The following is a 230,686-nucleotide window of genomic DNA, read 5'->3' as shown; positions in this document are numbered from 1 at the left end:
GCGCGCGCTGCTGAAGGATGCGTTCTCGTCCGATACGGAAGCGAGCGAGGAAGAACTCGAGCGCCGGCGTCAGAAACTCAAGACCCTGATCAAGTTCGGCAAGGAACGCGGTTTCCTCACGTATGCGGAAATCAACGATCACTTGCCCGAAAACATCGTCGATCCGGAAGCCATCGAAGGCATCATCGGCACTTTCAATGACATGGGCATCGCCGTCTACGAGCACGCGCCCGATGCGGAAACGTTGTTGCTGTCCGATAACGTTGCCGTCGTCACCAGCGATGACGAGGCGGAAGCGGCGGCCGAGGCCGCCTTGTCGACCGTCGATTCCGATTTCGGCCGCACCACCGACCCCGTGCGCATGTACATGCGCGAAATGGGCTCGGTCGAGCTGCTGACGCGCGAAGGCGAGATCGAGATTGCCAAGCGCATCGAAGATGGCTTGAAAGACATGATCCAGGCCATTTCCGCCTGTCCCGTGACGATCGCCGAAATCATCGCCGCCGCCGACCGCATCGCCAACGAAGAGATCAAGATCGACGAAATCGTCGACGGCCTCGTCGATGAAAACGAGCCGGTCGCCGCCGCTCCTGTCGTGGCCGCTCCCGTCGAAGAAGACGAGGAAGAGGGCGAAGCGGAAGAAGAGGAAGAAGAGGAAGAGGAAGAAGCGAGCGCTTCGGGCGCCGCCGGCTTCTCCGCCGAGCAGCTGGAAACGCTGAAACGCACGGCATTGGAAAAATTTGCCGTCATTTCGCAGCAATTCGACAAGATGCGCCGCGCTTTCGAAAAAGAAGGCTACAACTCGAAGCCGTACGCCAAGGCGCAGGAAGCCATTTCGCAAGAGTTGCTGGGCATCCGCTTCACGGCCAAGGTCGTGGAAAAGCTGTGCGACACCTTGCGCGGCCAGGTCGACGAAGTGCGCCATATCGAGAAGCAGATCCTCGACGTGGCCGTGAACCGCTGCGGCATGCCGCGCGCTCACTTCATCAAGGTCTTCCCGGGCAATGAAACCAACCTGGACTGGGTCGATGGCGAAGTCAACGCAGGACACGCCTACAGCGCCATCCTGGGCCGCAACATTCCGACCGTCAAGGAACTGCAGCAGCGCCTGATCGACCTGCAGGCTAGAGTCGTACTGCCGCTGCCGGACTTGCGTAATATCAACCGTCAGATGGCGGCCGGTGAAATGAAGGCGCGCAAGGCCAAGCGCGAAATGACGGAGGCCAACTTGCGCCTGGTCATTTCGATCGCCAAGAAATACACGAACCGGGGCCTGCAATTCCTCGATTTGATCCAGGAAGGCAATATCGGCCTGATGAAGGCCGTCGACAAGTTCGAGTACCGCCGCGGCTACAAGTTCTCGACGTATGCGACCTGGTGGATTCGCCAGGCCATCACGCGCTCGATCGCCGACCAGGCGCGCACGATCCGCATTCCCGTGCACATGATCGAAACGATCAACAAGATGAACCGTATCTCGCGTCAGATCCTGCAGGAAACGGGCGCGGAACCCGATCCGGCCACCCTGGCGATCAAGATGGAGATGCCCGAGGACAAGATCCGCAAGATCATGAAAATCGCCAAGGAGCCGATTTCGATGGAAACGCCGATCGGCGACGACGACGATTCCCACCTGGGCGACTTCATCGAGGATAACAACACCCTGGCCCCGGCCGACGCAGCGTTGCACGCGTCCATGCGCGGCGTGGTCAAGGACGTGCTCGATTCCCTGACGCCACGCGAAGCAAAAGTGCTGCGCATGCGTTTCGGCATCGAAATGTCCACCGACCACACGCTGGAAGAAGTGGGCAAGCAATTTGACGTGACGCGCGAGCGCATCCGCCAGATCGAAGCCAAGGCGCTGCGCAAGCTGCGCCACCCATCGCGCTCCGACAAGCTGAAAAGCTTCTTGGAAGGCAACTAGAAGCCAATAGGGCTTGACGTACGCCCCTGATACCCCTATCCTCGCGTGTCCGTTTCCAAAACGGCCGCGCGAGGCGGGCATCAACAGCGCCGCCAAGCCGCAGTCCCCGGGCCTCTAGCTCATGCTTGGTTAGAGCAGCGGACTCATAATCCGTTGGTGCCGTGTTCGACTCACGGGAGGCCCACCAATAAAAACAAGGACTTAGGTGAAAATCTAAGTCCTTTTTTCTTGGCTTAATTTTCTATGTAGGCACTGTGTAGGTTTTCCCTATAAGTCTGTGGTTCTTTATGTCCGAGGCTGCCAAAATGTTTCCTATCGTAAGTGTGCCCCCTGATGCGGCGGAGTTATCCGAGCAAATGGGTACAAAATTCAAGTTTTGGTACCTGGACGCCCAGCGGCGACGTACCCTTTTCAAAGAAGGGCGTCCAGGTACCGGCGAAAATTGGGCGGAAAAGATTGCCGCTGAGTTGGCCGAGCTTTTGGGTATTCCGCATGCCCACTATGATCTTGCAGAATGGAATGGACGTAATGGTATTATTTCGCCCTCCCTTGTTAAGAAGGGTGACCGCTTAATTCATGGGAATGAGTTGATCGAAGGTAAGGTAACCGTGGCGCGCGGCGACGAGAATTTACGATACTATGAACAGCGAAGTCACATCGCTAGTCGGGCATTCCAGTTGCTAAAAAAGAATGCTGACATTATTGCACCCCCACAGGGGTATTTGCCTGGAAATGGCGTAGACTCAGCTCTAGGCGTGTTTGTAGGGTACCTACTTTTTGATGCTTGGATCGCAAATCAGGACCGGCATTCCGAAAACTGGGGGGTGGTAAGCAGCGGAGGCCAACTCTTCCTGTCCGCCTCCTATGATCACGGCTCAGGTCTGGCGCGAAACGAAACAGATGAACGGCGCAAGATTATGCTCAGCACTAAGGACAAAGGGGCGTCACTAGAAGCCTACGCGAACAGAGCTCGCTCGGCATTCTACCCGCACGCTGCGGGCGACGCTAAGGTGAAAGCGTATTTCACTCATGTCCTTTTTCAACTTTCACATAAAGAGGATGAGCGGGCAGGTGATATGTGGATAGAGCGTCTGGCAAGCATCGCTGATGCAGATATAGCGGACATAATCAATCAAGTTCCCGGTCAGTTGATGACCGACGTTGCAAGGGAATTTACAGCCAAATTGCTGAGAATAAATATCAATAGGTTAATTGTTAGGTAGAATCATGAGCACTCTTTTTGTCGCGTGGCAGCAACCCGATTCCAGGGAGTGGATTCCGGTCGCTAAGCTAGAGCACAACGGTAGCACGTATGCATTTTCGTACACGCAGGGCATTTTCCGCGCTAAGGACTTCCGCCAGTTTAGCGGCATGCAAAATGTGGAGGCTGTTTATGAGTCACCTCGATTATTCCCATTGTTTGCAAATAGGCTGATTAGTAAGTCTCGGCCAGAGTTCAAGGATTATTTAAGGTGGTTAGGCTTATCCGATATGGATGAGAAGCCTATGGCAATTCTAGCCCTCACTGGAGGCATTAGAGGCACCGATTCCATTGAACTGTTCCAGCCACCTGAAGTATCTGAACAAGGGCAATATCATCTAGAGTTTTTTGCACGGAGCTTGTCCCACTTACCTCAAGCTGCAATAGACCGTATCCGGTTGCTGGAGAAGGGCGAGCGTATTTATCTCATGACTGACCCGCAAAATAACTTTGATGCGCAGGCGGTCGCCATGCGGACCGGTACACCGTCGTGGTTCTTGGGATATTGCCCGAAATATTACGCCCAAGATTTGGGCTCGCTTCTTAGTAATCCAGAATGTGACCTTCAAGTCACTGTGAAGTGTGTGAACTTGGATGCGCCGTCAAATATGCGACTGCTATGTTCTGTTACCGCAAAGGTTCCTTGCGAGTTTTCGCCCCTGAGTAAAGAGCGTGATTTTCTTCCTGTCGATGGAATTCCGCAGGAATGGAAAAGCCTTACAAACACGCTGGACGGGATTCTGCTCGGCTAATTTTCAATCAAGGTTTTACTACGCCCAAAATATTGGCCCGCGATACTCCATACAGCCGAGCCAATGCACTAACGCTTTCGCCGGTAGCGTACTTGCCAATTATGTCTGCGCGCTGCTCAGCTGTGGTCTTAGATGGCCGGCCCAGCGTCTTGCCTTCGCTCTTGGCGCGGGCCAGGCCAGCTTGCGTGCGCTCCACCAGCAAATCGCGCTCCATCTCGGCCACAGCTGCCAACATGGTCATCATCATCTTGCCTGCTGGGGAAGTCAGGTCCAGCTTGCCCAGCTGCAGCACGATGACGGCAATCTTGCGGGCGGCCAGCAGCTTGACGGTGGCGCCGACGTCCTGCGCGTCGCGGCCGAGGCGGTCCAGCTTCGCCACCACCAGAGTTTCGCCATTGCGAATCTGGGCCAGCAGCGCGGCAAACTCCGGGCGCTCGCTGGCGCTGGTCTTGCCACTGATGGTATCCGCATACCAGTAATCGACCTGGTGGCCGGCCGCTTCAATTTCCATCTTCTGGTTGTCTGCGGTTCGCTCTTTGGTGCTGACGCGGCCGTAAGCGAAGGTTGCCATGGTATTTCTCCGGTTAAGACTGTTGGAAAACACTGTTAGAATATATCTACCTGTTAGAAATGGCAGGCCCTATATTTCCAACATTGATTTGTGTTGATATTTGTAGGTGTTAGAAATCGTTCGTTTTCTAACACCCTCTCGCTTAAGCTATACTTGCTTTTTTGAGAACGAAGAGGGTGCTGTGACTTTAGACTTCAACACGCCGTTAGCTGGAGTGACATTGCTTCAAGTAATTACGATTTCGATTGCCACTGTCGGCGCGGTGCTGGGTGTGGTGAACACTTGGGCGAGTGTGGACAAATCAAGAATAAAACTCCGTGTCAGGCCGGCTCACGCAATTCCTTATGGTGGAGCACCCCAACACATCGGCATGAGTATTACAGTAACGAATCTCAGCGCATTCGCTGTCACTATCAACGAGGTCGGCGTGCTCTATCGGAAGGCAGGGAATCGGGGCGCAATTGTCACGCCAATTTTAGGCGACGACGGCAAATGGCCCAGACGACTGGAGCCAAGGTCATCCGTAACGATTTATGCGCAGCGGCCTGAGTCGAATACACGCCGCATTAAATGTGCTTACGCGACAACTGCATGCGGTGTAACGAAAAAGGGAAGTTCCGCAGCCCTTCGTCAAATGGCGCGTGAAGGCTAACATCCGCTGATTTGGGACTATCTTCGGGTGAGGCGCAACCATAGGCCAGTGGCGCGTGAAAGCGATACAGGATTTCCGGTATCAGCCTGGCCGGCAGTTAGCCCTGTGCGCTGGCGCTGTTTGAAACCCGCTCAAAACTGAGCAGGTCGCCGCAGTCACTGCCGACCAGCGCCAGCAACTGGCAATCCACGTAGGCGCTCACTTCCACCGAAGATGCTCACATAGTTTTTTGAGCACCTTCGGAAATTCGCCGCTCACAGCCGCCAGGTCCAGCCCTCTTTCATGCCTCCCTTGATTGCCGCCACGCCAAGGGCCTTTTGTGTCCGCCGCACTGTCGCCCAAGAATAACCGGCACCGTCCGCATCAGCTTTGATTGGGCGCGTTGGTAATTGCCCGTCTGCCAATAAGTCGCGCAGGAACTGCTCTGCGTCCAATCATGTAGTCGCAATTGAGTACGCCGCAGATCATCCTCGTTGTTCAATGTGGCTATGGTTGGGTTTGTGTCTGAATGATGGACCTGACCCTGCCATTGCTGCCATTGTGACCCTGCCATTGGGAGTTGGGATGTTGGCAATCGGCGCAAATGGTTCGACGCTATGCGCATTTCTCAGCTGGACATTTGGCGGCACATGCCGCAAATTTGCCGGTGCTTATCATTGCTACTTGATGTGTCTTATTGGTTGTGGTAATTTGTTTTTAGGTAACATTTTTAATTTTCTGGTTGTGATGATTTGCCTTTAATGCACTTTTGTTTTAAGGAAAAAAATGACTCATAATTTTGAACGTTTGCGAGATCATATCTTACCGCTCTCACACTCCAAGGTATTCGAACAAGCGCGATTGGAGTGGAAGCTCGATTCAGTTGAGGTAAGTGATGAGTTCGATTCATGCCCGTGTGGCAAGGAGATCAAGGAGCATTGCTATATCAGAAATACCGTTACGGGTAATCAGACGTATGTAGGAAACGTGTGCGTCAATCGTTTCATGGAAATAGATACGGGTACGTTATTTTCTGGCCTTAAGAAAATTAAGGCTAACCCTACTGCAAATGCAAATTTATCTGTTATTGAGTATGCGGACAGTAAGGGTTTTCTTTTTGAGAAGGAATTAGCTTTCCTTAAGCAAACTGCTAGGAAGAGAAATTTAAGTGTTGCGCAGAAATCTTGGAAAGAAAAAATTAATAATCGCATCTTGAACGAAACTGTTGTCCAGCGTAGAACGACTAGATAAAAAACTGGAACGAATCCACTGTTCGATAGCTGTTTTTTGCGTATTGGCTAGATAGATCATGTGTCTCATAATCCGTTGGTGCCGTGTTCGACTCACGGAAGCCCCACCAGAATTTGCAGCAATAGAACAAGCCCCGGCGGGTCACTGCCGGGGCTTTTTTCGTGCTGTCGTACAATCGCGGCATTGATATTTCTCAAGGGTGAAACGAGATGACGGCTGAAGTGAAGATTGACGATATCGTGGTGGGTGGCGGCAAGGCGGCAGCACGTGGCGCGCTGGTCACGGCCCATTACCGGGGCTGGCTGGAAGATGGGACGGAGTTTGACTCGTCGCACAAGCGGGGCGAGCCTTTCCGCTGTGTGTTGAGCAATAACAAGGTGATCCAGGGCTGGATTCTGGGATTGCACGGCATGCAGGTCGGCGGCACGCGCAAGCTGTGGGTGCCGGCGGCGCTGGCGTATGGCGAGCGGCAGGTGGGCTTGATACCACCGCATTCCAATTTGATCTTCGAGATTGAGTTGCTGGAAGTGCTGACGCGCGATTGATGTCTGGGTGGTGCCATCAGGCTGGAACGACGTCGCCTCTTTGCAGCAACAGTTGCTCGACATCGGCACGCAGCGCCTGCTGGGTGGGGAAGTTGGCATAGCGCAAGGTCACGTAACCGGCCAGCCTGAGCATGGCGTCGCGCTCCTGGTCCTGGCGTTCGCGCCCGGCGTGACTGCTGTCGTCGAGTTCGATGATGGCGATGACGTTCAGTTGCTGGCTGCACAGGACAAAGTCGGCCACCTTGCGGTCGAAACGGTTTCTGTTTGTCCGCCCCTGTGCCGTCACCAGCGCGGAAAATGCCACTTGCGCCAGCACCGTGCATTCCGGCAAGGCCGTTTGCAGCAGGTGGTACATCTGCTGCTCACGCGCCGTCATGACGGGTTTCCTGTGCAGCCGCAGCGGCGCACGGGACCTGGCCGTCTGGCGCTTGGCCCGCATGACGTAAAGCAGGACGAGCGCCGCGATGATAATCAGGAAAGTGAAATTCGGCATGGACTCGCTTCAAGGTGCGGAGTCCTGATGGTACGCGAGAAGCTGGCCATTTTGGCGTCTTCCCGCGCATTTCACATGGTGCGCTTGTTGCAGATCAAGCCTGTTTCAAGTTGACCTGCATCATGTCCAGCGCCGGCACGATGTCGTGCAGGCTGGCCACTTCACAGGTGGGGATGGCGGCCGAGGTGTTGGCCATGCCGTCCGGGTTGAACCAACAGCTGGCGATGCCGTAGCGGTTGGCGCCCAGGATGTCGGCGTCCAGGCGGTCGCCGATGATGATGGTTGTTTCCTTGCTGAACGCGCGCGCCATGTTGGCCGCGTAGTCGAAGAAGCGCACGTCCGGCTTGGCGTGGCCGCACGCTTCGGAGGTGGCGACGAAGGAAATGTAGTCGCTCAAGCCGGAGGCGGCGATGCGGCGGTTCTGGATGGATTCGACGCCGTTGGTGATGATGCCCACTTCGCCGATGCGCGACAGGGTTTCGCATACTTGTTTTGCGCCATCGATGAGCACGACCGTGTCCGGCAGCGATTCCAGATACAAACGACTGGCCAGTTCCGGATCGATGGCGATGCCGTTCAGCGCAAACGTTTTGCGGAAGCGCTCCACTTTCAGAAAATCCTTGCTCACCTCACCCGTTTCGAAACGTTTCCACAGATCGACGTTGATCGCCTGGTACTGGGAAAACAGCGCGTCGATGCCGTCGCGCAAGCCCAGTTCGTGCATGGTGTGCAGAAACGAGCGTTTTTCGGACGCCCGGAAATCGAGCAAGGTATCGTCGAGGTCAAACAGGAATAATTTGTATTTCATGGCATGTTGTTGAAAACGTGGAACTTGTCTTGCATCGTAGCACGTAGTGCCGAGTTCGGTTGGCCATGCCCTGCGCGGGCGATCCGCTACAATCGCTGCCAGACCCGTCACTTTCACTTCATTCCTTCCATGACCCAGCTCTCCGTCAACGTCAATAAAATCGCCCTGCTGCGCAATTCGCGCGGTCGCAATTTCCCGGATCTGCTCGCGTTTTCCGCGCGCTTCCTCGACCTGGGCGCCGCCGGCATCACCTTGCATCCTCGGCCTGACCAGCGCCATGCGCGCTACGACGATGTTGCCGCTTTGCAGCGCCTGTGTGCGGAGCGGGGGCGCGAGCTGAATGTGGAGGGCTATCCGGCCGCGGATTTTCTGGAGGTGGTGAAAAGCGCGCGCCCGGCGCAATGCACCTTGGTGCCCGACATGCCGGGCCAGCTGACGTCCGATCACGGCTGGGACATCGAACGGCATGCGGCGCTGTTGCGCCCTGTCATTGGGGAATTGAACGACCTGGGTATCCGCGTCAGTCTGTTTGTCGATGCCGACTACCCGGCGCTGGAATGGGCGCGCGAGGTGGGCGCGGCGCGGGTCGAGCTGTACACGGAACGGTTTGCCGATAGTTATGGCGGCGCGCAGGCCGAGGCCGTGTTTGACACGTATCTGCAGGCGGCGCGGCGGGCGCAGGCGCTGGGACTGGGCGTGAATGCGGGGCACGACCTCGATTTGCACAACCTGGCGCGCTTCCTGGACATTCCCGGCATCCTGGAAGTGTCGATCGGCCACGCGCTGGTGGTCGAATGCATCGAGCAGGGCATGGACAAGGTGCTGGGCCGCTACCTTGAGATATGTCAATCGTAGGAGACCTGGGCGGCGACGCTGGCCGGCCGCTGCAGCCTGAGCCGGACTGGCCCTTCTTCGATGCCGATTTTTTCATATCGGCAGGGACGCTGGCGCAGGTGCAGGCGCTGACGCCCGATGCGGCGGCGCAACTATGGATACGCCATGTGTCGGCCCATCCCGATGAAATACACCCAATGCAGTTGCGCGACGGGCACCGCCTGCAGACGACAGTGTCGGGGCCGGACTGGCTGGCCGAGTTCGATGCCGTTTCCAGCGAATACCCGGCGCAGGATGGCCGCGTGGCAAGGTTTCTCTCTTCCCACTTTCCACTTGCCGGCGCGGCGCCCGTCTTTTTCATGGCCAGCCGGACACTTGTCTATGCGCTGACACCGGCCGCGCTTGCCGCATGCTGGCCTTGCTTGCTGGCCATTTCTGACGAAGGACCGCTGCTGTACCAGCCTGCCACGGGAAAGTTTGTTTATTTCTCGCCACAGGGGGCGCTGGCGGGAGGTGAGGACGGACTGCAGTCCGTTTAACGGGATGCGTACATGCGGTGGCGATAGCCGCTCCGTTGCATGCCAGCCGTATTGCCTATTTGCACTGAAACCTGACCATTTTTGTTCGCTGTGCAATGGCTGCGACGCACTGTCTGACGCCTGGCAAAGCCATGCGCAGGTAGCGTTCGGTACCCGCATACAGGCAGTCCACCTGAAACAGATACTCGGGCGCATCAAAATTGATGTCCCAGCGTTGATGCAAGGTGCCGTTGCGTGTCCATTCCTTGTCCGGGGCCAGGATAGGCAACCCTTCGCCAGCTGCTGGCGGCTGATCCGCCGGATAGGACAGCACGCGTACGCCATCGAGTTTGCTGGCCGGCAGGTTCCAGCTTGAGGGAGGCGCTTGCGGGCAAGAAACGGACGCAATGGGGGCCGCGGCAGTTGGCCGTATCGCCGCGGCAGCGATGACCAATGTCGCCAGTGCAAGCGGCTTCATTCCACTACCGAATAGAGTTCGGGACGATTCGATGCCCCCGCCGCCGAACGGCCGAAGTAGATCACGCGGGCGCTGGGCTTGTGGTTACGCCACTGGTCGAAAATTTCTATGCCGCCAGGCACCTGGCGGATGAACAGCGCCGCATGATTGCCCTGCCGCAGATTCTGATAGCGGCCGTTGACGAAGGTGGCAATCACTGTGCCTTTCGCGATACCGCCTTGTTCCAGCAGATCCGGCACCTTGTCTCCTTCGCGCCAAAGCGATGAGGCACGGGCGCCGGTGAGGTGCCTGACCAGGGTAACGCACTCGCCATTTCCCACGAACTCTTTTTGCTTCGCATAATCGGCACGCGCAATGTAGGGCATAGCGTTGCTCTCTGTGGTTGACGATAGAGGAGAGCGTACGCAAGGCGTGGGTCAGCATCTTGATGTGGGCCAGAGCAATACGGAGCATTGACATGTGTCATGGGCCCGCCTGGTGCACGGACAACCTTACATATCCACCCACCAGTTAAGCAAGGTTTCATCATCGTCGTCATCGAGGTTGACGTAGATGTTGGCGAAATACCATTCCACGCCCGTTGCTTCTCGGAAGGCGTCGAAGGGGCCGTTGACGCTGTAGATGCCGTGATGTCCCGGCACGCTGAAGGTGAGGTTGCCCTTGTACTGGCCATCCAGGGTGCCGCCCAGCTGGCTTTGCACGTCGCGCTCGAGCTGGTCCACTGCCTCTTGCGACACGTCGTCGGCATCGTAGATATGGATGCAGAAGTTGCCGCCGCGCTTTAAGACTTCGGCGGGGGCGAGCGGGTTGGCGATGTTGACGATGTCGCCGCGTGCCAGGTTCAGGGTCAGGCCGGGCGAGGCCAGCAGTTCGTAGACGTGCTCGTCGATCTGGCGCGCCGGCAGGGTTTCATACACGGGACCGCTGGTGTTTTCGCCTGCCAGTACGCGGATGTGCGGCAAGCCTTCGCAATTGATGTCTTCCATTTATTCTTTCATAGTGCCGACGCCATGTGCTGCCAGGCGCGCCAGGTAGAGGGTTGTGGCAATATTGTACCGGGTACGTATCTGCTGGCAGAGCACGCAACGGTGCAAACGAGGAGAAACAATGGAGAATGTGGTGCAAACAGGCGGCTGTCTATGTGGCGCGGTGCGCTTTGAAGTAAGCGGCGAGGGTAGCAATGCGCACAGCTGCTCCTGCCGCAATTGCCAGCAGCATACGGGCGCGCCGACGGTGGCGTGGGTGGAGTTTGCGCGCGATCAAGTGCGCTGGACGGGCACGGCCGGCGCTCCGGCCACCTACCGCTCTTCCGATTATTCCAGCCGGGCCTTTTGCGCCGCTTGCGGCAGTTCCATCGGCGCCATCGACGACGCGCCGACGGTGGCCTTGTTGGTGGGCAGTTTTGACGACCCAGCCCAGGCCGCGTTTGCGCCCGAATATCACTCGTTTGACGACGTCAGGCCGGGCTGGTGGCAGGTTGACCTTGCCGCTGCCGCACCCACTTCCGGCGATTAACCGGCGCGTCAGACTGGCGGCGTGGCCAGGAAGGCGGGCAGGGTTTCCGCCGAGCGCGTGTAGGCGTGCACGGCAGGATAGTCGGCCGGCTTGACGATATCGGGCGTTTCCAGCTGGGCGAAGCTCCAGCCCACGGCGATGGTCACGCCCGCCTGGTCGATACTGCCCGTCTCGCCAGGCAGGGGCAGTTGCGCGCATTCCTGCTCCAGCGCATTCCAGGCGGCATGCAGTTGCATGCTGACCCGTTCCAGCCACGGCGCGTGTTGCTTGTCGAGCGGACGCAGCTTGCGTTCATAGACGATCTGCACGACTTTTTCATAGGCCGCCAGCGCCAGGCCCGTCAGGCGCAGCGCGCGCACGCTGTCGGCGAGGGCGGGGACGGCGGTGTCCGGACGCAGCAGCGACAGATATTGCAGGATCAAGGTGGAATCCATCAGCACTTGCCCATCGTCCAGGACCAGGGTCGGCACCTTGATGACGGGGTTGATCTTGCGCACGGCATCCATGTTGCGGAACACGGATAGCGGCAAGTGCTCGTAGGAAATTCCCTGCAGTTGCAAACAGATGGCGACCCTGCGCACATAGGGCGAGTCGAGCATGCCGATCAGTTTCATGGCCAGTCTCCGGAGTAGTCAGGAGTATCTACGATACCCGCTTGCCTGCCCGGTGGCCAGCGTCGTGCTTAATTGTGTGCGCTGATACCGCTGCGGAACTGTTCGAAACCGGCGCGGGCTGCCTTGTAGCAATTGCCGGCGGCCGCTTCCAGGCCTTCGCGGTCGAGCACTTCGACCGTGCCGCGGCGGTACTGGATCAAGCCTTCATCCTGCAGCTTGCGGGCGGTGACGGTGACGCTTTCGCGGCGCACGCCCAGCATGTTGGCCATGGTGTCTTGCGTGACCTTCAGCTCGTTCGACAGCGAGCGGTCGAGGCGGTCGAGCAGCCAGCGGCACAGCTTTTGCTCGATGCTGCAATGACGGCCCCCCACCACGTTCTGTGCCATTTGCGCAAACATGGCGCTGGTATAGCGCATCAACAATTGCGCCAGCGCGCCGCCTTCATTGAACACTTCGCGCAGGAAGGCCGTTTTCAGGCGATAACCATAACCGGCCGTTTGCACGATGGCCGTGCAGGTGGCGCGCTCGGCTTCGTACAGTACCACGCCGGCCACGCCTTCGCGGCCGATGACGGCGATCTCGGTGGTGGCGCCGTCTTCCATCACATACAGCAGGGAAACGATGGCGTTGGTGGGGAAGTATGTGTAGTCAATCTTGCCGCCACAGTCGAACAGATGCTTGCCGGCAGGCAAAGCGACCAGTTCCAGTTGGCAAAACAGGCGCTCCAGATCGGCGCGCGACAAGGCGCGCAGCAATTCGTTCTGTTGCGCGCCCGTGATGCTGATCATGGGCGTGGCGGGAGCGGCTTGCCAGTTGTGCTGGACGGCGGCGTGGGTATTCGTTGCCGGTGTCAGGTTGCTATAAGCTTTGTACATGGTAGGGCCTCGTCTTCTGATTTTGTTGGATGGCGCTGCTTTTCTGGCTTGCTAGCGTTGTGCTGAATCTTGTATCCACTATAGAACCAGGGGGCGCGGACGGGCATCGGATGAGCCGACGCGCTTATGTAGGCTAGGAACATTGCCTCGTGTCATCCGACTCCTACGCCTGTTCCTGCATTTTTCCCTATGGAAACAGCCCCACTTGAGCAAAAACTACGCCACGCTAGCCGCGAACTTTGGCCGCATGCCGCGATCAAACCACTCTGCGTCTAGTGCGACGGTGATAAAATGTTGCACTGCGGAAATTTGGTTTGTGCCGGTATGAGTTGCTGCACTTGCTCTCCTACACTGCTCCCTTTCCCGCAGCCTGCCCTCACTGCGCGCGCCGTGCCTTTGCCAGCGCGCGGCGGGTCTTGTCCCGCGGTCTTGTCCCGTTTACCCGTTTATGAAGGAAAGCAACGCATGAAATGGTTCTTTGATTTGAAAATTGCCACCAAGCTGATCTTGTCGTTTGGCGCCGTGCTGCTGTTGACGGCCGCGCTGGGCGTGTCGGCGATCTTTTCCATGGCGCGCATCAATACCGCGTCGACGGATCTGTCTGATAATTGGATGCCCAGCGTGCTGGCGGCCATGTCCATGCGCAGCGACGTCAGCGATTTTCGCCGCTGGGAACTGGCGCACATGCTGGCCGCACAGGATGCCGACATGGCGCAGAATGAAACGCGCATGACGGAAACCCAGGCCAAACTGAAGGTGGACGGCGACAAGTACCGCAGCCTGATTTCGGAACCGGGCGAGAAGGAAGTGTTCGAGCGCTTCCTGGCGCTCAACGATGAATTCATGCGCCTGCACGCAACCATGCTGAGCCTGTCGCGCGAGATGAAAAAGGAAGAGGCGCGCGCGCTGGCCGTGGGGCCGTCCGCCCAGGTCATGGCGGACATGATGACGGTCCTCGATAAACTGGTGTCGATCAATACGGATGGCGGCGTGCGCTCGAGCGCCAGCGCCGACGCAACCTATGCGGCCTCGCGCGCCAGCCTGATCGGCTTGCTGGTGGGCATCGTCGTCATCGGCATGCTGCTGGCGCTGTGGGTGGCGCGCAGCGTGGCGCGTCCGCTGATCGCGGCCGTCGGCGTGGCGCGCCAGGTGGCGGCCGGCGATTTGACGGCACATATTGTTGTGCAATCGCAAGACGAAACGGGGCAATTGATGCAGGCCCTGAAAGACATGAATGCCAGCCTGCAGACGCTGGTGGGCCAGGTACGCAGCGGCACCGATACCATCGCCACGGCGTCGAGCCAGATTGCCGCCGGCAACCAGGACCTGTCGTCGCGTACGGAAGAGCAGGCCAGTTCGTTGGAAGAAACAGCCTCGTCGATGGAAGAGCTGACCTCGACCGTAAAGCAGAATGCGGACAATGCGCGCCAGGCCAACACCATGGCGCTGACCTCGTCGAGCATCGCCATCGAGGGCGGCAAGGTGGTCGGCGAAGTGGTGGGTACGATGGCGTCGATCAATGCTTCGTCGCGCAAGATCGTCGACATCATCGCCGTCATCGACGGCATTGCCTTCCAGACCAATATCCTGGCCCTGAATGCGGCCGTCGAGGCGGCGCGCGCGGGCGAACAGGGGCGCGGCTTTGCCGTCGTTGCGACGGAAGTGCGCAACCTCGCGCAACGCTCGGCCGCCGCGGCCAAGGATATCAAGGTGCTGATCGGCGATTCGGTCGAGAAGGTCGAGGCGGGATCGAAACTGGTGGACCAGGCGGGCCGCACGATGGATGACATCGTTGCCAGCATCACCCGCGTGACGGACATCATGAGCGAGATCACGGCCGCCAGCAGCGAGCAGAGCGCCGGTATCGAGCAGGTCAACCAGGCCATCGCCCAGATGGACCAGGTGACGCAGCAAAATGCGGCCCTGGTGGAAGAGGCGGCGGCAGCGGCCGAGTCGATGCAGGAGCAGGCCGCCAGCCTGAGCGAAGTGGTCAGCATCTTCAAGCTCGACGCGGCCAGCACCTTTGCAAGCGGGCCGCGCGCGCCCGCCGCCGTCAAGGCGCCGGCAGCCGTGGTGCCGCCAGCGGCGCCGCGTCAACTGGCCAGCACGGCGCGACGTACCGCGCCAGTGGATGAGTGGGAAAGCTTTTAATGAGGTAAGAAATTAAGCGCGCTTGCGCGCTTTCCTGATGCCCTGGGTGGCCGGTGCGGCTGCGGCTTGCTGGCGCTGTTGCCATGCCCTCAGGGCCTCTTCGTAGGCGGCCAGGTCTTCCTGGTACATTTCCAGAATGCAAAAGGTGCAGCCGCTGTGGCAGCACTCGTCATTGCCCGGTTTGCTGGGCGCTTGCGGTGGCGGATCGTGGGGCAGAGGCGGGGTGGGCATGGTGAGGGCAGGGGGCGGCGGAAGAGACATCGGAACTGGCATCGAAGTTGGCATCATACGGCATCCCGGCGGGCCTTTGCTGGAACGCTTTTTGCTCAAAAATCACGGTTTCCGTGTACAGTTGCGGTGAATTAGGGTATCGTTTACAGCACTGATATTGTATCTTCTGCGCGCGATGTTCCGCCGGCGCGATCTCCGCCGCCATCGCAGCACATCTCTTCGACGCTCCCGCATACGCCCTACAGCATGTCCCGGAGCACGGAGGTGCCGCAAGAACAATGATCCATGGCTTGCAAGACGGAGCTGCCTGTGCCCCGAAATGTTGTTTATTGAGAAAGCATGGCTTCCGCAGTGCGGAGGCACACCAGAAAATTTATGTCTGAAACCGAATCGACTCCTACGCCCAGCCCGGCGATTGCCCCTGAAGCGGCGCCCGCCGCCGCTACGCCTGCACCAGCACCTGCCGCATCCGCTGCTCCCAGCCTGACTTTTGCCGACTTTGGCCTCGCGCCTGAAATCCAGCGCGCACTGACCGACCAGGGTTACACCCATCCGACACCGATCCAGGAACAAGCGATCCCCGTGGTGCTGCAAGGCCGCGATGTGATGGGTGCCGCGCAGACGGGCACCGGCAAGACGGCAGGCTTTTCCTTGCCGATCATCCAGTTGCTGATGGCGCATGCCAGCAGCAGCATGTCGCCGGCGCGCCACCCGGTGCGCGCGCTGATCCTGACGCCGACGCGTGAACTGGCGGTGCAGGTGGCCGAAAACGTCAAGGCCTACGCCAAGCATACGCCGCTGCGCTCGACCGTCGTCTTCGGCGGCATGGACATGAAGCCGCAAACCGTCATCCTGCGCGGCGGCGTGGAAATCGTCATCGCCACGCCGGGCCGCTTGCTCGACCATATCGAGCAAAAGAACATCAGCCTGAGCCAGGTGCAGATGCTGGTCATGGATGAAGCCGACCGCATGCTGGACATGGGCTTCTTGCCGGACTTGCAACGCATCATCAACTTGCTGCCGAAGCAGCGCCAGAACCTGATGTTCTCGGCCACGTTCTCGCCAGAAATCAAGAAGCTGGCTGCCACGTTCCTCAACGATCCGCTGACGATCGAAGTGGCGCGCAGCAACCAGACGGCCGACAAGGTCACGCAGGTGGTCTACAAGGTGACGGAAGACCAGAAGCATGCCTTGGTCGCCCATTTGCTGCGCCAGCGCGACCTGAAGCAGGTCATCGTATTCTCGAACACCAAAATCGGCGCCTCGCGCCTGGCCCGCGTGCTGGAACAGGAAGGCATGAGCGCCACGGCGATTCATGGCGACAAGAGCCAGCAGGAACGCATGGCGGCGCTGGAAGCGTTCAAGAAGGGCGAAATCGACGTGCTGGTGGCCACCGACGTGGCGGCGCGCGGCCTGGATATTTCCGACTTGCCTTGCGTCATCAACTTCGACTTGCCGTACAACGCGGAAGATTATGTGCACCGTATCGGCCGCACGGGCCGTGCCGGCGCCTCGGGCGACGCCATTTCGATCTACTCGGATAAGGACGAGCGCTTGCTGGCCGATATCGAGAAACTCATCAAGCAAAGCATCAAGCGCGGTGAATTGACGGGCTTCAATCCGGCTCCTGCCCGCAGCAGCGACAGCGAGCGCCGTCCGCCGCGCCGCAGCGAAGGCAGCGAGGCGCGTCCTGCGCGCGCACCCGAGAGCCGCCATGGCGGCGAGAGTCGCGACAGCCGCTCCGCCGAGCGCGGCGCGCGTCCCGCCTTTGGTCCCGGCGCCCGCCGCGAAAAGGCCGATCCCTGGTTCCTGAAACCGTATGAGCCCGCCAAGGCAGCAGCCCCGGCTGCCGCCAGCATGGCGCCTGCCGCGGCCAAGCCGAAGCAGAAGGTGGCTGCGTTGCTGGGTGGGTTGTTGAAGAACTGACTGTCGCGACTGGCTGCTACCCATGGTCGTTCGGGTAGCAACAGTGCCTGAATTGATGAATGAAACCCAAAAAGTTCAATGCGCACTTTTTGGGTTTTTTTTATGATGAAGAGGCGGAGACGCTACCGCCGGCCTTGAGATGGTCGTGGCCGCCGGATATTGACGGCTGTCGAACCAGTTGGTGGTGCCGGCGTGCGCGTTGTACTATCGCAATCAGCCTTGCAGCTGTTGACGGTTATTCTGCCACCAACGACGCCCCAGCACGAAAAAGATGGAGATGCTCAAGCCTGCCAGCAGGCTGCCTAACAGGGCAACTGAGGTACGGGTTGTCCGATTCTTGGGCAAGCTGGGGCCAGCAATAAACCGTGTTTTTTCCAGATAGAGGCTAATGGCGGAACTATTATCGACACTGATCTTGTTATAGACTTCCTTGATCGTTTCGTCTTCCATATCCTTGCCGCTAAAAACGGTTTTCTTGATTGGTTCCAGTCCTCGCAGAATGGCTTCGCCAGATTTTGTGCTCTCGGCCAATGCTTTCGCGCGATCATAATACTCTGCGAGTATCATATACTGCTTTTGTTCCCGCTTTGCCTTGTAGATGGCTTCATTCGCTTCAGTAATCTCGACTTCGCTAGTCATCAGCTGACTGAGCGGCGACAGGTAGCGCGCCGTATCTTCGGTGATTGATACAAGCTGGCGGGAAGCCTGGCTGGCAGCGTCCGGATAGCGCGTAACGATTTGCTTGAGCCTGACGCCTTTGCGCTGATACGAGTCAATTTTTTCCTTGTTTTCAATGATTTTATTATCCAGCTTGGTAATGGCAGCGGAAATTTCGGAATTTTTAAAGCGCAAAATATCCGTATAAATCATGTAGACAATGGTGTCGACTGTATATCGGCCAAGCAAGCTCACTGCTTGTTGCGCGCTTTCCGGTGTCTTGGCCGCGTAGTTGATGGAAACGGCGATGACATTGTTGTCGGCATCCTTGGTGCTGCTCATCAATTCTTTGGCATCAAGCTTGGTGAACGGAAAGATCGGTTCGATCACCTTGGCAATCCCCCCGCGCGCGGCAAATGTCTGGCTCAACGCGATGACAGTAGGGTCATTCTCTATATTGTTTTGCCGGATAAATTCATTAAAGCGTTCGCTGGTGTTTAATGGCGATGAAAAGCGCTTGTAGTCAGCCAAAGCGATACCGGGGGGCGGTTCTTTGACTTCCTTTCCATCTTTCTCTATTTTTTTCTCGGGAATGGCGCCGCCGAACTGTAAAAAACCTTCACTTTGGTATTTGCCAAGGAATAAGGCGCTGGACGTGCCGAGTATCGCCACCAAAGCGGTTCCCGCCAGAATAACGGCACGCGATTGCCATAAGATAGTGAGGAAATTTGTCAAATTGAAGTCATCATCTTCAACGTAAACTTCCGATTCATTCAATTCGTCATGCTTTTCCATAAGTTCTCTTTTTTAATTTTCCAGCTCACCATTTTCAAGATAAAAATGGCGAGGATATTTCAAAGGGCTAGCCTGCCATGTCGCTCAATCCTGCCGGAGGATGCCGGGCGAATATGATTTCGCGGTATGCATTACCTGAGGAGCGGGAGTTCTCTACGATTATTCTTGAGGAACAATTTGATTGCTATTGAGTGAAAAAAATGTGCCAAGGACAATAATCGATGTTGGTTCTTATATTGCGAGCTTCATTTTTCGGAGAGCAGATTTTTTCACAAAATATTATAGGGAATAATGGGAGGCGTGAAAATAGGCATTTGTTACAATTTGTTAGCTTTCTTGTCTCGTTGCCCATATATTCCCTGCCCCATTGTTATTTGAGGCAGGTTTCAGTCGGTCGCCCGGATCATGTTAAAAAATTACCATCCTTGAGCGGTGGCGACCTATCTTCTGCGGCAGCCTGTCGACGCCGCTGTTCCGTCCAGATCAGGTCTTCGATGCCACATTGCGGTACATATTCGTGAACCGCCCGCAGCAGCAGATTGCGTAGCGCCTCGAAATTGAAGTCATTGCATGCAAGATCCATTTCCTCCAAGATCTTTTTCAAATCTTGCCAAGGCACTTCCGATTCCTCTGCCCGCATGATGAGGGGATGCTCGGTGCCTTCCACATTGCCCCCAATCAATAGCTCTTCATAGAGCTTTTCTCCGGGGCGCAGACCTACATGCTGTATTTCAATACCGTCCGGTGCCGATTTGCTCTTCACTTCCAGGCCACTCAAATGGATCATGCGTTCAGCCAGATCCATGATCTTCACGGGCTCGCCCATGTCAAGAACGAACACATCGCCGCCCGTGCCCATGGCGCCGGCTTGCAGCACAAGTTGGGCGGCCTCAGGAATGGTCATGAAATAACGTGTGATTTCCGGATGGGTCAGGGTGATGGGACCACCGGCCTCGATCTGTCGGCGGAACAGGGGAACGACCGAACCAGACGAGCCCAGAACATTGCCAAAACGAACCATGCAAAAGCGCGTGTGACTCTGTTCGCGTGTAAATGCCTGCAAAATCAGTTCCGCGAGGCGCTTGGTCGTGCCCATCACATTGGTCGGACGTACCGCCTTGTCCGTGGAAATCAGGACAAAATATTTGACATGGGCCGCCATCGCTGCCTTGGCAATGCTGAGCGTGCCGAAGACATTGTTGCGTACCCCTTCAACGGGGTTATGCTCCACCAATGGCACGTGTTTGTAGGCAGCCGCATGATACAGCGTCTCCACCGAGAAGGACTGCAAGATGCGCTGACATTTTTCGGTATCGAGCACGCTGCCGAGGAAGGGCAGGATGTCGACTCCCAGCTCATATCCTTCATTGATGCCTTTTAACTCCTGCTTGATGGAATACAGGGCAAATTCGGACATGTCCAGCAAGACGAGGCGGGCAGGTTTCAATCGGATGATCTGGCGACACAGTTCGGAACCGATCGAGCCGCCAGCGCCCGTGACCATGACGGATTTGCCGATAATGCAACTGGATATCAGCGACAGATCGGGCGATACCTGGTCACGGCCCAGCAAATCTTCAATTTCGATATCGCGGACATCTTGCACGCGTAACTCGCCACTGACCAAGCTTTCCACCGGCGGGGTAACCTTGATCTTGACTTTCAGGTGTTCAAGGCTATTGAGGATTTTTTTCTGTTCGCCTTTGTTCAAGGCAGGCATGGCCAGCAGTATCTCGTTTACCCCATATTTCTCGATCACGTCGGCCAGCGCATTGGACGGATGGACTTTAATGCCAGAAATAGTTGCATCGCGCAATTCTTTCATGTCATCGATGAACGCCACTGGCATGTATTCGCGGCCTGCGCGCAAGGCGCTGGCCAGTTGCACGCCCGCTTTGCCCGCGCCATAGATGGCGACGCGCGTATAGCGACGTCCCATCTGGTGGAGTAGCACACCCCGTGCGAGAAAGCGGCTGGCCACCACGTAGGTCAAGGCACTCACCCAATAAATGCCGAATACGCCGCGCGAGACTCCTGCCATATGCGTCAATAGCCCCGCCAGTGCCAGTAAAACAGCGACCGACAGCGTGACACCGAAGACGACCACATACACGATTTTCTGATCGATGAAGCGGATGACGGCGCGGTACAGGCCAATTTTGATAAAGATGGGGATGGCGACGATGGGGGCCGCAACGATGATCCAAAAATAGCTGAGGAACAAGTTCAGGTTAACGACATCGTAGCGCAAAATAATCGCCAGACAAAAGGTCAATGGCAAGAATATCAAATCAGCAGTAACAGCAATGAGCTGTTTCTTGAACCGTGATAAATCAATAATTAGTTTCATTTTGACGAATAATTACTTTAGAAAGGATAAGGGCAGCGTTGGCTTTGCTGCAAACCGTTGGAATATCGCAAAAACAATACTGTTTCCAATGTAAAACTCATCAATGCGTGACGCCATCGCGGCGTACTACCTTGAGCGCCGTCAGGAGGATAATTTTCAAGTCGAAGAAGAACGATTGCTGCTGCATATAGGCCAGATCGAGTTTGACCTTCTCCGGAATCGGCAATTCATCGCGGCCATTGATCTGCGCCCAGCCGGTCAGGCCTGGCAGTATGCGGTCGACGCCGTATTCTGTCCGTAGCGCGATCAAATCCTGCTGGTTGAACAGGGCGGGACGAGGGCCGACAAAACTCATGTCGCCGCGCAGGATGCTCCACAATTGCGGTAACTCGTCAAGGCTGGACTTGCGCAGGAAGGAGCCTATCGGCGTGAGGAACTGCCCGGGATTCGTGAGCAAGTGCGTTGCCACGGCCGGCGTGTCTATACGCATCGTACGGAACTTTGGCATGCGGAAAATCTTGTTGCGCACCCCGACCCGGTCCGACCAGTAAATGGCAGGCCCTGGAGAGGTGAGCTTGACAAGTATGGCGACGATGAGAATCGGGATGGCAAAGGCCAGCAGCAATACGGAAGAAAGGGCGAAATCAAATAATCTTTTCATTGGAGTATTTTTATTGTTTTGAAGTAAAAGAAGTCACCGTCTTGTTGATGGCGTCCTGCATTGCATGGGGGGGGTGCCAGTTCAGCATGCGTTTGGTCTCGCTAATATCTACTTGCAATGAGTCAAGCAAGCGGCTCGCATCCATCGATTTTCCTGCCAGGCGTGCCAACGCCACAAGCAGGCAGGGAGGAACGGGTATCAGCCAAATATGTTTTTTCATGCCGCTTGCCAACATGCGCAGTAACTGTGCAATGCTGACATCGTGGTCATCTGACACAAGGAATATTTTCCCTGGTGCCTGTGCATGCCATGTACTGAGCGCAATCAAATCAACAAAATTATCCAGTGCAACCATACTGCGGACATTGTGTACGGCGCCGAATGGTAATGGTACACCGCGCTGTACCAAACGCATCAATCGTTCAAAATTTGCGCGTACGCCAGGCCCGTAGATCAGCGGTGGACGCAGTATAACGATTTCCATGCCCGTTTCGCGACCAATGGCCAGCAGGGCCTGTTCGGCTTCGTGTTTGGACGTGCCGTAGGGGTCTTGTGGATTCGCTGCATCACTGGCCTGGAACGGGCGACCAGGAAGCGTTTGCTCGCCATTCACCTTTAACGAACTGATGAAGATGAATCTGCGGACGCCGGCATCCGCTGCCTGGCGGGCCAGATTGATGCTGCCTTGCACGTTGATACGACGAAATTCGTCCGCAGGAGACGCTGCCGTGTCTCGCATGACGTGGACCCTGGCCGCAAGATGAACGACCACCTCCACACCATTGAGCGCCGCGCGCCAATCCTGTGCTTCAAGCGCATCGTCGCACTGGAAGAACGTCATGTTTGGCGCCGCGCATGGGATGTGGCTACGGGCTGCGCACACCACGCGCGTCCCGGCCTGGACGCCAAGATGCTGTGTCAGCGCCCGGCCGACAAAGCCCGAGGCACCCGTCACGAGAAAACTGCGGGGGTTAAAAGATGTCTGCATAGCCGCTCGAAATTCTGTTCCATGTATACAATTGATCCGCCAATTGTTTCATCTGATGTCCCAAGAGCGTCAACTTGGCCTCGGTCAGGCTGTTCAGCAGTGCAGTTAATTCTGCAGACGTATCAAAAAAATAAGCCTGCTGGTTGGTGGTTTCGCGGTTGAAGATGCAGCCATAGGCAAGCACCGGCAAGCCCAGGCTCATCGCTTCGACCAGCGAAGGATTGGTTCCGCCAGCGCTGTGGCCGTGGACATATACTTGGCAGGCAGCGCGTAGCTGATTCAGGATAGTGTGATCGTAGATGGGGTCGAGCAAATGCAAATGGGCAATTCCGGCATATTTTTGCCGTAATTGCTTGCCATATTCGCTATTGTCCCAGTTGCCCACGATAACAAGATCCATCGTGGGTGCGCTGGCGAATGCCTCGATGATCATGTCGATATTGTTTTCAGGCTCGATGCGGCATACTTTAAATGCGTACTTCACGCGATCGAGCTCATATTTTGCCAATATGGCATCATCCCGCTGTGGACGTACAGCATGGTCGCCACCATAGGCGATCAGTGCGCTATCGCGTCCATATTGCGTTTTGACATAGTCCTGGATCGCTTTGTTGTCCGTCACGACCTGGTCGGCATAGCGTACGGCGGCCGATTCCGATAGTTTCAGGAACCATTTGGCAAAGCCGCTCCATTTGGCCCGGCGCCACTCGAGGCCATCAATATTGATGACAAATTTTTTGCGCGATATGAGCTTCAGCACAGGCATGAAGACGCAGCCGGAAACGCCCAAGACCACGATCGTATCGGCATAACGGATGGCTTTCAACATCGACCACAGGTCATAGATGATGCTTTGCATGCCGTTGGCATCGAGGTTGATGTAGACCAGTTTGGCGCCATTATAGGTTGCCAGCTTCTCCGGGTATTTTTCAGCACAGCAATACACGGTGAAATCGAAGGAAGTGGACAAGTGCGCCGTCAGGTGGTCGACAAGTGTTTCCCATCCTCCATATTTGGCTGGTAATCCGACGGAACCTACGATAGCGATTTTTTTCATATTAATGTGAACCTGTTTTTTTTGTTGCAAGAAAACTTGAGAAATAACCTAACACGATGTAACAAAATACGGATTCATTGCTGAAGATGCCGCAGATGACCATGTTGGACAGCAACAGTCCCGCGATGCTGCCGAGTATCATCATCCTGCCATGGGGGGCCGTGCAGTGTTTGGCACGCCTGAACATTTTCAGCAAAAAAATGAAATAACACAGCAGGCCAGCCAGGCCGCTCTTGACGAGAATGTACAGATAGCCATTGTGCATCCATGGAATTTCCGAATATTCGGCACCGCCCAATGGAACTGGAAAATCGAGATGCACTAATGCGCCGAATCCGCCGCCAAAAATCTCGTTAAGGACGGGATAGTTCTTGAATTCGCGAAATGACGCAAAAATTTCGTAGGCGCGATAGCTGGTGCCGATGTCCTCCTGTGTCCATTCTTCATTAAAATGCAGTTCTGAGATTGCCTTGTGCAGTGTTTCACCGATCAAATCATACAAGCCAAAGGCGCCTGCAACGGCTGCGGCAAGAATGAAAAGGGCCAAGGCGCGCCACATTATTTTGGCGTCGATGATTTTTCTGCCGGAGAGAAGAAAAAAAGCCGCCAGGATGAGAACATAGGTGCGCGAAAACTGAGCGAGAAAAACGGCATGTACCGCAATAAACCAGGGGTTGTGCAATACTTGTTTCCAGGACTTTCGTTTTTCATACAGCATGACAATGCAGTAGACCAGCAGGAAGCTGCCGGGGCTGATAAAATCACGTATTTGCAGCACCCCGATAAAACCCATTTCAAACCAGAAGAAACACAGCAGCAGCAAAAATATGACGCAGTATATTTTCGAATAACCAAAAATCAGCTGGCGGATATTTCCACCTTGCTTGAAAAATCTTTTCCCTGCCATGAAATAAATGTACGGAATCAGAAAGAATAGAATATCCCGAACCGTATCAGCCAGCTGGTTTTTCCATGCAAAGAACAGGCCAATGATGCATGGTAGCAACAAGTAGAGTTCCAGCTTCTCACCGCGATAGCGCCATACTTTTTTTACCGGTAGCGCGATATACAGCGCCGTCAAAAACAGGCTGCCCAGTTTGAGATAGTTGGAACTGAAAAAGAGAGCAAGCACAGATAGCAGGAGGCCCCAGAACAGTAATTGCGAGGGTGCACCGATCTGACGTGGCGTGTGGATTATTTTACCGATTAACAAACTATTTCCCGTGATATTGGATGGAGCACGTCTTTACAGTGAAGGCAAGTGTATTGGTCGCATCATCTCAGCATCCCCACGAGCTCCCTGAGCGCCTGGGAAAACTTCTCTTGTGAAAAGTTCTCGGCCCTGGCGCGTGCCGCTTTCGACATGGCATGGCACAGGGCGGTATCGTCTGCAAGGGCCAGCGTTCTTTGTTTTAACAGTGCAAAGTCACGTGAGTCGACCAGAAATCCTTCCTGCATGTCGTTTACCAGCTCTGCCGGCCCGCCCAATGGTGGTACAAGCACGGGTATGCCAAAAGCCATGCCTTCCAGCACCGTGAGTCCGAAGGTTTCAATCCAGCTATCCACGCGCGAGAGGTTGAGCAGCATGCCAGCGCGCTGATAAAACATGGCGGGATTGTCGGTGCGAGGATATACGCGCAGATTGGGCGTTATAGGCATATGGACAAAATATTGCGTGATGGCCGCCTGATCGTCGTTGACCACCAATTCAAATTGCACGTCTTTGCGGTCGGCCAGCGCGGCGGCCAGCGCCACCATTTCCGGCACACCCTTGTAATCGCGCAGCGATGCCAGCATCAGTATCGTAAAGATGCCATCGTGACGCGGTTGATAGCTGGCTTGCGCCGCGACCGCCGTGAAGTCCGCGTCGAGCGTATTGTAGATTTGCACGGCCGGCACGTCGGCGATAGGCAAGGCTTCCGCGTGCGACTTCGACACATAAATATTGTAGGCCGAGCACATGCGCGCGATCGTGCAGAGCAACAGACGCAAGGGCTTGGGTTCTATGGATATTTCATGGACATGATAGATGACCTTGCGCCCGGTGAGCTTGCCATATAGCGCCCCACCGAAAGGCAGCAGGGTATTCACATAAATCACAGCATCCTTGGCGATGTTGCGTTGGCAGAGCAAGGAGAACAGCAGAAATATCTGGCTGAGTAGCAGATTGCAGAGAGTAATGATACGCAACCGCGAACGGTGGTACCAATATCGGCTGAGGGGAATGCCGGACGTTTCCAGGACGCCACGGCCCTGGGAGCCAACAAAGAGCATCGCGCGAGCGGGATCGTCAACCAATGCCCGGATGGTACCTCGCAGTACCCGCGGACTGCCGGATGCGTCATTGAGCAAATGGCAGAACACCAGGTCGATTTTTACGGACTCCGCTGAGGAGACGGGAGGTATGTGCGTCATGCGATAAGTGATTTTAATTTACGTGCCGGAATGCCGCCGTATACGGCGTTGCCTTCATACTTCCCCGCAGTGACGACCGCACCGGCGGCAATCACGGTATTGTCGCCAATCTCGGCACCGTCAAGGATGGTGGCCTTGGCGCCGATCCAGCAGTTGTTCCCTACGCGTATGCCTTGCTGAGTGACGCCTTGCAGACGGATGGGGACGCCGCTGTCCTCAAAATTGTGATTTTCGGAATGCATGCTGACAAAATTGCCCAGTATGGTGTCATCACCGATGCTGATGCCGCCCGCACAGCCCAGGAAGCTGAAGGAACCAATTCCTACATTATTTCCTGCAGAAAACCCCTTGCCCAGGGTTGCCAGCGATCCTGTGCATTCAATGGATGCACCACGTCCCAGGGAAAAATTATTCCCCAGATGAATTCCATCGCGCGACAGGGCATCCACATAGCATTCGGATGCAAATTTGATGAAGCGGCCGGTACGGATTTTCGAGGTACACAAAATCTCTGTCTTCCTGCCGACAAAAATGCGCGCGTTCAGGCGTCGAAACACTAGAATGCCACGCAAGAGGTCAATGACCTTACCAGCGAAAAAACGCAGCAGATAGGCCTTGGGAACGTCCGGATCGATGGCGAATTTCTCTTTTCTTGCGCGTGAGGCCAGCGTTGAAAAAAAATCACTCATGCGTCACCTTTTCATAAATGTCGCGCACCTGACGTATTGTCACATCCCAGTGCAGTTCCGCCTGGCGCTGCAGGACATTGGTTTTCATGTGGTCGAGCGCTGCATGATTGTTCAGACAAAATGCCATGTGGTCCGCCATCTGCTCAATGATGCCCTCTACAGTGTTGAGCGTTACCTTGAAGCCAGTTTCTGCTGTTATCAGGTCACGTGCGCCAAACTGGTCGAGCGCGATACTGGGCAAGCCCATTTCAAACGCTTCCAGCAATACGGTGGGATTGCTGTCCATCATTGACGGCATGACGTGAACATCGGCTTCACGCATGATGTCGAGCACCTGCTCGCGCGGCACCTGTCCATGCCACATGATCCGCCCATCGAGTTTCAGCGCCGTGGATTGGGCCTGCAGCACTGCTTTGCACGGTCCGTCACCGATGACGTGCAAGCGCCAGTCCTGTCGTCCGGACAAGTGCTCGAGGGCGCTCAGCACGAGGTTCAGAGCCTTGAGTTCGTCGATGCGGCCAGCCCAGACAAATTGCACCTCGGCGCCTGTCGGCTTGATCGTCTCCCGTAGATTCAAGAGCGAGTTTTCACGAATGATCTGGCAATCCACATGCAGAAAATGCTGGAGATTATCGCGATCAGCCGAGGTGGCCGAAAAAATTGCCTTTGCTGCCATTGCCGCATTTTTGACGCGTGCCGAGTATTGCAGGAAGTAGCTATTTGTCCAGTTTCTCAACTTGTGCCGAAGAAAATTTCCTTTTCCCAATATAGGGAAAAATATATCGTTCAAGTTCGAACTTCCACCGACCGGCCCCCAGACAAAGGGAAGGTCGAGTTTCCACAAAAAACCCGGATGCCGAAATCCGATCGTGTTCAGTTGGTGCACGAGGCTGTAATTTTCATTTGCCTGCATTTTTCTTGCGGTGGCTAGTACCTGGCGTTGCCACAACATGTAAGAAAATGAAAAGAACAAGGGGGTGATCGAACGGTTCATCCAGTCGAACAAACGCACTAATCGGTTCGGCTCGACATACACATAGTTGACGCCATCGTCTGGATTGCTTTGGCGATATTGAAGCATCGCCTCATGATTCCCCATGCAGACACCGGACGTTCCGTACAGCACGGTAATGTCGTAAAACGCGCTCAGCTTGGAAACGAAATTCCATCCTACGCCAAATTCGGAGCCTGAATACGGTGAGATGGCGTAAGCGGCAATGAGTATCTTCTTCTTCGGTGTATTTATTTTTGTCATAGAAATATTATTGAATTATGTAGTTTAATTCGAATTGAAATTCAATTATTTTTTCCGAGAAAAGAGAAAGCACAGGCGCAATACAAGTCTGCTTAGGTGAAAAAATGGCGTGGCTGGCAGTGTACTCAAGCTATGTTTCCGACGCAGACGGGGGAGATCAAGGTCTATATTCCAGAAGTTTTTATATTGTTTTATCGTGACCAATGCATAGAACTGAGCATACTGACGTAGCAGTGACGGTGGTACATTGACGTGTTTTTCCAGCGCCCTACGCAATTGTATGTTTTTTGCAATAAACCCTTCGCCGGTGGCCGGATTGGCGGTTTCGTTTTCGTGAATGCGATAATACGCCAGGGTCTTGTTCAGTCTGCTTGCACCGAAATTCAGGAAATACATTGTGAAAAATACATAGTCTGAACTGGGAAAGGCAGACGCCTTGTAGCCACCAATTTGCATGGCGTGACTACGTTTGAAAATCAGGCCAAGGGCGCTCGATGGCGCATCCATATAGACGTGGGAAATCGGGATGCGGCTCAAATGCGGCAAAAACCATGTATTCTTGATATTTTTCAGGCCTTGTTTGATTCTGTTTTTGAGCTGCTGGTTAAGACTGCCACGGGCATCCATAAAAATGGAGCGGCAATATAGCAGGCTGATCGAAGGATCTTTTTTCAGCACCGAGAACATTTCAGCGACAAAATCTGGATGCAATAAATCATCATCATTCAAAATGGAAATCCATTCACTGCGCGCCAGTTCAATACAGCGGTTCCAATTGCCGAACATGCCCAGATTTTCGCTGTTGCGGAACAGGCGCAGGCGATCATCTGCAAATTGACGAATCAGTTCGTCAATTTGTGCGCTCATCGAATGGTCGTTATCCACGACGACGATTTCGAAGTCAATATCGCTTGCCTGGGCCAGTACCGAGCGAATCGCCTGCGCCAGCATGTCCGGGCGGCGATAGGTCGGGATCATGATGGACAGTGTCGGCATGAGGCGCATGCCACCATCAATGATGAGTGACGAAGGACGATCTGCACAAATGGCAAACTGGTCTTCAATATCGAGAATGTTCAAACGTTACACTTTCATTTGATGGGGCGAGGAGGCGGCAGGCGACGCTTTATTGCGATACAGTTCGAGCCAGACCATGTATGGCCATTTCCAATTGTTATAGACGAGTTGTACTGTAAATTGACTTGCTATGAGCCACGTCAGGCCCATTTCTCCCAAACGCAGGCCTAGCCATGAGAGCGTGACAATAGCCAGCCCGGAAACGAGCGCTGGTTTGACAAATGGCACACGGTTACCTGTGACAATGACGCTGGCTGCCAGCGAGTGGTTCAGTTCCAGCAGGACCATGATCCCGACCCAAATCAGCAGTGGCAATGCCAGCAGCCCGGTTTGACCGCCGATCCATTTGATCATGGTCGGGCCAAAACACACCAGGATGATCGCGCCACAGAGAAAGATCCCGAGTGCACAACCGATGCCGAGTTGTATGGTGTGACGCAGGCGCTCTGGTTCATTCGCGACACGGTATTGCGCAAGTTTGGGTTGCTGGATATTGAACAGAACCATCGACATGTTTTGTAAGACGGAATAGACCTGCAGCGTCAGTGCATAAGCAGCGGTGGTGGCCAGGCCCAGGTAAGCGGACGACAGCAGCGTATTGGCCCTTAATATCAGGAAGGCGCCGATGACCCCCAGGCCCATGCGCCATGCGTTATGCCAGAGAATACCGAAAATATCCCGCGTGGAGATGCTGGAATGCGGCGCCTGACGCAGGGCTGCCTGGAAAGACTGGTCGTGAAAGTAATACCAGCTGAGCCAGCGTCCAATGAGTGCCGAAGCAAGGTATCCCAGCGCCACTGCCAGTAAGGTCAGTCCGCATTGCAAAAGTATGGCTGTCACAATCACGAAACCGAGATTGGACAGGGCACTCGATTTATAGAAGGCGGCATACAGGCCGCGTCCTTGCAGTAATGGCGTATAGTATTTGTAATACAGATTGATAACCGTAGCGACAACAAACACACCCCAGGCAAGTAATACCTCCTGCGTGGCGATCTGCCCTTGCGATACATGTACGATGTACCAGCTACCCAGGGTGGCCAGCAACAGGAAGGCGCAGCCGGCCAATACCATGAAGATGCGCCGTGCCGCATGAATGATGGCATTGAACAGGCTATAGTCGACTGGGGATGGTGTGCTCAGCACTTCGAAACCATCCTTGAGCAGGCGTTTCGCGCCGCCCAGGACATAGCTGACATTGCGCGCCAGCGTGGGCGTGAATCCGAGGTCGAGCATCGTCACCAGCGCCGATATCGTCATGAAGACGTACCAGATGCCCAGCTCGGCACTGCTCAGTTTTCTCAGCAATAGTGGCAGAACCAGCAAAGCTGCTCCATACTGCAAAAACTGAGACAGATAGCCCCAGAGCATGTCTTTTTTCATTTACCTGGTCCGGCAAGCAAGCCGTCGATGAGCGTGTCGGCTTCCATGTGCGCGATCCCCTGTTGCAACGTAATTTGCGGCTGCCAACCTGGCAGGCGAGGTTGACGCGTACTCGGTTGCATGGTTTCACGTGGACGGTAGGGAAGGCCGCCCCATTCGATCTGCAGGTCTTTGCCTACGACGGCGCCATAGACCCGCACCAGATCTTTCAAGGTCAGACGAGCGGGGTTGCTGACGGCATAGCATTCCGCTGCGCCAATTGAGGGGAGGCGCTGCATGGCCAGGAGGTAGGCATCGAGTACGTCATCGATATACACGAGGTCGAGCAGTTGCTCTCCCGGCGACATGCGCAGGTTGACGCCGCTGCGGGCTGTCTTGCGCAACAAGCTGAACAGTTTTGCACGAGTATCGCCGGGGCCGTAAGTGTCGAACAGCTTCAGTGTGATGGCTTGAAAACCGTGCGCGGATACATAGTAGGCCAGTAAGTCCTCGAATGCTTGCTTGGTGGCCGCATACAGGTTAACGGGATTGTATGCCGCGTCCTCGAAGTGCTGCCAGGACGTGCCGGTATTAATCAGGCGACGCAAGCCCAACTGTTGCATAGCCTCAAGCAACTGTGTCGGCATGCCGAGATTTGACTCGATCAGGCGGTTCACATCTTCCGGCTTGTGCTGTGCCAGGAACAAGGAGGCAACGTGGCACACGACGTCTGGCCGAGTTTGCTCCAATGCCGCATATAAGGTGGGATAGCTGCCATCATGGATATGCACGCTAATCTTTGGCAAGGCATCATGTAATACGCTGAGATCGGAATGCTGGCGTACCAGGATGGCAACCTCGTGATTATCGGCGAGCAGACGTTTGACCAGCTGACTGCCTATAAAACCGGTAGCGCCAGTAAGAAATACTTTCACGGAATATATCCTACTAAAACGGAGAAATGAAATCGGCAAAGGCGCCGTGCTGCTCATCGCGCACCGACATGATCGGTGCTGTTACTTGCCAATCGAACCCGAAGCTGTCCCAGCGTATGCCGCAGTCGGCAGACGGCGTGTGCACCGTGCTGGTCTTGTACAGCATCAACGCTTCCTCTGTCAGCGCAACAAAACCATGAGCTATTCCCTTGGGAATAAAGACCATCAGCCCATTTTCTCCAGACAGGTCGACGGATGCCACTTTGCCGTAGCCGGGTCCTTTTCGCAGGTCTAGCAGTACATCGCGGACAGCGCCGCGGGTACAGTAAACCAGCTTGTCGTGATCGTGCGGCGGCAGCTGAAAGTGCATGCCGCGAATGACGTCCTTGCGTGAAATAGAGTAGAACTCCTCCTGGATATCCAGATTGGCGCCTAAACTTTTGCAGATGCCTTCATGATAGGTTTTAACAAAAGTGCCTCGCGCATCTTCAAAATGGCTAGGCTCAAGCAAAAAACAGGCGGGGAGGAGTTCTTTCAGTAGTTTCATAATATGATTTAGAAGTTCACGCCAAAGAATTCTTCGATCTTGCTGATCGAGAAGTCCATCATTTCACGGGTCAGGCCCGGGAAGACGCCGATCCACAGGGTGTCGTGCATGATGCGGTCGGTATTCGTCAGCTCGCCCGAGACGCGGTAGTTACGCCCGATCATATACGGCTGGCGCGTCAGGTTGCCGGCAAACAGCAGACGCGTACCGATCTTGTGTTGGTCCAGGAAGGTCAGCAGGCTGACACGGTCCACATTCGCTTCCGGACGCAGGGTGATCGGGAAACCGAACCACGACGGATCCGAGTTCGGCGTCGCTTCCGGCAGGATCAGGAACTCCGCACAGCTCTGCAGGCCATTTTTCATGTAGTTGAAATTGTCCTTGCGCGCCTGCACGAAACCGGCCGCGCGGTCCATCTGCGCCAGGCCGCAAGCGGCCTGCATGTCGGTAATCTTCAGGTTGTAGCCCAGGTGGCTGTAGGTGTACTTGTGGTCATAGCCGTCCGGCAGCGTGCCCAGCTTGCAGCAGAAGCGCTGGCCGCAGGTGTTGTCCTTGCCTGGCGCGCAATAGCAGTCGCGGCCCCAGTCGCGGAACGATTCGGCAATCGCTTTCAGTTCCGGATTGTTGGTGAACACCGCGCCGCCTTCGCCCATGGTGATATGGTGCGCGGGGTAAAAACTCATGGTGCCGATATCGCCGAAGGTGCCGCACATCTGGCCGTTATACGTGGCGCCCAGGGCGTCGCAGCAATCTTCCACCAGCCACAGATTGTACTTTTTGCACAGCGCGACGATGACTTCCAGGTTAAACGGATTGCCCAGGGTATGGGCCAGCATGATGGCCTTGGTCTTGTCCGTGATGGCCGCTTCGATTTTGCTGGCGTCAATATTGTAGGTGCCCAGTTCCACGTCGACGAAGACGGGTACCGCACCATATTGCAGAATCGGATTGACGGTGGTCGGGAAACCGGCCGCCACGCCGATGACTTCGTCACCGGGCTGGATGGCGCGCGCGCCGAGTTTCGGCGACGTCAGCGCCGAGAAGGCCACCAGGTTGGCGGACGAGCCGGAGTTCACCGTGATCAGGAATTCGACGCCGATGAACTTGGCCAGGCGCTGTTCGAATTCGTCATTGAAACGCCCCGTGGTCAGCCAGGCGTCCAGCGAGGCTTCGACCATCAGGCCCATCTCGGGGGCGCCGACGACTTTGCCGGCCGGTGGAATCACCGTCACGCCCGGCTCGAAGGGTTTCGGCACGCTGGCCAGTGCGCCGTATTGCGCCACCAGGGCGGCGATCTGCTCGCGGATTTGTTGTTGGGTCAGTTGTTCGCTCATGATACAGCCTTCAATTTATTAGGTAATTAATCAGGTATTTTGATAGGTGGCGATTTGCGCCAGCGTCATTGCCCGCATGTCCGCGCCCTGGTCGCAGGCCTTATGCCATTCGACGATCTTGGCGATGGTCTGGCCGATGTCCCAACGCGGATGCCAGCCCAGCTGGCCGCGTGCCTTGGAACAATCGAGTTTCAGATAGGTTGCCTCATGCGGATGGTCCTGTCCATCGAACGACCAGGAGGCGCCCGCGCCCCATTCTTGCGTCATGCGCTCGATGATCCATTCGACCGGCTTGGCGTCGGTATCGTGCGGGCCGAAGTTCCAGCCTTCGGCATGCACGGGGCCTGCCGTGTACAGGTTTTCCGCCAGGGTCAGATAACCGCTCAATGGCTCGAGCACATGCTGCCACGGGCGGATTGCATGGGGATTGCGGATCATTACCGGCTCGCCGGCGCCAATCGCGCGCAGCATATCCGGGATCAGGCGATCCAGCGCCCAGTCGCCGCCGCCGATGACGTTGCCGGCGCGGCCGCTGCCCAGAGCCACGCCGTGCTCGGCGTATTTGTCCGCATGGAAGAAGGAACTGCGGTAGCCGGCTGTCACCAGTTCGGCACAGCCCTTGCTGTTGCTGTAGGGATCGTAGCCGCCCATGGCCTCGTTTTCGCGGTAGCCCCACGGCCACTCGCGGTTTTCATAGCACTTGTCGCTGGTGACATTCACCACCGCACGCACGCCAGGCGTGGCGCGCACGGCTTCGAGCACATGCACCACGCCCATGACGTTGGTGGAATACGTTTCCACCGGATTGGCGTACGAGTAGCGCACCAGCGGCTGGGCGGCCATGTGAATGACGATGTCCGGGCGCGCGGCGGCCATGGCGCGCTTGACTGCGTCGCCATCGCGCACGTCGCCGATGATCGACTGCATGCCACGCGCCACGTCGGCGACCTCAAACAGGCTGGGGGTGGTGGGCGCCGCCAGCGCATAGCCGGTCACGTCGGCGCCAAGCTGCTGCAGCCACAGGCTCAGCCAGCCACCCTTGAAGCCGGTATGCCCGGTGAGGAAAACACGTTTTCCTTGCCAGAATGCAGGATTCATCAAGCCGCCTTCCAGGGGGCCTTGCCCGATTGCCACAGTTCTTCCAGGTGCACCTTGTCGCGCAGGGTATCCATCGGTTGCCAGAAGCCGTGATGGAAGAAGGCATGCATTTCGCCTTCCCGCGCCAGGCGCTCCATCGGCGCCTTTTCCCACACGGTACTGTCTTCGGCGATATAGTCGATGACTTGCGGCGACAGCACGAAATAGCCGCCGTTGATCCAGGCGCCATCGCCTTGCGGTTTTTCCTGGAAACTGTTGATCTTGTTGCCATCCAGATTCAGCGCGCCAAAGCGGCCGGGCGGCTGCGTCGCGGTCAGGGTGGCGAGCTTACCGTGCGCCTTGTGGAAGGCGATCGATTCAGCAATGTTGACATCGCTCACGCCATCGCCGTAGGTGAAACAGAATGCCTCTTCGCCTTCCAGGTAGGGCTGGACACGCTTCAGACGCCCGCCGGTCATGGTCTCGTCGCCCGTGTCGACCAGCGTCACTTTCCACGGCTCGGCATTGCGCGCATGCACTTCCATCTGATTATTCTGCATATCGAACGTCACGTCCGACGTGTGCAGGAAATAATTCGCGAAATATTCCTTGATGACATAGCCCTTGTAGCCGCAGCAAATCACAAAGTCGTTGATGCCATAGCTTGAATAGCTTTTCATGATATGCCACAAAATTGGCTTGCCGCCAATTTCAATCATGGGCTTGGGTTTGGTGTGGGTCTCTTCGGAGATCCGGGTGCCGAGGCCACCCGCAAGAATGACTGCTTTCATTTTTATTATTCCTATTGAACGAATTAAATTTGCCTGCCTCATCGGCTTGCGGGCTGGCGCCCGTACAACTGATCGGCCAGCGCAGTGCCTGGTGGCAAAGTATAAGTTCGGTGTGCAGGTCAGGCAACACGCCACCATGTCTGCTCTTGTCCCTGCTTTTCCGCATCGCTCAAGTTGATACCTTGATGCTTGCCACTAACTCGCCGGCCCACGGCCTGATCGCGTAGCGTTGTTTTTTGGTATGGTAATTTTAGCAACGCCGGGCGTCATGAATAGAAAACCGGCTGCCCAAATAGCCTGGTTGACTGGATACCTATTGCGCTAATTTTCCGAGCAAGCGTGCTTGTCACATCAGTTGCTGGTTCATCGTTCCGTGCAAGCCGATTCAGCATGAAGTGAAATTATAAAATAATAAACTTCGGCTCTCCGGTTACCAAAATCATCTAAAATTTACCATACGATAAAAAAACAATTAGCTCTTGATTATAATTCAGAACACATGGAATTGCCATGTATGCATCGCTTCAACGGACGTCGTCCGGTTACAGGTGGATCGGAAAGAATGTGAAATAAAGCACGCAATAATGCCTGATATTAAAAATATCCAAACGGCAATTATTATTGTGGAGACGAACAGTGTTTATTAAAGCTCCAGGCAAATCCAATGTTGTTACATTTGCTTGCGTTTGGCGCGAGAGTCAGACGTGTATGTGGTGGAATATGTAATGATGTTGAAAGATTCTCTATCTAAACATTGCATGGCAACCATTTCAGGGTGCTCACTGCAATGTCTTGGAGCGCCAGGTTAAGCGTGCTGCGTCATGTGTGGCCACCAAGCCACACATTTCTTCACCATGAGTTTGGACTGACGTTATTGAGCGATTTTCTTGCCGTAGCAATGCGGGCATGACACTTCATACACATATTCCGGCGCCAGCTGCTGGCGCGGCGTGACGACGGCGCGGCAGACGAAACATTGCACGGTTTCCGTCGGTTCCAGTTTCGGGTTCAGCGCCGTGCGGTAATCGAAGACAAAGCAGTCGCCCGTGTAGTGCTCGCCGCCCACTTCCTCGAAATACTTCAGGATGCCGCCGTCGAGCTGGTACACGCTGTCGTAGCCGATTTCCTTCATGTGGATGGCGGCCTTTTCGCAGCGGATGCCGCCGGTGCAGAAGGTGACGACGGTCTTGCCTTCCAGTTCATCCTTGTGGGCGGCAGCCACGGCCGGGAATTCCGTGAACTTGTCGATGCGGTAATCAAGCGTGTTGTTGAACGTGCCCACGTCCACTTCAAAGGCGTTGCGCGTTTCCATCATGATCACGGGTTTGCCAGCATCGTCGACGCCGGCGTCGAGCCAGCGCTTGAGCGTATGCGCGTCGACGGACGGGGCGCGGCCCAGTTCCGGCTTGATCAGCGGCATGCGCATGGTGATGATTTCTTTTTTCAGCTTGACCAGCATGCGCTTGTGCGATTGTTCGTTCGACAAGCTTTCCTTCCATTCCAGATCGGCCAGGCGCGCGTCGCTGCGGACCCAGGCGAGGAGGATATCGATATGCTCACGCGTACCCGACAGGAACATGTTGATGCCTTCCGGCGTCAGCAGGATCGTTCCCTTCAGTTCCAGCGCCAGGCATTGCTCCTGATACAGGGGACGCATGGCTTCCGTATCGTCGAGCGTAATGAATTTATACGCGGCGATATTGACAAACGTGGTGGCGGACGGGCTGACGGCGGCGGAAACGGCGGGTGTTGCTGGGGTGATGGCTTGCATGATGGCGATCGGGTTAGACTGAACAGCCGATATTATAAGCCCGACAGGCCTGGCGGGATACCCGGCCAGCTACGTTTTGCCGTGACGGCGGGCTGTGCGCGGCAGGAATTTCTTGCCTGCAATAGGGGGGCGCATCGCCGGTCCGGGGCCGCGACGCGGTAGAATAGACCCCATTGAATTTTGCACGAAACGGTACACAGGATGGAAATGGTAATGCAAGAGGCCGGCGCTCCGGCAGGTTCACAGCAAGCGATGCAGCCCGGCCCTGCCTTCGTCCATTTGCGCGTGCACTCGGAGTACTCGATCGTCGATGGCCTGGTGCGCATCGACGACGTGGTCAAGGCGGCGGCGAAGGACAAGCAGGTGGCGCTGGCCGTCACCGACCTGTCGAACCTGTTTGGCATGGTGAAGTTCTACAAGGAAGCGCGCGGCAAGGGCATCAAGCCCATCGTCGGCGTCGACGTGTGGATCACGAATGATGACAACCGCGAAAAGCCGTCGCGGCTGCTGCTGCTGGCGAAGAACCGCATGGGCTATCTGCAACTGTGCGAACTGCTGTCCACGGCCTGGCTGACGAACCAGTACAAGGGCCGCGCCGAGCTGCGCATCGAATGGCTGCAGGCGCTGGCGACGAATACCTATGAGCTGTACCCGGGCGAAAGCGCGGCGAATGGCTTGATCGTCCTGTCCGGCGCGCACTTCGGCGACGTCGGTATTGCCATCGAGAATGGCAACCTGGCCCTGGCCGAGCGCAATGCGCAGCGCTGGGCCGAGATTTTCCCCGGTCATTTCTATATTGAAATCCAGCGCGGCGGCCAGGCCAACCAGGAAGCGCAGGTACGCCATGCGGTGGCGCTGGCCGCCAAGCTGGGTTTGCCCGTGGTGGCCACGCATCCCGTGCAATTTATTTCTCCAGAGGAATTTATTGCCCACGAAGCCCGCACCTGTATCGCCGAAGGCGAAATGCTGGCCAACGCCAAGCGGGTCAAGCGCTTCAATGACAGCCAGCGCTTCCTGTCGCAGGCCGACATGGCGGAGCTGTTCGCCGACTTGCCGGCCGCGCTGGCCAATTCCGTGGAAATCGCCAAGCGCTGCAATTTGACCTTGACCCTGGGCAAGCCTCAATTGCCGAATTTCCCCACGCCCGACGGCATGACGATCGACCAGTTCCTCGTCGCCGAATCGCAGGCGGGCCTGGAAAAACGGCTATTACAGCTGTATCCCGATCCGGAAAAGCGCGAAAAGGAACGTCCGCGCTACGAGTCGCGCCTGAAATTCGAGACCGACACGATCTGCAACATGAAGTTCCCCGGCTACTTCCTGATCGTGGCCGAGTTTATCCAGTGGGCCAAGGAAAACGGCGTGCCCGTCGGCCCGGGCCGCGGTTCGGGCGCCGGTTCGCTGGTGGCGTATTCGCTGCTGATTACCGATCTTGATCCATTGCAATACAACCTGCTGTTCGAGCGCTTCCTGAATCCCGAACGCGTCTCGATGCCCGACTTCGATATTGACTTTTGTCAGGAAGGGCGCGACCGCGTCATCCAGCACGTCAAGGATTTGTATGGCAAGGAAGCTGTCTCGCAGATCGCCACCTTCGGTACCATGGCGGCCAAGGGCGCGATCCGCGACGTGGGCCGCGTGATGGATTTCGGCTATAACTTCTGCGACGGCATCTCGAAGCTGATTCCGTTCAAGCCCGGTAAACCCGTGTCGATCGCCGACGCCATCGAGGAAGAACCGCTGCTCAAGGAGCGCCTGGAAAACGAGGAAGAGGTCAAGCAACTGCTGGACCTGGCGCAGCAAGTCGAAGGCATCACGCGCAATATCGGCATGCACGCGGGGGGCGTCCTGATCGCCCCAGGCAAGCTGACGGATTTCTGCCCGCTGTACACGCAGGGCGGCGACTCGGGCGTCGTGTCGCAGTACGACAAGGACGACGTGGAAGCCGTCGGCCTCGTGAAGTTCGACTTTTTGGGTCTGACGACCCTCACCATCCTCGACCGCGCCGTGCGCTACATCAAGCAGCTTGATCCCGCGCAAGCTAATTTTGATCTGGCAACATTGCCGCTGAACGACAAGCCGTCCTACGACTTGCTGACCAAGGCCAAGACCGTGGCCGTGTTCCAGCTGGAGTCGCGCGGCATGCAGGGCATGCTGAAAGATGCGCGTCCCGACCGTTTCGAAGACATTATCGCGCTGGTGGCGTTGTACCGTCCGGGCCCGATGGACCTGATTCCCGACTTCTGCAAGCGCAAGCACGGCGAACGCTTCGATTATCCCGATCCGCGCACGGAATCGATTCTGTCCGAAACCTACGGCATCATGGTGTATCAGGAGCAGGTGATGCAGATGGCGCAGATCGTCGGCGGCTACTCGCTGGGCGGCGCCGACATGCTGCGCCGCGCCATGGGTAAAAAGAAGGCCGAAGAAATGGCCGAGCACCGCGAGATTTTCCGCGCCGGTGCGGCGAAGGATGGCTTGACGGCGGAAAAGGCCGACGAGATCTTCGATTTGATGGAAAAGTTCGCCGGCTACGGTTTCAACAAATCGCACGCCGCCGCCTACGCCCTGCTGTCGTATCACACGGCTTACCTGAAAGCGCACCACACGGCCGCCTTCATGGCCGCCAACTTGTCGCTGGCCATGGACGACACGGACAAGATCAAGATTCTGGTGGAAGATGCGCTGGAAATCTGCAAGCTGACCTTGTTGCCGCCGGATATCAACGAATCCGATTACCGCTTCATGCCGAGCGGCGCGGCGCCGTCCGTGAGCGGCAAGAAAGTCACGCAGATCCGTTACGGCCTGGGCGCCGTGAAGGGCTCGGGCCAGAATGCCATCGAAGCCATCATCGCCGCGCGCGAGGCCGGTGGACCTTTCACGAGCCTGTTCGATTTCTGCAAACGTGTTGATAAAAAGCAAATCAACCGCCGCACCATCGAGTCCCTGATCCGCAGCGGCGCCTTCGATTGCCTGAAGGTCGACCGTGCCATCCTGCTCGCGTCCGTGGCCTTCGCCATGGAATGCGCCGATCAGGCGGCCAAGGCGGCGAACCAGGTAAGCCTGTTCGGCGGCGACGACAGCGACATGGTGGCGCCACCCGAGTACGTCAAGGTGCCCGTGTGGACGGATAAACAGCGCCTGACGGAAGAAAAGATCGCACTGGGCTTCTACTTGTCCGGCCATCTGTTCGATTCGTATGCACCCGAGGCACGCCGTTTTGCCCGCACGAAACTGTCGGAACTGTCGCCGTCGCGCGAACCGCGCATGATGGCGGGCGTCATCACGGGCTTGCGCACGCAGATGACGCAGCGCGGCAAGATCCTCATCGTCACGCTTGACGACAAGAGCGGCACGGTGGAAGTGACGGTGTACGGCGAATTGTTCGATTCCAACCGGAAAATCTTCAAGGAAGATGAATTCCTCGCCGTCGTGGGCAAGGTGTCGGAAGACCGCTTTTCGGGTGGCTTGCGCATCACGGCCGAGAGCGCCTTCGACATCATCTCTGCACGCGTGCAGTATGGGCGCCAGCTGGGCTTGACTCTGCCCACGACGCTGGACATGAAGCGCATCAGCGACGTGATCATGCCGCACCGGGCTGCGGACGGACTGCCGATCGCCGCCAAGGTCAGCCCGCAAGGCGTCAGTTGCGTGCTGCAGTTCGGGGACGAATGGAAAGTGGCGCCATCGGATGAATTGCAGATGGCGCTGGAGCAAATGCTGGGCGCGCAAGAAGTGGCGGTCGAATACTGACCGGCACCGCCCGGCGCAGGCAACAAAGCCAAACCGCAGACATGCTGGTTTGGCTTTTTTCGTTTACATGTCTTTCAGGCCCGTGATCGCATAGCCCTTGGCGGCGATCTGCTGGTGCGGCTGTTCGATATGGTAGTTGGGCAAGATCTCGGCATCGTCTTCCACTTCGCTGGCGCGTACTTCCAGCTGCCAGTCGGTATTGGTAACTTCTTCCGGAATGAGCTTTCCTTCCGGCACGGCGAGATAGGAAAAAATGCCGTCGTGCTCGGCCCGGCGGTAGATGTCTACGCGCATGACTTGCCTCCTAGTAAGCGTTGGGGGAACCGGCGCACCGCAGTGCATGCCGATAGTGCTAGCGTAACAGGATTGGGCCGCGCATGGGTTGAAGCGTGTGTTGCAGGAGGGGCGGTGCTGCAGCGATGGCAAACAACGATGCGAGGGCGGGGCATCGTGCGGCGGCCGGGGATACTCAGGCGATAACGGAAGCGTAGTCGTCGTCATCCAGATCGACCGCTTGCCGTAGCTCGTTGGCGGCTGCCGCAGCGCCTGCCGTGGCGACCTGCACCGGGCTGCGATGGGTGTCTAGGCCGCTACGCAGGCTGCTGATCATGGCCAGCGTCAGTTCGTGGCGTTTGCGTGCTTCCGAGCGCTTTTTCGAGGGTATGTCTTCCAGGGCAGGCAGGGGCAAGTTTTCGCATGGCAACTCAAAATCGCCGTCCTTGCGTGCCTGGGCGCCGAGTTCTTGCCAAAGGGCATTGTAGTCGGCGAATAAACGCCCCTTTTTGGCGGAATGATGGACGGCGCGGTTGACGTTGCCTACAAGCACCATATTGCGGCAGCCATGTTCATGCCCCAGCTGGCGCACCAATCGCACCATCAGGGCCTTGGGGCGCATGCCATGCAGGTCGCGCGTGGCTTCGCGCACGCGGCGCAAGCCTTCCGCGCCCCGCGGGCCCTGGAGGCAACCGATGCCCACGCTCATGCTGGCGCGCGCGCGCGAACCGAAAAAGGTAAACGCGACCGAGTAGATCACGTCATCGCCGTGCGCCAGTTGCAATACCATCTCGCCTTCGCGGTCCATCGGTTGTAGCGAACACAGCTGCAGGTGGTAGGGCGCGCCCGATTTTCCCGGCACGGTGCCCAGCCGCACCGGCGCGCGCGCCGCCTGCGTCATCAACTTGCCCCAGCCTTGTTGCAGGATGAAATGATAGTGCTCGACCAGCAAGGCGACGCGCTGGCGGCACGACAGGTTCGTGCTCAGGTAAGGGCGGTACACCTTGTGCATCAGGCGCGGATAGGCTTGCAGCAAGTCCTGGAACACGGGGTGGGAATTGAGCAGCTGCAGCCAGATGCGCGTCTGGCGGCGCTGCAGTTGCGCCCGCAATTGCAGCTTGAGCAGCTCGCGCACGCGGGACATGCCTGGCGGCATATTGCTCAGGCCCGCATGCAGGGTAATAGCTTGTGTCATCAAAGAGTTTTCATGTGAATGTGGATGGGCCGGGCGCGGGGCGCTGGCTGCGCTTCAGGCCGGCGGCGGCCCGCTCATGCCGTCGTTGTCGGCCAGCAATACCGTGGCGCTGCGCGTAGCACGCGCCAGCTTGCGCGCGAGCGCACCGGAAAAACGGCGCTGCCAGGGACTATGACGCAGGGCCGGCAGGACGATTTCGTGGCAACCGAGCAGTTCAGCCGTATCGAGGATCGTAAACAGCAGCTCGCCGGCAAAAATATGGGTATTGAAGGCGAGTTGAGAGCGGCTCAGGTACAGTCCCGCCTCGTGCATCATTTGCTGCGTGGCAGGATCCAGCGCATGGCATTCGCCGGCGTTGTGCTGGGGCAAGCCATCTGCCCGGCGCGCTGGCGCCGGTGTCACGTGCAGCAGGCTGACGCTGACCTGGATACCCCATTCCTGCAGGCGCCTGGCGTAGCGCGCACCGTAGATGATGTCGCTGGCGCGCTTGACAGGCAAGAGCAGCAGCAAGGTATCCTGGCCCGGCTTGCCGCCCGTGCCCGCGGCGCTGTCCGGGGCGCGGTGACGTTGCGGGGCAAGGCGCGATGCATGCATGGAAGGGATCGCCATAGTGGGAAAACCATGTCATCTTATCCATGCGATTCCCCCCTGTAAATTGGCGAAACAGCGTACGGGTTTCCCTTATGCCGTGACGGTACTAATAGCGGTAGGTGACGTACACGGCGCCGACCGGGGAGGTCTTGCGCTGCACGATGGGGCTCTTGGCCGCGTCGCCCAGTCGGCTCTCGACGCCGACCAGGGTATTGATGCCCCAGCGCGCGTCGAAGCGGTGCTCCCAGTTGATGGTGGCCTGTGCTTCATAGAAACCGCCCTTGGGCGTGTATTGCTTGAACGAGGTGTTCGCGGCCTGGGTGGCAGTCACGCCATACATGGTCTGCACGTACTTGCGCTCGCCCCAGCCCAGCTGGCCGCCGATGGTCACGCTGTCCTGCTGCGCGCCCTTGGCATCGGTCCGGCCGTAGATCTGGCCCGTTGCGCCGAAATGCACATTCGCGCCATTTTCACGGTTCGACAGGGGAATGTCGCTCGACACGCTCAGCGACAGGCCCGGCAAGGGCGAATAGCCCGCGCTGAGCAGGGCGCTGGCGTTGCCCTTGACTTCGCCCATGCCCTTCAGATAATCGCTGCCGCCCCAGCCGTTGGCGCCATTGCGCTTGTGGTCTTCGCGGTTGCCGCGGTAGCCCAATGCCGCGCTGTAGCTGAAGGGGCCGGCCTGGCCGCCGTAGCCGATGCCGCGCGAAGTGCTGAAGAACAGGCCATTGGCCATGGCGTAATCGAGGATGATCAGGGGCGAGGCTGACAGCTTGTCGGCGCCGGAATAGCTGGACACGGCAGCGACGCCGCCGCCGATGGTGAAGACATTTTGCGCGGCCGGTTCGGCTGCGGCGGCGGCCAGCGGGTTGAGGATCATGCCGCTGGCGATTGCCAGCGCGGTCAGCAGGGTTGTGGGTGCGTGCATGGAATTTTCCGTCAGGTGGAGAACCGAGTCCGGAGTGGCTCGATTGACTGCCGACAGTATCCATCCTTGCCATGAAGGAAAAATGAGCCTTTTATTAAGATTGGATGAAGAACGCTTCTTTACCCATTCTTCAGCTTGCGGTGGTTTAATACTCACCATGAAGATACTGCTGATTGAAGACGATATGGACCTGGGCAATGGCGTGCGGATCGCCCTGCGCGACCAGGGCATGCAAGTGGTCTGGGTGCGCAGCCTGGAGGATGCGGCGCGCAGCATCGAGCACGACAGTTGCGAACTGGTGTTGCTGGACCTGGGTTTGCCCGACGGCGATGGCCTCGATTTGCTGGCCCGGCTGCGCGCGGCGCGCCTGCCGGTGCTGATCCTCAGCGCCCGCGATACGCTGGAGCAGCGCTTGCGGGGCCTGGACGGTGGCGCCGATGATTACCTGGTGAAGCCCTTCGTGCTGGCCGAGCTGCTGTCGCGCGTGCGCGCCCTGGCACGCCGCAGCTATGGTTTCGATGGCGACACTATCGAGTTGCGCGGCCTGCTGTTGCAGGTGCCCACGCGCAGGGTCAGCGTGCATGGGCGGCCTGTGGAACTCACCGCCAGTGAATATGCCCTGCTGAAGACCTTGTTGATGCGCGCCAACCGGGTCATCACGCGCCGCGTGCTGGAAGAGCATATCCTGCCCGGCGGGCTGGCCAATGCCAGCAATACCCTGGATGTGCATATGGGCAACTTGCGCCGCAAGATAGGCGAGGGTTATATCCGTACCGTGCGCGGCGTCGGCTATGTCATCGACCAGCAGGGCGAGACATCCGCCCCGCCGGGTGCCGGCGCATGATGGGGCGTTTCTGGGTCATGCTGCGCCGGCCCACCCTGGTGCGCCGCCTGATGATGGCACAAATGCTGATGCTGACTGTGCTGTGGAGTCTGGCCGTGGCGTACGTGCTGTTCGAAGGCACGAGCGAAGCGAGCAATGTGACCCGCGGGGTCTTGCACGCCATTATCAGCGTGACCGACAACCTGGCTGACCAGCCCGTGCGTCAGGAGCAAAGCTTGCGCGCCATCGACGAAGCCTTGCGCGAAGAGTTTGAAATGGGGAAAGTGCCGGAACTGGCGCCGCGCATCCTGGTCTGGCGCGAGGGCAAGCTGGTCTACAAGTCGCCGAATGCGCCCAGCGGCATCCGCAGCGCCGGCCCGGAACAGATGGAAGTGGTGTACGTCAAGGGCCAGGCCTGGCGCAGCCGCAGCCTGGCCGAAGGGGCCACCCGCGTGACCGTGCTGGAAGTGGGCGGCGCCTGGCAATTTTTCATCACGATCAATTCACGCGGCTACTACCTGCTGCCGTTGCTGATCAGCCTGCCGTTCCTGCTGGTGCCGGCCTGGCTGTCGATCCGCCTTGCCATGCGCCCGTGGCGCAAGGTGGCGCAGGAGGTGGCGGCGCGCGGGCCGCAGGATTTGCGTCCGCTGACGTTCAAGCCGCCGCATGGCGAACTGGCGGCGCTGGTCGACAATATCAATGCCCTGCTGCAGCGCGTCGATGCCAGTGCCGCGCGCGAACGCAGCTTCATCGCCGACGCCACGCATGAGCTGCGCACGCCGCTGGCGGCCATGCGCGTGAATGTCGAGGCCTTGCAGGGGCAGGCGCATGATGCACGCCAGCAAGAGCTGCTGGACGGTATCTTGAACAGCGGCAACCGGGCCGCGCGCCTGGTGGGCCAGTTGCTGCAGCTGACGCGCAGCGAAGTGCAGGCGGGCGGCGGCGAACTGCCGCGGCACCAGGCGCTCGATACCTTGCTGCAAGATCGCCTGGCGGCCTTGTCCGGCCTGGCGCAGGCGGGCGATATCGAGCTCGAATTGCAAGCCAGCGTCTCGCTCAGCGTACCCGGGCAGCGCGAGAGCCTCGTTTCGCTGATCGACAACCTGGTGGAAAACGCCATCAAGTACAGCCCGCGCGGCAGCAGCGTGACGGTGTCGCTGCATGCGGAGCGGGGCCAGGCCGTGTTGCATGTGGCCGACCAGGGACCGGGTATCGCGCCGGCGCTGTATGAACGCGTATTCGACCGCTTTTTCCGTGCGCCGCAGCAGGCGCAGCCGGGCAGCGGCCTGGGCTTGTCCATCGTCGCTTCCGTCGTGCAACAGCATGGCGGCACGATTCAGTTACACAGAGGCAATGGCGGCCTGGGCTTGCTGGTGGAGGTGCGCTTGCCGCTGGCCGAGGCCTGATTCTGTCGGCGCGCCTTGCGATATTGCATGAAAATTATTTTGTGTGCTTATAACGCAAGATGGCATGGCGTGGCGCACGCTTGCGATGCATAATGCGGGACAGTTAAAAAACACCGTTATGCGCCCATTCCTGTCCCGCTACCTGCCGTATCCCGCCTTTGTCGGCCTGTATCTGCTGTTTGACTGGGCCACGTATATCGACCCGATGTACGGGCTGAACATCACCCCCTGGAATCCCGATCCCGCGCTGGGCCTGGTATTTTGGCTGATCCATGGCCGCAAGGCGGCGCTGCCGTGGTTTATCGCCCTGGTGGCTGGCGAGGTGCTGGTGCGCGGCATGCCGGCAGGCCTGCCCCTGACTTTGCTCTGTTCGGCGTGGCTGATGCTCGGCTATGGCGGTATCGGCGCAGTCTTGCGCCGCAGTTTCAGCAGCAGCGACATCTTCGACAACCGGCGCCGCCTGAGCGCCTGGGTTGCCATCGTGCTGCTTGGCACCGTGCTCAATGCGCTCGGCTACATTTCCCTGCTGTCGCTGACGGGACGCATCCCGGCCGGCGAATGGGGGACGGCAGTCTGGCGCTTCGGCATCGGCGACATGGTCGGCATGCTGGTATCGATGCCGCTGATCTGGGTGCTGTTCAGCGAGCGGGGGCGCGAACGCCTGCATGTCGCCGTCTGGCGCTGGGAAACCCTGGCGTATCTGGCCCTCGCCAGCTTCGTGCTGTGGAGCCTCTTCGGTTCCATCGTGCGTTCCGAATACAAGCATTTCTATTTCCTGTTTCTTCCCGTGATCTGGGCCGCTTCGCGCCAGGGCTTGCATGGCGCCGTGCTGGCCGTGTTTGTATTGCAACTGTGCATCATTACCTTGGTGAAATGGACGCATGCGGTCGATATCCAGTTTTATGAATTGCAGCTGCTCGATGCCGTGCTGGCGCTGGTGGGGTTTTTTATCGGCATCGTCGTCGATGAAATGCGCCAGGTGGCCGACGAATTGAAACACACGATGCGCCTGGCAGCCGCCGGTGAGATGGCGGCGGCGCTCGCGCATGAGCTGAACCAGCCGCTGACGGCCTTGTCGACCTATGGCAAGGCGTGCGAATACTTGCTGGAACGGGGCGAGACCGGCGCCTTGCTGCAGGGCGCCGTGGGGCATATGATCGTCGAATCGGGCCGCGCCGCGGACGTGGTGCGCCGCCTGCGCGACTTTTTCCGCACCGGCGCGATGCAGCTCGAAGCGGTGGAGGCGCGCGTCTTGATCGAGGGCATGGCGCGCCAGTTCACGCCGCTGTTTCATGAGCATGGCATCGAACTGGTGCTGGCGCCGCCGTCGCCGCTGGCCGTCAACGCCGACCGGCTGCAAATCGAGCTGGTATTGCGTAATTTATTGGCCAATGCGCAGGATGCGGTGATGGGCCAGCCGCGCGGCCGGCGCCGCATCACAGTCTCTGCCGAGCGGCTCGAAGGCGGACGGCTGCGGCTGTCCGTGGAGGATAGTGGCCCCGGCATTTCCAATAGCCTGGCGGCACGCCTGTTCGAGCCGTTCGTCTCGACCAAGGCCAGCGGCCTGGGTCTGGGGCTGGTGCTCAGCCGCAGCATCGTCGAAGCGCATGGCGGCCAGCTATGGGCCGAAGTGGGCAAGCATGGCATTTTTCGTTTTGTCCTGCCCCTGGCGTGCGCCAGCGCGGCCGCTACAGGAGAGTATGGTGACAAGTAATTTGACGGTGTTTATCGTGGATGACGATCCCGCCGTGCGCGATGCGCTGGGTTTGCTGCTGGGCATACGCGGCTACCGCACGGCCCTGTTTTCCTGCGGCGAGGATTTCCTGCACAGCTGGCGGCCCGAGTGGGCCGGCTGCCTGCTGATCGATATCCGCATGTCCGGCATGGATGGCCTGAGCCTGCAGCGCCGTTTGCTGGAGCTGAAATGCATGCTGCCCATCATCATTATCACGGGACACGGCGACGTCACCCTGGCACGCCAGGCTTTCAAGGCGCAGGCCAGCGATTTCCTGGAAAAACCGTTTGACCACGACAAGCTGCTGGCCGCCATCGATGAAGCGTTTTCGCGCGAGGCGCATGCGCGCGGCCAGTTGCTGCGCCAGGTGGAGGGGCAAGCCTTGCTGCGCGCGCTGACGCCGCGCGAGCGGGAAGTGATGCATCTGGTGGTGACGGGCCAGCACAACCGCGATATCGCCCCGGCACTGGGCATTTCCGTGCGCACGGTGGAAGTGCACAAGGCGCGCCTGATGGACAAGCTGGGTGTTGACAACGTAGCCGACCTGGTGCGCATCAGCATGCTGGGCACCGGCTAGCCGCTGCCGCGTTGTCTAGGCGATGGTCTGCAATACCTGATCGACCGAAATCGCCTTGACCCAGTCGCTGCGCCTGGCCACCGTGATGACGGTGCTGTTGGCGCTGTCGAACGGCGCCCATTCCGGATTCTTCTTGCGCATCAGCGCCACTACGGGCACATGCACGGCGTTCGCCAGATGCATGATCGACGTTTCCACCGAAATAATCAGGTCGCATTGCGCCAGCATGGCCGGCAGCTGGAAAAAGTTGTCGACGGCGCTGAAGGCTTGCGTGCGCGGCAAGTTGTGCGCCTGCACGACGGCATTTACCTTGGCCAGTTCCTGCGGCATGGCATTGATCAGGAAGCAGGCATTTTCCCACTTCGGCATCGCCTGCATGCGCGCGATCAGTTCGGCGATGCGCTCCAGCGGCCAGCCGCGCTTGTGCGACTTGGCAAACGGATTCAATAGCACCAGCGGACCCTGGCGCGGGGCAAAGCCCCAGGCGGCCAGCTGCTGCTGCGCCTGCTGCAGCGCATGTTCGGGAATGTGCACGAAGGGATAGCGTTCGGCCACGGGAATGTCGAGTCCCGTCAATTGACGGAACCAGTCCGCATAGACGCTGCTGATATGGTGCTCGCCCGCATCCTGTCCCGCATACGAGGCCAGCACGGCATCGATCTTGCGGTAGGCCAGGTAATGCCAGGGGCGCAGCGGGCTGAAAGGTTTGCGCGTGCCGATCACCAGCCCGTGCGGGCTGATTGCGCGGGCAAGATCCGCGTATTGCTGTGGCCGTACGTGGGCTAATGACACGACGACAGGATAGCGTTCCGCCTTCGCCTCGCGCAGGGACTCTTCGTACAGCGCCGGGCTGTAGGTCTTGCGGTACACCTTGGCGAACAGGCCTGATTGCTCTACCCAGTCGTACAGCGAATAGGTGCGCAAGCCTTCCCATTGCCTGGAGTCGGACGTGCGACGGACTTCATCGACCCACAGGTGGATCTGGATATGGGGATAGGCCGCGGCAAAGGCGCGGAAACCGTTTTGCAGGTAGGTAAAGTCTCCCAGCGCCAGATGGGCGATGAAAAGAATTTTGTCCGACTTTTGTAACAGTTCGGCGGGAATCAAAGGCGTCATGTATCAGTACGATTTCAGGTATTCGGTCGATGGTGTCAAACCACTTGCTGGGAAAATTGCAGGCGATGCAGATTGGCATACGCGCCGTTGGCATCCAATAATTGCTGGTGACTGCCGGTTTCCATTATTTTCCCATGTGACAATACCACGATACGGTCCGCACGTTCAATTGTTGATAGCCTATGAGCAATAACTAAGGTGGTTTTACCTTGCATCAGGTGCTCCAGTGCCGCTTGCACCGCCCGTTCCGCCTCCGTATCCAGTGCCGAGGTGGCTTCATCGAGGATCAGGATGGGCGCATCCTTGTAGATGGCGCGGGCGATGGCCACGCGCTGGCGCTGGCCGCCGGACAGGCGTGAGCCGTTGTCGCCCAGGCGCGTGTCCAGGCCATCGGGCAAGCCGTCGATGACGTCCGAGAGGAAGGCGGCCGCCGCCGCCGCTTCGATGCGCTGCCGGTCCGGCGCCGCATCGCCATACGCGATATTCGCGGCCAGGGTATCGTCGAACAGCACCACCTGCTGGCTGACCATGGCGATCTGGCTGCGCAGGCTGGTCAGGGCGATGGCATCGATATTCTGCCCATCGAGCAAAATCTCGCCGCTGCTGGCCGAGTAAAAGCCGGGCAGCAGGCTGACCAGGGTCGATTTACCGCCGCCGGACATGCCGACAAAGGCGACCGTTTGTCCTGGCGCAATGCTCAGGTCGATGTGCCGCAGGGCCGGTTCCTGATGTCCGGGGTAGGCAAAGCTCACGTCCCTGAACTCGATGCGGCCTTTGCTGCGGCCAGCGAGCGGCGTGCCGCCCGTGCGCTCCGGCGTCTTGTCGATCAGTAAAAAGACTTCTTCGGCGGCGGCCATGCCGCGCTGCAGGGGGCCGTTGACTTCGGCCAGCTGTTTTAAGGGCGTCAGCAGCATCAGCATGGCCGTGATGAAGGATACGAAGCCGCCGACCGTGATCTGCCCCTGCTCCGACTGGAACAGGGCCATCACGATGACCAGGGCCACGGCGGCGGCCGTGATCACCTGGGTGATGGGCACGGTGGCGGAAAAGGTCGTGGTCATGCGCATGCTGTAGCGGCGCAATTGCTCGGCACGCTCTTCGAAGCGCGATTTTTCGTAGTCCTGGCCACCGAAGATCTTGATCACTTGCTGGGCGCGCGTGGTTTCCTCGATGACCTGGGTCAGCTCGGCATTGACGGCCAGCGAGTCGCGGTTGAGTTTTTTCAGGCGCTTGCCCGTGGTGCGCACGACGATGGTCAGCAGGGGTAGCAGCACCAGGGTCACGAGGGTCAGTACCCAGTTCAGGTACAGCAGCCACGCCAGCAGGCCCAGCACGGTCAGCGAGGAGCGCACGATCGAGGTAAACACCTTGGTCACCATTTCGATGATCTGCTGCACCTCAAACATGATGGAGTTGATGACCTTGCCCACGGTGTGCGTGTTGTAAAAGTCGATGGGCAAGTTGAGCATGCTGGCAAACATCCTGCGGCGCAACTCGTTGAGGATGCGCGTGGAGACATAGCTCATCAGATAGCTGCTGGCAAACGTCGACGCGCCGCGCATGGCAAAGATGCCGATGACGATCAGCGGCACCAGCCAGAAGGAAAAATTCACCTTGCCGCCAAAGCCATTGTCGAGCAGCAGCTTGAGTGCATACGGCAGCAGCGGTTCCGTGGCCGCCGTGACGACCATCGCCAGCAAGGCCAGGGCCAGGTGTTTCTTGTAGGGCGCGTGCAGCGCGGTGAGGCGCTTCAGGTCGGGCGTGAGCATCGGTATGGTTCCTTGCAGGGGACAGCAAAAACGGTCAGGCGAAAAACGAACTCAGGCAATGCGTTCTTGCTGGCGCAGCATGGCCCACAGTATCACCATCGGGAAGACCAGCATGATGATGCCGATATTCAGGGTGAGCGAGCTCGTCGTCAGGCCAAAAATCATGTAGCAGGTGCACAGCATCACGCCGGCCAGCGCAAATGGTTGCGCGCTTGCGGGGCCGTGACGCAGTGCCCTCGTGAACAGAGTCAGCGGTACCAGGAATAGCAGCAGCAGGGCCAGCAGGCCGAAGATGCCACGCTTGACCAGGGAGTCGATGTAATCGTTATGCGCATTGGTGTAATGCAACACAATTTCGCTCATTTTTCCTTCCGCCGACAGTTTTTTCTTTGCCTCCAAGTAGCCGTTGCGTCCCATGCCGAACCAAAGATGGTCATCGGATAAAGTTAATGCTGTACGCCACATTTCCAGCCGTTGGCCGACTGACGTGCTCACGTTGTCGCTGTCCTCAAATTTTTTCAAATCTTCCACGGCATCCGTCGCTCGTTCAAGCACGGGGGAATTGGGCACTATGTAGGATAGTACCGCCACGGCCAGCAGTGCCGCCAGCAGGCCAGTCATATAGTGCTTGCCGCGTGTTCTCGCGTAGTGGACGACAAATATGCATCCGCAGATGGGCAGCGCCAGCCAGCCACCGCGGCTACCGCTGATGATGGAGCCAAAAATTCCGATTAAGCCGCCTGCCAGCAATAGCATGCTCCAGGCGATTCGATGGCGCTGTTTGATGGCCCACTCGATCCCACATAACGTTAACATGCCAAACAGCATGCTGACATTGCCATAGTGAATAGCGTTACTGGTGGCGGCTTGTGGCCGGAATGGGCTGCTAGGAATATATTGCGTAGCCGCCAAGGCTGCCCCCGCGATGGCGCCAATTGCCAGGCCGCTCCACCATGCCGCCGCTCGCGGCGGATAAGCAATCAGCAGCAGCAGCACGGGCAAGGCCAGCAGCACCCGCAAGGGCATGTCGAGTTCTCGCGCCGGATCGCCGTGGTACAGCATATTGGCGGTGAAAATAATGAAGTAGGCCAGCATCACGCCCATCAGCAGATAGTCCCGGCGCTGCAGATGCAGGCGGGGGCGCTTCCATAGCAGCCAGCTGCTGGCCAGCAGCAAGACCAGCGCGCCAAAGGAATATCCGCTGTTGACAGCCAACGCCAATGCCGAAAAGAGAAAAACACAAACAGAGGTCAGGCCGAGCATGAATATCCTTGTTAACGCACATCGTCGCCATTATGGCAACTGTAGCAACATAAAGTAGGCGTCATTGTAATCGAAGGTGGCAGCAAAAACGTCCCTGGGAGATTTACTCTTCGACAACTGTATAGGCGATCTCAAGGGGGAAATGAAAAAAACCATGGTTTTTAGCCATGGTTTTTTTGTAAGCAATGGTAACTTGCTGTTATTTTGCCAAGAACGCAAGGCCGGTCATGCGTATCAGGCAGTGGCTGGCACGCGGGTGGCCACGCCGGTGGCGATGGCCGCTTGCGACACGGCAGGCGCGACCCAGCTGCGCAGGCGCTCATCGAACGGCGATGGTATCAATTGCAGCGGCGTCAGCGCGCTGCTCTCGTGACCTGGCAATGGTTCCTTGGCCAGCGCGGCGATGGCGCGCACGCAGGCCAGCTTCATCTCTTCGTTGATGGTGGTGGCGCCCACGTCGAGCGCGCCGCGGAAGATGTACGGGAAGCACAGTACGTTGTTGATCTGGTTCGGGTAGTCCGAGCGTCCGGTGGCCACGATGGCGTCGTCGCGCACTGCATGCACCTTCTCAGGGGCGATTTCCGGATGCGGATTGGCCAGGGCGAAGATCAGCGGCTTGGCGGCCATCGATTCGACCATCTGCGCGCTCACCACGCCGCCCTTCGAGACGCCGATGAAGATGTCGGCGCCAACCATGGCGTCGGCCAGGTCGCGGTCGCTGGTGTCGTTCGCGTAGCGCGCCTTGTTCTCTTCCATGTTGGCATCACGGCCCGGGTAGATCACGCCCTGGCTGTCGCACACTTTCAGCAGCGATTTATTCAGGCCCAGCGAGACGAGCAGGTCCAGGCAGGCGATCGAGGCCGCGCCGGCGCCCGAGACGGCCACTTTCACGTTGCCGATATCCTTGCCCACCAGTTCCAGGCCGTTCAGGATGCCGGCCGCGACGATGATGGCCGTGCCATGCTGGTCGTCGTGGAAGACGGGAATGTTCATGCGCTTGCGCAATTGCTGTTCGATGTAGAAGCAGTCCGGCGCCTTGATGTCTTCCAGGTTGATGCCGCCGAAGGTCGGCTCCATGCGCACCACGGTGTCGATGAACAGGTCGGGATCGTTCTCGGCCAGTTCGATGTCGAACACGTCGACGTCGGCAAATTGCTTGAACAGGCAAGCCTTGCCTTCCATCACCGGTTTGCTGGCCAGCGGACCGATATCGCCCAGACCCAGCACGGCCGTGCCATTGGTGATCACGGCCACCAGGTTGCTGCGCGAGGTGTAGATGCCGGCCGTGCGCGGATCTTCCACGATCGCTTCGCAGGCGAAGGCCACGCCCGGCGAGTACGCCAGGGTCAGTGCGCGGGCGTCGCCCAGCGGTTTGGTTGGCGTGACGGAAATCTTGCCTGCGCGAGGTTCCGCGTGATAGGCGAGGGCGGCTTCTTTCAGGTTGAAGGTGTCGCCGTTCTGTTCGGCGTGCTTGCTGTGCGAAGTAGACATAGGAATTCTGGGAAGGGCATACAGGGCCCGAGTGGTCAATCCGAGCCATGTTATGCAAGCGTTTGCACGCTGTCAAGGCTGGATTGTACTTAAGAGTGTCAAAACCGCTTTGGGAAACGGCTTTATCTCAATGCAAGCGTTTGCTCGGTTTTTGACGGAGTGGGGAATTTTTACGATAAAATCACGGTATTGCGATCCGGGAAGCCCATGACAAACAAGAACCCCACCTTAAGCGACGTCGCGCGGGCCAGTGGCGTGCACTTTTCCACCGTTTCGCGCGTGATGAACCCGGCAACGCGGCAAATGGTCAGCGTCGAGGTGGCCGCGCGCGTGCTGGCCGAAGCGGGCCGGCTCGGCTACCGGCCGAACCGCGCCGCCTCCACCCTCGTCACGCGCAAGTCGCGCATCATCGGCGTGGTCTTGCCCGACATTACCAACGCGGTTTTTCCGCCTATCCTGCTGGGCATCGAGGAAGGCTTGCGCAAGCATGGCTACCTGGCCATCGTCGCCAATGTGGGCGCCGACGAGGAAGAGCAGCTGTTCGTCATCAACCGCCTGCTGGGGCAGCAGGTCGATGGCCTGATTTTGGCTACCGCGCGGCGCGACGATCCCGTCATCAAGATGTGCATCGACCAGAATGTGCCGGTGGTTACCGTCAACCGCAGCGACGAGACGGGCGTCGCTTCCTGCGTCGTCAGCGACGACGTGGTCGGCATGCGCCTGGCCGTGGAACACTTGCTGGCGCTGGGCCACCGGCATATCGCGCACATTGCCGGCCCGGAAAACCTGTCCACTGGCCACGTGCGCCGCCTCGGTTTCCTGGCCGCCATCCAGGCCAGCGAACTCGATCCCTCGCAAGCCTTCGTGTTTGAAAGCAGCGGCTATTCGCGCGAGTGCGGCAAGGCGGCCCTGCTGGAACTGCTGCGCCAGTCGCCGCGGACGACGGCCGTGGTGACGGGCAGCGACCTGGTGGCCCTCGGCTGCTACGACGCCATCCGCGAACTGGGCTTGAGCTGCCCCGAAGATATTTCCGTGGTGGGGCATAACGACATGCCCTACATGGACATGATCCGTCCGCCCCTGACCACCATCCGCATCCGCCACCACGGCATCGGCACTGAAGCGGCCCGGCTGATCCTGCAAACCATCGATTCGCCCGACTCCGCCGTGCTCGACGTGCGCCTGAAACCCGAGCTGGTGGTGCGTGAATCGACGGCCGCTCCCCGGAGCTGAGGCCGCGCCTGGGGCCGTGCCGCTGCAAGGTGGTACACTGGCGCCCCTCAACGTATTTTGCCCCTCTATCGCCATGACCAAAACCAACACGCCTTCCCCGAAACGCCGCGAAGAGGGCGTCGCCAAGCTGACCGTCAATCCCTTCCTCGATGCCGAGTTTTACGCGCGCATGCGCGACTACACGGAGCGCGATGCGGCCATCATCAAGGAATTGAAGGCGATCGCCGAGATCCGCGCCGGCAACAAACAGCCCGATCCCCGCCTGGCGCCGTCGCTGGAAGCCCTGCGCAGCACCGTCAAGAAAGGCTTGAGCTTTGGCGAAATGCTGGAGCGCATGGCCGCCGGCAAGGAAAAAGGCCTGTGGGAGCCGTGGATGACGACCTTCGGCATTGAAATTCGCGCCGTCAACTACGGCGCCGGCCCGCGCAACGCTTGCCTGGTGCTGGACCTGGCCGCGAATGCCCCCGCGCACGCGATGTTCGCCAAGGCAGGCATCCAGAACTGGCGCAGCCTGGCCGCCGACGACTGCTCCGTCGTGCGCTCGGAAAAGGCGACGGAAACCACGCCCTTGAAAGTGTATGCCGTGTTTTACCTGGATCCGCTGCCAGCCTGATCCGCCAGCAGCACCAGCGCCAGCACGATCAGCACCATGCCCGACAGCCGCTCCAGCGACGGCAGCGCGCGCGCAAAGCGCTGCCGCAGGGCGGCGCTGCCGATGGCCACCGCCACCGCCATATCCCACGCCAGCACGGCAAAGACCATCCACGCGCCATACGCCACCATCGCAACGGGACTCGTCTGCCTGGCGGCCAGCACGGTGGCCAGGCTGACATAGAACAGCGCATTCTTCGGGTTCAGGATGGCGGAGACAAACCCCATCGCGACACCGCCGCGCCAGCGCGCCTTGCCGGTGGCGGGCTTTGCCTCCAGGCTGCTCTTGCCCGCATGGCGCAGGAACAGCCAGCCCAGGTACAGCAGATAGGCGCATCCCGCCAGCCGCACCAGCATGAATGCCGTGCTGCCCGCCCGCAGCACCGATAGTCCCGCAAACGCCGCCACGATAAACACCGCATTGGCCACGGTAATGCCCACGCACGTGCCGGCGGCGCCGCGCCAGCCGTGGGCCAGCGAGGTGCGCGCGATCAGGAAAAAATCAGGACCGGGCGACAGCAGGGAAAGAAAGTGGGCGGCGGCGATGAAGAGAAAATCCTGCATGGAGTTTGGCTCCGGCAATGGCGATGCGCGAGTATGCCGGGGCCGGCGAGCGCCCGTATTGAAGAAAATTGCAGGCGTTCTAGCTGCCCTGGCCGCGATAGCGCCCCGGAGTGATACCCGCATGCGCCTTGAACACGCGCTGCAGGTGGCTTTGGTCGGCAAAACCCAGCTCATGCGCCAGTTGCGCCAACGCCGTCCCGGCCTGCAAGCGGCTGCGCGCGCGGTTGACGTGCATATTTAGCTGGTAGGCATGCGGCGTCAGGCCCGTGGCGGCGCGAAAGGCGCGGATCAATTGATACGGGCTCAGGCCTGCCGCCTCCGCCAGTTGCCGCAGGCTGGCCGAGGGCTGCGCCTGCAGCGTTGCGAGCACGGGCGCCAGTTGCTGCGGCACCGGCTTGCGTTCCGACGGCAGCCGATCCGCACAGGTGCTGGCACAGGCGCCCAGGAACGCCAGCAGCGCCGCATTTTTCTCCGCCGCGCTGGCCGTTGAAAACAGCAACGCATTCAGGACGCAAAACTGCGCGTACAGCAGCGGGCAATGCAATGCCGTCGCCGTGTCGCCATCGAGCGCCGGCGCGTGTGCTTGCAGCCACTGCGCATCGAGATGCAGCATCTGGTAGCTCCACAGGGCCTCAGGCAGGGGATTGCAGGCGTGTACGCAACCGGCCGGCACCAGCACCAGGCTGCCATTGCCGAGTGCGACCTTGCCGTCTTTGCTGCCTGTAAAGATGCTGCCGCCAGAGTCGACGGCGCCGATGGAAAACGTGGGGTGGCTGTGGGGCTTGTAGCAAGCCCGGCTGTGGCAGGCGCGCCGGCTCTCCACGTGAGGGAGAGACGGGTCGCGCCAGAAGGCGGCGGTGCCCGGCATGACTACATCAGAATCACGTCGTACTGCTCCTGGTGGTAAGCATTCTCCACCTGCAGCGAGATTTTTTTGCCGATGAAGTCACCGAGCATGGCCAGGTGCTGCGATTCCTCTTCCAAAAACAGGTCGACCACTTCCTGCGAGGCGAGGATGCGGAATTCGCGCGGGTTGAACTGTTTTGCCTCGCGCAGCAGTTCGCGCAGGATTTCATAGCAGATCGTGCGCGAGGTTTTCACTTGTCCCTTGCCGGCGCAGGCGGGGCACGGTTCGCACAGGATGTGGGCCAGCGATTCGCGCGTGCGCTTGCGCGTCATTTCCACCAGGCCCAGCGGCGAGAAATTGCTCACCGAGACTTTGGTGCGGTCGCGCGACAGCGTGCGTTTCAGTTCGGCCAGCACGGCGTTGCGGTGCTCGGCGTTGTCCATGTCGATGAAGTCGAGGATGATGATGCCGCCCAGGTTGCGCAGGCGCAGCTGGCGCGCGATGGCGTGCGCCGCTTCCAGGTTGGTCTTGAATATGGTGTCGGCAAAATTGCGTCCGCCGACGAAGCCGCCCGTGTTGACGTCGATGGTGGTCATCGCTTCCGTCTGGTCGACGATCAGGTAGCCGCCCGATTTCAGGTCGACGCGGCGGCCCAGCGCGCGCAGGATCTCTTCCTCCACGCCGTACAGGTCGAACAGGGGGCGCTCGCCCGTGTAGTGCTGCAGGCGCGTCAGTTCGCTGGGCGTGTAGATTTCCGCGAATTCGCGCAATTTCACGTAGTTTTCGCGTGAATCGACCTGGATGGTGGCCGTTTCATCGCCGACGAAGTCGCGCAGCACGCGTTGCGCCAGGCTCAAGTCCTGGTGCAGCAGGCTAGTGGCAGGACGCGTGCGCGCGCCGTGCGTGATCGTGCTCCAGGTCTTGCGCAGGTAGTCGACGTCCGCCTTCAGGTCCGCGTCGGACGCGTCTTCGGCCATGGTGCGCACGATGTAGCCACCTTTTTCATCGGCAGGCAGCAGGCTTTGCAGGCGCACGCGCAGTTGCTCGCGCTCCGCTTCCTTTTCGATTTTCTGCGAGATGCCAATGTGCTTGTCCTGCGGCAGGTACACCAGCATGCGCCCGGCGATGGAAATCTGCGTCGACAGGCGCGCGCCCTTGGTGCCGATGGGGTCCTTGATCACCTGTACCGTCAGCACCTGGCCGTCAAACAGGATTTTCTCGATCGGCGCCGGCGTCGCGTTCTGGCCGTCGTGGCCGCGCGCTTCCCAGATGTCGGCCACGTGCAGGAAGGCGGCCCGTTCCAGGCCGATGTCGATGAAGGCCGACTGCATGCCCGGCAATACGCGCACCACTTTGCCGGAATACACATTGCCGGCCAGGCCGCGCGTGAGCGTGCGCTCGATGTGCAATTCCTGCACGGCGCCCTGCAGGATGAGGGCGACGCGCGTTTCTTGCGGCGTGATATTGATCAGGATGTCTTCGTTCATGGAGGCGCGGGAGTGGAGGCAACGAATGACATCATACCCGATCAGGGCAGGGGCAAACCTGCCAGTCGTAGCAACTGTGCAGTTTCGTACAGGGGCAGGCCCATGATGCCGGAATGGCTGCCTTCGATGTGTTCGACAAACAGCGCGGCGCTGCCCTGGATGCCGTAGCCGCCGGCCTTGTCGTACGGTTCTGGTGTGGCGCAGTAGGCGGTGATCGAGGCGGGCGACAGCACGCCGAAGCGCACTTGCGACACCTGGGTGCGCTGTTCCGCGAAATCCTTGTAGTGCACGGCGATCGAGGTGAGCACCTCGTGCGTGCGGCCCGACAGCTGCTGCAGCATGGCCACGGCTTCCGCGCGGTCGGCCGGCTTGCCGAGGATGGTGCCGTCGATGGTGACGGTGGTGTCGGCCGCCAGCACGGGGCGCGGGGTCAGGTGGCGGCGGCGCACCAGGTCCCAGGCGAAGGCGGCTTTTTCATTCGCCACGCGGGCCACATAGTCGAGCGCCGACTCGCCGGGGAGGACTTCCTCGGTGACGTCGGCGCCACGCGGGCCGTCGCTGCGCAGCAGCAGCAATTCGAAATCGACGCCGATCTGGCGCAGCAATTCGCGCCGGCGCGGGCTTTTGGAGGCGAGATAGATCTTGTTATCGGCCGGTTTCATGGGGGAGTTCAGACGCGGTGGTAGGGGTGGTTTTGCGTGATCGACCAGGCACGGTACAGCTGCTCGGCGAGGATCACGCGCACCACGCCGTGCGGCAGGGTCATGCTGGAAATGCGCAGCATGCCTTCGGCACGTGCCTTGAGTTGCGGATCGAGGCCGTCGGCGCCGCCGATCAGGAAGGCCGTGTCGCGGCCATCCTGCTGCCACGCCATCAACTGCTGCGACAGGCCGACGCTGGTCAGGTCCTTGCCGCGCTCGTCGAGGGCGATGATGCGCACGCCCTTGGGCAGGACGGCTTCGATGCGTTCGCGTTCCAGCGCCATCGCCGTGGCGGCGGTCTTGCTGCCGGAACGCTCCACCGGCTTGATTTCTTTCAGCACGATGCGCAATTCCGGCGGCATGCGCTTCGCGTATTCCGCGAAGCCCGTCTCTATCCAGGCCGGCATTTTATGGCCGACCGCAGCGATGATGAGCTGCATCGAGGCTTACGCTTCGACTTTTTTGATACGCTTGATCACGGTTTTTGCCGGTGCAGCATCGGCTGCCGGCTTGGCCGCGCGTGGGGCGCGCACTTTTTTCTCCGGCAGGGCTTTCAGGGCTTTCACTGCGGCCGCTTCGGTCTTGGTTGGCGCGACTTTCACGGTCTTGCCGACGGCTTTGGAAGCGGTGGCTTTTTTCGCCGGGGCTTTCTTGGCGGCGGTGGTGGCTGCCGTGGCTTTCTTGGCCGGTGTCTTTTTCTCGATCACGGGCGTCGCTTCCACATTGGCCTTGCTCGCTGCCAGGTGGCCGCTGACCTTTTTCGGCTCGTCGCCGGCCGCTTTTTTCGGCGCGCGCTTGGCGGCACCCAGCTTGACCGGGGTGTCGCCCCAGATTTCTTCCAGGCGGTAGTAAGCGCGGATAGGCGCCTGCATGATGTGGACGATCATGTCGCCCAGATCGACCAGCACCCATTCACCGGTGTCCTCGCCTTCCATGCCGATGATGTCGCCGCCGGCGTCCTTGACCTTGTTGCGCACCGAGGCGGCCAGCGCCTTGGTTTGACGGTTCGAGGTGCCGGAGACGATCGCGATGCGGTCGAACAGGCTGGTCAGGTGACTCGTTTCGAAGACGGCGATGTCTTGGCCTTTGACGTCTTCAAGGGCGTCAACGACGAGGGTTTGCAGTTTTTTGATGTCCATTTAGCTTTTGTATAAATTATGTTGTTCAATATAGTCTAGCACTAGCGGGGAAACAAGCGGGTTTGCCCGATTCCCCCGTTGTAATGCCGCACGTATTTCGGTGGCGGAGATATCCACCGCGAAGTCCTGTGCCAGATAAGTCAGACCGTGCGGCGTGTTGCGGATGCTTTCCAGTGACCCCAGGCGGCGCGAAAATTCTTCGGCGACCACTTGCGGCACTGCGGTGTCATTCAGCGCGAAGCCGGGGCGGGCCGCGACGCAGATATGCGCGTATTCAAATAATTGCTGCCATTCGCGCCATGTCGCGAGCCGCTGCAGCTGGTCGGCGCCCATCAGGAAAACGATGGAAGCGCGCGGACCCAGCTCGGCGCGTACCTGGCGCAAGGTATCGATGGTGTAGCTGGCCTGGCCATGTTCGCTGCGCGCGATTTCCTGGCGGTCTATCACGACCGGCAGGGGCAGGCCGGCAAACGCCAGGGTGGCCATCTCGGCGCGTTGCTGGCCGGTGGCGCCCAGCTTGCTTTTTTGCCAGGGCGCGCCCGCCGGAATCACGCGCAGTTCATCGGCGTGCAGCAGGCTGGAAAAATGCGTGCCCAGCGCAACATGGCCCATATGCACCGGATCGTAGCTGCCACCGAGCAGCGTCACGCAAGGCGTACCGCTCGCCATACTGCCCGCCGTGCCATTTTCCGTCACGCCTGCAGCCAGTCGCGATGCACGAGGAAGTCAGTATACAACGCCGCTTCGGGACTGCCCGCTTCCGGGTGCCAGTCGTAGCGCCACTTGACCACGGGCGGCATCGACATGAGGATCGCCTCGGTGCGTCCACCCGACTGCAAGCCGAACAGGGTGCCGCGGTCGAACACCAGGTTGAACTCGACATAGCGTCCGCGCCGGTAGCACTGGAAGTCGCGTTCGCGTTCGCCGTAGGGCGTGTCCTTGCGGCGTGCCAGGATCGGCACATAGGCGTCGATGAAGGCGTCGCCGGCGCTGCGCATCATCGCAAAGCTGTCGTCAAAGCCCAGGGCATTGAAATCGTCGAAGAAGATCCCGCCCGCGCCGCGCGCTTCGCGCCGGTGCTTCAGGTAGAAATAATCATCGCACCACTGCTTGAACTTCGGATGCAGTTCCTCGCCAAACGGCGCCAGCGCATCATGGCACACCTGGTGAAAGTGCTTCACGTCGCCTGCGTCGCCATAATACGGCGTCAGGTCCATGCCGCCGCCGAACCACCATACGGGTTCGCCATCGGCATTCACGGTGGTGAAGAAACGCACATTCATGTGCACCGTGGGCGCATACGGATTACGCGGATGCAGCACCAGCGACACGCCCATCGCTTCCCACGCCTTGCCACCGAGTTCAGGGCGCGCGGCTGCTGCCGATGGCGGCAGTGCGGCGCCGGTAACGTGCGAAAAATTCACGCCGCCACGCTCGAACACATTGCCTTCCTCGATCAGCCGCGAAATGCCGCCGCCGCCCTCGGGGCGCTGCCAGGCATCGGTCAGGAAGGGCTTGCCGTCCTGCGTTTCGAGCGCCTGCACGATACGGCTTTGCAAATCGAGCAAATAGGCCTTGACGGCCGAAGGAGAGGGAGTTGACGACATCGCGTGGGCCGACGAGGCCGAAATAAAAAAGTAAGGACGGATTGTACCCTGTTACGCGTTTTTGTGATAGGGCGGCGCTTGCGCAGTGCGTTTGTGTTGTGGATCAGCGTGCCGGTGGCGTGGCATCGTCCTGCACCACCGTGATGGACAGGTCCGCGCCGGCGCCGGGCAGGCGCGCGCTTTCCACGGCGTGCGCGGCGCGCTGCCGCAAGTCGGGCCGCTCGACGCCCTGCCCGGCGACGGGGGCTGCGGCGGGGGAGGGCGCCTGCCTTGCGAGGATGGCGCGGCCGGCAAAGGTCAGTATCAGCACCAGCAGCGCGGCCATCGCCCACGTGCCCGGGCGCGCATAGGCGGGGCGTTCCCGGCGGGCCTGGCGCGCGGCGCCATCGACGATGATGCGGCCCAGCTCCGAGCCGTGCTGGCGCGTGCGCAATAGCTCGAATTGCTGCGCCGTCAAGGCGCCTTGCCGGAGCATCTCGCGCAGCGCGTCAACCGGCGAGGCGAGCAGGCGGTTCTCCGGCAAGCTGGCGTGGGCGGCATCGCGCTGCCACTGGTTGATCAGGTCTTCGTCGTACAGGGTGTCGATGGCCTGGCCGTTGACCAGCTTTAGCGCGTCGGCGGCCAGTTGCTGGCGCTCGAGCAGGGCTTCGCTGCCATGCCGGCGCGGCAGATCCTGTACGCGCCGCAGGAAGTCGTCCTGTGGCAGCAGGTCAGTGCGCAGCAGCCATGCCAGGGCATCGGCGGGACCGGCGCCGGCGGCCAGTCGTGGCATGTCGACGTCGTCTTCCTCGTCCAGGGCGAGGATTTCCAGTTCGGCGACGGCGTCGTCGAGTTCATTGTCCGTGATCAGGCGGAGTTGGCGTACCTGAGCGAGGGCGGGATGGACGTGGCTGGTCATGGATTGCAACTTTGTCTGAAAGGCAAAATCTTAGCGCAAGGTCCGCTTTCCTGGCGCGCCAATCAAAACAGGGCCGGGGCGGATGCATTCCGCGCCGGCCCTGCCGTTTTCTGCAAAGGGGCTTGCTTAGTGCTTCAGGCCGCGCCAGCCGATGTCGCGGCGGTACTGCGCGCCGTCGAAATGGATTTTTTCCACGGTTTCATACGCCTGTTTCTGCGCCATCTTGATGCTGTCGCCCAGGCCCACCACGCACAGCACGCGCCCGCCATTGGTTACCAGGCGTTCGCCCTCGATGCGGGTGCCCGCATGGAAGGTGACGGAGTCCGGCGTTTCGGCCGGGATGTCGCCGATGGACGTGCCCTTGACGGGATCGTCCGGGTAGCCGGCGGCGGCCATGACGACGCCGACAGCCGTGCGGCGGTCCCATTCCAGTTCCACGGCGTCGAGCGTGCCGTTGACGGCGTGCTCCATGACGGTGACCAGGTCGGTCTTCAGGCGCGCCATGATGGGCTGCGTTTCCGGGTCGCCCATGCGGCAGTTGAATTCCAAGGTCTTCGGCGTGCCCTTGTCGTCGATCATCAGGCCCGCATACAGGAAGCCCGTGAACGTAATGCCGTCCTTGGCCATGCCCTGGATGGTCGGATTGATGATTTCGCGCATGACGCGCGCATGCATGGCCGGCGTGACGATGGGCGCGGGCGAATACGCGCCCATGCCGCCCGTGTTCGGACCCTGGTCGTGGTCTTTCAGGCGTTTATGGTCCTGGCTGGTGGCCAGCGGCAGGATGTTCTTGCCGTCGCACATGACGATGAAGCTCGCTTCTTCGCCGGCGAGGAATTCCTCGATGACGATGCGTGCGCCGGCGTCACCGAACTGGTTATCGGACAGCATCATGTCGACCGCCTGGTGCGCTTCTTCCAGGGTCATGGCAACGACAACGCCCTTGCCGGCGGCCAGGCCGTCGGCCTTGATGACGATCGGCGCGCCCATGGCGTCGACATAGGCGTGCGCGGGAGCGACGTCGGAAAACGTCTGGTAAGCGGCCGTCGGGATGCCATGGCGCTGCATGAAGGCCTTGGCGAAGTCTTTCGACGATTCCAGCTGTGCCGCTTCCTTGGTCGGGCCGAAGATTTTCAGGCCGCGCGAACGGAACAGGTTGACGATGCCCGCTGCCAGCGGCACTTCCGGACCGACGACCGTCAGGCCGATGTGTTCCTGTTGAACGAAGTCGGCCAGCAATTGCGGGTCGCTGATGTCGAGATTGACCAGGCGCGCATCGCGCGCGGTGCCGCCGTTGCCCGGCGCGACATACACCATCTGTATGCGTTCGGACTGGGCCAGTTTCCAGGCCAGGGCGTGTTCGCGGCCGCCAGAGCCGACTACCAGAATTTTCATAGGAACCGTTCGTTCAGTGTGGGTTGCAGGGCGGCGGCGCCGCCCTTGAGGTGTATAGCTTATTTTTTGCTTAGTTTTCGATCAGGGCATTCGTAAACACTTCCTGCACGTCGTCCAGCAACTCCAGCGCATCGATCAGCTTTTGCATCTTGATGGCGTCGTCGCCCGTGTAGACGGTTTCCGTCGCCGGTTTCATGATGACTTCGGCCACTTCGGCCTTGAAGCCGGCCGCTTCCAGCGCTTCCTTGACGGCGGCGAAATCGTGCACGGGAGTGACCACTTCGAAGCCGCCCTCTTCATCGGCGATGACGTCGTCGGCGCCCGCTTCCAGGGCCGCTTCCATCAGCTTGTCTTCGTCGGTGCCCGGCGCGAACAGCAACTGGCCGCAGTGCTGGAACATGAAGGCGACCGAGCCTTCGTTGCCCATGTTGCCGCCGTTCTTGTTGAAGGCGTTGCGCACTTCAGCCACCGTGCGCACCTTGTTGTCGGTCATGCATTCGACGATGACGGCTGCGCCGCCCACGCCGTAGCCTTCGTAGCGCACTTCTTCGTAGTTGGCGCCATCGACGCCGCCGCTGCCGCGGTTGATCGCGCGCTGGACGTTGTCTTTTGGCATGTTCGCATCGGCCGCCTTGTCGACTGCCAGGCGCAGGCGCGGATTGGTGATGGCGTCGGCGCCGCCCATGCGGGCCGCGACCGTGATTTCCTTGATCAGGCGCGTCCAGATTTTGCCGCGCTTGGCATCGGTGGCAGCCTTTTTATGCTTGATATTGGCCCATTTGCTATGTCCTGCCATGTCGAATCTTCCTTAGACGGGTGTTCAATTGTGGCCGACATTTTAGCATATCGGCCCCCTGCGAAGCGGCATGGCCCCGTCATCAGGATGACACAATCTGTTGCTAAAGTGACGCGCTTTCACCATATCGAGGGCGCGACATCATGGCAAGTCAAATGGACAGGCGGCAATTTCTGAAATTGGGCGGCTTCATTACCGTCTCCGTGGCCACCGTCGGCCTCGCCGCCTGCGGCAGCACCGATTACAGCGATCCGGGCGTGCCGCTCGCTTCGGGCAGCGACTGGAAATTCCCGCAAAGCGTGGCGTCGGGCGACCCGCGCGCCGACAGCGCCATGCTGTGGACGCGCGTCGTGCCCGCCAGTTTCGACGCCGTCGCGCCCGTCACGGCTGGCAAGGAAGAGGTCGCCGTGCGCCTGATCGTCAGCGCGCTGGATAATACGGCCGCCCTGGGCGGCAACACGGCGCTGGCCGGCACGCCCATCGTCGATGCGAAATTGCCACTGAAAGCCGATTTCGACAACACGCTGCGCCACAAGGTGACGGGCTTGCAGCCGGGCCAGGTGTATTTTTACCAATTCATCGCCGGCGACGTGCGCTCGAACGTGGGCCGTTTCAAGACGGCGCCTGCCGCGACCAGCGACGTTGCACAGCTGCAATTCGCCTACCTGACGTGCCAGGACTGGAGCATCAACCACTGGGGCGCGCTGTCGCACATCGCCGCCAACGAATCGCTCGATTTTATCGTCCACCTGGGCGATTACATCTATGAGACGGTGGGCGAAGCCTTCCAGAGCGGTGCCGTGGAAAGCCGCCACGACCAGCTGAAATTGCCCGACGGCACGTATAAAAGCGGCACGTCCGGCGCCAAATATGCGACCACCGTGGCCGATTACCGCTACCTGTACAAGAAATACCGCACCGATGCGCGCCTGCAAGCCGTGCACGAGCGCTTTGCCTTCATCGCCATCTGGGATGACCATGAATTCACGGACGACGCCTGGCAGGATGCGTCCACCTATGAAGGCATCGTGGCGACGGACGGCAGCGATTTGCACCAGCCGGCCCGCCGCCGCAGCGCCAACCAGGCGTGGTTCGAATACATGCCGGCCGACGTCACGTTCGACGCCGCCGCGACGACGTTCCAGAATATCCAGATTTACCGCGATTTCCAGTTCGGCAAACTGATGCAGCTGGTGATGACGGACGAGCGCCTGTACCGCGCCGACCATGCGATCGCCGAGTCGACCATCAATCCGGCCACGGGCAAGCCGCTGGGCAGCATCGGCAGCCGCTACCTGGTGCCGCAAGCGCTGTTCGACAGCGTGGAAGGGCAGAAAATGGCGGCCGCCACGAAGGCCGGCACCGATCCGCTGGCGGCAGTGGGCATGCTGGGCAGCACGCAGCGCGACTGGTGGAAGGGCAAGATGAAGGCTGCCACGTCGACCTGGAAGCTGTGGGGCAATGAAGTGTCGTTGCTGCGCATGGGCTTGAATGGCACGGATGCGATCGCCACCTTGCTGGCCCTGAGCGCCATGGCCAACGTGGGTAAAGCCATCGCCAGCACCCTGCCATTGGTGGGCGGCAGCGTGCCGCTGGCGTCCGCCATCGTGGCGGCCTCGACGGCGGGCGCGTCATCGACCCTGGCGCAAGCGGCGGCCATGGCGATTGCCGGCGCGGCAGCCAATGCCGGCGCGCAGGGCGCCGCTGCCGTGGGCGCCGGCTTGAGCGCGGCCCAGGCCGGCATCACGGTGGCTGCCTACAACAGCGCTTCGCCGGTGGCGGCCGCGCAAGTGATCGCCTTCGGCTGGATCAAGCCCGACGTGCAAGCCAAGGGCGCCGCATCGAGCTTTGTCGCCGCTTCCGGCCAGCAGGCCGCACTGACGCCATTTTTCACGCGCTTCCTGCTCAATTGCGACCAGTGGGATGGCTACAACAGCGAGCGCAAGAATCTGATGGCGCACCTGAAAAACAATGCCATCGGCAACGTGGTGGCGATCACGGGCGACATCCACTCGTTTTTTGCGGGCACGGTCAGCGATGACTTCGACGCGGCCGGCGGCGGCACGCCCGTGATGGTGGACCTGGTGTCGGCCGGCGTCAGCTCCGACTCCTTCTTCAGCTACCTGAAGTCGGCTGCTGGCAGCATGGGCGATATCGGCACCCTCGTCAGCTATCCGCTGGTCATTCCCGTCACGGGCCTGGGCACGGTCAATCTCGACATCAACCTGCTCGATTACACGATGGGCAAGGCGGCGCCCACCGTCGACAGCCTGCTGGAGCAATTGCGCGTGCAACTGCGCGGCGCCCTGGCCGCCAAGGGCGTACCGGAAGCGCAACTCGATGCGACGGTCGCCGCCGTGCAGGCTGGCTTGAAAGCGAGCACTGACTTCAGCGTGACCCTGCTGGGCCTGGCGCAGCAATTGTCCGGCCTGGGCAACAACCCGTGGATCAAGCATCTGAATACGGATGCGCAGGGCTACACGGTGGTCACCTTGACGCCGGGCAAGTTGGTGGCGCAGTTCAAGCAGGTGAATAAACTGGTCGGCACGGCGGCGCCGTCGAACGTGATTGCGCGCGTGACGACGGCGACGGTGACGGCGGGTGCGGCGGCGGTGGTCATTTCTTAAACTTATTTCTTAAACGTCAACCCCAAAGAAGGCTGGGGTCGGACCCTCAGGGTCCGACCCCGGTATTTGCCGTTGGGGTTATCAGCTTGCTTTCGCTTTTGCCATTACAATCTGGGCATGAGCTCCAGTTCCCCGCAAGCAACCCCTGCATCGATTCCCCGTTCCGTCTACCTCGGTGGCCTGGCCATCGCCGTGGGCGGGGCGGTACTGTTTTCCACCAAGGCCATCGTCGCCAAGCTGCTGTACCGCTACCAGATCGACGCCGTCACCCTGATCGCCTTCAGGATGATTTTTTCGCTGCCCGTGTTCGCCGTCATCGCTTGCTGGCAGATGCGCACGGAGCCGCCGCTGTCCAACAGCGACCGCTGGCGCCTCGTCGGGCTGGGCCTCGTCGGCTATTACCTGTCCAGCTATCTGGATTTCCTGGGCCTGCAATACATTTCCGTGGGGCTGGAGCGCCTGATCCTGTTCCTCACGCCCACCTTCGTACTGCTGATTACCACCGTGTACTTCAAGCAGCGCATCAGCCGCCTTCAATGGCTGGCCCTGTTCACCTCCTACTGCGGCATCGTGCTGGTGTTCGTGCACGACTTGCAGGGCGGCGCCAGCAACGTGGCGCTCGGTTCCACCCTGGTGCTGGGCTCGGCCTGTGCGTATGCCGTGTACCTGCTCGGTTCGGGCGAACTGGTGAAACGCATCGGCTCGATGCGCCTGGTCAGCTATGCCATGTGCGTGGCCAGCTTTGCCTGCATCGCTCAATTTTTCATCCTGCGCCCCGTCGAGCTGCTGATCCAGCCCATGCCCGTGTATGGCTTGTCCTTGCTAAATGGCATCTTTTGCACGGTGATGCCCGTCTTCATGACGATGATCGCCGTCGAGCGCATCGGTGCGCCCGTCGCTTCGCAGGCCGGCATGATCGGCCCCGTGTCGACCCTGTTCCTGGGCGCCATGATCCTCGATGAACCGATCACCAACTGGCAACTGGCTGGCACCAGCCTGGTATTGGCCGGCATTTACTTGCTGTCGAAAAAGAAATAATTCCTTCACCCACTGAAATGGTCCTCACCATGAAAACACGCATCGCCCTGATTGCCCACGACAAGAAAAAAGATGACATGATTACCCTGGCGGGCGAATACCTGGATTTTCTCAAGGGCTGTGAACTGTCGGCCACGGGCACCACGGGCGGCCGCCTGATCAATGAGCTGGGCCTGGCCGTCGAGCGCAAGCATTCCGGCCCGTTCGGCGGCGACTTGCAGATCGGCTCGCTGCTGGTGGAAGGCCTGATCGATTGCGTGATCTTCCTGCGCGACCCGATGACGCCGCAGCCGCACGAGCCGGACATCAACGCCCTGGTGCGCGCCTGCGACGTGCACAACGTGGCGTGCGCAACGAATTTGTCGTCGGCGCACCTGGTGCTGTCGCAACTGCAGGCGCGGGCCAGCGCTGCCGCCTGACGTTTTTCCCGATTCTTCTTCAAGGAGCATATTGTGAGCGCAACGATTACCACCAAAGCCATCCGCGTACAGCGCGTGGGCGGCCCGGACGTGATGGAATACGTGGATGTGGAGCTGCCGCCGCCGGGTCCCGGCGAGGCGCGCGTGAAGCACGAGGCCATCGGCCTCAATTTCATCGACGTGTATTTCCGCACGGGCTTGTATCCGCAGCCTCTGCCCAATGGCCTTGGTGTCGAGGGGGCGGGCATCGTCGAGGTGGTGGGCGAGGGCGTCACCGAAGTGAAGGTGGGCGACCGGGTGGCGTATGCGGCGCGCATCAATGGCGCGTATGCGCAGCAGCGTAACTTGCCGGCGGCCTTGCTGCTGGTATTGCCCGAGCGTATAGGTTTCGATACGGCCGCCGCCATGATGCTGCAAGGCTTGACGGTGCAATACCTGTTCCACCGCACGGTGGCGCTGAAGGCGGGCGATACCGTCCTGTTCCACGCGGCCGCGGGCGGCGTGGGCCTGATCGCCTGCCAGTGGGCGAAAGTGCTGGGCGTGAACCTGATCGGCACGGCCGGTTCCGATGAAAAGGCGGCGCTGGCCAAGGCGCATGGCGCGGCCCATGTCATCAACTACAACACGGAAAACTTCGTCGAGCGCGTGCGCGAGATCACGGGCGGCAAGGGTGTCTCCGTCGTCTACGATTCCATCGGCAAGGACACGTTCACGGGTTCGCTCGACTGCCTGGCGCCGCTGGGCATGATGGTCAGCTTCGGCAATGCTTCCGGCCCCGTGCCGGCCTTCACCCTCAGCGAGCTGGCATCGCGCGGTTCGCTCTTCATCACGCGTCCCGCCTTGTTCAGCTATGCCTCGAACCGTGCGAATCTGGAAGAGATGGCAACCTCGCTGTTCGGCGTCGTCAGCAGCGGCGAAGTGCAGATCGAGATCAACCAGCGCTACGGCCTGGCCCATATCGCCCAGGCGCACACGGACCTGGAAGGGCGCAAGACGACCGGCTCGACCATCATCGTGCCATGAGCGGCGGCAGCGAAAGAGACGGTACGCCGAAGTTCGGCCGCCTGCTGATCGTGCTGTTGTTGGCCGTGGCCCTGATCGGCGCGCTCACCTTTGCCGCCGAGGCGTATTACTCATAGGCATAAAACGCAGACATAAAAAAACCGGCTGGCGCATCGCTGCACCAGCCGGTTTTTTAAAGTACTCCAGACTTCTCGCGCCTGACAAAACCGTAGCGAGCGGCAGTGATTTGTGGCCGAGAAGCGCAACCGTACTTTAGTACGGTGAGCATCGCCGGCCGCAAAGCGCGACGCGCAGCAGGTTTTGGCTGGCGCTCTCAGTCTATCTTGACTTCGACCTTGCGGGGCACGCCGCTCTGGCCGGGGAAGTCGGCAAAGGCGCTGGCGACCATGGCCGGCATTACTTGCGACGTGGCGCGCTTGTTGCTGGTTGATTGCACGGTTACGTCGTACAGTTTCTTGCCGTGGCGGTCATTGATCGTCACGCGCAATTCGCGTTCGTATTTATGGCGCACGCTTTCTTCCACGTCCATCGGGCCATACCAGTAGGGGTTATAGCCAAAGCGGCCATAGCCTGGCCATGCGCCGTAGCGGTAGCCGTAGCGGCCAGGCCAGTAGCCGGGGCCATACCAGAATGGATCGGATGCCTGCAGCACGCGCTCAGGGTAGTCGACGGTGGAAAACTGCATCGCCACGCGCAAATTGGCTGCCGCAGGGCCGGACGCTTCGCCGAAGCCATGTTTGGCCAGTTCCGCGCGCACCAGGTTCTGGTAGCTGCGGTATTCCAGCGTGTCGTTTTCGGCATCTGGCGTTTCAAATGCATATGATTTGTCCTGCAATTGCGCAGGCCACTCATGGAATACGGTCACATCGCTGCGTATGGTGGTGGCGCATCCGGTGAGCAACACGGTCAATGCGGCCATCATGATGGTGAGATATCGTTTCATTGCATGACCTCCTGATTAGTAGACGCAATTCATCGCTTAGTATTATAAGAATAGTTCTATTTGTTTCTATTCATTATTACAGAATGTTACCTGGCATGTCTGCGTGTAAGGGAATCCAACATTCCTGACCTGAATCGCGACTATCGGGGGCTGGTGTTGGTAAAATAGGCTTTTGCCTCCGCTCCCACCCAAATCCCTATGCGCACAGACAGCCCTCAGACGATTTACCGCAAAGATTACACGCCGCCCAGCTTTTTGGTCGACAGCGTCGAACTTGGTTTCGATCTCGATCCCGCCCGCACAGTGGTGGCGAGCCGGATTCAAATGCGCCATAACCCGGCCAGCACCAGCCGCAGCATCGAATTGCACGGCGAACACATCGAACTGGTGCTGGTGCGCCTGAATGGCAAGGTATTGAAGCCGTCGCAGTACAAGCTGACGGCGGGCATGCTGACCATCCCCAAGGCCCCGGACGAGGTGACGCTCGATATCGAAACCGTGCTGGCGCCGCAGGACAATACCTCGCTGTCCGGCCTGTACGTGTCGAACCATAATTTCTTCACGCAGTGCGAAGCGGAAGGCTTCCGCCGCATCACCTTCTTCCCGGACCGCCCGGATGTAATGGCCAAGTACACGGTCATGCTGCGCGCCGACAAGGACAAGTATCCGGTGCTGTTGTCGAATGGCAACTTGATCGAAGAGGGCGACCTCGGCGACGGCCGCCATTACGCCAAGTGGGAAGACCCGTTCAAGAAGCCGTCCTACCTGTTCGCGCTGGTGGCGGCGCGCCTGGTATGCCAGGAGGAACGCTACACGCTGAAGTCGGGCCGCGAAGTGCTGCTGCAGGTGTGGGTGGAAGACGGCAACCTTGATAAAACCGACTACGCCATGCAGTCGCTGAAAAACTCGATCCGCTGGGACGAGGAGCGTTTCGGCCTGGAACTTGACCTGGACCGCTTCATGATCGTCGCCGTGGGCGATTTCAACATGGGCGCCATGGAAAACAAGGGTTTGAACATCTTCAATACCAAGTATGTGCTGGCCAATCCGCGCGTGGCGACGGACGTCGATTACGCGGGCATCGAAGCGGTGGTGGGCCACGAATACTTCCATAACTGGACCGGTAACCGCGTGACGTGTCGCGACTGGTTCCAGCTGTCACTGAAGGAAGGCTTGACGGTCTTCCGCGACCAGGAGTTCTCGGCCGACATGATCGGCACGGACACGGGCCGCGCCGTCACGCGCATCGACCAGGTGCGCACCCTGCGCCAGGCACAATTCCCTGAAGACGCGGGCCCGATGGCCCATCCCGTGCGTCCCGATTCTTTCGTCGAGATCAATAATTTTTATACGGTTACCATCTACGAGAAGGGCGCCGAAGTGGTGCGCATGTACCAGACTCTGGTGGGCCGCGACGGTTTCCGCAAGGGCATGGATCTGTACTTTGAGCGCCACGATGGCCAGGCCGTGCAGTGCGACGACTTCCGCGCCGCCATGGCCGACGCGAATGGCCGCGACTTTACCCAGTTCGAGCGCTGGTACAGCCAGGCGGGTACGCCCGTTGTCACGGCGTCCACGCGCTACGATGCGGCCAGCCAGACGTTCGAGCTGACCCTGGCGCAAAGCTGCCCCGCCACGCCAGGCCAGCCGAAAAAACTGCCTTTCCACATCCCCGTCACCGTCGGCTTGCTGGCCGCCGATGGCCGTGATCTGCCGCTGCACGTCGATGGCGTCGTGTCGAACGGCGTTGCCAGCGTCGTGCTGGAATTGACGCAAGCGTCGCAGACTTTCCGCTTCACGAATGTGACGGAGTTGCCCGTGCCGTCGCTGCTGCGCGACTTTTCCGCGCCCGTGGTGCTGGAATACGATTACACCGACGCGGAACTGCTGCACCTGTTCCGCCATGACAGCGACCCGGTTAACCGCTGGGAAGCTGGACAGCGCCTGGCCATGGAGCGCCTGCTGAAACTGACCGGCGCCGTCGCCGCCGGCGAGACTCTGGCGCTGGATGACACCTTCATCGAAGCGCAACGCGCCTTGCTGGCCGATGAAACGCTCGATCCTGCCTTCCGCGAGCTGGCCCTGATCCTGCCGTCGGAAACCATCATCGCCGAGCGCATGGCGCAAGTCGACCCGCAAGCGATCCACGCGGCGCGCCAGTTCATGCGCCGCATCATCGCGGCGGCCCTGAAACCTGAACTGCTGGCGCAATACCGCGCCAACCAGACGCCGGGCGAATATAGCCCCGATGCCCTGTCGGCCGGCAAGCGCGCGCTGAAAAACCTGGCTCTGTCCTACCTGCTGATCGCGCCGGACGCGCAAGAACTGGCGCTGGCGCAGCAGCAGTTCGACAGCGCCGGCAACATGACGGACCGCGCGGCAGCGCTGGGCGCCCTGATCCATTCGGGTTCGCCATCGCACGCGCAGGCCGCGCTGGCCAGTTTCTATGCCGATTTCGAGAACGAAGCGCTGGTGGTCGACAAGTGGTTCGCCATGCAGGCGGCCGCGCCATCGACCGACGTGCAAGCCGTGCGCCAGCTGATGACGCATCCGGCCTTCACCTTGAAAAATCCGAACCGCGCGCGCAGTCTGATCTTCAATTTCACGAACGGCAATCCGTCGCAATTCCATGCGGCTGACGGCAGCGGCTACGCCTTCTGGGCCGAGCAAGTCATCGCGCTCGACGCCCTGAACCCGCAGGTGGCCGCCCGCCTGGCGCGCTCCATGGACCGCTGGCGCCGTTACGTACCCGCGCTGCAAAGCCATATGCGCGACGCGCTGGAAAAAGTCGCCGGCCAGGCCAGCCTGTCGAATGACGTGATGGAAGTCGTTTCCAAGGCATTGGCCAATTAACACCGCAAAAAATTTATCAAAAAGCTATTAAAACAGAGGGATTTCATGAAACGCATCAGTCTTACGCAATACCTGGTTGAAGAGCAGCGCTCGAACAACAGCATTCCGGCCGAACTGCGCCTGCTGATCGAAGTCGTCGCGCGCGCCTGTAAAACCATCAGCCACGCCGTCAGCAAGGGCGCGCTGGGTGAGGTGCTGGGCACGGCCGACACGGAAAACGTGCAGGGCGAAGTGCAGAAAAAGCTCGACATCATCTCCAACGAGATTTTGCTGGAAGCGAATGAATGGGGCGGCCACCTGGCGGCCATGGCGTCGGAAGAGATGGAATCGATCCACCCGATCCCGAACCGCTATCCGAAGGGCGAATACATGCTGCTGTTCGACCCATTGGATGGTTCGTCGAACATCGACGTCAACGTTTCCATCGGCACCATTTTCTCGGTGCTGAAGGCGCCGGAAGGCATGGGCGAGCCGACGGAGCAGGACTTCATGCAAGCCGGCAGCAAGCAAGTGGCGGCCGGCTACGCCGTGTACGGTCCGCAAACCATGCTGGTGCTGACCTTCGGTAATGGCGTGAACTGCTTCACCCTGGACCGCGAGATGGGTTCGTGGGTTCTCACGCAAAGCAATATGCAGATTCCGCCGACGACCAAGGAATTCGCCATCAACATGTCGAACGCGCGCCACTGGCATCCGCCCGTGAAGCGCTATGTCGACGAACTGCTGGCCGGCGACACGGGCCCGCGCGGCACCAATTTCAACATGCGCTGGATCGCCTCGATGGTGGCCGACGTGCACCGCATCCTGAACCGCGGCGGCATCTTCATGTACCCGGCCGACCTGCGCGACACGTCGATGCCCGGCAAGCTGCGCCTGATGTACGAAGCGAACCCGATGGCCTTCATCGTCGAACAAGCCGGCGGCGCCGCCACCGATGGCCAGCAGCGCATCATGGACATCGCCCCGCACAAGCTGCACCAGCGCGTGCCCGTCTTCCTCGGCTCGAAGGACGAAGTGGCCCGCGTCACCGCCTACCACGCGGAGTAAAAGCCGCACTTTCCTACGATTTTCAGCGGTCTGCAGCCGGGCCGCTAAAAAAATGCAAAAAAGTTCGCGTTGACACTAGCAAATTTTGTGCATTGTTTGTAGAATGTGGGTCTTCGCCGTTGTAGCTCAGTTGGTAGAGCAGCACATTCGTAATGTGAAGGTCGCCAGTTCGATTCCGGCCAACGGCACCAAGTTTCATCAGAAACCCGCTTACCTGAAAAGGTCAGCGGGTTTTTTGTTTGCAGGCAGTGCTTGCTGCGCTATTGGCCTGTGCGCGCCGCCAACGGCGGCGCCGATGCCGTGACGGCCATCGGCACCGCGTTCCGGCAGCCTGTCAGAACTCTTCCCAGTCAGTCTCCGTGGCCTTGCGGCGCGGGGCGGGCCTGCCGGCGCTGATGCGCGTCACCTGCGGCGGCCGCATTGCGGCGGGGCGTGGGGCAAGGATGGTGCTGGCGCGCGGCGCGGCTGCCAACGGCCTGGCGGCGGCGGGCGCCGCCAGGCGGAACACGCTGACGGCCTGCACCAGTTCCCCGGCCTGCTGCTTCAGGCTGATGGCCGCCGCCGCCATCTGTTCCACCAGGGCTGCGTTCTGCTGCGTCACTTCATCCATCTGCGTCACGGCTTCGCCGATCTGCGCGACGCCGGCGCTCTGCTCGACGCTGGCCGAGCTGATTTCGGCCATGATGTCGGTGACGCGGGTGATGCTGTCGACGACCCGCGTCATGGTGCTGCCGGCCTGGTCGACCAGGGTCGTGCCCTGTTCGACGCGGGCCACGCTGTCGTTAATCAGCAACTTGATTTCCTTGGCCGCTTCGGCGCTGCGGCCGGCCAGGCTGCGCACCTCGGTGGCGACGACGGCAAAACCGCGTCCCTGCTCGCCGGCGCGTGCCGCTTCCACTGCAGCATTGAGCGCCAGGATGTTGGTCTGGAAGGCGATGCCGTCGATGACGTTGATGATATCGGCGATGCGCTTGCTGGCGGCATGGATGCCGCGCATGGTGTCGACCACCTGCGCGACCACGGCGCCGCCGGCCAGCGCCACCTGCGATGCCTGTTGCGCCAAGGTGTTGGCCTGGCGCGCGTTGTCGGCATTCTGGTTGACGGTGGAACTGAGTTCTTCCATCGAGGCGGCGGTCTGCTCGAGTGCACTGGCCTGGCTTTCAGTGCGGGCGCTCAGGTCCTGGTTGCCGGCGGCGATTTCGGCACTGCCCAGCGCCACGCTTTCCGAGTTGTGGCGCACCGTCGCGACTACGGCCGTCAGACTGTCGCGCATGCTGGCCAGCGCGCCCAGCAGCCTGGCCACTTCGGCCGGCCCCTGGCGCCGGATGTCGGCCGACAGGTCGCCCGAGGCCATCACGTCGGACAGGCGCACCGCGTTGTCGAGCGAAACGGCGATCTGGCGATACACATACCAGAGGGCCGCCGCCAGCGTGGCGATCAGCAGCACGGCGACGGCGGTCAGTGCGCCGAACCAGAAGTGCTTGGCCTGTTCCGCCTCCTCGATGGCCTGGCCCGTGCGGCGGTCCAGCATGCCGAGAAACTCGTCGACCGGGCGCATGATGCGGGCCTTGGCGGCATGGTAGGCCGCATCGTGCATCATGCTGCGCGCCTTGGCCAGGTCGGGTGCATCCTGGCGCGTGAAGGCGCCGCTCTGGTCCGCGTACAGGCCCTTGACCATGTTCATGGCGACCGTTTCAGTGCGTACCAGCTCGTTGGAATTGACTTCCGCTTCCTTGAGCTTGGCGAATTCGGCCGCGCTGAAGCCAGCCGCCTTCATCAGGCTCGTCAGTGCGATGGCCTTGTCCGAGCCCTTGCCCGGATCGATGTCCGCGGCGCGGAAGTCCCAGTAGATTTTTTCGTATTGCGCGGGGCGCGCTTTCTTGCCGCTGCGGATATCGAGAATTTCCAGGTATTGCTGTTCCCATTTCGGCTCGCCCGATACGACATAGGTACGCGCCAGGCGGGTCAGGTCGTCGGAACTTTGACGCATTTCGTCCGCCAGCAGGTAGGAGGCATAGCGCGAATCGTGGGCGGCGCTGACGGCCGCCGATGCCAGGCTGACGCGGTAGATGCCGAAACCCACCAGGGCAATGACGAGGCCGACGACGGCCAGGGCCGAGGCGAACATGAACTTGATGCTGGACGACTTCATGGTTTTTTTCCTTGTTGTTGTTGTTGTTGTTGTTGTTGTTGTTGTTGTTGTTGTTGTTGTTGAACCGGTGGCACGCTATACATGCGCGACAGTTTGTCCAGCAGCATGCTGGTGTCTTCCAGCGCGGCGCGGCGCGCCGGCGTGTTCTGTTCAAAGTGCATGTCGCGCAGGGTCTGCGCGGTGGTGACCAGCGTGTCGCGCAAGCGCAGCAGATGGCTGATCGTCGACTCGAGGTCGGTGGGCGGGCCTGGCATGGCCTTCTGCGTATGGTCTGTCAATGCATTCTCCTGTGACGATGGCGCGCATGGCGCTCTGGTATGACCCAGTCTAAATAGAAATGGGCTTGCTAAAAATCAACTAGTTGAAGTCGGGAATCAATTGCTGCGCCGGCCACTGGGCGATGGGCATGGGTTTGCCGAACAGATAGCCCTGGAAGGCATGGCAGCCTTTCTCCGCGAGGAAGCGGTACTGCGGTTCGGTCTCGACGCCTTCGGCGATCACGTGCAGGCCGAGCGACTGGCTCATGACGATGATGGCGTGGACAATGGCGGCGTCGCTGGCGTTGGCGGTGACGTCGCGTACGAAGGATTGGTCGATTTTCAACTGGTCCAGAGGCAGGCGGCGCAAGTAGGACAGCGAGGAAAAGCCGGTGCCGAAGTCGTCCATCGACATCTTGACGCCGAGCGCGCGGATGTCGTGCATGCGTTCGATGACGTCGTCGACACTGTCGAGCAGCACGCTCTCGGTCAGTTCCAGCTTCAGCAGCGCCGGCCGCACCTGGTACTGCTGCAGCGCCTCGCGCACCTGCTCGACGAAGTCGCGGCGGCGGAACTGGCGTGCGCTGACGTTGATGGAAAGGGTCAGCAGCGCGCTTTCCGGCGCGCCAGCCCAGGCTTGCAGCTGGGCGCAGGCCGTATGCAGCACCCACAAGCCCAGCGGCACGATCAGGCCGCTTTCCTCGGCCAGCGGAATGAATTGGGCTGGCGACACGGACGGCCGGTCCGGCGGCAGCCAGCGCAGCAGTGCCTCGGCCCCGACCAGGCGGCCGGCCAGGTCTACCTGGGGCTGGTAATACAGCTGGAATTCATCGCGGTGCAGGCCCTTGCCCAGCGCCGCCTCGAGCAGCGCGCGCGATTCGAGCGCCGCCAGCATCGCCGTGTTGAAGAAGCTGATACCGTTGCGTCCTCCTTGCTTGGCGTGCGCCAGCGCCGCTTCGCCCTGGCGCAGGATGTCGTCGATGGACGGGCGCTGGCCGCGGTACAGCGTGATGCCGATGCCGGCCGTGGCGTGGCAGAGCTGGGCATCGGCGCAGAACTGGTAAGGGTGGCACAGTTCGCCGCGAATGCGCTGCGCCACGCTACCGGCCTGTGCGGCAGCGTCCGCTTCGTCGCACGCCAGATTGGCCAGCAGGATGATGAATTCGTCGGCGCCCACGCGCGCCACCGTGTCGACCGGGGTGGCGCAGTCGCGCAGGCGCTGCGCCACCTCGCACAGCAGGCGGTCGCCGGCGGCGCGCCCCTCGATGTCATTGAGGCTCCTGAAACTGTCGAGGTTGATGACGAGCATGGCGCCGTAGGCCTGCTGATTGACGGCCACGGCCTGGCCCAGGCGCTCCATCATCATGCGCCGGTTCGGCAAATCGGTCAGGCCGTCATAGTAAGCCAGGTGGCGGATGCGTTCCTCGGCCTGTTTGCGCTCGCTGATGTCGCGCACGACGGCCTGGACGACAGGCGCGCCGTCCAGTTCTATCGCGCTCAATAGCACTTCGGCGTGGAAGTCGCGGCCCGTGTCGAGGCGGCGGTAAACCCAGTCGTAGCGCACGACACGCTGTGCCAGCGCCGCCGCGATCTGCGATTCGAACAGGGCCACCGAGCCGCCGCCGCATGGCTGCTGCGCGGGCGACAGGTCGCCTGGAGCGTTGGCCAGGAAGGCGGGCTTGCTGTCGCAACCGAAAACGTCCAGGGTGGCGCGGTTGCAGTCGAGCAGGCCTCGCGCGTCGACCAGCCAGACGGCGTCGCTGATCGAGTTGTACAAGGTGCGCAATTTCAGTTCGGAGTGCTGCAGCTCTTCCCGGTTGCCGCGCAGCTCGGCCATCGCCGCCAGTTCGGCCTTGCGCCGGCGGTAAGCCTTGCGTCCCTGGATGATGGTCGAGGCGGTGAAGGCGGCGGCCAGCAGCGAGAGCACAGCCAGCTGCTGCCACCAGGGCTGCAGATAATCCTGCGTGGCCAGGCCAACGAAGATGTAGAAGGGCTGGCGCGGACTCTTGCGGTAAGCCATGCGCCGCGCGATGCCGTCCAGCGCGACCACGGTGCGGTAGCTGCCTGCCGCCGGCGCCGCGGCGATGTGGGCGCGCGTGGCCGCCGAAACCGTGCGGCTGCCGATGACCTGCTGATTCCACACCTGTTCGGGAAAGCGCGCCACCAGCGCCATGTCGGTGCTGCGCAGCGAGATGATGCCGTGGCGGCCGACGTCGAAGGCGGCGATCAGGCGCGCCAGGTAGTCCAGTGGCAGTTCCGCGTAGACGACGCCGGCGAAACTGCCATCGCTGTGACTCAGGCGCCGCGCCATCAGCACCACGCGCTTGCCGCTGGCGGCGCTGATGCCCGGCGCGGCGATGATCAGCTGCGACTGCGGGTCGCGCGCGGCGCGCAAGACATCGTCGCGCAGGTGCAGCGGCGGCTGCCCGGCCGGCGCCTGCGGGCCGTACAGGATGGCGCCGCTGGCGTCGGCCAGGCCGACCGTTTCGACTTCACGGATCTGCGCGCGCTGCTGCAGCATGCTGGCGTGCAGGGTCGCGGCGTCGATGCCGCGCGCGGCGAGCTGCTGTTGCGCCTCGCTCTGGATGCCGAGCAGGACGAGGTCGATCTTGCCGAAGACGTCGGCGACGCTCGTTTCGAGCGCGTAGGCAAGGTTTTGTGTGGCGAGGACGGCCTGTTCTTCGTAGTGCCGTGCACTGTGGAACAGGGTCAGGGCCGCCAGCGCGTAAAACGCGATGTTGCTGAAGGAAACCTTCAGCACCTTGCGCATGTAAGGCGAGCCGGTCCAACTGCGCCGTTTATTTGCGTTCATCTGTGTCGTCTCCGTGGAGCCCGGGCGGCGGCTCAGCGCAGTTGCGCTGACGCGCCGGCGCGCGTCATGCCATCAGCCTGGCCATAGGCCGGACGGCGCTGTCTTGCCTGGGCTCATCCTTGCGCCTGCCCTTGTTCAAGAGCTGGGACAGGTATTGCGGCGTGATCTCCAGATACGAGGACAGCGTCTTTTGCGAGATGCGCCTCTCGAGTCCGGGATAATCGCGCAGGAACGAGGCGAGCCGGTTTTGCGCCGACGCGCCGTACTGGGCATGGCTGCGCCGCGATTGCTGCTTGAGCATGTATTCGATCACTTTGAGGTGATAGGCGTCGAGTACGCTGTGGCTGGCGCGCAGGGTGACGACCTTGTCCCAGTCGAGGCGAAAAGCTTCCACCGCCGTCTCGGCCGTCAGCGAGTGCAGCGCGGGGAGTCCGTTGGCGCCCTGCAGCAGGTCGTGGTAGGGCGTGGCGTTGTGTCCTTCGGTGGCAAAGGCCGCCGTGATGTCGCCGCCGGATGGCGTGTTGACGCCGCAGCAGACGATGCCGGAGGTAATCCAGTACACGTGCCTGGCCGGCGAGCCGGCGCGCTGCAGATAGTCGCCCTTGTCCAGCGAGACGGCAACGGCGAGCGGCGCCAGCAGCATGCTGACGGCCGTGTAGCTGGCCGCGTCGATGTCGTAGCGCGCAACCATGTCCGCCTCGAAGCGCTTGCGCTGCGCCAGGAAGGCTTGCTGAGAGTAAGTCATTGTGTCTCCATGAAAACGGGGAACGGGCTCAAAAGAGCTCGATGGTGCCGGCTTCGATTTCCGTGAGGATGCCGGCGTCGACCAGGCTGCCGTAGTGGAATATCCGGTTGCGCCCGGCGCGCTTGGCTTCGTACAGGGTCTGGTCGGCCCGGCTGACGATCGCGTTGGCCAGGACCGCGGAGCTGGCCAGGCAAAAGCCGCCGCTGATCGTTACCGAACCCACGCGCGGAAAGTTGAATTGCGCAATCGTCAGGCGTGCCCGCTCGAATGCCAGCGTGGCCTGCTCCAGGTCGCTGGCGGCGATGACGGCGATGAATTCTTCGCCGCCGTAGCGGTACAGCAGGTCGCTGCTGCGGAAGGCGCCGTCGAGCAGGCGCGCCACCAGCAGCAGCACTTCGTCGCCGATGATATGGCCGTAGCTGTCATTGATGCGTTTGAAGTGGTCGATGTCAAGCAAGCCCAACCAATAGGTTTCGGGCACCTCGGCGGCATCGCCGGATTGCGCCGCCAACTCATCCCACAGGCGTTCCAGGTTCAGTTCCAGCGAATGGCGGTTGCGCAAGCCGGTCAGGCGGTCGCGCTGGCTGGTGTCGAGCAAGGCGTAATAGTTGGAAAACACTTCCAGCACGCCGTGGATGACGGCGTCCTCGACCGGGGTGACGGCGTGGCTGCGCTCGAAGATCAGGTAGCCGCACAATTCGTTGCCGCCATGCAAGGGGTAGCCGATCATCAGGTGCGCCCCCATCGCCCGGCTGCAGGAACGGCCCAACAGGCGCATGTCGGCCAGCAATTGCGCCACGTGCGGCGGCACATGGGCGCCGCTGCGCATCTCTTCGACCTGCTCGGTGATGCGTTCGGTGCCGTCGACAGTCGGGCCGCTGCTGCGCGAATGGCGCAGCACGCGCACGACGTCGCGGTTTTCGTCGGTGCGGTAGAGCGATGTCTGCAGCACGCCCAGCATCGGCCCGAGCGTGCGCAGCAAGCTCTTCTCGACCAGTTGCATGTCGCGGATGGCTGTCATGGTGCCGAGCTTCTTGAGCAGACCGGGCAGCGGCCGCGCGACGGGGGGATGCTCCATCTTGGCAGCGTCCGGTGGCTGCGGCGCAGCGGCGGCCGGCGGCCGCTGGACGGCACCGGCCGGGCGCGTCTCGATGATTGTCTTTTTCAACATGTTTCTTTCATGAACTAAGTGCGATGCGGTGCGGCTGGCGCTCGCCAGCAAGTGATTGAAATCATATTTGTCAGGTGGTAGGGGGTCACCATACTTAAGTATGGATTTGCGCTATCTGTTGCGCGATCCACAACATCTATTGCATTGGCAACACACCGGCGCGGCGCGCCTTGCAGACGGCCTGGCCGCGGTTGCTGACGCTGAGCTTGCGGAAGATTTGCCCCAGGTGCCATTTCACGGTATTGACAGACAAGTCCAGCTGGTCGGCGATGGCGCCGTTGGTGCGGCCCAGCGCCACCAGGGCCAGCAGGGTGGCTTCGGTGGGCGTGAGCTGCGCCGAAGGCAAGGCGGCGGCGGGGATGTCGGCGCCGCGCAGCAGCACGTCCAGGTGCGTGGCGGCCTGGGTGCTGAGCAGGCGGCGCGCCTTGCCGCGCAGGATGCGCAGCAAGCCGAGCGCATCGCTGCCCTCGTCGAGAAACAGGCGCAGCATGCCCGACGCGGCCGCCTGTTCCAGCGCCAGGGCCATTTCAGCTTCCGCCTCCCTGGCCTTGCCCAGTTGGGCCAGGGCGATGGCCAGCAGCACGCGCAGCTTCGTGGCGCGCCAGCGGCGCCCGGTGGCCAGTGCGTGCGTCAGCAGGCGGCCGATCAAGGCCTCGGCTTCGGGCAAGGGCCCCAGCCGTATCAGCAGGCGCGCCTGGGCGATGCCGGCGCCATCGATTTCCTGGCTGGGCAGGATGCAGCGTTCATCGCCGGCCCAGACGGGCTGCAGCAGGATCGAGGCGTGCCAGGAGACGGCATCGTGGTTGCCGGCAAGTAGCGCCATGCGCGACTGCTCGGCTTCGAGCAGTGCGCGTGCGGGGGCGGGTAGCCGTGCGCGCCCCTGACGGCAGGCGGCTTCCAGCCATTGCCGTGCAGCCGCCTGGCCCTGTTGCAGCGCCAGCATGCGCGCCTGCATCACCAGCATGGCGGCGCGCGCGTCCCAGGGCAGTCCGGCGGCGGGCAGGCTGCGCGCCAGCGCGAGGCGCGCCGTCACCAGGTCGAGGCGGTTGCACTCGTAGGCGATCAGCAGGGCCAGCCCGACGCTGTAGCCATGGAAGAGGAAGGGGGGAATCTGTTCGGCGTGCTGTTGCGCCAATGCATCGGCGGCCGCCAGTTGTTGCAGCGCCGCGTCAAAATTGCCGCCGATGGCATCCAGATATGCTTGCAGGAAGCTGACCAGGGCCATGCCGATGGGCGAGCCGGAAGCGGCGCAATCGCGCCGCGCCGTCACCAGCAGTGCCGCCGCCTCGGCCAGTTCGCCGCGCCACAGGCAGGTATAGGCGGCCAGGTGGCGCGGGTCGGCCGGGGCGGGCGGCACCATCATCGCGTGCGACTTGTGTGCTGCGGCAAGCGCGATGCAGCGGTCGGTATCGCCGGCCAGAAAGGCGAGTAGCGGGGTGATGCCGTCGAGGCTGGCGGCGTAGCGCGGGTCGGCGCCGACGAGGTTGCTGCGGCGGTGGTAGAAATGCAACCAGTTTGCCAGTTCGGTGCCGCGCGCCGCGCACAGCAACCCGACCAGCAAGGCGCCCGACAGCGCCGGGCGCTGCTGCAGCATGACGGTGGGCAACTGTTCGCAGCAGTGCACGATACGCTCGAACTGGCCGCCCGCGGACAGCGCGGCGATGACGCGTTCGAGTGCGTCGGCCGCCTGCGCGTGGGCGCCGGCCATGAGGAAGCAATCGATGGCTTGCTCGACGTGGTCGTGGTGTGCCAGCCAGGTTCCCGCCCTGGCGTACACGGCGCCGGGCGCGGGCTGGCGCAGGGCCAGGTGGCCGGCCAGCAGCGGATGGCAGCGCAGCCAGCCGCCCGGCAGTTGCCGCAGGGGCAGGCCGGCTGCTTGCAGCAATGTCATCTGCTGCTGCCCGCTGTCGCCGCTTCCCAGCGCCGCCTCGAGCAGGCCGGCGCAAAAGGTGGCCAGCGGCGCTGCGGTGGTCAGCAGGCGGCGCATCGGCTCGTCCAGCACGCCCAGCACTTCGCGCTGCAGGTAAGCGTTAAATTCGGGCAAGGCGGAGAGGATGAACTTGTCTGCCTCCTCGTGGCGGCGCAGCTTTTTCCATGCCGGCGCGATCAGTGCAATAGCCGCTGGCCAGCCTTCGCTGACGCGTTGCAAAAGGGCAACATCATCGGGCGGAATATCGATTTTTTGCTGCTGCAGGTAGCTTGCCGTTTCCGCCGGCGAGAATTGCAGGTCGTCCATATCGAGCTCGACCAGCGTCCCTGCCACCTTCAGCGCGGCGATGCCGCCGTGGTGCAGCGCGCGTGCCGCCAGGTAGACGCGCATCGAGGGCGGCAGGACACACGCAATCAGGGCGAACAGGCCGCGGATGGCTGCGCCGTCGAGATGCTCGACGGCGTCAAGGTACAGATGGGTGACGCTTGAACTGGCCAACAGGGCATCGTTGTCGGGCGCGAGCACTGGCGCGACGCGTAGCGCGGCGTGCAGGCTGCGGCGCAGCGTGGCCGGATCGTTGTCGGCGTGGTCCAGGTTCAGCCAGGCGACATGGGCGCCCGCGCGTGCGCGCCGGGCATGGGCGGCGCGCAGCAGCGCCGTCTTGCCGTAGCCGGCGGGCGCGCGCAGCAGCACGAGGCGGAAGGCGCCGTCCGCAGACAGTTCGCGCAACGGTACTTCGCGTTCCATCTGGGGGACGTTGCCGAATGGCGGCGTCAGCTTCAGTAAATTGGGATACGGCAAGGTGTGCGCTCCAGGCAAACAAGGTGGCGGCAGGCAGATGAAAAAGCGACGAATATAGTCAAATGCGGCGTCCCTTGCGCCCTACTAAAGTACGGTTTTTGGCGCGCCTGGCGCCGCGCCCGCCACGCTGCTATGATGGATGCGAGGGCGTGGACAGCGGCGCAAGCCTGTCTGCGCCAGCCTCTGCCGGCGGCAAGCCGGCGGGAAGGAGGACGCGATGTTGCCGACGTGGTTATTGGCTCCCGTGCTGCTGGCGGCGGCGTTGTGCGGCGGGGTGCGGGCGCAGGCGCTGGAGATACTGACGGCCGAGATTGCGCCCCTGGCTTTCAGCAAGGATGGCAAGGTCACCGGCTTTTGCGTCGAGGTGGTGGCGGAAATCCAGCGCCGCCTCGGCGACCGCTCGCCGATGCGCCTGATGCCGTGGGCGCGCGCCTACCTGATGGCGCAGAGCGGCGCCAACGTGGTGCTGGTGTGCCCCAAGCGCACGGCCGAGCGCGAGCGGCAATTCCAATGGGTGGGGCCGCTGCTGGTATCGCAAACGAATTTTTATGCCAGGCGCGGCGCGGGCATCCATCTGGGCAGTGTGAACGAAGCCAAGGCCCTGTCGGGCGTGATGGCGCCGCGCGCCTTTTATTCCTATAGCTACTTGCAGCAGGCCGGCTTTGCCAACCTGGAAGCGGTGAACAACTCGGCCACCATGCTGGCCATGCTGCTGGCCGGCCGGCACCCGCTGATGACGCTGGACCAGGAACAGCTGCCGGCCCTGCTGGAGCAGGCGGGCGTGGCGGCCGATGCCGTTGAACTCGTGTATCCGATCTTTTCGATCGGCAGCTATCTCACTTTCCCCCTGTCGACCGACCCTGCGCTGGTGATGCGCTGGCAGCGCACGCTCGAGCGCATGAAGCGCGACGGCGCCTATGATGCCATCGCGCGGCGCTGGCTCGGCGCTGCGGCGAAGTGAGGCGGACGGCTTCCCGGGGCAAGGGGGCAGGCTATTGCTGGGGCAGCAGCCCCAGCTGGCGGGCGTTGAAGACGGCCTGGCCGCGGTTGCCGGCGTCCAGCTTGCGGAAGATCTGGCCCAGGTGCCACTTTACCGTGCTTACGGAGAGGAACAGGTTGGCGCCGATTTCCTGGTTTGACTTGCCCTGCGCCACCAGCGACAGCAGCGCGTACTCGGTCTGCGTCAGCGTCACCGCCGGCGGCGCGGCGTCGGCGGCCGCGCCGGCCGCCCGCAGCACGGCATCGAGGTGGGTGGCGGCGGCGATGCTGAGCAGATGACGCGACTTGGCCTGCATGTGCGCCAGCAGCGGATGGATGTCGGGGCCTTCGTCGAGGAAGCTGCGCACCATGCCCGAGCGCGCCGCCTGCTCCAGGGCCAGGGCCAGTTCCCGCTGCGCGTCCTTGGGCAAGCCGTTGCGCTGCAGGGCGATCGCCAGCAGCACGCGCAGCTTGGTGGCGCGCCACAGGCGCCCGGCCGCCAGCGCATGCGCCAGCAACTGGCCGATGCGCGCCAGCGCTTCGCCGGGCGCCGCATGGATCATCAGGCGTGCCTGGACGATGCCGGCGCCGTCGATCTCCTGGCAGGAAACGATGCAGCGCTCGTGCCCGGGCCAGCTGGCATCGAGCAGCAGGGCGGCGTAGCCGGCCACCGACTCGGGGCGCGCCGTCTGGATCGCCATGCGCGACAGTTCTCCCTCGAGCGCCGCGCGCGCCGGCGAGGCGGAGCGCGGATGGCCTTGCATGATCTGCCCCTCCAGCCAGCGTGTCGCGGCAGCGGAATTTTCCTTGATGGCCAGCATGCGCGCCTGCACGATGGAGACGGCGCTCAGCGAGTCCCATGGCAAGCCCAGCGGGATCAGGCTGCGGGCGAAGGTCAGGCGCGAGGCCACCAGGTCGAGAGCGTTGCGCTCATAGTCGATCAGCAGGATCAGGCCCGCGCTGAACGGGTACAGCAGGGCCGGCGAGATCTTGTCGCTGTGGCGCTGGGCCAGCGCGTCGATGGCCGCCAGTTGCTGCAGCGCGGCGTCAAAATTGCCCTGGATCGCATCGAGGTAGGCTTGCAGGAAGTAGACGATGGCTAGGCCGGAAATGGTGCCCGATTCGCGGCAGGCGCGGCGCGCCTCGATGAGCAGCGCGGCTGCTTCGTCGAGCATGCCGCGCCACAGGCAGGTGTAGGCCGCCACGTAGGCCAGGGTGGCGCGGTCGTTCGGATTGGCCTGGCGCTGCTGCGGCCAGTCGCGGTCCGCCAGCGCGATGGTGCGCGCGGTGTCGCCGTCGAGGAAAGCCAGCACGGGGTCGAGCGCGCGCAAGCCTTCGCCGTAGAGCGGGTCGGCGTGCGGCTTGCCTGCCTGCTGGCGGAAGTAGTCGAGCCAGCGCGCCAGGTCGTCGCGCCGCGACGAGTACACCATGCCCACCACGAGCGCGCTGGTGAGGGCCGGGCGGCGCTTCAGCAACGCGTCGGGCAACTGGTCGCACCACTGGATAATGCTGGGGAACTGGCCGTGCAGGCGCAGCTGGCCGACGATGCTCTCGAGGGTATCGGCCGCCTGTTCGCATTCGCCGCCCTTGAGGAAATAATCGATCGCTTCGAAGGCGTAGCCGTGGCCCGTCAGCCAGCCTGCCGCCCGCACATAGATGGCCGGCGGCGGCCGGTGGTGCAGCACGATGTGCTCGGCGAACAGCGGGTGGTAGCGGAACCAGTTGTTTTGCAGCGGCTGGATCGGCAGGCCGGCCGCGCGGATGGCGGCGATCAGCCGCGCGCTGTCGCCGCTGGCGCGCACGCAGTCGGCCAGTTCGGCGTGAAAGGAGCTCAGCGCCGCCGTCGCGATGAGAAACTCCTTGATGTCGTCGCTCTGTGCTTCGAACACTTCCTCGGCCAGGTATTCGCCCAGGTCGCGCAGGCCCGGCAATTGCGGCAACGCAACATGGCCGCGGCCTTGCAGCCGCTTCCAGGCCAGGCCGATGAGCTCGACGGCGGCAGGCCAGCCTTCGCTGGTCCGCTGCAGCAGGGCCACGTCGGCCGCGGACAGGTCGAACTGGGCGCGCTGCAGGTAGCTGGCCGTCTCGGCCTGGCTGAACTGCAGGTCTTCCATGTCCAGCTCGAGCAGCGCGCCATTGGCTTTCAGCGCCGCCACGCTGTGGCCGCGCAGCGAGCGGGCGCCGATGAACACGCTCATCGGCGCCGGCAGCACGTCGGCGATCAGTGTGAACACGAGTGCGATATTGCTCGTGTCGAGCAGTTCCACGTCGTCGAGGAAGAGGTGGGTGACGCACGTATCGCCCAGACGCACATAGTTGTCCTGCGGCGGCTCGGGCGTGACGAGCAGGGCGGCGCGCATGCCCAGCAGCAGGCGGGCGGGATCATTGTCGCTGCTGTCGAACGTCAGCCAGGCCACGTTTCCTCCTGCCGCGCTGGCATCGGCGCGGATCATGCGCATCAGCGACGTCTTGCCGTAGCCAGCCGGCGCGCGCAGCAGCACCAGGCGAAACGCACCAAGGGAGGAGAGCTTGCGCAACACCTGTTCCCGCTCCATCAGGGGGCGGGCGGTAGAGGGGGGCGCAAGCTTGAGGGTGTTGAGGTCTAACAATTTATTCATGTCCCCCGATGGCAAGAAAGCGCCTGCAATCGGCCATCCGGGCGGATGGTCAAAGCGGTTTGTATCGTCGCATAGAACTATTCGGACAAGCAATCAAATTGTGGGCAAGGGGGCAGGCACGGGTTTTCCGTGGATGTTTCGCCACAGCGGGGAGCGCAGTGCGGGAGGCAGGAGAGTCACTGCCTTGTTCGCTTAAATCACGAACTCGCGCCGCACGGCCGGCTTGTGCGCCAGCAGCAGCGATAATTTCTTCAATGCGCTGGCCAGGCGCGCGCGGTCGCGGATGCTGCCCAGCGAGATGCGGATGGCGTTCGGCGGGCGGTTGTCGTAGAAGGCGTCGGACGCCGTGACGGCCACGCCCTGGGCGCGGGCGGTGGCGGCCAGTTCGCGCGAGGTCCAGTAGCCGGGCAGCGAAAACCACACGTGGATGCCATCGCTGCGCGGGTGAGTGGCGCCCGTCAGGATGCTGCGGATGACGTCCTGGCGCGCATCGGCTTCGCTGCGTATGCCGGCCAGCAGCGCGTGCGCGGAGCCGTCGTGTATCCATTGTGTCGTCAGCGCCGTCGTCACGGGCGTGGCCATCAGGCTGAAAGAGCGCAGGGCGTCCAGGAAGCGTTCGCGCAGCTGCGTGTCGGCGATCAAGGTATAGGCCATGCGCAGGCCCGGCGCCAGGCATTTCGACAGGGTGGCGATGTAGGATACGTGGGCGGGCGCGTAATGCGCCAGGGGCGGCGGTGCATCGGACGCCAGCAGCCAGTACGGATCGTCCTCGATGATGTGCATGCCGCAGCGCTGGGCCACTTGCGTGATGGCCAGGCGGCGCGCGGCCGGCATGGTGTGCGCCGTGGGGTTTTGCAGGGTGGGATTCAAGTACACGAGGCGCGCGCGGTGCTTGCGGCCGGCTTTTTCCAGCGCTTCGGGCAGCATGCCATCCGCATCCGTTTCCACGACGACGGCCTTGCGGTTCAGCTGTCCCGCCGCCGAGCGCAAGCCCGGATACACGGCCGGCTCCGTCAAGATGGCGTCGCCGGGCCGGCTCAGGGTCAAAATCAGCGCCGCCAGCGCCGCCTGCGCGCCGGGGCAGGCGACGACGTGTTCCCCATCGACGTTGCCGAACATGGGGGCGAGCCAGGCCGCGCCCGCCGCGCGGTCGGCCTGGCTGCCGCCGCCCAGGTGATAACTCATCAACAGATCGCTGTCCGTGCGCATCAGCACCTGCGCCACGCCCTGTTTCAGCAGGTCGTCGAAATCCACGCCCACGGGCGGCGGCGGGATGTTCATGCTCAGGTCCAGCATCTGCGTCAATTCCACTTTCGGCGCCGCCACGTAGGTGCCGCGCGCGCCGTGCCCTTCCAGCAGGTTGCGGCGCTTGGCTTCGTCGTAGGCGCGCGTCACGGTCGTCAGGTCGACCTGGAACAGGGCGGCCAGGCTGCGCTGCGGCGGCAAGCGGTCGCCCGGGCGCAGGCTGCCGCCGGACAGCGCGCGCTCGAGCATGTCGGCGATCTGCAGGTAGCGCGGACCGCCGTGCTGCACGAACGGCGTGACCCACGCACTTGCATGGTCATCTTTTTGTATGGATTTAGACTGAGACATTTTGTCTTGATGTATGTATTTTATTGCTTGCATTATGCGTAAAATCCGCATAAAAATCCATGCATTTATATGGGGCCGGCTTTCTCGTCGGGGCGGAGCATGCCTCACGCAGCATTACTCCCCGCCCGTCGCATCAGGCCGGCGGGGATTGTTATTTCTGGCAGGCATTTAAGTCTGGCCTTCAAGGTGTGGCAGCGCACGGTGGCGCATGGCAGGCGCGGTTAAGGTAGTGCCAACAGCTTGCTGCTGATCCACTGTTTGATATGGCTCAGCCCGGCAGCGTTTAGCCGCTTCTTTTTCCCAGAAGCGAGGAGAATCATGATTCGGTCACGGCATCGAGCATGGTTGAAATTATTCACTGTTAAAGGAAACCATCATGAACGCGATTGAAAAAACCAGCTCCGATATCAACGGCACCGCCCAGGATACCCGCCAGGACTTGCACCGCACGATCGACAAGGTGGCAAGCCAGGCCCAGCCCCTGGCCGACAAGATGGCCACGCGCGCCCACGACGGCGTGGACCAGGTGGGCGACCGCATCGACCAGGTCAGCGACAGCGTCAGCAAGGCTTCCGAACGCCTGATGGCGCGCGGCAAGCAATTGGGCGCCGCCTGCCAGCGCGCCGGCGAGACGGGCCGCGATTACGTGCGCGAACGGCCGGCCGTGTCCCTGCTGATTGCGGCAGCGGCCGGGTATGGCCTGTCGAAATTGCTGGGTTCGCGTAAATAAGTTTTACGCCTTCCTGGTCGGCATTTGTCGTGGGCGCTGTTCCCTTCGCCGTGATGGCGGAGGAAACAGCGCCCACGCGCATAGGGTAGTAGCTAGTAGCAGGTCGTAAAGGAGAGTGAAGATGCGCTCCATTTTGTTGTGGTTGATCGGTGTACCTATTCCCATCATTGTTTTGATTGCCCTGTTCGTGCGCTGAATGAGGGAGTTGTAGCGTTCTCCCGGGGCAGACTACTCACAGGAGATGTAATGGCTACCAACAAGAAAACGCCGTCCACGGACGGTGCTGGTTCCGTATTGAGCAGCATGTCCGGCCCATCCGACAGCAATGCGCCGCACAGCCTGGGTGCGGACAATGACCTGACCCGCGCGCTGCTGCAAAAGACGGCCGCCGGCCAGCAGCTGTCCGCCGCCATGGCCGTCAATCCCAAGGAGGAGGGCCAGTATGGCGAGGCGGCGCGCACGCCGGCCGAAGGCGTGCATGTGGCAACCGGCGAAGCGCTGGCCACGGCCAGCACCACGGGCGAAATGATACCTTCCCCGAAGACGGGCGATGGCCAGCCCGCGCTGGGCGAGAATGCGTTGAATAGTTCGCTGGATCACGCCCGCAGCGACGACAGCGGCTGCGTGCTGACGACCAACCAGGGCGTGCCCGTTGGCGACAACCAGAATTCGCTGAAGGCGGGCTTGCGCGGCCCCACCCTGATGGAAGACTTTATCCTGCGCGAAAAGCTCACGCACTTCGACCATGAGCGCATCCCCGAGCGCGTCGTGCATGCGCGCGGCTCGGCCGCCCACGGCTATTTCGAATGCTACAAGGAGCAAAGCAAGCACACGCGCGCCGCGCCATTCGCCAAGGCGGGCAAGCGCACGCCCGTCTTCGTGCGTTTTTCCACGGTGGCCGGCGAACGCGGTTCCACCGACACGGCGCGCGACGTGCGCGGCTTCGCCGTGAAGTTTTACACGGACGAGGGCAACTGGGACCTGGTCGGCAATAACATCCCCGTCTTCTTCATCCAGGATGCGATGAAGTTCCCCGACCTGATCCACGCCGTCAAGCCCGAGCCGCACAATGGCATGCCGCAGGCGGCCAGCGCGCACGACACCTTCTGGGACTTCGCCTCGCTGTCGCCGGAAATCACGCACATGCTGATGTGGGCCATGTCGGACCGCGCCATCCCGCGCAGTTTCCGCATGATGCAGGGCTTCGGCGTGCATACCTTCCGCCTCGTGAATGCGAAGGGCCAGTCCGTCTTCTGCAAATTCCACTGGTCGCCCATGGCCGGCACGTATTCGCTGGTGTGGGATGAAGCCGTCAAGCTCAGCGGCGCCGATTCCGACTTCCACCGGCGCGACCTGTGGGAAGCCATCGAGTGCGGCGCGTATCCCGAATACGAGCTGTCCTTCCAGCTCTTCACGGAAGCGCAGGCCGAAGCGTTCCCCTTCGACGTGCTCGACCCCACCAAGCTGATTCCCGAAGAACTCGTGCCGCTGGTCCCCGTCGGGAAGATGGTCTTGAACCGCAATCCCGACAATTTTTTTGCGGAGACGGAGCAGGTGGCGTTCTGCACGGCGCACATCGTCCCCGGCATCGATTTTTCCAACGACCCGCTGCTGCAGGGGCGCATCCACTCCTACGTCGACACGCAGATCACGCGCCTGGGCGGCGCCAATTTCCATGAAATTCCCATCAACTCGCCGCTGGCGCCGTTGCACAACAACCAGCGCGACGGCATCCACCGCCAGGCCATCAACCGTGGCCGGGTCGCCTACGAGCCCAATTCGCTGGCGGGCGGCTGTCCGTTCCAGGCGGGCGCGAAGGGGTTCAACAGTTTTCCCGCGCCCGTCGAAGGCGACAAGGTGCGCGGCAAGCCCGAGAAGTTCGCCGAGCACTTCGGCCAGGCGCGCCTGTTCTGGATCAGCCAGACGCCGGTCGAACAGGACCATATCGTGCACGCGTTCCGCTTTGAACTGAGCAAGGTGCAGACGGTGGCCATCCGCAAGCGCATCGTCGCCATGCTGCGCAATGTCGACGAGACCCTGGCGCAGCGCCTGGCCGATGGCCTGGGCCTGGCGCTGCCGCCCGTCATGCCGCGCGCCTCCATGCTGCCGATCCCCACGTATCCGCCGTCGCCGGCCCTGTCGCTCTTTTTCCGTCCCGGCAAGACGGGCATCCATACCCTGCGCGTGGCCATCCTGGTGGGGCCGGGCAGCGATGGCGCGCAGGTGCGCAATATCTATGCCTCGCTGCTGGCCGATGGCGCCGTGCCGCGCCTGGTGGGCAGCCACCTGGGGAAAGTCGACACCAGCGGCGGTGCGCCGCTTGACGTGGAAATCTCGCTCGAGGCGGGACCGTCCGTGCTGTTCGACGCCGTCGTGGTGCCGGACGGCCAGGGCGCCGTGCAGCAGCTGGGCGGCGACGCCAACGCGCTCGACTTCCTGCGCCTGCAATACCGCCACTGCAAGCCCATGCTGGCTGTCGGCGCGGGCAAGGACTTGCTGGACAAGGCGGGCGTGCCGGTGGCATTGCCCGATGGCAAGCCCGATCCCGCCATCATCGTCGCGCCGTCCGGCGACGTGGTGAAAGCCGTGGCGGCCTTCAAGAAGGCGCTGGCCGCGCACCGGGCGTTTGCGCGCGAGACGGATCCGCCGCGGGTGTGAGTGGCGGCACCGGGGCCGGATCCGCCGGCCCCGGTGCCTACTGCGTTGCATGTGCAACGCCATGCAACAATGTAAACAATAAAAACGTCCTGCGGTGATATGCTGCTGACTAGAACTGTTCATTTGCAACTATTTATATAACGGCAGCAAGGAACGGCTTCAGCAAACCGGATCGCGATTACCGCATGGACAAGTACACACCTCGCACCTGGGGGCCGGGCGAACGCCCGACCTTGCCCGGGTCGCCATCGATGCCCGAACATTCGACGCCCAAGCGTGTCGCGTACTTCCTCGTCGGCCTGATCGTCGCGCTGACGGGGGGGCTGGGCAACGGCCTGGTGACGGCCAATCTGCTGAACCTGCAAGGTTCGCTGGCCGCCTATGCCTACCAGATGCAGTGGCTGCCGGCCGCCTACGTGATGACCATCGTGTCCATGAATCTGCTGCTGGTGAAGTTTCGCCAGCAGTTCGGCCTGCGCCTGTTCACGGAAGCGTTCCTGGTGCTGTATGCGCTCGTCACCTTCGCCCACTTGTATGCGAATACCTTGCCGTCGGCCATCGCCGTGCGCGCCGCGCATGGCATGGTGGGCGGCGCGCTGGGGGTGCTGGGGCTGTACTACACCCTGCAGGCGTTTCCCGCGCGGCACCGCCTGAAGGGCGTGGTGCTGGGCCTCGGTTTTGCCCAGCTGGCGCTGCCGCTGGCGCGCATCTTCACCTCCGAACTGCTGCAGATCGGCGAATGGCACGGCCTGTACCTGTTCGAGCTGGGGCTGGCCCTGCTGGCGCTGGGCTGCGTGCTGGCCCTGAAACTGCCGCCCGGCGACAGGGTGCAAACGTTCGAGCCGCTCGATTTCCTCACCTTCGTCCTGTTCGCGCCCGGCGTGGCCCTGCTGTGCGCCGTGCTGGCGCAGGGGCGCACGGCGTGGTGGATGGAATCCGAATGGGTGGGCGTATGTCTGGCGTGCTCCATCGTGCTGATCGCCGCTTCGCTGGCCATCGAGCATAACCGCGCGCGCCCGCTGCTCAATACGCGCTGGCTCACCACGGGCAAGATCGCCAAGCTGTTCTTGTCCGTGCTGCTGTTTCGCATCGTGCTGTCCGAATCGACGGGGGCCGTGGGCTTCCTGCAGGCGCTGGGCTTGAACACGGACCAGATGCAGAACCTGTTCATCGTGGTGCTGCTGGGCAGCGTGGCGGGCCTGGTGGTCAGCGCGCTGACGATCAATCCGGCTACCCTGAACCGCTCGCTGATGTTCGCGCTGCTGCTGATCGCCGCCGGCGCCCTGATCGACGCGCACGCCACCAGCCAGACGCGCCCCGTCAACATGTATGTCAGCCAGTTCCTGCTGGCCTTTGGCGGCACGTATTTCCTCGGCCCCACGATGGTGGCCGGCATGGGTGCCGTGATCGCCGAACCGCGCAACCTGGTGAGTTTTTCCGTGATGTTTACCATGACGCAGAACCTGGGCGGCTTGCTCGGCTCGGCCATCGTCGGCACGATCCAGACGGCGCGCGAAAAATACCATTCCAGCTACCTGGTCGACCATCTCACCCTGCTCGACCCGCAGGTGGCCGCGCGCGTGCAGTCCGGAGCCGCAAGCTATGGCGGCGTGCTGACGGACCCTGCCTTGCGCAGCGCCCAGGGCGTGGCGCGCCTGGGCGGCATCGCCACGCGCGAAGCCAATGTGCTGGCCTATAACGATGTCTTTTTGATGATCGCCGGCGTCGCCATCGCCACCCTGATCTGGATGCTGGTCAGCCAATCCTGGACCCGCATCACCACCGGCGCGCGTCGCCTGGTCGGCCCCGTGCGCGATGCGCAGACGGCCATGGCCATCGTCCCCATTACCAATTCGGAACCGAGCAATGACAGAAAATAACAATCCGCCACCAGCATCGACGGCGCCAGCAGCCGCACCCGCCGCCCCTTCCACGGCGCAGCCGGACCGGCGCCACCAGTGGCTGTCCGCGCTGGCCTTTGCCGCCGTGGCCCTGGTGGGCGTGCTGATCGTGCTGTACGCGTGGCGGCTGCCGCCGTTCACCAGCCCCGTCGTGACGACGGAAAACGCCACCGTGCGGGGCCAGGTGACCATCATCGGCACGCAGCTGTCCGGCTATGTGGTGGAAGTGACGGTGCAGGATTTCATGGACGTCAAGGAAGGCCAGCTGCTGGTGCGCATCGACGACCGCATCTACCAGCAGCACTACGAGCAGGCGCAGGCCCAGCTGGCGGCGCAGCAGGCGGCGCTGTCGAACTGGGCGCAGCAAAAGGCCAGCGCGCAGGCGGGCATTTCCGTCAGCGAGGCGGCGCTGGCCAATGCGGAAGCGCAGGCGCGTAAGGCCAGCGCCGACCTCAATCGCGTGGAACAATTGGTGGCCGACGGTTCCCTGTCGCAGCGCGAACACGACCAGTCGCGCGCCACGCAGGCGCAGATGGCGGCCGCGCTGGCGCAGGCGCGGGCCAATCTCGACATCGCCCAGCAAAGCGTGCATTCCGTGGTGGTCAACAAACAGGCCCTGGAAGCGGCGGTGGCGAACGCGCAGGCGGCCGTCAAGGCGGCGAAGATCGACCTCGATAACACGCGCATCGTGGCCCCTTCCGACGGCCAGCTGGGCCAGGTGACGGTGCGCCAGGGTGCGTACGTGAATTCGGGTGCGCAGCTGATGGCGCTGGTGCCGCGCCAGATGTGGGTCATCGCCAATTTCAAGGAAACGCAGATGAATGGCGTGCAGGAGGGGCAGAGCGCCACCTTCCACGTCGATGCGCTCGACGGCGCCGTGCTGACGGGCCAGGTCGAGCGCATCTCGCCGGCCACCGGTTCCGAGTTTTCCGTGCTGCCGGCCGATAATGCGACGGGCAATTACCTCAAAATCGCCCAGCGCATTCCCGTGCGCATCCGCATCGATGCGGGGCAGGCGAATGCGCGCCGGCTCGTGCCCGGCATGTCGGTGGTGGTCAGCGTCGACACGTCCGCCGTGCTGAACGACTCGGCGGATAATCCGGCGCCGCCGCCACCGCCGAAGAAGGCCAAGCCATGAAGCGCCATGTCCTGCTGATGGCCGGCGCGCTGGCGCTGGCCGGCTGCGCCGCCACCGCGCCGCCGCAGCCAGTATCGGCATTGCAGCTGCCGTCCGGCTGGCGCGCGCAGGCGGCCGGTGCGCCGGCCGCCGATGGCGCGCAGGTGGAGCAGCTGTGGTGGCAGGCGTTTGGCGATCCGGTCTTGAGCGACCTGGTGGGCGAGGCGCTGGCGCGCAATGGCGACTTGCGCGTGGCGCACGCCCGCGTGCAGGAATACCGCGCGCGCCTGGCGCAGGCCGACGCGAACCGCGCGCCCAACCTGGCGTTCGACGGCTCGCCGACGCGCACGCGCACCCTGGCGTCCAGCGGTAAACCGTATGTGACGAATGTCTTCCAGGCCGAACTGCAGGCCAGCTATGAAATCGACGTGTGGGGCCGGCTGGCCAAGCTCAGTGACGCGGCCGGCGAAAGCTACCGCGCGGAGCAGGCCAGCCTCGATGCGGCGGCCCTGTCGATCGCCGCCAGCGTGGCGACGAGTTACCTGAATCTGCGGGGCCTCGACGCGCAGCTGGAGTTGACGCAATCGACGCTGCAGCTGCGCGAACAGTCGCGCGAGCTGGCGCGCAAGCAGTTCGAGGTGGGCTACAGCTCGCGCCTGGAATGGCTGCAGGCGCAATCGGAATACCATGCGGCGGCCGAGCAGGTGCCGCAGCTGCAGCGGCAGATCTTTGAACAGGAAAACGCGCTGGCCGTCCTCGTTGGCGGCAATCCCGGTCCCATCGCGCGCGGCTTGCCGCTGACCGAACTGGCGGCGCCGGGCGTGCCGGCCGGCTTGCCGTCCGAATTGCTGCGCCGGCGGCCCGACATCGCGCGCGCGGAACACAACCTGGCGGCCGCCAACGCCAGCCTGGCCGCCACGCGCGACCAGCTGCTGCCCTCGTTCAAGCTGACGGCCGTCGGCGGCGGGCAAGCCACGACGCTCACCGATTTCCTGCATGCGCCCACGGCCCTGTGGCGGCTGACGGCGCTGGCGGCCGATCCCCTGTTCGATGGCGGCAGGGTGCAGGCGCAGACGGATGCGGCTGGCGCGCAGCGCGACCAGCTGGCGTACACCTATGAAAACGTGGTGCGCAATGCCTTCGCCGAAACGGAGAACAGCCTGGGCGCCATCTATCGCCTCCAGCAGCAGGCCGTGGAAAACGACGCGCGCCGTGCCACGGCGGCGGACACCCTGCGCATCGCGCATAACCGCTACCGCAATGGCTATGCCTCGTACCTGGAAGAGCTGGACGCCCAGCGTACCCTGTACAGCGCCGACGTGGGCTTGCTGCAACTGAAGACGCGCCTCCTCGTCGCCTCGGTCGACCTGTACCGGGCCATGGGCGGCGGCTGGGCGGCAACGGCGCAATAGGGGCGTGTGCACGGCGTGGCCAGTGTAATATTCTCACCAGGAAAAGCGGCGGCATGGTGCCAGCCGCTTCCATCACGAACGAACGAGGTCGCAGCATGACGATTTTTGGCATAGGCATCCACATCCTGATCGCGGTATTCTTTGCGATTCATGTGGTGCGCAACGGGCAGCAGCTGTACTGGCTGCTCATTTTATTCATGTTCCCGCTGCTGGGCAGCGTGGTGTATTTCTTCGCCATCTACCTGCCTAATTCGCGCCTGCCGCAAGGCGCGCGCAAGGTGGCTTCGGTGGCTGTGCAGGTGCTCGATCCGAACCGCGAACTGCGCGAGGCGAAAGCCGCTTTCGAGTACACGCCGACGGCGCAGAACCAGATGCGCCTGGCCAGCGCGCAGCTGGAGGCGGGCGATGCGCAGGAAGCGGCATCGACGTATGAAGCCTGCCTGCGGGGCGCGTTTTCCTCGGACCTGGAAATTCGCCTGGGCGCAGCACGCGCCTACCTGGAATGCGGACGCGGCGCCGAGGCCTTGACGCACCTGGAGTTCATCCGCCGCACGGATATCCATTTCCGTCCCGAGATGGTGTCGCTGCTGACGGCGCGCGCGCTGGCGCAAAGCGGGCGCCAGCCGGAGGCGAAGGCGGAATTCGACGATGCGCTGGCGCGCTACAACAGCTTCGAGTGCCGCGCCGAATGCGCGATCTGGGCGCTGCAGCAGGGCGACAAGGTATTGTCGGAACGCCTGCTGCTTGATATCGACAGCGCCATGGCCCGCTGGAGCAGCCATACGCGTGCCATGTATGCGCCGCTGCTGGTGCGCCTGGAGGCGGCGCGCCGCTGATTTTTTGCCGGTGCCTGGCTCAGACGCCAGGCACCGTGTTCTTGCCCTCGATCAGCTTGTAGCCCTTGCCATCGAAGGCGTAGCGCGCGTGGCCGTTCAATGGCGTGGCGATGCGCGGCGGATCCTGATCCGGCTTGACCGTGACGCCGGGCTTGATCTTTTCGGAGGCGCCCTTGAAATCGATCAGCAAGTCATCGTAGCTGCCGCCATTGCGCGCCGCCGCAAAGCGCCAGGTGCCTGCCACCATCCAGCATTCCTCCATGTCCGGCGTGCAGGCGCCCATATTGTCCGAATACAGGTCGATGCCGCCATCGAGCGCTGTCACCTTGCCGTCGCCGATTTCAAACAGGGCCAGTTGCGTGATGGTGTAGCCCTGGCCCGTATAGCCATGGCGGATCGCCAGTCCCGGCTTGTTCGCGCCCAGCATGACCCAGTGCACTTCGCCGAGCTGACCCGACGAACCCAGGGCGGCGATGTTTTCCAGCCGCGTCACGACTTGCCACTGGCCGTCTTCGGGCTGGCCCTTGGGAGCCAGGAAAAATACATTCAACAGCCCCGACGAAGCGTGCGCCGATTCCGCCGTGCCTTCCGTGTTGGCCGTTTCCGCATTCGCCACCAGGATGGCGCGGCCATCGGGCAGCAGCTTGTGGCTGACGGCACTGACGACGTAACTGAGTTTGTCGACATGGTTGTCCGGATCGGACAGGTCGGCCAGCGCATCGTCGCTGTCGTTGCGGTAGTCCTTGCCGAAGACGGCGCGCATCATGCCCACTTCGCGCTCGCGCGCTTGCGGCGTGTTCATCGCTTCCGTCCTGGGCGCGGTGGCGGCCGGTGGCGGCACGTGTTCAGCCGATGCCGTGTCGGCTGCGTCAGCGGCTGCGGGGACATCGGTTGCCACGTCAGCTGCCACGTCGGCGCTGGCGGGGGCGGTCTTGTCCGAGCAGGCGCCGAGCAGTGCGGATACCAGTAGCAGGACGAGCGGGGTGCGGTAATTCATAGGCAGGGCAGATTGCGTTCATGGAGAATGGGCGCAGTATGCCAGATAGATGGAAGCGAGGGAGCGCGGCCTGGCGGCCGGTCCTTCGCTTCCTTGCCCGCAGGGGGCGTTTTTGCAAACGGTGGCGGCGCTTATTTTTCCAGCGCCACCTTGTCATCGCGCCGCAGCGGCGCCTTCTGGCGGCGCAGTCTGGCCATGCCGCGCTTGAGCAGGTGCTCCAGGTCGTCGATGTAGGTGAACACGGCCGGCACTACCAGCAGGCTCAGTAAAGTCGACGTGATCAGGCCGCCGATAACGGTAATGGCCATCGGCGAACGGAAGCTGGGGTCGGCGCCCCAGCCCAGCGCCAGCGGCATCATGCCGGCGCCCATGGCGATCGTCGTCATCAGGATGGGCCGGCTGCGCTTGTGGCAAGCGTCGACCAGCGCATCGAAGCGGTTCATGCCGGCCTGGCGCGCCAGGATCGCATAGTCGACCAGCAGGATCGAGTTCTTGGTGACGATCCCCATCAGCATGATCAGGCCGATCATCGACGGCATCGACAGGGCGCTGCCCGTGATCAGGAGGGCCACGAAGGCGCCGCCGATGGACAGCGGCAGCGCCGCCAGGATGGTCACCGGCTGCATGAAGTCCTTGAACAGCAGCACCAGCACGCAGTAGATGCACAGCACGCCGATCAGCATGGCCAGGCCGAAGCTGGCGAACAGCGAAGCCATTTCCTGTGCGTCGCCCAGTTCGGCGATCTTCACGGACGGCGGCAGATTCTTCATCGACGGCAGCGCGCGCGCTTCTTCATTCAGTTCGCCCAGGGTGCGCGAACCGAGTTCCACGTCGAGGGTGACGTTGCGGCTGCGGTTCAAACGGTCGATCTGCGCCGGGCCGCTTTCCATCGTCACGGTAGCCACGTTCGCCAGGCGCACGGGACCATTTTTTCCGGGCACCGTCAGGCGCTCGATGGCGGCGAGGTCGGCGCGCACGCTGTTGGGCAGCTTGACGCGGATCGGTACCTGCCGCTCCGGCAGGTTCATTTTCGTCAGGTCCGTGTCGTAGTCGCCGGCCGTGGCCACGCGCACGGTTTCGCCAATGGCTGCCGCCGTCACGCCCAGGTCGGCGGCCTTGGCAAAATCAGGGCGCACGATGATTTCCGGGCGCACCAGCGAGGCGCTGGAATTGACGTTGCCGATGCCTTTCAGGCCGCGCAGCTCGCGCTCGACTTTCTGTGCCGCCGCCATCAGCGCCACCGGGTCTTCCGAGCGCAGCACCAGCTGCATCTTGACGCCCGTGTCGGGCGGCCCCACCGTGAAGCGCGCGCCGGGTATCGTATCGAGCTTGTGGCGCAGCTGCGTTTCCAGGCCTGCCATCGATTCCTTGCGCTCCGTGCGGTGCACGGTGGTCAGGGTCAGCACGGCGCGGCGCGCCTCGGCCGCCGCGCCGGGGGCGAAGGCGTCGCCGCTGGAGCCGCCGCCAATCGAACTGAAGACGCCCTGGATGCCTGGCGTGCGCATGGCCGCATCGCGCGCCAGGGCCGCCACGGCTTGCGTTTCGCCCAAGGTGGAGCCGGGCGGCAGTTCCAGGTTGATCTGCGTCTGCGCGCGGTCGGCGGCCGGCACGAAGCCCGTCGGCAGCAGGGGTACGAGCGCGATGGCGCCGACAAAGAACAGGGCTGCGGCGATGGCCGTGGTGCCGCGGTGGTTCAGGCACCAGCGCATGACCTTCAGGTAGCGCGTCATCAGCCAGCCGTCCTGTTCTTCCTTGTGCGGCAGCGGTTTCAATATGTAGGCGGCCATCATCGGCGTGAGCAGGCGCGCCACCACCAGCGAGGCCAGCACGGCCAGCACGGCCGTCCAGCCGAACTGCTTGAAGAACAGGCCGGGGATGCCGCTCATGAAGGCCGTCGGCAGGAACACGGCCACCAGCGCGAAGGTGGTGGCGATCACCGCCATGCCGATTTCGTCGGCCGCTTCCATGGCCGCTTCCATGGGCGACTTGCCCATGCGCAGATGGCGCTCGATGTTTTCGATTTCCACGATGGCGTCGTCGACCAGCACGCCGACGACCAGCGCCAGCGACAGCAGGGTGACGGTGTTGAGCGTGTAGCCGAACCAGTAGATGCCGAGGAAGGCCGGCATCACGGACAGGGGCAGGGCGGCCGCGGCCACCAGGGTGGCGCGCCAGTCGCGCAGGAACCACCACACCACCAGCACGGCCAGCAGCGCACCTTCGTACAGCAGCTCCATCGAGCCGTCGAAGTTTTCCTCGACGGGGAAGGCATTGTCGATCGACTGCTGCAGCACCACATTCGGGTTTTCCTTCTGCAGGTCGGCGATGGCGTCGCGCGCGCCCTTGGCGACGGCCACTTCGCTGGCGCCCTTGGTGCGGAACACTTCAAAGGCGACGACCGTCTTGCCATCCTGCTCGGCCAGCGCGCGCGGTTCGGCGACCGTGTCGCGCACGGTGGCCACCTGGTCCAGGCGCACGTGACGCCCGTCCGGCAGCGGCACTTCCACGCGCGACAGTTCATCGGCCGTCTTGACGGTGGCGATGGTGCGCACCGACTGCTCGGCGCCGCTGATGTCGCCCCGCCCGCCGGGCGCTTCGCGCTGCACCAGGCGTAGCTGGCGCGAGACGTCGAGGGCCGACACTTTCAAGGCGGCCATGCGCGCTTCGTCGAGTTCCACCTGGATCTCGCGGTAGACGCCGCCTACGCGGGTGACGGCACCCACGCCGGGCACCGTCAAGAGGCGCTTGGCCACCGTATTGTCGACGAACCAGGACAGGTCAGGCGCGTCGAGCGGGTTGTCCACGCCCCCTTTCGCTGTGGCGATAAAGGTCAGCACCACGCGCCCTGCCGTGGACGCCTTGGTGACGGTGGGGTCGCGCAGCTCGGCCGGCATGTCCGCCTTGACGCGCGCGACGGCGTCGCGCACGTCGTTGACGGCTTCGGCGATCTGCTTTTCCAGGATGAATTCGACGGTTACCGTGACGACGCCGTCGAGCACCTTGGTGTAGATGTTTTTCACGCCTTGCAGGGTGGCGACGGAGTCTTCGATCTTGCGCGCCACTTCCGTTTCAAGCTGGGCCGGCGCAGCGCCGGGCAGCACCGCGCTGACGGTGACGATGGGCAGTTCGATGTCGGGGAAATCCTGCACCGGATTGGCCTTGTAGGCCAGCAAGCCGGCCAGGGTCAGCAGCACGAACAGCATGATGGCCGGGATCGGATTCTTGATCGAGAGGGAGGAGAAATTCATGGCTGGCCTTACTTTTTCGCTGCCACGGTGGCCGGCGCGACGGGCTTGGCCGCCGCTGGTGTCGCCACATTGCGCACCAAGTCACCGTCATTGAGGAAGCCGGCGCCGCTGACGACGATGGTGGTGTCGGCTGTGATGCCGCCTAAAATCTCGATACGGTCGCTCAGGCGCCGTCCGGCCTGGACCTTGATCTGGCTGACCCGCTGGTCGGCATTCAGGCGGAAGACATAGCTGAAGCCATCGCGCACGGCAATCGCCTGCTGCGGCACCGTCAGCGCGCCCGAGGTGCCCAGTTCGAATTCGCCGCTGGCGTACATGCCGGCCTTGAACGGCGCATTGTTGCCGGTGCTGGCCGGCAGATCCACGTACACGAGGGCCGAACGCGTCTGCGGGTCGACGGTAGGGGCGATCATGCGCACCTTGCCTGTCAAAACGCTGCCATTGGATGCCTTGACCTGCGCCAGGGTGCCCGGCTTCAGGTTCAGCAGCTCGGTGGCCGTCACTTCGGCGCGCCATTCGAGGCGGCCCTGGCGGATCATGCGGAACAGTTCCGTGCCGGCGCCCACGACGGAGCCGACGGTGGCCGAGCGCACAGAGATGATGCCGCTGTCGGGTGCCACCACCTGCGTGTATTTCAGGCGCAGCTGCTGCGACGCCAGCTGCGCCTTGGCGGACGCGATGCGCGCGTTGGCCGTCTGTTCGGCTGTCAGGTACTGGCTGATCTGCTGCGCGCTGATGGCGCCCGTGCTTTGCAGCGAACGGGCGCGCTGCGCGTTGGCGGCCGCCTCAAGGGCATTCGCTTCCGCTTCCAGCACGGCGGCCTTCGCTTGCGCCACGTCGGCATTGACCGTGTCGTTCGAGAACACGGCCAGCACCTGGCCGGCGCGCACGATGTCGCCGACATTCACGCGCACATCCGTCAGGCGCAAGCCGTTCGATTCGCTGCCGATGACGGCTTCCTGCCAGGCGGCCACGTTGCCGTTGGCGCTCAGCTTGATGGGCAGGCTGGCGGTCTGCGGTTTGGCCGTGGTGACGGTCAGCGCGGGTTTCTGCGCAGCGTTCTTATCCTTCGCCTCGTCGGCCGCCGTGGAGGACGGGGAATACAGGGTAACGCCGGCGCCCAGCACAACACAGAGGGCGGCAAGGGCGAGAGCCATCGGTTTCAAGGTCATTTTTTTCATGTTGTCGTATCCGTCAGGGTGCGTTGTTGGCGATGGCGCTGCTGCTGTTCCAGCCGCCGCCGGCGGCGCGGTACAGCGCTACCCAGGCGGCGCTGCGTTCGCGCTCCAGGTTGACCACCGTGTTTTCGGCGGCCAGGCGCGTGCGGCGCGCGTCTTCCAGTTCGATCAGGCTGGCCAGGCCATTCTTGTAGCGGTCCTCGGTGGCGACAAACGACACGCGGTAGCCTTCCAGCGCCGTTTTCGCGTGGCCGCTGCGCGCGTCCGTGCTGGCCAGGTTGATCAGCGCTTCTTCCACTTCGCGCACGGCCTGGCGTACGCCGGCACGGTACTTCACCACGGCTTCGTCGTAGCGCGCCGTGGCCGCATTGACCTGGGCGCGGCGGGTGCCGCCGTCGAAAATGGGCAGGCTGACGGCCAGCGGGCCGATGCTCCAGGTGCTGGCCGTGATGCTGGTGCCGCCAGCGCGGATATTACCCTTGCCGATGGAGCCGGAAAGGCTCAGGCGCGGGTAGCGCTGCGCCTGCGCGCCGCGCACTTCAAAGCTGGCGGCTGCCACTTCGCGTTCGGCGCTGTAGATGTCGGGACGCTGGCCCAGGGTTTGCGCCGGCAGTTCCGCAATCGCCACGGGCGAGGGCGCAACAAAGGGGCTGGCTCCCAGTTTTTGGCGCAACGATGCTTCCGGCATCGCCGACAGGGCCACCAGCGCCTTGACGTTCACGTCGCAGACGGCGCGCTGTTCGATGGCGCGGCTGGCGCCTTCGGCAGCGCTGGCGCGGGCCAGGGCGGCGTTGGCGGGCGGCTGGAAGCCGGCGCCGGCGCTCAGCTCCGTCAGGCGTGCCGAGTCGCGGCGCGAGACGGCATCCTGTTCGGACACTGCATGCAATTGCTGGCAGGTGCGCAGGGCGTAGTACTGGTTTGCCACTTCGGCGGCCACCGAGACGCGGGCTTCATGCCAGCCGGCGCGGGCGCTGTCGTAGCGCTCCTGCGCCGCGTCACGCGTGGCGCGGTTGGCGCCGAAGACGTCGATTTCCCACGATGCCTGCAACGCGGCCTGCGAGGTGGTGCCGCTGGGCTGGGCCGATTGCTGGCTGGTGCGCACCACGCTGCCTGCCGCATCGAGCTTGGGCGCCAGCGCGGCGCCGCTGGTGATGCTGTCCGCGCGCGCCTGCGCGATGCGCGTGCGGGCGGCGGCGATGGTCGGGCTGACCTGCTGCGCGTCGGTGATCAATTCCACCAGCAGACTGTCGCCCTGGCCCTGCCACCAGCTGGCCAGGTCCGTCAGCTTGCCGTTATGCGGCAGCGGCGCCTGCCACTGCGCGGGCGTGCTGGCGGCCACCGCTGCGGGCGGTCCCTGCAGGGCGCAACCGCCCAGCGCCAGCACGATGCTGGCGGCCAGGACACGTTGAACGGTGCATCGAATAGTCGTCATGCTGGTCTTTCTGCTTGTCGTTGAGCGGTAGGGGTAGAGGGAGGAATGGCCAGGCGCTGGCGCTCCACGTCGGCCATGGCCAGCGCGTAGTCGGTCATGCGCGCCAGCCAGGTGTCGATGGCCTGCGGCGATTCCAGCAATTGCGGGCGCAAGGTTTGCAGCACCTCGGCGCCCACCATGTGCTGCAGGGCCAGCGAAGCGATGGAAAAGGCCAGGCGGTGCATGTCGTCGCTGTCGTCGGGTGCACCCAGGTGGCGCGCCAGCACGCGCGTGAGCGCCTCGTGCTCGGGGCGGATATTCTGGTCGATCTCGCGCGCCCACAGGCCTGTCGGTTCGAGCATTTCACGGCACCACAGGCGCATGCAGTCGCGCGCGATCTCGCCCTGCTGCATGGGGGCGAGCAGTTGCGCATAAAAGCCTTCCAGGCTTTGGCGCAAGGTGAAATGCGGCTGCTCGTACAGGGCGATATTGTCTTGCGGGTTCGGCGACTGCTGGGCGAAGGCGGCGCGGTACAGGCCGGCCTTGTCGCCAAAGTAATAGCTGATGGCCGCGGCGTTGGTGCCGGCCGCCTGCGCCAGTTCGCGCGTGGACGTCTTGGCATAGCCCTGCTCGGCAAACAGGCGAATGGCGCTATGCAGCAGGCGCTCGCGCGACTGTTCGCCGTCGGAACGGGGCTTGCGCCCCTCGTCGGCGTGGGAAGTGGGGATGGCGTTTTTTTCAATCATGCCGGAGATTTAATCACATATCTCAAACGATTGGTATAACTAAATCGTTTGATTTAGTTAAGGAAAGGTGAAGACGAGGGAAAACGCAGGCAAAAAAAAGCCCGCGGTTGTATTCGCGGGCGTAATCCAATGTTCGGAGAACGAATTGGAGGAGACAGTTCTACTATAGCGCTGAAAATGGTGCGGTGCAATACCGTAGAACTACTGTATCGGTCGGTCTTGGATGGCAAGAAATTAAAATTTCATGCTGCGGCGCACAGAAACTCAGGCCTTGCTGCGCAGGGCCAGTGTAAACGTGCTGCCTGAGCCGTAGTCGCTGTTGAAAAACAGAGCGCCGCCGATGGCGTTGGCCAGGTTCTGGCACAGGTACAGGCCCAGTCCCGCGCCTTCCACGTGGCGCGTGGAGGTGGAATCGAGCTGCGAGAAGGCCTGGAACAGCTTGGCCTGGTCTTCTTCCTTGATGCCGGCGCCGCTGTCGGCGATGCTCATTTCCGTCACCAGCACGCCGTCTTCGTCGCGCTGGGCAAGGCTGATGCGTACCGTGCCCTGTTCCGTGAACTTGATGGCGTTGTTGAGCAAGTTGATGAGGATTTGCGTCAGCGCGCGGCGATCCGTGTCGATGATGGCGGGCGGCTGGCCTTCTTCTCCCAGTGCCATTTCCAGCGCCAGGCCCTTTTGCTGGGCCAGGGGGCGCAGGGTGTCGGCCACGTCGGCCATCAGCTCCTGGCAGTGCACGGGTTCGATCGACAGGGTCAGCTTGCCCGCTTCGATCTTGGCGACGTCGAGGATGTCGTTAATCAGCGAGAGCAGATGGCGCGCGCTGGCGCGGATGGTGTTCAGTTGCTTGTCCTGGTCGGACGTCAGGGGGCCTGGGAGTTTCATCAGCAGCGCGCCCGTGAAGCCGATGATGGCGTTCAATGGCGTGCGCAGTTCATGCGACATGTTCGCGATGAAGGCAGATTTCATGCGGCTCGCTTCGGCCAGCTCCAGGTTTTTCAGGGCGATTTCGCGGTTGATGGTCTCCAGTTCGGCCGCATGGTGTGCCAGGCGCATGTTCAGCTCGATCACCTGGCGTTCGCGCGCCTGCAGTTCGCCGTTGACCTGTACCGCCTGCTCATAGGTGGAGATCAGCAGGTCGAGGATTTGCTGGCGCTCCGCATTGATGAAATGCTTCTGGTCGCCCAGGTACAGGGCGATGCCGATTTCCACATTCTGGTTCTTGCGCAGCTTCTGGTTCATCAGCATGTGGCTGATGCGGTTGAGCAGGTAGTCTTCCGCGTAGGGCTTGCGGATGAAATTGTCCGCGCCGCACTCGATGCCGCGGATGATGTCCTTCGGGTCGTTGAGCGAGGTGACGAGGATCACGGGGATGTCGCGCAGGGTCGGATCGGACTTGATGGAGCGGCACAGGTCGTAGCCATTCATTTCAGGCATGACGATGTCGGACAGCACCAGGTGTGGCTTGCGCTCGCGGATGGCGGCAAGGGCCAGCTGGCCATTGGCCGCCACGCGCGCGTTATAGTGCAGGGACTGGATCAGGCGGCGCAAGCGCTCCGCCTGGGTCGGGCTATCCTCGACGATCAGGATCTCGATTTCGTCAGGCTTGATTTGGTTGTTGGAGTCCACAGACCTCTCCTAGAATTTCAGTGTGGTGATGCTGGGCGCGGTGAGCGCGCAATATCGACATCGTATGACTATATCGGATTTAGGTCTGCAAAAGTAACTTCCAAGTAACTATTTTGGCCACAGGGAATGCTGTGGCCGCTTGTTAATTCTCTCCCTGGAACTGGCCTGCGCGATAGGTCAGCACGAGCGTATCGCGGTGGCCATGTTCGCCGATCGGCTGGATCGGTGTCGATTCGTGGATGACAGACGCATCGTCGAGCAGCAGCAGCGACCACGGCTCGGTTAGGGTAAAGCGCTTGCCGTTGGGGCCATCGGCCTCGAAGATGCGCGTCTCGCCGCCCTTGACCTGTTCGCGCCCGATCAGCAACACGGCGACGAAATCGACGCCGTCGCGGTGCGCGCCTTCCGGCGTGGGGCGGCCGATGCCATCGGTCGTATCGATGCGGAACTGGTGCGCCTCGATGAACCACGGCTGGCTGCCCTTGACCTGCGAGCAGGCGTCGCCCAGCGCGCGGATCAGCTGCTGCCAGGCCGCTTGCGCAACGATAGCCGTTTCGACCGGTTCGAACAGGCGGTGCATGCCGCCGTGCAGGGCGTTGTATTCCACCGGTTGCCAGTGCGGACGGTGCGCCGTCTGCGTCAGGCGCTCGCCATCCTGCACGAAGCACGAGTGGCGCCGGCGGCGATAGCGGCCGCCATCCTTCAGGTAATTGTCCAGCGGGAGGGTATTCCAGCTCCCTTCCAGCGCGCGCAGCGCGGCCAGCGGGCAGCCGGCCAGCGCGGCCACGTCCTGCGGGCGCAGGACGGCATAGCCGTCATCGCGCAAGGCTTCCTTGACGTGGGAAGGGTCGGTAAAGATCGGTGCGGAAGTGCTCATGGCGGTGCCGGCCGCAATGCGGCCTGTCTCAGTTTATCCAGCCTGGCATTCTACGACTTCGCGGCGTTTCCTGTGCAGTGAGACAGGAATTATTCTTGTTGAGTTAAAAATTCTTTACCAGGGTCAGGCGCAGCGAACGCGATTCCACGGGATGGAAGTGGATGTCGTCGACGGGCTGCGTTTCGCCTGGCAGGCGCGAGGCATAGTAATAGTCGATGGCCGAGTCGCGCCGGTTGGCCAGGTTGTAGCCTTCGACTTCCACGCGCAAGGTCTTGTCGATCTGGTAGGCGATGCGCCCGTTCAAGCCCACGCTGGCCGCGGAGCGCACGCTGTTGTCTTCAATCAGCGGGCGCGGGCCGAAGTAGCGCAGGCGCAAAGAACCCGACCACGGCCCCGGCGGCGTCACCGTCATGGCCAGCTGGGCCACGCCTTCGATGGCGCCGGGGATGAAGTCGCCCGCCGGGTCGCTGCCGCGCGAGCGCGCCCGCGCATACGCCAGGTCCAGGTCCAGCGACAGCCAGCTGGCCGCCTTGTAGTAGCTGGAAAACTCCACGCCGTAGCGGCGGCTGGGGCGGCCCGCCTCGGTGGCGCCCGCGTCGCCGATGAACAGCAGTTCGGAATCGAAGTCCAGGCGGTACAGTGACAGCGAGGTTTGCAGGCCGGTGATGGCGGCGCTGCGCAAGCCCAGTTCCAGCCCGCGCGAGCGCACCAGGGGCGTGACCTTGTCGGCCACCTCGCCCGTCTTCGGGTCGACGGTGATCGTCGTGCCGCGCGCATCGTTGCTGTGAAAGCCATTGCCGATGTTGAAATACGCTTCCGTATCGCGCCACGGTCCCGCAATCACGCTCAGGCTGGGGCTGAACAAATGGGCGCTGGCCGTGCCCGAATTGGCGGCGCGGTCGCTGCGCACGTCGAAGCGGTAGGCGTCCGCGCGCAGGCCGGCCACGGTGCGCAGCCAGCGCGACCAGCGCGTGCTGTTTTCTCCATACACGCCGATGCTCGATTCGACGATGTGGTCTTGCCGCGTGGTCGACAGGATCTGCCGCTGCCGCGTGTTGTACAAGCCGTTGTGGATATTGTCGTTCTGGAGCTGCAGGCCGATGGTGGTGTCGCTGCTGCCCCTGTCCGTGTGGCGGTGCCAGGTGTGGCTGGCATCCAGGCCGGCCGTCACGCGCCGGTCGGGCTGGGCGAACTGGTCGCCGTTGTCGGGATCGTCCATCGCATACGTAAAATTCGAGAACAGGGCCAGGCGGTTGGCGATCACATACGCGCTGACCCTGGACGACACGTCGTCCGTCGTCTGGCGCCAGGCGCCCGACAGGCTGTAGCGCTGCGCCTTGCCGCCGTCGCTGGCATCGATGGCGTCGAAGCGGCCCAGCGTGCCGTCCTGCACGGCGCGCAGCGGAATCTGGTCGGTGGCGTTCCAGCTGGCGTCGTACGCCATGGCCGTGACGTTGAAGCCGTTGTTGGCATAGCCTTCGCTGTAGCGCAGCACGCCATTGAGCTTGCGGTAGCGGTCCGGCTGCGTGAACGGGCCATCGTTATGCTGCGCTTCGAGCGCGTACAGCAGGCTGCCGTCGCCCGCATCGGGCGAATCGGCCAGCAGGGCGCGGCGAAAGCCGTTTTGCCCGAGTCCCACGCTGGCGATGCCCTGCGTCAGGCGGTTCGCATACACGACGGAAGCCGCCCCTGCCGAGGAAAAGTCGCCTTGCGCCGCCGAATACGGTCCCTTTTTGTAATCGAGGCGCATGGCCAGTTCGGGAATCAGGAAGTTCAGGTCCGTCCAGCCCTGTCCGTGGCCATGGCTGCGCTGGTTGACGGGCATTTCGTCGACGGTGGTGCGCAAGTCCGTGCCGTGATCGAGGTTGAAGCCGCGCAGGTAGAACTGATTGGCCTTGCCCTCGCCGCTATGCTGGCTGACGATCAGCCCCGGCACGGCTTCGAGCAGTTCGCCGGGCCGGTAGCTGGTGCGCGCGTCGAGCTGCTTTTGCGTGACGCTGCCCGCGTTGGCCGAATCGGCCACGCCCAGCTGGTTCAGGCGCGAACCATCGACCAGCACGCGCTGGAAGATGTCGTCGGCGTGGGCTGCCGGTGAAAACAGGACGGCGAGGAGGAGGGGGAGAGAGCGTGGCGTCATGGGTCTTTGGAAGTGGCGGAGCTTAGCGGATCGGCAGTTCCGTGTTCTGGCGGTCGAAAATCAGCGTCTGGATGGCGCCGCTGTCCTGCACGTTGAGGGTGTTGCGCTGGCTGGGCAGGAAGTCGATCAGCAGCTGGTTGTGGATGCGCGTGGCGGGGGCCAGGCGCGTGCGTTCGAGCTCCTGGAAGATCACCACGTTGTCGGCATTGACCTTCATGCCGACCCAGTTCAGGCGCAGGCGCTTGCCGCCCGGCGCCACGAGGAAAAACTGTTTTTCGACATAGCGGCGCAGGGCCGCTTCGCTGTCTTCCTGGCCCAGGTCGAACTGGCGCTGGTACAGGTTCGTCAGCAGCGCCTCGACGTCGTGGCCTGTGTAGGTGTGCACCACTTCGGTGCTGCCGCTGGCCGCGTTATAGCTGATGTCGGCGATGCCCATGTGAAAATTATGGGCGCCCGCCGCCATGCTGGCGCAGGCCAGCGTGGCGCAAGCGAGCAGGCGCCAGCGCTTCACGCCTCGTCGCCCTTGGCCGAGCCGCCGTTCTTGCCTTTCAGCGGCGTATGAAAATCGCGCATCAGGTTGTCCTTGGGCGATTTCTCGCTCTTGAACAGTTCCAGGCGCGATGGCGTGATTTTTCGCGGCCAGCTATTGTTGCTCGTGTCGATATCGGCCGTTTCCCAGTACGGGTCCTGCACCAGGCCCACCATCGGTTCATCCGTGATGACGACCTTGGTGATTTTCTTCGGCGAGTAGCGCCACACTTCGGCCGGTACGCGCTCGACGTACTTCTTGCCGCTTTTCAGTTCGATTTCGAGGATCAGCGGCATGACCATGCCGCCCACGTTCGACAGGTCGACCAGGTACAGGTGCTTGCCCTGTTTCAGCAAGTCCTTCTCCCACGGTTCCAGGGCGGCCAGCGCCTCGGCGTAGGCGTTGCGGTCCTTGTTGGTCACCGTGAAATCGTCGTGCTGGTTGTAGAAATCCTTCAGCTCCGGATGCGCCTCGACCCGGCGCGGCATGCCCTTGTTGGCGCGGCTCGTGACGGATTCCGGCTGGGCGTCCTTCTGCGCCTTCTTCCACGCTTTTTCCGTTGCCGGATCTTTTGAACTCACGCCGTATTCGCTGATGCCGTCGATGCTGATGTCGACCGGGTCGGTGGTATAGAACCAGCCGCGCCAGAACCAGTCCAGGTCCGTGCCGGAGGCATCCTCCATGGTGCGGAAAAAGTCGGCGGGGGTGGGACGCTTGAACTTCCAGCGCTGCGCATATTCCTTGAAGGCGTAGTCGAACAGCTCGCGCCCGAGAATGGTTTCGCGCAGGATGTTCAGGCCCGCCGCCGGCTTGGCGTAGGCGTTGTTGCCGAACTGCAGCAGGGACTCGGAATTGGTCATGATGGGCACCTGGTCGCGGCTACGCATGTAGTCGACGATCTCGCGCGGTTCGCCGCGCGAGGCCGGGTAGTTCTCCTCCCACGCCTGCTGCGCCAGGTATTGCACAAAGGTGTTGAGGCCCTCGTCCATCCACGTCCACTGGCGCTCGTCCGAGTTGATGATCATCGGGTAGTAGTTGTGGCCCACTTCGTGGATGATCACGCCGATCAGGCCATACTTGGTGCGCTTCGAATACGTCAGCTCGCCCGTCTTTTTGTCCTTCACGGGACGGGGGCCGTTGAACGAGATCATCGGATACTCCATGCCGCCCACGGGGCCGTTGACGGAAATCGCCGTCGGGTAAGGGTAGTCGATGCTGTACTTGTTGTACTGTTCAATCGTGTGCACGATGGCTTGCGTGCTGTATTTTTCCCACAGCGGATTGCCCTCTTTCGGATAGTAGGACATGGCCATCACATCGCTGCCGCCCTTCTTGTAGCCCTGTGCATCCCAGATGAACTTGCGGCTCGAAGCCCAGGCGAAGTCGCGCACGTTGGCCGCCTTGAAGTGCCACGTCTTTTGTGCGCGACTGACGGTTTTTTCGGCCGCTTCCGCTTCCTTCTGCGTGACGATGACGACGGGTTTGTCGCTGCCGCGGGCCTTTTCCAGGCGTTCGCGCTGCGCGGAAGACAGCACCTCCTGCGGGTTTTGCAGCTCTCCCGTGGAAGCGACGATATGGTCGGCAGGAACGGTCAGCTGCACGTCGTAGTCGCCAAATTCCAGTGTGAATTCGCCGGAGCCGAGGAACTGCTTGTGCTGCCAGCCGGCCGCGTCGTAGTAGGCCGCCATGCGGGGGAACCACTGCGCCACTTCGAAGAGGGCGTTCTTGTCGTCGAAGACTTCATAGCCGGCGCGCCCGCCCAGCACCTTCTGTTCGTTGATGCGGTAATCCCAGTCGATCTGGAAGACGAAATCCTGGCCTGGCTTCAAGGGCTGCGGCAAGTCGATGCGCATCATGGTGCGGTTCACTACATATTTCAAAGGCTGGCCATCCGCGCCTGTCAAGCGGCGGATATTGAAGCCGCCCTGGAAGTCGCCGCGCGCCAGGATACCGCGCAAGCCTTCGAACTTCATCGTGTCTTCGCCCGCCGTCTTGGCCCACGCCTGGCGCGAGGGCGCCGTGGTCATGCGGCGCGCGTCGGAATCGGGCTTGTAGATATTTTGGTCCAGCTGCACCCACAGGTAGCCGAGGGTGTCGGGCGACTGGTTATGGTAGGTGATGGTGCCGCTGCCGGCGATCTCGCGCCTGGCTTCGTCCAGCGTCGCGCGGATCGTGTAGTCGGCGCGCTGCTGCCAGTAGGCGTGGCCCGGCGCGCCGGAGGCCGTGCGGTAGGTATTCGGGGTGGGCAGCACCTCTTCGAGCTGGCGGAACTTGTCGTCGAATGGTTCGGCCGCGAAGGCCGACACGGTAAAACACAGAGCCAACGAGGCTACGGAGCCGAAAGATATGCGCATATTCACCCTGATGTTGTTGTAAGGAAATAGTGGCAACTATTCTATACGCAGGGCGGGGCCATCCATGTATCGATTTGTAATAAAGAAAGGCGGATTTCGCGCCAGCTTTTGCCTGGCGCTGTCAGAGGGATGCTTTACCTGATTTTGCTCGGAAAAGCGGCGCCTTTACTCACTTTTCATCAGGCTGTCGCGCAATTGGTTCAGCTGTTGTTTCATGTCCACAACCTGTTCCACGCTGCAGTGGCTGGCCGTCAGGATGGCTTCGGGCAGCAAGGCCGCTGCGTGGCGCAGCTGGTCGCCCTGTTCCGTGAGGGAAATGATGACTTGCCGTTCGTCGCTGGCGGCGCGCGTGCGCGTCAACAGGCCCGATTGCTCCATGCGCTTGAGCAGGGGCGTCAGGGTGGCCGAGTCGAGGAACAGGCGCTCGCCCACTTCCGACACCGTCAAGCCGTCGCGCTCCCACAACACCATCATCACCAGGTATTGCGAATAGGTGAGACCGAGTTTGCGCAGGAGCTTGCGGTACAGCTTGTTCATGGCAAGCGAAGTCGAGTACAGCGCAAAGCACAGCTGGCTGTCCAGGCGCGGCACCTGGTGCAAGGGATTGGGGGCGGTGATGGTATCCATGGGGACAGTATATATAGCGCACTACCTAATTGCAATGCGCGGCGCCGGACCTGGCGATCCGGCGCCGGGACGCGGACGCCTAGCCGGCGTAGCGCTGGCGCAGCAGTTGCAGCATGGCGACGTTCTGTTCCCACGCGTCGCTCACGGGCTGTTGCGTCCAGGGCAGCGTTTGCGTGTACGGCGCGGGGCCGAATTCCGGCGTGAACGTCATGCGTTCGGCGCCGGCCGCGCGGCGCAGGGCGACGATGGCATCCCACCAGGCCAGGTGGGCGTCGAGTGCCGGTTTCGCTTCCGGCGCGCGGAAGTCGGCTACCTGCGGCCCTTGCGCATGGCCGATGCGCGCATGCACGTGGCGCACCAGCGGCAGCACCTGCGCCAGGGTTTGCGGCTGGTCTTCCAGCAGCGATTCGCAGGCGCAGCACCAGTGCGACAGGTCGGCCGTCAATGGCAGCTCGGGATACTGCTGCAGATACGGCAGCAGCAGCATCGGGTGGCCGGAAAAGCGGCTGCGGTGGATTTCATGCACGATGGGCACGCCGTGCTTTGCCGAGATGGCGGCGGCCAGGTCGAGCAGCTGCGCATTTTGCGCCGGCGTATAGAAATCCTTGCCCGTATGCGTGTTGACCAGCACGGGGCGCGCCAGGCAGGCGTTTTCCAGCAGTTCGGCCAGGGCGGCGCGGTGCAGATCGAAGTCGCTGTGGAACACGGTTTCCCACTGCGCGGCGATCAGTTGCAGTCCCGCCTTGGCGATGCGGTCTGTCCACTCCTCGCGCAGGGCGGCGTCCAGCGGCAGCGACATTTCGATGCCGTCGAAGCCGGCCGCCGCTACCCTGTCGATGAAGACGTCGGGCGGCAGCTCGTTATTGCCCCAGTGGGCGGCGAAGACGTCGATGCGCATCAGACGAAGCCCCGCACGGGGAAGGACGCGTCGCGCTGGATCCAGTTGTGGGCCGCGTATTCCGTCTGGCCGTCCGTGGCGTGCAAGGTGTAGGCGTGGCGCGAGATGGGCGAGCGGTTCGGCGCGCTGTAATGGGGCAGCAAGCCGTGGAAGCAGACGAGGGCGCCGGCCTTGACTTCGAGCGGCACGGCCGTGCTGTCGTCGGGCCATGGCGTGGCGTCGAGTTTTTCCACGCGCACGGCGTCGCCATTGCGGATGAAGCGTTCGCGCAGCGGGCCGCGGTGGCCGCCCGGTTCCGCCCACAGGCAGCCGTTGTCCAGGGTGGCGTCTTCCAGCGCGAACCAGAACGTGGTCACGCTGATCGGCGTGGTCTCGAAATACGTGGCGTCCTGGTGCCAGCGCACTTCGCCGCCGATGCCGGGCTGCTTGAAGATATACATCGATTGCCATACCTGCGCGTCTGCCAGGCCTAGGTCGCGCGCCACTGCGGCCAGTTTCGGGTCGGCCGAAAAGCTGCGGAAGACGGGGTCCAGGTCATGCATGGCGTGACCGATCTTGTTGATCGACAGGGATTTGGCCTGCTTTAACTGGCCGTCCGCGCCGAACGCCTCTTCCTCGAAAAAGCAGCGGATGGTGTTGTCGGAGGCGAGGAAATAATCGTTGGTGTTCTTCGCCTGGTCGCGCGTGGTGAAGATCGACTGGCTGACGCTGGGATCGAATTCGTTGACAATCTGCTCGGCGCGCGCGCGCAGGGCGGCGATTTCGTCCGCTCCCTTGAAATCGGGCAGGATGATATAGCCGTCGCGTTGGTATTGTTCTTGTTGTTCGATCGTTAGCATGGCGGCGGCTCCGGAGGTCAATGGAAAGCGCCATTGTAGGATGGGCGAGGGCGGCAAACAATCGCCCTGCGGTTGACAGATTGTCGTCAAAGCGAAGACAATCTTTGACATGGATCAACTAAAAGCGATGGAAATCTTTGTCGAAGTGGCGCGCCAGCGCAGCTTTACGGTGGCCGGGCAGCGCCTGGGACTGACGCGCGCCATGGTCAGCAAGACCATCATGCAGCTGGAAGAGCGCCTGCATGCGCGCCTGCTGCACCGCTCCACGCGCGAAGTGAGCCTGACGGACGCGGGCCGCGCTTACCTGGCGCCGTGCATGGCCACCGTCAGCCAGGCGCAGGAAGCGGCGCGCATGGTGGCGCACGTGGCGCAGGCGGGAGCCGGGGCGGAGCTGGCCGGGCCGCTGCGCATCCAGGCACCATCGAGTTTCGGCAGCGCGTGGCTGGCCGACGCCGTCGCCCGTTTCAGTTTGCTGCACCCGCAGGTGCAGGCCGAGTTGTTTGTCGACGATGCGCTGCTCGACCCGATACGCCACGGCTTTGACTTGACCATCCGCGTGGGCGGCATCCCGGACAGCAGCGCGCTGGCCATGCGTCCGCTGGCGCCGTGCCGCGCCGTGCTGTGCGCCAGTCCCGCCTACCTGGCGCAATGGGGCGTGCCGCAGACGCCGCAAGAGCTATTGCAGCACCAGTGCCTGCATTTCAGCCACCTGACGGATGGCACGAACTGGCATTTCCAGCGTCGGGAAGGAGACCAGCAGGAGGCGGTGAGCGTGCGCGTTCAGGCGGGTTTTACGGCGAACAATGGCCTGGTGCTGCACCAGGCGGCGCAGCGGGGACTCGGCATCGTCTACAGCACCACCTTCCTCGCCTGGCGCAACCTGCTCGATGGCAGCCTGGTGCCCGTGCTGTCCGCCTGGGAGCTGCCCCTGAACCACTTGAGCGCCCTGTATCCGGCCAGCCGCCAGCCGTCGCCCAAGGTGCGCGCGCTGATCGATTTCCTGGTGGCCGAATACCAGCCCGTGCCGCCCTGGGACCGCGAGCTGGCAGCGGCCGGATTTTTCAGCTGAGGTTCAGCGAAGGTTCAATTGAGTGCGACGGGTTCCACCGTCCACGCGCCATCCGCGTACACGCGCTCGTCGTCCAGGTAGACGGCTTCGGTGACGGCGAAGATGTCGACGTGGTAGCGCGCATCCTTGCGCTTGAACTGGGGTTTTGTATAGACGCCGTGCTTGGCGCCCAGCGACAGATGGATGCCGCACATGCGCTCATACGTGCCGATGTCGTTGACCAGCTGTTCGCGTGAAAAGGCGCGGTTCATGCCGAAGCCCAGTTCGCGCACCCACACTTCGCCTTCGTGCGCGCGGATGATTTCCAGCATGGCGGTAAATTCCGGCGTGGCGTTTTCCGTGCCCGTCACGCGCCCCTTCTCGATGATCAGGGTGATCGGCGTGTCGGGGCGGTTGACCATGAAGTGCGTGTCGCCGAAAACAAAGATGCGCACGCGGCCATTGACCGCTTCCAGGTCCTGCGCCTCCGTAAACACTTCGCCCAGGGGGAACTGGCCGCCGATATTGTTCATGCCGCTGTAGTCGCCGATATTGAGCTTGGCCGATTCGAACGGCGAAGCGAAGACCAGCTGCTCGCCGCCGCTGTCGACCATGCCGTGGCGGGCGCCGTCGATGCGCGCCTTGAGCGCATGGCCCACGCCGCGATAGTAGGCGGGGTCGTAGGCCAGTGAGGCGATGTAGTGCAAGCCCTGCACGCCGGGCATGCGCGACAGGTGCACGTGCTCGATCACTTTCAAGCCCCGCTTGAACAGCTCGATGCGGATGCGGAACGCTTCCAGACGGAAGCTGGTCGACTGAATCAGCACGACGAGGCTGCCGGCCGGCAGTTCGGCAAACGCGGCCAGCACGGCATCGGGCGTGACTTCGTCGAAATCGATGAAGGCGGCGTCCGGCAAGCCCTGGCGATACGCTTCCGTCAGCACGACATTGAGCCAGCTGCGCTTGTCGCAGACGATCAGGGCCGGTTCGTCTGGCCGGTGGCAGATGGCCATGGCCAGCAGGTCGGCCACGTTTTGTGCGGCCACTTCGGTGGCGGCGGCGCTGATGGCGTCGAGCCGGCTGGTGTCATTCTCGGGAAGCGTCATGGTGCGGAGGTGGGGGACGTGAAGTAATCGCAGCATTATAAGGTGATTGCCACTGGCCACACCATTCCCCATCCGGCGGAGGGCAGGCGGTTGCCGCGCCCCTGATTACTTGTGTAGTGCTTTCCGGCAATGTATTATTTGATAAATGGTATTGCAGGGCATGGCAGCGAGCCTGGGAGTGGCCCGGCGCAGCGGCAAACGCACGCATGCGCACGGCGGCTCGCTTCCAGTGATGCAGGGACAACAAGCCAACAGGCGATGATGAAGAGTGTGAAGTGATGAGCATAATCGGACAAGATATTCCCATGGAGCGGCCGGATACGGATGGGCGTGCCGCCGTCTTCGTTCCCGTCACGGGCGTCAAGGAAGATGTCCTGTTGACCATACGCAAGGGTGCGGCCATCGTCGGCTTTGCCAACCACGACCGTACCATCACCGTGTATTTTGAAAGCAACCGCTTTGACGATCCCGTGCTGGCCAAGTGGGAACACAAGGCGCGCAAGGCCTACGACCGGCTGGTCGACAATGCGCCCACCGTGTCGAAACTGACCACCAGCCCCGCCAATTTCGAGCAGATCGGTTATATCAATGGCAAGGGCATCACCATCCGCCGCATGGAAAGCCTGCAGCGCTGGCTCGCGTATTCGGATGCGATGGAGACTTGCCCGGCAACGGATATCATTCCGCGCACGGTGATAGCGAAACCTGAAAGCGTTAAAGTTTAAGAGCGGCTGATACAACGCCCTGGGCGTTGTTGCCTGCCCTGCATTTACCTCACTGTACTGAAGTACTGTCTTCGGGGCGGCACCTGGCCCTGGGCATTTTCTCAGCGGCTCCTGGTCTGCGCGCATGAGTATCCAATGGCGCTGCTGGCGCTAATCCGCCCTACGCGACCTAAGCCCTAGCTCGCTTATCACTACACCACCACGATATTCGCCTGCGCCTTGAGTGGGCAGGGCAGGGTGTCGTCGAAGGTGATTTCGATGGCGCTGGCGACGAACATGCCGCCGATGTGCTGGGCGGCGATTTCGGGTGGCGTGCCGGGCTTGGTCAGGTTGACGTCCTGGGCGAAGACGAAGACGCGCCAGGTGCCGTAGACCTTTTGATCATATTGCAGCAGGGTGCGGTAAGCCCGCTTCAAGTCCAGGCTGCCTGCATAGACGCCGTCGTTGGCGCCCGGATCGAATCCCAGGCCGTCGTCGGTCAGCGATTCGACGAAATACAGTCCCTGCGGCGCCTGGAACAGCACGAAGGCATACAGCTCCGTGCCGCGGAAGACATTGCCATTGTCGCGCTTGAAGCTGGCGCGCAGCCACAGCGGTTCGTAGGCTTGCACGACGGCGGGCGTATCCGTTTCCACGGGCCCCGCCAGGTGAATGTTGACCTGCGTTTCGCTCACGGCATGCTGGTAGGTGGCGCCCGTGGTGAAGCGCTCGTACTGCCAACTGATGTCTGCCGTGTAGGGCAGGCCCGCGTTCGGCGCTTCCGGCAACACCCATTTCGCCACCACTCTTTCGGCCAGGGTCAGTTCGCCGGCGGCCGGTGGTGTTGCTTCCTGGCCACGCCAGAACGGGTCGGCAATATCGGAGCAGGCGACGGCGATGGCGCCCGAGGCGATGGCCGAGGCCACGCCCGCCACCGTGAATTCGGGCTGGCCCGAGCCGGCTCCTTCCAGCGAGCAGCAGTCGACGCTGGGATCGGTTTCCTCGAACGTGCCGCCCACGCTGAAGCTGGCCTTGCCGGAACCGAGGGCGGCTGAAATGATGGCCACCAGCGCGGCGATGATGGCGATGATGATGGCGAGGATCTTCCACCACGGGTCGGAAAACGGCAGCTCGCCATGCGTGCCCGCGTAGGCGGGGTTCGGCGTCCAGACGAGGGTCATGCCGGTCGGCACGATCGGTCCCAGGCCGGGCGGGCAGCGGCACTCCTTCCCATCCGTACCCGTGCTGCCCCAGCGCTTGCCCGGCAGGTGGCCTTGCGGCTTGGACAGTTCCAGGGTGCCTTCCTCGACCGTGCACGTGTAGGTGTTGGTGGCGCTGTCGAAGCGCGTCTGCGAGACGAAGATTTGCTGGATCGAGCGGTGCGGCAGGTAGCCATCCGCCTTGGCGACAAAGCTGACCAGGCGCTTGCCGGGCGCGGCATGCTGGAAGTCGGCATCCCACATCACCAGCATGGCCGCGCCGGCCGGGATGCTGGCAAAGAAGAAGGTGTGCGCCACGGGCACGATGCCGGGGTCGCCCACGCTTTCCAGGTACACGGTGACATTGTTCAGGGCGCTGCTGGACATATTGGTGACGTGGGCGGCGATGCGCAAGCCATAGATGGCATTGTCGAAGATGCCATCGGGCAGCATGATATTGGTGACGGGCTCGATCGCGAACGGCCGCGTCAGCACCTGCAGGGGGGTATCGCTCATGATGCTTGCTCCTCGGGGCTTTGCTGGTCTTGCGCTTGCTCTTTCTCGAGATCGGTGACGATATACGTGATGCCGCCCATGACCTTGCCTTCCTGGCTCTCCAGCACGCGCAGCAGCGCATACTGGCGTGGCGGCACGGCTTCGGCGCGCACGCTCAGGTACACGGCCTGCGCCTGGCCGCGCGGCACGTCCAGCGCCAGCTTTTGCTCGCCGGGCGCATCGCCATTGCAGTGGGGCGTGCGCGCCAGGCCCGCTATCAGGCGCGCCTCCCTGGCCGGCTGCCAGCGCTCGAGGCCCAGGGTGGCCAGCAGGTGTTCCGGCAGCTCGCCGCCATACTCGATCTGCAGTTCCACTTTTTTCGTTGCGCGGGGCAGGGCCGCCACCGCGATGGACAGCGATTGCGCGCGCCGGGCCGCCAGCACCACGGTGACATTGCGCTGGGCGATCTGCTCGTGCTGCTTGGGCTGGAAGGGAAAGCCGTTGGGCAGGGGATCGGGCAGCGGGTTGATGTCGCCCGGGCCATGGGCCACGGCCAGCAGGCATTCGTGGCCGCCATTGACGATGACGGGCACCCAGGGCACCAGGCACAGCACTTCCTGCGTGGCGCCCGGCGGCAAGTCGGCAAAGGCGGAGCCGATCTGCGTGGCGGCGCCGACGGCGATCTGGCCGGACGGGTCGGCCCAGTAAAAGTCCACGCGCGCGCCGTTCGAGGCGCTGTTGCCCGTGTTGTGCACGCGGCCCCACAGGTAATTGCTGGTGCCGGCGATGGGCGCGCCGGGCGGGCCATTCGGATCATTGCCCGGCACGACCCAGATATCGGCGCTGTCCCACCACGAGGGCTGGCCGTCTTCGATGATCAGGTGGGCTGGCATGGCGTTCTCCTTGTCCTTGGCCGCTGCTGGTAGCTTAGACCGCTGCGGCGGATGCTTTTTGATCGGTATCAAGGCCATGAAACACGGCGCCGTTGCGCCGTTGCCGTGCTTGCGTAAGGTAATATTGCGGCAGAACGCAGTGGAATGACTCCAGGAAAAGGTTGGAATGTGCTTGAAACAGTGAATGACGTTTGCATCAGCGCCGCTTGCGGCCGGACCTTGCCGCTGCGCGTGGCGCATTGCCCGTTTTGCGGCGCGCGCCAGGTAGCGCAAGCGCCTGTTCTGGAAAAAGCCGTGGCGCCGCCGCCGGTGCCGCGCATGCCGCCGCCCGTGCCCGTCGCGCCTCCTGCGCCTGCGCCTGCTCCCATGCCGCAGCCCGCGCCCAAGCCCGTCCCGCCAGCGCCTGCCGCACCTGCCGCGCCGGCCAAGGCGGCGCCCGCGAAACCGGCCGTCAAGGGTTCGGTGCCGCCGCCGCGCCCGCCCGTGCGCTTGCGCACGTGGATCGCGGCGGCAGTGGTATTGACCGGCATCTGGTTCTTCAATAAGCCGGCCGACAAGCCGGCCAGCGTGGCGGAACAGGTCGAGGCCGCCACGGCGCTGGCGGCGCAGTGCGATCTGGACGGGGCGCGCAGTGCGCTGGCCGTGCTGAAAAGCGCCAAGGCGCCCGCCGCGCAGATCAAACGCTTGCAGGCGAACATCACCAAGTCCGCCGCCGCCTGCGACAGGCAACAGCAGCGGGCACAGGCGTGGACGGCGCTGCAGGACAGCGTCAACCAGGCCCTCGACGCGGGCAAGCCGGATCTGGCCGCCACGCGCCTGGCCGTCTACGTGAAACGCTGGGGCGACGATCCCGACACCCTGGAACTCGATGCCAAGGTGAAAGTGGCGCTGGCCAGCGCCCAGCTCGACCTGGCCGACGCCTGCCTGGCCAGGTCGGATCGGGTCTGCCTGGAAAACAGCCTGATCGCCGCCGAGCGCTACAAACGGCCGGAACTGGCGGCGCGCACGCAGACGCTGCGCACGGCGTTGTCGCAATTGCTCGAGCGTTCGCTGCTGGATGCTGTGCCTGTCCCGGCTGCGGGTCAGTAGTGCACAGCAATGGGTATGTCCTGCCTGCGCGTCGGGCAAGGCGCCTTGAAAATATCAAGATACCATTGCTTACAACTACGCCACAAAAGCGTGTTTTTATGTGCGTTAGCGCACGCTAGAAAATTTTAGGCAGGTGTATATTGCGAACTGATCTGTGTCTTTTGATAACAATGAAAGGGAATATCATGAAAGTAAGCAAAAATTGGATGACCGTGTGCGCCGCCGGGATGATGGTCGTGGCACTGGCTGCCTGCCAGAAGAAGAGCGATGTCGCTGCCGGTCCTGCGGAACAGGCCGGCCAGAAGATCGATGCGGCCGCTGCCAAGGCTGAAGCCGACATCAAGGCCGCCGCTACCAAGGCTGACGCTGCCGTGAGCCAGGCCGCTGCCGATACGGGAGCCAAGATGGACCAGGTCGCCGCTGACGCCGACAAGAAAATGAGCGAAGCGGCCGACGCCGTCGGCAAGAAAGTGGAAAAAGCGGGCGAAAAGATGCAGGACGCCGCGCACAAGTAATCATCGCGATAACATCGCGAGGGCCGGCCACCGCCGGTCCGCTCCCCGCAGCCGCCGTCAGGTGACGGCGGCTGCGGCCACGCCATCGCTGGCGCCAGCCTGGCTGCCCCGCGTCGCCGTGCCTGTAGCGGCAGTATCGCCCCCGTCCGTTCCCCCCAGCACCACGCTCAAATCGACAAAGCCGTCGCGCCACGCGCGTTCCAGGTCTTGCTCCACCGCTTCCAGGGTTGTTCTTTCCACCTGCTGAAAACCGCGCAATCCATACGCCCGGTTGCGCCCGTGCGCCTTGGCCAGGTACAGGGCCATGTCGATCAGGTTGACGCTGCGTTCCCACGTGAGCGGGCGTCCCAGCGGCGCCAGCGGATAGGGCGCAAAGCCCACGGAGACGTGCACCTGGATGGCCTGCCCCTGGTAGTGGATGACCTGCGCCGCCATGCCGTTGAGGATGCGCCGCGCAATATCGTCGAGCCCGTCGCGCGCGACAGCCGGCAGGAAGGCGAGGAATTCCTCGCCGCCCCAGCGCACGATCATGTCCGTTTCGCGCAACACATCGTGCAAGGTTTCGGCGATGGTGGTGAGCACCAGGTCGCCCGCCGCATGGCCGTAGCGGTCGTTGATGTGCTTGAAATGGTCGACATCGAGCAGGAACAGCGCACCCACCACGTCGCTGCCCGCGTACGTCTGCTGCGGCTTGCCCGCATGGCTGCGCATGAATTCCTGGAAATGGCGGCGGTTGTACAGGGCCGTCAGCGGGTCGCGCGAACTCTGGCGCTTGAGTTCCTGGTTTTTCACCTTCAGCTGCACGTTCGCGTGGCGCACCTTGCGGTACAGCAAGCCAACGATGGCGGACGCCATGGCCAGTACCAGCGCCAGCAGCCACCACACGCGCTGCTGCAGGCGGCGGTTGTCGATTTCCGTGCTTTTCAGCTGATTCTCGCGGCTCAGCAGCTCGATCTGGCGCTGTTTCTTTTCCGCCTCATACTTTTCTTGCAATTCATACACGGCCTTCTGCCGCTGCTTCTCGAACAGCTGGTTGGAAATGCCCCGTTCTCGGTGGTAGGCCGTGACGGCGCCGCGCAGGTCGCCCGCCTTTTCCAGCACCGTGCCGTATTCCAGCAGCACGGCCTGCATGTCCGGCTGGTTGGCCGTGCGTTCATAATAGGCCAGGCCCGTGGCCACGCTTTGCTTGCCTTCCTGCAGGCGTCCCTGGCCGATCAGCGCCTGGCCGATGTTCAGGCGCGCCGTCGCCTCCACCTGTTCATTGTTGACCAGGCGCCCCGCCGTGATGGCTTCATTCGCGTAGCGCAGGGCGCGCGCGTAGTCGCCTTCCTTCAGGTAGCTGTCCGACAGGTTGACGAGGGTAACGGCCACCATGCCGCGCGCGTCCAGCTGGCGTTCCAGCGCCAGGGCCGCCAGCAGGGCGCGCTGGCCCCGCTGCGGCTGCTGCGCGTCGAGCGCCAGCCCGTATTCCGTATTCTTCGCCTGCGCCATGCGGCCCGGCGATGCCAGCGTGCCGGATACGGCCAGCAGCTCGTCGAGCACCTCGAAGCCCTTGTCGTATTCGCGCATCTGCGTGTACAGCAGGGTGAGGGCGTTCAGGGCGGCGGCCAGGCTGGAGGGGGAATTGCTCTGGCGCGCCAGGTCGACGGCTGCCTGCAGCTTGGCCAGCGCAAACGGGAAATTGCCTTCCTCGGCCCACGACTGGCCCGCGCTGATAGTCGCCTGCACGCGCACGGGCAAGTCGGCCGTGCGGTTGGCGATGCGTTCCGCCTCAAAGGCCAGCAGGTGCGAGGCGCGGCGCTCGTTCATGGCGAACGTGATATAGGCCTTGCAGAGCACGCCTTTCGCCAGCGCCACGTCGTTCTTGTTCAGGCGGGCGTAGGCGATCAGCTCCTCGGCCAGCTGCATGGCGAGGTCGTTTTGCCCCAGGCGCATGCGGACGGTGCTCAGCTGGGTCAGGAATTCCGCACGCACGGGCAGGGGGGCGCTGCGCGCCTGCGTTTCCACCTCCTGCAGGCGCTGCAGGGCGCGCGCGGGCACGAAGCGGCCATCCTCGCGCACGGCGGCAATCTGCTGCTCGAGGTTGCCGGCCTGGGCATGGGCGGCGGGCGGCAGCAGGCAGGCCAATGCCAGCAGCCAATGCGCTTTTTGCCATGATGCCCGTTTCTGTCTGCCTGCCAACGTCCCGCCCCCGCAATGACCATGCTTGTCTGCAGCGATTATATGATGTTGCAATCAAGAAATATCATGGCATGTGCAGATTTTTGCGAAAATGCACACTTTGGCTGCGCCTCAGCGCAGGGCCAGGGCCGCCGGGCCTGGCGCGCTGCCCTTCAGGCGGAAGATGGCGACGGCCGTGATCAGGGCTTGCGCCTGTTCCTGCAGGCTCTCGGCAGCGGCCGCCGCCTGCTCGACCAGGGCGGCGTTCTGTTGCGTGATGTTGTCCATCTGCGTGACGGCCTGGTTGACCTCGCTGATCCCCGCGCTTTGCTCGTGGCTGGCGCCGGTGATCTCGCTCATGATGGCGGCCACCTTCTGGATCGATTCCACCACCAGCGCCATGGTGCGCCCCGCCTCGTCGACGAGCTTGCTGCCGGCGTCGACCCGTTCCACGGAGGCGCCGATCAGGGTCTTGATTTCCTGCGCTGCGGCAGCGCTGCGGTGAGCTAGGCTGCGCACCTCGCCGGCGACGACGGCGAAGCCGCGCCCCTGTTCGCCGGCCCGCGCCGCCTCGACGGCCGCGTTCAGTGCCAGGATATTCGTCTGGAAGGCGATGCCGTCGATGACGCCGATGATGTCGGCGATCTGGCTGGAACTTTCCTTGATCGCGCCCATGGTGCTGACCACCTGGGCGACGACGGCGCCGCCCTGCACGGCGACGGCCGAGGCGGTGGCGGCCAGCTGGTTCGCCTCGCCGGCGTTGCTGGCGTTTTGCCGCACCGTCGCCGTCAGCGTTTCCATCGAACTGGCCGTTTCTTCGAGGGAACTGGCTTGCGCTTCAGTACGCGCCGACAGGTCGGCATTGCCCAGCGCGATTTCGTGCGTGGCCACCGACATTTCGCCGGTGCTGCTGCGGATGTCGCCTATCAGCCCCGTCAGGTTGGCGTTAATGGTGTTCATCGCATGCAGCAGCACGCCGATTTCGTCGGCCCTTTCGATGACGGCGTCGATGCTCAGGTCGCCGCCGGCGATCAGCTGCGCCGTGGCGATCGCCTGGTCCAGGCTGCGCTTGATGTGGCGGTACACGAGGAATAGGCACAGCAGCGAGACCATGACCGACACCAGCAGCACGCCGACCGTGACGGAGTAGGCCGCCATGGTGCCGCTCATCGCCGTCTGCACGGCTGCGCTCGTGCGCTGGTCGAGCAGCGTGAGGAATTCATTCACCGGCTGCATGATTTTGCCCTTGTTGCTGTGGTAGGCGGCATCATGCATGATGGTGCGGGCCATTTCCGGGTCCGGCGGCCCCTTCTTGGTAAAGTTGCCGCTGCCATCGTCGAACAGGCCCTTGACGGCGTTCATGGCGATCACCTCGGTCTTGACCAGGCCGTCGGAATTGGCCTGGGCCTCCTGCAGTTTGGCGAATTCCTGCTCACTGAAGCCGGCTTTGCGCATCAGCTCGGCCAGGGGTACGGCGGGGCCCGTCGACGCGGGCACGGGCATGCCCGCCGCCACGAAGTCCCAGTAGATGCGTTCGTAATGGTCGGGGCGCGGTTTCTTGCCGTTGCGGATGTCGAGGATGTCCAGATATTGCTGCTCATACCTGGCGTCGCCCGTGACGACGTAGGTGCGGGCCAGCCGCGTCAGGTCGTCCGAGCTTTGCCGCAGTTCGTCTGCCAGCAGGTAGGACTGGTAGCGCGTTTCCGTGACGCGGTTCGCTTCGGCCTGCTTGCCCGCCACGCGGAACAGCGCCCACAGGCTGATGACGGAGAGCGCCAGGCTGAGCAGAAAAATGGCGGTGAAGATATTCTTGATCGACAGTTTGCTGCGCATGGTGCCCCCCGGAAGTGTGGTTGGGGCCGTCGGCGCTGCCCGCCAGATGAATATACTCCCGTCTGTACGGCATTTTTAATGCCGTACAGAAAAAAAGTGGCGCCATGCAACGGTGCCCCCTGCCTGTCAAACTGCCAGTTGCTGCAGCAGATACAGGCGCTGGTACAGGCCGCCTTCGATCTGCATCAGGGCGTCGTGCGGGCCCGCTTCCGTGATGCGGCCATGGTTGAGCACGATGATCCGGTCGGCTTCGCGGATGGTCGACAGGCGGTGGGCGATGGCGATGATGGTGACCTTGCCGCGCAATTCATTGAGGGCCGTCTGCACGATCTGCTCCGTCTGGCTATCGATGCGCGAGGTCGCTTCGTCCAGCAGCAAAATGCGCGGCTGGCCGGCCAGCGCGCGGGCAATCGCGATCAGCTGCTTCTGCCCCGACGACAGGCGCGAACCGCCTTCGCCCAGCGGCGTGTCGTAGCCGTGTTCCAGCGCGGCGATGAAGTCGTGCGCATGCGCGGCGCGCGCGGCCGTCTCGATCTGCTGCTGCGTGTAGCCGCGGCCCATGTCGATGTTTTCGCGCGCCGAGGCGGCCAGCAGGAAGGGGTCTTGCGGCACCAGGCCCACGTCGGCGCGGAAATGCTCATTGTCGATGCTATCGAGGGCGACGCCATTGATGGCGATGCTGCCCTGCGTGACGGGGTAAAAGCGCAGCAGCAAGGAGAGCAGGGTCGACTTGCCGCTGCCCGTGTGGCCGACGATGCCAAAGAAGGCGCCTTGCGGGATGGTCAGCGACAGGTCGTGCAGCACGGGCTGGTTTTCCACATACGCAAACGTCAGGCGCGCGATGTCGACGGCGGGCGTGTTGCCGTCATGCGCGCCATGGCGTGCCGCCGGCGCGGCTTTGCCGGGCGCGTGTTCCAGCGCCTGCGCTTCGTCCAGCAGGGCCGAGACGCGCGCCGTCGCCACCACAGATTGCTGCAATTGGCTGAACTGCATGGTGATCTGGATCAAGGGTTCGATCACGCGCGCGATGTAGCTGATGAACGCATACAGCACGCCCACTTCGACGGCACCCATCTCGCGCCGGCCGAAGCTGAAGATGACGACGGCCAGCAGCACGATGTTGAGCATGTCGAGCGCGGGGCGCAGCAGCCAGGCGTTGGCGCGCAATTCCTGCATGCGCGCCGTGTAGTGGTCCTGGTTGATGCCCGTGAAGCGCGCGCCGAAGCGCTTTTCCGCGTTATTCGCCTGCAGCACGCTCATGCCGCCGATCGATTCGGCGATCTGCCCGTTGATTTCGCTGCGCAGGGCGCGTGCGCGCGTGACGGCCGGCGCGCTCCAGCGCTGGTACAAAAAGACGATGAGCAGCACGGCCGGCAGCAGCGCCAGCACGATCAGCATCAATCGCCAGTCGAGGAAGGCCATGGCGGCCATGGTGCCGACCAGCACGATGGAGCTGTCGAGGATGACGAACAGCACCTGCACGTACAGCGATTTCACCGCTTCCGTGTCGTTGGTGACGCGGCTGACCAGCTGCCCCGTGATGGCGCGGTCGAAAAAACTCATCGGCAGGCGCAGCACGTGCTGGTACACGGTTTCGCGCAGGCGCTGCACGGAGCGCATGGCCAGGCCGGACAGGCGCACCAGCTGCAGGTAGCGCAGGCCTGACGCGACCCAGCCCGTCAGCAGGCAACCGCCCAGCAGCAGGGACATGCGCGTCCAGTCAAGGTTGCGCGGCAGCAGGTGCTGGTCGATCAGGGCCTTGCCTAAAATGGGACCCGTGACTTCCAGGGCGGCGGCGAGGATCAGCCAGAACGTGGCCCAGTACAAATGGCGCAAGTCGGGCGCGGCGGCGCGGCGCAGCAGGCCGATCGCTTGCGCGGCCTGGCGGCGCACGGATGGCGTGGCGGTGGTGGCGTGGTCGTTCTTAGATGGCATCGAGGCTGGCCTCCAGTTGTTGATAGCGCCACTGGCTGGCGTACCAGCCGTCGCGCTGCATCAGCGCGTCGTGGTTGCCCGTTTCCGTCACGTGGCCGTCGCGCAGCACCAGGATCAGGTCCGCGTTGACGACGGCGCTCAGGCGGTGGCTGGCGATGATGGCGCTGCGCTCGGGGCGCTTGCGGCGCAATTCCTCCAGGTGCTGCAGGATGCGCGTTTCCGTGCCCGTGTCGACGGCGGACAGCGCATCATCCAATAGCAGCAGGCCGTTGTCGGCCAGCAGGGCGCGGGCAATCGCCACGCGCTGGCGCTGGCCGCCGGACAGGGTGATGCCTTTTTCGCCCACATGCGTTTGATAACCGTCGGGGAATTGCAGGATGTCCGCATGGATGTCGGCCAGCTGCGCCGCCCGTTCCACTTCCTCGCGCGTGGCGCCGGGGCGGGCCAGGGCGATATTGTCGGCAATGGTGGCGGAGAACAGGAACGATTCCTGCGGCACCCAGCTGATGGCCGCGCGCAGCGCATGCAGGGTGTAGGCGTCCAGCGGCTGGCCGTTCCAGGTGGCCGTGCCCGATTGCGGCGTGACCTGGCGCAGCAGCACGCGCAGCAGGGTCGACTTGCCGCTGCCCGTGGGGCCCACCAGGCCCAGGGTCTGGCCGGGCTGCAGGCGCAGCGAGATGCCGGACAGCGCGGGCGCCGTCTGGCCCGCGTAGGCAAAGCCGACGTCCTGCAATTGCAGGGGGCCGGGCGCGAGCGTATCAATCGTTCCATGGTCGTCGATGGCCAGCGGCGCATCGAGCATCGGCTGCAAGCGCTGCCAGGCGGCGCGGCCCCGTTCGATCAATGAGAGTACCCAGCCGGCGGCGAACATGGGCCAGATCAGCTGGCCCAGGTACATGGAAAAGCTCGTCAGCGCGCCGATGGTCAGCTGGTCTTGCCACACGAGGTAGCCGCCCAGGCCCAGGGTCAGCGCCGTGGCGGCCGTCAGGGTCAGGCCGACGGCCGGTTCATACGCCGCTTCCCAGCGCTGCGCCGTCAGGCTGGCGTTGGCCGCATGGCCGGCCAGGGTGGAAAACTGCTTGCTGCTGCGCTCTTCCAGGCCCAGCGCGCGCAGGGTGCGCACGCCCGACAAGGACTCTTGCACATGGTCGTTCAGCGCGGAAAAGCGCTTTAAGGAATCCGTCGACGCCGTGTGGATATGGCTGGAAATGCGCCAGAAGGCCAGTCCCATCAGCGGGAAGGGCAGGAGGGCGATGCAGGCCAGGCGCCAGTCCACGCCCAGCAGCATGATGCCCAGCACCATCAGCAAGGTCAAAGTGCCGTCGAAGCCGGCCAGCATGGCTTCGCCGGCGGCCATTTCGATGGCGTCGATGTCGTTCGTCGCCAGCGCCATCAGGTCGCCCGTGCGCTGGTTCTGGTAGAACGACGCGCCTTGCTGCGACATGCGCGTGTAAAAGCGCGTGCGCAGCATCACGCCCAGCTGGTAGGCGGCCTTGAACAGGGTGATGCGCCAGCCCACGCGCAGGAAGTAGATGACGACGCCGACGGCGAGCAGGGTCAGCAGCTCAAGCCACAGTTCGGCCGCCGTCATGCGGTGCGCGGCCAGCGCGTCGATGATGGCGCCCACGCGGCGCGGGATCCAGACGGTCAGTGTTGCCACGCCGGTCAGCATGACGGCGGCGGCGGCATACGCCGGCCAATGCTGACGCACGAAGCCGGCGATGAGCCTCGATAAACTCATGGTTACCTTTTGTTTTGAATAATGGGGTGTCGCGGGGCGGAAGGACGGGCACGCGGACGGAAAGTACGCGTAGGATACAACAAGGCGGAAAAGCGCGCTGTGGGCGGGCACGCAAAAAACGGGCCGTAGCCCGTTGTTTTGCTGCGTCACTGCCGTGCAGGAGGCTTACTTGCGGCCGCTGCCTTTGCCGCCGCCCAGCATGTCGAGCTGTTTCGATGGCGTGCCCTTGGGCGCTGCCTTGGCTGCCGGCGCCGGGGCGTGCTTCACGGCGGCCCTGGCCACGGTCTTGCCGGCGACGCTGGCCGGCTTGGCGGCCGGTTTGCTCGTAGGAAACGGTTTCGCGGCCGGCTTGGCGGGGGCTGGCGCGGCGGCTTTTGCTGGTGCTGCGGCAGGAGCCGGTGCGGGCTTGGCCGCTTCCGGCTTGGCTGCCGGTTTGGCCGCCGGCTTGGCTTCCACGGCTTTCACGGCAGGCTTGTCGGCAATCTTCTCGGCAACCTTGGCAGGCGCTGCCGCTGGCTTGGCGGCCGGCGCGGCTACAGGGGCGGGGGCTGGCGCGGCCTTGGCGGCCGGCTTGGCTACTTCGGCTGGCTTGGCGGCAACGGGCGCTGGTGCCGCTGCCGGCGCAGGCGCTGGTGCTGGTGCAACGGCAGGGGCCGGAGCGACGGCAGGGACGGCCGCATCGAGGCGGGCCTTGGCCGAGGCCAGCAATTCCGCCTGGGTGCCCGAGGCGATGCCGAACAGCTGGCGGCTGTAGGCCAGCACGCTAGCGATATTCGGCTGCGCCTGGCTGGTGCTGTAGCTGAAGAAGTCGCGCGGATCCTGCGTGACCAGCAGGTGCTGGGCCGTTTCTGCCGTCTGCGAGATGGCCGCCTTGCCGGCGTTCAGGTTCAGGGCGATGATTTTCTCGGCGCTTTCGAAGACTTTGCTGGTCAGAAAGCTGAAGATTTGCAGCTGGTTTTCCAGTTGCGACTTGGCGGCGCTGGAAATTTGTTCAGGAAGCGGAAACATATTTACTCCTTTGTACGGATTAAAATGCTGGCAAAACGCTCTGCAAAATCCCGAAAACCAGAGTTGGCCGCGTTTTGTAAAGTGGGTAGCGTGCTGAACAGCTAAACATGGACTGATTATGATGCAACGCAATATGAATATTCTAGCGGTGATTCGAGTTAGTTGAAAGCTATTTTCTCAAGGGCGTGCACCGCGTGCTTTCTGCATGTTCGCATGTATTCATGCGCCCGGCAGCATTTGCAGGAAGTTTGCGCGCGCGCAAAGCGTTGTCATGAAATCTATGGCTACGCTTTTGCCAGTGACTATATTCGTGCGCTGCAGCATCCTTGAGGAAGATAAGCTGACAATGCACTGGAAGCACCCGATACCGCAGTCAACCGAAGGAGTGTCCGCATGGACCTAGTCATCCGCAATGCCAGCCTGCCCGACGGGCGCCGCGCCATCGATATCGCCATCGAGGGCGGCCGCATCGCCGCCGTCGGCCCCGCCTTGCCCGTGAAAGGCGCGCAGGAGATCGACGCCGCCGGCGACCTCGTCACGCCGCCCTTCGTCGACGCCCACTTCCACATGGACGCCACGCTCAGCTATGGCTTGCCGCGCGTGAACGCCTCCGGCACGTTGCTCGAAGGCATCGCCCTGTGGGGCGAACTGAAGCCGCAATTGACGCAGGACGCGCTGGTGGCGCGCGCCTTGCAGTATTGCGACTGGGCCGTGGCGCGCGGCTTGCTGGCCATCCGCTCGCACGTGGACATCTGCGACCCGCGCCTGCTGGCCGTCGAAGCGCTGCTCGACGTGAAACGCCAGGTGGCGCCGTATCTCGACCTGCAACTGGTGGCTTTCCCGCAGGACGGCATCCTGCGCAGTCCCGGCGCCTTCGACAATTTAAAACGCGCCATCGCCATGGGCGTCGACGTGGTGGGCGGCATCCCCCATTTCGAGCGCACCATGGCCGACGGGGCGGAGTCCGTCCGTCTGCTGTGCGAATTTGCCTGCGAGCGGGGGCTGATGGTCGACATGCATTGTGACGAGTCGGACGACCCGCTGTCACGCCACATCGAAACCCTGGCCTTCCACAGTCAGCGTCTGGGCATGCAGGGCAGGGTGACGGGCTCGCACCTGACCTCCATGCATTCGATGGACAATTATTATGTCAGCAAACTGCTGCCGCTGATCCGCGAGGCGGGCGTGGCGGCCATCGCCAACCCCCTCATCAACATCACCTTGCAGGCGCGCCACGACACCTATCCGAAGCGGCGCGGCATGACGCGCGTGCCCGAGATGCTGGCCGCCGGCATTCCCGTCGCCTTCGGCCACGATTGCGTGATGGACCCGTGGTACAGCCTCGGGTCGGGCGACATGCTGGAAGTGGCGCACATGGGACTGCACGTGGCGCAGATGACGGGCCAGCAAGCGATGCACGACTGCTTCCTGGCCGTGACCGAGACGCCAGCGCGCATCCTGGGCCTGGACGGCTACGGCATCGCGCCCGGCTGCCATGCGGATTTGCTGATCCTCGATTGCGGTTCGACGGTGGAAGCGCTGCGCCTGCGCGCGGCGCGGCGCCTGGTGCTGCGGCGCGGGAAAGTCGTCAGCGAGGCGCCGCGCGCGCAATCGCGCCTGCACCTGCCGGGGCGGCCCGAGAGTGTGAACTTCCGCCTGGGGCGCTGATACAATCGGCCATCACTTGTTATCGGGAGCACCGCCTTGAAAGAAATTGATATCCGCCCGGCCAATGAAGCCGATTTCGACGCCATGTGGCCGATCTTCCAGACCCTGGTGGCCGGCGGCGACACCTACACCTTCCCCGCCGATACCACGCGCGAAGCGTGCCACGCCTACTGGTTCGGCCCCGGCGTGCAAAGCTTTGTCGCCGTGATGGGCAGCGAGCGCCTGCTGGGCATGTACAAGCTGGTGGCGAACCAGCCGGGCCATGGATCGCACGTGGCCAACGCCTCGTTCATGGTCGACCCAGCCGCACAGGGCGTGGGCGTGGGCCGCCTGCTGGGCGTGCACTGCATGGAAGCGGCGCGCCGCGCGGGCTACCTGGCGATGCAGTTCAACTTCGTCGTCAGCACCAACCTGGCCGCCGTGACCCTGTGGAAAAAACTGGGCTTCACGGTTGTCGCCACCCTGCCGCTGGCCTACCGCCACGCGCAACTGGGCTATGTGGATGCCTACGTGATGTACCAGCTGCTGAGCGACCCGATGCAGTGGCCGGCATGAGCGGCGCCATCACTATCTGCGAGACGCCGCGCCTGCGCCTGCGCACGGTGACGCCGGATGATGCGGCCTTCTACCTGGAGCTGGTCAACGACCCGTCGTGGATCGCCAACATCGGGCAGCGCAACATCCACACCCTGGAAGCGGCCCGCGCCGCGCTGGAAACGGGACCCATGGCGCAGTTCCGCGAGCAGGGCTATTCGCTGTACATCGTCGAGCGGCGCAGCGATGGCGTCCTTGTCGGCATGGCCGGCCTGGTGCGCCGCGACAGCCTGCCCGGCCCCGATATCGGCTATGCCGTGCGTCCCGCCTACTGGGGCCAGGGCTATGCCTGGGAAGCGACGGCGGCCATCGTGCGGCATGCGCAGCACGTGCTGCGCCTGCCCACCCTGTACGGCATCACGTCGCTGCAGAACCAGGCGTCGATCAATCTGCTCAACAAGCTGGGGTTGCGCTTCGAGCGCTTTACGCGCCGCCAGCCGGACGGCAAGGATACGAACGTCTACCGCCGCGATTTTCGTCTGGATTGAATGGACAGTGCATATCGAAAGACTGAAAAATAGTATTTAAAATCCGGCCGCTTTTGTAGTGGTGGCGCGCAGTCTTTGTTTTTATAGTTGGCATACCGGTGGAAAACCGCCGGACTATAAAAACTGGAGACTCGTGATGAAAATCGTTACTGCTATTGCATGGGGCGGCGTCATGTCCGCCGCCTGTGCATCGATGCCGGCGGCATCGGCGCAAAGCTGCTCGGTGCCCGTCCTCAAGGTGCTGGCGCAAAAGAGCCTGGGCCTGACCGTGATGGAAAAGACCCTGGCCGAGTATGAAAAGAAAAACGGCACCAAGGTGCAGATCAGCTATTTCGGTGAAAACGACCGCCGCTCCAAGGCCAGGCTCGACGCTTCCACCAAGGCCGGCTCCTACCAGATCTATTACATCGATGAAGCCAACGTGGCCGAATTTGCCACGGCAGGCTGGGTCGTTCCCCTGCTCAAATACCTGCCCAAGGACGCCGATTACGACGACTTCCTGCCGGGCCGCCGCGCCGTCGCCTCGTACAAGGGCGTGGCGTATTTCGCGCCCCTGATCGGCGGCAGCGACTTCCTGTTCTACCGCCGCGACCTGCTGGAAAAGGCCGGCATCGCCGTGCCGAAGACGCTCGACGAACTGGTCGCCGCCGTGAAAAAACTCAACAGCCCGCCGAATGTGTATGGCTGGGCGGCGCGGGGCCAGCGCGGCTCGGGCATGAATGTGTGGCGCTGGGCGCCGTTCATGCTGGCCGCCGGCGGCAAGTGGGAAAATAATGGCGTGCCGGCCTTCAATTCGCCGCAGGCCGTCAAGGCGACGACCCTGTACCGCGAGCTGTTCAAGTACTCGCCGCCGGGCGGTGCCACCTACGACTGGAGCAACGCGCTCGAAGCGTTCAGGTCGGGCAAGGTGGCCTTCATGATCGAGTCGACGCCGTTTGCCGACTGGATGGAAGACCCGAAAAAATCCTCGGTGGTCGACAAGGTCGGCTACGCGCGCCCGCCCGCGCCGCTGGCGTCTGCCGCCTATGGCCACGGCCTGGCCATCTCCGCCACGGGCGCGAAGGATGAATGCACGCGCCAGGCGGCCGGCAAGTTCATCGCTTTCGCCACGGGCAAGGAACAGGAACAAGCGCGCCTGAAGGACAAGGTCTTCAGTGACTACAACCGCAGCAGCACCATCGCCAGCGAATACTTCCGCAAGCACGTCAAGCCGCAGATCCAGGCGGGGCTGACGGACACCACGCCCGTCTCGCGCGTCACCATCTGGCCCAGCCCCGAGTGGCCGGACATCGGCGACAACCTGGGCGTAGTGCTGGAAGAAGTGTTTACGGGCACGCGCGGTGACGTGCAAAGCGCGCTCGATGAAGCGAATGAGTATGCGACGGAAGTGATGCAGCGGGCGCAAAAGCGTAAGTAATTTTTACCCCAACATCGGAACAGCCGGGGTCGGACCCTGAGGGTCCGACCCCGGTATTCGCCTTGGGGTTAAAGCCAGCGCCTGTCTATCCTCGCCTGAAAGCTGATCCTTATGTCGCACTCCATCCGTAAAAAACGCCATACCTGGCTGCCGGCCGTCTTTCTGACGCTGCCGCTGCTGATCCTGCTGATACTGGGCCTGGTGCCCAGCATCGCCGCCATCAACCTGGCCCTGCAAAACCGCGTGCTGCGCTACAGCGACAGCGACTACATCGGCTTTGCCAATTTTCTCCGCCTGTTCGGCGACCGCCGCTTCCTCAATGCCGTGCAGGTGTCGGCCATCTGGGAAGTGGTCACCGTGGCCGGATCGCTGCTCCTCGGCGTGCTGCTGGCCGTGTTCCTGTTCGAGAAAGTCAAGGGCCGCACGCGTGACGTCATCGCGCTGCTCCTGATCGTGCCGGTGCTGCTGCCGCGCGTCTCGGCCGCCTTCATCTGGAAGTTCATGTATTCGCCGCTGATGGGCATTTTGAACTGGCTGCTGGAAATCGTGGGCCTGGGCGGCACGGCGCTACTGTCGGACCCCGCCACGGCCCTGTACGCGGTGGCGCTGGTCGATATCTGGCAGTGGGGCCTGTTCTTCGGCGCCGTCATCCTGAAACTGCTGGAAACCCTGCCCGCCGAACCGCTGGAAGCGGCGCGCCTCGACTACGCCAGCACCTTGCAGGTGTATGCGTATATCGCGCTGCCGATGCTGAAGGTACCGATCATGAGTCTCGTGTTCATCAAGATGGTCGAGTCGCTGCGCTCGTTCGACCTGATCTACGTGATGACCAAGGGCGGCCCCGGCATCTCCACCGAAACGCTGGACATGTATGCGTATGCGCAAGGCATCGGCCTGATGGGCAAGGTGTCGTACGCGTCCAGCATGGCCGTGCTGATGATGCTGGCCACCACCGTCATCTTCACCTTACTCTGGAAGCGGGTCGCCAAATGGGAAAACTGACGCTCTCTCGCGGCTTTGGTGCCGTCACCACCACCGCCATCACTACCGTGATTATCCTGGTGGCGCTGTTCCCCATCCTGTGGGCCGTGCTCAATTCCTTCAAGGAGCTGATGGACATCGTCACGCCCGTGCCGCGCTTTTTCTTCAGCCCGACCCTGGCCAACTACCAGCAGGTGCTGGCCAGCCCGGAAGTGCTGACGGGGCTGGGCAACAGCGTGGCCATCGTCGGCGTGGCCGTGTTGCTGGGCGCCGTGCTGGGCGTGCCGGCCGCGTATGCGATCGCCCGCTATCCGATCCCTGCCAAGAAGGATATCCAGTTCTTCCTGCTCTCCCTGCGCTTTTTGCCGCCCGTCGCCGTCGCCATTCCCTTGATCTCGATCTGGATCGACCTGGGCCTGTACGACTCGCGCCTGTCGATGGTGGTGACGTATCTGCTGGTGACCCTGTCGACCATCATCTGGCTGTCGATTCCCGCGTTTGCCCGCATCCCGAAAGAGATCGAGGAAGCGGCGGCGCTCGACGGCTACGGCCCCTACCAGGTGTTCTGGCACGTGGCCCTGCCGGTGGCCTCGAAGACCCTGATGGGCGGCATCGTCTTCAGCTTCGTGCTGGTCTGGAATGAACTGATGATCGCACTGGCGCTCACCTCCTCGAAAAGCATGACCCTGCCCGTGGTGGCGTCGGCGTTTACCTCGATGGGGCAGGAAGTGCCGTGGGGCGTGGTGAACGCCTCCACCGTGCTGCTGGCGCTGCCGCCGCTGCTGTTCGTCGGCATCCTGGGGCGGCTGCTCAACTCCATGCTCAAACATAAATAAGGAAGTCCATCATGCAAGCACTCGTACTGGAACAAGCGGAAAAAATCACCCTGCGCGACATCGACGTGCCGCTCGTCGTCGGCCCGCGCGACGTGAAAATCAGGATTCATACCGTGGGCATCTGCGGCAGCGACGTGCATTACTTCAAGCATGGCAAGATCGGCCCCTTCGCCGTCGAGGCGCCGATGGTGCTCGGTCACGAGGCATCCGGCGTGGTGGCGGAAGTGGGCGATGAAGTCACGCACCTGAAGGTGGGCGACCGGGTCTGCATGGAGCCGGGCGTGCCGCAGTTCGATTCGCCGGCCACCATGCGCGGCCTGTACAACCTCGACCCGGCCGTGCGCTTTTGGGCCACGCCACCCATCCACGGCTGTCTCACGCCGTATGTCGTGCATCCGGCCTCGTTCACCTTCAAGCTGCCCGACAACGTCAGCTTCGGCGAAGGCGCCATCGTCGAACCGCTGGCCATCGGCCTGCAGGCGGCCAAGAAGGCGGCCATCAAGCCGGGCGACGTGGCCGTGGTGATCGGCGCCGGCACCATTGGCGCCATGAATGCCCTGGCCGCGCTGGCGGGCGGCTGCTCGCGTGTGATCCTGGCCGACCTGGTGCCGGAAAAACTGGCCCTGTTCGCCGGCAACCCGGCCGTGACCACGGTCGACGTGCGCCAGGCCAGCCTGGCCGATACGGTGCGCGAGCTGACGGATGGCTGGGGCGCCGACATCGTTTTTGAAGCCAGCGGCAGCATGCGTGCCTATGACGACATCATCGATCTGCTCTGTCCGAACGGCTGCCTGGTGCTGGTCGGCATGCCGCCGGATAAGGTACCTTTGGATATCGTCGCCATCCAGGCCAAGGAAGTGCGCATTGAGTCGGTGTTCCGCTACGCGAACATCTTCCCGCGCGCCATCGCCTTGCTGGCCTCCGGCAAGATCGACGTGAAGCCCTTCATTTCGCGTACCTTCGGCTTTGCCGACGGCGTGCAGGCGTTCGAGGAAGCGGCCAAGGGCCACCCGCGCGACGTCAAGATCCAGATCGAACTGGCAGGAGCTTAACCATGGCAAACATCGCCTGCAGGCAGCTGCACAAGACTTATGACGAGAAGACGGCAGTGCTGCAGCCGTTCGACCTGGAAATCGATGACGGCGAATTCATCGTCCTGCTGGGGCCTTCGGGCTGCGGCAAGTCGACCCTGTTGCGCATGATCGCGGGCCTGGAAGACATCAGCGGCGGCGAGCTGTTGATCGGCGGCGCCGTCGTCAACGATTTGCCGCCCCGCGCGCGCAACGTGGCGATGGTATTCCAGAATTACGCGCTGTATCCGCACATGACGGTGTACGACAATATCGCCTTCGGCTTGCGCCGCCTGAAGGTGCCGAACGACGAGATCGAGCGCCGCGTGCGCGAGGTGGCGGCCATCCTCAGCCTGGACAGCCTGCTCGAGCGCAAGCCGCGCGCCATGTCGGGTGGCCAGCAGCAACGCACGGCCATTGCGCGCGCCATGATCAAGACGCCGCAGGTATTCCTGTTCGATGAACCGCTGTCGAATCTGGATGCCAAACTGCGCGCGCAGCTGCGTGCCGACATCAAGCGATTGCACCGCCGCCTGCGCACCACCACCCTGTACGTCACGCACGACCAGCTCGAGGCCATGACCCTGGCCGACCGGGTGGTGCTGATGAAGGGCGGGCATATCGAGCAGATCGGCACGCCGGCGGAGCTGTACAACCATCCGCGCACCCTGTTCGCGGCAGGGTTCATTGGCACCCCTGCCATGAACTTCATCGATGGCGTCGTCGAAAAAGACGGTGGGCAAACGGTGCTGGTGTGCGCCGGCTACCGCTGGCCATTGACGTCGCCCCGCTTCGCCGCGCTGGCGGCCGGCACGCGCGTGGTCTTCGGCCTGCGGCCGAACCACTTGCGCGCGGCGCGGCCGGACGAGCCGGCGGGTACGCATGGCCTGGCATGCGCCATCGACCTGGTCGAGCTGCTGGGCGCGGAAGCGCTGATCAGCTTTCAGTGCGGCGCCTTGACCTTGTCCGCCCTGCTGCCGGCGAATGCGGCCAACAGCGCGGCGCAGGTAGGGCAGACCCTGGCGCTGGCCTTCGATGAAGAGCACATGCATCTGTTCGACGCCGACAGCGGGCTGGCCGTGGCGCTCAGTGGTCAGTAAGTGGTTAGAATAGCTGGCACCGAGACCGTGCAAGGGAACTGCCGTGACGCCTGACCTGGAACTGATCCACAAACCGATCCACGAATCGTTTCGCGCGTGGGCGCACGGCTTTCCGCATACCGTGGCGAAGTGGCATTTTCATCCCGAGTATGAGCTGCACTTCATCATTACATCGAGCGGCAAATTTTTTATCGGCGACCATATCGGCAGTTACGGCGCGGGCAACCTGATCCTGACGGGGCCGAACCTGCCGCATAACTGGGTCAGCGAACTGCCGGAAGGCGTGGTCCTGCCCGAGCGCGACCTGGTGCTGCAGTTTTCCAGCGACTTCATCGAACGCTGCGCGCTGCTGTTCCCGGAAATGGCGCCCCTGAAAGCCCTGCTGGGCGAGGCAGGCAGGGGGCTGCAATTTCCCGATGCGCTGGGCCTGCGCCTGGTGCCGCTGATGAAGGAATTGACGACGGCGCAGGGCTTGCGCCGCGTCGAACTGTTTACGCGCCTGTTCGGCGAGCTGTGCGACTGCCGCGAGCGGCGCCCGCTGGCCAGCGTCACTTACCTGGCGCAGGCGGGCCGCTACATGTCGTCGACCATCAACCTGGTGCTGGCCTACATCAAGCAGAACATCACGCTCGATTTTTGCGAGCAGGACGTGGCCGACGTGGCGGAAATGAACACCTTGAAATTCACGCGTTTCTTCCGCAAGCATACGGGCACCTCGTTCATTCAATACGTGAACCAGGAGCGCATCGCGCTGGCCTGCGAGCTGCTGATGAATACGGACATGAAGGTCACCGATATCTGCTATCGCACGGGCTTCAACAACCTTTCCAATTTCAACCGCCAGTTTTTGGCCCACAAGCAGATGTCGCCGTCGAAATTCCGCTCCTGCCTGCTTATGAACATGCCCGAGCCGTCAGGCGACGGCCATTCTTAACTTTCTTTTGGAATCAAATGACTTATCTCGGTATCGATATCGGCACTTCCGAAGTCAAGGCCATCCTCACCGATGACGCCCAGGCCATCCTTGCCAGCGCCGGCGTGACGCTGCGCGTGTCGAGTCCCCATCCCGGCTGGTCGGAACAGAATCCCGAGGATTGGTGGCACGCCACCCTGGACGTCATCGCCGCCATCCGCGCCGCGCAGCCGGTGGCGTTTTCCGGCTTGCGCGGCATCGCCCTGTCGGGCCAGATGCATGGCGCCACCCTGCTCGACAAGCAGCAGCACGTGCTGCGCGCGGCCATCCTGTGGAACGACACGCGCGCGTTTGCCGAATGCGTGGAACTGGAAGCATTGGTGCCAGAGTCGCGCGCCATCACGGGCAACCAGGCCATGCCGGGTTTTACTGCGCCCAAGCTGCTGTGGCTGCAAAAGTACGAACCGTCGTTGTTCCGCGCCACGGCCAAGGTCCTGCTGCCGAAAGATTACGTGGCCCTGCGCCTGACGGGCGAGTATGTCTCCGACATGTCCGACGCTTCCGGCACCCTGTGGCTGGACGTGGCCAGGCGCGACTGGTCCGAGCGCATGCTGGCCGCCACGGGTTTGTCGCGCGAGCACATGCCGCGCCTCGTCGAAGGCAGCGCCGCCGCTGCGCAGGTGCGATCCTCGCTGTGCCAGGAATGGGGCATCGCGCATGCGGTGCTGCTGGCCGGCGGCGCGGGAGACAACGCCGCCGCCGCCGTGGGCCTGGGCGTGGTGGAGCCGGGCGCCGGCCTGCTGTCGCTGGGCACGTCCGGCGTGCTGTTCGCCGGCAGCGACGGTTTTGCGCCGAACCCGGGCCAGGGCGTGCACGCGTTCTGCCATTGCCTGCCCGAGCGCTGGCATCAGATGAGCGTGATCCTCAGCGCCGCCTCCAGCCTCAGTTGGGTGGCGCGGCTGACGCAGTCGGGCGACATCGGCGAACTGGCAAGGGTGGCGGAAAACGTCGAGGCGCGCACGGCGCCCATCTTCCTGCCGTATTTGAGCGGCGAACGCACGCCGCATAACGACGCCTCCGCGCGCGGGGTGTTTTTCGGTTTGTCGACGGAACACGGGCGCGCGGAACTCGCCTACAGCGTGATGGAAGGCGTGGCCTTTGCCATGGCCGACGGCAATGCGGCCCTGCGCAGCGCCGGCACGCACCTGCAGGAAGCGTCATTCGTGGGCGGCGGTTCGCGCAGCCGCTTCTGGGCGCAGCTGTGCGCGAATGCCTCGGGCTTGAACGTGCTGCGCCACGACCACGGCGTGGCTGGCGGTACCATGGGCGCGGCGCGGCTGGCGCAGATGGCGGTGACGGGCTTGCAGCCCTCGCAGGTGTGCACGCGCCCGCCCGTGCAGGAAACGGTGGCGCCGCAAGCGTCCGCCGTGCTGGACGACCGCCTGGCGCGCTACCGGCGCCTGTATCCGCTGCTGCGCGCGGAGTTTGCGGGAGCGGCTGCGGCGTGCTGAGGTCACCGGCAGGATTGCCTGCCTGACCATCCTGTGGGCGCGGCAATATGGCCAGACAGTCAACCTTACCGTGTAATTTGTTGTTTCTATGTTGAAAGTGTTTCTCTAACGAAAGCGCTGCTTGGTTTTTCACGGGGCGCGCCGCATGATTTCCCTGTTTGGTGAGAATTGGATAGTTTTTGGCGGCGCCTTTGTTGCCATCCTGTTCTTGCCGCCGGGAGAAACACATGCAACTTGCGAATCTGAAAATCTCCGTCCGCCTGGGTCTGTTGGGCGCCTTCTTCTTTCTTGCACTGGTGTTCGTCGGTGCGCGTGGCTGGAGCGCGCTCGACGCGGCCAGTGCGCGCAGCGCGGACGCCATGCAGCGTTCCGTCGCCCTGACGGAAGCGGTCGACGCGGCGCGCAGCGCGCAGGTGGAATTCAAGATCCAGGTGCAGGAATGGAAAAACATTCTGCTGCGCGGCGGCGATGCGGCCGCCTTCCAGCGCTACCGCGAAGCGTTTGTCGCCAGCGGCGCGCAGACGCGCAAGGAATTGAAAAGCCTGCAAGCCATGATGGGGGAGCTGAAGCTCGATACGGCGCCCGTGGAGCATGCGCTGCAGGCGCACGACGCGCTGGGCGTGAGCTACCTGGCGGCGCTGCAAAAATTTGATGGCGCGCGCGCCGACAGCGCCCACACGGTCGATGCGCTGGTCAAGGGCATGGACCGCGAACCGACGCGCCAGATCGACGCCATCGTCGCCGCCATCGGCAAGCAGTCGCATGCCCTGATGGCGCAGATGAAGGAGCGGGATGCGGCCGCGCACCGCAGCGCCAGCATCGCCATGCTGGCCACCGTGCTGGTGACCCTGGTCGTGGGATCCATCACCGTGTGGTGGTTGATCCGCAGCATCACGGTGCCGCTGGGCGCGGCCGTCGGCATCGCCCAGCAGGTGGCGGCCGGCGACTTGCGCGCCGTGGTGGCCGATGGCAGCCGCGATGAAATCGGCGACCTGCTGCGGGCCTTGAAAGCGATGAGCGGCAACCTGGCCGCCATCGTGGGCCGCGTGCGCGCCGGCACGGACGCCATCGCCACGGCGTCCGCTGAAATCGCCAGCGGCAACATGGACCTGTCGTCGCGTACGGAGGAGCAAGCCAGTTCGCTGGAAGAGACGGCCGCCTCGATGATCGAGCTGACGTCCACCGTGCGGCAGAATAACGACAACGCGGACCAGGCGCGCCAGCTGGCCGGCGGCGCTTCCGACGTGGCGCAGCGCGGCGGCGAGGCCGTGGCGCAGGTGGTGCAGACCATGAGCCATATCAATGCTTCGTCGAAGCGCATCGTCGACATCATCGCAGTCATCGACGGTATTGCCTTCCAGACGAATATCCTGGCCCTGAATGCGGCCGTGGAAGCGGCGCGCGCGGGCGAGCAGGGACGCGGCTTCGCCGTCGTGGCGACGGAAGTGCGCAATCTGGCGCAACGCTCGGCCGCAGCGGCCATGGAAATCAAGCAGCTGATCGGCGAATCCGTGCGCACGGTGGAAGAGGGCAGCGTGCTGGCCGGCCAGGCGGGGCGCACGATGGACGACGTGGTGAGCAGCGTGCAGCGCGTGAACGCCATCATCGGCGAGATCGCCGTGGCCAGCGTGGAGCAGCGCGACGGCATCGAGCAGATCAGCATCGCCATCAGCCAGATGGATGGCGTGACGCAGCAGAACGCGGCCCTGGTGGAGCAGGCCGCCGCCGCCGCGGACGCGCTGCAGCAGCAGGCGGCCAGCCTGGCCGACGCCGTCAGCATCTTCAAGCTGCATGCGGCGCCGGCGCTGGCGTCGACGCCGGAACTGAAGCCGGGCCGGCTGGCGCTGGCTTAAAACGTGTACTTCGCCGTCAGCACGGCGCTGCGCGGATCGCCGTATGCATTGCCGCTGTCGATGCTGCTGATGGCCTGGTAGTAGCTGCGGTCGAAGACGTTGGTCACGCTCAGGCGCACGTCGAGCTGGCGGTTCACTTGCCAGCCCGCGTTCAGGTCGGCCACCGCGTAGCCGCCCTGGCGGATGGCGCTGTTGGTCTTGTAGATCTGGTTCTGCGCCCGTAGCGCGCCGCCGACGCGCCACGCATCGGACAGGCGATAGCTGGTGGACAGGCGCAGCAGGCGGCTGGGGCGCTCGGCCGCATAGCGCGCGCCGACGGCATTGCTGCCTTGCGCCCTGGCGTATTCGGCCGTGTTGTAGGTAAGGCCCGCGCTCACCTGCCAGCGCGGCGTCAACGCGCCGGACACGCTCAGTTCAAACCCATCGCTGCGCACTTCACCGGCCGCCTCGGAGCAAGACAGCAGGCCGGGACCGCACTGCGTCAGCGGCAGCGCTGTCGCCAGGTTCTTTTGCACGATGCGGAACACGGCCGCCGAGGCGTTCAGCGCGCCGCCGAAGTATTCGCCCTTCACGCCCGCTTCCATGTTGATGCCCGTGACGGGATCGAGCAGCACGCCATTCCTGTCGACAGCGCTTTGCGGATTGAAGATGCTGGTCCAGCTGCCGTACAGCGAGTGGTGGGCGTCGACGTCGTACACCAAGCCGGCATATGGCGTGACTTCCCGGCTCACCTTGTAGCCGGAGTACGCGCCCGTCAACGTGTTGATGGCGCGATAGTCGTACCAGTCGACACGGCCGCCCACCAGCAGGGCCAGCGGATCGGCCAGGCTGAAGCGGGCCGTCGTGTAGACGCCCGTCTGTTTCGTCTTGCTGTCCTGGCCATAATAGAACGTGCCGATCGCGGGTTTCACGGGCGCGCCCGTATTCCAGCGCACCGGGTTGAAGGTGTAGCTGTAGTCGGGGACCGACTTGTAGCCCTTGTCCTCGGTATCGCGCGTGCGGTAGTTGGCGCCGAAGACGATTTCATGGCGGCGGCCCAGCAGGCTGAAAGGGCCGGCTGCCTGCGCATCGACAATGCGCTGCTGGCGGTCGTAGACAAAGGCGTTGGCCGCGCTGAGGCGGAACAGATTCGTCTTCGGCACGCGGGCGATGCCCGTGACGACGGAGTCGAGTTCGTCCTGCAGCGCCTGCGCCGCCAGTTTGACCTTCCAGCCGTCGCCCAGCCGGTGTTCGAGTTCGGCGAACAGGCGCGTGTTTTTCTTATTCCAGAAGGTCCAGTCGGGTGCGTTGCTGGCCGAGCGGTCGAGCGGCAGGAAACTGCCATCGAGCGCCGTTGGCAAGCCGTACCACGTGGAGCCGGGATTGCGCTCGTCGTTGACGTGAAAGCCCACGCTCAGGGTCGTGTCGCGCGACAGGTCGGCATCGGCGGTGGCGTAGAGCAGGGCGCGCTTGTGGCGGTAGTTCGAGATGAACGTGTCGGTATCCTGGTAGGCGGCCACGGCGCGCCCGCGCAGGCTGCCCGCCTGGTTCAATGCGCCGCGCGCATCGACTTCGCCGCGGTAGTCGTTGTAGCGGCCGATGCTGCCCGTGAGCGACACCTCGTTCTGCGCCGTAGGGCGCTTGCGCACAAAATTCATCGTGCCCGACGGGTTGCCCACGCCATTGAGCATGCCGGCCGCGCCGCGCAGGATTTCGACCCGGTCGTACATGGCCAGGGTAGCGAAACCCAGGGTGTCGCCGTCGGCCGACATGGTCAGGCCGTCTTCCGTGAAATTGCTGATCGAGAAACCGCGCGAATAAAAGCTGGCCCGCTCGGTGGCGCCCTTGTTCAGGCTCAGACCCGGCGTGATATTGGCGATGTCCTCGACCGAGCGGATATTCATGTCGTCCATTTGCTGGCGTGTGACGACGCTGACCGATTGCGGCGTCTCGCGCACGGACAGGTTCAGGCGCGTGGCCGCGTTCATGCTGCCGCTGGTGTAGGAGCCGCTGCCTTCGGTGGTGGCGGAGGCGGCCTGCGCGTTGACGCGCACCTCGGGCAGATTCTGTTCCTGCTGCTGCGTCTGGCCATGGGCTGGTGCACCCAAGGTGCCGAGAATGGCCGCGGCCATGAGGGTCGGCGCCAATGCGGCGGCCTTTCGCTGTGCGCTGTGTATTGTCATTGACTACTCCCGGTGTCGCGGTGATGTGGTGGATGAAGCAGGCGGATGCCTGTTTCAAAATATGCGTCGCTGGGGAGTGTTGCGCCTGGCTTGCCTGGCCATGCCGCTGCGGTCCTGGCGTGGGCGCAGGGACTCAGATGAATGGAGTTGACTCCCAGGAATGAGAATCATTCTCATTTTAGTGCTACGCAGCAATTGTTGCAATAATTGGTGAGATTGTCTGTGGGAGGATTGCAACAGTGATCACGGCTCGCCGTGATTGACACCAGTCAAGCGGTGCCCGATCAGGCAAATATCGCGCCGGAATTCTTATACTATTTCCTTTCCGCATGGTTCTGCGCCGGGCCGCATGGCGCGCGTTGCAAAGGAAAAGCATGTCTTCCACCTCTTGCCTGCCGGGTGACGCATGACGACGCTGCTGCTGGCGCTGTGCCTGACCCTGGCCGTGATGCTGAGCGTGCTGCTGGCCTGCCAGTGGCAGGCGGCGCGCACGTGGCGCCTGCGCCATGCGACAGGCGTGGTGCTGCAGGCGGCGCAGGCGCAGCGCATGGCAGATGCGCTGGCGCTGCTGCACGCCTTGCCGGCGGCCGTCGTCGGCACCGACCACGCTGGCGTGGTGCGCTACCTGAATCCCCGCGCCAGCGCCATGGGCGGGCTGCTGGGCGACGATGGCCTGGGCCAGCCCGTGACGCAGCTGCTGCCGTTGTTCCATGACGGCACGCCCATCGATGCGGCGCGCCAGGTGCGCGATTGCGTGGCGCAGCAGGAAGTGCTGGAAGTGGCGCGCGGCGCCGTGCTGCTGCGCCATCTCGACGGCAAGCGCATCGATGTGCAGTACAGCTGCGCGCCGCTGGCGCAGGGCGGCGCGGTGCTGCTGCTGCACGATGTGTCGGCGCGCCGGCGCGCCGAGCAGCAGCTGGAATTCATCGCCCACCACGATGGCTTGACGGGCTTGCCGAACCGGCTGCATTTCCAGATCCGCTTCGAGCACGGCATCGCCTACGCGCGCCGCCACCAGGCGTTGCTGGCGGTGCTGTTCGTCGATATCGACCGCTTCAAATCCATCAACGACAGCCTGGGGCACGACGTGGGCGATCAGGTGCTGACGGAGTTCGCGCGCCGGGTGCAGCAGTGCGTGCGCAAGGTCGACACGGTGGCGCGCCAGGGCGGCGACGAATTCATCATCCTGCTGACGGAACTGCGCACGGCGCACGATGCCGAGCGGGTGGCCGAGAAAATCGTCGGCGCCATCGCCGCCCCCTTCGTCATCGGCGAATACAGCCTGTCGGTGGCGGCCAGCGTGGGAGTGGCCCTGTACCCGGACGACGACGACGACGTCAATGCGCTGATCGAAAAGGCCGACCTGGCCATGTATGCGGCCAAGCGCCACGCGCCCGGCACCTGCCTGCGCTACGCGCCGCGCATGCAGACGCAGTCGTATTCGCGCACCATCCTCGAGACGGCCTTGCGCCACGCGCTCGAACGCAATGAATTCGCCCTGTTCTATCAGCCGCGCATGGACTTGAAGACGCGCACGATCACGGGCGTGAAGGCGCTGCTGCGCTGGAAGCACCCGGAGCTGGGCCTGATGATGCCGCTCGACTTTTTACCGGTACTGGAGGAAATCGCCCTGATCCTGCCGGTGGGAGCGTGGGTGATGGCCACGGCGGTGGAACAGGCGCGCAGGTGGATCGCGCAGGGGCAGATGCTGACGGTGTCCGTCAGCCTGTCGGCGCGCCAGTTCTACCAGCGCGACATCGCGCGCAATTTCGCCGCCGCGCTGGAAGCGGCAGGCGTGCCGGGGCATTGCATCGAGCTGGAAATCGCCGCCGGCATCCTGATCGACCGCAACCAGAACTGCGAACTGATATTGCGCCAGTTCCGCCAGCTGGGCATGGCAATCGCCATCAGCGATTTCGGCACGGGCGACGCTTCGCTCAATTACCTGAAGCGCTTTCCCACGGATGCCGTGAAGATCGAAAAATGCTTCGTCGACGACGTGGGCAAGCCCGGCGGCGACGGCGCCATGGTGCGCGCCATCGTGGCGATGGCGCGCACGCTGGGATTGCGCACCATCGCCGGCGGGGTGGAAAGCGGCGAGCAGCTGGAACTGCTGGCCGAGATGGGCTGCGACGAGGCGTTTGGCTATTTCCTCGGCCGCGCCATGGCGCCCGAGGGCATCGAGGTGCTGCTCAAAAGCAGCGAAGCCATTCAGAACTGATAGCGCAGCGACAGCATGGCGTTGCGCGGATCGCCGTAGTAGCCGCCCATGCCCGTCGAGTAGTACTTCTTGTCGAAGACGTTGTTCACGTTCAGGGTCGCCACCAGCTGCGGCGTGACCTGGTACTGCGCCATCAGTCCCGTCACGGCATACGCCTTCTGCGTGAAGCGTTCGCCGTTCGGTCCGCGGTCATCCATGTAGATATCGCTCTGCCAGTACACGCCGCCGCCCAGCACCAGGCCAGGCAGGCCCTGCGCCAGGCGCCACGTGGTCCACAGCTTGGCCATGTTCTGCGGCTGGTTGGTCTGGATACGTTCGCCGGCGGCGTTGCGGATGCGGCTATACGCGTAGCTGGCCGTCAGTTGCCAGTCGGGGCGCAGCTGGCCTGATACTTCCGCCTCGAAGCCGCGCGTGGTGGCGCCCTTCACCGTGTGATAGGCGTAGGAACCGCCGCCCGTGCCGGTGATCCAGATGTTGCCCGGATCGGCTTCCGCCAGGTTTTCCTGCTTCAGCTGGAACAGGGCCGCGCTGGTGGTGAGCTTGCCGCCGAAGAATTCGCCCTTGGCGCCCACTTCGTAGTTCTTGCCTTCCAGCGGCGCCAGGAAGCGGCTGTTGACGTCGCGCTGACTTTGCGGCGTGAAGATGCTGGTGTAGCTGGCGTAAGCCGACCAGTGCTGGCCCAGGTCGTAGACCACGCCCGCATACGGCGTGATCTTGCCGTTTTCGCGCATGGCGTCGTACAGGTCCGTGTCGTTGAAATAATCGCTGCGGATGTCGCGCTTCCAGTACGACAGGCGCGCCCCGACAATCACCGACAGCGCGTCCGTCGGGCGCAGGCGCAGGGTCGAATACACGCCGCTTTCCCGTTCCTTGTCGTACGAGGAGCCCAGGCGCGTACCGCTGTAGTCGGGCACCGGCATGGCGCCATGCCAGGCGTGGATATCCGGCACCGTGTAGTCGTAGCCGTCGAGGCGCCAGTTCGGGTAGATGGGGCCATTCGTCTTGAGTTCCGAGGCGCTCACGCCCAGCACCAGTTCATGCTGGTGGCCGAAGGCCTGGAACGGGCCGCTCACGTACGCGTCGAGCGCGGTCTGTTGCGGCTTGCTGTGCCAGTTGGCCAGCCACAGCTTCATGCCGCCGCCCGTCACGCGGTCCGGGTAGCCGTTGCCGGAAAAGCCCTGCAGGGCGTCGTACTGGTTGCTGCTGCGGCTGACGGCCACCTTGGCGATCCAGTCGTTGTCGAAATAGTGGTCGAGCGTGGCGAACAGCATGCTCTGTTCGCGGTCATACGTGCTCCACGCGGCGGTGCCGTTCATCGAACGGGGAAAATGGGTCTGCGAGCCGTCGGCGTAGAACACGGGGAATTCGCGCCCCGCGCCCTTGAGCTTTTCCTTTTGGTAGTTGATGCCGGCGCTGAGCACCGTCGAAGGCGACAGGTCCGCTTCGACGATGGCGTACAGCACGTCCTTTTTCTGCTGGTAGCGGTCGATGAACGAGCGCTGGTCTTCATGCGCGGCGACGAGGCGCGCGCGCACCTTGCCGTCCGCCGTCAAGGGCGTCGAGACATCGCCCTCGACGCGGTAGCGGTCCCATGATCCCAGCTGCGCGCCGGCCGTGGCGGCAAACGTGCGGCCCGGGCGCTTGCGCACCAGGTTGACGGCGGCCGACGGGCTGCCCGTGCCGCTGATCAGGCCTGTCGCGCCGCGGATGATCTCGACGCGGTCGTAGATGGCCATGTCGTAGGTGCGCGCTTCCAGGCTCTTGCTGGTCGGGATGCCGTCGAACATGTACGACGTGACTTCGAAGCCGCGGGAAAACACCTGGTCGTATTCGCGCGTGCTCGACGAATGGTCCACCGTGATGCCGGGCGCCTGCAGCAGCACGTCCTGCAGGGTTTGCAAGCCCTGGTCCTCGATCTGCTGGCGCGTGATGACGCTGACGGCTTGCGGCGTTTCGCGCAGCGACAGGTTCAGGCGCGTGGCGCTGGTCAGGCCTGCGTAGCCGCGCTTGCCTTCCGTGGTGCCGTCGCGCAGGGCGCTGGAACTGACGGCCACTTCGCCCAGCGTGGCGGCGATCGGCGCGGCGGGCGAGGCAGCGCCCGACTTGCGCAGCACGTAGCTGCGTTCCCCGCTGGGCAGTGCCTCGAGGCCCGTGCCGGCCAGCAGGCGGGCCAGCGCCTGCGGCACCGTGTAGCTGCCGCTCAGGCCCGGCGTGCGCACGCCTTGCAGCAGTTCGGCCGCCGCGCCCACGCTCACCTTCGCCTCGATGGCAAAGCTGGCGATGGCGGCGGACAGCTCGCCCGCCGGCACGTTGAAGGCCGTTTGCGCGGCAACTGGCGCGGCGGCGGCATCGGCTGCCATGACCGGCGCCTGGGCCAGCGACAGCAGGAACACGGCGCTGCCGATGGCGCGCGCGAGGGGAGTCAGACGAGGAGGGTGCATGGTCTTGCCTTTCCGGTGAGTGTCGTTGTAATACTCACAGGACAGGCGGGGGTGAAAAAAGGGGCCACTTTTGTAAACTATTTTTGGCGGGCCGCGATGGTGACCCAGTACGGGGTGCGGTACAGCACGTCGACGGGCAGCATGCGCGCCAGGCTGTCCAGCACGGCGTCCGTGTCGTCGAGCTGGAAGGCGCCCGACAGGCGCAAGCCCGCCACCTGCGGTTCCACGCGCAGCAGGCCGGGGCGGTAGCGCGACAGCTCGAAGGCGAAGGCGTCGAGGCGCATGTCCTGCGCCGCCAGCATGCCGCGCGCCCACGCGTCGGCTTGCAGCGGCGCCGGCGTGGGCAGGCCGGCGTGGCTGGCGTCGAAGTGGCTTTGCTGCCCCGCCATAAGCGTGCGGACGGTGGCCGAGGGGGCGCGCGGCGTGATTTCCACCGCGTGTTCGAGCACCGTCACGCGGCTGCCGTCGTCGTCGACGCGCACGGTGAAGCGCGTGCCCAGCGCGCGGATGCGCCCATGGCAGGTGGCCACGATGAAAGGGCGGCTGCCCGCGTGGTCGGGGCGCGTCTGCACCAGCACTTCGCCGCGGCGCAGGGTCAGACGGCGTTCGTCGGGGCCATACGCCACATCGACGGCGCTGTCCGTGTTGAGCACCAGGGTACCGCCGTCGGGCAAGGATATGTCTCGCCGCTCGCCCACGCCGCTGCGGTAATCGGCCAGTATCTCGTGGCGCGCCAGCAGCCAGGCGGCGGGCGCCGCCATCAGCGCCAGCAGCAGCTGCACGGCCACGCGGCGCTGCGGACGGCGCAGCACGGGCACGGCCAGCTCCGGCGGCAGCAGACCGGCTGTCTGGCTCACTTGCTGCACCCTGTTCCAGGCGCGCGCGTGTTCCGGGTCGAGCGCGCGCCACTGCGCACTGGCGGCCAGGTCGTCCGGCGTGGCCCGGCCTGACTGCTCCAGCAAATACCATTCGACGGCCTGGCGCGCCACCTTGCGCGACAGCAGCGGAGATGGTGGCGCGGCCGCGGTCATGGCAGCAGGTCCGGCGCCAGCAGCACGCATTCGGTCAGCGCCTCGGCCATGTAGCGCTTCACGGAGCGCTCACCGATGCCCAGTTGCGCGGCGATGTCCGCATAGGCATGGCCTTCGATCTGCGCCAGGATGAAGACGGCGCGCACCTTCGGTTTCAGGCCGTCGAGCATGGCATCGACCGCTTGCAGCGCCTGCAGGATTTCCACGCGCTGCTCGGTCGATGGCAGATGCTGTTCGGGCAGGGCAGCGAGTGCTGCCAGCCACGCGCGTTCCAGCGACTGGCGGCGCAAGTGGTTGATCAGCAGGTGTTTGGCGACGGTCGCCAGGTAGGCTTTCGGCGCGCGCAGGGCCGGCGTTTGCGGCTGTGCCGGGGTGCCGGCCAGCAGGCGCGCGAAGGTATCCTGCATCAGGTCGGCCGCATCAAAAGCATTGCCCAGGCGCCGCTGCAGCCAGTGTGCCAGCCAGCCATGGTGCGCGCGGTAATGGTTTTCCAGCTGCGTGGGCAGCAGGGGAGAGGGCGCGAACGGACTGCCTGGCATGGTAGGGAAAACCTTAATGCAAATAAGAATTATTCTCATTTTAGCGCGCCGGGCGTGGCGGCGCAATGCGCTGTTGCTGCGCCGCCACGCATGACCGTCGCGTGGCGGCGCAGCCAGTCCCGCTACAACACGGCCAGCGCGATGGCGGCCAGCACGGCCGCGCCGCCGATGAGGCGCGCCAGGCGCATGGCCTGGTGCGGCGCGTAGGGCAGCAGCCAGATCAGCAGCAAGCCGCAGCCCGTCAGGCTGCCGACCCAGTAGACGAGGCCGTAGCCGCCGCCGGCGATGTGCATGGCCCAGGCCAGGCCGGCAGTCAGCGCCAGCGACCCCGTCCACTGCAGGCGGCGGCGCAGCGGCGCGGGCGGTTCGGCGCCGCGTCCGTGCAGGTCGGCGTAGTGGCGGTCCATCGCCAGGCACAGCGAGGACAGGCCTGCGTAGCACAAGGCAAAGACGAGGAAATCGGCTAACAGCTCCATCACGCGGCCTCCATCGTCTGCGCCGGTTTCACCGGTGCCGCCTTGGCTGCCTTCACGGGCAGCGGTTTCAATTTGAACGCCGCATACGCGAGGCCCAGGCCCAGCACCAGCACCACCAGGTCGAAGGCGGCCACAGCCACAGGGCCGCGGCCCAGGAACAGTGTCACGCCCAGGTGCGATTCGGTGGTGAAGACGTTCAGCACGGGCAGCGACGCCAGCAGAAAGGCGCCGGCGGCCAGTTGCATGCGCCACATGGCGCGCGACGGGCGCAGCTGGGCGATGATGGCGGCCAGGGCCCAGGCGCCGAAGAAGCAGGCGATTTCTTCTTTCGCCCGGTCTTCCATCGTCACCGACAGCAGGCGGTTGGCCCAGAAGTAGGCGCCGAAGGCGATCGGGATGCCCGCAATGGCGCCGATGTTGAGCGCTTCCACCAGGCGCAGGCCGAAGCTGGCGCGCTTGCCGGCGGCCAGCGCCTTGGCCTGCTTCTGGCGCGTCTTGACGGCCCACAGCAGGGCGCCCGTGGCGACCATGGCGCAGCCGGCCAGGCCGGAGAGGAAGAACAGCGCGCGCAGCAGCGGGCCGCCGAAATGCGCGATGTGCAAGCCATACATGACGCCGTGCGTGGCGGCCGCGCCGGGCAGCGCGTCGCCGTCGGTGGCCAGCAGCTTGCCGGACACGCCATCGAATTCCAGCGACGGCTGCTTCGACGACATGTCGCGTCCGGACGCGCGCGACAGCGTGATGGTGGCGTTGGCGTCGCCCGGGTGGTTGACGGAGATGCGCTCGACCTTGCCGCCGCCCCAGTGCTGTTCCGCCTGGCGCACCAGGGGCGCGAACGGCGTCAGCGGCGCGGCCACGCCGGCCGGCTTACTGTCGCCCGAACGGCCGGGGAAGGCTTCGGCGAAGAAGGCGTCCTGGTCGCCCTTGTAAGCGGCCGTGGCGCCGGACGGCATGTACAGGAACATCAACGTGACCAGGCCCGTGTAGGTGATCATGATGTGGTAGGGCAGGGCCAGCACGGCCGTCACGTTGTGCGCGTCCAGCCACGAGCGCTGGCCCTTCTTCGGCCGGAAGGTAAACAAATCCTTGAAGATGCGCTTGTGCGTGACGATGCCGCTAATGATGGAGACGAACATGAACATGGCGCAGAAACCCACGATCCAGCGGGCCCAGATGGCCGGCATGTAATGCAGGTCGAAGTGCAGGCGGTAGAGGAATTCGCCGCCCCGCGTCTCGCGCGGCTTCGATAGCACTTCGCCCGTGGCCGGGTCGGCCTTTTCGCTATGAAAATTGCCACGCCGTCCGCGCTTCTTTTCGCCCGGTTGCGACGGTTTGCTCCAGCCCAGCTGGGTAGCGGGATTGCGCTCGCCGGGCAGGCTGATGAACCAGCGCGTGGCGCCCGTGGCCCGCTCCTGCATCGCCTGTTGCGCGACGGTGGCCGCTTCTTCCGTCGTCACGTCGCTGGCGGCGGCGCCATGCAGTTCGGGCTGCATCCACACGGTGATTTCATTGCGGTAGTAGCTGGCCGTGCCGGCGCAGAACACCAGCAGCAAGATCCAGCAGACGAGCAGGCCGGACCAGGTGTGCAGCCATGCCATCGACTGGCGGAAACCTTCTTTCATGCGAGACTCCAGGATAGTGCGTCCATCGATTGCAGGATGGCGGCGATGACGGCGGCGGGGATCGCGAGGCCCAGCCAGGCGCGCAGGGCGCTGCGCGTGGCGAAGACCCACATCACGGCGCAGGTATAGATGGCAAACGACAGCAGGGTGGCCGTCATGACGGCTTCGGAGCGGGCCATGGGCAGGCTCACCGACAGCAGCATGGTGACCAGCGCGGCCAGCACGTAGCCGCCGACGATGGCCGCCGCGCTGCGCGAAGCCACGCCGAGGCGGTAGACGGCCCCGGCGGAGAGCCGCAGGCGCGGCATTTTAATGATGGCTGGCGCTGGCATGGTCAGTCGTGATCCTTGCTCGGTGGCAGGGCCGGACCGGCCGGCAGCGGCGTCACGCCTTGCGGCTGCACCAGGCTCAGGGTGGTCACGAACATGGCCTTGTCATACGCTTGCGCGCCGCGCTGGCCGGCCGTCTTGTCCGTGTGCTGCACTTCCAGCACATACGTGCCTTTCCATGGCAGCGGGAAGCTGACCAGGCCTTGCGCATCGCTCCACGCTTCCTTGCCCCAGCCCGACTGCACCACGGCGTTGACCTTGGCTTGCGCCAGCGGCTTGCCCAGGTAGCTGACCTGGAACTGGCCTGGTTTGCCGGTCGGCACCAGGTCCAGGGTCAGCGCTTGTGCTTGCGCCTTGCCGTCGGCGACCAGGCGCGCGGCCGGGACCCACACGGTGCGCGTGGCCTTGCCATCCTTCTTCTCTTCCCACGACGGGTAGTTGTCTTCCTCGACGATGATGCTTTCGCCGGCGCCCACCTTGCCGTTCAGGATGAACGCGCCGGCCGTCTTGCTCGCCAGCAACGGCTGCGCGCCCTTGGCGGACACCCATGTCGCGTTCTTGATGCTGAACTTGTCCAGCAGTCCGGGCGAGGCTTCGCGCAGGTTGTCGCCGAATTCGCCGAAGTACACGCTGGCCGCCTTGCCGTCCTGCTGCAGCCAGATCTGGTGCGCGCTGGCCGTGCCGGAAACGAGGGTCGCGCCCAGCAGGGCGGCGGCGAGGGCGCCGAGGCGCGCGATGGAAGTGAGGTGCATGGTGTATGCCTTAGTTGGTGGTGAGAAACGTGGTTGTCGCAGCGGTGCAACGTACCGGAAAGTGGCGGCGACAGCGCCGGCCAGCGAACGTGCTCGCGCCATGAAACGACCTTTTTCGTTATTGATACGGGAAGGCTTGCTTGGCGGGGATGCCTGGCTGGCGCAGCGTGTCATCCAGCTGCGCATCAGCCACGCCGTCCTGGCCGGTCGATGGCAGGCGGGAATGCGGGATGCGGACTCCGAACGGAATCCAAATGTGAATGAGAACTATTCTTATTATAGTGTGAGGTTGCGAGACATGCAAGAGTGCGATGTTGTAAACGAGCACGGCCACCGCAGTGACGCGGTGGCCGTGCAAGCGCGCAAGCGCGGGCTTTACAGCTGGCCGCGCAGGGTCAGCATGGCATTGCGTGGTTCGCCATAGAAGTTGGAACCATACGCGGCCCACACGCGCGTGTAGTATTTTTTGTCGAACAGGTTGTTCACCGTCAACGACAGCTCCAGCGTGGGGCTGAGGCGGTAGCCCGCCTGCAAGCCCACCGTGGTGACGGGGCCCTGTTCGAATTTCACGGGCCCGTTCAGGCGGTACATGCTGCTGACGCTGCGCAAGCCGCCGCCCACGCTGATCTTGTCGAGCGCGCCGGCGAGCCGGTAATTGGACCACAGGTTGAAGTTGTGGCGAGGCGCGATGAAGGAATACAGTTGCGCTTTCTGGTCATCGCTGCCTTCGAGGGTGCGCGTGCTGGTGTAGGAATAGCCGCTCGTGATGTTCCAGCCCGGCAGGGGGCTGCCGCTCAGCTCGGCTTCCAGGCCCTGGCTGCGCATCTTGCCGGCGCCGATGGAAAACAGCGGGTTGGCCGGATCGGGCATGTCGCGGTTCTCGTCTTCCATGCGGAACAGGGCCGCATGCGCATTGACGTTCTTGTCGAACAGTTCCGCCTTCAAGCCCAGTTCGAATTGCTGGCCCGTGCGCGGCTTCAGGGTTTGGCCGGCTGCGTCCGTGGTGGTCTGGGGCGAGAAGATGCGCGTGTAGCTGCCGTAGGCCGACACCTGCTTGTCGAGCTCATAGACCAGGCCCGCGTACGGCGTGAACTTGGCCTTGATGGTGTTGCTGACGTCGGTGAACTGGTTGAAATACGTATTGCGGTTGACGGCATGGTTGTCCCAGTGCGTCAGGCGCCCGCCCAGGTTGACGGCCAGCCGGTCCGTTGCCTGCAGGCGGGTGCGCGCGTACAGGCCGAACTGTTTGGTGCGGTTGTCATTACCGTCAGTAAAAGTGTAGCTGGGCTGGGGGATATTGTTATCCGGATGGTAGATGTTGATCGGGGTGACCTTGCCGCCGCCGTAGCGGAAATTCTTGTGCACCTGGCGGTAGTCGGTGCCCACGATCAGGTCGTGGCTGCGGCCGAACGCCTGGAAGGGCGTGGCCAGGAAAGCATCGAGTCCCTGCGTCTTCCAGTGGCTGCGGTAGCTCCAGGTTTTCAGGCAGCTGTCGCCCGTGACAGGGTCTGCCGAACAATCGGACCAGCCGAAATGGCGCGATGGTTCGTCCTGTTCGCGGGACAGGGCGGTCACCTTGAACTGGCCGCCGTTGTCCAGCTTGTGATCGAGTTCGGCAAAATATTCCGTGACCTTTTCCGTGATGTGGTTCCAGGCCGGGTCCAGGTAGGTCGAGCGGGGTACGTCCAGCAGGCGCCCGTCTTCATAGGCGGGCAGGCCGAAGGCGGGACGGCCCTTGTATTCCTGCCAGGTGACGCCGCCCGTCAGCACGGTGCCCGGCGCCAGGTCGATGGCGACGGTGCCGTACAGCAGCGGTTTTTCCGCATACACGTGGTCGACGAAGGAGCGCCGGTGTTCATACGCGGCCACCAGGCGGCCGCGCACCTTGCCGTCCGCGCTCAGGGGGCCAGTGACGTCCGCTTCCGCATAATAGCGGTCCCAGGAACCCGCGCTGAGCACACCGCTGGCGGCGAAGGTGTCGCGCGCCCGCTTGCGCACCAGGTTGATGGTGCCGCCCGGGTCGCCCGCGCCCTGGAACAGGCCGGCGGGGCCGCGCAGCACTTCCACGCGGTCATAGATGGCCAGGCCGTAGCCGGCCGACAGGTCGTTGCCCGTGCTGGCGGGCGTCATCACGCCATCGACCTGTACCGCGTCGAGCGCATGGCCGCGCGAGTAAAAATTGCCGTGGTTGCCGCCCGTGCTGCTCGCTTCGACGGTGATGCCCGTCACGCCGCGCATGGCGTCGTCCAGGTTCAGCAAATTCTGGTCGTTCAGCTGCTGGCGCGTCAGCACGGAGACGGACTGGGGAATGTCGCGCAGGCTTTGCCGGCCCTTGCCGATGCTCACCGCTTGCGCCGCATACGACTTCGTCAGCTCGGTATCGATGGTCGCGTCCTGGCGCGCGCTGACGGTGATTTCCGCCAGGGTCGCCACTTTGCCCGTGGCGGCGGGCGCGGGGCGGATGATGACGCTGTTGCCGTCGATGCTGGCGGCCAGGCCGCTGCCGGCCAGCAGGCGCTCCAGGCTGTCGGCCACGCTCAGGGTGCCGCTGACGGCGGGCGCCGTCTTGCCGGCCACCAGTTCCGGCGCAAACAGCAGTTGCAGATTGGCTTGCCGCGCCAGCTCATTCAGGGCTTGCCCCAGCGGTTGGGCGGCGATGGCCAGTTTGACGGGGGACAAGGTTTGCGCCTGTGCCAGGGGGATGTTGCCCAAGGCCAGCATGGCGGCCAGGGCGAGGGGAGCGGGTGTCAGATTGAGGCGGGGGGACCACATGTTGCATTTCTCCAGGTTAATTTATTGTCGATTAACTTGGTAGACGCGGCAGCGGAGAAAACCCTCACCTGCGAATGCGAATTATTTTCATTTGTTTTTTTGCAGGTGCATGGCCGGCGCCTGCGCGGCGGCTTTCGGCGCCATGCGGATCTCGCTGACGGCGCCATCGCGTACGACGTGTACGGGCAAGAGCTGCGGCAGGGCGGCGGCGAAACGGTCCAGCTGGGTCAGGTTGAAGCTGCCGCCGATGCGCAGCCTGGCGACGGCGGGATCGCGCACGACGAAGCCCGTGTCGCCATAGCGTTCGAACTCGGCCAGCGCCGCGCCCAGCGGCACATTGTCGAAGGTGATCCTGCCGTCGCGCCACGACGCCACGCTGCCCGGGGCCAGGCTGGCGATGGCCGACAGGCGGCCGCCGGCATCGCTGCTGACGCCCTGGCCGGCCGTCAGGTCGACCTGCTCTTGCCGCCTACCCGCCACGCGCACCTGGCCATGCTGCACGGCCACGCGCAACTGGCCGTCCTGGGCCAGGGTGTTGCGTACGGCAAACTGCGTGCCCACCACCGTCACCGTCAAGGGGCCGCTGAGCACGTCGAAGGGCTGGCCCTGTCTGCTTTGCACCTGGAACAGCGCTTCGCCGTGCGCCAGGCGCACTTCGCGGCGCTGGCGGTACAGGGTGACGTGCAGTTGCGTGGCCGTATCGAGCTGCATCAGGCTGCCGTCGGGCAGGGCGACGGCCAGGCGCTGGCCCCGCGCCGTGGCATACGACTGGCTGAACACGGCTTGCTGCTGCCACCACTGGTAGCCGCCCACGCCCACGCCGAGCAGCAGCATGGCGGCGGCCGCATACGGCAGCGCGCGCAGGGAGCGCAGGGAGCGCAGAAACGGGCGGCGGGGCAATGGCGCCGCCGCCGCCGGGGGCACCGCCCAGCGCGCGGCGACCTGCGCGGGAATCTTGCGCGCTGCGCGGCGGGTCTGCTGCAGCTGCGCATACGCTTGCGCGTGCAGCGCATCGGCCGCCAGCCAGGCGGCAAACTCCGACTGGCCCTGTGCATCGAGGTTGCCGCGCCGGCTGAACCAGGTGGCGGCCGCCAGCGCCACGCCATCTTGCGTGGCGGCAAAGTCGGCGTACTCGTGCAAGTCCGCCTGCTCCTGGGCAGAGGGGCCGAAATCATGGCGGGGCGGGTGGGCGGTCATGGGCGCCATTATGTGGCTTCCCGCAAAGAATGCAACTGCGCCTGGCAACTGAGCATGCCGCGCGCAATATGTTTTTCCACCATGCTCACGGAAATGCCCATGCGCGCGGCGATTTGCGCGTGCGGCAATTCCTCGAACACGTGCAGCACGAAGGCGTCGCGGCAGCGGGGCGGCAAGGCGTCGATGGCGGCCACGCAGGCTTGCCAGTCCTGGCTGCTTTCCAGCGCCTGCTCCGGCTGCAGATGACGGGGGGCGGCCGGATGCGCGGCCTCCGGCAGGGCATCGAGCTCCTCGTGCTGGCGCAAGGCGGCGCGGCGGTGCTGGTCGATCAGCAGATTGCGCGCCGTGCGGTACAGCAGCGCGCGCGGTTCGCGCACGGCCGCTTCGCCCAGCACGCGCGCATAGCTTTCCTGCACCAGGTCGGCAGCGGCCTCGCGGTTGCGCAAGCTGCGCCAGCAAAAGTTCAACAGTTCTTGGTAATAGCGTGCAACCACGGCGTCCGATGTATGAGTCCGCAGCCAGGAATGCCGCATTTGAGAATGATTCTCATTATATGTCATGCCGGGATGTGGCGCTAAGCGGCTTGGCGCACCGTGGCAGATGTACAACGCTTTGCCGCTTGCCTGGCATGCGTTAACATGGGAAGTTAATATGGAGGCAAGATGGCTATACAAATCATCAATACGGCGCCGATAGCTGGCCAGCGGCCCGGCACTTCGGGCTTGCGCAAGAAGGTGGCTGTCTTCAGCGCACCGCAATACCTGGAAAACTTCGTGCAGAGCGTTTTTGACACGCTGGGCGACTGCCGTGGCCAGACCCTGGTACTGGGCGGCGACGGCCGCTATTACAACCGCGCGGCTATCCAGACGGTGCTGCGCATGGCGGCCGCGCACGGCTACGCGCGCGTGCTGCTGGGGCAAGGCGGCATCCTGTCGACGCCGGCCGTCAGCTGCGTCATCCGCAAGCATGGCGCCAGCGGCGGCCTGATCCTGTCGGCCAGCCATAATCCGGGCGGCCCCGATGGCGATTTCGGCATCAAGTACAACATCGCGAACGGCGGCCCGGCGCCCGAGAAGGTCACGGAAGCCATGTTTGCGCGCACGCAAACGATCAGCGAATACCGCATCAGCGACGCGGCCGACATCGACCTCGACGCCCTGGGCACTGTGCGCATCGAGCAGATGACGGTCGAAGTGATCGACCCGGTGCTCGATTACGCGGAACTGATGCAGCAGCTGTTCGACTTCGACGCCATCCGCGCCCTGTTCGCGGGCGGCTTGCGCATCTGCTTCGACGGCATGCACGCCGTTTCCGGACCGTATGCGACGGCCATCCTGGAAGGCATGCTGGGCGCGCCCAAGGGCAGCGTCATCAACGGCGTGCCCCTGGAAGATTTCGGCGGCGGCCACCCGGACCCGAATCCTGTCAACGCGCAGGAATTGATCGCCATCATGGCGGCCGACGATGGGCCCGACTTCGGCGCCGCCTCGGATGGCGACGGCGACCGCAACATGATCGTCGGCCGCCGCTTCGACGTGACGCCCTCGGACAGCCTGGCCATCCTGGCCGCCAACGCCACCGTGGCGCCCGGCTACCGCGCCGGGCTGAAAGGCATCGCCCGCTCCATGCCCACGTCGGGCGCGGCCGACCGGGTCGCTGGCGCGCTGGGCATACCGTGCTACGAGACGCCAACGGGCTGGAAATTCTTCGGCACCCTGCTCGACGCCGGCATGGCCACCCTGTGCGGCGAAGAGAGCTACGGCACGGGCTCGAACCACGTGCGCGAAAAGGATGGCCTGTGGGCTGTGCTGTTCTGGCTCAACCTGCTGGCGGAGAAAAAACAATCGGTGGAAGAGATCGTGCGCGCCCACTGGACGGCCCTTGGCCGCAATTACTATTCGCGCCACGATTACGAAGACATCGACAGCGCTGGCGCGGCGCAGCTGATGCAGGCCGTGCGCGACCAGCTGGCCGCCTTGCCGGGCCAGGTGCTGGGTGGCTACACGGTGGCGCTGGCCGACGATTTCAGCTACACGGACCCCGTTGACGGTTCGGTGGCGACGCAGCAGGGCATCCGCATCATCATGACGGACGGCGCGCGCATCGTGCTGCGCCTGTCCGGCACGGGCACCGAGGGCGCCACCCTGCGCCTGTACCTGGAGCGTTATGCAGCCGATCCGGCGCAGCATGACTTGCCGACCCAGCAAGCGCTGGCGGGGCTGATCGCCGTGGCGGAAACAGTGGCGCAGATCCGCGCCCGCACGGGGCGCGATGGGCCGACGGTGACGACGTAAAAAAGGGCGCCCGAGGGCGCCCTTTTGCGTTACATCAAACCGGCATCACGCTTTCGCCGGGATGACTGCCTGGCGGTAGTTGTCCACCATCTTGTAGCGCTTCGCATACAGGCCGAAGGCCAGCATGGCGACGGCGGCGAAGGCGGCGAAGAAGAACATCTGGAAAGCCGTCACGCTGATGCCGCTCTCGGCGATCTTGCCGATCACGCCTTCGTTCATGACGCTGCGGTTGACGATCAGCACCCACAGGTTGCCCACCGTGGTCGACAAGTTCCAGAAGCTCATGATGGCGCCCTTCATGGACACGGGGGCCTGGCTGTACGCAAACTCCAGGCCCGTCGCCGAGACCAGCACTTCGCCGAACGTCAGCAGGGCGTACGGCAGGATCTGCCACATGATGGAGACGGCATTACCGCTGTCGAGGGCCAGCTGCAGCAGACCGATGACGATCCACGCCAGCGAGGAAAAGCCGATACCGGCCGTCATGCGGCGCAGGGCCGTCGCTTCCAGGCCGAAGCGGTTCAGCATCGGGTACAGCACCAGGTTGTTGAACGGGATCAAGAGCATCACCAGCATCGGGTTCAGCGCCTGCATCTGCGCCGGCAGGAACCAGCTTGGTTTTTCCATGGTGTTCGCCTGCACGATCCACGTCGAGGCCTTCTGGTCGAACAGCGAGAAGAACGGCGTGACGAGGGCGAAGATGACGAGGATGCGCAGCACGGCGCGCACGCCTTCGACGGCTTCGTCCGGGTGGATGCCGCGTGCGCGTTCCAGCTGCATGGCCGTGCCGATGCTGCCGAAGGCCAGCAGCAATACCAGCGCGGTACACGCGGCAATCACGAAGCCCCATTCGGGAATGCTGTAGAACGCATACAGGGCGCCGATCACGCCGACGTAGGCCACGTACAGGCCGGGACGCGAACCGCCGTCGACGCGCGCCAGCAGGGCCGTGCGGGCCACGCGGGTGAACGAATCGGGATTCGGCGGCGCCGGTGGCACGTGCACGTATTTCTTGGCGCCCATCCAGAAGACGATGGTGGCGGCCAGCATCATCAGGCCGGGGATGCCGAAGGCGATCGACGGACCGAAGTCGCGCAGGAACATCGGCATCAGCAGCGACGCGAAGAAGGAGCCGAAGTTGATGATCCAGTAGAACAGGTCGAATACCAGCTTGGCCTTGTGCTTGTTGGTCTGGTCGAACTGGTCGCCGACAAACGAGGCGACAAGGGGCTTGATGCCGCCGGAACCGAAGGCGATCAGGAACAGGCCGAAATAGAAGCCGTTGACGCTGTTTTCAAACAGGGCCAGGCAGGCATGGCCGGCGCAATACACGAGGCTGAGCCAGAAGATGGTGTTGTACTTGCCAAAGAAGCGGTCGGCCAGCCAGCCGCCCAGCAGCGGGAAGAAATACACGCCGATGACGAAGGTGTGGAAGACGTGCTTGGCTTCGCCCGTGCGCTGGTCGATCGGGATCATCAGCAGCAGGGTGCTGATGAGGAATGGCGTCAGGATGTTGCGCATGCCATAGAAGCTGAAGCGTTCGCAGCCTTCGTTGGCGATGATGTACGGTATTTGCCGCGGCATTTTGCCCGTGGCGGTTTGTGTCTCGGCCGATGACATTGGCTCTCCCCCAAGTTTTTTTTGTAAGCCGCGATGCTAAGGCCTGCCGCGTTTGCTTGCAACAGAAAAAACGGCCTGTCCGCTATTTCGCAGAGATTTGTAAGGTATTGATTTTCATAAAGACACTACTTTCGGCACTTGCGCGCGCCGGGCGGGGCAGCCACAGCTGCATTTGCAGCATGCCATCCGGTGCGGGACAGTCTTCCAGGGTAAAACCGCAACCGAGGTACAGGGTCAATGCCGCGTGGTTGTCCTGCGCCACGGCCAGGCGCACGCGGCCCAGTTCGGGAATGGCGCAGGCATGGGCGATGGCGGCCTGCACCAGTTGCCGTCCCGCGCCGCGCCCGCGCGCCTGCGGCGCCACGTACACGCCCCACAGGCTGGCCTTGTCATGCACGACGGCAATCGGTTCGCGGCGCAGGCCGGCCAGCGCGATCAATTGTTCTGCGTTGAAAGCGCCAAATATTATTTGGTGGGAAGTGGCGCGCAAGCGCTGGGCTATCTGTGCCAGCGGCAAGCCGCTTTCCGCCGCATGCGTGGTGCAGAAGACGGCGGGCAGTTCGGCGATGCCGGCCAGGCGCAGCGCGCGGTAGGCGGCAACGTCGTCTGGCGCGAGGGGACGGACAGTGATGGCAGGCATGTGGGCGAGTATCGGGCTTCGATGCCAGAAAGTAAAGCCTGCGCTGCAAGGCAAGCGCCCCTGGCCATCGTGCCCGCAGCCGGCGCAGGGGCGTTACTGCGTGGCGACGCGCTGCATGGGCGCGTTGTCCTTGCGCCATTGTTCCAGGCTGATCAAGTCGCCGCTGACGATGTCGTCGACGAGGATGCGCTTGCCGTCGGGCGTGACGACGAAACTCTCCCAGCGGTGCGCCGCGTCGGGCGTGCTTTCGAAAAAGCTCAGCTGATAGCAGGCGACGCCATCGACGAGGCGCGTCTCGGGCGACGTTTCCATCACGGCGCCATGGGCGCGGCCGCCCGACGCCTTTTCGATATGCGCCGACCAGGCCTTGATTTCCGGCAAAGCCATCAAGGCATCGACGGCGCGCGCGTTCTGCTCCGGCGCCGCCTGGCTGCTCGCGGCCGGGGCCTGATCACCGTGCGGCGCGGGCTGCTGGTGCAGGTAGAACGCGCCGAGTCCGGCGGCCAGCAAGCCGGCCAGGATGCCGGCGATGATGGTGGTTTTGGAAGAGGAGGCGCGTGGCGGCATGATGGTGGACGTGAGAAAGAAGGACGATGGCGGCCATGCTAAAGCAAAACGTGCAGGTGGGCAATTGCCGGGGCAGGTAAGCAGCTGTTCACGGGGCGGGTACCGCATCCAGGGCTGGTCGCTCCTGCCTTCGGTTTGCCTTTGATCTGTTATTAAAAAACATAGCCCCATGAAATTTCTAAATTGAATCAATTCATGCTTGTATGAAATTGCTTATGTGCTAACTTTGGTGCAGACGTCCTGTTGCAGGCTGTCTGTTGCGCTGGCGAGGCACGGAATGTCCGGGTTTGGGTTCAGCACATCAACGTCCACGGAGAAACGATGAACATGATCAAACGTACGGCGCTGCTTATTGCGTCATGTTTTCTGGCCGCGTGCGCAAGCACGGGCAAGCAGTTTCCAACGCTCCATGAATCGGCGCATACTGCTGCCGGCGCTGTGGAAAAGACCCTGTCGACCGCTGAGGCGCTTGCCATGCTGCGCCAGATATCCAAGCATGCCGACATGGCCGAAGCAGTTTACCGGCGTGATCTTGATGTGTCGGAGCGCCGGGAGCGCGCCTGCGATTATGTTACCGCCACGGACGCGCCCCCCTTGCGCAGCGGCTTGCCCGATGGGTGGTTTCGGCTGAACCAGCAACTTATCAGGAAACTGGGCATGCAGCCGGCGGGGGAACAAGGTCGCCCGCTGCAACCTTGCCGTGGCGCCAGGGGCTTGCAATATGAGACTTACATCAGGCTGGACGCGTCGGGCCGCCCGCTGGAGGCGGTGCTGGCCTTTCGCGGTACGGAAAATACCAGGTATGAGTGGCGCAGCGACTGGATCGCCAACTTCAGCAACGTCGATTTTGGAGTAGGCGCCAATCCCCAGTTTAGCGAGGCCCGTATAGAAGGGGGCCGCCTGATCGAAGCGCTGGTGCGGGTGTTGCCGAAGACGACATCGTCGCCTGTCTGCAAGGCAGCCAAGGACAGGTCCGAGGGCGTGCAAGCGCCCATCGACCTGGTAGGCCACTCGCTGGGAGGGGGCTTGGCGCAACATCTGGCGTATAGCAGCAAGGCGTGCGATGTGCGCGCAACGATTGCCTTTGATCCCAGCCCGGCAACCGGCTGGTTCTTCTTGCACTGGCGCGAGTGCGTGGTGACGACGGATCCGAATATCTACCGTGTGTATCTTGATGGCGAGGCGCTGTCGTTTGTCCGCAAGGTATCGACCAAATTCAATCAAACGCGTGATCACCGGCGCGACATCCGCATGACTTTTCCCGACGTTGATGTCGGGGCATTCGGGCGGCATAGCATGACGTTGCTGGCTACCGGTATCAAATATGCCGCGAACAGCCTGCCGCCCGATGATATGGAGAAGCGCATTGATTATGCATCGGCCATCGTGTATCCGGAGAGCCTCGGCCATAACTGAGGGGGCGCCAGGCGAAAAAAAGCCACCTTCCGTAGAAGGTGGCTTTCGGGGCCGCCGGGAGGCGCTGGCAGCTTTTGGTCTGCCAGCCCTGTCCCTGCGTATGCGGCCGGTCGCGCCGTCGCCTGCGCGACTGGCCGCCGGACATTACATCATGCCGTCCATGCCGCCCATGCCGCCCATGCCACCCATGCCGCCGCCCATGCCGCCGCCTGCCTTGTCGTCAGCGATTTCGCAGACCATGCAGTCGGTTGTCAGCATCAGCGAAGCGATCGAAGCGGCGTTTTGCAGCGCCGAACGGGTCACTTTGGCTGGGTCCAGGACGCCCATTTCAACCATGTCGCCATACGTGCCGTTGGCAGCGTTGTAGCCGTAGTTGCCCGAGCCAGCCAGGACGGCTGCCACGACGACCGAAGCTTCTTCGCCGGCGTTTTGCACGATCATGCGCAGTGGCTCTTCCATTGCGCGCAGGACGATCTTGATACCAGCGTCTTGATCAGGATTGTCGCCCTTGACCGTGATGTTGGCGCGTGCGCGCAGCAGGGCTACGCCGCCGCCTGGCACGATGCCTTCTTCCACGGCAGCGCGCGTTGCGTGCAGAGCATCTTCAACGCGGGCTTTTTTCTCTTTCATTTCGACTTCGGTGGCTGCGCCAACCTTGATCACGGCAACGCCGCCAGCCAGTTTGGCGACGCGCTCTTGCAGTTTTTCACGGTCGTAGTCCGAGGTCGCTTCTTCGATCTGTACGCGCACTTGTTTCACGCGTGCTTCGATCGAGGCAGCTTCGCCGGCGCCATCGATAACGATGGTGTTTTCCTTGCCCACTTCGATGCGTTTTGCCTGGCCCAGTTCGGCCAGGGTCACTTTTTCCAGGGTCAGGCCGACTTCTTCAGCGATCACCTGGCCGCCGGTCAGGACAGCGATGTCTTCCAGCATGGCTTTGCGGCGGTCGCCGAAGCCAGGGGCTTTCACTGCGCAAGTTTTCAGGATGCCGCGGATGTTGTTCACAACCAGGGTCGCCAGCGCTTCGCCTTCGATGTCTTCCGCGATGATCAGCAGTGGACGGCCAGCTTTTGCGACTTGTTCCAGTACCGGCAGCAGGTCACGGATGTTCGAGATTTTCTTGTCGCACAGCAGGACGAATGGGCTGTCCAGTACGGCAACTTGTTTCTCTGGGTTGTTGATGAAGTATGGCGACAGGTAGCCGCGGTCGAACTGCATGCCTTCAACGATGTCCAGCTCGTCGTTCAGCGACTTGCCGTCTTCTACGGTGATGACGCCTTCTTTGCCGACTTTTTCCATCGCTTCAGCGATACGCTCGCCGATCGAGTAGTCCGAGTTGGCCGAGATCGCGCCAACCTGGGCGATTTCCTTGGTCGTGGTGCAAGGACGGGCGATTTTCGCCAGTTCTTCGACGGTCGCAGCAACAGCCTTGTCGATACCGCGCTTCAGGTCCATCGGGTTCATGCCGGCGGCAACGAACTTCATGCCTTCGCGCACGATGGCTTGTGCCAGCACGGTTGCGGTGGTGGTGCCGTCGCCGGCGTTGTCGCTGGTGCGGGAAGCAACTTCCTTGACCATTTGCGCGCCCATGTTCATGAGCTTGTCTTTGAGTTCAACTTCTTTCGCTACCGAAACACCATCCTTGGTGACGGTAGGGGCGCCGAACGAGCGCTCCAGGACCACGTTGCGGCCTTTCGGGCCCAGCGTTACTTTGACTGCGTTGGCGAGGATGTTGACGCCTTCGACCATCTTGGCGCGCGCTGCGTCGCCGAATACTACTTCTTTAGCTGCCATGTTCAATTCTCCTGAGTTTCGGGATGTATCTGTCTACAACGTGGAAACAATTACTTGACGACGATCGCCATGATGTCTTCTTCGCGCATGACCAGCAGCTCATCGCCGTCAACTTTGACGGTTTGGCCGGCGTACTTGCCGAACAGGACGCGGTCGCCCACTTTGACATCCAGAGGACGGACTTTGCCGTCGTCGAGAATCTTGCCATTGCCTACGGCAAGGACTTCGCCTTGATCCGGTTTTTCAGCAGCTGCATCAGGAATGATGAGGCCGGACGCAGTTTTGGTTTCCTGGTCGAGGCGTTTGACGATGACGCGATCGTTCAATGGGCGCAGATTCATACAAAACTCCTTAAAGTTCAATGGATAAATGTTGCTAAATGAATACATTCCTGGCGCAGCGCCAGGCCTGCTTTCAGTGACCGCCGTTGAAAGCAGCCCGCAACGGTCAAGCAAACCCCATGGCATCGGGTGCGTGCCGGCGCTGGGCAGTGGTGGCATCGCGGCGTCGCCCGCCGCGTAGCGTTCCCTGCTGTTGTCCGGCATACACCATCATGTCCTGAGGATTGCTACGAAAGAGTTTGTTAGCACTCTCTACTAACGAGTGCTAATTATAGGGACGCTAAGGGTCAACTTCAAGGGCTTATTCAAAGGGAACATATAGATAGATGCTGAGCAGAGCCTGCATCTACACAGGGTTTGCGCCAGCACAAGCCTCGTTCCCGGGCGTCAGCAACAGGCGCGACTCTAGCATGTCGTTCGGAGAGGGGGTGTTCCTGTACGCACAGGAAACAGAGTTTGACTATGAAATTTGATAAGATGATTGCAATTGCATATCAATATCGCCACATATCACCGCTCGCGCCAGAAAGAACACCATGCCATTCCCGCTTTCCCGCCCCGCCCTGCGCCTGCTGGGCGCCGCCCTCGTCGGCCTCGCCTGCCTGGGCAATGCCGCCGCGCAAACGCCCACCATCGTCGACGAAATCACCGTGGCGGCCCTGACCCCGCTGGAGAAGGAAATGCTGCTCAATGACTTGTTCAACGACTTGAACAAGGATGACGACGACCAGGAAGCGCATGTGTGGGACAACGGCGGCGACCGCGGCGTGCTGGTGAAAGTCACGTATAACTTCAGCAACTCCGGCATGACGGAACACAGCCTGAAGGCGCACGTCTGCCGCGACCTGAAATTCGTCGTCACGGCGGGCGACAAGTCGCAAGACCTGAGCCGCCGCACCTGTTCGCAGAACAGCGGCCGTTGGGATGTGCAGGGCAAGGACCCGGCGCCCGTCGTATATCGGCCTTTCCTGTCCGACGTGACGGTCGCCAAGCTGAATGCGAAGGAAAAACAAGCCTTGCTGACGGCCGCCGTGCGCACCTTGAAGGATGAAGAGGATGGCAAGACGCGTCAGTGGAGCAACAAGGGCTTGGGCAATGCGGCACCGCTGGCAGTGCGCCTGACGCCCTCGGGGACGGACGCCAAACCTGGCAGCTACCACCGTACTTGCCGCGACTTGACGATGGTGCTTGACGGCAAGGGCGGACAACAGACGCTGGTGCGCCGCTCTTGCGAAAACCGCTATGGCGGTCTCGATATCGAACCCGATTACGTCGACGAGTAAAACGCTGCCATCGCGGCGCCGGCGGATGCGTGCAGATGGCGAAAAGCGCCGGAAAAAGTGTGTATTGTCCGCCAACTGCCCTGCATTGATGTAAATATGTGTGACAGCGGCGTGATTCGATTGACGCCCATGGAGCGTCCGCCCTATAGTGGCGGGATGATTTCCGAATTCAACGAATTATCCGACAAAATAGGCCTGCTGGCCGAAATGACCCATGCGCTGCGCCGTGAAAACGCGCAATTGCGCAAGGACAATGCCGCGCTGGCCGCCGACAACGCCCTGTATGTGCAACGCATGCGCGAGGCGCAGGAGCGGGTGGAAGCGTTGCTGGAAAAAATTCCCGAACTGGTGCAAGCTGGCCTGGAGCAAGCCGCTTCGGAAGCGGGCGCCTATATTGCCGAGAACGAGAAGGAAGCGTAATGCCGCGTGTCGATGTCAATATCATGGGCCAGTCCTACAGCATGGTGTGTCGCGATGGCGAAGAGCGCGCGCTGCGCGAAGCGGCGATCTATCTCGATAGCAAAATGAAAGCCATCCGCGACGCGGGCAAGGTCAAGGGCAACGACCGCATCGCCGTGCTGGCCGCCCTGGGCGTGGCCGCGGAATTCCTCTCCGTGAAGTCGCCGCAAGGTCCGCTGTCGGAATTGACGATACTGGAAGTGAAGCAGAAAATCTCGGCCATGCACACGGTTCTGGATAGCGCACTGACGCCCCAGGAAAACCTTTTTTAAGCGGACACGCTACGATTTGTCTTTGCGATGCGCGATCAAAGGAGTAAACTTGGGTCTACCCTGCGGTGTTCGCGATTGCCATATATTCCTTGAACCATTTATGCGCATCGGTTGCGAATTTTGTTTGATGGGAGTGAGCGTCGCTCGTTCGACGAACCCGAAATTGAACTAACGTGACCACCTTGAACCGTTTGGTTCGGGATGCCGGCATAGCGGCACAGGCGGGGCCCAATTTGCAGTACAAAGAAAACGGTTGCAGCATCATGCTCAACCGTTTTTTTACGCCTGTTGCTTTGACTATTTGACCTGGGGAATGCAATGACACAGTACTGGCTGATGAAGTCCGAACCCGACGAGGTGAGCATCGATGACCTGATGGCCGCGCCGCAGCACACCATGCCGTGGTTTGGCGTGCGCAACTACCAGGCGCGCAACTTCATGCGCGATGGCATGCAGCCGGGCGATGGCGTGCTGTTCTACCATTCCAGCTGTCCGCAGCCGGGCGTGGCGGGCGTGGCCGAAGTGGCCAGCACGGCGTATCCGGATCACAGCCAGTTTGAAGAAGGCGGAAAGTATTTCGATCCGAAGGCCACGCCAGAGCAGCCGCGCTGGATCAGCGTCGACGTGCGCGGCCTGAAGAAGACGGCGCTGCTGCCCCTGTCCGAGATGCGCCAGATGCCGGAGCTGGAAGACATGCTGCTGCTCAAGAAAGGCAGCCGGCTGTCGATCACGCCCGTGACGCCGGCGCAATGGAAAGTCATTACCGGCAAGCTGACAGGCTAGCCTTCGACCCGGTTGCGGCCATTCTGCTTGGCCCGGTACAGGGCCTGGTCGGCGGCGGCCAGCAACTCTTCCGGTGTTTGTCCTGCGTCATTCAAGGCCAGGCCGATGCTGGCGGTGACCAGGCCGCCGCGCGATGGCGCATGGGCGATGGCGGCCGCGGCGATCGCTTCCTGCATCTTGTGCGCCACCGCCAGCGCGCCCGCGCCATCGGTAGCGGGCAGGATGGCGGCAAACTCCTCGCCGCCGAAGCGGGCCGCCAGGTCGCTGGCGCGCGGCAGCGCGGAATGCAGGGCCGCCGCGATCTGCACCAGGCAGGCATCGCCATACGGGTGGCCGAAGGTATCGTTGAGGCTTTTGAAGAAATCGATATCGATGATCAGCAGCGCCAGCGGTTGCTGGTTGCGCGCGGCGCGCTGCCACTCCAGCTGCAGGGTCTGGTCGAAGCAGCGCCGGTTGGCGATGCCCGTCAAGCCATCCGTCAGCGACAGCTTTTCCAGCTTGTCATGCGCCGCGCGCAAGGCCAGTTCGCTTTGCATGTAGCGGCTTTGCAGGGTGGCCGAGCGCAGCGCGTGGACCAGCAGCGCGACGAACAGGGCGCTGGCTGCCAGGTAAAAATGCTCGCGCAGCACGACGAATCCCAGTCCCAGCAGGGCTGCCGTGAAGAAGATGGGACTGAAGTTGTCGATTAGCAAGGTCAACGGCCGCGGCGGCCGCGCTTCTTCCTCGCCCGGCTGCACGCGCATGGCCAGCACCGCCAGCAGCAGGAAAGGCAGGCTGGGCAGTACCTCGCTGGGACCGGATTCGGCCAGCGCGTGCAGGGTCAGGTAATTATAGGCACCCGCGCAGGCGGCGTAGCACCACAGGAACACGCTGAGCAGCAGGTAGAAACGCCCTTGTGCGCCATCGCGGCGGTGCGCCAGCAGGCGCAGCGAGGCGCAGCAGGCCAGGACGAGGTTTTCCACGTTGTACGTCGTCACCAGCAGGCTGGCGGGTATCGGCGCGATCGAGCGCTGGTCGAAGGGCGAGACGGAAAAGATGGCCGTATAGGTCAGGTAGGCTGCCAGCAATACCTGCACGGCGTCCAGCCATTGCAGGGTGCGCGAAGGGTGCCGGTCGCTGACCGAGGAAATGGCCAGCAGCAAGGGCGCGCCATACATGAAATAGGCAAAATCGGAGAAATACGTCGTGTCGGAAGCCACATGGCCGCTCAGGTCTTGCCAGGCGGAAAGGGCCATGCCCACGCTCCAGAACAGCATGGCGGCCGCAAACAGGCCCCAGCCCGTACGCACGACGCCGGGTGCGCTCAGGCTGGCGTTGCGGCAGCAGGCGGCCAGCGCCAGCAGTGGCGCCGTCACGCCGAACAGGTAGCTCACGGCGGGGCCGCGCGTCCCGGCCCAGGCCGTCAAGGCCAGTTGCGCCAGCACGTAGCCGCCCGCCAGCGCCAGCCAGAATGTCGTGGTCTTCCTCGCACACTGCATGGATGGGACTCCCCGCTCGAATTGCCAACACAGCATGATTGCATGCCCTGCTCTTGCTGCAGGGTAAAGCGATCATTGCGCTATCGCAAGCGAAGATTCATTCCGCAAGGAAATTGTGCTGCTTTGAGGGAAAGGTTGCCGGAGGAGGGGGATGGCGCGCCTGCCTGGCGCGCCATCGGGGGAACAGCGGTTTTACGTGTTGGCCGGGCGGGCCTTGGTGGGCGGCGTGCCCATCACCTGGCTTTTATATGCCCACACCAGCAGCGCGATGGCGCCGACGATCATCGGCAAGGACAGCATCTGGCCCGAGGTGATCGGCACGCCCAGCCACACGACTTCCCAGTCCGGCGTGCGGAAGTATTCCGTGAAGAAGCGCGCGCAGCCGTACAGCAGGGTGAACATGGCGCCCACGGCCATGCGCGGACGCTGCTTGCGCGCATACAGCCACAGGATGATGAACACCAGGATGCCGTCGACCAGCATCTGGTAGATCGGCGACGGATGCACGGGATACGGGATGCCCGGCCATTGCATGGCCCACGGCAGGGTATCCGGCGCGATGCGGCCCGGCAGTTCGGCATTGATGAAGTTGCCCAGGCGGCCGGCCGCGTAGCCGAGCGGCACCAGCGGCGCGATGAAGTCGAGCACGTCGAACAGGTTGCGGCCCGCCTTGCGGCTCCACAGGTACATGGCCAGGATGACGCCGAGGAAGCCGCCGTGGAAGGACATGCCGCCATGCCACACCATGAAGATTTCTAGCGGATTGTGCAGGAAGTATTCGGGGCGGTAGAACAGTACTTCGCCCAGGCGACCGCCGATCACCACGCCCAGCATGCCGTAGAACAGCATGTCGTCGAGGTCCTCCTTCTTCCAGCCCAGCACGGCGATATGCGGCTGCTTGATGCGCACGCGGCCCAGGATAATGAACAGGGCGAAGGCCAGCACATACATCAGGCCGTACCAGTGCACGGCGAGCGGGCCGATCTGGATGGCTATCGGGTCGGGCATCGGGTGTATCAGCATGGGGTTTCTTTCTTTGTTTAAAGCCAAGGTTGCGTAGTATGGGGGCGCCGGCGGTTTTTTGCCTTAGCGGCCACTTAATTTATTAACTGGCAGTACCGCCGATCTGCTTGCGCAGCAGCGCCAGAAAGCCTTGCAGCACGGCGGACGGATTGTCGCGGCGCCAGGCCAGGCCCGTTTCGACCAGCGGCGTGGCGTCCTGCAGCGGCCTGTATTCTACGCCGGGGCGCATCAGGTTCGATACCGATTGTGGCACAAGCGCGATGCCCATGCCAGCCGAGACGAGGCTGACGATGGTTTGCATCTGGATCGCTTCCTGGCCGATCTGCGGCGTGATGCCGGCCGCGCGGAACACGCCGAGGATGGCGTCGTGCAGGGCGGGCGAGATTGCGCGCGGGAAAATGATCAAGGGCAGGGGCGGCACGTCGCGCAGGCGCACGGGACCGGGCGTGTTCAGGATGGCGAGGCCGGACGGCGCGGCCAGCACCAGAGGCTCGGCCAGCACGGGCAGGTAATCGAGTTCCCCTTTTGCCTTGTCGGGCAGGGGCGGGATCAGCAAGCCCGCGTCCGTGCGCCCGGCCAGCAATTCGTCCAGTTGCAGGTCGGAAGTGGCCTCCTGCAGCTGGATCTGCACTTGCGGATAAGCCGTCTGATACGCGCGCAGCAGCGGCGGCAGCACGCTGTAGTCGGCCGACGAGACAAAAGCCAGGCTCAGGCGGCCCGCCTCGCCCTGCGCGGCCCGCTGCACCAAGGCGGGCAAGTCTTGCGCCTGCGCCAGCAGCCGGCGCGCCTCGGGCAGCAGGGCGTTGCCGGCCGGCGTCAGCTGTACTTCGCGGCGCGTGCGCACGAACAGGGGCGCGCCCAGCAGTTCTTCCAGGGCCATGATGGTTTGCGACAGCGGCGGCTGCGTCATGTGCAGGCGCGCGGCGGCGCGGCCGAAGTGCAATTCTTCGGCGACGGTGACAAAGTAGCGCAGCTGGCGCAGTTCGAGGTTCATATGCGTTTCCATGCGGATTGATTGCTGTGATATGTAAAACGACTCACAGGCACGTGCATCATATATTTGACAGTGGGACGCGCGCAAGGCAATCTGACGTACCCCCACTGCATGCAGGGTTTTACTGCAGACCCGCACAGTCAGGCACCAACACTTTTGGAAGGTCCATCATGCCGCAATACCGCTCCCGCACCACCACCCACGGCCGCAACATGGCTGGCGCCCGCGCCCTGTGGCGCGCCACCGGCATGAAGGATGGCGACTTCGACAAGCCGATCATCGCCGTCGTCAACTCGTTCACCCAGTTCGTGCCCGGTCACGTGCACCTGAAAGACCTGGGACAGATGGTGGCGCGCGAAATCGAGGCGGCCGGCGGCGTGGCCAAGGAATTCAACACCATCGCCGTCGATGACGGCATCGCCATGGGCCACGGCGGCATGCTGTATTCGCTGCCCTCGCGCGACCTGATCGCCGACTCCGTCGAATACATGGTCAACGCCCACTGCGCCGACGCCATGGTGTGCATCTCGAACTGCGACAAGATCACGCCGGGCATGCTGATGGCCGCCATGCGCATCAATATCCCCGTCGTGTTTATTTCCGGCGGGCCGATGGAAGCGGGCAAGGTCGTCAAGGTGGTCAACGGCACGCAAAAGATCATCAAGCTGGACCTGGTCGACGCCATGATCAAGGCCGGCGACAGCACGGTGTCCGACGCCGACGTGGCGGAAATCGAACGCTCGGCCTGCCCCACCTGCGGTTCCTGCTCCGGCATGTTTACGGCTAACTCGATGAACTGCCTGACGGAAGCGCTGGGCCTGGCCCTGCCCGGCAACGGCACCATCCTGGCCACCCACTCGGACCGCCAGCAGCTGTTCCTGCGCGCGGGCCGTCTGATCGTCGAACTGGCCAAGCGCCACTACGAGCAGGACGATTACACCGTGCTGCCACGCTCGATCGCCACCAAGGCGGCGTTTGAAAACGCCATGGCGCTCGACGTTTCCATGGGCGGCTCGACGAATACCGTACTGCACCTGCTGGCCGCCGCGCACGAGGCGGAAGTGGCATTCACGATGGCCGACATCGACCGCATTTCGCGCAAGGTGCCATGCCTGTGCAAGGTGGCGCCGATGACGGACAAATACCATATCGAGGACGTGCACCGCGCCGGCGGCATCGTGGGCATCCTGGGCGAACTGGCGCGCGCCGGCCTGCTCAACACCACCCTGCCGACGATCCACGCGCCGACCCTGGCCGACGCCATCGCGCAAAACGACATCATGTGCACGGATAACCCCGCCGTGCATGAACTGTTCCGCGCCGCGCCGGGCGGCGTGCCGACGCAGACGGCGTTCTCGCAGTCGGAGCGTTTTGCGGCCGTCGACACGGACCGCAGCACGGGCTGCATCCGCGACAAGGCCCATGCGTATTCGCAGGATGGCGGCCTGGCCGTCTTGTACGGCAACCTGGCCGAAAAGGGCTGCATCGTCAAGACGGCGGGCGTCGACGAAAGCATTTTGAAATTCTCGGGCAAGGCGCGCGTGTTCGAAAGCCAGGATTCCGCCGTTGAAGCGATTTTGGCCGATACCGTGCATGAAGGCGACGTCGTCATCATCCGCTACGAAGGCCCGAAAGGCGGCCCCGGCATGCAGGAAATGCTGTACCCGACTTCGTACATCAAGTCGAAGGGCCTGGGCAAGGCGTGCGCGCTGTTCACGGACGGGCGCTTCTCGGGCGGTTCCTCGGGCCTGGTGATCGGCCACGCCTCGCCGGAAGCGGCCGAAGGCGGCGCCATCGGCCTGGTGGAAGAGGGCGACTTCATCGACATCGACATCCCCGAGCGCACGATCAACCTGCGCGTGACGGATGCCGAACTGGCCGCGCGCCGCGCCGCCATGGAAGCGAAGGGCGATGCGGCCTGGCTGCCCGTCAACCGCGACCGCTACGTGTCGCAGGCGCTGCAGGCGTATGCGGCGCTGACGACGTCGGCCGACCGTGGCGCCGTGCGTGATCTGTCGCAACTGAAGAAGCGTTGATTTGTTGTGTAAGTGCGACGGCCGGCCCCGTTTGACTGCGCGGGGCCGGCTGTCGTTACATCGCCTTACAAACAACATGGTCATGGGCGCGCAGATGGGGCAGAATATGACTGCCTCTCGTCTACATTGCGTTACTACATTGAAACGCTTGATCTGGGCTCGTGGTGCATCTGCGGAAACACAGTAAAATGCCGCAGGAAGTAACTTTGGAGAAAAGACAATGAAACGTTTTATGTTGGTGAGTGTATTGGCCGTATCGGCTCTGGCATCGCAAGCAGCGTTGGCCAATCCGGATCTGGCGAAAGCCAAAAACTGCATGGCTTGCCACGCGGTGAGCACGAAGCTGGTGGGTCCTGCGTTCAAGGACGTGGCAGCCAAGTACGCCGGTCAGAAAGACGCGGAAGCCAAGCTCGTGGCGAAAGTCATGAAGGGCGGTTCCGGCACCTGGGGCGCGATCCCGATGCCAGCGAACCCGCAAGTGAGCGATGCGGAAGCCCACACCCTGGTTAAATGGGTACTGGCACAGAAATAATCTGTGCCGCAGTACCTGCAATTAGCGCGCCGGCAATCCCGGCGCATTTTTTTTGCCTGCCGCCTTCAGATTCCCCATGCCCTCCAGTGTCGCCCGCACCGCCTCGTCGAGCGGCGTATGCGCTTCCTGGCCCAGCACGGCCAGCAGCCGCGCATTGTCCATGGACAAGGGCGTTTGCCACAGATAGCGCATCTCGCGCATTTCGCGCAGGGTCGCCACGAACGGCGACGCCAGCGCCACCAGCCACCACGGAAAACGCCGGATGGCGGGCGCAGATCCTGTCGCCTGTTCCACCACGCGGGCGATCGCGCCCGTCATTTGCCGGCCGTCGTGGTCCCAGTGGCCCGCCATGTGAAAGCGCGCAAACGGGGGCAAGGTGGCGCGCATGGCCAGCAATCGCACCATCGTGCGCGCCACGTCGGGCAGGTAGGACCACTGGTGGCCCACGCCGGGCGCGCCCGGATACAGGATGCTGCGCACGGGCTGCCCCGGTTTCACGAGGCCCTGCGAAAACCAGTTATTGCCGGCGCGTGGCCCGAAGAAGTCGCCCGCCCGCACGATCAGGACCCTGGCGCCCTGCGTGCTGGCCCATTCCAGCCGCGCTTCCAGTGCCACGCGGATGGCGCCCTTGCGCGTGAGCGGGCGCTGCGGCACGTCCTCTGTCAATACAGCAAAGGCGTCGGGGCCGAAGTTGTAGACGGTGCCAGGCAGCACGATGGTGGCGTTTTCGGCCATCGCCGCGGCAATCGTGTTGTCGAGCATGGGCAGCACCAGCCGGCCCCAGTGGCGGTAGCCGGGCGGGTTGACGGCGTGCACGATGACGGCGCAGCCTTTCGCGGCCGCCAGCACGTCCGCGCGCGCCAGCGCATCGCCGCGCAGCCATTCGACGTGATCGCCGCGCGGCGACGGCGTTTCTCCCCGCGTCAGGGCGCGTACCTGCCAGCCCGCCGCCAGGAGCTGGCGCACCATCTCGCCGCCGATGCCGCCCGTGGCGCCCAGTACCAATGCCGTGTTTTTCGTGTTCTCCATCCTGACCTCCGTGTGGTTGATGGAACCAGTATCTGCCGCGCAAGGATAATTGGGAATTGACGAGTATCGACCACAGGCTATACATTTATGTATGACCAATTCGATTGCCTGGGAATACTATCGTTCGCTGCTGGCCGTGCTGAAGCATGGCTCCCTGTCCGGCGCGGCCCGCGCGCTGGGCATTACGCAACCCACCGTCGGCCGGCATATCGCCGCGCTGGAACAGGCGCTGGGCGCGACCCTGTTTACGCGTTCGCAGCTGGGCTTGCTGCCCACGGAAGTGGCGCTGGCGTTGCGGCCCCATGCGGAAACCATGGAGCACACGGCCGCCCTGATGGAGCGCGCCGCCAGCAGCCAGGGGCAGGGCGTGGCCGGCGTCGTGCGCATCGCGGCCAGCGAAGTGGTGGGCGTGGAAGTGCTGCCGCCCATACTGGCCCGCTTGCGCGAACGCCATCCGGGCCTGGTCATTGAACTGGTGTTGAGCAACAAGGTGCAGGATTTGCTGCGCCGGGAAGCGGATATCGCCGTGCGCATGCTGCGTCCCCGTCAGGAGCAGCTGGTGGCGCGCAAGGTGGGCGAGATCGAACTGGGCCTGCATGCGCACGCGGATTACCTGGCGCGCCATGGCACGCCGGCGGGATTGCTTGATCTGGCGCAACACGCCGTCATCGGCTACGACGAGGCGAGCCCCTTCGTGCGCAACGCGGGCGCGGCCTTCCAGGGATTTACGCGGGACAACTTTGCCTGGCGCAGCGACAGCGACCTGGCGCAACTGGCCCTGATCCGCGCGGGCGCCGGCATCGGCGTGTGCCAGGCGGGGCTGGCGGCGCGCGATCCTGCCCTGCGGCGCGTGTTGCCGCAGGCGTTTGCGCTGCCGATGGAAACCTGGGTCACCATGCATGCAGACTTGCGCGGCAGCCTGCGCTGCCGCGCCACCTTCGACGCGCTGGCCGAAGGTTTACTGGCTTACGTGGCCGGGCAGCCGCTTATTTGACGACTTCCATCTTGGTCTTCTTGCCGTCGCGATACGTGAACAGGGTCAGCGCGCCGTCCTTGATGTCGCCGTTGGCGTCGAACGAGATCGGCCCCGTCACGCCCTGATAGTGCACCTTGGCCAGGAAGGGCAGGTAGACGGACGGTTTCGACGATTTGGCGTCGGCCATGGCGGTGGCCATGGTCATCACGGCATCGTAGACGTATGGCGCGTACAGCTGCACTTCCATGTTGTATTTCTGCTTGTAGCGGGCGCGGAAATCGTCCATGCCTTTTTGCTGCGCGCCCGTCACGCCGCCCGCTTCCGCGCAGGTGACCATGTCTTCGCCCACGGCGTCGCCCGCCAGCTTGCCCAGCGGTTCCGTGCACAAGCCGTCGCCGCCCATGAACTTGGCCTTGATGCCCAGCGCCTTCATCTGGCGCAGCATGGGGCCGCCCACGGAATCCATGCCGCCAAAGAAGATCAGGTCGGGATTTTTCGACTTGATGCTGGTCAAAATGGCATTGAAATCCGTCGCGTTGGCATTTGTAAATTCCTTGCCGACGATTTGCACGCCGGGCGCCGCCTTCTTGGCGCCCTTGACGAACTGTTCCGCTACGCCCTGGCCGTAGGCCGTGCGGTCGTCGATGACGGCGATTTTCTTCGCTTGCAGCTTGCCTACGGCATACGCGCCCAGGGTGCCGCCCAGCTTGTTGTCATTGGCCACGACGCGGAAGGCCGTGTTGAATTTCTGCTGGGTATATGTGGGGTTGGTGGCGGCGGGGGAAATCTGCGGAATGCCGGCATTAAAGTAAATGCGCGAGGCGGGAATCGTCGTGCCCGAGTTCAGGTGGCCGACGACGCCGTTGACCTTGGCGTCGACGAGCTTTTGCGCCACGGCCGTGCCCTGCTTGGGATCGGCGGCGTCATCTTCGGGCACCAGCACGAATTTGACGGCTTTGCCGTCGATCTTGAAGCCTTTGGCGTTCAAATCCTCGATGGCCATCTTGGCCGCGTTCTCGTTATCCTTGCCCAGGTGGGAGCTGGCGCCAGAGACCGGGGCGACGTGGCCGATCTTGATGATTTCCTGTGCGCCCGCATGGCCGGCAAAGGCGAGGGCGACGGCGAGAGGAAGGACTTTGGTCTTGAGCAGCATAAACATTCTCCAATGGATAAAGATACGGCGGCGTCTCGTGAAAACCGCTTCGAGGGGCGGTACGTGTGAAGAAGGTACAACAAAAAACAGGCGGCGCAAAGCCGCATTTCGGGCTTTTTGCATTTTGTCGCAACAATCACCAAAGTGAGGCGCGATGCACCGATTTCGCAGGCGCGAGCGCACCAAAGAATGGCGTTGGGAGGGGGAAGGGTGTAGGGGGAATGCTGGGGTCAGACCCGTCGGGTCTGACCCCGGATTTTTGCCGGTGGGTGAAATGGTGCCACCGACAGACGGACGTGCAGTTACTGCGCGGGAGGGTGCAGGTGACCTAATTCATGGCTCACGGCATGGGCGACGATCTGTTCCAGCGATTGCTGCAAGTCTTCGCGCAGGGCACCGCGCATGCCGATCAGGGCGTTTTGCAGGGCCGTCTGCAGGACGTGGGCAATGCGCTCTTCCAGCAGGTGGTCGATCTTGCCCTGCACCTGGTGCAGGATGCGCTGCGTCAGGCGCTGTTCGATGGCATCCCAGTCGGGTTGCACTATGCTCGGTGGCAACACCGGCGCTTCCTCGACGGCAGGCGCAGCCGCAGCTGGCGCGACAGGCTCCGGCACTTCCGGCCCCAGCAGCACTTCCGTCAGCAGGGGGATGCCCTGGTCGAATGGTTGATCACTCATGACTTGCCTGCCACGAAGTGGGTCGGTTGCACGTCTTGCTGGCGGTAGTGCAGGAAGCGCTGGCGGCCCGCCTGCGCATCTTGCTCATCCATGGAAACGATCTCGAAGACGCGCTGGAATTGCGCATAATTGCGCGGCGGCAACTGCGACAGGTTGACGAGGATGTCGTGGTGCGGCAAGTCCGCCGCTGCATCATCGGTCAGGATGATGGGCGTCTGCGCCGCCAGCGGATCGCCGGCCAGCACGTGGGGCAGGAAATCCGTGGCGGAAATGGTCCACATGGCGCTGTTCAAGGCGTCGAGCTGGGCGCTGTCGGCCACCAGCACGACGACGTTGTTGCCGGCCATATAGGCCTTGCGCGCCAGGCGGCAGGCGTAGGCCAGCTTGTCCGGCACGTTGCTGTGAAAATCGACGCGGCTCATGGCGATCAAGCGGCCATGCCGCTGTGGCGCAGCAGGGCGTCGATCGACGGTTCGCGGCCGCGGAAGGCCGTGAACGATTCCAGCGCGGGGCGCGAGCCGCCGACGGACAGGATTTCCTGCAGGTAACGCTTGCCCGCCGCCGTGGTGGCGGCCGGCCCCAGCGCGCGGGCTTCCTCGAACGCCGCATAGGCGTCGGCGGACAGCACCTCGGCCCACTTGTAGCTGTAGTAGCCAGCCGCGTAGCCGCCGGCAAAGATGTGCCCAAAGGCATTCTGGAAGCGGTTGAACGGCGGCGGGATGAGCAGCGAAAACTTGGCGCGCACGCCGTCGATCAGCTGCTGCACGCTCTGGCCGGAACTGGCATCGTAGTCATAGTGCAGATGCATGTCGAGCAAGGAAAATTCCACCTGGCGCAGCGTCTGCAAGCCGGACTGGAAATTCTTGGCCGCCAGCATCTTGTCGTACAGGGCGCGCGGCAGCGGCTCGCCCGTGACGGCATGCGCCGTCATGTGTTCGAGCACTTCCCATTCCCAGCAGAAATTTTCCATGAATTGCGATGGCAGTTCCACGGCATCCCATTCGACGCCGGCGATGCCCGACACGCCCACCTCGTCGACCACCGTCAACATGTGGTGCAAGCCGTGGCCGAATTCGTGGAACAGGGTGATCACTTCATCGTGCGTGAACAGGGCTGGCTGGACCTGGCCGTCGACCACGGCCGGTTCCGTGAAGTTGCAGGTCAGATAGGCGATCGGCGTTTGCACGTGTTGCGCGTCGGCGCGGCGGCCGCGCGCGTCGTCCATCCAGGCGCCGCCGCTCTTGCCGGCGCGCGCATACAGGTCCAGGTAGAACTGGCCGACCAGCTGGCCGTCGCGCTCGATGCGGTAAAAACGCACATCCTTGTGCCAGACGGACGCCGCGTCAAGCTTGATCTCGACGGCGAACAGGTTCTGGATCTGGCGGAACAGGCCGTCGATCACCTTGTGTTCAGGGAAATACTGTTTGACTTCCTGGGCCGAGAACGCGTAGCGGCGTTCCTGCAGCTTTTCGGAAGCGTACGGCACGTCCCACGCCTGCAGCGCGTCGATGCCCAGTTCTTCCTTGGTGAATTGTTTCAGTTCTGATAAGTCCTTCTCGGCGAACGGGCGCGCGCGTTTGGCCAGGTCTTCCAGGAAAGCGATGACTTGCGCGGGCGAGGTGGCCATCTTGGAGACCAGCGACACTTCGGCGAAATTGGCGTAGCCGAGCAGTTGTGCCTCTTCGTTGCGCAGGCGCAACAAGGTGACGATGTTCTGGGTATTGTCCCAGTCGTCTTTTTTGCTGAACACGTCGCCCTGGTCCGATGCCTTGGTGGCGTTGGCGCGGTAGATGGTTTCGCGCAGCGCACGGTTGTCGGCAAACTGCAGGATCGGGTAATAGGACGGGAAGTGCAGCGAGAATTCGTAGCCTTGCTTGCCCGCCTTATCGGCGGCGGCGCGCGCGGCAGCCTTCACGTCGTCGGGCAGGCCGGCCAGGTCGGCTTCATTGTCGACCAGCAACTTGTAGTCATTGGTGGCATCGAGCACGTTTTCGGAAAAACGCGTCGAAACGGCAGCGTGTTCTTCCTGGATGGCGCCGAAGCGCTCTTTCTTGTCCTCGGGCAACTCGGCGCCGCCCAGGCGGAAGTCGCGCACGGCATTCTCGACGATGCGCCGGCGCGCCGGCGACAGGCTGGCGAAATCGGCGCGGGCCTGCAATTGCTTGTATTTGCCGAAAAGGATTTCGTTCTGGCCCAGTTCGGTCCAGAATTCCGTCACCTTGGGCTGGTTCGCATTGTAGGCGGCGCGCAGTTCCGGCGTATCGACCACGCTATTTAAATGGTTGACGATGCTCCAGGCGCGGCCCAGGGTTTCGGCGATCTGGTCCTGGGGCACGACGAAGTTGTCCCAGCTCACTTCTTCCATGGGCGCTTCCAGCTGCGCTACCGTGGCGCGCGCCTGGGCCAGCAGGGTATCGATGGCGGGCGTGACATGCTCGTGCGTGATCGCGTCGAAGCGTGGCAGGCCGGAAAAATCAAGCAGGGGATTGGTATTCATCGTCGGTTCCATATATAAAAGGGCGGTCATGCCGCCCCGGGTGATTCTTAGATGCGCTCGGCAGCCTCTACCGTGTTCATTAGTAACATCGTGATCGTCATCGGACCCACGCCACCCGGTACCGGGGTGATGTGGGACGCGATTTCTTTCACTCCGGCAAAATCCACATCGCCGCACAGCTTGCCGTCATCGTCGCGGTTCATGCCCACGTCGATGACGATGGCGCCCGGCTTGACCATATCGGCCGTCAGGGTGTTGCGGCGGCCGACAGCGGCCACGACCACGTCCGCCTGGCGCGTGTACAGGCCCAGGTCCGGTGTCGCACTATGGCAGATGGTGACGGTAGCGTTCGCTTGCAAGAGCAGCAGGGCCATCGGCTTGCCGACGGTATTGCTGCGGCCGATGACGACGGCGTGCTTGCCGCGCAAGTCCACGCCTGTGCTTTCGATCAGTTTCATGCAGCCGTACGGCGTGCAAGGGCGGAAGCCGGGCAAGCCCGTCATCAGTTCGCCGGCGCTCAGGACGGAATAGCCATCCACGTCTTTCGTCGTGGCGATCGCTTCGATGACCTTGTGCGGGTTGATGTGCTTGGGCAAGGGCATCTGCACGAGGATGCCGTGGATGGCGGGATCCGCGTTCAGGCTGGCGATGCGTGCCAGCAAGTCCGCTTCAGGCAGGTCCGCTTCATATTTTTCCAGCACCGAGTGGAAACCCACGTCGCCGCACGCCTTGACCTTGTTGCGGACATACACCTGGCTGGCCGGGTCTTCGCCGACGAGGATCACGGCCAGACCGGGCTGGGTGCCCTTGGCCGTGAGGGCGGCGGCGCGCGTGGCGATCTCGCTGCGCAGTTTTTGGGAGAGGGCGATTCCGTCGATCAGTTGTGCTGGCATGGTAGGGAGGCTGTGTGGGAGGGAAAAGACAGATTATAAAGCCGGGCGGCGCAAAGGGGCGGTTTTGGCGCCAGTGCCGCTAAGTTAAGCAGCGCTATGCATTTATAAGCGCAAGGCTTAACAACAGCGGGCCGGAGACGCGAGCCTGAGAAAATGCCGATGGCGGCGTTGCAGCTCCTTGCCGTACTGGCGTACTGTCTGCGTCGCTGCGCCTTGCCCTCGACATTTTTCAGGCCCGCTTGGCCCGGTATGCCTGTGCGGATGACTGGGGTTTTAATTCGGGTTGCTGGTGTGCTCGTGGGTCGTACCCCTCCCGAGATTTGCTTTCAAGGTGAGGAGGGCGCCAACTTGACGGCATGCCGCTTGTGGCGCCGCTATTTGCTACTTTGCACATCCTAGTTTCCGGGCAGAATTTGCGGCAGTGCAGCATAAATTTCATAGGGTGATTTCATGATATGAAATGCTATATCGTAATTTGAAAAATACTAAATACGCTGTTAGAATCCCCACACTAAACCGACTTAATAGTAAATAATCAGCGAAATACCGTCCGACAGCGATCCGGAAAATCGGGGTGGGGCGTTCACAAAGGAGACTCAACAGATGTCAGCTCAACTGAACCAGGTAACGACACAGATCGGCACCGACCCGGATATGCAGGAAACCAAGGAGTGGCTGGACGCGCTCGAAGCCGTGCTGGAAAACGAAGGTCCGGAACGCGCGCATTACCTGATGGAGCGCATGGTTGACCTGGCCCGCCGCCGCGGCGCGCAGATCCCGTTCTCCAGCACCACCGCCTACGTCAACACCATCCCCACCAAGCAAGAAGCACACTGTCCCGGCAACCTGGAATACGAAGAGCGCCTGCGCTCGTGGATGCGCTGGAACGCCATGGCCATGGTCGTCAAGGCCAACCGCGCCGACGGCGACCTGGGCGGCCACTTGTCCTCGTTCGCTTCGCTGGCGAACATGCTGGGCATCGGTTTCAACCATTTCTGGCACGCGCCGACGGCCGACCACGGCGGCGACCTGCTGTACATCCAGGGCCACTCCTCGCCCGGCGTCTACGCGCGCGCCTTCCTCGAAGGCCGTTTGACGGAAGAGCAAATGCTGAACTTCCGCAAGGAAGTCGACGGCAAGGGCCTGTCCTCGTACCCGCATCCTAAATTGATGCCTGACTTCTGGCAGTTCCCGACCGTGTCGATGGGCCTGGGCCCGCACATGGCGATCTACCAGGCGCGCTTCCTGAAGTACCTGCACGCACGCGGCATCGCCAAGACCGACAACCGCAAGATCTGGGCCTTCTGCGGCGATGGCGAGATGGACGAGCCGGAATCGCTGGGCGCGATCGGCCTGGCCGCACGCGACATGCTCGACAACCTGGTCATCGTGGTCAACTGCAACCTGCAGCGCCTGGACGGCCCCGTGCGCGGCAACACCAAGATCATCCAGGAGCTGGAAGGCGAATTCCGTGGCGCCGGCTGGAACGTCGTCAAGGTCATCTGGGGCCCGGGCTGGGACGCCCTGCTGGCGCAAGATAAAGAAGGCATCCTGCAGCGCGTGATGATGGAAACCGTCGACGGCGAATACCAGAATTACAAGGCCAAGGATGGCGCCTACGTGCGCAAGCACTTCTTCGGCAAGCATCCGAAGCTGCTGGAAATGGTTGCCAACATGACGGACGACGACATCTGGCGCCTGACCCGTGGCGGCCACGATCCGCACAAGATCTACGCGGCATTCAAGATCGCCCAGGAACACAAGGGCCAGCCGACCGTCCTGCTGGTGAAAACCATCAAGGGCTACGGCATGGGCAAGTCCGGCGAAGCGCGCAACACGGCGCACCAGACGAAAAAACTGGACGACGAAGCCATCCGCGAAATGCGCGACCGCTTCTCGCTGCCGATCCCCGACGACAAGCTGGCCGACATCCCGTTCTTCAAGCCTGCCGACGACGCGCCGGAAATGGTCTACCTGCACGAGCGCCGCAAGGCCCTGGGCGGCTACCTGCCGCAGCGCCGCCAGAAGTCGGAAGAAACCCTGCCCGTGCCTGGCCTGGACGCGTTCAAGAACGTGCTCGAAGCGACGCCGGAAGGCCGCGAAATCTCGACCACGCAAGCGTTCGTGCGCGTCATTTCGACCCTGCTGAAAGACCCGAACCTGGGCCAGCGCGTCGTGCCTATCCTGGTCGATGAATCGCGTACCTTCGGCATGGAAGGCCTGTTCCGCCAGATCGGCATCTACAACCCGAAAGGCCAGTTGTACGAGCCGGTCGATAAAGACCAGGTCATGTACTACCGCGAAGACAAGGCCGGCCAGATCCTGCAAGAAGGCATCAACGAAGCGGGCGGCATGAGCTCGTGGATCGCCGCGGCGACGTCGTACTCGACCAACGACCGCATCATGATCCCGTTCTACACCTTCTACTCGATGTTCGGCTTCCAGCGCATCGGCGACCAGGTGTGGGCTTCGGCCGACATGCGCGCCCGTGGCTTCCTGATGGGCGGCACGGCCGGCCGCACGACCCTGAACGGCGAAGGCTTGCAGCACGAAGATGGCCACAGCCATATCTTCGCCGCGACCATCCCGACCTGCATGCCGTACGACCCGACCTTCAGCCATGAAGTCGCCGTCATCATCCAGGACGGCCTGCGCCGCATGATCGCCAACCAGGAAGATGTGTTCTACTACATCACGATCATGAACGAGAACTACGCCCAGCCAGGCATCAAGCCAGGCCAGGAAGAAGGCATCCTGAAAGGCATGTACAAGCTGCAGGAAGGTCCGGCCGACGCCAAGCTGCGCGTACAGCTGATCGGTTGCGGCACCATCCTGCGCGAATCTATCTTCGCTGCCGAATTGCTGCAAAACGACTGGGGCGTGGCTGCGGACGTGTGGTCGGCGCCGTCGCTGACCCTGGTGGCCCGCGATGGCCAGGATGCGGAACGCTGGAACATGGTCAACCCGTCGAAACAGCAGCGCGTGCCTTACGTGACGTCGCTGATGCAGGACACGGACGGCCCGATCGTCGCCACGACCGACTACATGCGCGCGTTTGCAGAACAGATCCGCGCCTTCATGCCGAAGGGCCGCACCTACAAAGTGCTGGGTACCGATGGCTTTGGCCGCTCGGACAGCCGCGCCAAGCTGCGCGAGTTCTTCGAAGTGAACCGTTATTATGTCACCGTGGCCGCGCTCAAATCGCTGGCTGACGAAGGCAAGATCGACGTGTCGGTGGTGGAGCAGGCGATCGCCAAGTACGGCATCGACGCGAACAAACCGAATCCGGTGACCCAGTAATCGTTGTGCGGACCCGATGATGCCAGGGCGGTGCGAAAGTGCCGCCCTGGCATGTGTGCGGGTCCATCTGACAAATAAAATAACGGAGCAAGCTATGAGCATTGTGGAAGTCAAAGTCCCGGATATCGGCGATTTCAAGGAAGTCGAGATCATTGAACTGATGGTCAAGCCAGGCGATACGGTCAAGGTCGACCAATCCCTGATCACGGTCGAATCGGACAAGGCCAGCATGGAAATTCCATCGAGCCACGCCGGTGTCGTCAAGGAATTGAAAGTCAACGTGGGCGACAAGATCGCCGAAGGCTCGCTGGTCCTGCTGCTGGAAGTGGCGGACGACGCCTCGGCGCCGGCGCCAGTCGCCGCTGCCGCCCCGGCACCTGCCGCTGAAGCCGCCCCCGCCGCCGCTCCTGCGGCCGCGCCGGCGCCTGCCGCCCCTGCCGGCGCGCCGGCCCTGGTCGACGTGACCGTGCCCGATATCGGCGACTTCAAGGAAGTCGAAGTCATCGAATTGATGGTCAAGGTCGGCGATGCGATCAAGGTCGACCAGTCGCTGCTGACGGTCGAATCGGACAAGGCCAGCATGGAAATTCCATCGAGCCACGCCGGTATCGTCAAGGAATTGAAAGTCAAGGTCGGCGACAAGGTGGCCAAGGGTAGCCTGGTGCTGGTGGTGGAAACGACGGGTGGCGTCGCCCCTGCCGCCGCGCCTGCACCGGCCGCACCAGCTGCCGCCGCACCAGCGGCCGCCGTCGCTTCGGCACCGGTTGCAGCGCCTGCTGCTGCCCCGGCAACTGCCGCCGCGCCTGCCGTCAACGGCAAGCTGGCGCACGCGTCGCCTTCGATCCGCAAGTTCGCGCGCGAACTGGGCGTGGAATTGGCGCTGGTCGGCGGTTCCGGTCCGAAAGGCCGCATTACCCAGGAAGACGTGCAGAACTTCGTCAAGGGCGTGATGTCGGGCGCCGTCGCCGCGCCGAACGCGCCAGTCGCTGCCAAAGGCGGTTCGGGCGTGGGCCTGGACCTGCTGCCATGGCCGTCGCTGGACTTCAGCAAGTTCGGCGCGACCGAATTGCTGCCGCTGTCGCGCATCAAGAAAATCTCGGGTCCGAACCTGCACCGCAACTGGGTCATGATCCCGCACGTCACGCAGTTCGACGAAGCGGACGTGACGGACCTGGAAGCGTTCCGCGTCGACACCAACGCGGCCAATGCGAAGAACAAGGATGCGGCCAAGCTGACCATGCTGGCCTTCGTCATCAAGGCGTCCGTCGCCGCGCTGAAGAAATTCCCCGCGTTTAACGCGTCCCTGGATGCCAAGGGCGAAAACCTGATCCTCAAGCAGTACTACAACATCGGCTTCGCGGCCGACACGCCGAATGGCCTGGTGGTGCCCGTGATCAAGGGTGCGGACCAGAAGTCGGTCTCGCAAATCGCCCGCGAAATGACGGAGCTGTCGCTGCAGGCACGCGAAGGCAAGCTGAAGCCGGCCGACATGCAGGGCGCCAGCTTCACGATTTCGTCCCTGGGCGGCATCGGCGGCACGCACTTCACGCCTATCGTCAATGCGCCGGAAGTGGCTATTTTGGGTCTGTCGAAAGCCTCGATCAAGCCGGTATGGGATGGCAAGGCCTTCCAGCCGCGTTTGATGATGGGCACCTCGCTGTCCTACGACCACCGCGTGGTCGATGGCGCGATGGGCGCGCGATTCTCCGTGTACCTCGGCGAAGTCCTGGCCGACATGCGCAAAATTCTGCTGTAAGGAGCGATTGATGAGCACAGTAGAGGTAAAAGTACCGAATATCGGCGACTTCAAGGAAGTCGAAGTCATCGAACTGATGGTCAAGGTCGGCGACACCATCAAGGTGGACCAGTCGCTGATCACGGTCGAATCGGACAAGGCCAGCATGGAGATTCCATCGACCCATGCGGGCGTCGTGAAGGAATTGAAAGTCAAGGTCGGCGACAAGATCGCCGAAGGCAGCGCGTTGCTGGTGGTGGAAGCCACCGAAGGCGCGGCTGCGCCGGCGCCTGCCGCTGCACCAGCTCCGGCCGCAGCACCTGCAGCCGCTGCGGCCCCGGCACCTGCAGCCGTTGCCGCCATCCCTGCCGGTAATTACAGCGGCCAGGTCGACATCGACGTCGACATGATGGTGCTGGGTGGCGGCCCTGGCGGTTACTCGGCGGCGTTCCGCGCGGCCGACCTGGGCATGTCGACGGTGATCGTCGAGCGCTACGCCACCCTGGGCGGCGTGTGCCTGAACGTGGGCTGCATCCCGTCGAAGGCGCTGCTGCACGTGGCTTCCGTCATCGATGAAACGGCGCACATGTCGAATACAGGCGTGACATTTGCCAAACCGGCCATTGATATCGATCAGGTACGCAAGTACAAGGAAGGCGTAATCTCGAACATGACGGGCGGCCTGGCCGGCATGGCCAAGGCGCGCAAGACGCAAGTCGTCACGGGCGTGGGCCAGTTCCTCTCCGCGAACCACATCGAGGTGACGGCAGGCGACGGCTCGAAAAAAGTCGTGCAGTTCAAGCAAGCGATCATCGCCGCCGGTTCGTCCGTGGTGAAGCTGCCTTTCGTGCCGGAAGACCCGCGCATCGTCGATTCGACGGGCGCGCTGGAATTGCGCCAGATCCCGAAACGCATGCTGGTCATCGGCGGCGGCATCATCGGCCTGGAAATGGCGACCGTCTATTCCACCTTCGGCGCGCGCATCGACGTGGTCGAAATGATGGATGGCCTGATGCAGGGCGCGGACCGCGACGCCGTCAAGGTGTGGCAGAAGTTCAACGAGAAGCGCTTCGACAACATCATGACCAAGACCAAGACGGTGGCCGTCGAGGCATTGCCGGAAGGCATCAAGGTCACGTTCGAAGCGGCTGAAGCGGGTGCCACGGCGCCGGCGCCGCAAATCTACGATTTGGTACTCGTCGCCGTGGGCCGCAGCCCGAACGGCAAGAAGCTGGCGGCCGACAAGGCCGGCGTGCAGGTGACGGACCGCGGCTTCATCAACGTTGACAGCCAGATGCGCACCAACGTGCCGAACATCTTCGCCATCGGCGACCTGGTGGGCCAGCCGATGCTGGCGCACAAGGCCGTGCATGAAGCCCACGTGGCCGCGGAAGCGGCTTCCGGCCAGAAGTCGCACTTCGACGTCAAGGTGATCCCGTCGGTCGCCTACACGGATCCGGAAGTGGCATGGGCCGGCATCACGGAAGACGAAGCGAAAGCCAAGGGCATCAAGGTCGAGAAGGGCCACTTCCCGTGGGCCGCCTCGGGCCGTGCCGTGGCCAACGGCCGCGCCGAAGGCTTCACCAAGCTGCTGTTCGACGCGGAAACGCACCGCATCATCGGCGGCACCATCGTCGGCACGCATGCGGGCGACATGATTGGCGAGATCGCATTGGCCATCGAAATGGGCTGCGACGGCACCGACATCGGCAAGACCATCCATCCTCACCCGACCCTGGGCGAATCGATCGGCATGGCCGCCGAGGTGTACGAAGGCGTATGCACGGATTTGCCGCCGCCGCGCAAGCGCTGATAAAGCGTTAATTAAGCGTTAATTTTCAGTACAAAAAAACCCGCAAGCGATTGCGGGTTTTTTTATATCCCTTGATCCTGGCAGCGTAAATCGCAGATGGGGCGTGGCGGATATGCCCCATGTGAAAATTGGTGAGTATTGCCGTATGGAAAAAGTGGCAGAATGGAGGTCTGTCACCATGTTCTTCTTTTTGCTGCAATGGAAGCGTGTGATTTTTCCAGGAATGTTGCCAGCGTGGGGTTTGGTCAAGATCCGCTGTACTGATGAGAGCCTGCCCCGGCGGATGAATATTCCCCCTGCTGGCGCCCCTCGGAAGCGGGGACTGCGTTGACCGCCGTTGCGTGGCTCGCCCCGCGTGCTCCTCACGCCTTGTCCGCGCTCCTGATGAACTGCCAGCAGAAGACGCTCCCTACTGGGATAGGCCCCAAGAAAGTTTTGCAACAATGAAAAAATTTACCGCCCTTCATATTGCCGATGTCCGTTTGCGCCGGGCCGATGAGCAAGAGCAAGCCGTGATGCTGCATGCCTTGTACCAGGATGTGGCCGCTATTCTGGCGGCGGGCAAGAGGATCGATGCGATTTTCTTCACGGGCCACCTGGTGGCGCCCGACGCCTGTGCCGGCACCACGCCCGTGTATGTCTACGAATACTTCCTGCGCCCCTTGCTGCAGGCGGCCAGCTTGCCCGGCGCGCGGTTCTACCTGGTGCCGGGCAGCCGCGCGCAGGGTGTCGCGGCGGCGGCGCTGGGGAATGCCGGCTTCAGCTTTTTCTCCGCCGATGAGCACGCCAGTGCCGAGCAGCGCGCGCACTACAAGAATATCCACGCCGTGTTCCATGGCCACCAGCATACGGGCGATGCCAGTTCGCTGATGAAGTCGCTGGGCATCTTGTTCAAAAGCAATCCCGGCAGCCTGTACGGTGCGCATGGCCAGATGGCGGCGTTTGCCGTACTCGAGTTCGGCACGGCCGCGGCCGATGACGGCAAGGCAGGCACGCAGTGGACGGTGTCCCTGCGCGAGTTCGATGACGTAAGCAAGAACTTCGCCCTGTCGGTGCTGTACACGCCGAATGGACAGGAAACGGGGCAGGTGGATGCCGAGTATGTGTTTGCCACCTTGCTGCCGCAACTGGCAGGCGAGCGCGTCTATCTCGATGGCTTGCTGGGCATGGCGGGCGCGCCGCAGCGCGCGGCTGCCGGCGCGGCTGCCGATGCGCGCGAATTCCTGATGGAGCTGGCGTTCGTGATGTTCGAAGCGAAGACCGTCTTCCTCAGCGCGGCGGAGCTGGAGCGCTTTGCCGGCGACTATTGTGGCGTGAAGGGCTGGAGCATGGCGGCCGGGGATTGGCTGGCGCCGTTGTATGCGCATGGCTTGCTGCTGCGGGCCGATGGCCAGGTGGCGTTTTCCTTCGATTACTTCCGCACGTATTTCCTGGCGCAGCGCTTTGAAACGTCGTTCGACCTGATGCGCTTTGGCCCCGAGCGCTACGATGGAAGTGAGTCTTCACTCAGTCTCGATGGCGTATCGGCGGCCCAGCCTTTCCTGCGCGCGCTGGGCTTGAACGATGAACACGCCGACGCGGCGGTGACGGAAGACTGCAGCCGCCCTGGCTGATCTGGCTGGCCGGCCGTCCCGCGTCAGTCCGCCAGCGGCTGGCGCAGGGTGCCGCGCAGGAACAGGTCGAGACTGACCGCCACCTTGGCGCGCAATTGCGCCACGTCCGGTTGCGCTTGCGGCGGAAACAGCAGGCGCGACATCTGGTCGCCCAGCAGGCAATTGAGCAGGTGCAGCGCCAGCATGGAGGGCGTCAGCTCGGCGCGGAACAGGGGCGCGATGTCGGGGCGGCTGAAAAATTTGACCAGCATCTCGCGCGTCTGTCCCGGACCCACCTTGTAAAACGTTTCCGCAAGTTCCGGGTGCGTGGCCGCCTCGGCCACCACCATGCGATTCAGGCGGATCGCCGCCGGCATGGTGACGAGCTGCACGAACAGCAGGCCGAACTCGCCCAGGATGGCGGGCAGGGGCCGCATATCCGTCTCCAGCGCCGGCATGGTCGAGAAGTAGGCGGCGCGGCGCAGTTCCACCACGGCATTGAACAAGCCCGACTTGCCGCCAAACTTCACATAAATCGTGCGCACGGCCACGTGGGCTTCGCGGGCGATCATTTCCAGGCTGACCTTTCCATACCCCTTTTCCAGAAACAGGCAGCCGGCCGTGTGCAGCAGGTTTTCCATGCGCGCTTCCATGTCGGCTGCGCGGGGCCGGCCGGCTGGCTTGCCGCAGCAGGACAGCTCCTGGGCGGCTTCGTCGGATTCTTTATCGGTTGGCACGGTATCGCTGAGGCCGGGATCGGACATGGTCTGGGTCTCTTTATAAGTGGGAAGGTAAGTGATGGCTCACACTGTAGTGCAAATTAAAATGAAATGCAATCGTTTCATTTCTTGACTTTGGCTTTTCTTTGCCCAATAATGAACCTACATCATTTCATTTCCGGAGCGAGTATGTCCAACCAGCCAGGCCAAGCAGAGCACAAGGTGCTGAGCGCCGTCCCACCCGCGGCCCCGGCCGCACCTTCCGCACCTTCCGCTTCCGCCAGCTCCGCAGCACCGAACAACCGCGTGAAAATCATCGCCGGCCTGATCGTCCTGGTCGCCCTGGGCGCCGGCGCGCGCATGTGGTACCGCAGCCACTACTTCGTGGAAACGGAAAACGCCTATGTGGCCGGCCACGTGCATCCCGTCTCGGCGCGCATTTCCGGCGTCGTCACCAAGGTTTTTATTGACGACAATCAAATCGTGAAAGAGGGCGACGTGATCGCCGAACTCGATCCATTTGACCAGCGCGTGAAAACCGAGCAGATCGCCGCGCAGATCGCCAGCGCCGAACAGCAAGTGCTGCAAGCGGACGCGCAGATCGCCCAGGTGCAGGCGCAAGCCAGCGGCGCCCAGGCGCAAGTGGCGCAAGCCGACGCGCAATTGCTGCGCGCGAAACAGGATGCGGAGCGTTATGGCCAGCTGTACACGAGCCAGATGAAAGCCGTCTCGAAAGCGGAACTGGACGCGGCCAATGCGGCCCGCTCGAGCGCCGTGGCCGACCTGGCCGCCCGCCGCGACAGCGCTTCGGCCGCCAAGGCGCAGATCGGCGCCGCCCAGGCCGCGCGCGACGTTGCCAAGGCGCAAGTGGCCGTGCTGCGCGTGCAATTGAAGGACGCGGAACAGCAGCTGCAATACAACCGTATCCTGGCGCCCGTCGCCGGCCGCATCGGCAAGCGCAACGTGGAAACGGGCATGCGCGTGCAGCCTGGACAGCAATTGACGGCCATCGTGCAGGACAACGTCTGGGTCACCGCCAACTTCAAGGAAACGCAGCTGGCCGACCTGCACCGCGGCCAGAGCGTGCACGTGACGATCGACGCCATGCCGGGCAAGAAACTGGTAGGTACCGTGGACAGCTTCGCTCCCGCCTCGGGCGCGCAGTTCGCCCTGTTGCCGGCCGATAACGCCACCGGCAACTTCACCAAGATCGTCCAGCGCGTGCCGGTGAAAATCGTCTTCCAGCCGGAAGACATCAAGGCCATGAATGGCCGCCTGGTGCCGGGCATGTCGGTGATCGCCGAAGTGGAAGTGAACCAGCCCGTGTCGGAAAAGGATGCGCGCCACGCCGCCGCGCCTGCCGCCCGGACCGCCACCCGCTAAGCTTCCATGAGCAGCTCCTCCACCACGCTGGCGAAGCCGCCAGCGTTTCCCGTGATCGACGAGAAAGTCTCCGGGCGTACCTGGCTGGCGGTCGCCGCCGGCATGCTGGGCGCCTTCATGGCGGTGCTCGACATCCAGATCACCAATTCATCGCTCAAGGATATCCTTGGCTCGCTGTCGGCAACCCAGGAAGAGGGCTCGTGGATTTCCACGGCTTACCTGGTCGCCGAAATTATCGTCATTCCCCTCACCGCGCTGCTGGCGCGCGTGTTCGGACTGCGTACCTACATGATCGGCACCACCGCTTTCTTCCTGCTGTTCTCCACCCTGTGCGGGGCGGCCTGGAACCTAGAAAGCATGATCGTCTTCCGCATGCTGCAGGGGTTTACGGGCGGCGCGCTGATACCGATGGCGTTCACCCTGGTGATGCTCAAGCTGCCGGCGTCGAAGCGCGCCGTCGGCATGGCCATCTTCGGCCTGACGGCCACCTTGGCGCCGGCCATGGGCCCGACCCTCGGCGGCTATCTCTCCGAGCTGTATGGCTGGCCTTCGATCTTCTACATCAACTGGGTGCCGGGCGTGCTGCTGATCGCCGGCATGATCTATGGCCTGGACAAGGAGCCGATGCAGCTTAAATTGTTCTGGAAAGCCGACTGGCTGGGCATCTTCTTCATGGCCCTGGGCCTCGGCTGCCTGACCATCTTCCTGGAAGAGGGCAATTCGAAGGACTGGTTCGACTCCGGCTTCATCATCGCCTTCGCCGCGCTGGCCCTGACGGGCATCCTGGGCTGGGTCGTCACCAGCGCCACGCGCGCCGAACCGTTCGTCAACCTGGCCCTGTACGGCCAGCGCAATTTTCTCGTCGCCACCGTGCTGTCGGCCGTGACGGGCATGGGCCTGTATGGCTCGGCCTTTTTGCTGCCCCTGTTCCTGGGCCAGATCGCCGGCTATTCGCCGATGCAGATCGGTGAAGTCATCATGTGGGTCGGCTTGCCGCAGCTGTTTATCATGCCGTTTGTCGCCAAGCTGTCGTCGAAGGTAGATAACCGCATCCTGTGCTCGTTCGGCCTCTTGCTGTTCGGCGGTTCGTGCATGATGAATGCCTACATGGACGCCTCCACCGGCTACGACCAGCTGCTGTGGTCGCAGGTGGTGCGCGCGCTGGGCCAGCCCTTCGTCATGCTGACCCTGTCGAACTTCGCCATGAAGGGCATCGCGCCGAAGGACATGGCATCCGCTTCGAGCCTGTTCAACATGACGCGCAACCTGGGCGGCTCGATCGGCATCGCCCTGCTGGCCACCGCCCTGAGCACCCGCGAGCACTTTCACTCGCAGCGCCTGGGCGAAGCGATCAACGCGTATTCGAGCGCCACGCAGCTGCGCATCGACCAGCTGACGTCCTCGTTCATGGCCAAGGGCTATGACGCCGTCACGGCCGGCAACCAGGCCTTGCAGGCGATCGACGGCATCGTGCGCCGCGAAGCGTATGTGATGGCCTACAACGACGGCTTCTTCCTCGTCGGCGCCATCCTGCTGGCCTGTATCGTGCCCCTGTGGCTGGCCGACAAACTCAAAGCCCCCGGTGGCGGTGGCGGCGGTCATTGACCGTGCACGCAAACACCTCAAGAACAAGAAGGTACACATCATGAACACAGTTATGACCAAGATCGCCGCAGCCGCCTCGCTGGCCGTGCTGCTTGCCGCCTGCGGCACCGTGGGCCAGGATTTCAAGGCGCCCGCCAATCTGGCCGGCATCGACACGGCCACGTTTCGCCACGGCGCGGGTAGCGCGGACGCCGCGCAATTGCCGGCCGAATGGTGGAGCGTGTTCGGCGACGACACCCTGAACCGGCTGGAACAAGCCGCGCTGCGCGACAACCCGAGCGTGAAAGCGGCCGGCGAACGCCTGCTGCAGGCGCTGGCGCAAAGCGGCACGGCGCGCGCCAACCAGGGCCCGAGCGTGAACGTCAGCACGGGCATCTCGAACTCGCGTACCTCGGCCAACACCTCGCAGGGCCTGGCCCTGGGCAACCGCTCCATCAGCGGCAACAATTTTTCCGTCGGCGGCACGCTGTCGTATGAAGTCGACTTGCTGGGCCGCGTCAAACGCATGGTTGAAGCGGCGGACTCGCAGGCGCTGGCGGCGCAGGCCGACCGCGACGGCGTGCTGCTGATGCTGTCGGCGCAAGTGGCCAGCCATTACTGGCAGCTGCGGGGGCTGGACGCGGAAATGGCCATCCTGAACGGTGCCTTGGACACGCGCCGCGAGTCGGCGCAGCTGGTCGAGGCGCGCTTCAATGCGGGCCTGACGAATGAGCTGGACCTGGCGCGCGCGAAAGTCGAACTGTCGAACGCGCAGGCCGACCTGCATGAAGTCAAGCGCCAGCGCAACCAGCTGGAAAACAGCCTGGCCACCTTGACGGGCAAGCCGCCGTCGGCGCTGCAGCTGCCGGTGGCCGCCGAGCCTTCCAGCCTGCCCCTGCCGCCAGCCATCCCCGTCGGCCTGCCCGCCAGCCTGCTGGCGCACCGCCCCGACCTGGTCTCCAGCGTGGCGGGCCTGCGCGCGGCCAACGCGCAAGTGGGCGTGGCCGAAGGCGCGTTTTACCCGTCGCTGCAATTGACGGGCAATTTCGGCTACGCGTCCGAAAAGCTGCGCGACCTGGCGCAGGGCGGTTCGCGCCAGTTCAGCTTTGGCCCGCTGGCCCTGTCCCTGCCCATCTTCGACGGCGGCCGCAACCAGGCGAATCTGGATTTGAGCAAGGCGCGCTATGCGGAAGCCGTGGCGAACCACGAGACGAAGCTCTTGACGGCCTTGCGCGAAGTGGAAGACGCCTTGTCCGACGTGGAACAGCGCCAGTTGCAGGGCGACGCCCAGGCCCTGTCGCAGGCAGCGGCGGCGCGCGCCTACCTGGTGGCGCGCACGCGCTACGAGCGCGGCATCTCGACCTACCTGGACGTCACGGATGCCCAGCGCAGTTCGCTGGCGGCAGACCGCGCCGCCGCGCAGATCAAGACCCAGCGCCTGCTGGCGACGGTCGCCGTGGCCCGCTCTTTAGGTGCCGGCTGGCAGCCGGACGGCGAGCTGGCCAAGCTGGCGTCGGCGCCCGCCGCAAAGGTGAACTAAGCTTCCCGGTTACGTGAGCGTGGCCGGCGGCGGTGTCGCCGCCGGCCCGTAGCGTTCCAGCAGAAAATCGATGAAAGTCGTCAGCTTCGGCGTGGGCTGGCGGTCGCGCGCATACACGAGGTGCATGGGGCGCGGCGCCGGCACGTAGCCGGCCAGCAGCGGCACCAGCCTGCCGGCGGCGATATCGCCGGCCATCAGGATTTCCGCCTGCATGACGATGCCGAAGCCGTGCAGGGCCGCCACGCGCAGCGCCTGACCATTGTTCGAGCGGAAGCGGCTCTCGCGCACGGGGCTGCCGTCGTCGTCGCCGCTCCTGGCCAGGCGCCAGCGCACATGGCGCGTCCATTGCATGAAATCGAGGCATTCGTGGCGCGCCAGGTCGGCCGGCGTGCGCGGCGTGCCGTGCCTGGCCAGGTAGGCGGGCGCGGCGCAGATCACCATCGCATACGGCCGCAGCACGCGCGCCACCATGGCGGAATCTTCCAGCTTGCCGATGCGGATGGCCGCGTCGAACCCTTCCTCCACCAGGTCCACCGTCCTGTCGTTCAGGTTCAGTTCCAGGCTCACTTCCGGATACGCATCGAGGTAGTCGGCCATCAGCGGCGCGATGCACTCGCTGCCGAAGGACACGGGGGCCGTGATCTTCAGCTTGCCGCGCGGCGCCGCGCGCATGGCTTCCGCGCCCCGTTCCGCCGCATGGATGCTGGCCAGGATCTGGCGGCACTGTTCCGCATACTGCTGGCCGATTTCCGTCAGGCTTTGCCGCCGCGTGGTGCGCGCCAGCAGCCGCGCGCCCAGCCGCTCTTCCAGATATTTGATGTGCTTGCCCACCATCACGGGCGAAATCTGGAACGCTTCGGCGGCGGCCGTGAAACTGCCCGCATCGACGACAGCGACAAAAATCTCCATGCTGCGCAATTTATCCATGGCATTCCGATTGCAAACTGTGGGTTGGTAATCTTGTAAATTCTAGCGTATTTATTCCTTTTTGTAAGCGGCGCATACTGGCTCCATCGTTCAACAGCAGACAAGGACAGCATCATGAAAATCGTCATCATCGGCGCCAGCGGCACCATCGGCACGGCCGTCGCCGCCCAACTGGCGCAACGCCATGAAATCATCGAAGTGGGCAGCCGCAGCGGCACCCACCAGGCCGATATGGGCGACATCGCGCAAGTGCGTGCCCTGTTCAAGCGCATCGGCAAGGTCGATGCCGTCGTCGTGACGGCCGGCAAGCTGCATTTCGGCCCGCTGGCTGAATTTACGCCCGAGCAATTCCAGCTGGGCCTGGACAGCAAGCTGATGGGCCAGGTCAACGTGGCGCTGGTGGCGCAGGAATACCTGAACGACGGCGGTTCGATTACCTTGACCAGCGGCATCGTGGCCGAGCAGCCGATCCGCTTCGGCACGGCTGCCACCATGACCAACGCGGCCGTGGAAGGTTTTGTAAGGGGCGCCGCCATCGAGTTGCAGCGCGGCGTGCGCATCAATGTCGTCAGCCCCACGGTGCTGGCCGAGTCGCTGGAGTCGTACGGCCCCTTCTTCTACGGCTTCGAGCCGGCCGCCGCCAGCCGCGTCGCCCTGGCCTACAGCCGCAGCGTGGAAGGGGCGCAGACGGGGCAGGTGTACAAGGTCTGGTAAGCCAGCGCTGCAGGCGGGGGCGTTGGTGGATTACAATTTGCCTCACTTGGGGTCAGACCCGCCGGGTCTGACCCCAGAATTTAACCGAGGCCCCATGAAAAAACTCCTGATTCCCCTGCTGATGGCCGCCGCCGTCGGCAGCGCCTGCGCCGCGACGCCAGCCGCCACCCCGGCCACCGCGCAACAACTGACCAGCATGAGCGCCCGCTATGCGCCCGTCGCGCTGACGGCCGATGTCACGCACCTGTCCGCGGGCGACCGCCAGGCCATCGCCAAGCTGGTCGAGGCGGCCAAGCTGGTCGACGTGCTGCAGCTGCGCCAGCGCTGGTCCGGCAATGAAGCGCTGTGGGCAGCCTTGAAGAAGGACAAGTCGGCCCTGGGCCAGGCCCGTCTGAACTATTTCTGGATCAACAAGGGGCCCTGGTCGGTGCTCGACGCGCACGCCTCGTTCATGCCGGCCAGCTATGCGGGCATCGCCATTCCCGCGCACAAGCCGGAAGCGGGCAACTTCTATCCGCAGGGCGCCACCAAGGCCAGCCTGGAAACGTGGATGAATGGCTTGCCGGCGGACGACAAGCAGCAGGCGCAATGGTTTTTTACCACCATCCGCGCGGGCAAGGACGGCAAATACCACACAGTAAAATATTCGGATGAATACAAGGTGGAGCTGAAACAGCTGGCCAAATTGCTCGACGAAGCGGCGGCCGCCACGGACAATGCATCGCTGAAGAAATTCCTGACCCTGCGTGCCAAGGCTTTCCTCGACAACGATTACTTGCCGTCCGACTTCGCCTGGATGGATCTCGATTCGCCCGTCGACATCACCATCGGCCCGTATGAAACGTACAACGATGAACTGTTCGGCTACAAGGCCGCCTTCGAAGCCTACGTGAACATCCGCGACCAGGCGGAAACGCAAAAGCTCAACTTCTTCGCCAAGCACATGCAGGAGCTGGAAGACAACCTGCCGCTCGACGCCCGCTACCGCAACCCGAAAGTGGGCGCGCTGGCGCCGATGGTGGTGGTCAACCAGGTGTACGGCGCGGGCGACGGCAACATGGCCGTGCAGACGGCCGCCTACAACTTGCCGAACGACGAGCGCATCATCAGCGCGCGCGGCTCCAAGCGCGTCATGCTGAAGAACGTGCAGGAAGCCAAGTTCAAGGCCACCTTGACGCCGATTTCGAAACTGGTGCTCACGCCCGCAGCGCAGCAGGACGTCGACTTCAATTCTTTCTTCACGCACATCCTCGCGCATGAAATCATGCACGGCCTGGGCCCGCACGCCACCGTGGTGGACGGCAAGCCATCGACGCCGCGCCAGGACTTGAAGGAAGCGTATTCCACCATCGAAGAAGCCAAGGCGGACATCACGGGCCTGTTCGCGCTGCGCTACATGATGGACAAGGGGCAGCTGAACGACACCCTGGGCCAGGGCGAGGCGGCCGAGCGCAAGCTGTACAACACCTTCCTCGCCTCCGGTTTCCGCACCCTGCATTTCGGCTTGACGGATTCGCATGCGCGCGGCATGGCCATCCAGATGAATTACATCCTCGACAAGGGCGGTTTTGTGTCTCTGGGCGACGGCAAGTTCGGCGTCGATTTTGCGAAGATCAAGCAGGCCGTGATCGACCTGGACCGCGAATTTTTGACCATCGAGGCGACGGGCGACTATGCGCGCGCGCAAGCGATGATGAGCAAGTACGTGGTCATCCGCCCGGAAGTGCAGGTGGCGCTCGACAAGATGAAGGCCGTGCCCAACGATATCCGCCCGGAATTCGTCACGGCGCGCGCGCTGGACAAGGCGACGAAGCAATAAGCTGACCTTGATTATTATCAGTCTGAAAAGCCGGTGCCTTGCGCACCGGTTTTTTTTCGTCTTTATTTGTGAAAAGTTGCCAGTTTTTCCTTGTGGAAATACATCCACCGCTTACTCTGCAGTGGTAAATCCTCCTTTCTTCCCGTCTATCCCATGTTGAAACCGCTCTTGCTGATGAGCTTGCTCATCGTTTTGCCCGCCGTGGCTGGTCCCGGGCTGACCGATCTGGAAACCCGCTGGCTGCAGGCAGGCCAGCCTGTCATCACGTTTGCGCGCGCGCAAGGTTTGCCCGTCGATATCATCGTGCAGCCCCAGGATGCGCCCGGCGCCGTGCCGCTGGCGCTGGGCTACGAAGGGGCGCGCTGCAAGCTGGTGCTGTCCTTGCGCGGCAATGCGCAGGCGGACAGTGTCTTGCAGGGCGTGCCGCCCGCGCGCCAGGGCCTGATGATGGAAGCGATGACGGCGCATGAGATCGGCCATTGCCAGCGCTATGCGCAGGGCGACTGGCATGCCTTGCCGCGCGGTTTTGTCGAGCCGCGCAGCATGCAGTGGGGCAGGTTGACACCGCTGGCGCAGGAGTTGCGCGAGACGCGCCGCGAAGAGGGCTATGCGGACCTGGTCGCCCTGGCCTGGATGCATGCACGCCACCCCGGGCAGTACCAGCAGGTGCTGGCCTGGATGCGCGGTGTGCGCGCGGCTGGCGGGGCCGCGGACGGCGGTGTAGGCAGTTCCCACGCCACGCAAGGCTGGCTGGCGCTGGCCGATGGCGAGGGTGCATTTGATGACTCCGCTTCACCATTTGAACAGGCGCAAGTATTGTGGCGGAAGGGCTTGAGCGGCGACAAATAAACATGATTTTTCACGCAGATGGCCTGTCAGCGTGTGCTGTCGCACGGAGCTTTGCGCGCGGCAGGGGTCTAATCTGGGCATCAATTAACCAGAGAGGAACCATCATGAACAAAATGATCGCACTCATGCTGGCAGCCAGTGCCAGCGCCCTGCTTGCCGCTACGCCCGCGTATGCGCAGGATGCCTCGTACAAGAGTTTGACGGACAAGGCATCAAGTGATTACAAGCAGGCCAAGGCGGCCTGCGACAGCCACAGCGGCAACGCGAAAAAAGTCTGCGTGGAAGAAGCCAGGGTGGCGCGTGCCAAGGCCGATTCGGACGCCGTGGCCCAGTATCGCAACACGCCGCGCGAGCTGGGCAAGGCCCGCAAGGATGTCGCCAACGCCGAGTATGACCTGGCCAGGGCCAAGTGCGGCGACCGCACTGGCGCCGATAAAACCACGTGCATGAACGATGCCAAGGCGGCGAAAACGGCGGCGCTGGCGGACGCCAACACGGGCGCCCGGGCCGGCACCAACGTGGCGCAAAATCCGCCCGCCACGACGAAGGAAAACTGCGACGCCATGGATGCGACGGCCAAGGCCGCCTGCATGACGCGCAATGCGGCCGGCAGCACCAAGACGGCCATGTCCGACTCCGTCATCACCACCAAGATCAAGGCGGATCTCGTCAAGGACAACGACTTGAAAGCGCTCGATGTGCACGTGGAAACGGTCAACGGCGTCGTCATGCTCAGCGGCTTCGTGCCTTCCCAGGCGCAAGTGAAAAAAGCTGCGGACCTGGCCCGTGGCGTGGAAGGCGTGACGGATGTGAAGAACGGCTTGAAAGTGAAGTAAGCGCATTTTGCACAGGCGTTAAGGTCAGGACTGGAGCCGCACGCAGCAGTGCAGCTCCAGTTTTTTGATTGTATAAATTACGATCATAATATAACATGGGAAAAAGCCCGCCAGCAGGCGGTGCTGGGCTAACTCTTTTCTCATGGGGACTGCATGCTTTCCTATCCTTTTTCGCAATGGCTGGAGCGGCGCGGCATGCACTTTGCCTGGGTCATCGTCGCCATCACTTTCCTCACCGCCTTGACGTCGTCTGCCGCGCTGGGCTTGCCGGGCGCGCTGATGCAGCCGCTGAGCCGCGAGTTCGGCTGGGATGCCGAGCAGATTTCCTCGGCCCTGGCCGTGCGCTTCGTGCTGTTCGGCCTGATGGGGCCGTTTGCCGCCATCCTGATGGAGCGCTTCGGCTTGCGCAATATCATTTGCGTGGCGCTGGGCCTGATCGCCGCCGGCATGCTGCTGGCCACGCGCATGACGCAGTTCTGGCACCTGGTGGCCCTGTGGGGCATCCTGCTGGGGTTGGGGTCGGGCATGACGGCGCTGGTCCTGAGCGCCGTGGTGGCGAACCGCTGGTTCGAGACGCACCGGGGCCTGGTGGTGGGCGTGCTGACGGCCAGCTCGGCCACGGGCCAGCTGCTGTTCCTGCCCGTGGGCGCCTGGCTGATCGAACACTACGGCTGGCGCACGGCCGTCATGCCCGTGTTTTCCGCCTGCGCCATCGTCGCCGTGCTGGCTTTCCTGTGCATGCGCAACCGTCCGCAGGATGTGGCCTTGCGTCCGTATGGCGCCGATCCGGCCACGCCGCTGGCGCCACCGCCAGCAGCAAAAATGACGTTTGCCACGCCCTTTTTGATATTGCGCAGTGTTGCAGCGAATCGCACCTTCTGGATACTGTTCGGCACCTTCTTCATCTGCGGCCTCAGCACCAACGGCTTGATCCAGACGCATTTCATTTCCCTGTGCGGTGACTCGGGCCTGTCCGCCGTGCCGGCCGCATCCGTGCTGGCCATGATGGGCGCCTTCGACCTGTTCGGCACGATCCTGTCCGGCTGGCTGTCGGACCGTTATGACAACCGCAAACTGCTGTTCTGGTATTACGGCTTGCGGGGCTTGTCGCTGTTCTGGCTGCCGTATTCGGAATTCACCTTGTACGGCCTGTCGTTGTTCGCCATGTTCTACGGCCTGGACTGGATTGCCACCGTGCCGCCCACCGTCAAATTGGTGGGGGTCACGTTCGGCCGGGAGCGGGCGGGCATGGTGTTCGGCTGGATCTTTGCCGGCCACCAGCTGGGCGCCGCCGTGGCCGCGTATGGCGCGGGCCGCATCCGCACCTTGATGCTGACCTACAACCCGGCCCTGTTCGCGGCTGGCGCCGCCTGCCTCGTGGCCGCGCTGATGGTGCTGGCGATCGCCCGCCAGAAGGCGGCCGTGGCCGCTGTCCAGCCCGCATGAAAAAAAGCCAGGCCCGCGTGAGCGGAACCTGGCTTTTCAAGAAGCGTACAGCGCGATTATTTTAAATACTTGGCGAGCCAGCCTTCTACTTCGCTATAGAAAAAGCGGCTGTTCTCGCCCTTCAATATCCAGTGGTTTTCGTCCGGGAAGACCAGCAATTTCGCCGGCACGTTCAGGCGTTGTTGCACGGCAAAGTTCATCAAGGCATTGTTGGCCGGCACGCGATAGTCGAGTTCGCCCACGGTGATCAGGATCGGTGTCGTGAAACCCGTGCCTTTGTCGTGGTTGCCCGCTTGCATGACCGGGCTTTGCTCGCGCCACACGGGCAGGTTGGACCAGACGGGGCCGCCTGCATTCGTTTCACGGCCGAAACCGCCGTCGCTGGTGCCCCACTGCATGATCAAATCCATTTCGCCCGCGTGCGAGACGATGGCCTTGTAGCGCGTGGTGGTCGCCTGCAGCCAGTTGGCCAGGTGGCCGCCATAGCTGGCGCCGCCGGCGGCCAGTTTCGTGCCGTCGATGAATGGATATTTCTTGATGGCTTCATCGACGCCCTGGTTGACTTCGTCGCCGGGGCCCTTCAAGGGGTCGAATTGAATCGAGCGCGAGAATTCCTCGCCATAGCCGGTGGAACCCTTGTAGTCCGTCAGCAGCACGACATAACCTGGCTTGGCCAGCAAGTGATAGTTCCAGCGCAGCACGAACTGGTCGCGCCACATGCTGGCTGCGCCGCCGTGGATGACAGTAAACAGCGGATATTTCTTGTCCGGATCGAAATTGGCCGGCTTGACGAGCATATTGTGGATCTGGCGGCCGTCGGCCGTCGTGAACCAGAAGTGCTCGGGCGCCTGCCAGTCGATCTTGTCTGCCTTGTCCGTGTTGAATGCCGTCAGGCGCTTCGGCTGCTTGCCGTTGAAGGCATAGATTTCCGGCGGATTGATGCTTGACTCCCACACGCCGACCAAAGCCTTGCCGCCGCTGCTCAGCGAGTTGATGGTGCCCGTTGGCAAGGATGGTTCCTCGCGCACCTCGCCGCCCCTGGCGTCAATCGAGTACAGCTTTTCCAGGCCCGCATGTTCATAGCTGAAGAGGACGCGCTTGCCGCCTTCGGGCAGCACAAAGCGCGAAATCGACCGGTCCAGCTTGGCTGTCAGGATGGCCGGCGCAGGGTTGCTCATCGGCCAGGCGAAGCTGGCCAGGCGTTTCACGTCATACACTTTGCCGGGCGTTTGCGCGTCGCTCAAGGCGAACAGGGTCTTGCCGTCGGCGGCAAATTTCAGGGAACCGTAGCTATGTTTGTCCTGCGTCAAACGCTGCGCTTCGCCGCCGGCCACGGGCAGCAGATACAGTTGCGAAACTACGGCTTCGCGCTGGGCCGCATCGCGGTTGCTGGCCGCGTTGAAGACGACGGCCTTGCCATCGGGCGTCCAGACGGCGTCCAAGGATTGTCCCTCGTCGCCCTGGCCGCCGCCAAAGCCCGGCAGGGTGACCAGTTGCGTGCCCGACAGGATGTCGCGCGCTGTGTTCTCACCCTTGGCATCAGGCTGTGCATCGACGATGAACAACCGCACCTGCTTGTCCGTCAGCCATTTGTCGAAATAGCGCGGTGCCGTCGTTTCATACGAACGGGCGCTGTATTTGCGCTCCTTGCGCTCTTTCGCGCTTTGCTTGACGTCGGCTTCCGTCTTGTTGCCAGGATAGATGTCGCTGATGAACAGCAATTGCTTGCCGTCCGGGCTCCATTTCGGCATGCGCGCGCCCAGGGTGAGCGAGGTCAGGCGTTGCGCTTCGCCGCCGGCGGCCACGTCGAGGCGGTAAATCTGTCCCGCTTCATCGCCGTCGCGCTTGGCAACGAAAACCAGCTGGCGGCTGTCCGGCGACCAGGCCACGGCGCTTTCGCCACCCTTGGAAGAGGTCAGGCGGCGTGCGGGGCTGTCATCAAGCAGCGACTTGATCCACAGATCCGATGCTTGCTCCTTGTTGTCGTAGGCGCTGTCGACCACGGAAAACACGGCCCATCGCCCATCGGGGCTGGCGACGGGCGCGCCCACCCGTTTCATCAGCCATACGTCTTCATGCGTGATGGCGTGCCTGGCCTGCGTGGCGGCAACTGGGGTGGTGGCCTTGGTATCGGCGGCGTGAACGGTCGTTGCCAGCGAGGCGCAGGCCGCTGCGATCAGCAGGGAGCCGAGGGAACGGCGAAGGCGGGGTGAGGTCATGGGCGTGGTCCGGAGTAGTGAAAAAAGTACAGCGGGCAACATTATTGCTCATCGTTTCCTGCACTGCCAAGGCTGAGTACCGTTACTTACCAGGCCGCCGCACGCATGGCGGACGGGCGGGGCTTATCCGATCAGTTAAACTTGCCGCTTTACTCACGCTGGCGCCGATTCAACATGAAAATTAGTCTACCCTTATTGAAAACGCTATTGCTGGGCGCGAACTGCCTGCTGGCCGCCCCGGTTTTTGCCGCTGCCGCCGCACCGTACCCGAATACCAGCGCCATGGGCGTGGGTCACGCGGAAAGCACGGCCTGGTATGCGGGCTGCCTGAAGGTCAAGGATGCGGCGCCGCCGCCTGCGGACTTGCCGGCGCCCTCCGCCGTGGCATCCCTGCAGCAATGCCAGGCGACGGACCTGTATTACGATACCAAGAGTATGTCCTCGCCCAAGCCGGCCGACTGGCGTCCCGTGCGTCATTGCGCCATGGCCACGCAGAACAGCGCCGTGTTGATGATGCTGTACCAGAATGGGCAGGGCGTGCAGAAGGACCCGTTGCTGGCGCTCAAGTATGCGTGCAGCATCGATGCGGCGCCGGCCGAGATGCGGGGACGCATCGAGCACTTGCAGCAGATCAATGCCAGCGGGCGCGGCATGATCGACTTGTGCGACGACATCACCAGCGGCTACATGATGGGCGTGTGCAGCGCCATCGATGCGCGCCAGAAACAAAGAGTGCGCGCACAGGCGACAGGCAAGGTCAGCGCAAGCATGCCTGCCGTGGCGCAAGCGTCGCTGCAAAAGCTGCAGGCGGCGGCAAGCAAGTTTGCCGATGCGCGCGCGGCGAATGAAACGGACTTGAGCGGCACGGCGCGCGCCGCCCTGAGCATCGCCGCCCGCACGGCCGAGCTCGACCAACTGGCGCACGATCTGCGTGAGTACGAGGCGGGCAAGTTGCCGGAAAGTATGTCCAAGGAACAGGCGGCGGCGCTCGACAAGGAACTCAACGCCATCTACGGCAAGCTCATGAAAAAGCCCGCGTCCACCTATGCTGGTGCCGTGGGCAAGGACGGCATCCGCGCCACCCAGCGCCTGTGGCTCGCGTACCGCGATGCCTGGATGAATTTTGGCGCCGTGCGCTATCCGGCCGTCAGCAGCGAGACCTGGGCCGGCCGGCTGACGGCGCGGCGCAATGCCCAATTACAAGATTTGCTGGAGAATTGACGCATGCGCGAAGCCTATTATCACGAAGATGACTATTGCATGATCGAACTGTTGCCGCTGGATAACTTGCAGCACTGCCTGACGCAGATGGGCGAGCAGCAGGCGTTCGCCGACGCGCACCGCAGCGGCGCCGGCTGGACGGACATGTACGTGCCCGAGGCGCCGCCGTCGCCGCTGCGCGCGCTGGGTCTTACGGCGGATCAGCTGCGCCTGGCGCTGGCCGATGCCTTGCCGCCCTATGAGGCCGTCTACACGGGCTACAGCAGTTATCGGGTGGAGTGCAGGAACGTGCTGGCCTTTGGCGGCGACAAAACGGAAACATTATTTGCGGGCCTGGACGAGCAGGGCATCGTGTGCGACCTGTGGTGCAGCGACGGCATGCCCGAGCTGTTGCTGTTGCCCCTGAAGGAGCAGCTGTTGCTGGCCGATTGGGGCGCAGGGTTTGCGTGTCCGCTGGCCGACGGCGACTTGTTCGCCCGTTATCTGCAGGAGTATGAACTGGACTGATCGAACTGAACTGATTACTCGCAGGCGATGGCGTTCGGCTGCGCCACCTTGACCACGGAGGCCAGGCGCGCCATGTCGTTGCCGTCGCCTTGCTCGACGTACGGTTGATACGTGTCAATGACGATGCGCGCGCGGGCTTGCCAACCGCAATTGTCCGCCTGGCGCGCGGGCACGCGCAGCAGCCGGCGCGCCTGGGCGTCGTTACTGAAACAAAACCACGCATCGTGCGTGGCGGCAGGGCGGGGCAAACGGCCCCACTGCGCCTTGTCGGGCGCGAAGCAGACGCGGTTGCCGATGATTTCCAGGCTCATCTCGTCCGTGCGCGCGCTGTACTGGCCGTCGAGCACGATAGGCGTTTGCGCCTGCGCAGACAGGCAGGTGCAGCTCAGGAGGAGGGCGGCGGCAAGTTTCATGCGTTTCTTCTTTCAGGGCTGGCAAGATGAAGGGCCAGTATAACCGCGGGGCTGGAAACGCAAAAAGCCAATCCCGAAGGATTGGCTTTTTGGTACTGCGCATTCGTGGTAGGCCGTGCGGGATTCGAACCTGCGACCAACGGATTAAAAGTCCGCTGCTCTACCAGCTGAGCTAACGACCCGAAAGAGGCCGCATTATATATCAGTTGAAAAAGAATGCAAAGCATTCCTGCGAGAAAGTACTGAAGCTCACGGCAGGGCCGCCGTGAGCTTCAGCACTTCGTCGACGCTGGTCGTGCCATCGATGATTTTGCGCGCGCCGGCGATGCGCAGAGGCGTCATGCCGTCCAGCAGGCTCTGGCGGCGCAGCGCGTGCAGGTCGGCACCCGCCTTGACCAGCTGGCCGAACGTTTCCGTCACGCCCAGCAGTTCATAAATGCCGGCCCGCCCCAGGTAGCCGCTGTGCCGGCACAGGGCGCAGCCGACGGGGCGGTACGCTGCGGCCGGCCGTTCCAGCTGGCCGCCCGTCAGGCGCTGCCAGGCAGCATCGTCCGGGGCGGCGCCCGGCTGCTTGCAGGCCGCGCACAGGCAGCGCAGCAGGCGCTGCGCCAGCACGCCGGCCAGGCACGCTTCCAGCAGATAGGCGGGCAAGCCCAGCTCCAGCAGGCGCATGACGGCCGAGGGCGCGTCGTTGGTGTGCAGGGTCGACAGCACCAGATGCCCGGTCAGCGCCGCCTGGATGGCCATCTCGGCCGTGGCCAGGTCGCGGATTTCGCCCACCATGATGATGTCGGGATCTTGCCGCATCAGCGCCCGCACGCCATCGGCAAACGACAGTTCGATGCCGGCCTGGGTTTGCACCTGCATCTGGTTGAAGGCCGGTTCCACCATTTCGATGGGGTCTTCCACCGTGCACACATTGACTTCGCTGCCGGCCAGCGCCTTCAGGGTGCTGTACAGGGTGCTGGTCTTGCCCGAGCCCGTGGGGCCCGTCACCAGCACGATGCCGTGCGTGCGCGCCGTCAGCTGGCGCCAGCGTTCGGCGTCCACGGGCGGAAAGCCCAGCTCGGCCAGGCTCTTGACGGCCACTTCCGGGTCGAAGATGCGCATGACGAGCTTTTCGCCGAAGGCCGTGGGCAAGGTCGACAGGCGCAGCTCGACTTCCTGGCCTTGCGCATTGCGCGTCTTGATGCGGCCATCCTGGGGCCGGCGCTTTTCCACCACGTCCATGCGTCCGAGCAACTTGATGCGCGCCGTCATGGCCAGCAAGACCACGGGCGGCAGCTGGTAGGCCTGGTGCAGGCGGCCGTCGATGCGCAGGCGCACGAGGCCCGCGTCGCGCTTCGGTTCCAGATGGATGTCGGAAGCGCGCTGGGCAAACGCGTATTGCCACAGCCAGTCGACGATGCGCACGACGTGCTGGTCGTTGGCGTCGAGGCTGGCCTTGCCGCGCCCCAGTTCCACCATCTGCTCGACATTCTGGCGCAGCGCCAGGTCCTGCGTGGACGCCAGTTTCGCCACCTTGACGGAACTGGCCAGGCTGAAAAATTGCGCGATGGCATCGGCGATGTGCAGCGGATTGGCGATGACCAGGCTCAGCTTGCGCGGCGCCAGCTTGCCCAGCTGTGCCTGCCAGGCGAGCGCGTAAGGCTGGGCCGTGGCGATGACGATGCGGTCAAGCGTGCTTTCCACCGGCAGGATGTTGAAGCGGGCCGCATAGCCGGCCGTCATGACGTCGGCCACCTGGCTGAAATCGATGTGCAGGGGATCGATGCGCATGTACGGCAGGCTGGCACGTTGCGCCAGCCACGCGCACAGGGTGTCGAGCGTCAGCGCGCCGCGGGCGATGCTGCACAGCGGATGCAGGGCCGGCGCCGGCAGCAGGGCGGCCTGGGTGGCGATGGCGGCCGCTTGCGCCGCGTCGAGCAAGCCGTCTTCCTGCAGCCAGGCCAGCAGTTGCGGCAGTTGCAGCGGTGTATCGGGAGAAGGAGGGGATGCGGGCATGGCCGGCGCCTTTCCGGGCTGCCGGCCTTGCCTGGACTTGCCGGCGGTTACAGGGTGCTGACGATGCCCTTGACCCAGGACTTGGCGGGCAGCTTGGTCTCGGCGACGATCTGCTTGGCGCGCTCGAGCAGGGCGGCTTGCGCTTCGGCATCGAGTGCCACTTTCGTCTTGAAAGCGATCGCCACCACGTTCCCATCATGGACTTCCGGCAGGCAGATCACCTGTTCAAACGCAAACTTCATCGCCTTGATGTTCTTTGCGTAGCTGGGGTGGTCGCCAAACAGGTTGACCGTCATGATGCCGTGCGGCGCCAGGCAGGCGCAGCAGGCGGAATAGAACTCTGCGCTGTCGAGCACGGGACCGCGCGCCGTGGCGTCGTACAGGTCCACTTGCAGGGCGTCCAGGGTGCCGTGGTTGGCGTCATCGTTGACGTATTCGAGCGCATCCATCTCGCGCACGTGCAGGCGCTCGTCGTTGGGCGGCAGCTTGAACATCGAGGCGCAGATGGTGATGACGGACGGGTTCAGTTCGATGGCCTCGACCTGTGCCTGCGGGAACTGGCGGTAGCAGAACTTGGTCAGCGCGGCCGTGCCCAGGCCCAGCTGGGCGAGGCGCTGCGGCTGCTCGATCCACAGCATCCACGCCATCATCTGCTGCGCGTATTCGAGCTCCGGCCAGTCCGGCTTGCGGATGCGCATGGCGCCCTGCACCCATTCCGTGCCGAAATGCAGATAGCGCACGCCATCCATTTCCGACAGGGTGACAGGGGCGTAGCGGGGCTTGCGCGCAGGGCGCGAGGATTCGACTTGTTCGATGGATTTTCGTTTGATAAGCATAAGGCGGCCTGAAAGTGTGCCGCATTATAGCCCGTGCCGGAGCGCCATAAAAAATGCCAGCCGCTGGGGCTGGCATGGTAGGGGCCGGTTGCGTCGCTTACTGCTGAGCTGGTTCGATGGAGACGCGCAAGCGGATGCGTTCGCCTGGATCGTAGGACATGATGCTCGTGTAGTTGCGGCCGCGGTAGTCGTACGTGACCTGGTAGCCATTGTTGCGCGATTCCCAGTGGTCGACCTGACGGCATTGCTTGACGGCTTGTTCCTGCATGCCGCCCTGGTAATTGTTCTGGTTGTCGACACGGTCGCCGACGACGGCGCCGGCAATCGCGCCGGCGGCCGCTGCGGCCGTGCGGCCATTGCCGCCACCGACCTGGCTGCCGAGCAGGGCGCCGGCGATACCGCCGACGATGGAGCCGCCAGCGCTGCGCTGTTGCGGCGGTGCCTGGACTTGCACGTATTCCGTACGGCATTCCTGGCGTGGACGATTGATCTGTTCCACTTGCGGCACGACGCGCACGACCTTGCCGAAATCTTCAAAGTCGGCGGCCTGGGCGAGTGGCAATGCACCGATACAAAGGGCTGACATCATCAATTTGGCTTGCAAGTTCATTTGTAACCTCGTTATCTAGAGAATCTTTCAGGGTATTTTTTACAACTTGGGGACTATAGTAATCCCGCCGGGCGGCGACAAGTGTTTCGCATGGCAACAAAATGTAACAGCCCAAGCCCCTTGCCCCACAGTCTGTAACATGCACTTTCAATCGATACAAGATGTTGAAGTGACTTGAAACCAGCGGTTTGTAACAAATCTTGCGTTTGACATCATATTCGGGTTGATTCATGCAGGACAACACGTTACCCTAATACGCGTATGGCTTATATAAAATCGCACTGAATCGCATAAAAGTTGATACAGATCGAATCACCGCGTGCGCATTGACCCGCGTGCGGGGATGCAATAAGACGAGCAGCTAAGTAATGCTCAGGAAAATATTGTGAATTTATAACGAACAGAACCGGATGCTATGCAAGGCGTCCGCTGCGACGCAGTGCGAGCACTGCTAGCAGTGGGCAACGCCGCAGAGCGCCGGTTATGGAAGTTAGAAATTACAATAATTTATTGGGGGTTACTTAAACAGATCCATACATAACAGGTCGATTTGAGGGAAAAATGAGTTTGTTACTAACCGTGCCGCCCAACCTTGTCCAGTCCATCCGTGCCTTTCGCGTGACCGAATTACAAGACGAGGCGATCCGTCTCGGGCAGCACTTTTTATATGCGCATTGCAACGCTGGGCAGACCAAACAACAAGTCATCGGCATTATTGCAGAAGCATTCCTGTTTCCGAAAAACCTGGCGAAGAATTTCGATGCCTTGCGCCTGTGCCTGACAGACACCATGTTCAAGGCCGGCACGCAGACGGGTTTCCTGGTGGTGCTCGAGCAATTGCCAAATACGCAAAAATTCGACAAGGAAGCGCGCGAGATCCTGCTCGACGTGTTCCGCGACGCGGCCGACTACTGGGCCGAGAAGAAAGTCCCGTTCCGCGTCTTCTATTCGTTCGAGTAAGCACCTACTTACGCCACGGCGGCGTCAAGCCAGCCTTTTCTGCCCTGGTCGGGCGGCGCAATCGGGCAGCGGCGGCGGCCCGGCAGGTATGTTGCGCCGCAACAATAATACCGGCCTTTCTAGATTCGCATCGCCATAGCGGGTACAATGCGCGCTATGAAAAATATCGTTATCCTCATTTCCGGACGCGGCAGCAACATGGAAGCGGTCGTCCGCGCGGCGCAAGCCGAGCAATGGCCAGCCCGTATTGTCGCCGTCATCAGTAACCGGGCCGATGCCCAGGGACTGGTTTTTGCCGCGGAACATGGGATAGCGACGGCAGTCGTTGCCAACAAGGATTATGCCAGCCGCGAACAGTTCGATGCGGCGCTGCAAGCCGTGATCGACGGCTACACCCCCGACCTGGTCGTGCTGGCCGGTTTCATGCGCATCCTGACGCCGCCCTTCGTCGAGCATTACGCGGGGCGCATGCTCAATATCCACCCGTCGCTGCTGCCGCTGTTCCCGGGCATGGCGACGCACCGCCAGGCGCTCGAGGCGGGCGTGACGGAACACGGCGCGACCGTGCATTTCGTGACTGCCGAGCTTGACCATGGCCCGGCTGTGGCGAGCGCGGTGGTGCCAGTCTTGCCAGGCGACACAGAAGACAGCTTATCGGCGCGCGTGCTGGTACAGGAACATCTGCTTTACCCGCGCGCCATCCGCCTGTTCATTGACGATAAACTGTCAGTCGAGCATGGCCAGGTCCGCGTGGACCCTCAATAAAATATTACAGGAAGAATAACAATGAGATTGCCACCAGCGATACTTGCCAATGCTGAAGAAGTATTGCGCGAAATTTTACGTTTCACGGCCCCGGCCGACACCACCCTGTCGCGCTATTTCCGCGACCATCCGCGCCTCGGTTCGCGCGAACGCGGCGCCATCGCCGAAGGCATTTATGCCGTCCTGCGCAACAAATCGTTCTTCACCGACTTCGCCGAAGCGGGCAGTGGCCCGACCATGCGCCGTTTGACGATCCTCGGCCTGGCCGAAGCCGTCGGTGCCGACTCCCTGGGCGGCCTGACGGAAGAAGAAGTGGAATGGCTGGAACGCATCACGCAGATCGACCGCAGCCTGATGCCGTCGAACATGCGCGCCAACATGCCGACCTGGCTGTTCGACAAGCTGATCGCCCAGTTCGGCGAAGCGGAAACCATGAAGCTGGCCGATGCGCTGAACGCGCCGGCGCCGCTGGACTTGCGCGTCAACTCGCTCAAGGCCACGCGTGACGACGTGATGCTGGCCCTGGCCGAAGCACCTATCCTCAGCACGCCGACGCCGTATGCCCCGCTGGGCTTGCGCGTGATCAAGAAGCCATCGTTGCAAAACCTGCCATTGTTCCAGAGCGGCGCCATCGAAGTGCAGGATGAGGGCAGCCAGATCCTGTCGCAGATCGTCGGCGCCAAGCGCGGCGAAATGGTCGTCGATTTCTGTGCTGGTGCGGGCGGCAAGACCCTCGCATTGGGCGCGCTGATGCGCAACACGGGCCGTTTGTACGCGTTCGACGTGTCGGAAAAGCGTTTGGCCAAGCTCAAGCCGCGCATGGCCCGCAGCGGCCTGTCGAACGTGCATCCGGTGCAGATCGCGCATGAGCGCGATGCCAAGATCAAGCGTCTGGCCGGCAAGATCGACCGCGTGCTGGTCGATGCCCCGTGCAGCGGCCTGGGCACCCTGCGCCGCAATCCGGACGTCAAATGGCGCCAGCAGCCGAACTCGATCGTCGAGCTGCAAGCCAAGCAGGCAGCCATCCTGGCCGGCGCGGCGCGCCTGGTCAAGGGCGGCGGCCGCCTGGTGTACGCCACCTGCAGCTTCCTGAACGAAGAAAACGACTTTATCGCCGAGCAATTCCTGGCCGCCCATCCGGACTTCACCCTGGTGCCGATGAGCAAGGTGCTGGCCGAACAGAAGATCGAGCTGGAAATGGGCGACTACCTGAAATTGTTGCCGCACCTGCACCAGACCGACGGCTTCTTCGCCGCCGTGTTCGAACGCAAGGTCATGCCGAAAAAAGTCTACGCCGATGAAAAACCGGCCGACGACGTTGACGCTGAACAAGCCGAGTAAGCCTGTCACGGGCCGCCGCTGCACCCTGCAGCGGCGGCCTTCAATGCCGCCAGCCCGCCTGGCGGCATGGGCCTAGCCCCTCCGTATCACCTCCGTCCCACCCGTCTCACCTTCCGGACCGCATCCGCCATGAATGAAACCCCGCTGCTCAACCTGATCACTGATTTTGTCGATGATTTCCGCCAACCGGCCATCCTGTGGCAAGCGCTGGTCATCGTCGGCTGCCTGGCGCTGAGCTGGCTGCTGGTGCGGCAGTTGCGCGTGTTCCTGCATCAGCGGGCGGAAGCGGCCACGGTGCCGGCCACGCCGGAAACCTTGCAGCGCACGGATAGTTTCATCCGCATTTTGACGCCCGTGCTGGCGGCCATGCTGCTGGGCATTGCGCAGCATTTCCTGGCCAAGTTCCAGTCCGTGAACCTGCTCAGCATCGCCATCCCCCTGTGCACCTCGATGGCGCTGGTGCGCTTCGGCTTTTACGTGTTGCGCCGCATTTTTGCCCGCCATGGCGACATCAGCCCGACCATGTTGCTGCTGGAAAAGATCTTCACGGTGGTGGTGTGGGCCGGCATGGCCCTGTACATCACGGGCCTGTGGCCGGAACTGCATGCCTTCCTGGAAAACATCGTCGTGCCGCTGGGACGCAACAAGGTGTCAGTGGCTGCCATCTTGCAAGCCGCTATTTCGGTGGCCGTGCTGCTGGTGCTGGCCATGTGGGCCGGCACTTCGCTCGACGAGCGCCTGATGAAAATGCAGGGCTTGCACACTTCCTTGCGCGTGGTGCTGTCGCGCATGGGGCGCGCCGTGCTGATCCTCGTTTCCGTACTGGTCAGCCTGTCGCTGGTGGGCATCGACTTGACGGTGCTGTCCGTGTTCGGCGGCGCCTTCGGCGTGGCGCTGGGTTTCGGCTTGCAAAAGATCGCCGCGAACTTCGTGTCCGGTTTCATCATCCTGCTGGACCGCAGCCTCACCATCGGCGACATGATTACGGTGGGTCAATTTACGGGCAAAGTCACGCAGATCAATACGCGCTATACTGTGTTATTGGGCGGCGATGGCGTTGAATCCATCGTGCCGAATGAAATGCTGATTTCCGGCGGCGTGCAGAACATGTCGCTGAGCAACCGCATGGTCTGGCTGTCGACAGCCGTGTCGGTGGGCTATGAAACGGATCTGGATGTCATCTTCCCCTTGCTGGAAGCGGCGACGGCCAAGGTGCCGCGTGTGTCGCAAAGCAATCCGCCATCGGCCACCCTCGTGCGTTTCGGCGCCGACGGCCTCGATGTGCAGATCGGCTTCTGGATCGCGGATCCGGAAAATGGCACCGGCGGCGTGAAGTCGAATGTGAACCGCGCCATCTGGCGTACCTTGCAGGAACATAAGGTCACTGTACCGTTTCCGCAACGCGAATTGCGTATTGTTGGTACGCCTCCTGCCCCGCTCGCCAGCGCGGCAGAGGGTGAGTCCGCCCCATCCGGCACCCAGCCTTAACCTCGCTGCCTGCCTCCGTTTTTGCCTGATAGTACCCATTAGGGCGTACAATCACGCCTAAAATTAACTCTGCCGGACCTCCAGAGTCACTGGAGCGACCGTGCGCACGCCCTGTCCACTTGGAGTAGTAGTAATGACATTGAGTTCCGTTTTACACGACGTTTTGCAGTTCATGGCAACTGGCATTACCGATCTGTCCGCATGGCAAGTTTTCCTGTACACCATGGTGGTCACGCATATCACCATCGCCAGCGTCACGATTTACCTGCACCGCCACCAGGCCCACCGGGCGCTGGAATTGCATGCGATCCCCAGCCATTTCTTCCGTTTCTGGCTGTGGCTGACGACGGGCCAGGTGACCAAGGAATGGGCGGCCATCCACCGCAAGCACCACGCCAAGTGCGATACGGAAGAAGATCCGCACAGCCCCGTGACGCGCGGCATCAAGAAAGTCTTCTGGGAAGGCGCCGAGCTGTACCGCGCTGAATCGAAGAACATGGAAACCATGGCGAAATATGGCCACGGCACGCCGACGGACTGGATCGAGCGCAACCTGTACACCAAGTACAGCTGGCTGGGCGTGGTGTCGCTGTTCGTCATCAATTTCATTTTGTTCGGCGTGATCGGCATTTCCGTGTGGGCCGTGCAAATGATGTGGATCCCGATCACGGCGGCCGGCATCATCAACGGCATCGGCCACTACTGGGGCTACCGCAATTACGACTGCGCCGATGCGGCCACCAACATCATTCCCTTCGGCATCCTGATCGGCGGCGAAGAGTTGCACAACAATCACCATACGTATGCGACCTCGGCCAAGCTGTCGTCGAAATGGTATGAAATCGATATCGGCTGGGCGTATATCCGCGCGCTGGAAATGCTGGGCCTGGCCAAGGTCAAAAAACTGGCGCCGGCGCCGAAGTTCTCTCACGGCAAGCTGGAAGCGGACTTCGAGACCTTGCAGTCCGTCATCGCTAACCGCTACGACGTGATGGCCAAGTACGCGAAATCGATCAAGCATGCCTGGAAGGAAGAGCTGGAGCACCTGAAGCACAAGGCGGAACTGGAAAAGCGCTTCCTGAAATCGTCGCGCAAGCTGATGCAGCGCGAGCCGGGCAAGCTGGCCGATGCGCACCATGAGCAACTGTCGGAATTGTTCCAGCACAGCAAGGCGCTGGAAACCATGCACCATATGCGCGTGGAGCTGGGCGCCATCTGGGAACGTTCGCACTTTACGCGTGAACAATTGCTGCAAAAGCTGCAAGACTGGTGCACGCGCGCCGAAGCGTCGGGCATCAAGTCGCTGCAGGATTTTTCCTTGCGCCTGCGCAGCTATGCCTGATTAGCCTATTGCGCCATATCAAGGCCCTGGATTCCAGGGCCTTTTTTTCGTCCCGGCACAAGGGGAGAGCGGCGAGATGAAAATCAGGGCGAAAAAAAACCGCTCATCGGAGCGGCTCTTTTTACAGAACACAATATCAATTACTTGATTTTGGTTTCTTTGTACGTTACGTGCTTGCGTGCTTTAGGATCGAATTTCATGATCTCCATTTTCGCAGGCGTCGTACGCTTGTTTTTGGTGGTCGTGTAGAAGTGACCCGTACCGGCGGTCGATTCTAACTTGATTTTGTCGCGGCCTGATTTTGCCATGATAGCTCCCTTATTCTGCTAATTAGACTTTTTCGCCACGAGCGCGCATATCGACCAATACGGCGTCGATGCCGACTTTATCGATGACGCGCAGACCGGCGTTGGACAAACGCAGGGAGACCCAGCGGTTTTCAGATTCAACAAAAATACGACGATTCTGCAAGTTAGGCAAAAAACGACGTTTGGTTTTGTTGTTTGCATGGGAAACATTGTTGCCGACCATCGGCTTCTTCCCAGTGACTTGGCAAACACGTGCCATGGCGCACTCCTTAAAGATATTCCAAATTGGAAAAACGAGAGTATATCCAAAATAAGCCGATTTATCAATGACTTGCGAAAAACAATTGTGTCATGATGTATTGAAATAATTTAACAATTTGACTTTTCCCCTTCTTCATAGGGGAAGGCACTGGTAAACAGCGCTGTTTACTGTTAGATAAGCGTCTCGCTGCTGTCACGTATGTCCTTGTTTACACATGGTTAACTGCCGCCTGGCCAGCCCCGGCCTAGATCTGGCCGTGTTCCGCGAACGAATGTACGTGCCGTCCGGCCACGACGAAATGGTCGAGGATGCGCACGTCCACCAGCGACAACGCTTGCGCCAGCGCGCGCGTCAGCAATAGATCCGATTCGCTGGGTTCCGGCGCGCCGGACGGGTGGTTGTGCGCCAGCATGACGCTGGCCGCGTTGTGCAGCAGCGCCTGCTTGACGACTTCGCGCGGATATACGCTGGTGTGGGTGAGGGTGCCGCGAAACATTTCCTGGGTCGTGATCAGGCGGTTCTTGACGTCCAAAAACAACACGTGGAATGCTTCATGCGCCAGGTGGCCCAGGGTCAGGCGCAGATAGTCTTTCACCGCATGCGGCGAATTGAGGGCTTGCCCCGCCTGCAAGTCTTCGATGATGGCGCGCCGCGCCAGTTCCAGCACCGCTTGCAGCTGGGCAAACTTGGCGCTGCCCATGCCGTGCACGGCGGAAAAACTCACGAGGCTGGCCCCAAACAGGCCCCGCAGGGAGCCGAAGTGCTCGACCGTGTCGCGCGCCAGCTCCACGGCGCTCTTGCCGCGCACGCCCGTGCGCAGGAAGACGGCGAGCAATTCCGCGTCCGACAGCGACTGCGCGCCATCCTCGATCAGGCGTTCGCGCGGCCGTTCGCCGGCCGGCCAATCCTTGATGCCCATCATGCCTCCCGTTCGCGCCAAGCTCGTCGTGGCGCCTGCCGATGATTGTCGCGCCTTCCCCGGGCGGCCATGCTGCGCTAGCTCGTCTTCATGGCGAATCATATGAAAAAAACAAAAACCAAGATGCCCGGCCTGGCCATTTTCAGGCGCTATGATTTGCCTGTCGTTGCATTCCATGCAAGTTGCAGCGACGGGGAGTCAGGGCCCTGAACTCAATGTCTTCCACTTGTTTTACAGGAGTCGTCATGCCGTACATCAAAGTTATCAATGGAGTCATGCAAGAGTTCAACGCCGCCGGCGTCAACACGGGCAAGGTCAGCGGCATCGGCCTCAATTCGCACGCGTATCTGGAGCGCCGTCGATGGAGCGCTACTGCACTGCCGACGCCGGACGTGAAGAATCCCGATTACAGCACTGATTTGCCATATCTTGCCGCCAACGGCTTCAAGTACATCCAGGTGATGCTGGCGCCATTCAACGGCAGAATGACAAGTGACTCGGGCTATCAGGTCTGGGACTACGTTGTCGGCAATCCAACGTTTGCAACCGACAACACGCTAACCGCGCTCAATATCAATCCCGAATACTGGGCAGCGGTGCAGGCGCTGCTCGATTGCGCGCTGGCCAATGGCATCGGCATCATCGCCTGCCCATTCTGGAATCCCTACGCCGTGCCGGAATTGGTGGGCGAAGCGGGCCCTGAGGGCGCTACAAAAGACGAGCAGGCCGCAGCCGCGCGCGCCGCACTGGTCAATCCACAATCGAAAACACGCCGCTACATGCGTGCCTTTGCCCAGGCGTTTGCGCAGCGCTACAGCAACCACGCCGGCATCGCCGCCTGGATGGCTGCGCAGGAACTGATGGCCGTGACCGAGATTGACTTGAATGCCGCCCGTGAAATCATCCAGGAGACGGCGCAATTGCTGCGCGACAATGATGCACTGGCGCGGATGATTTCGTCCGGCAATGCCGGAATCCCCTCCTATACACCGCGCAAGGCTACCCTCGAACAATACATTACGGAAACCCTGCCATTCATGAATCCGGATCCCGTCGACTGTCTTTGCGAAAACCTGTTCCCGGGTAACGAATATGTCAGCAGCGGCCTGACTGACAGTGCGGATTTGCCATCCGATTTCGTTTCGTCTTCGCTCGCTTATCTGCAAGTGATGCAGCGCGCGGCCAAGAACTTGGGCAAACCGTATTACCTTGGCAGCTTTTGCCTGTCGAAAAAGCAAGAGCTGGCGTTGCAAGATACCGAGCGGCAAGACAACTTGCACGCGTTGCTGAGCGCCATACGCCGTACGGGCGTGCAACTGGCGTGCTACTGGGACTGGAATGGGGGCAAGTCGATGGAAGACAAAGGTCTGAACCTGGTGCAGACACCGGCCTACAGCAACGGACGCAAGGCGGTCTGGGACGCCTTGCGCGGCGAAGATGCCATGCGGCCGGCACCACCCAAACCGTGCTTCGGCGTGACGAAGGCCTTGCAATTCCAGCCTGGCCTCCTGCTTGCCGTGCCATCGTCCGTACGCTACGAGAGCGCGGATTTTTCGCTGTCGTATTGTATCCGGCAGCAGGCTTTCACCTCGACCAAGGATATCGACCATGCTTTCATCAAGCGTCAATCGAATAGCAAAGGATGGGCGCTGCTGCAAAAGTTTATTACTACGCAGAACTATCTGAGCACCTACCTCCAGTTATGGGGTGGAAATGCCGTGAGCTCAAACAGCAATGGCCACGGTGTGGACGTGGATATCACCAACCGCTGGCTGCGCTGCACTTACACCGTCAAGCATGATGGTTCCATCAGCCTGTACGTCGACGATTTTCTCATGCACCAAGGGAATAAAATGCCGCAGCCATTCGTGAACGCCGCCGGCACCCCGCTGGTGATCGGCCGCGCCGTCAATGCGCTGGAGCAGGGCGCGCCCGCCTGGCAGTTGTCGGATGTCATCCTGTACGACCGCGTGCTGACGCCGAAGGAAGTGTATGACTATGGCCAGTATGGCATCGTGCACCGGCCCGTGGGACGCTGGAAACTCGACGGCAACCTGGAAGACAGCTCCGGCTTCGGCAATCATGCCAGCACGGCGGGCGGGTTGACGTACGTCAACGTCTGATTCGCCGATTCGACGTCGGATGTGTTGCGCGGCCATGTTTTTTGACAAAAGCATGGCCGCGCCGAGATGGCATGGGGCGCGCTGGCTCAGGGTGGCTTACAATATCGTTTTGCACCAGTTACTTGAAAACTACTATGTCCAACGAGCAACCAGCAGTCGTCACCGAAGCGGCTTACCTCACCCTGCATTATCGTCTTGCCACTGTTGACGGTACTGACATTGTCACGACCTTCAGCGGCAATCCCGCGACCTTGATGCTGGGACAGGGCCAGCTGGCGCCGTTCCTCGAGCAGCGCTTGCTGGGCTTGCCTGAAGGCACGCACCAGACGTTCGAGCTGGCGGCCGGCGAAGGCTTCGGCGAGCGCAATCCCGAGCTGGTGCAGTCCGTCTCGCGCGCCACGCTGGACGAGAACTCCGTGCCGGGCGCCGACTACAAGATCGGCGACCTGGTCGACTTCGCCGCGCCGGGCGGCGGCCGCTTTGCCGGCGTGCTGCGCGAAATGCGCGAGGACTCGGCCCTGTTCGACTTCAACCATCCGCTGGCTGGCCAGCCGCTGCGTTTTGAAGTCAAGCTCATCTCGGTCCTGTAAGGAGTAGCGATGGATAAGGAACTGTTACTGGCCCAGCCCCGCGGCTTTTGCGCTGGCGTCGACCGCGCGATCGAAATCGTCGAGCGCGCCCTGCAGCAATTTGGCGCACCGATCTATGTGCGCCATGAAATCGTCCACAACGCCTATGTGGTGGCCGACTTGCGCAACAAGGGCGCCATCTTCATCGACGACCTCGATGACGTGCCTGCTGGCAATACGCTCGTGTTTTCCGCGCATGGCGTGTCGAAAGCCGTGCGCGCCGAGGCGGAATCGCGCGGCCTGAGCATTTTTGACGCGACTTGCCCGCTGGTCACCAAGGTGCACATGGAAGTGAGCAAGATGCGCCGCGAAGGCCGCGAGATCATCATGATCGGCCACGACGGCCATCCCGAGGTGGAAGGCACGATGGGCCAGGCCGATATGGGCATGCATCTGGTGGAAACGCTCGACGATGTGGCGAAATTGCAAGTTGCCAATCCGGAAAGCCTGGCCTATGTTTCGCAAACAACGTTGTCAGTTGACGACACTAGCGACATTATTGCGGCCTTGAAAGCGAAATATCCGAATATCGCCGAGCCGAAAAAAGGCGACATCTGCTACGCCACCACCAACCGCCAGGAAGCCGTGAAATTCATGGCCCCGCAAGTGGAAGTGGTGATCGTCGTGGGCAGCCCGAACAGCTCGAATTCGAACCGCTTGCGCGAAGTGGCCGAGAAGATGGGCACGCCTGCCTACATGGTCGACAATGCCTCGCAAATCGACCCGGCCTGGCTGGAAGGCAAGCTGCGCGTGGGTGTGACGGCCGGCGCCTCGGCGCCCGAGGTGCTGGTGCAAGCCGTCATCGACCGCTTGAAAGAGTGCGGCGTGAAGAGCGTGCGCCCGCTCGACGGCGTGCAGGAAGCCGTCACGTTCCCGATGCCGAAAGGCCTCGATGGCCTCAAGCGCGACGTCGCCTGAGTCTGCAGGGCGATTGAGTATCGGTGAAATAGTTACCTCAAAACCGAATTTAATTCGGAAATGATCGATTTATTCCAAGCTTAGTTTTTGCAAAAGATCGTTATGATTGCCTCAAGCTTGAATATGTTGTCGTTATGACTAAGCAAGGTCACGCCCTTTTTCAGTGCGTGCACCATGCTGGTGAGAACGGTCCAGGGATGGCACTGCAGGAATTCTTCCTCCGGTGCCGTTTTTGTATCAGCGACCCATGTTCTGGCGGAAGTTGTTCCCGAAAAATGCATATTTGATAGGGCAATCATGGATACATTCATCCAGCAGATCATCAACGGCTTGGTGTTGGGCAGCATGTATGCCTTAGTCGCCCTCGGATACACCATGGTGTATGGCGTCTTGAATCTGATCAACTTCGCCCACGGCGACGTGCTCATGATCGGCGCCATGGTGGGCTTGAGCATTCTCAAGCTGCTGGGTATTTATGTGCCGGACTGGCCCGGCTATTTGAAACTGGCCACCGCCATCCTCGGCGCCATTCCCATCTGTATTCTGGTCAACATCATCATCGAGCGGGTCGCCTACCGCCGCCTGCGCAACGCCCCCCGCCTCGCCCCCCTGATTACCGCCATCGGCGTCTCCATCCTGCTGCAAACCTTCGCCATGATGATCTGGACACGCAATCCCTTGCCTTTCCCGCAATTGCTGTCGACCGATCCCATCAACATAGGCGGCGCCGTGATTTCGCAAACGCAAGTACTGCTGCTGGCCCTGGCCGCGCTGTCGATGGGCGGATTGGTGTTGCTGGTGGAAAAAACGAAAATGGGCCGCGCCATGCGCGCCACGGCGGAAAACCCCCGCGTGGCGGGCCTCATGGGCGTCGATTCCGACAAGGTCATCGTCGCCACCTTTGCCATCGGCGCCGCGCTGGCTGCCGTGGCGGGCGTGATGTGGGGCGCCAATTACGCGTCCATCCAGTTCTCCATGGGCGCCATCCCCGGCTTGAAAGCCTTCTGTGCGGCCGTGCTGGGCGGCATCGGCAATATCTACGGCGCCATGCTGGGCGGTGTCTTGCTGGGCATTATCGAGAGCCTGGGCGCCGGCTATATCGGCGACATCACGGGCGGCTTTCTGGGCAGCCACTACCAGGATATCTTTGCCTTCGTCGTGCTGATCATCGTGCTGACCCTGCGCCCGTCCGGCATCATGGGCGAACGAGTGGCCGACCGTGCCTGATGTGAAACTGGGAGACTGAATCATGGCACTACTCGATTTTGACGCTAAGAAAAATCCGACCAAAGCCTACGCCGGCATGCTGGGCCTGGCCGCGCTGCTGATGGTGTTCCCGTTTTTTGCCGCACAGTTCGGCAACTCGTGGGTGCGCATCATCGACATGGCCTTGTTGTACATCATGCTGGCCCTGGGCTTGAACATTGTCGTCGGCTTCGCCGGCCTGCTCGACCTCGGCTACATCGCCTTCTACGCCGTGGGCGCCTACCTGACGGCCTTGCTGGCGTCGCCCCAGTTCGCCATCCTGCTCGAATCGGTGGTGAACCAGTATCCGGTGCTGGGTGCATCCCTGGTGCAGCTGATGGGCCCGGAAATCCGCGAAAACGGCATCCACCTGTCGATCTGGCTCATCGTGCCGCTGGCCGCTGCCGTGGCAGGCCTGTTCGGCGCCCTGCTGGGTGCGCCGACGCTCAAGTTGCGCGGCGACTACCTGGCCATCGTGACGCTGGGCTTTGGCGAGATCATCCGCATTTTCATGAACAATTTGAACGACCCGATCAATTTCACGAATGGCCCGCAAGGTATCAATCTGATCGACCCCATCCGCATCTTCGGCGTCAACCTGGCGGGCGAGGCGGGCACCAACAGCACCGTCACGGTGGCCGGTTTTTCCATGCCGTCCGTCAACGCTTATTACTTCCTGTTCCTCTTCCTGTGCATCGCCGTCGTGTTCGTCACCAAGCGGCTGCAGCATTCGCGCCTGGGCCGCGCCTGGGTGGCCATCCGCGAAGACGAGATCGCCGCGAAAGCCATGGGCATCAACACGCGCAACGTCAAATTGCTGGCCTTTTCCATGGGCGCCTCGTTCGGCGGCGTGGCCGGCGCCATGTTTGCCTCGTTCCAGGGCTTTGTCTCGCCGGAATCGTTTTCCTTGACGGAATCGATCGCCGTGCTGGCCATGGTGGTGCTGGGCGGCATCGGCCATATCCCCGGCGTCATTCTCGGCGGCGTGATCCTGGCATCCATTCCCGAAGTGCTGCGCCACGTGGTGGAGCCGGCCCAGCAGGCGCTGTTCGGCCACGTGGTGATCGAGGCGGAAGTGCTGCGCCAGCTGCTGTACGGCCTGGCCATGGTGTTGATCATGCTCAACCGTCCAGCGGGCCTGTGGCCATCGCCGAAGCACGAAGACCGGCCCGACCATGATGTGGATCAACCCAACAAATCAACCGGCGTCGTGTCCGCTTAAGGAGGCAAGTACCATGAGCGAACAGATCATCTTGAATATTGCCGGCGTAAATAAACGTTTCGGCGGCTTGCAGGCGCTCACCGACGTGGGCATTACCATCAAGCAAGGCCAGATCTACGGCTTGATCGGCCCGAACGGCGCCGGCAAGACCACTTTCTTTAACGTGATCACCGGCCTGTACCAGCCCGACACGGGCACCTTCGAGCTGGCCGGCAAGCCGTATTCGCCGTCCGCGCCGCACAAGGTGGCCAAGGCGGGCATTGCGCGCACCTTCCAGAACATCCGCCTGTTCGGCGACATGACGGCGCTGGAAAACGTCATGGTGGGGCGCCACGTGCGCTCGCACCAGGGCGTGTTCGGCGCCATCTTCCGCCACAAGGCGGCGCGCGAGGAAGAGGCGTCGATCCGCAAGCGGGCGATGGAGCTGCTCGATTTCGTCGGCATCGCCCAGTTCGCCAACCGCACGGCGCGCTTCTTGTCGTACGGCGACCAGCGGCGCCTGGAAATCGCCCGCGCGCTGGCCACCGATCCGCAACTGCTGGCGCTCGACGAGCCGGCGGCCGGCATGAACGCGACGGAAAAGCTGGCTTTGCGCGAGTTGCTGGTAAAAATCAAGGCGGAAGGCAAGACCGTGCTGTTGATCGAGCATGACGTGAAACTGATGATGGGACTGTGCGACCGCATCACGGTGCTCGAGTATGGCAAGCGCATCGCGGAAGGCTTGCCGGCCGAAATACAACAAAACCAGGCCGTCATCGAGGCTTACCTGGGGGGATCGCACGCATGAGCAATATATTGAAGGTGGCGGGCCTGCACGTGGCCTACGGCGGCATCAAGGCGGTGAAAGGCATCGACCTGGAAGTCAACGAAGGCGAGTTGATCGCCCTGATCGGCGCGAACGGCGCCGGCAAGACGACGACCTTGAAAGCCATCACGGGCACTTTGCCGGCCTGCAAGATCGAGGGCACGATCAGCTACCTGGGCGAATCGCTGAAGGGCACGAAGTCGTTTCACCTGGTGGAAAGGAAGCTGGCCATGGTGCCGGAAGGGCGGGGCGTGTTTACGCGCATGTCGATCCGTGAAAACCTCATGATGGGCGCTTACACGCGCACGGACAAGGCCGGTGTCGAGGATGACATCGCCAAGTGGTTCGACGTGTTTCCCCGCCTGAAGGAGCGGGCGGCGCAGATGGCCGGCACCCTGTCCGGCGGCGAGCAGCAGATGCTGGCCATGGCGCGCGCCCTGATGAGCCATCCGAAGCTGTTGCTGCTCGACGAGCCGTCGATGGGCCTGTCGCCCATCATGGTCGAGAAAATCTTCGAGGTGATCCGCAAGGTGTCGTCCGAAGGCATCACGATTCTGCTGGTCGAACAGAATGCCCGCCTGGCCCTGCAGGCGGCGCACCGCGGCTATGTGATGGATTCCGGCCTGGTCACCATGGGCGGCAACGCGGCCGCCATGCTCGACGACCCGCGCGTGAAGGCGGCGTATCTGGGGGAGTAATGGCGGGAAAGTAAACGCGCATAAAAAATGCCCCAGCTGGGCTGGGGCATAATGGCATCCGTCGGGGAAGTGCGGGATGGATGCCTGGAGGAGCTGGTACTAAAGTAAAACAGCGGCCGCCGCAGCGGCCGCTTGGTAATTACTTGGCAGCCGTGCGCGGCACGATTTTTTCAGCCGCTTGCGTGAACTGGTTCACGGCCGACGTCAGGTTCGCTTCGATGGCTTCGACGGCTTGCTTGCTGGTTTTCGAGAATTGCTCGTAGCCTGCATTGGCGTTGCCGATGGCGCTTTTCAGGATGGCGACGGCGTTTTCCGAACCGGCTGGCGCGTTCTTGGTGACTTCTTCCACCAGGGACAGGACTTTACGGTTGGTTTCAGCGATTTGCGATTCAGCAGCTTTGCTGAATTCGGCTTGCGTGCCCGACGTGATGGCAGCCAGGTGACGGCCGTAAGCGATGGCTTTTTCGGCGCCAGGCTGGGCTTGGGCAGCGGTCAGCGAGAAGAATTCTTGTGGGTCTTTTGCCGACAGCAATTGCTTGGCGGCGGCAGTCGATTCTTCCAGCGTTGCCTTGGCAGCGGTCAGATTCAGTTCGACGATCTTTTCGATGCCTTCGAAGGCCTTGCCCGTCAGCGACGAGAACAGGGCGAATTGGGCTTCCAGGTTGGCTTTGGTAGCGGACGAAAATTGCTCAGGAATTGAAAACATATAAATCTCCAAAAAATCGAAATCTGGTTAATTTGATGCTGCGTGTACCGTTTGGGAAAGCAGGTGAATCTAAATTTTTCAAGCTGAACAAGAATTGTGCAACGCAACAAACCCTATTCTACGGCGAAAAAAACGTAAGTCAAGCGATTCTTGTGCGATGCAACAATTGAATAGATTTGCATCAAAAGTCATTGTTTCTAAAGAGAAATATTTGATTTCTACCTGTTAATGGTTTGTGCTTAAACTATCGTTTCCAGTGCCTGCGGGGACGATCGCGGCGCAGCATGCTAGACTTTGCCTCCCGCACTGGGCAACGCCCCGGTGCCGATCCCGTTTCCCGAGTCGATACCATGTCCAATCTTCCCGCCGCGGCTGGCGCCAGCGGCAAAGCCTCTTTCCTGACCACGGTGGCGCCGATGGCCTTGCCCGGTTTCTTCGTGTTGTTATGGAGCACAGGTTTTATTGTGGCCAAGTTCGGCTTGCCCTACGCGCCGCCGCTGACTTTTTTGCTGCTGCGCTTCCTGGGCGTGCTGGTCATTTTGTTGCCGCTGGTGTTGCTGTTGCGCGCGCCGTGGCCCGTGGGCCAATTCCGCCAGATCGCTGTGGCCGGCATCCTGATGCAGGCCGGCTACCTGGCCGGCGTGTGGTGCGCCATCAAGCTGGGCATGCCGGCCGGCCTCTCTGCGCTGATCGTGGGCATGCAGCCCGTGCTGACGGCCTGCGCCGCGCCCCTGATCGGCGAATCCGTGCGCCCGCGCCAGTGGCTGGGCCTGTTCTTTGGCTTGCTGGGCGTGGCCCTCGTCGTGTATGCGAAGATCAACCTCGTTGGCCTGACCGTGGAAAGCGTGCTGCTGTGCGTGTTCGCGCTGCTGTCGATGACGGCCGGCACCATGTACCAAAAACGCCACTGCCCGCAATTTGACTTGCGCACCGGCACGGTGGTGCAGTTTGCCGCCTCCATCGTGGTGGTCTTGCCATTTGCCCTGTATTACGAAGGATTGGACTTGCATTTCAGCAATGTTCAATGGACGGCGAATTTCATCGGTGCCTTGCTGTGGTCGGTGCTCGTGCTGTCCATCGGCGCCATCTTCCTGCTGTTCGCGCTGATCCGACGCAGCGATGCGACGAAAGTGACGGGCTTGCTGTACCTGACGCCGCCCACGACGGCCGTGATGGCCTGGCTGATGTTTGGCGAAGCCTTTAATATGCTGGGCATCGCCGGCATGCTGGTGGCCGTGGTCGGCGTGGTGTTCGTGGTCAAGAAATAATAAGCTATAGCGGGAGAGCAGGGCAGTGAACAAGCAAGCATTGGAAACACAGGCGGCGCAGCAAGCCGTCGATAGCGTCATCCTGTCGCGCCGCTCGATCCGCGCCTTCTTGCCCACGCCGGTGGCGCAGGACGAGATCGCGCGCATCCTGGAAGTGGCGGCGCGCGCGCCTTCGGGCGCCAACATGCAGCCGTGGAAAGTGTATGTGCTGTCGGGCGAGGCCCGTCTGCGCCTGTCGCAGCGCATCCTGGCCGCCTACGCCGCGCCGAAGGCGCCCGATGCGCCCGCGCGCACGGCGTCGTATACCTATTACCCGCGCCAGTGGACGGCGCCGTTCATCGAGCGCCGCCGCAAGATCGGCCTGGATCTGTACCAGCTGCTGGGCCTGGAGCGGGGCGACACGGCCGGCATGGCGGCCCAGCATGGGCGCAATTTCCAGTTTTTCGATGCGCCCGTGGGCCTGATCTTCACCATCGAGCGGGTACTGGAACAGGGTTCCTGGCTCGACTACGGCATGTTTTTGCAAAACATCATGCTGGCGGCGCGCGCGCGGGGACTCGACACGTGCCCGCAAGCGGCCTTCATCCATTACCATGACATCATCCGCGACGAACTGGGCGTGCCGGCAGGCGAAATGGTGGTGTGCGGCATGGCCCTCG

The 230,686-nt window shown here is 62.6% G+C and carries 193 protein-coding genes, 3 tRNA genes, 1 other RNA gene and 2 pseudogenes (2 of these 199 running past the window's edge); 87 read left to right on the top strand and 112 right to left on the bottom strand.

What is annotated here, in order from left to right; genetic code table 11:
- The 4 genes from rpoD to BZG29_RS24340 all read left to right on the top strand — a co-directional run.
- Nucleotides 1-1,924: the 3' portion of an RNA polymerase sigma factor RpoD gene (gene rpoD / locus BZG29_RS24355; RefSeq protein WP_076567827.1), read on the top strand. It extends 320 nt beyond the left edge of the window; the window shows 1,924 of its 2,244 coding nt (coding positions 321-2,244); its start codon lies off the left edge, out of view; it ends in the stop codon at nt 1,922-1,924.
- A gap of 108 nt (nt 1,925-2,032) precedes the next feature.
- Nucleotides 2,033-2,111, top strand: a tRNA-Ile gene (locus BZG29_RS24350).
- Between the two features lie 118 nt (nt 2,112-2,229).
- Nucleotides 2,230-3,147 carry a hypothetical protein gene (locus tag BZG29_RS24345; RefSeq protein WP_150131044.1) on the top strand — a complete coding sequence of 306 codons (918 nt, stop codon included), beginning with the start codon at nt 2,230-2,232 and terminating at the stop codon, nt 3,145-3,147.
- A 4-nt stretch (nt 3,148-3,151) separates the two neighbouring features.
- Nucleotides 3,152-3,937 (top strand): HIRAN domain-containing protein, encoded by a 786-nt coding sequence (locus BZG29_RS24340; RefSeq protein WP_077408310.1) that lies wholly within the window; start codon nt 3,152-3,154, stop codon nt 3,935-3,937.
- A 7-nt stretch (nt 3,938-3,944) separates the two neighbouring features.
- Here BZG29_RS24340 and BZG29_RS24335 read toward each other — a convergent pair whose 3' ends face one another.
- Nucleotides 3,945-4,508: a recombinase family protein gene (locus BZG29_RS24335; RefSeq protein WP_077408308.1), complete on the bottom strand. Its 564-nt coding sequence runs from the start codon at nt 4,506-4,508 to the stop codon at nt 3,945-3,947.
- Between the two features lie 106 nt (nt 4,509-4,614).
- Here BZG29_RS24335 and BZG29_RS27960 point away from each other — a divergent pair, with 106 nt between their 5' ends.
- From BZG29_RS27960 to BZG29_RS24325, 3 genes are all read left to right on the top strand, one after another.
- Complete coding sequence (locus tag BZG29_RS27960; protein WP_150131043.1) at nt 4,615-5,160, top strand: hypothetical protein; 546 nt, start codon at nt 4,615-4,617, stop codon at nt 5,158-5,160.
- A 765-nt stretch (nt 5,161-5,925) separates the two neighbouring features.
- Nucleotides 5,926-6,390 (top strand): hypothetical protein, encoded by a 465-nt coding sequence (locus BZG29_RS24330; protein WP_077408306.1) that lies wholly within the window; start codon nt 5,926-5,928, stop codon nt 6,388-6,390.
- Nucleotides 6,391-6,599: 209 nt separating this feature from the next.
- Nucleotides 6,600-6,935, top strand: a complete 336-nt coding sequence (locus BZG29_RS24325) for an FKBP-type peptidyl-prolyl cis-trans isomerase (protein WP_077408304.1) — start codon at nt 6,600-6,602, stop codon at nt 6,933-6,935.
- 16 nt (nt 6,936-6,951) lie between these two features.
- Here BZG29_RS24325 and BZG29_RS24320 read toward each other — a convergent pair whose 3' ends face one another.
- Nucleotides 6,952-7,428, bottom strand: a complete 477-nt coding sequence (locus BZG29_RS24320) for a DUF2726 domain-containing protein (protein ID WP_077408302.1) — start codon at nt 7,426-7,428, stop codon at nt 6,952-6,954.
- A 94-nt stretch (nt 7,429-7,522) separates the two neighbouring features.
- Nucleotides 7,523-8,236 carry a YjjG family noncanonical pyrimidine nucleotidase gene (locus BZG29_RS24315; RefSeq protein WP_077408300.1) on the bottom strand — a complete coding sequence of 238 codons (714 nt, stop codon included), beginning with the start codon at nt 8,234-8,236 and terminating at the stop codon, nt 7,523-7,525.
- 129 nt (nt 8,237-8,365) lie between these two features.
- Here BZG29_RS24315 and BZG29_RS24310 point away from each other — a divergent pair, with 129 nt between their 5' ends.
- Both BZG29_RS24310 and BZG29_RS24305 read left to right on the top strand, forming a co-directional pair.
- Nucleotides 8,366-9,091, top strand: coding sequence for a pyridoxine 5'-phosphate synthase (locus BZG29_RS24310; RefSeq protein ID WP_077408298.1), 726 nt, complete (start codon nt 8,366-8,368; stop codon nt 9,089-9,091).
- Nucleotides 9,079-9,609: a DUF2947 family protein gene (locus BZG29_RS24305; protein ID WP_077408296.1), complete on the top strand. Its 531-nt coding sequence runs from the start codon at nt 9,079-9,081 to the stop codon at nt 9,607-9,609. The genes BZG29_RS24310 and BZG29_RS24305 overlap by 13 nt, the downstream gene beginning before the upstream one ends.
- A gap of 55 nt (nt 9,610-9,664) precedes the next feature.
- Here the strand turns inward: BZG29_RS24305 and BZG29_RS27950 are convergent, their stop codons facing one another.
- The 3 genes from BZG29_RS27950 to BZG29_RS24290 all read right to left on the bottom strand — a co-directional run bounded on the left by BZG29_RS27950 (nt 9,665) and on the right by BZG29_RS24290 (nt 11,052).
- Complete coding sequence (locus tag BZG29_RS27950; protein WP_150131042.1) at nt 9,665-10,066, bottom strand: STY0301 family protein; 402 nt, start codon at nt 10,064-10,066, stop codon at nt 9,665-9,667.
- Nucleotides 10,063-10,431 (bottom strand): BPSL0067 family protein, encoded by a 369-nt coding sequence (locus BZG29_RS24295; RefSeq protein ID WP_077408292.1) that lies wholly within the window; start codon nt 10,429-10,431, stop codon nt 10,063-10,065. Before BZG29_RS24295 ends, BZG29_RS27950 begins: the two co-directional genes overlap by 4 nt.
- Before the next feature lie 126 nt (nt 10,432-10,557).
- Nucleotides 10,558-11,052, bottom strand: coding sequence for a DUF4265 domain-containing protein (locus BZG29_RS24290; RefSeq protein WP_077408290.1), 495 nt, complete (start codon nt 11,050-11,052; stop codon nt 10,558-10,560).
- 163 nt (nt 11,053-11,215) lie between these two features.
- On the opposite strand from BZG29_RS24290, the gene BZG29_RS24285 reads away from it, so the two are divergent.
- Complete coding sequence (locus BZG29_RS24285; RefSeq protein ID WP_253192690.1) at nt 11,216-11,581, top strand: GFA family protein; 366 nt, start codon at nt 11,216-11,218, stop codon at nt 11,579-11,581.
- An 8-nt stretch (nt 11,582-11,589) separates the two neighbouring features.
- Here BZG29_RS24285 and BZG29_RS24280 read toward each other — a convergent pair whose 3' ends face one another.
- Complete coding sequence (locus BZG29_RS24280) at nt 11,590-12,195, bottom strand: glutathione S-transferase (protein ID WP_077408286.1); 606 nt, start codon at nt 12,193-12,195, stop codon at nt 11,590-11,592.
- Between the two features lie 68 nt (nt 12,196-12,263).
- The gene (locus BZG29_RS24275; RefSeq protein WP_077409270.1) at nt 12,264-12,983 is read right to left on the bottom strand and encodes a Crp/Fnr family transcriptional regulator; all 720 of its coding nucleotides are present in this window, start codon (nt 12,981-12,983) and stop codon (nt 12,264-12,266) included.
- 552 nt (nt 12,984-13,535) lie between these two features.
- On the opposite strand from BZG29_RS24275, the gene BZG29_RS24270 reads away from it, so the two are divergent.
- Nucleotides 13,536-15,221 (top strand): methyl-accepting chemotaxis protein, encoded by a 1,686-nt coding sequence (locus BZG29_RS24270; protein ID WP_077408284.1) that lies wholly within the window; start codon nt 13,536-13,538, stop codon nt 15,219-15,221.
- 12 nt (nt 15,222-15,233) lie between these two features.
- On the opposite strand, the gene BZG29_RS24265 is transcribed toward BZG29_RS24270, so the two are convergent.
- On the bottom strand, nt 15,234-15,452 hold the full coding sequence (locus BZG29_RS24265) for an oxidoreductase-like domain-containing protein (protein ID WP_077408282.1): 219 nt from the start codon (nt 15,450-15,452) through the stop codon (nt 15,234-15,236).
- Nucleotides 15,453-15,827: 375 nt separating this feature from the next.
- On the opposite strand from BZG29_RS24265, the gene BZG29_RS24260 reads away from it, so the two are divergent.
- The gene (locus BZG29_RS24260; protein ID WP_077408280.1) at nt 15,828-17,378 is read left to right on the top strand and encodes a DEAD/DEAH box helicase; all 1,551 of its coding nucleotides are present in this window, start codon (nt 15,828-15,830) and stop codon (nt 17,376-17,378) included.
- 213 nt (nt 17,379-17,591) lie between these two features.
- On the opposite strand, the gene BZG29_RS24255 is transcribed toward BZG29_RS24260, so the two are convergent.
- From BZG29_RS24255 to BZG29_RS24175, 17 genes are all read right to left on the bottom strand, one after another.
- Nucleotides 17,592-18,830: a lipopolysaccharide biosynthesis protein gene (locus BZG29_RS24255; RefSeq protein ID WP_077408278.1), complete on the bottom strand. Its 1,239-nt coding sequence runs from the start codon at nt 18,828-18,830 to the stop codon at nt 17,592-17,594.
- A gap of 403 nt (nt 18,831-19,233) precedes the next feature.
- Nucleotides 19,234-21,180: a nucleoside-diphosphate sugar epimerase/dehydratase gene (locus BZG29_RS24250; protein WP_077408276.1), complete on the bottom strand. Its 1,947-nt coding sequence runs from the start codon at nt 21,178-21,180 to the stop codon at nt 19,234-19,236.
- A gap of 100 nt (nt 21,181-21,280) precedes the next feature.
- On the bottom strand, nt 21,281-21,841 hold the full coding sequence (locus tag BZG29_RS24245; RefSeq protein WP_077408274.1) for a sugar transferase: 561 nt from the start codon (nt 21,839-21,841) through the stop codon (nt 21,281-21,283).
- Nucleotides 21,842-21,851: 10 nt separating this feature from the next.
- Entirely contained in the window at nt 21,852-22,829 is a 978-nt protein-coding gene (locus BZG29_RS24240) for an SDR family oxidoreductase (RefSeq protein ID WP_077408272.1), read from the bottom strand.
- Nucleotides 22,813-23,886, bottom strand: coding sequence for a DUF1972 domain-containing protein (locus BZG29_RS24235; RefSeq protein WP_077408270.1), 1,074 nt, complete (start codon nt 23,884-23,886; stop codon nt 22,813-22,815). Before BZG29_RS24235 ends, BZG29_RS24240 begins: the two co-directional genes overlap by 17 nt.
- A 1-nt stretch (nt 23,887) precedes the next feature.
- Nucleotides 23,888-25,099, bottom strand: coding sequence for an O-antigen ligase family protein (locus BZG29_RS24230; protein ID WP_077408268.1), 1,212 nt, complete (start codon nt 25,097-25,099; stop codon nt 23,888-23,890).
- A gap of 62 nt (nt 25,100-25,161) precedes the next feature.
- A complete protein-coding gene (locus BZG29_RS24225) occupies nt 25,162-26,301 on the bottom strand; it encodes a glycosyltransferase family 4 protein (protein ID WP_077408266.1) in 1,140 nt (379 codons plus the stop codon).
- Nucleotides 26,298-26,990: an acyltransferase gene (locus tag BZG29_RS24220; RefSeq protein ID WP_077408264.1), complete on the bottom strand. Its 693-nt coding sequence runs from the start codon at nt 26,988-26,990 to the stop codon at nt 26,298-26,300. Before BZG29_RS24220 ends, BZG29_RS24225 begins: the two co-directional genes overlap by 4 nt.
- Nucleotides 26,983-28,245: a glycosyltransferase family 4 protein gene (locus BZG29_RS24215; RefSeq protein ID WP_077408262.1), complete on the bottom strand. Its 1,263-nt coding sequence runs from the start codon at nt 28,243-28,245 to the stop codon at nt 26,983-26,985. The genes BZG29_RS24220 and BZG29_RS24215 overlap by 8 nt, the downstream gene beginning before the upstream one ends.
- Nucleotides 28,246-28,290: 45 nt before the next feature.
- Nucleotides 28,291-29,325 (bottom strand): glycosyltransferase, encoded by a 1,035-nt coding sequence (locus BZG29_RS24210; protein WP_077408260.1) that lies wholly within the window; start codon nt 29,323-29,325, stop codon nt 28,291-28,293.
- A 3-nt stretch (nt 29,326-29,328) separates the two neighbouring features.
- Nucleotides 29,329-30,705: an O-unit flippase-like protein gene (gene wzx, locus BZG29_RS24205; protein ID WP_077408258.1), complete on the bottom strand. Its 1,377-nt coding sequence runs from the start codon at nt 30,703-30,705 to the stop codon at nt 29,329-29,331.
- Nucleotides 30,702-31,619 (bottom strand): NAD(P)-dependent oxidoreductase, encoded by a 918-nt coding sequence (locus tag BZG29_RS24200; protein WP_216350328.1) that lies wholly within the window; start codon nt 31,617-31,619, stop codon nt 30,702-30,704. Before BZG29_RS24200 ends, wzx begins: the two co-directional genes overlap by 4 nt.
- 13 nt (nt 31,620-31,632) lie before the next feature.
- Nucleotides 31,633-32,166 (bottom strand): dTDP-4-dehydrorhamnose 3,5-epimerase family protein, encoded by a 534-nt coding sequence (locus tag BZG29_RS24195; RefSeq protein ID WP_171985099.1) that lies wholly within the window; start codon nt 32,164-32,166, stop codon nt 31,633-31,635.
- 8 nt (nt 32,167-32,174) lie between these two features.
- A complete protein-coding gene (gene rfbH / locus BZG29_RS24190) occupies nt 32,175-33,500 on the bottom strand; it encodes a lipopolysaccharide biosynthesis protein RfbH (RefSeq protein ID WP_077408253.1) in 1,326 nt (441 codons plus the stop codon).
- Nucleotides 33,501-33,530: 30 nt separating this feature from the next.
- A complete protein-coding gene (gene rfbG, locus BZG29_RS24185; RefSeq protein ID WP_077408251.1) occupies nt 33,531-34,598 on the bottom strand; it encodes a CDP-glucose 4,6-dehydratase in 1,068 nt (355 codons plus the stop codon).
- Complete coding sequence (gene rfbF / locus BZG29_RS24180; RefSeq protein WP_077408249.1) at nt 34,598-35,368, bottom strand: glucose-1-phosphate cytidylyltransferase; 771 nt, start codon at nt 35,366-35,368, stop codon at nt 34,598-34,600. The genes rfbG and rfbF overlap by 1 nt, the downstream gene beginning before the upstream one ends.
- Before the next feature lie 871 nt (nt 35,369-36,239).
- Entirely contained in the window at nt 36,240-37,139 is a 900-nt protein-coding gene (locus BZG29_RS24175; RefSeq protein ID WP_077408248.1) for a sulfurtransferase, read from the bottom strand.
- A gap of 213 nt (nt 37,140-37,352) precedes the next feature.
- On the opposite strand from BZG29_RS24175, the gene dnaE reads away from it, so the two are divergent.
- On the top strand, nt 37,353-40,892 hold the full coding sequence (gene dnaE, locus BZG29_RS24170; RefSeq protein WP_150131040.1) for a DNA polymerase III subunit alpha: 3,540 nt from the start codon (nt 37,353-37,355) through the stop codon (nt 40,890-40,892).
- Between the two features lie 63 nt (nt 40,893-40,955).
- Here the strand turns inward: dnaE and BZG29_RS24165 are convergent, their stop codons facing one another.
- The 4 genes from BZG29_RS24165 to BZG29_RS24150 form a co-directional block, all read right to left on the bottom strand.
- A complete protein-coding gene (locus tag BZG29_RS24165; protein ID WP_077408244.1) occupies nt 40,956-41,186 on the bottom strand; it encodes a DUF6139 family protein in 231 nt (76 codons plus the stop codon).
- A gap of 175 nt (nt 41,187-41,361) precedes the next feature.
- A complete protein-coding gene (locus BZG29_RS24160; protein ID WP_077408242.1) occupies nt 41,362-42,360 on the bottom strand; it encodes a VirK/YbjX family protein in 999 nt (332 codons plus the stop codon).
- 54 nt (nt 42,361-42,414) lie between these two features.
- Nucleotides 42,415-42,954 (bottom strand): universal stress protein, encoded by a 540-nt coding sequence (locus BZG29_RS24155; RefSeq protein WP_077408240.1) that lies wholly within the window; start codon nt 42,952-42,954, stop codon nt 42,415-42,417.
- A gap of 103 nt (nt 42,955-43,057) precedes the next feature.
- Nucleotides 43,058-43,879, bottom strand: coding sequence for a MipA/OmpV family protein (locus BZG29_RS24150; protein WP_171985098.1), 822 nt, complete (start codon nt 43,877-43,879; stop codon nt 43,058-43,060).
- A gap of 157 nt (nt 43,880-44,036) precedes the next feature.
- Here BZG29_RS24150 and BZG29_RS24145 point away from each other — a divergent pair, with 157 nt between their 5' ends.
- The 4 genes from BZG29_RS24145 to BZG29_RS24130 all read left to right on the top strand — a co-directional run bounded on the left by BZG29_RS24145 (nt 44,037) and on the right by BZG29_RS24130 (nt 48,420).
- Nucleotides 44,037-44,723 (top strand): response regulator, encoded by a 687-nt coding sequence (locus BZG29_RS24145; RefSeq protein WP_077409269.1) that lies wholly within the window; start codon nt 44,037-44,039, stop codon nt 44,721-44,723.
- A complete protein-coding gene (locus tag BZG29_RS24140; RefSeq protein ID WP_077408236.1) occupies nt 44,720-46,108 on the top strand; it encodes an ATP-binding protein in 1,389 nt (462 codons plus the stop codon). Before BZG29_RS24145 ends, BZG29_RS24140 begins: the two co-directional genes overlap by 4 nt.
- 118 nt (nt 46,109-46,226) lie before the next feature.
- Nucleotides 46,227-47,822: an ATP-binding protein gene (locus BZG29_RS24135; protein WP_077409268.1), complete on the top strand. Its 1,596-nt coding sequence runs from the start codon at nt 46,227-46,229 to the stop codon at nt 47,820-47,822.
- Complete coding sequence (locus BZG29_RS24130; RefSeq protein ID WP_077408234.1) at nt 47,809-48,420, top strand: response regulator; 612 nt, start codon at nt 47,809-47,811, stop codon at nt 48,418-48,420. The genes BZG29_RS24135 and BZG29_RS24130 overlap by 14 nt, the downstream gene beginning before the upstream one ends.
- Before the next feature lie 15 nt (nt 48,421-48,435).
- Here BZG29_RS24130 and BZG29_RS24125 read toward each other — a convergent pair whose 3' ends face one another.
- The 4 genes and pseudogenes from BZG29_RS24125 to BZG29_RS24110 all read right to left on the bottom strand — a co-directional run.
- Nucleotides 48,436-49,536, bottom strand: coding sequence for a glycosyltransferase family 9 protein (locus tag BZG29_RS24125; RefSeq protein WP_077408232.1), 1,101 nt, complete (start codon nt 49,534-49,536; stop codon nt 48,436-48,438).
- A gap of 35 nt (nt 49,537-49,571) precedes the next feature.
- Nucleotides 49,572-51,305, bottom strand: coding sequence for a lipid A export permease/ATP-binding protein MsbA (gene msbA, locus BZG29_RS24120; protein ID WP_077408230.1), 1,734 nt, complete (start codon nt 51,303-51,305; stop codon nt 49,572-49,574).
- Between the two features lie 51 nt (nt 51,306-51,356).
- Nucleotides 51,357-52,568 (bottom strand): O-antigen ligase family protein, encoded by a 1,212-nt coding sequence (locus BZG29_RS24115; RefSeq protein WP_077408228.1) that lies wholly within the window; start codon nt 52,566-52,568, stop codon nt 51,357-51,359.
- Between the two features lie 252 nt (nt 52,569-52,820).
- Nucleotides 52,821-54,059, bottom strand: a pseudogene (locus BZG29_RS24110) (malic enzyme-like NAD(P)-binding protein); the annotation flags it as partial.
- Between the two features lie 207 nt (nt 54,060-54,266).
- Here BZG29_RS24110 and BZG29_RS24105 point away from each other — a divergent pair.
- Together BZG29_RS24105 and BZG29_RS24100 are read left to right on the top strand one after the other, a co-directional pair.
- A complete protein-coding gene (locus BZG29_RS24105; protein ID WP_077408224.1) occupies nt 54,267-55,292 on the top strand; it encodes a LacI family DNA-binding transcriptional regulator in 1,026 nt (341 codons plus the stop codon).
- Between the two features lie 73 nt (nt 55,293-55,365).
- Nucleotides 55,366-55,905 (top strand): hypothetical protein, encoded by a 540-nt coding sequence (locus tag BZG29_RS24100; RefSeq protein ID WP_077408222.1) that lies wholly within the window; start codon nt 55,366-55,368, stop codon nt 55,903-55,905.
- Here BZG29_RS24100 and BZG29_RS24095 read toward each other — a convergent pair.
- The 11 genes from BZG29_RS24095 to BZG29_RS24045 all read right to left on the bottom strand — a co-directional run bounded on the left by BZG29_RS24095 (nt 55,881) and on the right by BZG29_RS24045 (nt 65,377).
- On the bottom strand, nt 55,881-56,507 hold the full coding sequence (locus tag BZG29_RS24095) for a LysE family translocator (protein WP_077408220.1): 627 nt from the start codon (nt 56,505-56,507) through the stop codon (nt 55,881-55,883). The two genes, BZG29_RS24100 and BZG29_RS24095, sit on opposite strands and share 25 nt — an antisense overlap.
- Before the next feature lie 79 nt (nt 56,508-56,586).
- On the bottom strand, nt 56,587-57,375 hold the full coding sequence (locus BZG29_RS24090) for an AraC family transcriptional regulator (RefSeq protein ID WP_077408218.1): 789 nt from the start codon (nt 57,373-57,375) through the stop codon (nt 56,587-56,589).
- Nucleotides 57,376-57,377: 2 nt separating this feature from the next.
- On the bottom strand, nt 57,378-58,841 hold the full coding sequence (rng, locus tag BZG29_RS24085; protein ID WP_070254273.1) for a ribonuclease G: 1,464 nt from the start codon (nt 58,839-58,841) through the stop codon (nt 57,378-57,380).
- 41 nt (nt 58,842-58,882) lie between these two features.
- A complete protein-coding gene (locus tag BZG29_RS24080) occupies nt 58,883-59,503 on the bottom strand; it encodes a nucleoside triphosphate pyrophosphatase (protein ID WP_077408216.1) in 621 nt (206 codons plus the stop codon).
- A gap of 8 nt (nt 59,504-59,511) precedes the next feature.
- Complete coding sequence (gene rlmH, locus BZG29_RS24075) at nt 59,512-59,982, bottom strand: 23S rRNA (pseudouridine(1915)-N(3))-methyltransferase RlmH (protein WP_034747108.1); 471 nt, start codon at nt 59,980-59,982, stop codon at nt 59,512-59,514.
- A gap of 6 nt (nt 59,983-59,988) precedes the next feature.
- Nucleotides 59,989-60,681 carry a ribosome silencing factor gene (rsfS, locus tag BZG29_RS24070; protein ID WP_077408214.1) on the bottom strand — a complete coding sequence of 231 codons (693 nt, stop codon included), beginning with the start codon at nt 60,679-60,681 and terminating at the stop codon, nt 59,989-59,991.
- Entirely contained in the window at nt 60,682-61,350 is a 669-nt protein-coding gene (gene nadD, locus BZG29_RS24065) for a nicotinate (nicotinamide) nucleotide adenylyltransferase (protein ID WP_077409267.1), read from the bottom strand. It lies immediately after the preceding gene.
- A gap of 23 nt (nt 61,351-61,373) precedes the next feature.
- Nucleotides 61,374-62,288, bottom strand: a complete 915-nt coding sequence (hemF, locus tag BZG29_RS24060; protein WP_077408212.1) for an oxygen-dependent coproporphyrinogen oxidase — start codon at nt 62,286-62,288, stop codon at nt 61,374-61,376.
- 103 nt (nt 62,289-62,391) lie between these two features.
- Nucleotides 62,392-63,186 carry a hypothetical protein gene (locus tag BZG29_RS24055; RefSeq protein WP_077408210.1) on the bottom strand — a complete coding sequence of 265 codons (795 nt, stop codon included), beginning with the start codon at nt 63,184-63,186 and terminating at the stop codon, nt 62,392-62,394.
- Between the two features lie 126 nt (nt 63,187-63,312).
- Nucleotides 63,313-64,581: a phosphoribosylamine--glycine ligase gene (gene purD, locus BZG29_RS24050; RefSeq protein WP_077408208.1), complete on the bottom strand. Its 1,269-nt coding sequence runs from the start codon at nt 64,579-64,581 to the stop codon at nt 63,313-63,315.
- Between the two features lie 70 nt (nt 64,582-64,651).
- A complete protein-coding gene (locus BZG29_RS24045) occupies nt 64,652-65,377 on the bottom strand; it encodes a YebC/PmpR family DNA-binding transcriptional regulator (RefSeq protein ID WP_077408206.1) in 726 nt (241 codons plus the stop codon).
- Between the two features lie 155 nt (nt 65,378-65,532).
- On the opposite strand from BZG29_RS24045, the gene BZG29_RS24040 reads away from it, so the two are divergent.
- The 4 genes from BZG29_RS24040 (at nt 65,533) to BZG29_RS24025 (ending at nt 70,484) form a co-directional block, all read left to right on the top strand.
- On the top strand, nt 65,533-68,004 hold the full coding sequence (locus BZG29_RS24040) for an alkaline phosphatase D family protein (RefSeq protein WP_077408204.1): 2,472 nt from the start codon (nt 65,533-65,535) through the stop codon (nt 68,002-68,004).
- A gap of 117 nt (nt 68,005-68,121) precedes the next feature.
- Nucleotides 68,122-69,042: an EamA family transporter gene (locus BZG29_RS24035; RefSeq protein WP_077408202.1), complete on the top strand. Its 921-nt coding sequence runs from the start codon at nt 68,122-68,124 to the stop codon at nt 69,040-69,042.
- Between the two features lie 29 nt (nt 69,043-69,071).
- The gene (locus BZG29_RS24030) at nt 69,072-69,461 is read left to right on the top strand and encodes a methylglyoxal synthase (protein ID WP_034786684.1); all 390 of its coding nucleotides are present in this window, start codon (nt 69,072-69,074) and stop codon (nt 69,459-69,461) included.
- Nucleotides 69,462-69,554: 93 nt separating this feature from the next.
- Entirely contained in the window at nt 69,555-70,484 is a 930-nt protein-coding gene (locus tag BZG29_RS24025; RefSeq protein WP_253192913.1) for a quinone oxidoreductase, read from the top strand.
- 313 nt (nt 70,485-70,797) lie between these two features.
- Here the strand turns inward: BZG29_RS24025 and BZG29_RS24020 are convergent, their stop codons facing one another.
- Nucleotides 70,798-71,427 carry a DUF4136 domain-containing protein gene (locus tag BZG29_RS24020; protein WP_077408198.1) on the bottom strand — a complete coding sequence of 210 codons (630 nt, stop codon included), beginning with the start codon at nt 71,425-71,427 and terminating at the stop codon, nt 70,798-70,800.
- 198 nt (nt 71,428-71,625) lie between these two features.
- On the opposite strand from BZG29_RS24020, the gene pepN reads away from it, so the two are divergent.
- From pepN to BZG29_RS24005, 3 genes are all read left to right on the top strand, one after another.
- Nucleotides 71,626-74,280 (top strand): aminopeptidase N, encoded by a 2,655-nt coding sequence (pepN, locus tag BZG29_RS24015; RefSeq protein ID WP_077408196.1) that lies wholly within the window; start codon nt 71,626-71,628, stop codon nt 74,278-74,280.
- Between the two features lie 45 nt (nt 74,281-74,325).
- Entirely contained in the window at nt 74,326-75,327 is a 1,002-nt protein-coding gene (locus BZG29_RS24010; RefSeq protein ID WP_077408194.1) for a class 1 fructose-bisphosphatase, read from the top strand.
- A gap of 115 nt (nt 75,328-75,442) precedes the next feature.
- Nucleotides 75,443-75,518 (top strand) — tRNA-Thr (locus BZG29_RS24005).
- Nucleotides 75,519-75,661: 143 nt separating this feature from the next.
- Here the strand turns inward: BZG29_RS24005 and BZG29_RS24000 are convergent.
- The 6 genes from BZG29_RS24000 to BZG29_RS23975 all read right to left on the bottom strand — a co-directional run bounded on the left by BZG29_RS24000 (nt 75,662) and on the right by BZG29_RS23975 (nt 85,195).
- Entirely contained in the window at nt 75,662-77,479 is a 1,818-nt protein-coding gene (locus BZG29_RS24000; protein WP_077408192.1) for a methyl-accepting chemotaxis protein, read from the bottom strand.
- The gene (locus tag BZG29_RS23995; RefSeq protein WP_077408190.1) at nt 77,476-77,757 is read right to left on the bottom strand and encodes a hypothetical protein; all 282 of its coding nucleotides are present in this window, start codon (nt 77,755-77,757) and stop codon (nt 77,476-77,478) included. Before BZG29_RS23995 ends, BZG29_RS24000 begins: the two co-directional genes overlap by 4 nt.
- A gap of 79 nt (nt 77,758-77,836) precedes the next feature.
- Nucleotides 77,837-80,548 carry an EAL domain-containing protein gene (locus BZG29_RS23990; protein ID WP_077408188.1) on the bottom strand — a complete coding sequence of 904 codons (2,712 nt, stop codon included), beginning with the start codon at nt 80,546-80,548 and terminating at the stop codon, nt 77,837-77,839.
- Between the two features lie 64 nt (nt 80,549-80,612).
- Nucleotides 80,613-81,293 carry a Crp/Fnr family transcriptional regulator gene (locus tag BZG29_RS23985; RefSeq protein ID WP_077408186.1) on the bottom strand — a complete coding sequence of 227 codons (681 nt, stop codon included), beginning with the start codon at nt 81,291-81,293 and terminating at the stop codon, nt 80,613-80,615.
- Nucleotides 81,294-81,321: 28 nt separating this feature from the next.
- Nucleotides 81,322-82,464, bottom strand: coding sequence for a diguanylate cyclase (locus BZG29_RS23980; protein WP_216350327.1), 1,143 nt, complete (start codon nt 82,462-82,464; stop codon nt 81,322-81,324).
- Nucleotides 82,465-82,600: 136 nt separating this feature from the next.
- Nucleotides 82,601-85,195, bottom strand: coding sequence for a LuxR C-terminal-related transcriptional regulator (locus tag BZG29_RS23975; protein ID WP_077408184.1), 2,595 nt, complete (start codon nt 85,193-85,195; stop codon nt 82,601-82,603).
- 217 nt (nt 85,196-85,412) lie between these two features.
- On the opposite strand from BZG29_RS23975, the gene BZG29_RS23970 reads away from it, so the two are divergent.
- Complete coding sequence (locus tag BZG29_RS23970) at nt 85,413-86,156, top strand: transporter substrate-binding domain-containing protein (RefSeq protein ID WP_171985097.1); 744 nt, start codon at nt 85,413-85,415, stop codon at nt 86,154-86,156.
- A gap of 31 nt (nt 86,157-86,187) precedes the next feature.
- On the opposite strand, the gene BZG29_RS23965 is transcribed toward BZG29_RS23970, so the two are convergent.
- Together BZG29_RS23965 and BZG29_RS23960 are read right to left on the bottom strand one after the other, a co-directional pair.
- On the bottom strand, nt 86,188-88,791 hold the full coding sequence (locus BZG29_RS23965) for a LuxR C-terminal-related transcriptional regulator (protein WP_150131038.1): 2,604 nt from the start codon (nt 88,789-88,791) through the stop codon (nt 86,188-86,190).
- A 192-nt stretch (nt 88,792-88,983) separates the two neighbouring features.
- Nucleotides 88,984-90,384, bottom strand: a complete 1,401-nt coding sequence (locus tag BZG29_RS23960; protein WP_077408178.1) for a PLP-dependent aminotransferase family protein — start codon at nt 90,382-90,384, stop codon at nt 88,984-88,986.
- A gap of 376 nt (nt 90,385-90,760) precedes the next feature.
- On the opposite strand from BZG29_RS23960, the gene BZG29_RS23955 reads away from it, so the two are divergent.
- From BZG29_RS23955 to BZG29_RS23930, 6 genes are all read left to right on the top strand, one after another.
- On the top strand, nt 90,761-91,114 hold the full coding sequence (locus BZG29_RS23955; RefSeq protein WP_077408176.1) for a YqjD family protein: 354 nt from the start codon (nt 90,761-90,763) through the stop codon (nt 91,112-91,114).
- A gap of 246 nt (nt 91,115-91,360) precedes the next feature.
- Entirely contained in the window at nt 91,361-93,772 is a 2,412-nt protein-coding gene (locus BZG29_RS23950) for a catalase (protein WP_077408173.1), read from the top strand.
- A gap of 185 nt (nt 93,773-93,957) precedes the next feature.
- On the top strand, nt 93,958-95,652 hold the full coding sequence (locus BZG29_RS23945; protein ID WP_077408171.1) for an MFS transporter: 1,695 nt from the start codon (nt 93,958-93,960) through the stop codon (nt 95,650-95,652).
- Nucleotides 95,639-96,811 carry an HlyD family secretion protein gene (locus tag BZG29_RS23940; RefSeq protein WP_077408169.1) on the top strand — a complete coding sequence of 391 codons (1,173 nt, stop codon included), beginning with the start codon at nt 95,639-95,641 and terminating at the stop codon, nt 96,809-96,811. The genes BZG29_RS23945 and BZG29_RS23940 overlap by 14 nt, the downstream gene beginning before the upstream one ends.
- Complete coding sequence (locus tag BZG29_RS23935; RefSeq protein ID WP_077408167.1) at nt 96,808-98,202, top strand: efflux transporter outer membrane subunit; 1,395 nt, start codon at nt 96,808-96,810, stop codon at nt 98,200-98,202. The genes BZG29_RS23940 and BZG29_RS23935 overlap by 4 nt, the downstream gene beginning before the upstream one ends.
- A gap of 95 nt (nt 98,203-98,297) precedes the next feature.
- Nucleotides 98,298-99,038: a tetratricopeptide repeat protein gene (locus BZG29_RS23930; RefSeq protein WP_171985096.1), complete on the top strand. Its 741-nt coding sequence runs from the start codon at nt 98,298-98,300 to the stop codon at nt 99,036-99,038.
- Nucleotides 99,039-99,057: 19 nt separating this feature from the next.
- Here the strand turns inward: BZG29_RS23930 and BZG29_RS23925 are convergent, their stop codons facing one another.
- From BZG29_RS23925 to BZG29_RS23865, 13 genes are all read right to left on the bottom strand, one after another.
- Nucleotides 99,058-100,035: a hypothetical protein gene (locus BZG29_RS23925; protein WP_077408163.1), complete on the bottom strand. Its 978-nt coding sequence runs from the start codon at nt 100,033-100,035 to the stop codon at nt 99,058-99,060.
- Between the two features lie 131 nt (nt 100,036-100,166).
- Nucleotides 100,167-103,283 carry an efflux RND transporter permease subunit gene (locus BZG29_RS23920; protein WP_077408161.1) on the bottom strand — a complete coding sequence of 1,039 codons (3,117 nt, stop codon included), beginning with the start codon at nt 103,281-103,283 and terminating at the stop codon, nt 100,167-100,169.
- A gap of 8 nt (nt 103,284-103,291) precedes the next feature.
- Entirely contained in the window at nt 103,292-104,464 is a 1,173-nt protein-coding gene (locus BZG29_RS23915; protein WP_077408159.1) for an efflux RND transporter periplasmic adaptor subunit, read from the bottom strand.
- 13 nt (nt 104,465-104,477) lie between these two features.
- Nucleotides 104,478-105,893 carry an efflux transporter outer membrane subunit gene (locus BZG29_RS23910; protein WP_253192689.1) on the bottom strand — a complete coding sequence of 472 codons (1,416 nt, stop codon included), beginning with the start codon at nt 105,891-105,893 and terminating at the stop codon, nt 104,478-104,480.
- Nucleotides 105,890-106,618 carry a CerR family C-terminal domain-containing protein gene (locus tag BZG29_RS23905; protein WP_077408157.1) on the bottom strand — a complete coding sequence of 243 codons (729 nt, stop codon included), beginning with the start codon at nt 106,616-106,618 and terminating at the stop codon, nt 105,890-105,892. Before BZG29_RS23905 ends, BZG29_RS23910 begins: the two co-directional genes overlap by 4 nt.
- Before the next feature lie 264 nt (nt 106,619-106,882).
- On the bottom strand, nt 106,883-108,244 hold the full coding sequence (locus tag BZG29_RS23900; protein WP_077408154.1) for a response regulator: 1,362 nt from the start codon (nt 108,242-108,244) through the stop codon (nt 106,883-106,885).
- 142 nt (nt 108,245-108,386) lie between these two features.
- Nucleotides 108,387-109,121 carry a 2OG-Fe dioxygenase family protein gene (locus BZG29_RS23895; protein ID WP_077408152.1) on the bottom strand — a complete coding sequence of 245 codons (735 nt, stop codon included), beginning with the start codon at nt 109,119-109,121 and terminating at the stop codon, nt 108,387-108,389.
- A gap of 103 nt (nt 109,122-109,224) precedes the next feature.
- On the bottom strand, nt 109,225-111,258 hold the full coding sequence (locus BZG29_RS23890) for a TonB-dependent receptor (protein WP_077408150.1): 2,034 nt from the start codon (nt 111,256-111,258) through the stop codon (nt 109,225-109,227).
- A 22-nt stretch (nt 111,259-111,280) separates the two neighbouring features.
- Nucleotides 111,281-111,769, bottom strand: a complete 489-nt coding sequence (locus tag BZG29_RS23885) for a DUF6702 family protein (RefSeq protein ID WP_077408148.1) — start codon at nt 111,767-111,769, stop codon at nt 111,281-111,283.
- Entirely contained in the window at nt 111,766-114,141 is a 2,376-nt protein-coding gene (locus BZG29_RS23880; RefSeq protein WP_077408146.1) for a M1 family metallopeptidase, read from the bottom strand. The genes BZG29_RS23885 and BZG29_RS23880 overlap by 4 nt, the downstream gene beginning before the upstream one ends.
- 165 nt (nt 114,142-114,306) lie before the next feature.
- A complete protein-coding gene (locus BZG29_RS23875; protein WP_077408144.1) occupies nt 114,307-114,768 on the bottom strand; it encodes a MarR family transcriptional regulator in 462 nt (153 codons plus the stop codon).
- Nucleotides 114,769-114,847: 79 nt separating this feature from the next.
- Entirely contained in the window at nt 114,848-115,666 is an 819-nt protein-coding gene (locus BZG29_RS23870; RefSeq protein WP_077408141.1) for a TIM barrel protein, read from the bottom strand.
- Complete coding sequence (locus tag BZG29_RS23865; protein ID WP_077408139.1) at nt 115,666-116,505, bottom strand: phytanoyl-CoA dioxygenase family protein; 840 nt, start codon at nt 116,503-116,505, stop codon at nt 115,666-115,668. The genes BZG29_RS23870 and BZG29_RS23865 overlap by 1 nt, the downstream gene beginning before the upstream one ends.
- 109 nt (nt 116,506-116,614) lie before the next feature.
- Between BZG29_RS23865 and BZG29_RS23860 the strand changes: the two genes are divergently transcribed.
- A complete protein-coding gene (locus tag BZG29_RS23860) occupies nt 116,615-117,574 on the top strand; it encodes a LysR family transcriptional regulator (protein WP_253192688.1) in 960 nt (319 codons plus the stop codon).
- Between the two features lie 14 nt (nt 117,575-117,588).
- On the opposite strand, the gene BZG29_RS23855 is transcribed toward BZG29_RS23860, so the two are convergent.
- Entirely contained in the window at nt 117,589-118,659 is a 1,071-nt protein-coding gene (locus tag BZG29_RS23855) for a hypothetical protein (protein ID WP_077408135.1), read from the bottom strand.
- Nucleotides 118,660-118,937: 278 nt separating this feature from the next.
- On the opposite strand from BZG29_RS23855, the gene BZG29_RS23850 reads away from it, so the two are divergent.
- A complete protein-coding gene (locus BZG29_RS23850; RefSeq protein WP_251350602.1) occupies nt 118,938-119,384 on the top strand; it encodes a hypothetical protein in 447 nt (148 codons plus the stop codon).
- 191 nt (nt 119,385-119,575) lie between these two features.
- On the opposite strand, the gene BZG29_RS23845 is transcribed toward BZG29_RS23850, so the two are convergent.
- Together BZG29_RS23845 and BZG29_RS23840 are read right to left on the bottom strand one after the other, a co-directional pair.
- The gene (locus tag BZG29_RS23845; RefSeq protein WP_077408131.1) at nt 119,576-121,078 is read right to left on the bottom strand and encodes a hypothetical protein; all 1,503 of its coding nucleotides are present in this window, start codon (nt 121,076-121,078) and stop codon (nt 119,576-119,578) included.
- Nucleotides 121,075-121,950: a hypothetical protein gene (locus tag BZG29_RS23840; protein WP_077408129.1), complete on the bottom strand. Its 876-nt coding sequence runs from the start codon at nt 121,948-121,950 to the stop codon at nt 121,075-121,077. Before BZG29_RS23840 ends, BZG29_RS23845 begins: the two co-directional genes overlap by 4 nt.
- A gap of 168 nt (nt 121,951-122,118) precedes the next feature.
- Between BZG29_RS23840 and BZG29_RS28270 the strand changes: the two genes are divergently transcribed.
- The gene (locus tag BZG29_RS28270) at nt 122,119-123,039 is read left to right on the top strand and encodes a hypothetical protein (RefSeq protein WP_171984908.1); all 921 of its coding nucleotides are present in this window, start codon (nt 122,119-122,121) and stop codon (nt 123,037-123,039) included.
- Between the two features lie 185 nt (nt 123,040-123,224).
- Complete coding sequence (locus tag BZG29_RS23825) at nt 123,225-123,554, top strand: hypothetical protein (protein WP_077408123.1); 330 nt, start codon at nt 123,225-123,227, stop codon at nt 123,552-123,554.
- A 57-nt stretch (nt 123,555-123,611) separates the two neighbouring features.
- On the opposite strand, the gene BZG29_RS23820 is transcribed toward BZG29_RS23825, so the two are convergent.
- The 5 genes from BZG29_RS23820 to phaP all read right to left on the bottom strand — a co-directional run bounded on the left by BZG29_RS23820 (nt 123,612) and on the right by phaP (nt 132,231).
- The gene (locus tag BZG29_RS23820; RefSeq protein WP_253192687.1) at nt 123,612-125,681 is read right to left on the bottom strand and encodes a GGDEF domain-containing protein; all 2,070 of its coding nucleotides are present in this window, start codon (nt 125,679-125,681) and stop codon (nt 123,612-123,614) included.
- 165 nt (nt 125,682-125,846) lie between these two features.
- On the bottom strand, nt 125,847-127,547 hold the full coding sequence (locus BZG29_RS23815; protein WP_077408121.1) for a methyl-accepting chemotaxis protein: 1,701 nt from the start codon (nt 127,545-127,547) through the stop codon (nt 125,847-125,849).
- A gap of 126 nt (nt 127,548-127,673) precedes the next feature.
- Nucleotides 127,674-129,482: an ABC transporter transmembrane domain-containing protein gene (locus BZG29_RS23810; RefSeq protein WP_077408119.1), complete on the bottom strand. Its 1,809-nt coding sequence runs from the start codon at nt 129,480-129,482 to the stop codon at nt 127,674-127,676.
- Nucleotides 129,472-131,223 carry an ATP-binding cassette domain-containing protein gene (locus tag BZG29_RS23805; protein ID WP_077408117.1) on the bottom strand — a complete coding sequence of 584 codons (1,752 nt, stop codon included), beginning with the start codon at nt 131,221-131,223 and terminating at the stop codon, nt 129,472-129,474. Before BZG29_RS23805 ends, BZG29_RS23810 begins: the two co-directional genes overlap by 11 nt.
- A 165-nt stretch (nt 131,224-131,388) precedes the next feature.
- On the bottom strand, nt 131,389-132,231 hold the full coding sequence (phaP, locus tag BZG29_RS23800) for a TIGR01841 family phasin (protein WP_077408115.1): 843 nt from the start codon (nt 132,229-132,231) through the stop codon (nt 131,389-131,391).
- Nucleotides 132,232-132,624: 393 nt separating this feature from the next.
- On the opposite strand from phaP, the gene BZG29_RS23795 reads away from it, so the two are divergent.
- From BZG29_RS23795 to BZG29_RS23745, 11 genes and pseudogenes are all read left to right on the top strand, one after another.
- A complete protein-coding gene (locus BZG29_RS23795) occupies nt 132,625-133,899 on the top strand; it encodes an amidohydrolase family protein (RefSeq protein ID WP_077408113.1) in 1,275 nt (424 codons plus the stop codon).
- Between the two features lie 36 nt (nt 133,900-133,935).
- The gene (locus tag BZG29_RS23790; protein ID WP_077408111.1) at nt 133,936-134,454 is read left to right on the top strand and encodes an N-acetyltransferase; all 519 of its coding nucleotides are present in this window, start codon (nt 133,936-133,938) and stop codon (nt 134,452-134,454) included.
- The gene (locus tag BZG29_RS23785) at nt 134,451-134,981 is read left to right on the top strand and encodes a GNAT family N-acetyltransferase (RefSeq protein ID WP_253192686.1); all 531 of its coding nucleotides are present in this window, start codon (nt 134,451-134,453) and stop codon (nt 134,979-134,981) included. The genes BZG29_RS23790 and BZG29_RS23785 overlap by 4 nt, the downstream gene beginning before the upstream one ends.
- Before the next feature lie 136 nt (nt 134,982-135,117).
- Nucleotides 135,118-136,398 (top strand): sugar ABC transporter substrate-binding protein, encoded by a 1,281-nt coding sequence (locus tag BZG29_RS23780; RefSeq protein WP_077408109.1) that lies wholly within the window; start codon nt 135,118-135,120, stop codon nt 136,396-136,398.
- A gap of 111 nt (nt 136,399-136,509) precedes the next feature.
- The gene (locus tag BZG29_RS23775; protein ID WP_077408107.1) at nt 136,510-137,400 is read left to right on the top strand and encodes a carbohydrate ABC transporter permease; all 891 of its coding nucleotides are present in this window, start codon (nt 136,510-136,512) and stop codon (nt 137,398-137,400) included.
- Nucleotides 137,388-138,215 (top strand): carbohydrate ABC transporter permease, encoded by an 828-nt coding sequence (locus tag BZG29_RS23770; RefSeq protein ID WP_077408105.1) that lies wholly within the window; start codon nt 137,388-137,390, stop codon nt 138,213-138,215. The genes BZG29_RS23775 and BZG29_RS23770 overlap by 13 nt, the downstream gene beginning before the upstream one ends.
- A gap of 11 nt (nt 138,216-138,226) precedes the next feature.
- Nucleotides 138,227-139,267: an NAD(P)-dependent alcohol dehydrogenase gene (locus BZG29_RS23765; RefSeq protein ID WP_077408103.1), complete on the top strand. Its 1,041-nt coding sequence runs from the start codon at nt 138,227-138,229 to the stop codon at nt 139,265-139,267.
- Between the two features lie 2 nt (nt 139,268-139,269).
- Nucleotides 139,270-140,358: pseudogene (gene ugpC, locus BZG29_RS23760) on the top strand (sn-glycerol-3-phosphate ABC transporter ATP-binding protein UgpC); the annotation flags it as partial.
- A gap of 70 nt (nt 140,359-140,428) precedes the next feature.
- Nucleotides 140,429-141,319 (top strand): AraC family transcriptional regulator, encoded by an 891-nt coding sequence (locus BZG29_RS23755; RefSeq protein ID WP_077408099.1) that lies wholly within the window; start codon nt 140,429-140,431, stop codon nt 141,317-141,319.
- A 17-nt stretch (nt 141,320-141,336) separates the two neighbouring features.
- Entirely contained in the window at nt 141,337-142,809 is a 1,473-nt protein-coding gene (xylB, locus tag BZG29_RS23750; RefSeq protein ID WP_077408097.1) for a xylulokinase, read from the top strand.
- 227 nt (nt 142,810-143,036) lie between these two features.
- A complete protein-coding gene (locus BZG29_RS23745; protein ID WP_077408096.1) occupies nt 143,037-144,662 on the top strand; it encodes a methyl-accepting chemotaxis protein in 1,626 nt (541 codons plus the stop codon).
- Here BZG29_RS23745 and BZG29_RS23740 read toward each other — a convergent pair.
- Entirely contained in the window at nt 144,659-146,824 is a 2,166-nt protein-coding gene (locus BZG29_RS23740) for a TonB-dependent siderophore receptor (protein WP_077408094.1), read from the bottom strand. The two genes, BZG29_RS23745 and BZG29_RS23740, sit on opposite strands and share 4 nt — an antisense overlap.
- A gap of 406 nt (nt 146,825-147,230) precedes the next feature.
- On the opposite strand from BZG29_RS23740, the gene BZG29_RS23735 reads away from it, so the two are divergent.
- Nucleotides 147,231-149,045, top strand: coding sequence for an EAL domain-containing protein (locus BZG29_RS23735; protein ID WP_077408092.1), 1,815 nt, complete (start codon nt 147,231-147,233; stop codon nt 149,043-149,045).
- Here the strand turns inward: BZG29_RS23735 and BZG29_RS23730 are convergent.
- From BZG29_RS23730 to BZG29_RS23680, 10 genes are all read right to left on the bottom strand, one after another.
- Complete coding sequence (locus BZG29_RS23730; protein ID WP_077408090.1) at nt 149,036-151,486, bottom strand: TonB-dependent receptor; 2,451 nt, start codon at nt 151,484-151,486, stop codon at nt 149,036-149,038. The two genes, BZG29_RS23735 and BZG29_RS23730, sit on opposite strands and share 10 nt — an antisense overlap.
- A 77-nt stretch (nt 151,487-151,563) precedes the next feature.
- Nucleotides 151,564-152,517, bottom strand: a complete 954-nt coding sequence (locus BZG29_RS23725) for a FecR domain-containing protein (RefSeq protein WP_150131037.1) — start codon at nt 152,515-152,517, stop codon at nt 151,564-151,566.
- Nucleotides 152,514-153,056 carry a sigma-70 family RNA polymerase sigma factor gene (locus BZG29_RS23720; protein ID WP_077408086.1) on the bottom strand — a complete coding sequence of 181 codons (543 nt, stop codon included), beginning with the start codon at nt 153,054-153,056 and terminating at the stop codon, nt 152,514-152,516. Before BZG29_RS23720 ends, BZG29_RS23725 begins: the two co-directional genes overlap by 4 nt.
- Nucleotides 153,057-153,178: 122 nt before the next feature.
- Complete coding sequence (locus BZG29_RS23715) at nt 153,179-153,532, bottom strand: DUF3325 domain-containing protein (protein ID WP_077408084.1); 354 nt, start codon at nt 153,530-153,532, stop codon at nt 153,179-153,181.
- Entirely contained in the window at nt 153,532-155,154 is a 1,623-nt protein-coding gene (locus BZG29_RS23710; protein WP_077408082.1) for a PepSY domain-containing protein, read from the bottom strand. The genes BZG29_RS23715 and BZG29_RS23710 overlap by 1 nt, the downstream gene beginning before the upstream one ends.
- Entirely contained in the window at nt 155,151-155,486 is a 336-nt protein-coding gene (locus BZG29_RS23705) for a DUF3649 domain-containing protein (protein WP_150131036.1), read from the bottom strand. Before BZG29_RS23705 ends, BZG29_RS23710 begins: the two co-directional genes overlap by 4 nt.
- Nucleotides 155,487-155,488: 2 nt before the next feature.
- Nucleotides 155,489-156,235 carry a DUF4198 domain-containing protein gene (locus BZG29_RS23700; protein ID WP_077408080.1) on the bottom strand — a complete coding sequence of 249 codons (747 nt, stop codon included), beginning with the start codon at nt 156,233-156,235 and terminating at the stop codon, nt 155,489-155,491.
- A 375-nt stretch (nt 156,236-156,610) separates the two neighbouring features.
- Nucleotides 156,611-159,007, bottom strand: coding sequence for a TonB-dependent receptor (locus tag BZG29_RS23690; protein WP_150131035.1), 2,397 nt, complete (start codon nt 159,005-159,007; stop codon nt 156,611-156,613).
- Nucleotides 159,008-159,094: 87 nt separating this feature from the next.
- Nucleotides 159,095-160,213 (bottom strand): FecR domain-containing protein, encoded by a 1,119-nt coding sequence (locus tag BZG29_RS23685; RefSeq protein ID WP_150131034.1) that lies wholly within the window; start codon nt 160,211-160,213, stop codon nt 159,095-159,097.
- On the bottom strand, nt 160,213-160,698 hold the full coding sequence (locus BZG29_RS23680) for a sigma-70 family RNA polymerase sigma factor (RefSeq protein WP_171985095.1): 486 nt from the start codon (nt 160,696-160,698) through the stop codon (nt 160,213-160,215). The genes BZG29_RS23685 and BZG29_RS23680 overlap by 1 nt, the downstream gene beginning before the upstream one ends.
- Before the next feature lie 168 nt (nt 160,699-160,866).
- Between BZG29_RS23680 and BZG29_RS23675 the strand changes: the two genes are divergently transcribed.
- Entirely contained in the window at nt 160,867-162,498 is a 1,632-nt protein-coding gene (locus BZG29_RS23675; protein ID WP_077408071.1) for an alpha-D-glucose phosphate-specific phosphoglucomutase, read from the top strand.
- Nucleotides 162,499-162,543: 45 nt separating this feature from the next.
- Here BZG29_RS23675 and BZG29_RS23670 read toward each other — a convergent pair whose 3' ends face one another.
- The 3 genes from BZG29_RS23670 to BZG29_RS23660 all read right to left on the bottom strand — a co-directional run bounded on the left by BZG29_RS23670 (nt 162,544) and on the right by BZG29_RS23660 (nt 165,325).
- Nucleotides 162,544-164,118, bottom strand: a complete 1,575-nt coding sequence (locus tag BZG29_RS23670) for an oligopeptide:H+ symporter (RefSeq protein WP_077408069.1) — start codon at nt 164,116-164,118, stop codon at nt 162,544-162,546.
- Nucleotides 164,119-164,200: 82 nt separating this feature from the next.
- Nucleotides 164,201-164,758 carry a GNAT family N-acetyltransferase gene (locus BZG29_RS23665; protein WP_077408067.1) on the bottom strand — a complete coding sequence of 186 codons (558 nt, stop codon included), beginning with the start codon at nt 164,756-164,758 and terminating at the stop codon, nt 164,201-164,203.
- Between the two features lie 93 nt (nt 164,759-164,851).
- Nucleotides 164,852-165,325 carry a hypothetical protein gene (locus BZG29_RS23660; RefSeq protein WP_253192685.1) on the bottom strand — a complete coding sequence of 158 codons (474 nt, stop codon included), beginning with the start codon at nt 165,323-165,325 and terminating at the stop codon, nt 164,852-164,854.
- A 321-nt stretch (nt 165,326-165,646) separates the two neighbouring features.
- Between BZG29_RS23660 and BZG29_RS23655 the strand changes: the two genes are divergently transcribed.
- Entirely contained in the window at nt 165,647-166,741 is a 1,095-nt protein-coding gene (locus BZG29_RS23655; protein WP_150131033.1) for a hypothetical protein, read from the top strand.
- A 144-nt stretch (nt 166,742-166,885) separates the two neighbouring features.
- On the opposite strand, the gene groL is transcribed toward BZG29_RS23655, so the two are convergent.
- Entirely contained in the window at nt 166,886-168,535 is a 1,650-nt protein-coding gene (gene groL / locus BZG29_RS23650) for a chaperonin GroEL (RefSeq protein ID WP_034786546.1), read from the bottom strand.
- 50 nt (nt 168,536-168,585) lie between these two features.
- Nucleotides 168,586-168,876, bottom strand: a complete 291-nt coding sequence (groES, locus tag BZG29_RS23645; RefSeq protein WP_010400979.1) for a co-chaperone GroES — start codon at nt 168,874-168,876, stop codon at nt 168,586-168,588.
- A 536-nt stretch (nt 168,877-169,412) separates the two neighbouring features.
- Here groES and BZG29_RS23640 point away from each other — a divergent pair.
- The 5 genes from BZG29_RS23640 (at nt 169,413) to BZG29_RS23620 (ending at nt 171,673) form a co-directional block, all read left to right on the top strand.
- Nucleotides 169,413-170,159 (top strand): hypothetical protein, encoded by a 747-nt coding sequence (locus BZG29_RS23640; RefSeq protein ID WP_077408063.1) that lies wholly within the window; start codon nt 169,413-169,415, stop codon nt 170,157-170,159.
- 129 nt (nt 170,160-170,288) lie between these two features.
- Nucleotides 170,289-170,579: a DUF904 domain-containing protein gene (locus BZG29_RS23635; RefSeq protein WP_306558416.1), complete on the top strand. Its 291-nt coding sequence runs from the start codon at nt 170,289-170,291 to the stop codon at nt 170,577-170,579.
- Complete coding sequence (locus BZG29_RS23630) at nt 170,579-170,890, top strand: cell division protein ZapA (RefSeq protein ID WP_034747344.1); 312 nt, start codon at nt 170,579-170,581, stop codon at nt 170,888-170,890. Before BZG29_RS23635 ends, BZG29_RS23630 begins: the two co-directional genes overlap by 1 nt.
- A gap of 54 nt (nt 170,891-170,944) precedes the next feature.
- A non-coding RNA gene (ssrS, locus tag BZG29_RS23625) (6S RNA) lies at nt 170,945-171,122 on the top strand.
- 86 nt (nt 171,123-171,208) lie between these two features.
- A complete protein-coding gene (locus BZG29_RS23620; RefSeq protein ID WP_077408061.1) occupies nt 171,209-171,673 on the top strand; it encodes an EVE domain-containing protein in 465 nt (154 codons plus the stop codon).
- Here the strand turns inward: BZG29_RS23620 and BZG29_RS23615 are convergent.
- From BZG29_RS23615 to BZG29_RS23605, 3 genes are all read right to left on the bottom strand, one after another.
- On the bottom strand, nt 171,670-173,151 hold the full coding sequence (locus BZG29_RS23615) for a GGDEF domain-containing protein (protein ID WP_171985094.1): 1,482 nt from the start codon (nt 173,149-173,151) through the stop codon (nt 171,670-171,672). The two genes, BZG29_RS23620 and BZG29_RS23615, sit on opposite strands and share 4 nt — an antisense overlap.
- A gap of 192 nt (nt 173,152-173,343) precedes the next feature.
- Nucleotides 173,344-174,174 (bottom strand): prolipoprotein diacylglyceryl transferase, encoded by an 831-nt coding sequence (gene lgt / locus BZG29_RS23610; RefSeq protein WP_077408057.1) that lies wholly within the window; start codon nt 174,172-174,174, stop codon nt 173,344-173,346.
- A gap of 82 nt (nt 174,175-174,256) precedes the next feature.
- Nucleotides 174,257-175,168 carry a LysR family transcriptional regulator gene (locus BZG29_RS23605; protein ID WP_077408055.1) on the bottom strand — a complete coding sequence of 304 codons (912 nt, stop codon included), beginning with the start codon at nt 175,166-175,168 and terminating at the stop codon, nt 174,257-174,259.
- Between the two features lie 170 nt (nt 175,169-175,338).
- Between BZG29_RS23605 and ilvD the strand changes: the two genes are divergently transcribed.
- The gene (gene ilvD, locus BZG29_RS23600; RefSeq protein ID WP_077408053.1) at nt 175,339-177,204 is read left to right on the top strand and encodes a dihydroxy-acid dehydratase; all 1,866 of its coding nucleotides are present in this window, start codon (nt 175,339-175,341) and stop codon (nt 177,202-177,204) included.
- A gap of 220 nt (nt 177,205-177,424) precedes the next feature.
- Complete coding sequence (locus BZG29_RS23595; protein WP_034786554.1) at nt 177,425-177,736, top strand: c-type cytochrome; 312 nt, start codon at nt 177,425-177,427, stop codon at nt 177,734-177,736.
- A 21-nt stretch (nt 177,737-177,757) separates the two neighbouring features.
- Here the strand turns inward: BZG29_RS23595 and BZG29_RS23590 are convergent, their stop codons facing one another.
- Nucleotides 177,758-178,765, bottom strand: a complete 1,008-nt coding sequence (locus BZG29_RS23590; protein WP_077408050.1) for an NAD-dependent epimerase/dehydratase family protein — start codon at nt 178,763-178,765, stop codon at nt 177,758-177,760.
- Nucleotides 178,766-178,856: 91 nt separating this feature from the next.
- Between BZG29_RS23590 and BZG29_RS23585 the strand changes: the two genes are divergently transcribed.
- Entirely contained in the window at nt 178,857-179,759 is a 903-nt protein-coding gene (locus BZG29_RS23585; protein ID WP_077408048.1) for a LysR family transcriptional regulator, read from the top strand.
- Here BZG29_RS23585 and BZG29_RS23580 read toward each other — a convergent pair.
- From BZG29_RS23580 to folD, 5 genes are all read right to left on the bottom strand, one after another.
- On the bottom strand, nt 179,752-180,894 hold the full coding sequence (locus BZG29_RS23580; protein ID WP_070257968.1) for a branched-chain amino acid ABC transporter substrate-binding protein: 1,143 nt from the start codon (nt 180,892-180,894) through the stop codon (nt 179,752-179,754). The genes BZG29_RS23585 and BZG29_RS23580 overlap by 8 nt on opposite strands.
- A 302-nt stretch (nt 180,895-181,196) precedes the next feature.
- Nucleotides 181,197-181,571 (bottom strand): hypothetical protein, encoded by a 375-nt coding sequence (locus BZG29_RS23575; protein ID WP_077408046.1) that lies wholly within the window; start codon nt 181,569-181,571, stop codon nt 181,197-181,199.
- Complete coding sequence (locus BZG29_RS23570) at nt 181,568-181,993, bottom strand: DNA polymerase III subunit chi (RefSeq protein WP_077409259.1); 426 nt, start codon at nt 181,991-181,993, stop codon at nt 181,568-181,570. The genes BZG29_RS23575 and BZG29_RS23570 overlap by 4 nt, the downstream gene beginning before the upstream one ends.
- 5 nt (nt 181,994-181,998) lie before the next feature.
- Complete coding sequence (locus BZG29_RS23565) at nt 181,999-184,068, bottom strand: M3 family metallopeptidase (RefSeq protein ID WP_077408044.1); 2,070 nt, start codon at nt 184,066-184,068, stop codon at nt 181,999-182,001.
- A 47-nt stretch (nt 184,069-184,115) separates the two neighbouring features.
- Nucleotides 184,116-184,961, bottom strand: coding sequence for a bifunctional methylenetetrahydrofolate dehydrogenase/methenyltetrahydrofolate cyclohydrolase FolD (gene folD / locus BZG29_RS23560; RefSeq protein WP_077408042.1), 846 nt, complete (start codon nt 184,959-184,961; stop codon nt 184,116-184,118).
- A 603-nt stretch (nt 184,962-185,564) separates the two neighbouring features.
- Between folD and aceE the strand changes: the two genes are divergently transcribed.
- From aceE to BZG29_RS23540, 4 genes are all read left to right on the top strand, one after another.
- Complete coding sequence (gene aceE, locus BZG29_RS23555; protein ID WP_077408040.1) at nt 185,565-188,261, top strand: pyruvate dehydrogenase (acetyl-transferring), homodimeric type; 2,697 nt, start codon at nt 185,565-185,567, stop codon at nt 188,259-188,261.
- A gap of 94 nt (nt 188,262-188,355) precedes the next feature.
- The gene (gene aceF, locus BZG29_RS23550) at nt 188,356-190,017 is read left to right on the top strand and encodes a dihydrolipoyllysine-residue acetyltransferase (protein ID WP_077408038.1); all 1,662 of its coding nucleotides are present in this window, start codon (nt 188,356-188,358) and stop codon (nt 190,015-190,017) included.
- Between the two features lie 10 nt (nt 190,018-190,027).
- Nucleotides 190,028-191,809: a dihydrolipoyl dehydrogenase gene (gene lpdA, locus BZG29_RS23545; RefSeq protein WP_077408036.1), complete on the top strand. Its 1,782-nt coding sequence runs from the start codon at nt 190,028-190,030 to the stop codon at nt 191,807-191,809.
- Between the two features lie 443 nt (nt 191,810-192,252).
- Entirely contained in the window at nt 192,253-193,422 is a 1,170-nt protein-coding gene (locus BZG29_RS23540; RefSeq protein WP_077408034.1) for a hypothetical protein, read from the top strand.
- A 23-nt stretch (nt 193,423-193,445) separates the two neighbouring features.
- On the opposite strand, the gene BZG29_RS23535 is transcribed toward BZG29_RS23540, so the two are convergent.
- Nucleotides 193,446-194,165, bottom strand: a complete 720-nt coding sequence (locus BZG29_RS23535) for a TetR/AcrR family transcriptional regulator (protein WP_077408032.1) — start codon at nt 194,163-194,165, stop codon at nt 193,446-193,448.
- A 144-nt stretch (nt 194,166-194,309) separates the two neighbouring features.
- Between BZG29_RS23535 and BZG29_RS23530 the strand changes: the two genes are divergently transcribed.
- From BZG29_RS23530 to BZG29_RS23520, 3 genes are read left to right on the top strand one after another with little or no spacing between them, the layout of a single operon-like run.
- A complete protein-coding gene (locus tag BZG29_RS23530; RefSeq protein ID WP_077408030.1) occupies nt 194,310-195,503 on the top strand; it encodes an HlyD family secretion protein in 1,194 nt (397 codons plus the stop codon).
- Nucleotides 195,504-195,509: 6 nt separating this feature from the next.
- Nucleotides 195,510-197,108, top strand: coding sequence for a DHA2 family efflux MFS transporter permease subunit (locus tag BZG29_RS23525; protein WP_077408028.1), 1,599 nt, complete (start codon nt 195,510-195,512; stop codon nt 197,106-197,108).
- Nucleotides 197,109-197,148: 40 nt separating this feature from the next.
- The gene (locus tag BZG29_RS23520; RefSeq protein WP_253192684.1) at nt 197,149-198,627 is read left to right on the top strand and encodes an efflux transporter outer membrane subunit; all 1,479 of its coding nucleotides are present in this window, start codon (nt 197,149-197,151) and stop codon (nt 198,625-198,627) included.
- A gap of 9 nt (nt 198,628-198,636) precedes the next feature.
- Here the strand turns inward: BZG29_RS23520 and BZG29_RS23515 are convergent, their stop codons facing one another.
- Nucleotides 198,637-199,554, bottom strand: coding sequence for a LysR family transcriptional regulator (locus BZG29_RS23515; protein WP_077408024.1), 918 nt, complete (start codon nt 199,552-199,554; stop codon nt 198,637-198,639).
- A 114-nt stretch (nt 199,555-199,668) separates the two neighbouring features.
- Here BZG29_RS23515 and BZG29_RS23510 point away from each other — a divergent pair, with 114 nt between their 5' ends.
- From BZG29_RS23510 to BZG29_RS23490, 5 genes are all read left to right on the top strand, one after another.
- Entirely contained in the window at nt 199,669-200,268 is a 600-nt protein-coding gene (locus BZG29_RS23510; RefSeq protein ID WP_077408022.1) for a short chain dehydrogenase, read from the top strand.
- Between the two features lie 94 nt (nt 200,269-200,362).
- The gene (locus BZG29_RS23505; RefSeq protein WP_077408020.1) at nt 200,363-202,087 is read left to right on the top strand and encodes a hypothetical protein; all 1,725 of its coding nucleotides are present in this window, start codon (nt 200,363-200,365) and stop codon (nt 202,085-202,087) included.
- Between the two features lie 153 nt (nt 202,088-202,240).
- A complete protein-coding gene (locus BZG29_RS23500; protein WP_077408018.1) occupies nt 202,241-202,936 on the top strand; it encodes a hypothetical protein in 696 nt (231 codons plus the stop codon).
- A 104-nt stretch (nt 202,937-203,040) separates the two neighbouring features.
- Entirely contained in the window at nt 203,041-203,772 is a 732-nt protein-coding gene (locus BZG29_RS23495; RefSeq protein WP_077408016.1) for a BON domain-containing protein, read from the top strand.
- 153 nt (nt 203,773-203,925) lie between these two features.
- The gene (locus tag BZG29_RS23490) at nt 203,926-205,218 is read left to right on the top strand and encodes an MFS transporter (RefSeq protein ID WP_077408014.1); all 1,293 of its coding nucleotides are present in this window, start codon (nt 203,926-203,928) and stop codon (nt 205,216-205,218) included.
- 56 nt (nt 205,219-205,274) lie between these two features.
- Here the strand turns inward: BZG29_RS23490 and BZG29_RS23485 are convergent, their stop codons facing one another.
- Entirely contained in the window at nt 205,275-207,437 is a 2,163-nt protein-coding gene (locus BZG29_RS23485; protein WP_077408012.1) for a S9 family peptidase, read from the bottom strand.
- Between the two features lie 174 nt (nt 207,438-207,611).
- Between BZG29_RS23485 and BZG29_RS28365 the strand changes: the two genes are divergently transcribed.
- Together BZG29_RS28365 and BZG29_RS23475 are read left to right on the top strand one after the other, a co-directional pair.
- Nucleotides 207,612-208,658 (top strand): lysozyme inhibitor LprI family protein, encoded by a 1,047-nt coding sequence (locus BZG29_RS28365; RefSeq protein WP_216350326.1) that lies wholly within the window; start codon nt 207,612-207,614, stop codon nt 208,656-208,658.
- A 3-nt stretch (nt 208,659-208,661) separates the two neighbouring features.
- The gene (locus BZG29_RS23475) at nt 208,662-209,165 is read left to right on the top strand and encodes a hypothetical protein (RefSeq protein ID WP_077408008.1); all 504 of its coding nucleotides are present in this window, start codon (nt 208,662-208,664) and stop codon (nt 209,163-209,165) included.
- A gap of 14 nt (nt 209,166-209,179) precedes the next feature.
- On the opposite strand, the gene BZG29_RS23470 is transcribed toward BZG29_RS23475, so the two are convergent.
- The 5 genes from BZG29_RS23470 to BZG29_RS23450 all read right to left on the bottom strand — a co-directional run bounded on the left by BZG29_RS23470 (nt 209,180) and on the right by BZG29_RS23450 (nt 213,028).
- Nucleotides 209,180-209,578: a hypothetical protein gene (locus BZG29_RS23470; RefSeq protein ID WP_077408006.1), complete on the bottom strand. Its 399-nt coding sequence runs from the start codon at nt 209,576-209,578 to the stop codon at nt 209,180-209,182.
- 106 nt (nt 209,579-209,684) lie between these two features.
- Nucleotides 209,685-209,760, bottom strand: a tRNA-Lys gene (locus BZG29_RS23465).
- Between the two features lie 67 nt (nt 209,761-209,827).
- Nucleotides 209,828-211,582 carry a GspE/PulE family protein gene (locus BZG29_RS23460; RefSeq protein ID WP_077408004.1) on the bottom strand — a complete coding sequence of 585 codons (1,755 nt, stop codon included), beginning with the start codon at nt 211,580-211,582 and terminating at the stop codon, nt 209,828-209,830.
- A gap of 47 nt (nt 211,583-211,629) precedes the next feature.
- On the bottom strand, nt 211,630-212,418 hold the full coding sequence (locus BZG29_RS23455) for a spermidine synthase (RefSeq protein WP_077408002.1): 789 nt from the start codon (nt 212,416-212,418) through the stop codon (nt 211,630-211,632).
- Between the two features lie 97 nt (nt 212,419-212,515).
- Nucleotides 212,516-213,028, bottom strand: a complete 513-nt coding sequence (locus BZG29_RS23450) for a glycine zipper 2TM domain-containing protein (protein ID WP_034785134.1) — start codon at nt 213,026-213,028, stop codon at nt 212,516-212,518.
- Between the two features lie 561 nt (nt 213,029-213,589).
- On the opposite strand from BZG29_RS23450, the gene BZG29_RS23445 reads away from it, so the two are divergent.
- From BZG29_RS23445 to BZG29_RS23425, 5 genes are all read left to right on the top strand, one after another.
- Nucleotides 213,590-213,988: a barstar family protein gene (locus BZG29_RS23445; RefSeq protein WP_034747450.1), complete on the top strand. Its 399-nt coding sequence runs from the start codon at nt 213,590-213,592 to the stop codon at nt 213,986-213,988.
- Between the two features lie 156 nt (nt 213,989-214,144).
- Nucleotides 214,145-214,753 (top strand): phosphoribosylglycinamide formyltransferase, encoded by a 609-nt coding sequence (purN, locus tag BZG29_RS23440; protein ID WP_077408000.1) that lies wholly within the window; start codon nt 214,145-214,147, stop codon nt 214,751-214,753.
- Between the two features lie 21 nt (nt 214,754-214,774).
- Nucleotides 214,775-216,094, top strand: coding sequence for an RsmB/NOP family class I SAM-dependent RNA methyltransferase (locus tag BZG29_RS23435; RefSeq protein WP_034785138.1), 1,320 nt, complete (start codon nt 214,775-214,777; stop codon nt 216,092-216,094).
- Between the two features lie 129 nt (nt 216,095-216,223).
- Nucleotides 216,224-217,582 carry a mechanosensitive ion channel domain-containing protein gene (locus BZG29_RS23430; RefSeq protein WP_077407998.1) on the top strand — a complete coding sequence of 453 codons (1,359 nt, stop codon included), beginning with the start codon at nt 216,224-216,226 and terminating at the stop codon, nt 217,580-217,582.
- Between the two features lie 133 nt (nt 217,583-217,715).
- The gene (locus tag BZG29_RS23425; RefSeq protein WP_077407996.1) at nt 217,716-218,924 is read left to right on the top strand and encodes a fatty acid desaturase; all 1,209 of its coding nucleotides are present in this window, start codon (nt 217,716-217,718) and stop codon (nt 218,922-218,924) included.
- A gap of 140 nt (nt 218,925-219,064) precedes the next feature.
- Here BZG29_RS23425 and rpmG read toward each other — a convergent pair whose 3' ends face one another.
- The 3 genes from rpmG to radC all read right to left on the bottom strand — a co-directional run bounded on the left by rpmG (nt 219,065) and on the right by radC (nt 220,413).
- The gene (gene rpmG, locus BZG29_RS23420) at nt 219,065-219,232 is read right to left on the bottom strand and encodes a 50S ribosomal protein L33 (protein ID WP_010400929.1); all 168 of its coding nucleotides are present in this window, start codon (nt 219,230-219,232) and stop codon (nt 219,065-219,067) included.
- 22 nt (nt 219,233-219,254) lie between these two features.
- Nucleotides 219,255-219,491: a 50S ribosomal protein L28 gene (gene rpmB / locus BZG29_RS23415; protein ID WP_010400928.1), complete on the bottom strand. Its 237-nt coding sequence runs from the start codon at nt 219,489-219,491 to the stop codon at nt 219,255-219,257.
- A gap of 247 nt (nt 219,492-219,738) precedes the next feature.
- Nucleotides 219,739-220,413 carry a DNA repair protein RadC gene (gene radC / locus BZG29_RS23410; protein ID WP_077409258.1) on the bottom strand — a complete coding sequence of 225 codons (675 nt, stop codon included), beginning with the start codon at nt 220,411-220,413 and terminating at the stop codon, nt 219,739-219,741.
- A gap of 245 nt (nt 220,414-220,658) precedes the next feature.
- On the opposite strand from radC, the gene BZG29_RS23405 reads away from it, so the two are divergent.
- The 7 genes from BZG29_RS23405 to BZG29_RS23370 all read left to right on the top strand — a co-directional run bounded on the left by BZG29_RS23405 (nt 220,659) and on the right by BZG29_RS23370 (nt 228,053).
- A complete protein-coding gene (locus tag BZG29_RS23405) occupies nt 220,659-222,536 on the top strand; it encodes a LamG-like jellyroll fold domain-containing protein (protein WP_171985093.1) in 1,878 nt (625 codons plus the stop codon).
- Between the two features lie 134 nt (nt 222,537-222,670).
- Entirely contained in the window at nt 222,671-223,126 is a 456-nt protein-coding gene (locus tag BZG29_RS23400; protein ID WP_070224501.1) for an FKBP-type peptidyl-prolyl cis-trans isomerase, read from the top strand.
- Between the two features lie 9 nt (nt 223,127-223,135).
- The gene (gene ispH / locus BZG29_RS23395) at nt 223,136-224,083 is read left to right on the top strand and encodes a 4-hydroxy-3-methylbut-2-enyl diphosphate reductase (RefSeq protein WP_077407990.1); all 948 of its coding nucleotides are present in this window, start codon (nt 223,136-223,138) and stop codon (nt 224,081-224,083) included.
- Between the two features lie 297 nt (nt 224,084-224,380).
- Complete coding sequence (locus BZG29_RS23385) at nt 224,381-225,310, top strand: branched-chain amino acid ABC transporter permease (RefSeq protein ID WP_077407985.1); 930 nt, start codon at nt 224,381-224,383, stop codon at nt 225,308-225,310.
- A 22-nt stretch (nt 225,311-225,332) separates the two neighbouring features.
- The gene (locus tag BZG29_RS23380; protein ID WP_077407983.1) at nt 225,333-226,550 is read left to right on the top strand and encodes an ABC transporter ATP-binding protein; all 1,218 of its coding nucleotides are present in this window, start codon (nt 225,333-225,335) and stop codon (nt 226,548-226,550) included.
- A 13-nt stretch (nt 226,551-226,563) separates the two neighbouring features.
- Complete coding sequence (locus BZG29_RS23375) at nt 226,564-227,337, top strand: ABC transporter ATP-binding protein (RefSeq protein WP_077407980.1); 774 nt, start codon at nt 226,564-226,566, stop codon at nt 227,335-227,337.
- Complete coding sequence (locus tag BZG29_RS23370; RefSeq protein ID WP_077407978.1) at nt 227,334-228,053, top strand: ABC transporter ATP-binding protein; 720 nt, start codon at nt 227,334-227,336, stop codon at nt 228,051-228,053. The genes BZG29_RS23375 and BZG29_RS23370 overlap by 4 nt, the downstream gene beginning before the upstream one ends.
- Before the next feature lie 139 nt (nt 228,054-228,192).
- Here the strand turns inward: BZG29_RS23370 and BZG29_RS23365 are convergent, their stop codons facing one another.
- On the bottom strand, nt 228,193-228,759 hold the full coding sequence (locus BZG29_RS23365; protein WP_077407976.1) for a phasin family protein: 567 nt from the start codon (nt 228,757-228,759) through the stop codon (nt 228,193-228,195).
- A gap of 416 nt (nt 228,760-229,175) precedes the next feature.
- On the opposite strand from BZG29_RS23365, the gene BZG29_RS23360 reads away from it, so the two are divergent.
- Nucleotides 229,176-230,027, top strand: coding sequence for a DMT family transporter (locus BZG29_RS23360; RefSeq protein ID WP_070224559.1), 852 nt, complete (start codon nt 229,176-229,178; stop codon nt 230,025-230,027).
- Nucleotides 230,028-230,052: 25 nt separating this feature from the next.
- Nucleotides 230,053-230,686, top strand: the 5' portion of a protein-coding gene (locus BZG29_RS23355; RefSeq protein ID WP_077407972.1) for a nitroreductase. The gene runs 86 nt beyond the window's last position; only the first 634 of its 720 coding nucleotides appear in the window; it begins with the start codon at nt 230,053-230,055; its stop codon lies off the right edge, out of view.

This window comes from Janthinobacterium sp. LM6 (assembly GCF_002002885.1).
Lineage (GTDB): Bacteria > Pseudomonadota > Gammaproteobacteria > Burkholderiales > Burkholderiaceae_D > Janthinobacterium > Janthinobacterium kumbetense.
Note: the sequence above shows the minus strand (reverse complement) of the source record. Positions and strands in the feature narration are given on the sequence as shown.

Excerpts from the sequence above, each read along its gene's own strand:
- BZG29_RS24345 (WP_150131044.1), top strand. The coding sequence starts at position 2,230 with ATGTTTCCTATCGTAAGTGTGCCCCCTGATGCGGCGGAGTTATCCGAG.
- BZG29_RS24340 (WP_077408310.1), top strand. The coding sequence starts at position 3,152 with ATGAGCACTCTTTTTGTCGCGTGGCAGCAACCCGATTCCAGGGAGTGG.
- BZG29_RS24335 (WP_077408308.1), bottom strand. The coding sequence starts at position 4,508 with ATGGCAACCTTCGCTTACGGCCGCGTCAGCACCAAAGAGCGAACCGCA.
- BZG29_RS24330 (WP_077408306.1), top strand. The coding sequence starts at position 5,926 with ATGACTCATAATTTTGAACGTTTGCGAGATCATATCTTACCGCTCTCA.
- BZG29_RS24325 (WP_077408304.1), top strand. The coding sequence starts at position 6,600 with ATGACGGCTGAAGTGAAGATTGACGATATCGTGGTGGGTGGCGGCAAG.
- BZG29_RS24320 (WP_077408302.1), bottom strand. The coding sequence starts at position 7,428 with ATGCCGAATTTCACTTTCCTGATTATCATCGCGGCGCTCGTCCTGCTT.
- BZG29_RS24315 (WP_077408300.1), bottom strand. The coding sequence starts at position 8,236 with ATGAAATACAAATTATTCCTGTTTGACCTCGACGATACCTTGCTCGAT.
- BZG29_RS24310 (WP_077408298.1), top strand. The coding sequence starts at position 8,366 with ATGACCCAGCTCTCCGTCAACGTCAATAAAATCGCCCTGCTGCGCAAT.
- BZG29_RS24305 (WP_077408296.1), top strand. The coding sequence starts at position 9,079 with ATGTCAATCGTAGGAGACCTGGGCGGCGACGCTGGCCGGCCGCTGCAG.
- BZG29_RS27950 (WP_150131042.1), bottom strand. The coding sequence starts at position 10,066 with ATGAAGCCGCTTGCACTGGCGACATTGGTCATCGCTGCCGCGGCGATA.
- BZG29_RS24295 (WP_077408292.1), bottom strand. The coding sequence starts at position 10,431 with ATGCCCTACATTGCGCGTGCCGATTATGCGAAGCAAAAAGAGTTCGTG.
- BZG29_RS24290 (WP_077408290.1), bottom strand. The coding sequence starts at position 11,052 with ATGGAAGACATCAATTGCGAAGGCTTGCCGCACATCCGCGTACTGGCA.
- BZG29_RS24280 (WP_077408286.1), bottom strand. The coding sequence starts at position 12,195 with ATGAAACTGATCGGCATGCTCGACTCGCCCTATGTGCGCAGGGTCGCC.
- BZG29_RS24275 (WP_077409270.1), bottom strand. The coding sequence starts at position 12,983 with ATGATCAGCATCACGGGCGCGCAACAGAACGAATTGCTGCGCGCCTTG.
- BZG29_RS24270 (WP_077408284.1), top strand. The coding sequence starts at position 13,536 with ATGAAATGGTTCTTTGATTTGAAAATTGCCACCAAGCTGATCTTGTCG.
- BZG29_RS24265 (WP_077408282.1), bottom strand. The coding sequence starts at position 15,452 with ATGCCCACCCCGCCTCTGCCCCACGATCCGCCACCGCAAGCGCCCAGC.
- BZG29_RS24260 (WP_077408280.1), top strand. The coding sequence starts at position 15,828 with ATGTCTGAAACCGAATCGACTCCTACGCCCAGCCCGGCGATTGCCCCT.
- BZG29_RS24255 (WP_077408278.1), bottom strand. The coding sequence starts at position 18,830 with ATGGAAAAGCATGACGAATTGAATGAATCGGAAGTTTACGTTGAAGAT.
- BZG29_RS24250 (WP_077408276.1), bottom strand. The coding sequence starts at position 21,180 with ATGAAACTAATTATTGATTTATCACGGTTCAAGAAACAGCTCATTGCT.
- BZG29_RS24245 (WP_077408274.1), bottom strand. The coding sequence starts at position 21,841 with ATGAAAAGATTATTTGATTTCGCCCTTTCTTCCGTATTGCTGCTGGCC.
- BZG29_RS24240 (WP_077408272.1), bottom strand. The coding sequence starts at position 22,829 with ATGCAGACATCTTTTAACCCCCGCAGTTTTCTCGTGACGGGTGCCTCG.
- BZG29_RS24235 (WP_077408270.1), bottom strand. The coding sequence starts at position 23,886 with ATGAAAAAAATCGCTATCGTAGGTTCCGTCGGATTACCAGCCAAATAT.
- BZG29_RS24225 (WP_077408266.1), bottom strand. The coding sequence starts at position 26,301 with ATGACGCACATACCTCCCGTCTCCTCAGCGGAGTCCGTAAAAATCGAC.
- BZG29_RS24220 (WP_077408264.1), bottom strand. The coding sequence starts at position 26,990 with ATGAGTGATTTTTTTTCAACGCTGGCCTCACGCGCAAGAAAAGAGAAA.
- BZG29_RS24215 (WP_077408262.1), bottom strand. The coding sequence starts at position 28,245 with ATGACAAAAATAAATACACCGAAGAAGAAGATACTCATTGCCGCTTAC.
- wzx (WP_077408258.1), bottom strand. The coding sequence starts at position 30,705 with ATGAAAAAAGACATGCTCTGGGGCTATCTGTCTCAGTTTTTGCAGTAT.
- BZG29_RS24195 (WP_171985099.1), bottom strand. The coding sequence starts at position 32,166 with ATGAAACTACTGAAAGAACTCCTCCCCGCCTGTTTTTTGCTTGAGCCT.
- rfbH (WP_077408253.1), bottom strand. The coding sequence starts at position 33,500 with ATGAGCGAACAACTGACCCAACAACAAATCCGCGAGCAGATCGCCGCC.
- rfbG (WP_077408251.1), bottom strand. The coding sequence starts at position 34,598 with ATGAATCCTGCATTCTGGCAAGGAAAACGTGTTTTCCTCACCGGGCAT.
- rfbF (WP_077408249.1), bottom strand. The coding sequence starts at position 35,368 with ATGAAAGCAGTCATTCTTGCGGGTGGCCTCGGCACCCGGATCTCCGAA.
- BZG29_RS24175 (WP_077408248.1), bottom strand. The coding sequence starts at position 37,139 with ATGCAAGCCATCACCCCAGCAACACCCGCCGTTTCCGCCGCCGTCAGC.
- dnaE (WP_150131040.1), top strand. The coding sequence starts at position 37,353 with ATGCAAGAGGCCGGCGCTCCGGCAGGTTCACAGCAAGCGATGCAGCCC.
- BZG29_RS24165 (WP_077408244.1), bottom strand. The coding sequence starts at position 41,186 with ATGCGCGTAGACATCTACCGCCGGGCCGAGCACGACGGCATTTTTTCC.
- BZG29_RS24160 (WP_077408242.1), bottom strand. The coding sequence starts at position 42,360 with ATGACACAAGCTATTACCCTGCATGCGGGCCTGAGCAATATGCCGCCA.
- BZG29_RS24155 (WP_077408240.1), bottom strand. The coding sequence starts at position 42,954 with ATGCATGCATCGCGCCTTGCCCCGCAACGTCACCGCGCCCCGGACAGC.
- BZG29_RS24150 (WP_171985098.1), bottom strand. The coding sequence starts at position 43,879 with ATGCACGCACCCACAACCCTGCTGACCGCGCTGGCAATCGCCAGCGGC.
- BZG29_RS24145 (WP_077409269.1), top strand. The coding sequence starts at position 44,037 with ATGAAGATACTGCTGATTGAAGACGATATGGACCTGGGCAATGGCGTG.
- BZG29_RS24140 (WP_077408236.1), top strand. The coding sequence starts at position 44,720 with ATGATGGGGCGTTTCTGGGTCATGCTGCGCCGGCCCACCCTGGTGCGC.
- BZG29_RS24135 (WP_077409268.1), top strand. The coding sequence starts at position 46,227 with ATGCGCCCATTCCTGTCCCGCTACCTGCCGTATCCCGCCTTTGTCGGC.
- BZG29_RS24130 (WP_077408234.1), top strand. The coding sequence starts at position 47,809 with ATGGTGACAAGTAATTTGACGGTGTTTATCGTGGATGACGATCCCGCC.
- BZG29_RS24125 (WP_077408232.1), bottom strand. The coding sequence starts at position 49,536 with ATGACGCCTTTGATTCCCGCCGAACTGTTACAAAAGTCGGACAAAATT.
- msbA (WP_077408230.1), bottom strand. The coding sequence starts at position 51,305 with ATGCTCACGCCCGACCTGAAGCGCCTCACCGCGCTGCACGCGCCCTAC.
- BZG29_RS24115 (WP_077408228.1), bottom strand. The coding sequence starts at position 52,568 with ATGCTCGGCCTGACCTCTGTTTGTGTTTTTCTCTTTTCGGCATTGGCG.
- BZG29_RS24105 (WP_077408224.1), top strand. The coding sequence starts at position 54,267 with ATGACAAACAAGAACCCCACCTTAAGCGACGTCGCGCGGGCCAGTGGC.
- BZG29_RS24100 (WP_077408222.1), top strand. The coding sequence starts at position 55,366 with ATGACCAAAACCAACACGCCTTCCCCGAAACGCCGCGAAGAGGGCGTC.
- BZG29_RS24095 (WP_077408220.1), bottom strand. The coding sequence starts at position 56,507 with ATGCAGGATTTTCTCTTCATCGCCGCCGCCCACTTTCTTTCCCTGCTG.
- BZG29_RS24090 (WP_077408218.1), bottom strand. The coding sequence starts at position 57,375 with ATGCCGGGCACCGCCGCCTTCTGGCGCGACCCGTCTCTCCCTCACGTG.
- rng (WP_070254273.1), bottom strand. The coding sequence starts at position 58,841 with ATGAACGAAGACATCCTGATCAATATCACGCCGCAAGAAACGCGCGTC.
- BZG29_RS24080 (WP_077408216.1), bottom strand. The coding sequence starts at position 59,503 with ATGAAACCGGCCGATAACAAGATCTATCTCGCCTCCAAAAGCCCGCGC.
- rlmH (WP_034747108.1), bottom strand. The coding sequence starts at position 59,982 with ATGCAGCTCATCATCGCTGCGGTCGGCCATAAAATGCCGGCCTGGATA.
- rsfS (WP_077408214.1), bottom strand. The coding sequence starts at position 60,681 with ATGGACATCAAAAAACTGCAAACCCTCGTCGTTGACGCCCTTGAAGAC.
- nadD (WP_077409267.1), bottom strand. The coding sequence starts at position 61,350 with ATGGCGAGCGGTACGCCTTGCGTGACGCTGCTCGGTGGCAGCTACGAT.
- hemF (WP_077408212.1), bottom strand. The coding sequence starts at position 62,288 with ATGTCGTCAACTCCCTCTCCTTCGGCCGTCAAGGCCTATTTGCTCGAT.
- BZG29_RS24055 (WP_077408210.1), bottom strand. The coding sequence starts at position 63,186 with ATGACCAGCCACGTCCATCCCGCCCTCGCTCAGGTACGCCAACTCCGC.
- purD (WP_077408208.1), bottom strand. The coding sequence starts at position 64,581 with ATGAAAATTCTGGTAGTCGGCTCTGGCGGCCGCGAACACGCCCTGGCC.
- BZG29_RS24045 (WP_077408206.1), bottom strand. The coding sequence starts at position 65,377 with ATGGCAGGACATAGCAAATGGGCCAATATCAAGCATAAAAAGGCTGCC.
- BZG29_RS24040 (WP_077408204.1), top strand. The coding sequence starts at position 65,533 with ATGGACAGGCGGCAATTTCTGAAATTGGGCGGCTTCATTACCGTCTCC.
- BZG29_RS24035 (WP_077408202.1), top strand. The coding sequence starts at position 68,122 with ATGAGCTCCAGTTCCCCGCAAGCAACCCCTGCATCGATTCCCCGTTCC.
- BZG29_RS24030 (WP_034786684.1), top strand. The coding sequence starts at position 69,072 with ATGAAAACACGCATCGCCCTGATTGCCCACGACAAGAAAAAAGATGAC.
- BZG29_RS24025 (WP_253192913.1), top strand. The coding sequence starts at position 69,555 with ATGGAATACGTGGATGTGGAGCTGCCGCCGCCGGGTCCCGGCGAGGCG.
- BZG29_RS24020 (WP_077408198.1), bottom strand. The coding sequence starts at position 71,427 with ATGAAACGATATCTCACCATCATGATGGCCGCATTGACCGTGTTGCTC.
- pepN (WP_077408196.1), top strand. The coding sequence starts at position 71,626 with ATGCGCACAGACAGCCCTCAGACGATTTACCGCAAAGATTACACGCCG.
- BZG29_RS24010 (WP_077408194.1), top strand. The coding sequence starts at position 74,326 with ATGAAACGCATCAGTCTTACGCAATACCTGGTTGAAGAGCAGCGCTCG.
- BZG29_RS24000 (WP_077408192.1), bottom strand. The coding sequence starts at position 77,479 with ATGAAGTCGTCCAGCATCAAGTTCATGTTCGCCTCGGCCCTGGCCGTC.
- BZG29_RS23990 (WP_077408188.1), bottom strand. The coding sequence starts at position 80,548 with ATGAACGCAAATAAACGGCGCAGTTGGACCGGCTCGCCTTACATGCGC.
- BZG29_RS23985 (WP_077408186.1), bottom strand. The coding sequence starts at position 81,293 with ATGACTTACTCTCAGCAAGCCTTCCTGGCGCAGCGCAAGCGCTTCGAG.
- BZG29_RS23980 (WP_216350327.1), bottom strand. The coding sequence starts at position 82,464 with ATGTTGAAAAAGACAATCATCGAGACGCGCCCGGCCGGTGCCGTCCAG.
- BZG29_RS23970 (WP_171985097.1), top strand. The coding sequence starts at position 85,413 with ATGTTGCCGACGTGGTTATTGGCTCCCGTGCTGCTGGCGGCGGCGTTG.
- BZG29_RS23965 (WP_150131038.1), bottom strand. The coding sequence starts at position 88,791 with ATGAATAAATTGTTAGACCTCAACACCCTCAAGCTTGCGCCCCCCTCT.
- BZG29_RS23960 (WP_077408178.1), bottom strand. The coding sequence starts at position 90,384 with ATGTCTCAGTCTAAATCCATACAAAAAGATGACCATGCAAGTGCGTGG.
- BZG29_RS23955 (WP_077408176.1), top strand. The coding sequence starts at position 90,761 with ATGAACGCGATTGAAAAAACCAGCTCCGATATCAACGGCACCGCCCAG.
- BZG29_RS23950 (WP_077408173.1), top strand. The coding sequence starts at position 91,361 with ATGGCTACCAACAAGAAAACGCCGTCCACGGACGGTGCTGGTTCCGTA.
- BZG29_RS23945 (WP_077408171.1), top strand. The coding sequence starts at position 93,958 with ATGGACAAGTACACACCTCGCACCTGGGGGCCGGGCGAACGCCCGACC.
- BZG29_RS23940 (WP_077408169.1), top strand. The coding sequence starts at position 95,639 with ATGACAGAAAATAACAATCCGCCACCAGCATCGACGGCGCCAGCAGCC.
- BZG29_RS23935 (WP_077408167.1), top strand. The coding sequence starts at position 96,808 with ATGAAGCGCCATGTCCTGCTGATGGCCGGCGCGCTGGCGCTGGCCGGC.
- BZG29_RS23930 (WP_171985096.1), top strand. The coding sequence starts at position 98,298 with ATGACGATTTTTGGCATAGGCATCCACATCCTGATCGCGGTATTCTTT.
- BZG29_RS23925 (WP_077408163.1), bottom strand. The coding sequence starts at position 100,035 with ATGAATTACCGCACCCCGCTCGTCCTGCTACTGGTATCCGCACTGCTC.
- BZG29_RS23920 (WP_077408161.1), bottom strand. The coding sequence starts at position 103,283 with ATGAATTTCTCCTCCCTCTCGATCAAGAATCCGATCCCGGCCATCATG.
- BZG29_RS23915 (WP_077408159.1), bottom strand. The coding sequence starts at position 104,464 with ATGAAAAAAATGACCTTGAAACCGATGGCTCTCGCCCTTGCCGCCCTC.
- BZG29_RS23910 (WP_253192689.1), bottom strand. The coding sequence starts at position 105,893 with ATGACGACTATTCGATGCACCGTTCAACGTGTCCTGGCCGCCAGCATC.
- BZG29_RS23905 (WP_077408157.1), bottom strand. The coding sequence starts at position 106,618 with ATGATTGAAAAAAACGCCATCCCCACTTCCCACGCCGACGAGGGGCGC.
- BZG29_RS23895 (WP_077408152.1), bottom strand. The coding sequence starts at position 109,121 with ATGAGCACTTCCGCACCGATCTTTACCGACCCTTCCCACGTCAAGGAA.
- BZG29_RS23890 (WP_077408150.1), bottom strand. The coding sequence starts at position 111,258 with ATGACGCCACGCTCTCTCCCCCTCCTCCTCGCCGTCCTGTTTTCACCG.
- BZG29_RS23880 (WP_077408146.1), bottom strand. The coding sequence starts at position 114,141 with ATGCGCATATCTTTCGGCTCCGTAGCCTCGTTGGCTCTGTGTTTTACC.
- BZG29_RS23875 (WP_077408144.1), bottom strand. The coding sequence starts at position 114,768 with ATGGATACCATCACCGCCCCCAATCCCTTGCACCAGGTGCCGCGCCTG.
- BZG29_RS23870 (WP_077408141.1), bottom strand. The coding sequence starts at position 115,666 with ATGCGCATCGACGTCTTCGCCGCCCACTGGGGCAATAACGAGCTGCCG.
- BZG29_RS23865 (WP_077408139.1), bottom strand. The coding sequence starts at position 116,505 with ATGCTAACGATCGAACAACAAGAACAATACCAACGCGACGGCTATATC.
- BZG29_RS23860 (WP_253192688.1), top strand. The coding sequence starts at position 116,615 with ATGGATCAACTAAAAGCGATGGAAATCTTTGTCGAAGTGGCGCGCCAG.
- BZG29_RS23855 (WP_077408135.1), bottom strand. The coding sequence starts at position 118,659 with ATGACGCTTCCCGAGAATGACACCAGCCGGCTCGACGCCATCAGCGCC.
- BZG29_RS23850 (WP_251350602.1), top strand. The coding sequence starts at position 118,938 with ATGAGCATAATCGGACAAGATATTCCCATGGAGCGGCCGGATACGGAT.
- BZG29_RS23845 (WP_077408131.1), bottom strand. The coding sequence starts at position 121,078 with ATGAGCGATACCCCCCTGCAGGTGCTGACGCGGCCGTTCGCGATCGAG.
- BZG29_RS23840 (WP_077408129.1), bottom strand. The coding sequence starts at position 121,950 with ATGCCAGCCCACCTGATCATCGAAGACGGCCAGCCCTCGTGGTGGGAC.
- BZG29_RS23825 (WP_077408123.1), top strand. The coding sequence starts at position 123,225 with ATGAAAGTAAGCAAAAATTGGATGACCGTGTGCGCCGCCGGGATGATG.
- BZG29_RS23815 (WP_077408121.1), bottom strand. The coding sequence starts at position 127,547 with ATGCGCAGCAAACTGTCGATCAAGAATATCTTCACCGCCATTTTTCTG.
- BZG29_RS23810 (WP_077408119.1), bottom strand. The coding sequence starts at position 129,482 with ATGCCATCTAAGAACGACCACGCCACCACCGCCACGCCATCCGTGCGC.
- BZG29_RS23805 (WP_077408117.1), bottom strand. The coding sequence starts at position 131,223 with ATGAGTTTATCGAGGCTCATCGCCGGCTTCGTGCGTCAGCATTGGCCG.
- phaP (WP_077408115.1), bottom strand. The coding sequence starts at position 132,231 with ATGTTTCCGCTTCCTGAACAAATTTCCAGCGCCGCCAAGTCGCAACTG.
- BZG29_RS23795 (WP_077408113.1), top strand. The coding sequence starts at position 132,625 with ATGGACCTAGTCATCCGCAATGCCAGCCTGCCCGACGGGCGCCGCGCC.
- BZG29_RS23785 (WP_253192686.1), top strand. The coding sequence starts at position 134,451 with ATGAGCGGCGCCATCACTATCTGCGAGACGCCGCGCCTGCGCCTGCGC.
- BZG29_RS23780 (WP_077408109.1), top strand. The coding sequence starts at position 135,118 with ATGAAAATCGTTACTGCTATTGCATGGGGCGGCGTCATGTCCGCCGCC.
- BZG29_RS23775 (WP_077408107.1), top strand. The coding sequence starts at position 136,510 with ATGTCGCACTCCATCCGTAAAAAACGCCATACCTGGCTGCCGGCCGTC.
- BZG29_RS23770 (WP_077408105.1), top strand. The coding sequence starts at position 137,388 with ATGGGAAAACTGACGCTCTCTCGCGGCTTTGGTGCCGTCACCACCACC.
- BZG29_RS23765 (WP_077408103.1), top strand. The coding sequence starts at position 138,227 with ATGCAAGCACTCGTACTGGAACAAGCGGAAAAAATCACCCTGCGCGAC.
- xylB (WP_077408097.1), top strand. The coding sequence starts at position 141,337 with ATGACTTATCTCGGTATCGATATCGGCACTTCCGAAGTCAAGGCCATC.
- BZG29_RS23745 (WP_077408096.1), top strand. The coding sequence starts at position 143,037 with ATGCAACTTGCGAATCTGAAAATCTCCGTCCGCCTGGGTCTGTTGGGC.
- BZG29_RS23740 (WP_077408094.1), bottom strand. The coding sequence starts at position 146,824 with ATGACAATACACAGCGCACAGCGAAAGGCCGCCGCATTGGCGCCGACC.
- BZG29_RS23735 (WP_077408092.1), top strand. The coding sequence starts at position 147,231 with ATGACGACGCTGCTGCTGGCGCTGTGCCTGACCCTGGCCGTGATGCTG.
- BZG29_RS23730 (WP_077408090.1), bottom strand. The coding sequence starts at position 151,486 with ATGCACCCTCCTCGTCTGACTCCCCTCGCGCGCGCCATCGGCAGCGCC.
- BZG29_RS23725 (WP_150131037.1), bottom strand. The coding sequence starts at position 152,517 with ATGACCGCGGCCGCGCCACCATCTCCGCTGCTGTCGCGCAAGGTGGCG.
- BZG29_RS23720 (WP_077408086.1), bottom strand. The coding sequence starts at position 153,056 with ATGCCAGGCAGTCCGTTCGCGCCCTCTCCCCTGCTGCCCACGCAGCTG.
- BZG29_RS23715 (WP_077408084.1), bottom strand. The coding sequence starts at position 153,532 with ATGGAGCTGTTAGCCGATTTCCTCGTCTTTGCCTTGTGCTACGCAGGC.
- BZG29_RS23710 (WP_077408082.1), bottom strand. The coding sequence starts at position 155,154 with ATGAAAGAAGGTTTCCGCCAGTCGATGGCATGGCTGCACACCTGGTCC.
- BZG29_RS23705 (WP_150131036.1), bottom strand. The coding sequence starts at position 155,486 with ATGCCAGCGCCAGCCATCATTAAAATGCCGCGCCTGCGGCTCTCCGCC.
- BZG29_RS23700 (WP_077408080.1), bottom strand. The coding sequence starts at position 156,235 with ATGCACCTCACTTCCATCGCGCGCCTCGGCGCCCTCGCCGCCGCCCTG.
- BZG29_RS23690 (WP_150131035.1), bottom strand. The coding sequence starts at position 159,007 with ATGTGGTCCCCCCGCCTCAATCTGACACCCGCTCCCCTCGCCCTGGCC.
- BZG29_RS23685 (WP_150131034.1), bottom strand. The coding sequence starts at position 160,213 with ATGGCGCCCATGACCGCCCACCCGCCCCGCCATGATTTCGGCCCCTCT.
- BZG29_RS23675 (WP_077408071.1), top strand. The coding sequence starts at position 160,867 with ATGGCTATACAAATCATCAATACGGCGCCGATAGCTGGCCAGCGGCCC.
- BZG29_RS23670 (WP_077408069.1), bottom strand. The coding sequence starts at position 164,118 with ATGTCATCGGCCGAGACACAAACCGCCACGGGCAAAATGCCGCGGCAA.
- BZG29_RS23665 (WP_077408067.1), bottom strand. The coding sequence starts at position 164,758 with ATGCCTGCCATCACTGTCCGTCCCCTCGCGCCAGACGACGTTGCCGCC.
- BZG29_RS23660 (WP_253192685.1), bottom strand. The coding sequence starts at position 165,325 with ATGCCGCCACGCGCCTCCTCTTCCAAAACCACCATCATCGCCGGCATC.
- BZG29_RS23655 (WP_150131033.1), top strand. The coding sequence starts at position 165,647 with ATGAACATGATCAAACGTACGGCGCTGCTTATTGCGTCATGTTTTCTG.
- groL (WP_034786546.1), bottom strand. The coding sequence starts at position 168,535 with ATGGCAGCTAAAGAAGTAGTATTCGGCGACGCAGCGCGCGCCAAGATG.
- groES (WP_010400979.1), bottom strand. The coding sequence starts at position 168,876 with ATGAATCTGCGCCCATTGAACGATCGCGTCATCGTCAAACGCCTCGAC.
- BZG29_RS23640 (WP_077408063.1), top strand. The coding sequence starts at position 169,413 with ATGCCATTCCCGCTTTCCCGCCCCGCCCTGCGCCTGCTGGGCGCCGCC.
- BZG29_RS23635 (WP_306558416.1), top strand. The coding sequence starts at position 170,289 with ATGGAGCGTCCGCCCTATAGTGGCGGGATGATTTCCGAATTCAACGAA.
- BZG29_RS23630 (WP_034747344.1), top strand. The coding sequence starts at position 170,579 with ATGCCGCGTGTCGATGTCAATATCATGGGCCAGTCCTACAGCATGGTG.
- BZG29_RS23620 (WP_077408061.1), top strand. The coding sequence starts at position 171,209 with ATGACACAGTACTGGCTGATGAAGTCCGAACCCGACGAGGTGAGCATC.
- BZG29_RS23615 (WP_171985094.1), bottom strand. The coding sequence starts at position 173,151 with ATGCAGTGTGCGAGGAAGACCACGACATTCTGGCTGGCGCTGGCGGGC.
- lgt (WP_077408057.1), bottom strand. The coding sequence starts at position 174,174 with ATGCTGATACACCCGATGCCCGACCCGATAGCCATCCAGATCGGCCCG.
- BZG29_RS23605 (WP_077408055.1), bottom strand. The coding sequence starts at position 175,168 with ATGAACCTCGAACTGCGCCAGCTGCGCTACTTTGTCACCGTCGCCGAA.
- ilvD (WP_077408053.1), top strand. The coding sequence starts at position 175,339 with ATGCCGCAATACCGCTCCCGCACCACCACCCACGGCCGCAACATGGCT.
- BZG29_RS23595 (WP_034786554.1), top strand. The coding sequence starts at position 177,425 with ATGAAACGTTTTATGTTGGTGAGTGTATTGGCCGTATCGGCTCTGGCA.
- BZG29_RS23590 (WP_077408050.1), bottom strand. The coding sequence starts at position 178,765 with ATGGAGAACACGAAAAACACGGCATTGGTACTGGGCGCCACGGGCGGC.
- BZG29_RS23585 (WP_077408048.1), top strand. The coding sequence starts at position 178,857 with ATGACCAATTCGATTGCCTGGGAATACTATCGTTCGCTGCTGGCCGTG.
- BZG29_RS23580 (WP_070257968.1), bottom strand. The coding sequence starts at position 180,894 with ATGCTGCTCAAGACCAAAGTCCTTCCTCTCGCCGTCGCCCTCGCCTTT.
- BZG29_RS23575 (WP_077408046.1), bottom strand. The coding sequence starts at position 181,571 with ATGAGTGATCAACCATTCGACCAGGGCATCCCCCTGCTGACGGAAGTG.
- BZG29_RS23570 (WP_077409259.1), bottom strand. The coding sequence starts at position 181,993 with ATGAGCCGCGTCGATTTTCACAGCAACGTGCCGGACAAGCTGGCCTAC.
- BZG29_RS23565 (WP_077408044.1), bottom strand. The coding sequence starts at position 184,068 with ATGAATACCAATCCCCTGCTTGATTTTTCCGGCCTGCCACGCTTCGAC.
- folD (WP_077408042.1), bottom strand. The coding sequence starts at position 184,961 with ATGCCAGCACAACTGATCGACGGAATCGCCCTCTCCCAAAAACTGCGC.
- aceE (WP_077408040.1), top strand. The coding sequence starts at position 185,565 with ATGTCAGCTCAACTGAACCAGGTAACGACACAGATCGGCACCGACCCG.
- aceF (WP_077408038.1), top strand. The coding sequence starts at position 188,356 with ATGAGCATTGTGGAAGTCAAAGTCCCGGATATCGGCGATTTCAAGGAA.
- lpdA (WP_077408036.1), top strand. The coding sequence starts at position 190,028 with ATGAGCACAGTAGAGGTAAAAGTACCGAATATCGGCGACTTCAAGGAA.
- BZG29_RS23540 (WP_077408034.1), top strand. The coding sequence starts at position 192,253 with ATGAAAAAATTTACCGCCCTTCATATTGCCGATGTCCGTTTGCGCCGG.
- BZG29_RS23535 (WP_077408032.1), bottom strand. The coding sequence starts at position 194,165 with ATGTCCGATCCCGGCCTCAGCGATACCGTGCCAACCGATAAAGAATCC.
- BZG29_RS23530 (WP_077408030.1), top strand. The coding sequence starts at position 194,310 with ATGTCCAACCAGCCAGGCCAAGCAGAGCACAAGGTGCTGAGCGCCGTC.
- BZG29_RS23525 (WP_077408028.1), top strand. The coding sequence starts at position 195,510 with ATGAGCAGCTCCTCCACCACGCTGGCGAAGCCGCCAGCGTTTCCCGTG.
- BZG29_RS23520 (WP_253192684.1), top strand. The coding sequence starts at position 197,149 with ATGAACACAGTTATGACCAAGATCGCCGCAGCCGCCTCGCTGGCCGTG.
- BZG29_RS23515 (WP_077408024.1), bottom strand. The coding sequence starts at position 199,554 with ATGGATAAATTGCGCAGCATGGAGATTTTTGTCGCTGTCGTCGATGCG.
- BZG29_RS23510 (WP_077408022.1), top strand. The coding sequence starts at position 199,669 with ATGAAAATCGTCATCATCGGCGCCAGCGGCACCATCGGCACGGCCGTC.
- BZG29_RS23505 (WP_077408020.1), top strand. The coding sequence starts at position 200,363 with ATGAAAAAACTCCTGATTCCCCTGCTGATGGCCGCCGCCGTCGGCAGC.
- BZG29_RS23500 (WP_077408018.1), top strand. The coding sequence starts at position 202,241 with ATGTTGAAACCGCTCTTGCTGATGAGCTTGCTCATCGTTTTGCCCGCC.
- BZG29_RS23495 (WP_077408016.1), top strand. The coding sequence starts at position 203,041 with ATGAACAAAATGATCGCACTCATGCTGGCAGCCAGTGCCAGCGCCCTG.
- BZG29_RS23490 (WP_077408014.1), top strand. The coding sequence starts at position 203,926 with ATGCTTTCCTATCCTTTTTCGCAATGGCTGGAGCGGCGCGGCATGCAC.
- BZG29_RS23485 (WP_077408012.1), bottom strand. The coding sequence starts at position 207,437 with ATGACCTCACCCCGCCTTCGCCGTTCCCTCGGCTCCCTGCTGATCGCA.
- BZG29_RS28365 (WP_216350326.1), top strand. The coding sequence starts at position 207,612 with ATGAAAATTAGTCTACCCTTATTGAAAACGCTATTGCTGGGCGCGAAC.
- BZG29_RS23475 (WP_077408008.1), top strand. The coding sequence starts at position 208,662 with ATGCGCGAAGCCTATTATCACGAAGATGACTATTGCATGATCGAACTG.
- BZG29_RS23470 (WP_077408006.1), bottom strand. The coding sequence starts at position 209,578 with ATGAAACTTGCCGCCGCCCTCCTCCTGAGCTGCACCTGCCTGTCTGCG.
- BZG29_RS23460 (WP_077408004.1), bottom strand. The coding sequence starts at position 211,582 with ATGCCCGCATCCCCTCCTTCTCCCGATACACCGCTGCAACTGCCGCAA.
- BZG29_RS23455 (WP_077408002.1), bottom strand. The coding sequence starts at position 212,418 with ATGCTTATCAAACGAAAATCCATCGAACAAGTCGAATCCTCGCGCCCT.
- BZG29_RS23450 (WP_034785134.1), bottom strand. The coding sequence starts at position 213,028 with ATGAACTTGCAAGCCAAATTGATGATGTCAGCCCTTTGTATCGGTGCA.
- BZG29_RS23445 (WP_034747450.1), top strand. The coding sequence starts at position 213,590 with ATGAGTTTGTTACTAACCGTGCCGCCCAACCTTGTCCAGTCCATCCGT.
- purN (WP_077408000.1), top strand. The coding sequence starts at position 214,145 with ATGAAAAATATCGTTATCCTCATTTCCGGACGCGGCAGCAACATGGAA.
- BZG29_RS23435 (WP_034785138.1), top strand. The coding sequence starts at position 214,775 with ATGAGATTGCCACCAGCGATACTTGCCAATGCTGAAGAAGTATTGCGC.
- BZG29_RS23430 (WP_077407998.1), top strand. The coding sequence starts at position 216,224 with ATGAATGAAACCCCGCTGCTCAACCTGATCACTGATTTTGTCGATGAT.
- BZG29_RS23425 (WP_077407996.1), top strand. The coding sequence starts at position 217,716 with ATGACATTGAGTTCCGTTTTACACGACGTTTTGCAGTTCATGGCAACT.
- rpmG (WP_010400929.1), bottom strand. The coding sequence starts at position 219,232 with ATGGCAAAATCAGGCCGCGACAAAATCAAGTTAGAATCGACCGCCGGT.
- rpmB (WP_010400928.1), bottom strand. The coding sequence starts at position 219,491 with ATGGCACGTGTTTGCCAAGTCACTGGGAAGAAGCCGATGGTCGGCAAC.
- radC (WP_077409258.1), bottom strand. The coding sequence starts at position 220,413 with ATGGGCATCAAGGATTGGCCGGCCGGCGAACGGCCGCGCGAACGCCTG.
- BZG29_RS23405 (WP_171985093.1), top strand. The coding sequence starts at position 220,659 with ATGCCGTACATCAAAGTTATCAATGGAGTCATGCAAGAGTTCAACGCC.
- BZG29_RS23400 (WP_070224501.1), top strand. The coding sequence starts at position 222,671 with ATGTCCAACGAGCAACCAGCAGTCGTCACCGAAGCGGCTTACCTCACC.
- ispH (WP_077407990.1), top strand. The coding sequence starts at position 223,136 with ATGGATAAGGAACTGTTACTGGCCCAGCCCCGCGGCTTTTGCGCTGGC.
- BZG29_RS23385 (WP_077407985.1), top strand. The coding sequence starts at position 224,381 with ATGGATACATTCATCCAGCAGATCATCAACGGCTTGGTGTTGGGCAGC.
- BZG29_RS23380 (WP_077407983.1), top strand. The coding sequence starts at position 225,333 with ATGGCACTACTCGATTTTGACGCTAAGAAAAATCCGACCAAAGCCTAC.
- BZG29_RS23375 (WP_077407980.1), top strand. The coding sequence starts at position 226,564 with ATGAGCGAACAGATCATCTTGAATATTGCCGGCGTAAATAAACGTTTC.
- BZG29_RS23370 (WP_077407978.1), top strand. The coding sequence starts at position 227,334 with ATGAGCAATATATTGAAGGTGGCGGGCCTGCACGTGGCCTACGGCGGC.
- BZG29_RS23365 (WP_077407976.1), bottom strand. The coding sequence starts at position 228,759 with ATGTTTTCAATTCCTGAGCAATTTTCGTCCGCTACCAAAGCCAACCTG.
- BZG29_RS23360 (WP_070224559.1), top strand. The coding sequence starts at position 229,176 with ATGGCCTTGCCCGGTTTCTTCGTGTTGTTATGGAGCACAGGTTTTATT.